Annotated in this window: 182 protein-coding genes, 36 pseudogenes and 1 riboswitch (2 of these 219 only partly in view); of the genes and pseudogenes, 76 read left to right on the forward strand and 142 right to left on the reverse strand. The window is 34.2% G+C overall.

Going from position 1 to position 230,686, the window contains the following annotated elements:
• Both betA and betB read right to left on the reverse strand, forming a co-directional pair.
• Positions 1–1,203 (reverse strand): annotated as a pseudogene (betA, locus tag ABLV90_RS02655) (choline dehydrogenase); it reaches 482 nt to the left of the window's first position.
• 59 nt (positions 1,204–1,262) lie between these two features.
• The gene (gene betB, locus ABLV90_RS02660; RefSeq protein WP_069833103.1) at positions 1,263–2,756 is read right to left on the reverse strand and encodes a betaine-aldehyde dehydrogenase; all 1,494 of its coding nucleotides are present in this window, start codon (positions 2,754–2,756) and stop codon (positions 1,263–1,265) included.
• 202 nt (positions 2,757–2,958) lie between these two features.
• Here betB and cudC point away from each other — a divergent pair, with 202 nt between their 5' ends.
• Positions 2,959–3,510: a choline uptake/conversion transcriptional regulator CudC gene (gene cudC, locus ABLV90_RS02665; protein ID WP_427706077.1), complete on the forward strand. Its 552-nt coding sequence runs from the start codon at positions 2,959–2,961 to the stop codon at positions 3,508–3,510.
• A 254-nt stretch (positions 3,511–3,764) separates the two neighbouring features.
• Here the strand turns inward: cudC and ABLV90_RS02670 are convergent, their stop codons facing one another.
• The 3 genes from ABLV90_RS02670 to ABLV90_RS02680 form a co-directional block, all read right to left on the reverse strand.
• The gene (locus tag ABLV90_RS02670; protein ID WP_460872093.1) at positions 3,765–5,102 is read right to left on the reverse strand and encodes a BCCT family transporter; all 1,338 of its coding nucleotides are present in this window, start codon (positions 5,100–5,102) and stop codon (positions 3,765–3,767) included.
• Positions 5,059–5,388 carry a BCCT family transporter gene (locus ABLV90_RS02675; RefSeq protein ID WP_460872094.1) on the reverse strand — a complete coding sequence of 110 codons (330 nt, stop codon included), beginning with the start codon at positions 5,386–5,388 and terminating at the stop codon, positions 5,059–5,061. Before ABLV90_RS02675 ends, ABLV90_RS02670 begins: the two co-directional genes overlap by 44 nt.
• Positions 5,389–5,985: 597 nt before the next feature.
• Positions 5,986–7,119, reverse strand: coding sequence for an ABC transporter substrate-binding protein (locus tag ABLV90_RS02680; RefSeq protein ID WP_427706073.1), 1,134 nt, complete (start codon positions 7,117–7,119; stop codon positions 5,986–5,988).
• Between the two features lie 273 nt (positions 7,120–7,392).
• On the opposite strand from ABLV90_RS02680, the gene ABLV90_RS02685 reads away from it, so the two are divergent.
• Both ABLV90_RS02685 and ABLV90_RS02690 read left to right on the forward strand, forming a co-directional pair.
• Entirely contained in the window at positions 7,393–8,118 is a 726-nt protein-coding gene (locus ABLV90_RS02685) for a class I SAM-dependent methyltransferase (RefSeq protein ID WP_427706071.1), read from the forward strand.
• A gap of 127 nt (positions 8,119–8,245) precedes the next feature.
• On the forward strand, positions 8,246–9,136 hold the full coding sequence (locus ABLV90_RS02690) for a fructose bisphosphate aldolase (RefSeq protein WP_069816577.1): 891 nt from the start codon (positions 8,246–8,248) through the stop codon (positions 9,134–9,136).
• 200 nt (positions 9,137–9,336) lie between these two features.
• Here ABLV90_RS02690 and ABLV90_RS02695 read toward each other — a convergent pair whose 3' ends face one another.
• Positions 9,337–9,900, reverse strand: coding sequence for a DUF488 family protein (locus ABLV90_RS02695; RefSeq protein WP_460872095.1), 564 nt, complete (start codon positions 9,898–9,900; stop codon positions 9,337–9,339).
• Positions 9,901–10,096: 196 nt separating this feature from the next.
• Between ABLV90_RS02695 and ABLV90_RS02700 the strand changes: the two are divergent.
• Positions 10,097–11,105: pseudogene (locus tag ABLV90_RS02700) on the forward strand (PTS transporter subunit IIC).
• 113 nt (positions 11,106–11,218) lie between these two features.
• On the opposite strand, the pseudogene ABLV90_RS02705 reads toward ABLV90_RS02700, so the two are convergent.
• The 6 genes and pseudogenes from ABLV90_RS02705 to ABLV90_RS02730 form a co-directional block, all read right to left on the reverse strand.
• Positions 11,219–12,602: pseudogene (locus ABLV90_RS02705) on the reverse strand (APC family permease).
• Between the two features lie 165 nt (positions 12,603–12,767).
• A pseudogene (locus ABLV90_RS02710) lies at positions 12,768–14,149 on the reverse strand (NAD-dependent succinate-semialdehyde dehydrogenase).
• Positions 14,150–14,236: 87 nt separating this feature from the next.
• A complete protein-coding gene (gabT, locus tag ABLV90_RS02715) occupies positions 14,237–15,553 on the reverse strand; it encodes a 4-aminobutyrate--2-oxoglutarate transaminase (protein ID WP_460872096.1) in 1,317 nt (438 codons plus the stop codon).
• A 107-nt stretch (positions 15,554–15,660) separates the two neighbouring features.
• Positions 15,661–17,046 carry a MocR-like transcriptional regulator GabR gene (locus ABLV90_RS02720; protein ID WP_427706061.1) on the reverse strand — a complete coding sequence of 462 codons (1,386 nt, stop codon included), beginning with the start codon at positions 17,044–17,046 and terminating at the stop codon, positions 15,661–15,663.
• Between the two features lie 175 nt (positions 17,047–17,221).
• A pseudogene (cls, locus tag ABLV90_RS02725) lies at positions 17,222–18,707 on the reverse strand (cardiolipin synthase).
• 227 nt (positions 18,708–18,934) lie between these two features.
• Complete coding sequence (locus ABLV90_RS02730; protein WP_460872097.1) at positions 18,935–20,128, reverse strand: CynX/NimT family MFS transporter; 1,194 nt, start codon at positions 20,126–20,128, stop codon at positions 18,935–18,937.
• An 84-nt stretch (positions 20,129–20,212) separates the two neighbouring features.
• Between ABLV90_RS02730 and ABLV90_RS02735 the strand changes: the two genes are divergently transcribed.
• From ABLV90_RS02735 to ABLV90_RS02750, 4 genes are all read left to right on the forward strand, one after another.
• A complete protein-coding gene (locus ABLV90_RS02735) occupies positions 20,213–20,758 on the forward strand; it encodes a helix-turn-helix domain-containing protein (RefSeq protein WP_427706055.1) in 546 nt (181 codons plus the stop codon).
• 236 nt (positions 20,759–20,994) lie between these two features.
• Positions 20,995–21,195, forward strand: coding sequence for a helix-turn-helix transcriptional regulator (locus ABLV90_RS02740; protein WP_069816558.1), 201 nt, complete (start codon positions 20,995–20,997; stop codon positions 21,193–21,195).
• Entirely contained in the window at positions 21,188–21,715 is a 528-nt protein-coding gene (locus ABLV90_RS02745; RefSeq protein ID WP_427706053.1) for a hypothetical protein, read from the forward strand. The genes ABLV90_RS02740 and ABLV90_RS02745 overlap by 8 nt, the downstream gene beginning before the upstream one ends.
• Positions 21,705–22,217 (forward strand): hypothetical protein, encoded by a 513-nt coding sequence (locus ABLV90_RS02750; RefSeq protein ID WP_427706051.1) that lies wholly within the window; start codon positions 21,705–21,707, stop codon positions 22,215–22,217. The genes ABLV90_RS02745 and ABLV90_RS02750 overlap by 11 nt, the downstream gene beginning before the upstream one ends.
• Before the next feature lie 49 nt (positions 22,218–22,266).
• On the opposite strand, the gene ABLV90_RS02755 is transcribed toward ABLV90_RS02750, so the two are convergent.
• From ABLV90_RS02755 to ABLV90_RS02775, 5 genes and pseudogenes are all read right to left on the reverse strand, one after another.
• Complete coding sequence (locus tag ABLV90_RS02755; RefSeq protein ID WP_427706049.1) at positions 22,267–22,680, reverse strand: VOC family protein; 414 nt, start codon at positions 22,678–22,680, stop codon at positions 22,267–22,269.
• Between the two features lie 153 nt (positions 22,681–22,833).
• Positions 22,834–23,649, reverse strand: a complete 816-nt coding sequence (locus ABLV90_RS02760) for a pyruvate, water dikinase regulatory protein (protein WP_427706047.1) — start codon at positions 23,647–23,649, stop codon at positions 22,834–22,836.
• A pseudogene (gene ppdK / locus ABLV90_RS02765) lies at positions 23,642–26,276 on the reverse strand (pyruvate, phosphate dikinase). Before ppdK ends, ABLV90_RS02760 begins: the two are co-directional and overlap by 8 nt.
• 1,104 nt (positions 26,277–27,380) lie before the next feature.
• On the reverse strand, positions 27,381–27,683 hold the full coding sequence (locus tag ABLV90_RS02770; RefSeq protein WP_460872098.1) for a PucR family transcriptional regulator: 303 nt from the start codon (positions 27,681–27,683) through the stop codon (positions 27,381–27,383).
• Entirely contained in the window at positions 27,652–28,461 is an 810-nt protein-coding gene (locus tag ABLV90_RS02775) for a CdaR family transcriptional regulator (protein WP_460872099.1), read from the reverse strand. Before ABLV90_RS02775 ends, ABLV90_RS02770 begins: the two co-directional genes overlap by 32 nt.
• 133 nt (positions 28,462–28,594) lie before the next feature.
• Here ABLV90_RS02775 and ABLV90_RS02780 point away from each other — a divergent pair.
• The 6 genes and pseudogenes from ABLV90_RS02780 to larC all read left to right on the forward strand — a co-directional run bounded on the left by ABLV90_RS02780 (position 28,595) and on the right by larC (position 34,996).
• Positions 28,595–29,726, forward strand: a pseudogene (locus ABLV90_RS02780) (glycerate kinase).
• 23 nt (positions 29,727–29,749) lie between these two features.
• Positions 29,750–30,913, forward strand: a complete 1,164-nt coding sequence (locus tag ABLV90_RS02785) for a 2-keto-3-deoxygluconate permease (protein ID WP_460872100.1) — start codon at positions 29,750–29,752, stop codon at positions 30,911–30,913.
• 2 nt (positions 30,914–30,915) lie between these two features.
• Positions 30,916–32,179: pseudogene (gene larA, locus ABLV90_RS02790) on the forward strand (nickel-dependent lactate racemase).
• Between the two features lie 16 nt (positions 32,180–32,195).
• A complete protein-coding gene (gene larE, locus ABLV90_RS02795) occupies positions 32,196–33,020 on the forward strand; it encodes an ATP-dependent sacrificial sulfur transferase LarE (protein WP_460872101.1) in 825 nt (274 codons plus the stop codon).
• A 21-nt stretch (positions 33,021–33,041) separates the two neighbouring features.
• Positions 33,042–33,800, forward strand: coding sequence for a nickel pincer cofactor biosynthesis protein LarB (gene larB, locus ABLV90_RS02800; protein ID WP_069816534.1), 759 nt, complete (start codon positions 33,042–33,044; stop codon positions 33,798–33,800).
• Between the two features lie 16 nt (positions 33,801–33,816).
• Positions 33,817–34,996 (forward strand): annotated as a pseudogene (gene larC / locus ABLV90_RS02805) (nickel pincer cofactor biosynthesis protein LarC).
• 149 nt (positions 34,997–35,145) lie between these two features.
• Here the strand turns inward: larC and ABLV90_RS02810 are convergent.
• A complete protein-coding gene (locus ABLV90_RS02810; protein ID WP_427706035.1) occupies positions 35,146–36,135 on the reverse strand; it encodes a Gfo/Idh/MocA family protein in 990 nt (329 codons plus the stop codon).
• A 245-nt stretch (positions 36,136–36,380) separates the two neighbouring features.
• Between ABLV90_RS02810 and ABLV90_RS02815 the strand changes: the two genes are divergently transcribed.
• Positions 36,381–36,806 carry a hypothetical protein gene (locus ABLV90_RS02815; RefSeq protein ID WP_460872102.1) on the forward strand — a complete coding sequence of 142 codons (426 nt, stop codon included), beginning with the start codon at positions 36,381–36,383 and terminating at the stop codon, positions 36,804–36,806.
• A 24-nt stretch (positions 36,807–36,830) separates the two neighbouring features.
• On the forward strand, positions 36,831–37,163 hold the full coding sequence (locus ABLV90_RS02820) for a general stress protein (RefSeq protein ID WP_460872103.1): 333 nt from the start codon (positions 36,831–36,833) through the stop codon (positions 37,161–37,163).
• Between the two features lie 83 nt (positions 37,164–37,246).
• Here ABLV90_RS02820 and ABLV90_RS02825 read toward each other — a convergent pair whose 3' ends face one another.
• From ABLV90_RS02825 to ABLV90_RS02850, 6 genes and pseudogenes are all read right to left on the reverse strand, one after another.
• A complete protein-coding gene (locus ABLV90_RS02825; protein WP_069816524.1) occupies positions 37,247–37,447 on the reverse strand; it encodes a hypothetical protein in 201 nt (66 codons plus the stop codon).
• A gap of 213 nt (positions 37,448–37,660) precedes the next feature.
• Positions 37,661–38,683: a lipoate--protein ligase gene (locus tag ABLV90_RS02830; protein ID WP_427706031.1), complete on the reverse strand. Its 1,023-nt coding sequence runs from the start codon at positions 38,681–38,683 to the stop codon at positions 37,661–37,663.
• A 9-nt stretch (positions 38,684–38,692) separates the two neighbouring features.
• Positions 38,693–39,578, reverse strand: a pseudogene (locus ABLV90_RS02835) (SIR2 family NAD-dependent protein deacylase).
• Between the two features lie 17 nt (positions 39,579–39,595).
• Entirely contained in the window at positions 39,596–40,357 is a 762-nt protein-coding gene (locus ABLV90_RS02840) for a protein-ADP-ribose hydrolase (protein ID WP_460872104.1), read from the reverse strand.
• 3 nt (positions 40,358–40,360) lie between these two features.
• Positions 40,361–40,693 (reverse strand): glycine cleavage system H family protein, encoded by a 333-nt coding sequence (locus ABLV90_RS02845; protein ID WP_002506490.1) that lies wholly within the window; start codon positions 40,691–40,693, stop codon positions 40,361–40,363.
• A gap of 25 nt (positions 40,694–40,718) precedes the next feature.
• Positions 40,719–41,723 (reverse strand): LLM class flavin-dependent oxidoreductase, encoded by a 1,005-nt coding sequence (locus ABLV90_RS02850; RefSeq protein ID WP_069816515.1) that lies wholly within the window; start codon positions 41,721–41,723, stop codon positions 40,719–40,721.
• Between the two features lie 303 nt (positions 41,724–42,026).
• On the opposite strand from ABLV90_RS02850, the gene ABLV90_RS02855 reads away from it, so the two are divergent.
• Positions 42,027–43,247: an NADH-dependent flavin oxidoreductase gene (locus ABLV90_RS02855; RefSeq protein WP_460872105.1), complete on the forward strand. Its 1,221-nt coding sequence runs from the start codon at positions 42,027–42,029 to the stop codon at positions 43,245–43,247.
• Between the two features lie 154 nt (positions 43,248–43,401).
• Here the strand turns inward: ABLV90_RS02855 and ABLV90_RS02860 are convergent, their stop codons facing one another.
• The 4 genes from ABLV90_RS02860 to ABLV90_RS02875 form a co-directional block, all read right to left on the reverse strand.
• Positions 43,402–45,045, reverse strand: a complete 1,644-nt coding sequence (locus ABLV90_RS02860) for an alpha-keto acid decarboxylase family protein (protein WP_460872106.1) — start codon at positions 45,043–45,045, stop codon at positions 43,402–43,404.
• A gap of 90 nt (positions 45,046–45,135) precedes the next feature.
• Complete coding sequence (locus tag ABLV90_RS02865; RefSeq protein WP_460872107.1) at positions 45,136–46,071, reverse strand: ketopantoate reductase family protein; 936 nt, start codon at positions 46,069–46,071, stop codon at positions 45,136–45,138.
• A gap of 107 nt (positions 46,072–46,178) precedes the next feature.
• Positions 46,179–46,637, reverse strand: coding sequence for a MarR family winged helix-turn-helix transcriptional regulator (locus ABLV90_RS02870; RefSeq protein WP_069816508.1), 459 nt, complete (start codon positions 46,635–46,637; stop codon positions 46,179–46,181).
• Between the two features lie 79 nt (positions 46,638–46,716).
• Positions 46,717–47,235, reverse strand: a complete 519-nt coding sequence (locus ABLV90_RS02875) for a TetR/AcrR family transcriptional regulator (protein WP_427706023.1) — start codon at positions 47,233–47,235, stop codon at positions 46,717–46,719.
• Positions 47,236–47,380: 145 nt separating this feature from the next.
• Here ABLV90_RS02875 and ABLV90_RS02880 point away from each other — a divergent pair, with 145 nt between their 5' ends.
• Positions 47,381–47,887, forward strand: a complete 507-nt coding sequence (locus tag ABLV90_RS02880) for a ketopantoate reductase family protein (RefSeq protein ID WP_460872108.1) — start codon at positions 47,381–47,383, stop codon at positions 47,885–47,887.
• A complete protein-coding gene (locus ABLV90_RS02885; protein ID WP_460872109.1) occupies positions 47,841–48,299 on the forward strand; it encodes a hypothetical protein in 459 nt (152 codons plus the stop codon). The genes ABLV90_RS02880 and ABLV90_RS02885 overlap by 47 nt, the downstream gene beginning before the upstream one ends.
• Positions 48,300–48,412: 113 nt before the next feature.
• Here ABLV90_RS02885 and ABLV90_RS02890 read toward each other — a convergent pair whose 3' ends face one another.
• From ABLV90_RS02890 to ABLV90_RS02905, 4 genes are all read right to left on the reverse strand, one after another.
• Entirely contained in the window at positions 48,413–49,357 is a 945-nt protein-coding gene (locus ABLV90_RS02890) for a TDT family transporter (RefSeq protein ID WP_460872110.1), read from the reverse strand.
• A 254-nt stretch (positions 49,358–49,611) separates the two neighbouring features.
• A complete protein-coding gene (gene arr, locus ABLV90_RS02895; protein ID WP_460872111.1) occupies positions 49,612–50,040 on the reverse strand; it encodes an NAD(+)--rifampin ADP-ribosyltransferase in 429 nt (142 codons plus the stop codon).
• A gap of 198 nt (positions 50,041–50,238) precedes the next feature.
• A complete protein-coding gene (locus ABLV90_RS02900) occupies positions 50,239–50,985 on the reverse strand; it encodes a glycerophosphodiester phosphodiesterase family protein (RefSeq protein ID WP_427706015.1) in 747 nt (248 codons plus the stop codon).
• Positions 50,986–51,137: 152 nt separating this feature from the next.
• Positions 51,138–52,319: a M23 family metallopeptidase gene (locus tag ABLV90_RS02905; RefSeq protein WP_427706013.1), complete on the reverse strand. Its 1,182-nt coding sequence runs from the start codon at positions 52,317–52,319 to the stop codon at positions 51,138–51,140.
• Positions 52,320–52,613: 294 nt separating this feature from the next.
• Between ABLV90_RS02905 and ABLV90_RS02910 the strand changes: the two are divergent.
• Positions 52,614–53,811: pseudogene (locus tag ABLV90_RS02910) on the forward strand (MFS transporter).
• Positions 53,812–53,882: 71 nt separating this feature from the next.
• Here the strand turns inward: ABLV90_RS02910 and ABLV90_RS02915 are convergent.
• The 13 genes and pseudogenes from ABLV90_RS02915 to panB all read right to left on the reverse strand — a co-directional run bounded on the left by ABLV90_RS02915 (position 53,883) and on the right by panB (position 79,062).
• Positions 53,883–54,857 carry a tRNA dihydrouridine synthase gene (locus tag ABLV90_RS02915; RefSeq protein ID WP_427706009.1) on the reverse strand — a complete coding sequence of 325 codons (975 nt, stop codon included), beginning with the start codon at positions 54,855–54,857 and terminating at the stop codon, positions 53,883–53,885.
• A 187-nt stretch (positions 54,858–55,044) separates the two neighbouring features.
• Positions 55,045–56,215: pseudogene (locus tag ABLV90_RS02920) on the reverse strand (YbfB/YjiJ family MFS transporter).
• A gap of 174 nt (positions 56,216–56,389) precedes the next feature.
• Positions 56,390–57,544, reverse strand: a complete 1,155-nt coding sequence (locus tag ABLV90_RS02925; protein WP_460872112.1) for an Ig-like domain-containing protein — start codon at positions 57,542–57,544, stop codon at positions 56,390–56,392.
• Entirely contained in the window at positions 57,537–63,548 is a 6,012-nt protein-coding gene (locus ABLV90_RS02930; protein WP_460872113.1) for an Ig-like domain-containing protein, read from the reverse strand. The genes ABLV90_RS02925 and ABLV90_RS02930 overlap by 8 nt, the downstream gene beginning before the upstream one ends.
• Positions 63,505–66,759, reverse strand: coding sequence for an Ig-like domain-containing protein (locus tag ABLV90_RS02935; protein ID WP_460872114.1), 3,255 nt, complete (start codon positions 66,757–66,759; stop codon positions 63,505–63,507). The genes ABLV90_RS02930 and ABLV90_RS02935 overlap by 44 nt, the downstream gene beginning before the upstream one ends.
• A gap of 215 nt (positions 66,760–66,974) precedes the next feature.
• The gene (locus ABLV90_RS02940) at positions 66,975–68,495 is read right to left on the reverse strand and encodes an aldehyde dehydrogenase family protein (RefSeq protein ID WP_460872115.1); all 1,521 of its coding nucleotides are present in this window, start codon (positions 68,493–68,495) and stop codon (positions 66,975–66,977) included.
• A gap of 131 nt (positions 68,496–68,626) precedes the next feature.
• Complete coding sequence (locus ABLV90_RS02945) at positions 68,627–69,628, reverse strand: Ig-like domain-containing protein (RefSeq protein ID WP_460872116.1); 1,002 nt, start codon at positions 69,626–69,628, stop codon at positions 68,627–68,629.
• Positions 69,609–73,220, reverse strand: coding sequence for an Ig-like domain-containing protein (locus ABLV90_RS02950; RefSeq protein ID WP_460872117.1), 3,612 nt, complete (start codon positions 73,218–73,220; stop codon positions 69,609–69,611). The genes ABLV90_RS02945 and ABLV90_RS02950 overlap by 20 nt, the downstream gene beginning before the upstream one ends.
• Positions 73,198–74,325: a hypothetical protein gene (locus tag ABLV90_RS02955; RefSeq protein ID WP_460872118.1), complete on the reverse strand. Its 1,128-nt coding sequence runs from the start codon at positions 74,323–74,325 to the stop codon at positions 73,198–73,200. Before ABLV90_RS02955 ends, ABLV90_RS02950 begins: the two co-directional genes overlap by 23 nt.
• Positions 74,326–74,352: 27 nt before the next feature.
• Positions 74,353–75,087 (reverse strand): YSIRK-type signal peptide-containing protein, encoded by a 735-nt coding sequence (locus ABLV90_RS02960; RefSeq protein ID WP_460872119.1) that lies wholly within the window; start codon positions 75,085–75,087, stop codon positions 74,353–74,355.
• Positions 75,088–75,653: 566 nt separating this feature from the next.
• A pseudogene (gene mqo, locus ABLV90_RS02965) lies at positions 75,654–77,142 on the reverse strand (malate dehydrogenase (quinone)).
• Between the two features lie 261 nt (positions 77,143–77,403).
• Positions 77,404–78,252: pseudogene (gene panC / locus ABLV90_RS02970) on the reverse strand (pantoate--beta-alanine ligase).
• Positions 78,249–79,062: pseudogene (gene panB, locus ABLV90_RS02975) on the reverse strand (3-methyl-2-oxobutanoate hydroxymethyltransferase). Before panB ends, panC begins: the two co-directional pseudogenes overlap by 4 nt.
• Positions 79,063–79,143: 81 nt before the next feature.
• Here panB and ABLV90_RS02980 point away from each other — a divergent pair.
• From ABLV90_RS02980 to ABLV90_RS02990, 3 genes and pseudogenes are all read left to right on the forward strand, one after another.
• Positions 79,144–80,004, forward strand: coding sequence for an oxidoreductase (locus tag ABLV90_RS02980; RefSeq protein WP_427705995.1), 861 nt, complete (start codon positions 79,144–79,146; stop codon positions 80,002–80,004).
• A gap of 177 nt (positions 80,005–80,181) precedes the next feature.
• Positions 80,182–80,604 (forward strand): DUF2871 domain-containing protein, encoded by a 423-nt coding sequence (locus tag ABLV90_RS02985; protein WP_069818133.1) that lies wholly within the window; start codon positions 80,182–80,184, stop codon positions 80,602–80,604.
• A 230-nt stretch (positions 80,605–80,834) separates the two neighbouring features.
• A pseudogene (locus tag ABLV90_RS02990) lies at positions 80,835–82,404 on the forward strand (alanine/glycine:cation symporter family protein).
• A gap of 97 nt (positions 82,405–82,501) precedes the next feature.
• On the opposite strand, the gene ABLV90_RS02995 reads toward ABLV90_RS02990, so the two are convergent.
• Positions 82,502–83,050, reverse strand: coding sequence for a helix-turn-helix domain-containing protein (locus tag ABLV90_RS02995; protein WP_069818131.1), 549 nt, complete (start codon positions 83,048–83,050; stop codon positions 82,502–82,504).
• Positions 83,051–83,179: 129 nt separating this feature from the next.
• On the opposite strand from ABLV90_RS02995, the gene ABLV90_RS03000 reads away from it, so the two are divergent.
• The 4 genes from ABLV90_RS03000 (at position 83,180) to ABLV90_RS03015 (ending at position 86,235) form a co-directional block, all read left to right on the forward strand.
• Positions 83,180–83,755, forward strand: a complete 576-nt coding sequence (locus tag ABLV90_RS03000; RefSeq protein WP_460872120.1) for a LysE family transporter — start codon at positions 83,180–83,182, stop codon at positions 83,753–83,755.
• Positions 83,756–83,846: 91 nt separating this feature from the next.
• On the forward strand, positions 83,847–84,275 hold the full coding sequence (locus tag ABLV90_RS03005) for a pyridoxamine 5'-phosphate oxidase family protein (protein ID WP_427705989.1): 429 nt from the start codon (positions 83,847–83,849) through the stop codon (positions 84,273–84,275).
• 214 nt (positions 84,276–84,489) lie between these two features.
• The gene (locus tag ABLV90_RS03010) at positions 84,490–85,539 is read left to right on the forward strand and encodes an ABC transporter permease (RefSeq protein WP_427705987.1); all 1,050 of its coding nucleotides are present in this window, start codon (positions 84,490–84,492) and stop codon (positions 85,537–85,539) included.
• 18 nt (positions 85,540–85,557) lie between these two features.
• Positions 85,558–86,235, forward strand: a complete 678-nt coding sequence (locus ABLV90_RS03015) for an ABC transporter ATP-binding protein (RefSeq protein ID WP_069818127.1) — start codon at positions 85,558–85,560, stop codon at positions 86,233–86,235.
• A gap of 75 nt (positions 86,236–86,310) precedes the next feature.
• Here the strand turns inward: ABLV90_RS03015 and ABLV90_RS03020 are convergent, their stop codons facing one another.
• From ABLV90_RS03020 to ABLV90_RS03040, 5 genes are read right to left on the reverse strand one after another with little or no spacing between them, the layout of a single operon-like run.
• A complete protein-coding gene (locus tag ABLV90_RS03020; RefSeq protein ID WP_427705985.1) occupies positions 86,311–87,672 on the reverse strand; it encodes a gluconate:H+ symporter in 1,362 nt (453 codons plus the stop codon).
• 16 nt (positions 87,673–87,688) lie between these two features.
• Positions 87,689–88,279: a nucleotide-binding domain containing protein gene (locus ABLV90_RS03025; protein WP_460872121.1), complete on the reverse strand. Its 591-nt coding sequence runs from the start codon at positions 88,277–88,279 to the stop codon at positions 87,689–87,691.
• The gene (locus ABLV90_RS03030) at positions 88,260–89,072 is read right to left on the reverse strand and encodes a four-carbon acid sugar kinase family protein (RefSeq protein ID WP_460872122.1); all 813 of its coding nucleotides are present in this window, start codon (positions 89,070–89,072) and stop codon (positions 88,260–88,262) included. The genes ABLV90_RS03025 and ABLV90_RS03030 overlap by 20 nt, the downstream gene beginning before the upstream one ends.
• A gap of 13 nt (positions 89,073–89,085) precedes the next feature.
• Positions 89,086–89,358, reverse strand: a complete 273-nt coding sequence (locus ABLV90_RS03035; RefSeq protein ID WP_460872123.1) for an NAD-binding protein — start codon at positions 89,356–89,358, stop codon at positions 89,086–89,088.
• 43 nt (positions 89,359–89,401) lie between these two features.
• The gene (locus tag ABLV90_RS03040; protein ID WP_460872124.1) at positions 89,402–89,962 is read right to left on the reverse strand and encodes an NAD(P)-binding domain-containing protein; all 561 of its coding nucleotides are present in this window, start codon (positions 89,960–89,962) and stop codon (positions 89,402–89,404) included.
• Between the two features lie 106 nt (positions 89,963–90,068).
• Here ABLV90_RS03040 and ABLV90_RS03045 point away from each other — a divergent pair, with 106 nt between their 5' ends.
• The 4 genes from ABLV90_RS03045 to ABLV90_RS03060 all read left to right on the forward strand — a co-directional run bounded on the left by ABLV90_RS03045 (position 90,069) and on the right by ABLV90_RS03060 (position 93,530).
• Positions 90,069–90,695 carry a GntR family transcriptional regulator gene (locus tag ABLV90_RS03045; RefSeq protein ID WP_460872125.1) on the forward strand — a complete coding sequence of 209 codons (627 nt, stop codon included), beginning with the start codon at positions 90,069–90,071 and terminating at the stop codon, positions 90,693–90,695.
• Positions 90,696–90,951: 256 nt separating this feature from the next.
• Positions 90,952–91,878 carry a VOC family protein gene (locus tag ABLV90_RS03050; protein ID WP_069832729.1) on the forward strand — a complete coding sequence of 309 codons (927 nt, stop codon included), beginning with the start codon at positions 90,952–90,954 and terminating at the stop codon, positions 91,876–91,878.
• Between the two features lie 13 nt (positions 91,879–91,891).
• Entirely contained in the window at positions 91,892–92,953 is a 1,062-nt protein-coding gene (locus ABLV90_RS03055) for an LLM class flavin-dependent oxidoreductase (protein WP_460872126.1), read from the forward strand.
• Positions 92,954–92,963: 10 nt separating this feature from the next.
• Positions 92,964–93,530 (forward strand): NADPH-dependent FMN reductase, encoded by a 567-nt coding sequence (locus ABLV90_RS03060; RefSeq protein ID WP_427705977.1) that lies wholly within the window; start codon positions 92,964–92,966, stop codon positions 93,528–93,530.
• Between the two features lie 141 nt (positions 93,531–93,671).
• On the opposite strand, the gene ABLV90_RS03065 is transcribed toward ABLV90_RS03060, so the two are convergent.
• The 14 genes and pseudogenes from ABLV90_RS03065 to ABLV90_RS03130 all read right to left on the reverse strand — a co-directional run bounded on the left by ABLV90_RS03065 (position 93,672) and on the right by ABLV90_RS03130 (position 107,289).
• Positions 93,672–94,655 carry a choloylglycine hydrolase family protein gene (locus tag ABLV90_RS03065; protein WP_427705975.1) on the reverse strand — a complete coding sequence of 328 codons (984 nt, stop codon included), beginning with the start codon at positions 94,653–94,655 and terminating at the stop codon, positions 93,672–93,674.
• Positions 94,656–94,805: 150 nt separating this feature from the next.
• Positions 94,806–95,342, reverse strand: coding sequence for an anaerobic ribonucleoside-triphosphate reductase activating protein (nrdG, locus tag ABLV90_RS03070; RefSeq protein ID WP_427708190.1), 537 nt, complete (start codon positions 95,340–95,342; stop codon positions 94,806–94,808).
• Positions 95,339–97,207, reverse strand: coding sequence for an anaerobic ribonucleoside-triphosphate reductase (gene nrdD / locus ABLV90_RS03075; RefSeq protein ID WP_427707036.1), 1,869 nt, complete (start codon positions 97,205–97,207; stop codon positions 95,339–95,341). The genes nrdG and nrdD overlap by 4 nt, the downstream gene beginning before the upstream one ends.
• A 138-nt stretch (positions 97,208–97,345) precedes the next feature.
• Complete coding sequence (locus ABLV90_RS03080; RefSeq protein WP_427705971.1) at positions 97,346–98,347, reverse strand: ThiF family adenylyltransferase; 1,002 nt, start codon at positions 98,345–98,347, stop codon at positions 97,346–97,348.
• A complete protein-coding gene (locus tag ABLV90_RS03085; protein WP_427705969.1) occupies positions 98,344–99,111 on the reverse strand; it encodes a thiazole synthase in 768 nt (255 codons plus the stop codon). The genes ABLV90_RS03080 and ABLV90_RS03085 overlap by 4 nt, the downstream gene beginning before the upstream one ends.
• A 1-nt stretch (position 99,112) precedes the next feature.
• Positions 99,113–99,313, reverse strand: a complete 201-nt coding sequence (thiS, locus tag ABLV90_RS03090) for a sulfur carrier protein ThiS (protein ID WP_069832732.1) — start codon at positions 99,311–99,313, stop codon at positions 99,113–99,115.
• Positions 99,291–100,415: an NAD(P)/FAD-dependent oxidoreductase gene (locus ABLV90_RS03095; protein WP_427705967.1), complete on the reverse strand. Its 1,125-nt coding sequence runs from the start codon at positions 100,413–100,415 to the stop codon at positions 99,291–99,293. Before ABLV90_RS03095 ends, thiS begins: the two co-directional genes overlap by 23 nt.
• Positions 100,408–100,992, reverse strand: coding sequence for a thiamine phosphate synthase (locus tag ABLV90_RS03100; RefSeq protein WP_427708192.1), 585 nt, complete (start codon positions 100,990–100,992; stop codon positions 100,408–100,410). Before ABLV90_RS03100 ends, ABLV90_RS03095 begins: the two co-directional genes overlap by 8 nt.
• 68 nt (positions 100,993–101,060) lie before the next feature.
• Positions 101,061–101,169, reverse strand: a riboswitch (TPP riboswitch).
• A 164-nt stretch (positions 101,170–101,333) separates the two neighbouring features.
• A pseudogene (gene xylB / locus ABLV90_RS03105) lies at positions 101,334–102,831 on the reverse strand (xylulokinase).
• A gap of 167 nt (positions 102,832–102,998) precedes the next feature.
• Positions 102,999–103,922: an AEC family transporter gene (locus ABLV90_RS03110; RefSeq protein ID WP_427708194.1), complete on the reverse strand. Its 924-nt coding sequence runs from the start codon at positions 103,920–103,922 to the stop codon at positions 102,999–103,001.
• Positions 103,923–104,333: 411 nt separating this feature from the next.
• Positions 104,334–104,456 carry a hypothetical protein gene (locus ABLV90_RS03115; RefSeq protein ID WP_460872128.1) on the reverse strand — a complete coding sequence of 41 codons (123 nt, stop codon included), beginning with the start codon at positions 104,454–104,456 and terminating at the stop codon, positions 104,334–104,336.
• A gap of 198 nt (positions 104,457–104,654) precedes the next feature.
• A complete protein-coding gene (locus ABLV90_RS03120) occupies positions 104,655–105,209 on the reverse strand; it encodes a DUF4064 domain-containing protein (protein ID WP_460872129.1) in 555 nt (184 codons plus the stop codon).
• Between the two features lie 156 nt (positions 105,210–105,365).
• A complete protein-coding gene (locus tag ABLV90_RS03125; protein ID WP_069818108.1) occupies positions 105,366–105,827 on the reverse strand; it encodes a MarR family winged helix-turn-helix transcriptional regulator in 462 nt (153 codons plus the stop codon).
• Between the two features lie 148 nt (positions 105,828–105,975).
• Complete coding sequence (locus ABLV90_RS03130) at positions 105,976–107,289, reverse strand: YhgE/Pip family protein (RefSeq protein WP_460872130.1); 1,314 nt, start codon at positions 107,287–107,289, stop codon at positions 105,976–105,978.
• Positions 107,290–107,815: 526 nt separating this feature from the next.
• On the opposite strand from ABLV90_RS03130, the gene ABLV90_RS03135 reads away from it, so the two are divergent.
• The 7 genes and pseudogenes from ABLV90_RS03135 (at position 107,816) to xylE (ending at position 115,419) form a co-directional block, all read left to right on the forward strand.
• Positions 107,816–108,100: an ATP-binding cassette domain-containing protein gene (locus ABLV90_RS03135; RefSeq protein ID WP_460872131.1), complete on the forward strand. Its 285-nt coding sequence runs from the start codon at positions 107,816–107,818 to the stop codon at positions 108,098–108,100.
• Positions 108,097–108,696: an ATP-binding cassette domain-containing protein gene (locus ABLV90_RS03140; RefSeq protein WP_460872132.1), complete on the forward strand. Its 600-nt coding sequence runs from the start codon at positions 108,097–108,099 to the stop codon at positions 108,694–108,696. Before ABLV90_RS03135 ends, ABLV90_RS03140 begins: the two co-directional genes overlap by 4 nt.
• Positions 108,697–108,700: 4 nt before the next feature.
• Positions 108,701–109,453 (forward strand): amino acid transporter, encoded by a 753-nt coding sequence (locus tag ABLV90_RS03145; protein WP_460872133.1) that lies wholly within the window; start codon positions 108,701–108,703, stop codon positions 109,451–109,453.
• Between the two features lie 395 nt (positions 109,454–109,848).
• On the forward strand, positions 109,849–110,985 hold the full coding sequence (locus ABLV90_RS03150) for an ROK family protein (RefSeq protein ID WP_427705954.1): 1,137 nt from the start codon (positions 109,849–109,851) through the stop codon (positions 110,983–110,985).
• 144 nt (positions 110,986–111,129) lie between these two features.
• The gene (xylA, locus tag ABLV90_RS03155) at positions 111,130–112,452 is read left to right on the forward strand and encodes a xylose isomerase (RefSeq protein ID WP_460872134.1); all 1,323 of its coding nucleotides are present in this window, start codon (positions 111,130–111,132) and stop codon (positions 112,450–112,452) included.
• 138 nt (positions 112,453–112,590) lie between these two features.
• The gene (xylB, locus tag ABLV90_RS03160) at positions 112,591–113,949 is read left to right on the forward strand and encodes a xylulokinase (protein WP_460872135.1); all 1,359 of its coding nucleotides are present in this window, start codon (positions 112,591–112,593) and stop codon (positions 113,947–113,949) included.
• A 20-nt stretch (positions 113,950–113,969) separates the two neighbouring features.
• Positions 113,970–115,419 (forward strand): annotated as a pseudogene (xylE, locus tag ABLV90_RS03165) (D-xylose transporter XylE).
• 233 nt (positions 115,420–115,652) lie between these two features.
• On the opposite strand, the gene ABLV90_RS03170 reads toward xylE, so the two are convergent.
• From ABLV90_RS03170 to ABLV90_RS03210, 9 genes and pseudogenes are all read right to left on the reverse strand, one after another.
• Complete coding sequence (locus ABLV90_RS03170; protein ID WP_427705947.1) at positions 115,653–116,417, reverse strand: SDR family NAD(P)-dependent oxidoreductase; 765 nt, start codon at positions 116,415–116,417, stop codon at positions 115,653–115,655.
• 11 nt (positions 116,418–116,428) lie between these two features.
• Positions 116,429–116,722 (reverse strand): 3-hydroxyacyl-CoA dehydrogenase family protein, encoded by a 294-nt coding sequence (locus tag ABLV90_RS03175; protein ID WP_460872136.1) that lies wholly within the window; start codon positions 116,720–116,722, stop codon positions 116,429–116,431.
• The gene (locus ABLV90_RS03180; protein ID WP_460872137.1) at positions 116,703–117,365 is read right to left on the reverse strand and encodes a 3-hydroxyacyl-CoA dehydrogenase family protein; all 663 of its coding nucleotides are present in this window, start codon (positions 117,363–117,365) and stop codon (positions 116,703–116,705) included. Before ABLV90_RS03180 ends, ABLV90_RS03175 begins: the two co-directional genes overlap by 20 nt.
• Before the next feature lie 61 nt (positions 117,366–117,426).
• Entirely contained in the window at positions 117,427–118,740 is a 1,314-nt protein-coding gene (locus ABLV90_RS03185; RefSeq protein ID WP_427708204.1) for a GntP family permease, read from the reverse strand.
• Between the two features lie 33 nt (positions 118,741–118,773).
• Positions 118,774–120,063 carry a histidinol dehydrogenase gene (gene hisD, locus ABLV90_RS03190; RefSeq protein ID WP_427705941.1) on the reverse strand — a complete coding sequence of 430 codons (1,290 nt, stop codon included), beginning with the start codon at positions 120,061–120,063 and terminating at the stop codon, positions 118,774–118,776.
• A 108-nt stretch (positions 120,064–120,171) separates the two neighbouring features.
• On the reverse strand, positions 120,172–120,522 hold the full coding sequence (locus ABLV90_RS03195) for a substrate-binding domain-containing protein (protein WP_460872138.1): 351 nt from the start codon (positions 120,520–120,522) through the stop codon (positions 120,172–120,174).
• 2 nt (positions 120,523–120,524) lie between these two features.
• Positions 120,525–121,160 (reverse strand): LacI family DNA-binding transcriptional regulator, encoded by a 636-nt coding sequence (locus ABLV90_RS03200; RefSeq protein WP_460872139.1) that lies wholly within the window; start codon positions 121,158–121,160, stop codon positions 120,525–120,527.
• Positions 121,161–121,366: 206 nt separating this feature from the next.
• A pseudogene (locus tag ABLV90_RS03205) lies at positions 121,367–122,462 on the reverse strand (ABC transporter permease).
• On the reverse strand, positions 122,462–123,187 hold the full coding sequence (locus ABLV90_RS03210) for an ABC transporter ATP-binding protein (protein WP_427708208.1): 726 nt from the start codon (positions 123,185–123,187) through the stop codon (positions 122,462–122,464). Before ABLV90_RS03210 ends, ABLV90_RS03205 begins: the two are co-directional and overlap by 1 nt.
• Positions 123,188–123,431: 244 nt before the next feature.
• Here ABLV90_RS03210 and ABLV90_RS03215 point away from each other — a divergent pair, with 244 nt between their 5' ends.
• Complete coding sequence (locus ABLV90_RS03215) at positions 123,432–123,563, forward strand: beta-class phenol-soluble modulin (RefSeq protein ID WP_002506432.1); 132 nt, start codon at positions 123,432–123,434, stop codon at positions 123,561–123,563.
• A 153-nt stretch (positions 123,564–123,716) separates the two neighbouring features.
• Here ABLV90_RS03215 and ABLV90_RS03220 read toward each other — a convergent pair.
• The 5 genes and pseudogenes from ABLV90_RS03220 to ABLV90_RS03240 all read right to left on the reverse strand — a co-directional run bounded on the left by ABLV90_RS03220 (position 123,717) and on the right by ABLV90_RS03240 (position 130,152).
• Positions 123,717–125,128 (reverse strand): annotated as a pseudogene (locus ABLV90_RS03220) (sugar porter family MFS transporter).
• Positions 125,129–125,200: 72 nt separating this feature from the next.
• Positions 125,201–126,623 (reverse strand): annotated as a pseudogene (araA, locus tag ABLV90_RS03225) (L-arabinose isomerase).
• Between the two features lie 12 nt (positions 126,624–126,635).
• Positions 126,636–127,329: pseudogene (locus tag ABLV90_RS03230) on the reverse strand (L-ribulose-5-phosphate 4-epimerase).
• 1 nt (position 127,330) lies between these two features.
• Positions 127,331–128,931 (reverse strand): annotated as a pseudogene (locus ABLV90_RS03235) (xylulokinase).
• A gap of 108 nt (positions 128,932–129,039) precedes the next feature.
• A complete protein-coding gene (locus ABLV90_RS03240; protein ID WP_460872141.1) occupies positions 129,040–130,152 on the reverse strand; it encodes a GntR family transcriptional regulator in 1,113 nt (370 codons plus the stop codon).
• 1,478 nt (positions 130,153–131,630) lie between these two features.
• On the opposite strand from ABLV90_RS03240, the gene rbsR reads away from it, so the two are divergent.
• The 4 genes and pseudogenes from rbsR (at position 131,631) to rbsK (ending at position 135,088) form a co-directional block, all read left to right on the forward strand.
• The gene (gene rbsR / locus ABLV90_RS03245) at positions 131,631–132,626 is read left to right on the forward strand and encodes a ribose utilization transcriptional repressor RbsR (protein WP_460872142.1); all 996 of its coding nucleotides are present in this window, start codon (positions 131,631–131,633) and stop codon (positions 132,624–132,626) included.
• A 215-nt stretch (positions 132,627–132,841) separates the two neighbouring features.
• Positions 132,842–133,724, forward strand: a pseudogene (gene rbsU / locus ABLV90_RS03250) (ribose/proton symporter RbsU).
• Positions 133,725–133,747: 23 nt separating this feature from the next.
• Positions 133,748–134,152: a D-ribose pyranase gene (rbsD, locus tag ABLV90_RS03255; protein ID WP_427705920.1), complete on the forward strand. Its 405-nt coding sequence runs from the start codon at positions 133,748–133,750 to the stop codon at positions 134,150–134,152.
• A gap of 20 nt (positions 134,153–134,172) precedes the next feature.
• Positions 134,173–135,088: pseudogene (gene rbsK, locus ABLV90_RS03260) on the forward strand (ribokinase).
• A gap of 95 nt (positions 135,089–135,183) precedes the next feature.
• Here the strand turns inward: rbsK and ABLV90_RS03265 are convergent.
• Positions 135,184–135,654 (reverse strand): peptide-methionine (S)-S-oxide reductase, encoded by a 471-nt coding sequence (locus tag ABLV90_RS03265; protein WP_069818080.1) that lies wholly within the window; start codon positions 135,652–135,654, stop codon positions 135,184–135,186.
• Between the two features lie 153 nt (positions 135,655–135,807).
• Here ABLV90_RS03265 and ABLV90_RS03270 point away from each other — a divergent pair, with 153 nt between their 5' ends.
• Together ABLV90_RS03270 and ABLV90_RS03275 are read left to right on the forward strand one after the other, a co-directional pair.
• On the forward strand, positions 135,808–136,026 hold the full coding sequence (locus tag ABLV90_RS03270; protein WP_427705916.1) for a hypothetical protein: 219 nt from the start codon (positions 135,808–135,810) through the stop codon (positions 136,024–136,026).
• Between the two features lie 355 nt (positions 136,027–136,381).
• Entirely contained in the window at positions 136,382–137,335 is a 954-nt protein-coding gene (locus ABLV90_RS03275) for a rhodanese-related sulfurtransferase (protein WP_460872143.1), read from the forward strand.
• Positions 137,336–137,379: 44 nt separating this feature from the next.
• Here the strand turns inward: ABLV90_RS03275 and ABLV90_RS03280 are convergent, their stop codons facing one another.
• The 3 genes and pseudogenes from ABLV90_RS03280 to ABLV90_RS03290 form a co-directional block, all read right to left on the reverse strand.
• Complete coding sequence (locus ABLV90_RS03280; protein WP_460872144.1) at positions 137,380–138,180, reverse strand: HAD family hydrolase; 801 nt, start codon at positions 138,178–138,180, stop codon at positions 137,380–137,382.
• An 11-nt stretch (positions 138,181–138,191) separates the two neighbouring features.
• Positions 138,192–138,611: a hypothetical protein gene (locus ABLV90_RS03285; protein ID WP_427705910.1), complete on the reverse strand. Its 420-nt coding sequence runs from the start codon at positions 138,609–138,611 to the stop codon at positions 138,192–138,194.
• 151 nt (positions 138,612–138,762) lie between these two features.
• Positions 138,763–139,474, reverse strand: a pseudogene (locus ABLV90_RS03290) (transglycosylase family protein).
• A 511-nt stretch (positions 139,475–139,985) separates the two neighbouring features.
• Here ABLV90_RS03290 and ABLV90_RS03295 point away from each other — a divergent pair.
• A complete protein-coding gene (locus tag ABLV90_RS03295; RefSeq protein WP_427708214.1) occupies positions 139,986–140,654 on the forward strand; it encodes an RluA family pseudouridine synthase in 669 nt (222 codons plus the stop codon).
• A gap of 392 nt (positions 140,655–141,046) precedes the next feature.
• On the opposite strand, the pseudogene ABLV90_RS03300 reads toward ABLV90_RS03295, so the two are convergent.
• Both ABLV90_RS03300 and ABLV90_RS03305 read right to left on the reverse strand, forming a co-directional pair.
• Positions 141,047–141,722 (reverse strand): annotated as a pseudogene (locus ABLV90_RS03300) (transglycosylase family protein).
• Positions 141,723–142,187: 465 nt separating this feature from the next.
• Positions 142,188–142,697, reverse strand: a complete 510-nt coding sequence (locus tag ABLV90_RS03305) for a YfiT family bacillithiol transferase (protein WP_069832559.1) — start codon at positions 142,695–142,697, stop codon at positions 142,188–142,190.
• Positions 142,698–142,951: 254 nt separating this feature from the next.
• On the opposite strand from ABLV90_RS03305, the pseudogene ABLV90_RS03310 reads away from it, so the two are divergent.
• Positions 142,952–144,479: pseudogene (locus ABLV90_RS03310) on the forward strand (DASS family sodium-coupled anion symporter).
• Between the two features lie 92 nt (positions 144,480–144,571).
• Here the strand turns inward: ABLV90_RS03310 and ABLV90_RS03315 are convergent.
• The gene (locus tag ABLV90_RS03315) at positions 144,572–145,327 is read right to left on the reverse strand and encodes a M20 family metallopeptidase (protein ID WP_460872145.1); all 756 of its coding nucleotides are present in this window, start codon (positions 145,325–145,327) and stop codon (positions 144,572–144,574) included.
• Complete coding sequence (locus ABLV90_RS03320; RefSeq protein WP_460872146.1) at positions 145,320–145,643, reverse strand: M20/M25/M40 family metallo-hydrolase; 324 nt, start codon at positions 145,641–145,643, stop codon at positions 145,320–145,322. Before ABLV90_RS03320 ends, ABLV90_RS03315 begins: the two co-directional genes overlap by 8 nt.
• Positions 145,644–145,867: 224 nt before the next feature.
• Between ABLV90_RS03320 and ABLV90_RS03325 the strand changes: the two genes are divergently transcribed.
• Genes ABLV90_RS03325 through ABLV90_RS03340 form a run of 4 tightly spaced genes read left to right on the forward strand, consistent with a single transcriptional unit; the run spans position 145,868 to position 149,524 of the window.
• Entirely contained in the window at positions 145,868–147,307 is a 1,440-nt protein-coding gene (locus ABLV90_RS03325) for an NAD-dependent succinate-semialdehyde dehydrogenase (RefSeq protein WP_460872147.1), read from the forward strand.
• Between the two features lie 21 nt (positions 147,308–147,328).
• On the forward strand, positions 147,329–148,036 hold the full coding sequence (locus ABLV90_RS03330) for a hypothetical protein (protein WP_460872148.1): 708 nt from the start codon (positions 147,329–147,331) through the stop codon (positions 148,034–148,036).
• Positions 148,026–148,730, forward strand: a complete 705-nt coding sequence (locus tag ABLV90_RS03335; protein WP_460872149.1) for a glutamine synthetase family protein — start codon at positions 148,026–148,028, stop codon at positions 148,728–148,730. The genes ABLV90_RS03330 and ABLV90_RS03335 overlap by 11 nt, the downstream gene beginning before the upstream one ends.
• A 26-nt stretch (positions 148,731–148,756) precedes the next feature.
• The gene (locus tag ABLV90_RS03340; protein WP_427705897.1) at positions 148,757–149,524 is read left to right on the forward strand and encodes an SDR family NAD(P)-dependent oxidoreductase; all 768 of its coding nucleotides are present in this window, start codon (positions 148,757–148,759) and stop codon (positions 149,522–149,524) included.
• A gap of 343 nt (positions 149,525–149,867) precedes the next feature.
• On the opposite strand, the gene eutH is transcribed toward ABLV90_RS03340, so the two are convergent.
• From eutH to ABLV90_RS03390, 10 genes and pseudogenes are all read right to left on the reverse strand, one after another.
• Complete coding sequence (gene eutH, locus ABLV90_RS03345; protein WP_460872150.1) at positions 149,868–151,103, reverse strand: ethanolamine utilization protein EutH; 1,236 nt, start codon at positions 151,101–151,103, stop codon at positions 149,868–149,870.
• 107 nt (positions 151,104–151,210) lie between these two features.
• Positions 151,211–151,633 carry an ANTAR domain-containing response regulator gene (locus ABLV90_RS03350; protein WP_460872151.1) on the reverse strand — a complete coding sequence of 141 codons (423 nt, stop codon included), beginning with the start codon at positions 151,631–151,633 and terminating at the stop codon, positions 151,211–151,213.
• A gap of 144 nt (positions 151,634–151,777) precedes the next feature.
• On the reverse strand, positions 151,778–153,235 hold the full coding sequence (locus ABLV90_RS03355; protein WP_427705893.1) for a sensor histidine kinase: 1,458 nt from the start codon (positions 153,233–153,235) through the stop codon (positions 151,778–151,780).
• Positions 153,236–153,484: 249 nt separating this feature from the next.
• A complete protein-coding gene (gene aldA, locus ABLV90_RS03360; RefSeq protein ID WP_460872152.1) occupies positions 153,485–154,918 on the reverse strand; it encodes an aldehyde dehydrogenase in 1,434 nt (477 codons plus the stop codon).
• Positions 154,915–156,262: pseudogene (locus ABLV90_RS03365) on the reverse strand (MFS transporter). Before ABLV90_RS03365 ends, aldA begins: the two are co-directional and overlap by 4 nt.
• A gap of 21 nt (positions 156,263–156,283) precedes the next feature.
• Positions 156,284–156,598, reverse strand: coding sequence for an L-rhamnose mutarotase (gene rhaM, locus ABLV90_RS03370; RefSeq protein WP_427708216.1), 315 nt, complete (start codon positions 156,596–156,598; stop codon positions 156,284–156,286).
• Positions 156,599–157,373: pseudogene (rhaD, locus tag ABLV90_RS03375) on the reverse strand (rhamnulose-1-phosphate aldolase). It lies immediately after the preceding gene.
• Between the two features lie 57 nt (positions 157,374–157,430).
• A complete protein-coding gene (rhaA, locus tag ABLV90_RS03380; RefSeq protein WP_460872153.1) occupies positions 157,431–158,690 on the reverse strand; it encodes an L-rhamnose isomerase in 1,260 nt (419 codons plus the stop codon).
• Positions 158,677–159,912: a rhamnulokinase gene (locus tag ABLV90_RS03385; RefSeq protein ID WP_460872154.1), complete on the reverse strand. Its 1,236-nt coding sequence runs from the start codon at positions 159,910–159,912 to the stop codon at positions 158,677–158,679. The genes rhaA and ABLV90_RS03385 overlap by 14 nt, the downstream gene beginning before the upstream one ends.
• Complete coding sequence (locus ABLV90_RS03390; protein WP_193014023.1) at positions 159,888–160,142, reverse strand: hypothetical protein; 255 nt, start codon at positions 160,140–160,142, stop codon at positions 159,888–159,890. The genes ABLV90_RS03385 and ABLV90_RS03390 overlap by 25 nt, the downstream gene beginning before the upstream one ends.
• A gap of 170 nt (positions 160,143–160,312) precedes the next feature.
• Between ABLV90_RS03390 and ABLV90_RS03395 the strand changes: the two genes are divergently transcribed.
• From ABLV90_RS03395 to ABLV90_RS03430, 8 genes and pseudogenes are all read left to right on the forward strand, one after another.
• Positions 160,313–161,062, forward strand: a complete 750-nt coding sequence (locus ABLV90_RS03395; RefSeq protein ID WP_069816904.1) for a DeoR/GlpR family DNA-binding transcription regulator — start codon at positions 160,313–160,315, stop codon at positions 161,060–161,062.
• Positions 161,063–161,326: 264 nt separating this feature from the next.
• Positions 161,327–163,354, forward strand: a complete 2,028-nt coding sequence (locus ABLV90_RS03400; protein ID WP_460872155.1) for a BglG family transcription antiterminator — start codon at positions 161,327–161,329, stop codon at positions 163,352–163,354.
• Positions 163,355–163,373: 19 nt separating this feature from the next.
• A pseudogene (locus tag ABLV90_RS03405) lies at positions 163,374–163,842 on the forward strand (PTS sugar transporter subunit IIA).
• Between the two features lie 76 nt (positions 163,843–163,918).
• A complete protein-coding gene (locus tag ABLV90_RS03410; protein WP_021338961.1) occupies positions 163,919–164,197 on the forward strand; it encodes a PTS sugar transporter subunit IIB in 279 nt (92 codons plus the stop codon).
• Between the two features lie 129 nt (positions 164,198–164,326).
• Positions 164,327–165,586, forward strand: a complete 1,260-nt coding sequence (locus tag ABLV90_RS03415; RefSeq protein WP_460872156.1) for a PTS galactitol transporter subunit IIC — start codon at positions 164,327–164,329, stop codon at positions 165,584–165,586.
• Between the two features lie 20 nt (positions 165,587–165,606).
• Positions 165,607–166,637, forward strand: a pseudogene (locus ABLV90_RS03420) (zinc-binding dehydrogenase).
• A gap of 54 nt (positions 166,638–166,691) precedes the next feature.
• Complete coding sequence (locus ABLV90_RS03425; RefSeq protein ID WP_176721523.1) at positions 166,692–166,847, forward strand: hypothetical protein; 156 nt, start codon at positions 166,692–166,694, stop codon at positions 166,845–166,847.
• Positions 166,848–166,883: 36 nt separating this feature from the next.
• Positions 166,884–167,921 carry a galactitol-1-phosphate 5-dehydrogenase gene (locus ABLV90_RS03430; RefSeq protein ID WP_460872157.1) on the forward strand — a complete coding sequence of 346 codons (1,038 nt, stop codon included), beginning with the start codon at positions 166,884–166,886 and terminating at the stop codon, positions 167,919–167,921.
• A gap of 100 nt (positions 167,922–168,021) precedes the next feature.
• Here the strand turns inward: ABLV90_RS03430 and ABLV90_RS03435 are convergent, their stop codons facing one another.
• The 3 genes from ABLV90_RS03435 to ABLV90_RS03445 form a co-directional block, all read right to left on the reverse strand.
• Positions 168,022–168,861 (reverse strand): YitT family protein, encoded by an 840-nt coding sequence (locus ABLV90_RS03435; RefSeq protein ID WP_069816892.1) that lies wholly within the window; start codon positions 168,859–168,861, stop codon positions 168,022–168,024.
• A 331-nt stretch (positions 168,862–169,192) separates the two neighbouring features.
• Positions 169,193–169,957: a 2,4-dienoyl-CoA reductase gene (fadH, locus tag ABLV90_RS03440; RefSeq protein ID WP_427705881.1), complete on the reverse strand. Its 765-nt coding sequence runs from the start codon at positions 169,955–169,957 to the stop codon at positions 169,193–169,195.
• Positions 169,958–170,211: 254 nt separating this feature from the next.
• Positions 170,212–170,436, reverse strand: a complete 225-nt coding sequence (locus ABLV90_RS03445; protein ID WP_069816891.1) for a DUF3955 domain-containing protein — start codon at positions 170,434–170,436, stop codon at positions 170,212–170,214.
• 218 nt (positions 170,437–170,654) lie between these two features.
• On the opposite strand from ABLV90_RS03445, the gene ABLV90_RS03450 reads away from it, so the two are divergent.
• From ABLV90_RS03450 to ABLV90_RS03490, 9 genes and pseudogenes are all read left to right on the forward strand, one after another.
• Entirely contained in the window at positions 170,655–171,119 is a 465-nt protein-coding gene (locus ABLV90_RS03450; RefSeq protein WP_427705879.1) for a helix-turn-helix domain-containing protein, read from the forward strand.
• Positions 171,120–171,343: 224 nt separating this feature from the next.
• The gene (locus ABLV90_RS03455; protein ID WP_460872158.1) at positions 171,344–171,646 is read left to right on the forward strand and encodes a PadR family transcriptional regulator; all 303 of its coding nucleotides are present in this window, start codon (positions 171,344–171,346) and stop codon (positions 171,644–171,646) included.
• A 24-nt stretch (positions 171,647–171,670) separates the two neighbouring features.
• A pseudogene (gene chrA, locus ABLV90_RS03460) lies at positions 171,671–172,829 on the forward strand (chromate efflux transporter).
• A 103-nt stretch (positions 172,830–172,932) separates the two neighbouring features.
• A complete protein-coding gene (locus ABLV90_RS03465) occupies positions 172,933–174,138 on the forward strand; it encodes a glycerate kinase (RefSeq protein WP_460872159.1) in 1,206 nt (401 codons plus the stop codon).
• The gene (locus tag ABLV90_RS03470) at positions 174,128–174,721 is read left to right on the forward strand and encodes an SLC13 family permease (RefSeq protein WP_460872160.1); all 594 of its coding nucleotides are present in this window, start codon (positions 174,128–174,130) and stop codon (positions 174,719–174,721) included. The genes ABLV90_RS03465 and ABLV90_RS03470 overlap by 11 nt, the downstream gene beginning before the upstream one ends.
• Positions 174,612–175,532, forward strand: a complete 921-nt coding sequence (locus ABLV90_RS03475) for an SLC13 family permease (protein ID WP_460872161.1) — start codon at positions 174,612–174,614, stop codon at positions 175,530–175,532. Before ABLV90_RS03470 ends, ABLV90_RS03475 begins: the two co-directional genes overlap by 110 nt.
• Before the next feature lie 12 nt (positions 175,533–175,544).
• Positions 175,545–176,222, forward strand: coding sequence for a response regulator transcription factor (locus ABLV90_RS03480; protein ID WP_002511690.1), 678 nt, complete (start codon positions 175,545–175,547; stop codon positions 176,220–176,222).
• Between the two features lie 5 nt (positions 176,223–176,227).
• On the forward strand, positions 176,228–177,586 hold the full coding sequence (locus ABLV90_RS03485; RefSeq protein ID WP_460872162.1) for an ATP-binding protein: 1,359 nt from the start codon (positions 176,228–176,230) through the stop codon (positions 177,584–177,586).
• The gene (locus tag ABLV90_RS03490; RefSeq protein ID WP_427705873.1) at positions 177,583–178,263 is read left to right on the forward strand and encodes a PepSY domain-containing protein; all 681 of its coding nucleotides are present in this window, start codon (positions 177,583–177,585) and stop codon (positions 178,261–178,263) included. The genes ABLV90_RS03485 and ABLV90_RS03490 overlap by 4 nt, the downstream gene beginning before the upstream one ends.
• A 168-nt stretch (positions 178,264–178,431) precedes the next feature.
• On the opposite strand, the gene ABLV90_RS03495 is transcribed toward ABLV90_RS03490, so the two are convergent.
• The 10 genes from ABLV90_RS03495 to ABLV90_RS03540 all read right to left on the reverse strand — a co-directional run bounded on the left by ABLV90_RS03495 (position 178,432) and on the right by ABLV90_RS03540 (position 187,965).
• Positions 178,432–179,889 carry a DUF6056 family protein gene (locus tag ABLV90_RS03495; RefSeq protein ID WP_460872163.1) on the reverse strand — a complete coding sequence of 486 codons (1,458 nt, stop codon included), beginning with the start codon at positions 179,887–179,889 and terminating at the stop codon, positions 178,432–178,434.
• Position 179,890: 1 nt separating this feature from the next.
• On the reverse strand, positions 179,891–180,838 hold the full coding sequence (locus ABLV90_RS03500; protein ID WP_427705869.1) for a glycosyltransferase family 2 protein: 948 nt from the start codon (positions 180,836–180,838) through the stop codon (positions 179,891–179,893).
• A 137-nt stretch (positions 180,839–180,975) separates the two neighbouring features.
• A complete protein-coding gene (locus tag ABLV90_RS03505) occupies positions 180,976–181,755 on the reverse strand; it encodes a sugar phosphate isomerase/epimerase family protein (protein WP_427708220.1) in 780 nt (259 codons plus the stop codon).
• A 2-nt stretch (positions 181,756–181,757) separates the two neighbouring features.
• A complete protein-coding gene (locus ABLV90_RS03510; RefSeq protein ID WP_427708223.1) occupies positions 181,758–182,828 on the reverse strand; it encodes an ABC transporter ATP-binding protein in 1,071 nt (356 codons plus the stop codon).
• Positions 182,829–182,838: 10 nt separating this feature from the next.
• Complete coding sequence (locus tag ABLV90_RS03515; protein ID WP_069832535.1) at positions 182,839–183,654, reverse strand: carbohydrate ABC transporter permease; 816 nt, start codon at positions 183,652–183,654, stop codon at positions 182,839–182,841.
• Positions 183,644–184,519, reverse strand: coding sequence for a carbohydrate ABC transporter permease (locus ABLV90_RS03520; protein ID WP_460872164.1), 876 nt, complete (start codon positions 184,517–184,519; stop codon positions 183,644–183,646). The genes ABLV90_RS03515 and ABLV90_RS03520 overlap by 11 nt, the downstream gene beginning before the upstream one ends.
• Positions 184,520–184,539: 20 nt before the next feature.
• On the reverse strand, positions 184,540–185,820 hold the full coding sequence (locus ABLV90_RS03525; RefSeq protein WP_460872165.1) for an ABC transporter substrate-binding protein: 1,281 nt from the start codon (positions 185,818–185,820) through the stop codon (positions 184,540–184,542).
• 120 nt (positions 185,821–185,940) lie between these two features.
• Positions 185,941–186,219: a glycerol-3-phosphate responsive antiterminator gene (locus ABLV90_RS03530; RefSeq protein ID WP_460872166.1), complete on the reverse strand. Its 279-nt coding sequence runs from the start codon at positions 186,217–186,219 to the stop codon at positions 185,941–185,943.
• A gap of 25 nt (positions 186,220–186,244) precedes the next feature.
• A complete protein-coding gene (locus ABLV90_RS03535) occupies positions 186,245–186,520 on the reverse strand; it encodes a glycerol-3-phosphate responsive antiterminator (RefSeq protein WP_460872167.1) in 276 nt (91 codons plus the stop codon).
• A 182-nt stretch (positions 186,521–186,702) separates the two neighbouring features.
• Positions 186,703–187,965, reverse strand: a complete 1,263-nt coding sequence (locus tag ABLV90_RS03540) for a putative glycoside hydrolase (RefSeq protein ID WP_460872168.1) — start codon at positions 187,963–187,965, stop codon at positions 186,703–186,705.
• Positions 187,966–188,248: 283 nt separating this feature from the next.
• On the opposite strand from ABLV90_RS03540, the gene ABLV90_RS03545 reads away from it, so the two are divergent.
• Positions 188,249–188,806 (forward strand): GNAT family N-acetyltransferase, encoded by a 558-nt coding sequence (locus ABLV90_RS03545; protein WP_460872169.1) that lies wholly within the window; start codon positions 188,249–188,251, stop codon positions 188,804–188,806.
• A 333-nt stretch (positions 188,807–189,139) separates the two neighbouring features.
• Here the strand turns inward: ABLV90_RS03545 and ABLV90_RS03550 are convergent, their stop codons facing one another.
• From ABLV90_RS03550 to ABLV90_RS03580, 7 genes are all read right to left on the reverse strand, one after another.
• Entirely contained in the window at positions 189,140–189,943 is an 804-nt protein-coding gene (locus ABLV90_RS03550; RefSeq protein ID WP_460872170.1) for a hypothetical protein, read from the reverse strand.
• Entirely contained in the window at positions 189,918–190,433 is a 516-nt protein-coding gene (locus ABLV90_RS03555) for a hypothetical protein (RefSeq protein WP_460872171.1), read from the reverse strand. Before ABLV90_RS03555 ends, ABLV90_RS03550 begins: the two co-directional genes overlap by 26 nt.
• Positions 190,423–191,406 carry a hypothetical protein gene (locus ABLV90_RS03560; RefSeq protein ID WP_460872172.1) on the reverse strand — a complete coding sequence of 328 codons (984 nt, stop codon included), beginning with the start codon at positions 191,404–191,406 and terminating at the stop codon, positions 190,423–190,425. Before ABLV90_RS03560 ends, ABLV90_RS03555 begins: the two co-directional genes overlap by 11 nt.
• 80 nt (positions 191,407–191,486) lie before the next feature.
• Positions 191,487–192,086, reverse strand: a complete 600-nt coding sequence (locus ABLV90_RS03565) for a hypothetical protein (RefSeq protein WP_460872173.1) — start codon at positions 192,084–192,086, stop codon at positions 191,487–191,489.
• Positions 192,076–192,792: an ImmA/IrrE family metallo-endopeptidase gene (locus tag ABLV90_RS03570; RefSeq protein ID WP_427708226.1), complete on the reverse strand. Its 717-nt coding sequence runs from the start codon at positions 192,790–192,792 to the stop codon at positions 192,076–192,078. Before ABLV90_RS03570 ends, ABLV90_RS03565 begins: the two co-directional genes overlap by 11 nt.
• Positions 192,776–193,144: a hypothetical protein gene (locus ABLV90_RS03575; protein WP_427705848.1), complete on the reverse strand. Its 369-nt coding sequence runs from the start codon at positions 193,142–193,144 to the stop codon at positions 192,776–192,778. Before ABLV90_RS03575 ends, ABLV90_RS03570 begins: the two co-directional genes overlap by 17 nt.
• Positions 193,145–193,275: 131 nt before the next feature.
• Positions 193,276–193,434, reverse strand: a complete 159-nt coding sequence (locus ABLV90_RS03580) for a hypothetical protein (RefSeq protein ID WP_427705846.1) — start codon at positions 193,432–193,434, stop codon at positions 193,276–193,278.
• Positions 193,435–193,540: 106 nt separating this feature from the next.
• On the opposite strand from ABLV90_RS03580, the gene ABLV90_RS03585 reads away from it, so the two are divergent.
• On the forward strand, positions 193,541–193,699 hold the full coding sequence (locus ABLV90_RS03585) for a hypothetical protein (protein WP_427705844.1): 159 nt from the start codon (positions 193,541–193,543) through the stop codon (positions 193,697–193,699).
• Positions 193,700–193,738: 39 nt separating this feature from the next.
• Here the strand turns inward: ABLV90_RS03585 and ABLV90_RS03590 are convergent, their stop codons facing one another.
• Entirely contained in the window at positions 193,739–194,617 is an 879-nt protein-coding gene (locus ABLV90_RS03590; protein ID WP_460872174.1) for a helix-turn-helix transcriptional regulator, read from the reverse strand.
• A 264-nt stretch (positions 194,618–194,881) separates the two neighbouring features.
• On the opposite strand from ABLV90_RS03590, the gene ABLV90_RS03595 reads away from it, so the two are divergent.
• Positions 194,882–195,247: a DUF4870 domain-containing protein gene (locus ABLV90_RS03595; protein ID WP_427705840.1), complete on the forward strand. Its 366-nt coding sequence runs from the start codon at positions 194,882–194,884 to the stop codon at positions 195,245–195,247.
• A gap of 127 nt (positions 195,248–195,374) precedes the next feature.
• Here ABLV90_RS03595 and dcm read toward each other — a convergent pair whose 3' ends face one another.
• The 9 genes and pseudogenes from dcm to ABLV90_RS03640 form a co-directional block, all read right to left on the reverse strand.
• Positions 195,375–196,670, reverse strand: a complete 1,296-nt coding sequence (gene dcm, locus ABLV90_RS03600) for a DNA (cytosine-5-)-methyltransferase (RefSeq protein ID WP_460872175.1) — start codon at positions 196,668–196,670, stop codon at positions 195,375–195,377.
• Positions 196,671–196,690: 20 nt separating this feature from the next.
• Positions 196,691–197,383 (reverse strand): hypothetical protein, encoded by a 693-nt coding sequence (locus ABLV90_RS03605; protein WP_460872176.1) that lies wholly within the window; start codon positions 197,381–197,383, stop codon positions 196,691–196,693.
• A complete protein-coding gene (locus ABLV90_RS03610; RefSeq protein WP_460872177.1) occupies positions 197,361–197,687 on the reverse strand; it encodes a phospholipase D family protein in 327 nt (108 codons plus the stop codon). Before ABLV90_RS03610 ends, ABLV90_RS03605 begins: the two co-directional genes overlap by 23 nt.
• 3 nt (positions 197,688–197,690) lie before the next feature.
• Positions 197,691–198,368, reverse strand: coding sequence for a hypothetical protein (locus tag ABLV90_RS03615; protein ID WP_427705835.1), 678 nt, complete (start codon positions 198,366–198,368; stop codon positions 197,691–197,693).
• A 4-nt stretch (positions 198,369–198,372) separates the two neighbouring features.
• Positions 198,373–199,323 (reverse strand): hypothetical protein, encoded by a 951-nt coding sequence (locus ABLV90_RS03620; protein ID WP_427705833.1) that lies wholly within the window; start codon positions 199,321–199,323, stop codon positions 198,373–198,375.
• A 2-nt stretch (positions 199,324–199,325) separates the two neighbouring features.
• Entirely contained in the window at positions 199,326–201,356 is a 2,031-nt protein-coding gene (locus ABLV90_RS03625) for a hypothetical protein (protein WP_460872178.1), read from the reverse strand.
• 3 nt (positions 201,357–201,359) lie between these two features.
• On the reverse strand, positions 201,360–204,125 hold the full coding sequence (locus ABLV90_RS03630) for a Z1 domain-containing protein (protein WP_460872179.1): 2,766 nt from the start codon (positions 204,123–204,125) through the stop codon (positions 201,360–201,362).
• Positions 204,126–204,471: 346 nt separating this feature from the next.
• Positions 204,472–205,149, reverse strand: a complete 678-nt coding sequence (locus ABLV90_RS03635) for a hypothetical protein (protein WP_427705827.1) — start codon at positions 205,147–205,149, stop codon at positions 204,472–204,474.
• Between the two features lie 85 nt (positions 205,150–205,234).
• A pseudogene (locus ABLV90_RS03640) lies at positions 205,235–207,011 on the reverse strand (metallophosphoesterase).
• 258 nt (positions 207,012–207,269) lie between these two features.
• Here ABLV90_RS03640 and ABLV90_RS03645 point away from each other — a divergent pair.
• Positions 207,270–209,172 (forward strand): annotated as a pseudogene (locus ABLV90_RS03645) (endonuclease/exonuclease/phosphatase family protein).
• A 226-nt stretch (positions 209,173–209,398) separates the two neighbouring features.
• On the opposite strand, the gene sbnI reads toward ABLV90_RS03645, so the two are convergent.
• From sbnI to sbnA, 9 genes are read right to left on the reverse strand one after another with little or no spacing between them, the layout of a single operon-like run.
• Positions 209,399–210,163: a bifunctional transcriptional regulator/O-phospho-L-serine synthase SbnI gene (gene sbnI, locus ABLV90_RS03650; RefSeq protein ID WP_427705821.1), complete on the reverse strand. Its 765-nt coding sequence runs from the start codon at positions 210,161–210,163 to the stop codon at positions 209,399–209,401.
• An 11-nt stretch (positions 210,164–210,174) separates the two neighbouring features.
• Positions 210,175–211,365, reverse strand: a complete 1,191-nt coding sequence (locus ABLV90_RS03655) for a type III PLP-dependent enzyme (RefSeq protein WP_460872180.1) — start codon at positions 211,363–211,365, stop codon at positions 210,175–210,177.
• A complete protein-coding gene (locus ABLV90_RS03660) occupies positions 211,340–212,134 on the reverse strand; it encodes an HpcH/HpaI aldolase family protein (RefSeq protein WP_460872181.1) in 795 nt (264 codons plus the stop codon). The genes ABLV90_RS03655 and ABLV90_RS03660 overlap by 26 nt, the downstream gene beginning before the upstream one ends.
• Positions 212,109–213,881: a staphyloferrin B biosynthesis protein SbnF gene (sbnF, locus tag ABLV90_RS03665; RefSeq protein ID WP_460872852.1), complete on the reverse strand. Its 1,773-nt coding sequence runs from the start codon at positions 213,879–213,881 to the stop codon at positions 212,109–212,111. The genes ABLV90_RS03660 and sbnF overlap by 26 nt, the downstream gene beginning before the upstream one ends.
• Positions 213,868–215,595: an IucA/IucC family protein gene (locus tag ABLV90_RS03670; protein WP_427705815.1), complete on the reverse strand. Its 1,728-nt coding sequence runs from the start codon at positions 215,593–215,595 to the stop codon at positions 213,868–213,870. The genes sbnF and ABLV90_RS03670 overlap by 14 nt, the downstream gene beginning before the upstream one ends.
• Entirely contained in the window at positions 215,585–216,844 is a 1,260-nt protein-coding gene (locus ABLV90_RS03675; RefSeq protein ID WP_427705813.1) for an MFS transporter, read from the reverse strand. Before ABLV90_RS03675 ends, ABLV90_RS03670 begins: the two co-directional genes overlap by 11 nt.
• Complete coding sequence (gene sbnC / locus ABLV90_RS03680; protein WP_460872182.1) at positions 216,834–218,603, reverse strand: staphyloferrin B biosynthesis protein SbnC; 1,770 nt, start codon at positions 218,601–218,603, stop codon at positions 216,834–216,836. Before sbnC ends, ABLV90_RS03675 begins: the two co-directional genes overlap by 11 nt.
• 13 nt (positions 218,604–218,616) lie before the next feature.
• Entirely contained in the window at positions 218,617–219,627 is a 1,011-nt protein-coding gene (gene sbnB, locus ABLV90_RS03685) for a 2,3-diaminopropionate biosynthesis protein SbnB (protein ID WP_460872183.1), read from the reverse strand.
• Positions 219,624–220,604, reverse strand: coding sequence for a 2,3-diaminopropionate biosynthesis protein SbnA (gene sbnA, locus ABLV90_RS03690; protein ID WP_460872184.1), 981 nt, complete (start codon positions 220,602–220,604; stop codon positions 219,624–219,626). The genes sbnB and sbnA overlap by 4 nt, the downstream gene beginning before the upstream one ends.
• Before the next feature lie 215 nt (positions 220,605–220,819).
• On the opposite strand from sbnA, the gene ABLV90_RS03695 reads away from it, so the two are divergent.
• The 3 genes from ABLV90_RS03695 to ABLV90_RS03705 are packed head-to-tail and all read left to right on the forward strand — an operon-like array spanning position 220,820 to position 223,821.
• Complete coding sequence (locus ABLV90_RS03695; protein ID WP_427705805.1) at positions 220,820–221,812, forward strand: ABC transporter substrate-binding protein; 993 nt, start codon at positions 220,820–220,822, stop codon at positions 221,810–221,812.
• A gap of 18 nt (positions 221,813–221,830) precedes the next feature.
• A complete protein-coding gene (locus tag ABLV90_RS03700) occupies positions 221,831–222,826 on the forward strand; it encodes a FecCD family ABC transporter permease (protein ID WP_427705803.1) in 996 nt (331 codons plus the stop codon).
• On the forward strand, positions 222,823–223,821 hold the full coding sequence (locus ABLV90_RS03705) for a FecCD family ABC transporter permease (protein ID WP_460872185.1): 999 nt from the start codon (positions 222,823–222,825) through the stop codon (positions 223,819–223,821). Before ABLV90_RS03700 ends, ABLV90_RS03705 begins: the two co-directional genes overlap by 4 nt.
• A gap of 307 nt (positions 223,822–224,128) precedes the next feature.
• Here ABLV90_RS03705 and ABLV90_RS03710 read toward each other — a convergent pair whose 3' ends face one another.
• On the reverse strand, positions 224,129–224,365 hold the full coding sequence (locus ABLV90_RS03710; RefSeq protein ID WP_427705799.1) for a preprotein translocase subunit YajC: 237 nt from the start codon (positions 224,363–224,365) through the stop codon (positions 224,129–224,131).
• Between the two features lie 163 nt (positions 224,366–224,528).
• Here ABLV90_RS03710 and ABLV90_RS03715 point away from each other — a divergent pair, with 163 nt between their 5' ends.
• Positions 224,529–224,660 (forward strand): hypothetical protein, encoded by a 132-nt coding sequence (locus tag ABLV90_RS03715; RefSeq protein WP_427708228.1) that lies wholly within the window; start codon positions 224,529–224,531, stop codon positions 224,658–224,660.
• A 431-nt stretch (positions 224,661–225,091) separates the two neighbouring features.
• On the opposite strand, the gene ABLV90_RS03720 is transcribed toward ABLV90_RS03715, so the two are convergent.
• From ABLV90_RS03720 to melB, 5 genes and pseudogenes are all read right to left on the reverse strand, one after another.
• Positions 225,092–225,466 carry a hypothetical protein gene (locus tag ABLV90_RS03720; protein ID WP_069832780.1) on the reverse strand — a complete coding sequence of 125 codons (375 nt, stop codon included), beginning with the start codon at positions 225,464–225,466 and terminating at the stop codon, positions 225,092–225,094.
• A gap of 5 nt (positions 225,467–225,471) precedes the next feature.
• Complete coding sequence (locus tag ABLV90_RS03725) at positions 225,472–225,999, reverse strand: acyl-CoA thioesterase (protein WP_460872186.1); 528 nt, start codon at positions 225,997–225,999, stop codon at positions 225,472–225,474.
• Between the two features lie 110 nt (positions 226,000–226,109).
• Positions 226,110–226,998: pseudogene (cidR, locus tag ABLV90_RS03730) on the reverse strand (cidABC operon transcriptional activator CidR).
• 303 nt (positions 226,999–227,301) lie between these two features.
• Positions 227,302–230,277 carry a glycoside hydrolase family 2 TIM barrel-domain containing protein gene (locus ABLV90_RS03735; RefSeq protein ID WP_460872187.1) on the reverse strand — a complete coding sequence of 992 codons (2,976 nt, stop codon included), beginning with the start codon at positions 230,275–230,277 and terminating at the stop codon, positions 227,302–227,304.
• Between the two features lie 15 nt (positions 230,278–230,292).
• Positions 230,293–230,686, reverse strand: partial view of a melibiose:sodium transporter MelB gene (gene melB / locus ABLV90_RS03740; protein ID WP_069816839.1) — the 3' portion only. 995 nt of this gene lie beyond the right edge of the window; 394 of the gene's 1,389 nt are visible here — the last part of the coding sequence; the start codon falls outside the window, past its right edge — the gene reads right to left on this strand; it ends in the stop codon at positions 230,293–230,295.

Here is a 230,686-nt window from a genome sequence, read left to right on the forward strand (position 1 = left end):
TTAGATTTAATCTTCAAGTAACCACGAGAGTTAGAATACATTGGACCTACGTGTACTTGGTAACCATGAGCATGTGGCGCTTTAGTCCCATCGTATCTTACTGCAATTGGTAAGAAGTGGAACATTAAGTTTGGATAATCTACTTCGTCATTTGAACGTACAAATCCACCACCTTCGAAGTGGTTAGATGCTGCTTGCACCTTTACGACCTAAAATCCATTGCAAGCCAATGAATGGCATCTTCAACTTATTAAGGCTAGGTTGCATTGAAACTGGTTGTTTACATGCATGTTGCACGTATACTTCTAAATGGTCTTCAAAGTTTTCTCCTACGCCTGGTAAATGTAAACGAGGTTCAACACCAACTGAACGTAAGTGTTCTGAATCACCAATACCAGATAATTGTAATAATTGTGGAGAGTTAATTGCGCCACCTGATAAAATAACTTCTTTCGCATTCACTGTATGTTCTTTACCATTCTTCTTGAATGTTACACCAGTTACTTTATTACCTTCAAAATTTAATTTAGTTACAAATGCACGCGTTTGTACGTCTAAGTTTTTACGTTTCATAGCCGGATGCAAGTAAGCTCTTGACGCTGATACACGTCTACCATTATGCACTTGACTATCAAAAGGTCCAAAGCCTTCTTGACGGAAACCATTAACGTCTGGTGTTTTATTATAACCTGCGTCAACACCAGCATTGAAAAATGCTTGGAATAACGGGTTTTTAGCAGGTCCACGTCTCAATTTAATTGGACCGTGGTGACCACGATACTGATCATCTTTAGTAGAACCGAATGTTGTTTCCAAACGTTTAAAGTATGGTAAACAATGGGCATAGTCCCATGATTCCATGCCTTCTGGTTGCGCCCATTTTTCATAGTCTAATGGGTTACCACGTTGATAAATCATACCGTTAATTGAACTTGAACCACCTAATACTTTACCACGCGCATGTCCAACTTTACGGCCACCCATATGTGGTTCTGCATTTGTTTCATAAATCCAGTCATATAGTTTATTTCCTGCTGGATACATTAATGTTGCTGGCATTTGGATTAATAAATCCCATGAATAGTCACTACGTCCAGCTTCTAATACAAGTACTTCATTAGACGCATCTTCACTTAAACGGCCACCAAGTACCGAACCGGCACTCCCACCACCAATAATGATATAATCATATGATTTTTTCATTTTTGATAAAACCTCCTAAATTTTTAATTATTAATATTTTATATTTGTGTGTAAATCACCTATTGTTTACCAAACCAATTTACTGGCTCTGGGTTCGTATTACGTAGAATATGTTTCTCAACTTGATATTCTGCTAAGCCTTCTTTACCAAGTTCTCTACCAATACCTGATTGTTTGTAACCACCCCATGGTGCTTGTGCAAAGTATGGGTGGAAGTCATTAATCCAAACTGTACCCATCTTCAATTTATTTACAACACGTTCAGCTTTACCGATATCTGAAGTGAATACGCCACCTGCTAGACCATAAATTGAATCATTTGCTAGTTCGATTGCTTCTGCTTCTGTTGAAAAGCCTTCAATTGTTACCACTGGACCAAATACTTCTTCTTGTACAATACGCATTGAAGTATCACAATCTGTAATGACAGTTGGTTCAAAGAAGAAGCCATCTTGTAAGTCTTCACGTTCTGGTCTTTTACCACCAATAGCAATCGTTGCGTTTTCTGATTTTGCAACTTCCATATATTTTTCTATTTTTTCTCTGTGTTCAGCTGATATAACTGGACCCATTTCAGTTTCTGGATTAAATCCATCACCTAATTTAATATTTTTAATTCTTTCAACTAAAGCTGTTTCGAATTTATCTTTGATATCGTTGTGTACTAAGATTCTTGCGCCTGCAGAACATACTTGGCCCGCATGGAAAAAACCACCATTCAAAGCTTGATCGACTGCAAGATCAAAATCAGCATCATCAAAAATAATATTAGGATTTTTACCACCAAGCTCTAATGCAACATTCGTTACGTGGTTAGCAGCTTGTTTCATAATATGTTTCCCTGTTTGAATACCACCTGTAAAAGATACTAGGTCTACTTCTTTATGAGATGATAACGGCTCTCCTACTTCAGAACCTTTACCTAAGACTAAGTTAATAACACCTTTAGGGAAGCCAACTTCCTCCATCAATTCAAATACACGAATTGTTGTTAGCGGTGTGATTTCACTTGGCTTCATAACTAGCGTACAGCCTGTAACTAATGCTGGAGCAATCTTCCATGAAGCTTGTAGTAAAGGGTAGTTCCATGGTGTGATTTGTGTGACAACACCTACTGGTTCTTTTATCACTTTACTTTCAGTATTAGGAATTGGTGAATCTATCATTTCGCCACCATCTTTATCAGCTAAACCAGCAAAATAATGAAATACATTCGCAATGTCGTCCATGTCCGCATATGATTCTTCTAATGTTTTACCTGTATCCAATGTCTCAAGTCTTGCTAATTCTTCACGGTGTTCTACGATTAAGTCAGCAATTGCGCCTACTTTTTTACCTCTAGATTCACTTGTTTCTTGAGACCATTCACTGCCTTCAAATGCATTTCTTGCAGCTAAAATGGCACGTTCACTATCTTCTGAAGTACCTTCTGCGACTTCAAAAATGACTTCTTGGTTATATGGATTAATAATTTTTCTTGTTTCTTCGTTCGAGCTATTTACCCACTCACCATCAATATATTGACGACGAGATAATTGATTTAAAAGTTCCATGAAAATTACCTCCGTTAAGTTTGTTAAATTTTTATTTAACGAATTTTACAAGCTTTATGTTAGCATAGTAATCGAAAGGGTGTCAAACGAGTTTAGTTATAAGCTGGTTATGGATTTGTATAATTATAAAAATATAGTTATTTTGAATTCCTTAATCATCAATAGCTTGAATTTGTATAAAAATTTATCGGAGGTGTACATCGTGGTACATTCAAACAACCCTGATAAGCAATTGGATGAAGCTAAAGACATTGTCATCAACGCAATTGGTGAAACGATGGACCTATACGGGATTAACAGAAGTGTAGGTAATTTATTTGGTACTATGCTCTTTGAAGACAGCATGACGTTAGATGAAATGCGTGAACAACTACAAATGAGCAAACCTAGTATGAGCGCTGGAGTTAAAAGACTCCAAGAATTCGATCTTGTCAAACAACAGTTTACACGTGGCAGTAGAAAACAACATTTCATTGCTGAAAAAGACTTTTTCAATTTCTTTAGTAACTTCTTTACCCGCAAATGGAAAAGAGAAATTGTAATTAACTCTGAGGCTGTTCATGAATCAGTAGCTATCCTTGATAAGGTCATCAATGACAAAAATGCTGATGCGGCTACAAAGACAGAAGCTAGCGAAGTCAAAGCACAATTAATTGATACATTGCCTTACTATGATTGGTTAGATAATTTGGGCCAAGCAATCGAAAGTGGCGAAATATTTAAATACTTCCCTATTCCAGAAAATAAGAAATAACACTTATTTCATTATTTCAGAGTAATTATACAATCGAAAAATGGCAGTTAGATTTCTCTTTAGATATCTAGCTGTCATTTTTTCATTTCCAGATACACTTTCATTATTGAGTTCACTATATTTAGTGAAAAAACGATGTAAAAATACGCATTTAAAATTCTTGATACGTCACAATCCACTTCCATCTCCACTACAAAAAAGCAGTAAAGCAATCTATCGTCATAGATGCTCCACTGCTTTTTATATATTTTTATCTATAAGTTGTCGTCATTTTTCTTTTCTCTCACCTGTGTAATTCTCAGTGAGCGTCGTTCTACTTCTTTATATTTATCCGCACGGCGCTCAAGTTTGAGTCGATCCTCATTTAATGTCCGTAAGAACGAGATCATCATCATGACGAAGACAATGAGTACTGGCACACTAGCAAGTAAGGAAGCTGTTTTCAACACTTCCAATGATCGCTCACCACCAACAAGCATTAATGCAAATGGTAATAAACATAAAGCGAATGCCCAATATAAACGGTTTGCTTTCAAAGGTTCTCCAACCACTTTTTTCTGAGATGTTGCTGCTAAAATATAAGACCCAGAATCAAAAGTCGTTGCTAAGAACAGTACCGCAGAAAGTAAGAATAAAATAATAACTAAGTTAGGGAATGGTAATTGATGCAACACTTCAATTATAGTTGCTTCTGTACCATGCGTGTTTAAATTCTGAACAACATCAAACGCTCCAGTTAATTGTAAATAAACTGCATAGTTACCGAAAATACCAAAGAATAACATACAGCCTAAAGTACCGTATATTATCGTACCTAGAACGACTTCTTTCATAGTTCGTCCCTTAGAAATTCGTGCAATAAACAATCCAATAAACGGTGCATATACAATCCACCATGACCAATAGAATATTGTCCAATCTTGTGGGAAGTTCGTTTCCTTACGTCCACCGATACCTCCGAATGGTTCTATCCATGTCGCCATTTGGAAGAAGTTTTTCACCATATTACCCATACCTGTTATGGTTGTTTCCATAATAAACACAGTTGGGCCAACAATCAGCACAAAACCAAGTAAAACAAATGAAAGAATAACGTTCCAATCACTTAACACTTTTATGCCTTTTTTCAATCCAGAATAAGAACTGTATGCAAAAAGTGCAGTTATGATAAATAGAATCGCACCACGCATGACCATACTATCTCCGTCTAAACCGGTCAATCTTTCTATACCTGCTGTAATCATCGGTACGCCAAGTGCGAGTGATGTTGCGGCGCCTCCAAGTAAACCGAAGATAAATATAATATCAGTAACTTGTCCAATAAAGCCATCTGTTTGGCTTTTTAAAATAGGTCTCAACGTTTGGCTGATTTTAAAGACTGGTTTTTCTTCACGAATATAAGATAACCAATACATAGTGCTTGGCAATACAAATGTTGCCCATGCGATAGGACCCCAGTGGAACATGCCATACATTGTAGCGTAGTTTAAAGCACTATCTGTCATTCCTTTACCACCGTGTGGCGGATCTTGATAGTAAAAAGCCCATTCAATAACGCCCCAATATAAAATATCTGAAGCAATACCGAGCACAGAACAGCATTGCTGCCCAACTAAAATTATTGAATTCAGGTTTATCTGTAGATTTACCTAATGTCACATTTCCATATTTTCCAAATGCAATGTACAAAACAAATATTAAAATTGCTAAGCCAATAAATAAGTATACTGAACCAATTGTACTTACAACTGCTTCATTCATTTTCGTAATAATATCTTGACTGGCCTTTGGAAAAACCATCATAGGAATTACTGCAATTAATAAAATTACGGAAGACCCTATAAAGGTCGTCCAATCCATTACTTTATTCTTTTTCAATTGTTGAACACCCCTCATAGTAGATTTGTATGTAAAATTACCGCTAATAAATTTAATAAATTAGCAAGAACTATTTAATTATTCACAAACATGAGCCTAACGAATTTTAAATAATAATGCAAATTGCATTCAAACGAGTTATTTGTAAAAGATGAATAATTATATAAAAACAACAATTAATTTGAATACGGAAATCGCTACAATCACAGTGTTAAGTTTAAACTTAACGAAATTAATGAATCTTACAAACTTAACTAACTGTATTTTTATACAATAAAGATGAATATATATTCTATTTTATTTTTTTATTTTCTTTATGTATTCGGTGTTTTTTAAAAAATATTTCGTTTAATTTTTACATTTCTTGCTTTTTGTTAATATTACTAAAAAGCATAAAATAATTATAAATATAAATGCCTTGAAATTGCTTCAGATTAAACTAACTTCGAGTTTAAATTAATGGCGTTCAAAACTAAAAAAGGAGAGGTACGTGTGCACAAAAAAGTGCCAACAAAGTCAGAGATTTTGTCGACACGCATAATCTATTTTTATAATTTTGTTTTTGCCATCTTATATTGCATTTACTGTTATCGAATATTAATATTTTGCGGCATCAGATGATGGATGTAAGATTGATTTTACATCTTTGTCCGATAATTCATAATCATAAAATTTTTGATAATATGTTTTAATTTCATCTTCCATATTATATTTAAATTTATCTGGATGGTTATGTTGTGCCATCCATTTCAACATTAATGGGGCATCGCCATTTGGTGGGAACCAACGATAAATACCTAATGGTACTTTATATACCTCTTTATCTTTCACTGCTTTCACTTGGCTCCAATCTTGGCCATCTGTTTTATTTTCAATTAAATCTTCTGGTTGTGTTTCAGTGAAATTCGTAATGTAGATTTTATCCGGATTCCATTTATAAATTTGTTCCATATTAACTTCTTTTTGTCCTTCTACGCCATCTTCTCCAACTACATCAACGCCACCCGTTGCTTTAATCCATTTTTCACTATGGAAATTTGATCCAGCTACAACGATAGAATTATCTGTGTGCTGATGTAGAAATAAAACTTTGGGTTTCTCTGATTTTTTTGTGTCTTTCAAGCTTTCATCAATCATTTTTTGAGATTTTTCGCCCTCTTGCATAAACTTATCAGTTCTCTCACTTGTTTTACCACCTTTGATGTCTGAAGTTACTTCCAACCAGCTATTAAATGTAGTCAATGGATCGTCATCTTCATCATTTACAGTTTCAAGACCAATTGTAGGTATACCACTTTCTGCAACTTTATCTAAGGTTTTCTCTTCAGATGCAAGTTCAAAGTAGACATCTGGATTGATTTTAGATAATTCTTCTATATTTATATCACCATTTTTCACAAATTCAGTAGATGCTTTTTTAACATCAGGTGATATTTTAGCTAGCATTGAATTTTCTGCAGCATTATATGCATTAGGATGTAATCCCTTAATTTCTTTAGTAGAATTCGTCCCTACAAACCAAGCAGAGAAATAAGGCAGTATGCCGCCTACTACAATACTATCCGGATCTTTTTTAACCTTCACTTCACGATTGGTTTGATCCGTAACAAGCTTTTCCTCTTTCGTTAATTCTTTATCTTCTGAATTACTCGCTGTGCTGTTTGAACTGCATGCAGTAAGTAATGTAGCTGACAATACAATCCCAACTAGGATACTATATTTTCTATTCATTGCTGATCTCCTGTTCATATCCATTTTTCTAAACTAAGTCAGAATAACTTAGTTTAATTTGTAAGACCTAGAGCTATATATACGCCCTCAAAACTTGATTAATTACCTCCAATACCATTAGAAGTTTATATTTATGCATATTTCCCTATATATAAATCATTCTAGTGATAATGATAATCAATTTCAATGTATTTTTAAATTATCTTACTTTTAGTTAAAAGTATTCTATAATATAGAAGGAATACTAAAGTATTGAATAAAGAGGTTTTAAAAATGGATAAAAAACAAATTGTAAATTATTGGGATAAGCGTGCCGAGTCTTTTAGTAAAGATAAACAGGCAGAATTAGAAAGTAGTCATGCAAAAGCTTGGCTGAAAGAAATAGAAGCAATTATTCCATTAAGAGATGGTTTAAAAGTCTTAGACATAGGTACAGGTGCTGGTTTTCTAGCAATCCTATGTGCGCAACAAGGTGCTGAAGTTTCAGGTATTGATCTTGCTCCTGATATGATTCAATCTGCAAAACAGAATGCACAACAATTAAATCAAAGTATACAATTTAAAGTCATGGATGCAGAACATCTAAATTATGAAAATGAAACTTTTGATGTCGTTATCGCTCGAAATGTGACATGGCTATTGCCCCACACACAAGCTACTTACAAAGAGTGGTTACGTGTGTTAAAACCAAGTGGTCATCTTATTAATATAGATGGAAACTATGGCAAAGATTCCTTTATTAATTACGGAGATATCTCAACGGATCACGCACATAATACACTGGGAGATGAAATGTTGCAGGAAAGCGAAGCCATCAAACAAAGCATACCTATTAATCACCAATCAAGACCACAATATGACATGAATATCTTAAAACAACTAGGATATGAGGCCATTCATCTTGATACTGGCGTATATACTCGAATATATAAAGAACAAGATGCTTTTTATAATCCAACACCTATATTTTTAATATCAGTTACTAAACCTATGACCTAGTTTAATGTACATTTTTTTATATTAGATAGAATATTTATTATATTTTAATATCTTAAGTGCCTTGAACTTGCGTTATGCTTCAATTTTTATCATACTAAAAGAGAATACAGTAAAAGGAGTGGTAAGAATGAATAAAGAACAATTTGATAAAGTGAAAAATGGTAAAGGTTTCATTGCCGCATTAGATCAAAGTGGTGGTAGTACACCAAAAGCGCTTAAAGATTACGGCGTTACTGAAGATCAATACGATAGCGAAGATGAAATGTTCAAACTCGTTCATGACATGCGTACACGTATTGTATCATCACCTTCATTCAGCGCTGATAAAATTATTGGTGCAATTCTTTTCGAACAAACGATGGATCGCGAAGTAGACGGTAAACATACTGGAGATTACTTAGCTGATAAAGGCGTTGTTCCCTTCTTAAAAGTTGATAAAGGCTTAGACGAACAAAAAGATGGCGTTCAATTAATGAAACCTATGCCAGATTTAGATGCTTTATTAAGTCGTGCCAACGAACACAAAATTTTTGGTACAAAAATGCGTTCTAATATTTTAGAACTTAATAAAGATGGTATTGATTTAGTTGTAAAACAACAATTTGATGTTGCTAAACAAATTATCTCTGCTGGATTAGTTCCAATCATTGAACCAGAAGTTAATATTAATGCTGAAAACAAAGAAGAAATTGAAGCATATTTAACTGACTCAATCTTAGAAGAACTAAACAAATTAAACGATGATCAACTTGTAATGTTAAAATTATCTATCCCTACAAAAGCTAACCAATATCAAACACTTATTGACCATGCTAATGTTGTACGTGTTGTTGCACTATCAGGCGGATACAGTAGAGAACATGCAAATGAAGTCCTTAAACAAAACAAAGATTTAATTGCTAGCTTCTCTCGTGCACTTATTAATGATTTAAATGTAAACCAATCAGATGAAGAATTTGATAAAATCTTAGGTGAAACAATCGAATCTATTTATGACGCTTCAGTCAATAAAGCCTAAATAAATAATTCCTACACATTATTTATTTCCCAGGAAAAGCAAAGCGCTTGAGATTTGAATACCTCAGTGAACTAATAAAAGCAGTTTTCTACTCAAAATGTAGAGAACTGCTTTTTTATGTCATACTCTTACTAAAATGTGAGGTGATTTGAGATTATAAGTTCAAGCAGTGCCTATGGTATGTAATAACCAATAACATCCTAATTACCTTTTTCAACTTCAGGATAAACAATATATCCATCATCTTCTATAATAGGCAAAGCACCCCATTGTCCTAATTCATGTTGTTGCTGAATAATTTGTTGTTGGTTATCAAGCATAATATGATGTACAGACCATTCGTGAGCGACTAGCCAATTACTCACAATTAATCTGTGACATCGCGCTGGATGTGGTTCAGAACACATGTAAGCTACACGTTTTGAATGCCCTAATACTTCTAATGCTTTGATTCCTTCTTGAAAATCCACTGTCAAAGTATAATCAGCATAATTATGGAAAGACTCATTATTCCAAGCTTGATTAATTGTTCTACCTACACTTTCAGAGGCTTTTCTTCTACCACCTAACAACGTATTATACTGATATTCAATATTTGCTTCAGTAAGCCATTGTCTTATATTGTCTTCATTAAATTGAGGATTGCGTTTACTGCCTCTAAATGCACGTATATCCACAATGACCTCTATATTAAATTGTTGAAGCATATCTATAAATTGTTGTTCTGAGTGATTCGCGTGACCTATCGTATATATTTTCGACATTCTAATCCCCCTTACCGTTGATACATCCTGTATTTATACTATATAACCTAATTGAATTTTTATAATCTCATTTATTTAATTTTAAGGTATATTGACTATAAACTAATTCTTAAAATATACTAGCCATCATTGAAAAATATCTATATACTAAATTTAATTTATAAAATAACTTTATTTAAAGATTAAGGGGACTAAAATGAAGAATTATTTACATAGGTGGGTCATAGAAGCACTCAGTTTTATGGCTTTAGGGTTATTTGGGTCATTAATTATCGGGTTAATTTTGGATACAATAGGTAGTCAAACATTACTGCCTCAATTAGATCTATCATTTTTAACTGAAATTGGTAAGGTCGCCATGTCTGTGACAGGTGCGGCGATAGGTGTTGCAATTGCATATGGATTAGGTGCAAAACCACTCGTTATTTTTTCATGTGTTATTGTAGGAACATTGGGTTATACCACTTTTGAAGGTGGTCCTGTGGGGGCATATATTGCTACTTTAATCGTAGTTGAACTGAGTAGATTATATGCGGGCAAAACAAAAATCGATATTATTGTAACACCCTTACTAACAATTATTATTGGGGGTTTCATTGCGAAAAGTTTTGGTCCAGCGCTCAATCAATTTATGACTGGATTGGGCAAAATCATTAACAGTCGCTACTGACCAACAACCATTTATAATGGGGATTCTCGTAGCAGTCATCTTTGGTTTAGCTTTAACAGCACCTATTTCTAGCGCCGCACTTGCGCTGATGCTTGATTTAAGTGGTTTAGTCTGCTGGCGCGGCGACAATTGGTTGCGCAGCTCAAATGGTTGGGTTTGCAGTCAATGGCTTTAAAGACAATGGCTGGGGAGGTATATTATCTATGGGGATTGGTACAAGCATGTTACAAGTTCCAAATATTATTAAGCACCCTATGATACTCTTACCGCCAACGCTTGCGAGTGCAATTGTTGCGCCTATCATGACAACATTGTTCCCTATGACGAATAATGCTGCTGGCGCGGTATGGGAACAAGTGGATTCATCGGACAAATTATGACAATCAATACAATGGGCGGTTCGCCGCAAGTCTGGTTGTTAATCCTTGTATTCCACATCCTCTTACCCGCAGCAATCAGTTTTTCACTTTATAAACTATGTTTCAATAAGCAATGGATTAAACCTGGGGATCAACTTATCCATATCGCTAGTTAATTTTTAAATAGCAGTGGTTTTGTCCAAATCTTACGGGAAAAGCGTGCACAAATAAGCAGCCCAAATTTTATATTTGGGCTGCTTATTTGTATTTATCATATATTAAAATAATATTACCTATCTTCTTGTACTGGTACTTGCTCACTACTCACAACATTTTTCTTTTGCGTAAAATAGAGCACAAATGCAATGAAATACCAAACTAAGACAATCAACCATTCTGATGGCCAAGCCAATGATGATGGCATGCCAGGCAAGTATATGATTAAGAATAACACACTTAATACAATTGCAATTATGCCGACTGCTTTACCATTCTTAATACGGTAAGGGCGTTCTAACTCTGGCTGTGTTTTTCGTAACTTAAGGAATGAAATAGCCACGAGTAAATAACCTAATACAACACCTATGCCACCTGCATTAACAATCCACTGAAGTGCTTGGTCTACCTAATAATGGTGCAACAAATGCAAGTACACCTAAGAATAAAATACCGTGTGTAGGTGTTTTAAACTTCGGATGAATAAAAGCAAACCATTGAGGAATCATCTTATTTTTTGCCATAGCATATAAGATTCTACTACCACCAATAATGAAAGCATTCCAACTCGTAATAATACCGGCTACCCCACCAAGCACGAGTAAGATACCGAAACCACTATGACCGAATAAATTGACCATCGCATCAGCTGTTGCTAAGCTACTTGTCGTCAGCGCTTGTGGAGATAATCCTGTGGATACACCAAAAACAATTAATAAATAAAATATGACTGACGCAATAATAGAAAATATTAAAATACCACCAATTTTTTTAGCCGGTGCTTTTACTTCTTCAGCTATTTGCGGTATGACGTCAAATCCCACAAACAAGAAGGGAATCATCATTAAGACAGACATTGTACCACCAACACCATTTTCAAAAGGTTGTAAATTATTAAAGTTACCATTAAACCCTGCACCAAACACAAGTAGCAACCCTACTCCAACGATAAATATCGTAAATACTGTTTGCATAATCGCTGCTGGCTTAACGCCGAAGTAATTAAGTGATGTTAAGATGATGCTTCCTACAGAACCGATGAGTACCCATGTTAGATAAACATCCCATCCTGCGATATTCCACAATAACCCTTGATGCTGAAACGGAATCACATAATCTATCACAGTTGGCAAAGCAACCGCTTCGAATGTTATTACAGAGACATAGCCAAAAAGTACCGACCAGCCGGATATAAAAGCAATTCCCGGAGAAAAGGCTTTTTTCACAAAAACAAATCCTCCCCCTGTTTCAGGAATTGCCGCAGCTAACTCTGCATATGTAAGTCCTATCACGATAACTAAAAATCCACCTATTAAAAATGCAATAATACTTCCTACAAAACCTGCTGTTGAAACCCATTCTCCTGATAATACGACCCATCCCCATCCAAGCATGGCGCCGATAGCAAGAAACAAGACATCAACAATACTCATAGATTTATTAAATTCTGATTTCATTGAACATACCCCATATCATTCATCAAATTTCAAAAAGTGATATATCAAGGCTGAAATAACATCTAATTAATTACGATAATTCCAACCTTGCAATCACTTTATTTCCGCACTTTGTTTACTTTTAAATCATTTCATATTGTAATTGTTGAAAATCAAACTCATCTGCTAAGTTTCTATTGATAGATATTTAGTTTCTAAATATGGTTCAATTCCTTCTGTGCCGCCTTCTCGACCATAGCCACTTTCTTTCAAACCACCAAAAGGTGCATGTGCTCGCAGAAGGACCACCGTCGTTCCATCCAATGACGCCGTACTCTAATTCATTAAATAGTTTCAATCCAGTACGATAATTATTTGTGAAGAAATATGAAGCCAACCCAAATTCAGTATCATTTGCAATGTCTATCACTTCATCTAAATCTTCATACGTCATGATTGGTGCCACAGGTCCAAATGTTTCTTCATGCATCACTTTCATGTTCAAATCTACATTAGAAATTACTACTGGTTTTAAGAAATTACCACCTAATGCTTGGATTTCTTCTAAACTACGAGATAATTTACCACCTTTGTCTTGTGCATCCGTAATATGTGTTAACACTTTCTCGACAGCATTGTGATCTATTAGTGGACCTATTTTAACTTTCTCCTCTAAACCATCACCTACTGTGAGTGCATGTACTTTTTCAGTTAGTCTTGCTGTATATTGTTCCGCTATATCTTTATGTACAAAGATACGGTTTGCACATATACATGTTTGTCCAGCATTTCTGAACTTAGAAGCAATCGTCCCATCAACGGTCGCTTCAATATCTGCATCATTATGTACAATAAACGGTGCAAGACCTCCAAGTTCCATCGTTACATTTTTAACCGTTTGTGCTGATTGTTCAATTAATGTTTTACCAACAGCTGTTGATCCAGTAAACGTTATTTTATTAATTTGGCCATGGCCAGTAAATATATCACCAAGCATCTTTACCTGATGCAATAATATAAGATATCGCATCTTTCGGAATACCCGCTTCATGTGCAAGTTCTACTAATTTGATTGTAGTTAATGGTGTCTTCACTGCTGGTTTACAAATAATTGTACATCCTGTCGCTAAAGCTGGTGCCATTTTACGCGTAATCATTGCTGCCGGAAAATTCCAAGGTGTAATTGCTCCAACCACACCAACTGGAAATTTATCTATAACCATTTTCTTTGAAGGTGTATGAGCTGGAATTGTACGCCCATAGACACGTTTCGCTTCTTCCGCATACCATTTCACATAAGAATTTGCATAAGCTACTTCCCCTTGAGCTTCAGCCAAAGGTTTACCACCCTCAAGGGTGATCAGACGTGCAAGTTCATCTTGGTGTTCATCTATAAGTGTAGCCCATTGGTTTAATTTACCAACACGTTCATGTGCATCTACATTTTTCCATTCTTGAAAGGCTTGATGAGCGCGGCCTATCTGCGCATCAATCTCCTCATGCGTCGTGTAATCTAAACGTTTAACTACTTCATTCGTTGCTGGATTATATACTTCTAACTGTTCCATATCCTTCACTCCTTATAAAAAACGTTTTATACTCCATGTCTATCATTAACTTATACCCTTTAATATTTTGAAAATGAACTTCATTCGTTAAGAGACGCTATAATTTGAAGTCACTTCATCAAATACATGCGTTAAAATGTTTAAGCCTTGGTTAAGTTCTGCATCGGTTATTACCAATGGCGGTAAGAAGCGTATAACATTACCTTTAATTCCTGCAGATAATAACAATAAGCCTTTGTCATTTGCAATTTGTGTGATTTTACCTGTTAGTGCTTTATCCGGTAAACCTGTTTCAGCATCTACAACTTCAAAAGCGACCATAGCACCTAGTCGACGAATCTGTGCGATCTGCTTGTGTGACTGACTGAGTTCTTCCAAATATTCTTCAATGTTATGGCCAAGCTGTTCTGCTTTATCATTTAATTGCTCTTGCTCTATAATATCGATTACTTTTAACGCAGCTTCACAAGCTAATGGATTACCTGCATACGTGCCCCCTAATTCTCCTGGTGCCGCACTATCAATAATTTCTGCTTTACCTACTACGCCACTTAAAGGAAATCCAGCAGCAAGTGATTTAGAAACTGTGATTAAGTCTGGTTCAATACCAAAATGTTCAATTGCAAAGGTTTTACCTGTTCTTGCAAAACCCGTTTGTATTTCATCTACAACAAAAACGATACCATTGTCTTCACAAATTTGTTTTACTGTATCAACAAACTTTTGATCAGGAATAATAAATCCGCCTTCACCTTGTACGGGTTCCATGACAATACATGCAACATCACTTGGATCTACAGTTTCAATGAAGAAGTCATGTAATTTATGAATCACTTGATCTACATATGCCTCTTCCGTTAATTCTTCAGATTTTTCAGAAATATTAGGATAAGGTGCTTGATAAACTTCAGGCGCAAATGGACCGAATCCATATTTATAAGGTTTCACTTTACTTGTCATAGACATTGTTAAATTTGTACGACCGTGAAAACCACGTACAAATGATACAACTGCTTGTCTTCCTGTATATTTCCGAGCAATTTTCACTGCATTTTCTACTGCTTCAGCACCAGAGTTTAGTAAAATAGCTTTTTTAGCAAATTCACCTGGCGTAATCTCTGTTAATTTCTGTGCTAGGTTAAGGTAACTTTCATACATCATGACATTAAAGCCAGGATGTATGAATTTATCTAGCTTTTCTTTTAAATGTTTAGTAATTTCTGGATGCGTATGACCGACATTAAGCGTACCAATAGCACCAACAAAATCAATAAATGTACGACCCTCTACATCAGTAATTGTTGCGCCTTGTGCTTTATCTGCAACATGCAAATTTCCGTTACTCACACCACGTGCTACATATTTTTCTCTTTTTTCTTTAAAATACTCAAATTGATCTGACATAAAAAAACCTCCTCATGCTTATTAAAAAAGATTTATGGTTGTCTAGAAATTTAAGTCATTATTGGTCTTATGTAAAGACCCAGTTTGAACAAACTAATGGTACCAGTTTAGTCAGAAAGAACTTGTTTCAAACGATTTACAGCTTCAGGTATCTGTGATTGTTCAATTTTCGAGAAACCAATTATTAATATTTTAACTGCTTCATTCTTTTGAAATGTTTTTACGGAAAAGCGTTTTATGGTATAGAGTTCTAATTTTTGTACTTTTGCACGTGTTTCAATTTCTGCATATGTATAAGGAGAAGTTACTTCTATGATGAAGTGTAAACCTGCACGTGTATCTTTTATTTGAATATCATCTTTAAAAACATTTTCTAAATGTTCGATTAATAGAGATCTTCTTTTTCCATATAGTTGATGCATTTTTTTAATATATTTTTCGTAATGCCCTTCTTTAATCATTAAATTGAGTGTTAATGCATTCAACATAGAAAAGTCTGGTATCATATTGTCATTTTGTAATTCAAACTGCTTAATCAATTTTGATGGTAAAATCATATAACTCATACGTAAACCTGGCATTAATGTTTTGGAAAAAGTGCCCAAGTAAATCACACTGTCATTTTTATCAAAACTAAACAATGACGGTATATTGTCTGTTTCATACTTAAACTCACTATCGTAGTCATCTTCTATAACATAACTATGCGTTTGGCTTGCCCAGTTTAATAAATCGATTCGTCTTGAGACAGGCATAATAGTACCCATAGGAAACTGATGAGATGGTGTTACGATAACAGCATTAGGTTGCGCTTGTTTGAGTTGGTCTATAGATATACCTTTATGATCTAATTCTATTGCTGTGGTTGATGTATTGGTTTGATTAAGTAATGTTCTAAAACGGGAATAACCAGGATTTTCTACAGCAATCGTTACGTTTTTTTCCATTAATTGAATTAACTGCATCAATAAAGTATTCGTTCCTGATCCTATAACGATTTGTTCAGGATGACATTGGATTCCTCTTTGATATGACACGAGTTTCGCAATAGATTGTCTAAGTTCTATTGGGCCTTTCACATGCGGAATGGTCGATAAATAATAATCATAATCTTGGAATACACGCTTTGTTAACTTTGCCCATGTATCCACTGGAAATTCTGATATATCTGTACTCATATGGGAAAAAGAGTAATCAAATGTAGTTCGAGTTGTTTGCTCGTGACCATCTAATGAAATCTGAGCGTCAGGGTCTATAATTAATTTATCTAACGGTTCTATAAAATAACCTTTTCGTTCCTTTGTATAAATGTAACCTTCAGCTAATAACTGCTCGTAGGCTGATTTCACACTGTTCACACTCACATTAAGATGCTTTGCCATATCTCTTTTTGAAGGGATTTTTTCATGACTTTCATATTTGAATGCGAGTATATCATCTTTTAAGCGATTATATAACTGTCTATAGATATATTGTTCTGTGTCCCGTTGCATAATTACACCCCTTCGCTATATTATAATTCGTTTATTATACACGTGATTCAGTCTACTATACTAATGAAATCATTTTTCTATTTTGATTTAAAAAACAACGGTAGCCACCATTAGGTTAACTACCGCTGTTGGTATTGATTTTACGTAAGGAATTATCAAACATTAGAATCAAATCTTATAAAATTGGAGATGCTAATTTAGCAATAGACTGCTTAAACTTAATCCAATGTGAACGCTGTTCGTAACGTTCTTCTGTGAGTTCTTTTGAAACTTTAAGATCTTCAATGAATGCTCGCTTTTAATTGTTCCGCGATTTGTGTGTCATACATAAACGCATTAATTTCAAAGTTTAATTCAAAGCTACGGACGTCCATATTTGCAGTACCCACGCTCGATACTTCTTCATCAATCATGATCATTTTAGAATGGATAAACCCATCTTCATATGTGTACACTTTCACACCATCTTTAATTAGCTGTGCCACGCTTGTGATTGTCGCCCAATATACAAATATATGATCAGGTTTACATGGTATAATCAAATGAACCTCGACGCCTGATTTCGCGGCAATACGCAAGGCATTAATAAAACCTTTATCCGGTATAAAATAAGGAGTGTGCATATAAATAGATTTTTTAGCATTCATAATCATCTTCATATATCCAAATTCAATTTGATGCCAATTATCACTCGGCGCACTGGCGACCAGTTGCATAGACACGTTGCCACCTTGATAGGCATTGTCTGGGAAATATTTTTCGTTATACTCTAGCTGTTCACGTTTAGCTTGCGAGTTCCAATCATGTATAAAACTCAATTGCAACGCATCCACACCGTCGCCTCTCACTCTTAAGTGCGTATCTCTCCAATAGCCAAACTTCTTGTTTAAACCTAAATATTCGTCACCTATGTTGAAACCACCTACATAACCTGTCTGTCCATCAATAATTACAATTTTACGGTGATTTCGGTTATTTACTCTAAAATTTATAAAAGGGACTTTAGATTTGAAAAATGCTTCGACTTGTCCGCCCTCTGACTGAAACTTTTTAAAATTAGAATTATGTACCGATTTAGAACCCACCGCATCATAAAGTAGTTTGACCTCTAAACCTTCTGCGGCTTTTTCTTCTAATATTTCAATAATTTCAGTACCTAAGCCGTCTAATTTCAAAACGTAATATTCCATATGAATATAGCGCTTAGCATTGCGTAAATCTTTTTTCATTTGGTCATACAAATCATGACCATCTGTATAAATATCGATATTATTATTATTACTTAAAAAAGATTGTTCTTTAGTTAACAACGCATTAGCAAGGTCTGCGTGCTTTCTTACAATAGCATTTTTCGAATCACTAATTCTGTTTGTATCATCTTGAAGTTGAGACTGTAACCTTTTCAAACCGTCTTCAATTTGATTATGTTCAAACCCACGTTCGCGTTTTTTCCTAACTGCACGCCCAAAAAATATATATACAATAAATCCTAAAATCGGCATAACGAATAATAAGAATAGCCATGCCCAAGTTGCAGTCGCATCTCTTCTATCTCTGTCTAAAAATACGATAAGGAAAGCTAACACAATATTAATCAGATAGAAGAAGATTAGCACGCCTCTAAATATTGGACTTATACCTGTATCAAACATTAATTGCATAAAATCACCCCACTACTTCACTTTTATAAAAATTGTTATTTAAAAATTAACTGTTGTATTAAACTTTTCATTTTATTCTCATATAAATTGAATGTCATAAATAATAACGTTCAACAAAGAATATTTCAATAGATATAATCATTTCAATTATATTCTATTATGAGTATTTTTACCATTTTAAATATATTTCATTTAATTTATGAAATATATGCCACCTTATTTTCGAACTATTTATTTTTGATTGTGCTTGATTGTTCAATTGTACGGTTACGTCCCGCTTGTGAGCCGAACAATGTTATAACAATCGCAGTAATTAATAAAATACTTAGAGAAGCAGTCCATTCACCGGTCATATCATGCAAGATACCAAATAATAACGGACCTATTGCCGCAACAAGATAGCCTACTGCCTGAGCCATCCCAGAAAGCTTTGCTGATGTTTGAATATGCTCCGTTCTTAAACTAAAGAATGTATTCACTAAGCCAAACGCGAGACCACCCGCAACGCCAATTAAAATAGTAGAAATGATTGCTAGATGTGGCACAACTAGCATAATTGTCACACCCACAATAAAACATATCCCTGTAATAAAGGTTAATAAGAATTGCGATTTCATTTTAGTTGCAAATATAGGTGTAATGAAAGTAAATGGAATAATGGCTATCTGCATTATAGATAAATATGCGCCTGCCTCATTAATAGACATGCCACTATGAGATAAATAAGTCGGCAGCCAATTAATCAATGAATAGAATATAAGTGATTGTCCTCCCATGAGTATCGTAATTTGCCATGCTAATGGAGATTTCCACACATTTACACTTTTCCGAGGTAAAGCTGTTGCAGTTTCTTGTGTTCCTTTTAATTGAAATGACCATATAATGATTGTTATCAGTGTGATGATTCCTATAACACTGATAGCAATATTATAGTTAAATGCCTTTACTAAAGGCGCTGTTCCATATGAGGATAAGCCACCAAACACATTCATTACAACGGTATAGTAACCTGTCATAATACCGATATGTAGTGGGAATTTCGCCTTAATCATTGTTGGTGCCAGTACATTACCAAACCCGATACCAATACCTATCAGCACTGTTCCTATATATAACCATGAAATGTCCGTAATTGATCTGACAAGGACACCAATAAAGATTAAACAAAGTGCTAAGAAAATTGTTTTTTCTAATCCCATTTTATTACTTGTTCGAGCGACAAATAATGAAATCACAGAGAATGCCAATAATGGCACAACTGTTATGACACTGACCGCACTATTAGACATCGCTAAATCCATCTTAATGTCAGGTAACGCAACACCAATAGATGTGATCGGCGCTCTTAAGTTAGCCCCTACCAATAAGATTCCTATAAATAATAACCAATTAAATGGTTTTGTGGTTCTATACTTTTCCATATTGTACCGCCTTGCTCACTTTATTTTAAAACAACACAATATATGGTACGATATGTACGTTATATTGTAAATAGGAGGATTCACTTGTATAATATTCAGAATATAGTAGCCAGAAATTTATCTGACTACCGAAAAAAACACAACCTCAGTTTAGATAAGGTTGCAACTGCAACTGGTGTGAGTAAAAACATGCTGAGCCAAATTGAAAAAGGCACTTCTAATCCAACGATTACAACGTTATGGAAAATCGCAAATGGGTTACATTTATCGTTGTCTCAATTAACCGCGATGAATAATGATAGCGTTGACTTTATTGATGAATCAGATATCATCCCTATCATCGATGAACAAATAGCTATTTATCCTTATTTTCCTTACGACGATAATAAAAAATTTGAAATGTTTAAAATGGAGATACAAGCAGGAGGCAAGATGCTTTCTGAACCTCACCATACTGAGTCTGAAGAATATATTATTGTTAACAAAGGCCAGTTAAAAATAGAAGTCGATACAACAATGTATACAATCAATAGTAATCAAGCCTTCCGCTTCAATAGTGACGTGCCTCATCGTTACTTTAATCTAACTGATGAACCTGTTGTATTTACCGCAACGATTCATTATCAATAAACCATTCACTTTAATCATCATAATATTATGAGCCATTAATCTCCTAGCAGAAATCTAATGGCTCATTTTGTATTCAAAATATTTTAGACTCGTGTTGATTCCTTAGGCGTTTCATCATAAAGATTTCATAATCTTAAATAACTTGAAGTGTCGTGTATATTTGACACATACTTTTATGTCAGATATATTGTACATGTAATATATATTTGACACTAAAGAAGGGTAGTAAATCTATTATGAATAAAGTTAAAAGCTTTCGTACTGCTAAAGATATTTCACAACTCACGCTTGCACGTTCAGTAGAAGTATCACGCCAAACCATTAATATGATTGAAAACGATAAATATAATCCCTCGCTTAATTTATGTATAAAGATTGCTAAAGCGTTAGGTGTCACCTTAAACGACTTGTTTTGGGAGGATGATAATAATGAATAACAAAGATAAAAGCCTCTATCAAAGCTTTGCGGGAACAATGAACGCTCCTGATGAATATCAAAGACATGAAATTGACAAATTGCTTGCTAAACTTTCAATTATTTCACTATACATATTCTTAGCTTTACTTTACTTATCTATATTTTTTGATATTGAGCGTTCGTTTATTTCACCTTTTAGTATAGGCGGTATCATATTTATAATTATATTGGCATGCAGAATGTCTATGAGTCATTTTGCAGCAGATGCTATTTCAATAGAAGTAACTGACAAAGAAACGTACCATCGAACATTAAAAAATTCACGTAACAAGAGAATTATATTTCTTATTGTAGCAATAACTTATATATTACTCGTTAACTCAGTCATTGCTCCAATGCTTGCAGGAAATGCATTAAATATGGAACGTCTAACTGACTTAAATACATTTTTCCCTGTAATCGTTATTGCAGTATTCACGATTGCTAAAGATTCACGTGTAAAACTTATTGATCAAAAGGAGACGTATGATGGAAAATAACAAGTTACTTCATTTAATTCCTAACTTCAGGTTTACTGATGAATATGAAAGACAACAATTACTTCATGAATATGCCAAATATTTCATGTGGTTATTTTGGGGCATCATGATTATTTCTATAGCAGATATATGGATAGAATTTTACTTACACCGTATACCTATCATAGGCATGTTAGGTTTTGCTTTAATTATGATACTATCTCTAATTATGACCATCGCTATTAGAAGCAAAAAAATAGATGAAGTAGAGGCTTATTCAGAGGAAGCATGGACAAAAGAAATGAAGAAAGTGCGTAATGGGAGTTATATTTTTGCTGTTATGATGTTCTTGATTGCAAACTTTAATCAATATATTCTACCCTTTATTATACATAGTGGTGTTCCTGAGAAATCCGATATGCTGATTAACCTATTCATTTCTATTGGATGTGGCATTATAGCTGGTTTATTTGTTTATACCCTTGGTCGTAGAAAGGTTACACGTGCTTATATGGATAAATAAAACTAAAGGACCACGTACTCATAATTGAGCACGTGGTTCTTTAGTTTTATTATGATGGAAATGTATAACTTAAATCCCAACCAATATCATATTTATCTACAAGTTTAGCGTACTTGGCACCCCAGAACATATCTGCTAGTTCCATCTGTACCTCTCCACCCTCTTTAAGACTGTTATAAGCATCTTCAATGTCCGATTCATTTTCAAATTCTAACACGATATAAACATTGCGATCTTGTAACATAGCCTCATCATCTTTAGGTATATCAGACAGCATAAATAATTGACCATCTACCTCTAGTTGACTATGAATAATTCTATTTGGATCATCTGCAACTGCCTCATTCGCTTCACCATAAGTCATCATTCCTTTAGCTGTTCCGCCTAATATTTCACTGTAAAAACCTAACGCCTCTTTACACGTGCCGTTAAAAAACAAGTAAGGTATTACTGTTTTGAGCATAGTGACACTCCTTATTAAAATTTTATATCACTTTAACTGTACCCATTCTCGCACATAACTAGTCGCCACTTTTTATAAACAGACACTGCCTTAGGTCTTAAATATTTCATGATCTTTGAAACACGATTATAAAATCTAGAATATTAGATATTATTACAAGAATTTTTCAATATAAAATGCAGATTCTTCAATAGATTTATATTCTGTATTAATCACCGTCGCGTTTAATTTTTCAAAAATTTCTTCCGCATATACGAGTTCTTGTCTGATACGTTCAATACTATTGTAATTTGTAGGTCCATGTAATCCTAAAACTTTTACACGTTCATTACGAATATTCAAAATGTAATTAGGACTAGCAGTTAGACCAAATACTTTCAACTTCTTATATTTAAAGACTTCATCTGGTATATCAACTTCTGGCACTAAAGGAATATTCGCTACTTTATAACCCTTATTCGCTAAATACATGCTCAAAGGTGTCTTTGATGTTCGAGAAACCCCAACGATGAGCGCATCTGCTTCGCCGATATCAGTAAAATGTTTACCATCATCGTATTTCACTGAGTATTCCATCGCTTCAATTCTTTTAAAATAGTTTTCATCCAATTTGCGTAAAGCGCCACTTTCATGACTAGGTGAACAATTCGTAAGTTGCTGAATAATCCCTATTAAATCTGACATATAGTCGACATAAGGTATTTGTTCATTTTGTGCATACTTTTGACCTACTATATTAAATTCTGGGTTCACTAACGTCGTAACGACGACTGCCCTACGTTCTTTTGCTCGTTTCAAAACATTGATTAATTCTGTTTCACTTTTAATAAATGGAAATTTCTTAATCTCTATTTGTGATACTTCTGGAAACTGAGTTAACGTGGCATGAATCATGCGTTGTGCAGTTTCACCAATTGAATCTGATACCACGAACAAAGTGAGTTGTGGTGTCTGTGTATCATTAAACACGTAATCGACCACCTTCAACTTCACTTTGTGCAGTAGAAAGCAATGCGCCTGGAACTCTATATGGAGAGCATGAGACATAATCGATATCTAAATTATTAAAGTATTGTATTGATTTATGGTCACCGCCAAGTTCACCACACACTCCAATCTTAAGTGTTGGATTTGCGGCTTTCGCTTGTTCCGTTGCTACTTTAACTAATTGTCCTACCCCTTCTACATCTAATGTTTGGAAAGGATCAATATCTAAGATGCCTTGTTCAGAATATGCACCAATAAATTTCCCAGCATCATCACGTGAAAAACCAAATGTTAACTGTGTTAAATCATTCGTACCAAAGCTAAAGAAATCACATTCTTTTGCTAAGTCTCCTGCAATTAGACAAGCACGCGGTGTTTCAATCATTGTACCTATGAGGTAATTTACAGATTCTCCCGCTTCTTGCTGTAATGATTCAATACGTTCAGTAATTTGTGTCTTTAATGTCGTAAATTCTGCAACTGTTGAAACAAGCGGTATCATGATTTCTGGTTGGCAATCAATACCTTGTGCTTTTAATCTTAATGCACTTTCCATAATCGCTTCTACTTGCATCACATAGAGTTCAGGGTAAGTAATAGCTAAACGACAACCTCTATGACCGAGCATTGGATTCACTTCGTTTAAATTTTCTATATATTGTTCTAATGTTTTTACTGATACATTTAATTGCCCGACAACAGATGATTTTTCTTCCGTTGATTTTGGTAAAAATTCATGTAGTGGTGGATCCAACAAACGAATAATTGTCGGACGTTCTCCAGATAGTTTTAATATTTCTTCAAAATCTGCTGTTTGATATTGTTTAATTTCATTTAAAGCCGCGATACGTTTATCTTGTGTATCTGAGAGAATGAAACGGCGCATTTCAATGAGACGTTCAGGTCCAAAGAACATATGCTCTGTACGTACAAGCCCAATGCCTTTTGACCCAAATTGATAGCCAGCTTGAATATCTTGAGGTGTTTCCGCATTCATACGTACATCTAATCTTGCTACACCATCAGACCATTCCATAAACTGTTCGAAAGCCTCACTTCTTTCTGCTTTCATTGTTTCAACTTCTCCAACATAGATATCTCCTTGAGCGCCATCAACAGATATCATATCGCCTTCATGCAATGTGCCACCAGGATAATTTACAACTTTATCGACAACATTAATTTCTAAATCTGAGCAACCTGTAACACAGCATTTACCCATACCACGTGCAACAACTGCCGCATGAGAAGTCATTCCGCCATGCGTCGTTACAATTGCTTCACTTGCGACCATACCTTCAATGTCTTCAGGGGAGGTTTCAGGGCGCATTAAAATAACCCTTTCACCTTGTTCAAATTGCATTTTAGCTGTTTCTGCTGAAAAGACAATTTTTCCACTCGCTGCACCCGGACTGGTCGGCAATCCTAATTTAGAAATAACTGAAGCGTGTTCGAGTGCTGTTTTATCAAAATTTGGATGCAATAATTGATCAATCGATTTTACTTCGACATTCATCACAGCTTCTTCTTTTGTAATTACACCTTCTTCAACTAAATCTACTGCAATGTGAATTGCCGCATTTGCTGTACGTTTACCATTACGCGTTTGTAAAATATAGAGTTGTTCATTCTCAATCGTGAATTCTATATCTTGCATATCTTTATAATGTGTCTCTAAGCGTTGCGATACATCTACAAATTGTTGATGTACATGTGGCATTTGATCTTTTAACGATTCAATATCTTTAGGTGTACGTATACCGGCTACTACATCTTCACCTTGTGCATTTAATAAATATTCTCCAAATAATTTCGCTTCTCCAGTGACAGGATTACGTGTAAACGCAACACCTGTTCCACTGCGTTCGCCACTATTGCCAAATACCATTTCTTGAATATTAACTGCAGTACCTATATCATGTGGAATTTCATTTAATTCACGATAAACTCGAGCACGGTCGTTATCCCACGATTTGAACACTGCTTCAATTGCTTCTGTTAGTTGATCAAATGGTGCTTGTGGAAATGGTTTGTATACTTCATCTAAATATACACCTTTAAAATGTTCACAAATTTCTTGTAACCCTTCTGCTGGAATATCAGCATCATTTTGATAATCATGTTGCGTTTTATAAGCATTAAAATATGTATCAAATGCATTCATTGGTATGCCATATACAACCTCACCAAACATTTGTAACAATCTACGATAACAGTCATAAGCAAAACGAGCATCATTTGTTTTCGCTGCCAATTTTTTCACATTATCATCATTTAGCCCTAAGTTTAAAATTGTGTCCATCATACCGGGCATAGATATTTTTGCTCCACTACGTACTGAAACAAGTAATAATTGCTCCTCAGATGAAAATGATTTTTCTGTACGTTGAGAAAATGCTTCCAATTGACTATTTAATTGTTCTGATAATGCTTCGAGGCACTTTAGAACCATGTTTCAAGTATTCAATACAAGCTTCAGTTGTAAGTGTGAAACCATCTGGAACAGGTAGCCCTAAGCGTTTCATTTCAGCTAAATTGGCCCCTTTGCCACCTAGTAAATCTTTCATTGATTTTTGACCTTCGTCAAATGCATAAATATATTTTGTCATACTAAATCACCCCTATTTTTAAATACGTTATACTAATTGTTATTGAGTATGTCATATTAAAACCCAAAAAACAACTATAATATTTGAAAATTTGGAAAATATATTTATTTTTTCTTTATTACAAATTCATCCAATTTAAACGCATGCTAGTCGCTTAAAACATAAAAAAAGCCCAAGCAATCATTATTAATGCATTGCTTGGAGCTTCTTATGTTCACCAGTTTATCGTCATATTTGAATGTAAGATATCATTTAATTTACTATGCAACTATGATGCTACAATATAAGGTACCCGCTTCATAGGTAGTTTTCATATCACCATCAATGAAATGTTATATTTCTATCAATCATAAAACGCACAGTTAATCTATTTAATATTTTCATTTGATATAAACTGGTTCTATTCATTGATAAATGTTAAAAGATTAAGTGAGTTAAATAGATAGATTTGTGCTATATAAACAATATAACATTTATAACTTGTGGCATTTACAATCATTCAAAATGACATGTTACAGAACAAAGGTCTGCTTTAAAGTAGGTGAATATTTAATATATAATCATTTGATAAAGTGATAAAGAGGTATACTTGCAATTGAATTATGTCGCGAGTAACAAAGGTGGAAATTATTAGTTTTGAATATGCTCAACTTTTAAGTTGAAAATAAGGTGCTACTTCCTCTGTAGTGTAATACTTATTTTATAACTTCGTGCTTTGCAAATACTTTTCTAAACAATAACTTTTATTTCGCTTACATCTTGTTCACGCTCCTTCATCTCGAAATACACCAATGACACATTGATGTGAGTTATTACTTAACAACTCAATAATGGCACCATTTCCAAACAAAATTTCAAACTGAAAACAAAACGTTTTGCATCTATAAAGATTTTCGTTATTTATTTTATAGAATTATTTAGCAATAACTTAATTTTATTATATTGTCGTTCGTGTAATTTGTAAAGTAGTTTTTAATAATTTTCTAAAAATTGAAGTTCTAATATTTTATACCCGTTACAATTTGAAAATTCAATCATGACAAATATCAAAATTCTAAATTTTATAATCATTTGTTTTTCAAATCACACCTATCTATTCTCGCTTTAACACCACATCGCAATTTGCAATTTCAATGCCTCAGAATACTTTTTAGGGTTCAAGCCTGTAACTGTTTTACATTTTTCTAATCTATACAACAGCGTATTTCTATGAATATATAAGTGCTTTGCTGTTTGAGAAATATTCAAATTGTTGTTAAAAAATATTTTCAATGTTGCAATACTTTGCTCATCTAAATCCCCTAATATTCTTTTTTTGAATCTTTCTCTAATTTCCCTGTCTATTTGATATAACAACGTTTTTTCTTCTACTTCTTCAAATGATACGAGTGGTGCTTGATTGCTCATTTAACATAAATACAAGCTCACATTCTTCATACGCTTTTTTAAAATCGTTTAAATTTGTAAATATAAGGCTTGAGGTCATATGCACTTCCAATTGTAAGCTTTTAAACATTTGGTGAATTCTATTTATTTTCACATCTAATGCGCACTGTTCTTCATCAGTAGCAAGAATTACGATACGGTTATGATTTGTAAACGCAATGACAAAAGAACTAGGGTCAATCTTACTTGCTAATGTACGCACAATGCTGTTCCTAGAAAATATTTGTTTTTCTATATTGATGATAATGCATTTGCCAAATGTTAATAAATGCGTATTAAGCTGATTGCCCAAATGTTGAATAAAAGATTTAGACGGTTCACTTTTCAGCAATTCTTCAATAAATAACTCCTGACTACGTATATTTCCTTCTAATTCATATGTAAAATAATTTTGATATAGCAATAATTCCGTAGACATTTTCACTAAATCCGATACATGTGTAAGTTTTTCAGGATCACCTGTTATACCAATCACACCAACGATATTATCTTGAAAAATAATCGGTAAATTCACGCCTGGTTGTGTTCCTTCTAATGTCGCACTATCTTCCTTTGATAATATGACTGTCTCTTCTCGTTCTAACACTTTACGTGCGCCTTCATGAATTGTCCCTACACGTTTTTTATCAAATGAGGCTATGATTTCCCCGTTAAAATTCATGATATTAATATTACTCTGTGTTCTTTTAGCTGTTTCTTCTACAATTAATGTTGCCATTTCTTCTGTAAGTATATTCATAATTTCACCACTTATCATTTTTATACAAAATTATAGATTTATATTTGTATAGTTTAACTCTATTTTCAATAAAATAAAATCGATACAATGAAATAACAATCAAAAGAAAGCGTTTACAAAGGAGGAACCTCAAGTGAAAATCATTTTAGCACCAGATTCATTTAAAGGGAGTATGACAGCAACCCAAGTCTCAAAATATATGGCAGACAGCATTACAGAAGCATATCCACAAGCTGACATACACGCTTTACCCGTTGGTGATGGCGGTGAAGGTACGATGGAAGCACTAGTGAATGCCACTAACGGAAGCTTTCATACCGTTTCAGTAACAGGTCCTCTTGGAAATCATGTAACTGCGCAATATGGTGTACTCGATGATGACACATGCGTGATTGAAATGGCGGAAGCTTCTGGACTAAGACACTTAACTGACGATACTTTAAATGCAATGACAACAACGACTTATGGTACAGGTGAATTAATTTATAACGCCTTAAATAAAGGTTACAAAAAATTCATTTTAGCTATTGGCGGCTCTGCGACAAATGATGCTTGGTGTTGGTATGTTGCAAGCATTAGGCGTCAGATTATTAGATGAAAATGGCGAAGCTATCGCCTTTGGAGGAGGTGCGTTGCAACATATTAAGCAAATAGACTTAACCCATTTTGACGCTAGAATTAAACAGTGTGAATTTATTATTGCGACGGATGTTCAAAATCCTTTAATAGGTCCTGATGGCGCTTCATATGTTTTTGGTGAACAAAAAGGTGCCACAGAAGATAATATTAAACAACTTGATGCCAATCTCACGCATTGGGCAAATCTTGTAGAAGCTAGTACGCATATTAGCCTTCATGATTTGCCAGGAGTCAGTGCAAGTGGCGGACTAGGTGGCGCCTTCAAAGCATTTTTACCTAGTCATTTTGAAGATGGTATTCAAGTAGTAATAAAACATACGCAATTAGAACAGCTTTTACCAAATGCAGATTTAGTTATTACTGGAGAAGGCAAAATTGATTTCCAAACTTTTTATGGTAAGACACCTATGGGCATCGCAAAATGTGCGAAACAATTTGATGTCCCTGTCATCTTTATTGGAGGTTCTGTTGAAATTGACATAGAACAATTTGATGAGGTAGGTGTAGTAAGTGCTTTTAGTTTAACCGATGGTCCTTTGTCACTAGCAGAAACAATAGCAAATTCGGAAAAATTAATAAAAAAAACAACGAAGAACATCATAAGAACATTTTTCCATAACCACTAGCATAATTAAGGGGATGTTTCGTTATGAGAATTAAAGATACGATTGAAAAAGTACCTGGTGGCTTGATGGTTGTTCCATTATTATTAGGCGCCGCAATCAACACGATTGATCAATTACATTTGAATTTTATTACGAATGGTTTAAAATTTTTAGGCGCTCCAAAGACTGAAGAAGGACATTATGAGATGTTGCAAATTGGGGGATTTTCTCAGGATTTATTTAAAGATAGCGCACTCGTGTTAATAGCACTATTTATCTTTTGTGTGGGAAGCCAAATGAACTTAAAAATTGGTGGCAAAGCATTGAAAAAAGGTATGATATTAACATCAACGAAATATTTTTCAGGTTTAGGCGTTGGTCTTTTACTTGGAGCTATTTTCGATCCATGGACAGGGTTATTTGGTTTATCTACAATCGCAATTATTGCGGCAATGACCAATAGTAACAGCGGTATGTATGTTGCTCTAACAAGTGCCTATGGCAACCGCTCTGATATTGGTGGTTTATCTATATTAGCTATCAATGATGGCCCTTTACTTACATTAATTTCTTTAGGCTTTATCGGTACAAATTTTCCAGTCATTTCTTTCGTTTCTGTGTTATTACCACTCGCAATAGGCATGCTCTTAGGTAACTTAGATCCTAAAATCGCAGAATTTTTACGACCGGGAGAATCATTACTCATTCCTTTCTTCGCCTTTTCATTAGGAGCAGGAATGAATTTAGCCGAATTCTTTAATTTCTCAGTATTATCTGGTGGCCTCACATTAGCATTGCTTACATTTGTCTGTACTACTGTGACTGGCGTCATTGCTTTCAAACTCTTTAAAGAAAAAAGTGTCATAGGCCCTATTTCAGAATCTTCTACTGCGGGTAACGCCGTTTCCACACCTGCTGCGGTTGTCGCAGCTGCCTCAACTGCTTTAGCTAGTGGTAATTTGAGTCAAAGTGAATTTGCTATGATAGAAAAAGTAGCACCTATCGCGACAGCTCAAATTTCAGTTTCTGCTATTACTACGGCGATTTTATGTCCAATTGCTGTTATCATGGTAGATAAATACCAGAAGCGCAAAGGCATTGATGGCACCCAAGAACATTTCAAAACCAATCACAAAGCATTTTCTAAGGTAAAACAAGTCACAAATACGGCCGATTATGAAAGCGCTTTAAATAAGAAGGAGGACTAACTTTGAAAACTACGATTTTATACGGCAAATCAAACGTTGAAGTTGACTTGCCAGAACAAAGTGTATTAATTGAACCCAAAAACATTGAGCCACTCGAAGACCATGTAACTGCGATACGCACAGCATTAAATAATCCAATTGGCTCCGAACCATTGCAAGACATGGTGAGTGCTGACCAAACTGTATCTATTGTTATTAGTGACATCACACGACCAACACCTAATCACATTCTTGTACCATTACTAATAGAAACATTAGCCCACGTACCTTTAGAAAATTTTGTAATTATCAATGGTACAGGTACACATCGCGATCAAACACGAGAAGAACTTGTACAAATGCTTGGTGAAGACATAGTAAGCAAAGTGAAAATTGTACATAATCATTGTAATGATAAGGATACACTTAAAAAAGTAGGCCATAGTCAATATGGTTGTGATGTCTACCTGAACAAAGATTATGTTGAATCTGACTTTAAAATTGTCACCGGTTTTATCGAGCCTCACTTCTTCGCTGGCTTCTCTGGTGGTCCTAAAGGGATTATGCCTGGCATTGCCGGCATAGAAACAATTATGACATTTCATAACGCTAAAATGATTGGCGATATACGTTCAACTTGGGGCAATATGCAAGATAATCCTGTGCAAAATATGACCCGGGAAATCAATGCAATGTGCAAACCAGACTTTATGCTCAACGTCACGTTGAATAAAGAAAAAGCGATTACCGAAGTATTCGCTGGTGAATTATACGAAGCACATGATAAAGGATGTGAATATGCAAAAGCACATGCGATGTTCAAGTGTGATGAGCGTTTTGATGTCGTGATTGCTTCTAACTCAGGCTATCCTTTAGATCAAAACTTATATCAAACAGTTAAAGGCATGAGTGCGAGCACATAAAGTAGTTAAAGAAGGTGGCAGCATTATCATGTTATCTGAATGTAGCGATGGCTATCCTAATCATGGCAATTATGCAGAGATACTAAAAATGGCTGACTCCCCTCAAGGGCTTGTCGACATGATCAGTGACCCTAACTTCGCGATGCTTGACCAATGGCAAGTACAAAAACAGGCTGTGATTCAAACTTTCGCTGATGTTTATTTATATTCTAAACTCAGTGACCAACAAACCCAAGATGCCATGTTGCATCCGGTGCATAATATTAATGAGACACTTAAAGCATTAGAAGATAAATATGGAAAAGATATGACGATAGGTGTTATGCCACTCGGTCCACTTACTATCCCATACGTAGAATCATAATTTAGGAGGAATCATTATGTTAACTGAAGTATTAACTAAAGAACAACAATTAGAACGTGTATTAAAAAATATGAATCGTGTAATCGTCGCTTTTTCAGGAGGTGTAGATAGTAGCTTTGTATTAAAGAAAGCTATCGATGTACTCGGCACTGACAATGTAAAAGCAGTTATTGTAAAATCCGAATTATTTAGAAATGAAGAATTTGACCAAGCCCTTCGTTTAGCTGAATCACTAAATGCCAATGTGATAGAAACTGAAATTGAAGAATTAAAAGATCCAAATATAGTTGAAAACACACCAAGCAGTTGGTATTACAGTAAACGCTTATTATATTCAAAACTTGAAGACTTAAGAGTAAACTACAATTTCGACTATGTTCTCGATGGCATGATTATGGATGATTTAGATGACTTCAGACCTGGGCTCAAAGCAAGAACTGAATTCGGTGTTAGAAGTGTGCTACAAGAAGTTGAATTGTATAAATCTGAAATTAGAGAACTAAGTAAATCCAATGATCTACCTGTATGGAATAAGCCTGCATTATGTAGCTTGGCATCTCGAATTCCTTATGGTGAACCTTTAAATTTCACAAAGGTTAACAAAGTAAATGAAGCTGAAAAATTCATTTTAAGCTTAAACATTAATCATGTCAGAGTACGCTATCATAATAATATCGCAAGAATAGAAGTAGACGACACAGCTATCCTCGCAGTGCTTCAATATAAAAATCAAATCACACTTCGCTTGAAAGAACTTGGTTTTGATTATGTAACTATTGATTTAGAGGGCTATCGTACAGGCAGCATGAATGAAGTCATCAATACACAAGATGAGATTTAACAAAATAAAGGTGGCATAACTATGACTGAAAACCAAGACCCAATAGAGTCATTACTTCTAGCGGTAAAAGAGAATGCGCTTTCCATTACAGAAGCAAAAGATAAATTGAGTCATTATGATGAATTAGGTTTTGCAAAAATTGATTTACACAGAACAAAACGACAAGGCTTTCCAGAAGTTATATTTGGGGAAGGAAAAACTGTAACGCAATTAGACGAAATCGTACACACATTAATAAAGCATGATGAAGTCATTTTAATTACTAGAATTGATCAAATTAAAGCAGATGATATCATCGCTAAATATCCACAACTTGAATACCATGAGACAGCACGTATCGTTTGTACACCTGTTAATAAAATTAATAAAACGGAACATTTTGCGGCGATTATTTGCGCCGGTACGTCTGATCTACCAGTAGCCGAAGAAGCGGCTATTACAGCTGAAGTTATGGGTATTTCAGTACAACGTTTTTATGACGTAGGTGTTTCAGGCATCCATCGTCTTTTTGCACATATCGAAACAATTCGTCAAAGTAAGGTGTCCGTAGTTATCGCCGGTATGGAGGGCGCGCTATCTAGTGTTGTTGCCGGTTTAGTTGATCACCCAGTCTTTTCAATACCTACGAGCGTTGGTTACGGCGCCAATTTAGATGGCGTTACCACACTATTATCTATGGTTAATTCTTGTGCACCTGGTACGAGTGTGCTCAACATTGATAATGGATTTGGCGGTGGCTATAATGCCGCAATGATTATAAAAATGATTGAAAATGCTTAGAACGGAGTGAAACATTATGTCCAAAGCGATTTATCTTGATTGTCACGCCGGTATTGCTCGGAGATATGTTATTGTCTTCACTTGTAGATTTAGGTGCGGATGTCACCTTTATTGAATCACAATTAAAAACATTACCGCTCAATCATTTCAAACTCGACTTCTCAACTCAAAACAAACAAGGCATTCAAGCCATGTCACTTAACATTGATTTCGAAGAAGCGCACCATCATAGAAAAGCATCAGATATCTTTAAGATGATCAAAGAGAGTAGCTTGCCAAGCAGAGTAAAGGATCGAAGCCTCAGGGTATTTGACGTGATCGCACACGCAGAAGCTAAAATTCACGGTATGTCTGTTGAAGATGTTCACTTTCATGAAGTTGGTGCTATGGACTCTATCATTGATATTATTGGCGGATGTCTTGCACTAGAAGATTTAGCTATAGATGAACTCTATGCCTCGCCTATTCCAACTGGTAACGGGAAAATCAATATCGCACACGGTGTCTATCCAGTGCACTGCCTGACTACTGCTGAAATACTCAAAGGCATCCCGCTTGCTTCATTTGATGTTAACAGTGAATTGACAACACCGACTGGCGCTGGTTTTATTAAAGCATTGGTTTCGGAAATCGGCCCTTTACCTGCAGTAACCATGGAGCAAATCGGTTATGGTTGTGGCACAAAAGATTTCGATTTTCCCAATGTTTTACGAACAATTCAATATACAGTAAAAGAAAACACGCCGACACAAGTCCAAGTGATAGTGTGCCAGATTGATGATATGACACCAGAGATGCTTGGTTTCTTTATAGAACAAGTACTGGATGACGGTGCGTTAGATGCTTACTTTACTCCAATTACGATGAAGAAAAGTAGGCCCGCCACACAACTTACAGTGATTAGTAAAATTGACGACGCACAATACTTTGAAGACTATATACTTAAAAATACAACCTCTTTAGGTGTAAGAAGTTATGCAGTCAATCGCAAAATTCTCCATCGCCAGTTTCAAACAATTCACACAAAGTATGGTGCTATATTAGTGAAAATAGGCATGATGCATAATAAAATTATCAAAGCGAAACCAGAATTTGAAGATGTAAAAAATGCAGCAATTCAATCTGGCAAGTCTTTCTCAACTGTTTACAATGAAATACAGCATGAAGTTTATAACCACATTAAAATAGACGAATAAAATAACCTAGCACGAGCCAAAGACTACAGGCTGAGGCTGTGCCCGCGGAAAGCGTGCACAAAAGACTGCTTCAAAATTAAAAACTCAAGAGACAGCATAAAATCCAGCACTCACACTTAAGTGAAGTACTGGATTTTTTATTGCTTAAATTATTTTAGAGAAGGACCTACTTTAATATTTGCACTATCTAATGCAAGTTCAAGTACTTCAACAACTTGAATACTATGTTCTAATTTTTCTTCTGCTAAATCGAAGTTTTTATCATTAATAATCTGAACCATCTTCACAAATTCTTCGTACATACGATGTTTTTGTTGATTAACTTGATATGATTGCGTACCACCTTGGTTAAATGTTAGATCAAACGCTTTTAGTTCATTTGTTGGACCTTTAATATGAATTGTTGCATTTTCACCTTGTATGTACGACTGATTGTCAGAACTAGAGTCTTTTGCACCAATACAAACAACTTTCATTTCATCATAATCAAGATTTAAGATACCAGATGTATCAATATCGTTTTTAACGTTAGCAAAATAAGCAACACCTTTAGGCATACCGAAGAGCCCAACTGCTAAATGGATATTGTATACATTGATATCCATGAGTGCGCCTCCACCCTTCTCAGGATCGAAAGCAGGTTGAATGATGCCTTTTTTGAAATTATCATATCTTGAAGAGTACTGTGAATAATTAAATTGGGCTATTTTACAAGTCCCTATTTCACTCACAGATTGTTTCAATACATCATAATTACTCAAATAAAGGTTAGTAATAGCTTCGATAATAATAACGTTATGCGCTTCAGCCAATGCTTTTAATGTTGTTAATTCTTCTTTAGTTAAAGTAAATGGTTTTTCACATATTACATGCTTCTGTTGCTCAATTGCTTTGCGTGCATAATCAAAGTGCAGATGATTTGGTACAGCTAAATAAATCGTATCCATATCTTCATCTTGAAGAAACTGATTATAGTCTGTAAAAATTGTTTTAATATTAAATTGTTTTTGTAAACTTTCTACATTTTCTGGATTTCTTCCTGTTGAAACAATGCTATGAAACTCAATGTCTGAAATTTCTTCCATCACTGGTAATGCTTCTTTGACAATCTTGCCCGCCCCTACGATACCTAATTTCATGTTTGTCTCTCCTTCTCACTTAATCTAAATGATGATGTATTATCACTTGGTGCAATATTAAATTATTGATAGCTATTTTAAAATCCATTCAATATACCATTATATTTGAATTCATCATGCAATTCAAAAACTACAGCCTTGATACAATTCGTATTTTGTTTTGAAAATCTCACTAGTGGTATACAATTAGTATAAAGGTATAACATAAAATCATTTTATATTCTTTAAATAAAGGAGGCATTTTTGTGTCCATATTTTATTTTTTAATATTTATAGTAATCGTTTTAATTATCTATTTCATTTTCCGAAAAAATTATAAAAAGGAAGTCGCAGTTAATAAAAGAAAACGTAAACGCGAAAAAAGAGTAGAAAACTATATTAACGAAGCTTTTCAAATAGAAAATTTAGAAGATGTTAAAGAAAGTAAAACAACAATTGCTTTGGTTTATCCTAAAGAAACATTAGATGTTGAACCTGAACAAGTCGTACAAGTAGAAAATCAAAGTGAAGAAAAAGTCGTGACAGAATTTGAAATGCCTGAAGGTATTAAAAGAGAAGAACTATATGACTTTTCTCTTAAACACACTAAATTTTATATCGCACATGATCGTTATGAACGTCTTAAAACGGTCGATGAAAATGAAAAAACAAATAGTGGCATTATAAAATAATTCAATTATTAAAGGAGTATGTATATGACACCAATTGTTAAAGCTTATTCAAATGACGAAGATATTGAAATTAATATCAACACATTGAAAGATCAAAAAATTAATGCAAAAGACATTTATGTTCTATCTCATGATGCCGATCATACAGCACGTATCGTGAAAAATACAGAAGTCTCTGGCATTGATTACAATCGTTCCAATGTTGGCGAAAAAGAACCAAAACAAGGTGATCAACTAAGAGATAAGTTACAAATTCTTGGCGTTTCTGAAAGTGATGCACAAGATTACGAAGAACTTATGGATCAGGGTAATGTACTACTCATTGTTACAGATCAACGCGCAACAAACGTACTCTAAATTTAAATTAATTAGCTAAATCAATGTACCCCGCATTCTTTTAATTAGGATGCGGGGTACATTATATCTTTTATACATATTGATTATAATTGATTAAAGTTATTTTCTTGGAGATCTGTAATTTTAGCAATTTCTACTTTTTGGTCTTTAGGCTCCAATACATGTAAATACTGTGCATCGTCGTTATCTTCAATTTTCTTTACAGTAATGCGGTCATGTTCTATAGTTTCGATAATTATTTCTGAATGCTTATCTAGCGCTTCTTTAATATGTTGCTTATCCATGCTACAACCTCCTTAAGTAAAAGCTAATTGTATTTCGAATCTCTTCATCTTTTACCCTTAAGCTATTTTTCAAATCAAAGAAAACATAATAAACTGCTTTTCCTTTTTAATACATTCATTTGTAAAATCAGTAAATGGCATGATGACCAACTTGTATATAATAATTAAAGCTGAGACATGTATTTATGTCCCGGCCTTGATAATCAATGTTCATTAACTTAATATTACATCTACTAATTCTTCTGCAGTGGCTTTACCGAAATAATATGTAATGTCTATTTCACTTAAAGCTTTTAACAAATCCTCTTTGACTACACGTACGTCTTTGAGTTGTTCTTCAACATCTTTAATGTCGCCTTGACCAAAGAAATCTCCATAAATACGACATGCTGAAATACGTCCTTTTTCTACAGAAAGAGAGATATCAATCGTGCCTGCCGCTAATCTCGCGTCTCTATTATATTCATAGCGTGGAGAACCACCAAAATTCCATTCCCAATTTTTATATTTTGAGGCTAGCATTTCATCAACGGCTTCCCAATCAGCATCAGTTAATTCATAACGCTTTGCGTCATTCATATCATCAATGCCTAAAATCTCTTTAACCATCAAATCTTTAAATTCATGGATCGTTACATTTTGATATTCTGGTGCCAAATATTCACGAATATTGCCTACACGTGATCTTACAGATTTAATACCTTTAGATTCTATCTTTTTACGATTCGGCTTCAATACTTTAACCATAGGTTCATAATCTACATCCAATAATAAAGAATAGCCACCATAGATACGTCCCTTAATCAAAGTCATTGCCGCCCCAGATACTTTTTTATCGTGAATGGCTAAATCATTACGTCCACTTTGCACAACTTCTGTTGCACCCAGTTGATGTAAAGCCTGTATACCTGGTTCGTAAAAGCGTTTGAAATTACCATAAATTGTATCGTCTTTTTCTAAAATACAACACATATTCACTGCACCACTGTCTACATAAACTGCGCCACCACCTGTATCACGACGAACGACTTGAATACCATGTTCGTCTAAATAATCTTGGTTAATTTCTACCGCAGTATTTTGAAAACGACCTATCTCCACTTTTGGATCACAGATATACGGAAATAAGATATCCTCATTTAAAAATATATTTTGGCTAACGTGAATTTGCATCGCTAATGCAACTGCACCATCTGTTATATATTCGCCATTGCGAATAGGTTCAATTAAATACATATTGTTCTCCTATATAGTTAATTTTTTGTTGGCTTCTATCATGAGTGTTGAAATATCTTCAGTTAGATGTATTGTTCTATCTCGAATATTCTCTGGAATACGATATGCTTTCTTATTCATTGTCATAAATAAGGCATTTGGATTATGTCGTGTCATGCGTTGAAAAGGTTGTTTCACATATTGTGGTGTCGTATAACCGATACCTATTTCTAGATATAATACTTTATCTTCTTTATGTGCCTCAAGGAACTGATTGTAGCGAGATAACTGCGCATGAAAATCTGCATCCTCTACCATACCAACCTGTGCTTTTCGCTTATTAATTTCCATCGGCGCATCACATTTAGGGCAATGCGGCAAGAGTTCTCGTGGCACTTCCATATGCTCTTGTTCTGCAATCATTTGACGTATTGCGAGCATCATCACGATAAGTCTGCGCATGACAATGTTGACTACATTGCCACAAGATGTACTCTCCTTGAATATGAAAAACTTTATCCAAATCAAAATCTGCCACTGCAAATGCATTATCTGCATTCGTCGTGATGATATGATAATCTTTATGACTTAAAATTTGATTAAGCGCAGTATAAGATGCGCCTACAGGTTGGTCTAAATAATTCAGCGCAACAAATCGACTTTGAAATGCCCAATACTCCTGCCAACTTTCGAATGTATGAAGACTTGCTTGTAACATATCAAAGAAACCGTATTTTTTAATAAAATCTGGGAAATTTTGTGTGAAACGCTCACCTATATACGTAAACCCGTCTGATGCTGACATACCGGCGCCTATCCCAACTACAACTGCTTCCGCTTCATTTAAAGCATCTGCTAATATATCGGATTGTCGATCATAATTTGTAGTTAAGACATCCCAAGTTGATTCAGTCATAATGTTTCAGTCCTTCCTTATACAATGCGAGCATCTTTATCTGTAAATACATTGAAAATCACACTTATATCAGAATGATGTTCTTGTTTATAATGCATTACAGTCGAAATTGCTATCTGTGTTGCCTCATCTTGAGGGAAACCAAATACGCCTGTTGAAATACAACAAAAAGCAATACTTGATAAGTTTTGCTGATCCGCAAGTTCGAGACAACTTCGATACGAGCGCGCAAGTAAATCACGGTTCATTTGTGACACCGGTGTCTTACGAATTTGTGGTCCCACTGTATGAATGACATATTGAGCAGGCAAGTTATAACCAGGGGTGATTTTTGCTTTACCAACACCTTCACGTCTACCTTGTTTATCTATTAAATCTGCACAAGCTAAACGTAACTGGACGCCTGCTTTAGTATGGATGATATTATCGATACAGTTATGATTCGGCTCAAAACAGCCTAACAGCTTACTGTTAGCCGCATTTACAATGGCGTCTACCTCAAGTCGCGTGATATCACCTTGCCATAAATATATATCGTCATTGAGATATGGGGTTAATGATGTTAGAGACGTAACTTGTTGCGCATTGTAATTTTTTAAAAATACATCCTGCATCTCAATAAAATCTGCTGCAATCGGTGTTGCTGGCCTTACATTTACTAACCTTCGAAACATTTCGAAACGTTCTGCTTCCGTATCAGGTAAGTCTGCAATGGCACCGTCATGTGTCTCTTGCCACAAATACTCAATCAAATACGCCAAACGTTCTGTTTGTTGCATATTTTATGCCTCAGGAAGTGCATTAAATGCTGCTTCGTCAACATTTTCTAATTTAACCAACCAATTTTCTTCAGCTTTTTCAGAATTTAAAAGTGTTGGTTCATCTTCAGCTTTTGTATTACGTGCAACAATTTTACCTGCTAATGGTGATTGAACGTCTAATACTGTTTTAGAAGCTTCAATACTAACGATTTCGTCGTCCACTTTAATATCGTCTCCACCCATAAATTCAACATAACCTACTGTTCCTACATCATCTTGTAATTCAGGTGTCATACTGTATACATACTGTTCTCCAACTTTTTCTACCCATAAATAATTCGCTAATTTTTTCATAAAATATCTTCCTTTCTCCAACTTGTTATAAATATATTTGCGCGAGTAATTCGATTGTACGACAGCGTTGCGCTATGTCTGGAATCAAGGGTACAACCATCACTTCGTCAGCATTAAATGTTTGAATCATTGTGTCTATTTGTTTTTTTGCACTTTCTTTTGTACCTACAATTATACGAGCACGGCTTTGAGTAATCAAACGTTCATCTCTTTCAGAACGTTGATACAATCTTGCAGTTTCGATAGAAGGCAGGTGCTCAAATTCGGCAAATTGTTGTTTACCTAATAGCCATACGTCTAACGCTTGTGCCAGTGCTTCGGCTTCTGATGCTGTATCGGCAACTGCAACAAATGTAGTGAGCATAACAGTAGGCTTCATATTTAATGCCGTAGGTTTAAAGGCTTCTCTATAAGCTTGCACACTACTTTCAGCTTTTTTAATTGCTTTTTCATTAGGTAATAAAAAAGTCCCTAGTGTGTAGCCTATGCCTTGACGTCCTGCCATTTGTGCTGATGATACACTCGTACTTAACAGCCACATTTGAGGCATCGTCGTCACACGAGGTTGTGCGAATACTTGTTTAAAACGTTGCTCTGGTTCATGCTCCGTTAGATAGTGTCGCACATCCGTAATAGACTGCTCGTAGTCTAAGAAATGTGTTTTCGTTTCATTCATAGCTTGTTTTACACTGGGTGTACCAGAATTATTACCGATACCTAAGTCTACACGGCCTGGGTAAAATGCTTCTAATAATCGAAAATTTTCTGCCACTTTAAACGGGCTGTAATGCGGTAACATTACTCCACCTGAACCGAGTCGAATTTGCTTCGTCTTTGCCAGTAATTGCATCATCAATAATTCTGGGCTGCTACATGCAAATGCTGGTACATTATGATGTTCCGTCATCCAAAAGCGCTTATAACCAAGATTGTCTGCTAATTGTGCTAAGCGTACTGTGTCTTGTAAGGCATCTTGTGCTGACTTGCCTTCATCTATCACAGCATAGTCTAAAATATTCAATTGAACCACGTGTGTGACCACCTCCACCGGTACTGACCTTATATACTTTATTTGGGCTTATCATGTAAGCACTTTCGCTTGAGTGTATATCGTAACTCCGTTATGCTAAATTCCATGTACAAAGCTTTGCACACGTTACTGCAAAACATGTTCCCCATTTTAAATTACCCTCACTCTCTAGGATAACTGATATAGAAAATTTTTGTTACATTTTGCTTGAAAAAATCACCATAATTTTTATTTAATTGACCACTATATCCTATTAGTGTTAATTTGAAATTACATATTACAACGAAGATAGAGGTTATAGTTATGAAAACTCATTATCAAGCATTATTCGAACCATTAACATTACCCAATGGCGTCGTCTTCAATAACCGTTTTGTGCTATCACCTATGACTACGAATTCCTCAACACAAGACGGTCATATTACCGAGCAAGACCTACTTTATGCACAACGTCGGGCACACGCTGCGCCCCTACAAGTAACAGGTGCGGCCTATATTGAACCTTATGGTCAATTATTTGAATATGGTTTTAGCATCACTGATGACAGTTGTATACCTGGTTTGAAAAAATTAGCAACTGCAATGAAAAAAAATGGCAATAAAGCCATTTTACAACTGACACATGCAGGCCGATTTTCAAATCAAGCCATCTTAAATTATGGACAAGTTTATGGCCCAAGCCCTATGTCTTTAAATGTCCCTATTCAACATGACGTTCTAGCTATGTCTGTAGATAAAATTACCTCTGTAACGCGTCAATATGCCGAGGCAACTTCTCGTGCTATACAAGCTGGTTTTGATGGTGTAGAAGTTTCAGCTGCCCAACGCTTACTTATACAAACATTTTTCTCTACTTTTTCTAACCAACGAACAGATCAATATGGAAATCAAAATTTGGAAAATCGTGCACGTATCGGGTTGGAAATACTAGGCGCTGTACAAGATGTCATTGATAAAGAAGCACCACCACAATTTATTTTAGGCTATCGCGCTACACCTGAGGAAACACGAGGTAGTGATGTCGGTTATACAATAGACGAATTCAACGAACATCTAGAGTGGGTATTAGATACAGCGAATGTGCAATATTTAGCAATCGCAAGTTGGGGACGTCAAATTTATCAAAATAAAGTCCGTTCTGACGGCAAGCACACAGGACAATATGTCAATGCTGTCGTCCATGATTACCTTGATGGTAGAATTCCTGTCATTGCTAGTGGTGGTATTAATTCACCTGAAAGTGCGCTCGATGCCTTACAACATGCAGATATGGTAGGGATGTCGTCTCCATTTGTGACAGAGCCAGATTTTGTCTTAAAATTACAAGAAGATCGTCCAGAGGATATTGATTTACATGTAACAATCGACGATATTGATGAACTCGCGATTCCATACGCAGCTTTTAAAGATATCGTTAAAATGATGGACTACGGCGAAGGGTTAAAAAAAGAAACCCGTGACGAGTTACGTAAGCTTGAAACAAACTATGATCAAGTAGATTATAAAGCAATAGAAAAAGATTAATTTAAAATACTGACAAACTGAGCAGATAAAACAGCTTTGTTTGTCTTTTTTATATCACGTGATTGCTTTGTAAAAATGAATTAATATCTCAAAATATGTAAAAAGCATTGGACCGTATCATGTCCAATGCTTTCTTGTTAGGTTTTATGTGAATTTAACCATTTTGTTTGGCAAATGCTTGGCCAATTGCATTTAATTTATGTGGTGCATCATGTACTGCCATCTTCACTTCAACTAGGTGCATCATGTCTGGTTGTGCCTCTATTTCGAAGAATGTATTTTGTAGTGTCTCACTTGTTGTCACATCGTGTACGATGACTTCATCTTTCCCACCGAAGACTGTTGGTAATAATTTATAATCCCACATTTTAATATCATTGTATGGCTCATTTTCTCCGTGAATTTTACGTTCAACTGTATAACCATCATTATTAATAACAAAAATAATCGGTTTGATTTGCGCTCTGATCATCGAAGACATTTCTTGTACTGTTAATTGTAGAGATCCATCTCCAATTAACAATAAATTTCTGCGCTGTGTATTTGCCATTTGTGTGCCCAGTGTCGCTGGTAGTGTATAGCCGATTGAACCCCATAAAGGCTGTCCTATAAATGTATTGTTACTATATAACGCTAAATCATAAGCACCAAAGAATGATGTGCCTTGTTCAGCTAATATCACGTCATCTTGCTTAATAAAATCTTGCATCATTTTAAAATAAGTTGCTTGAGATAAAGGATCTCCATTCAAATCGTATTGGTTTTCCTCAGGACGTTGAAATTGAGGGAACGTTGTGTCATTAACGTAATTAATTGTATTTAAGCCATCCAATAAATCGATCAGTGCGACTCCCATATCTTTCGTTTCATTCATTTTGAAATGACGATGATTAATCATAACGACATCATCAATATCAAATTGATATGAATATCCTGCAGTTGCTGAATCTGTTAATTTCGCTCCAATATTCAAAATTGCATCACTTTGATCCACGTAATTTCTAATATCTTCTTCTGCTAATGAGCCATCATAAATACCCATGTAATATGGATTTTCCTCATTAAAAGCACCTTTGCCTAGTGATAGTTGTGCTACAGGAATATGCGTTTGATTCACAAATTGCTCAAGCTTTTCATGTAAATCAAAACTATTAATCTCGTGGCCGGTAATTATGACTGGTTTATCTGCACTTTGTAACTTTTCTTTAATCATGTTCACATACTTAGCAACATCCATCTCCTGATGTTGCGGCAATTCAAACGGTTGGTCTACTTCAATTTCTACGCTTGCTACGTCAATTGGTAAATGTATATGCACTGGACGTTTTTCAGTTAGTGTCGCTTCAATTACTCTAGGTATTTCTACTAGGGCATTTTCAGGCGTAAGATACGCTTGTGTCGTTGTAATCGGCTCATACATTTTTCTATAGTCATCAAAATTCCCTTCTCCTAAGGAATGATGGACATATTTCCCTGCATTTTCTACTGCTCTTGTAGGCGCACCGGTAATTTGAATAACCGGAACACGTTCAGCATATGCGCCGACAATACCGTTAACAGCACTGAGTTCTCCTACACCAAATGTTGTTACCATTGCGCTCATCCCTTTTAAGCGCGCATAGCCATCAGCCGCATAACTAGCATTTAATTCATTTGTGTTACCAACCCACTCTATGTCATCACGACGAATAATATCATCTAGAAAAGTAAGGTTAAAGTCACCTGGCACACCAAACACTTTATCAACGCCAACAGCACTGATACAGTCCATTAAATATTGTCCTATACGTTTTTTCATTCATCATTTCCCCTTTTTTATCCATCTCTATTACACTACAAACTTAACTTAATTAAGATGAAAGGTCAATGATGTTGACTTTATTTTTCGCTATTTTTTATATGTTAATTCTAACTGATGAATCATATGTGTCAGCATTTCATTATTCGGCGTCGCCACACCACAGGCTTTACCGTATGTAACAATTTGTCCATTTAAATAATCTATTTCTGTTAGACGCCCTTTATATAAATCTTGATGCATCGATGGATAATGTAAGCCTTGTGATTCAATTGGATAAGCGACTTCAATTTTGTTAATTAAATTTTCAAAATTGAGTTCTAATCCACGGGCTTTTGCTACAGCTACAATTTCTTCAATAATAGGAATAACCATTTGTCGTGCTTGTTCATATTGTGAAAATTGGTTTATTGTTTTATCTAAAATCGTACATAATGGATTCAATACACTGTTCAATGTAGCTTTTGACCATATAGATTCAAAGACGTTGTCACTGATCGTAGAATTTAATTTTGCATTATTAAAAATTGTATTTATCGCTTCTGTACGATAGTCTTCGCCACCGTCTGCACGTTGCAGTTCTATTGTTCCTGTACCTTCTAATAGTATTTGTCCAGGGCCTCTTAATCCTGCTGTCCACATCGTGACTGCTAAAAATATTTGTGATTTCGGTATAATTTTGGCAAAACGTTCTTCATGTCCTAAGCCATTCATCATTGTTAATACCGCCGTCGTTTCTTTAATCGCATTAGCTTCATTCAACGCCTCGATCATTGCTTCTGAATCCATCGCTTTGGTTAAAATGATAATCAAATCATATTGTTCATCGATTTGTTCTGGCAACTGCGCTTTGATATTAATATGATATGTTTCATTTTCTGTTTGTATATTCAAGCCATGTTGCTGAATATTCGTAATGTGTTCTGTCCAATAATCTATTAAAGTTACATCATATCCTGCTTCGGCAATTTGCGTTCCAACACGACCACCCATTGCTCCGGCCCCCGCAATTGCTATCTTAACCATATAATCATCCTCTTCTTTATTTCATAATAGTAATTCAACAAGTTAATTACACCATTTGTGGTTAGAAAATGTTTAATATTTAAATGGCATAAAGTGATTTTTATAATTTAGTCTTTCTTATTCTCGTCTTTTAAATATTTCACTTCTTGGAATCCTGTACGATAAGAAGCAAATTCTTCCATTATCGCATACCAATCATTGCCTACTTTTTTCTGTATATCTTGAAATAAATCATTTTGCGTTTTATTAAGTTCTTGTACTAATTTTTTTCCTTTTTCTGTGGGGTACAAAGCTTTAATACGTTTATCCGCTTCAGTGGGTTGTTCAGTGATATATGCCTCATCTTTTAATTTTTTCAACGTTGCATGACTGCCTTGTTTAGAAATCTCTAAACTTTTCAATAAATCTTTTATTGTAATTCCAGGTACTTTTTCGATAAAAAACAAGAACCTATGATGTTGTCTATTTAAGCCATATGCTTCAATAATTTCATCTGCTGTATTTATAAACGTTTTGTAAGCAAAATAAAATAACAAATTCTCATAATCATTATTATTACCTTCCATTATTCACATTCCTTTTTTGTAATTTTTAGCGCATCAGTGGGGGTACTAATTAATGTATTGATAACACTTCAGTCGAACTCTACAAGTGCTTTAAATGTGGCTCCAATAATCCGGAAAGCTCTCCTACTAAAGTATCTATATCACATGGTTTTGATTCTTCAATCCACCATATAATAATGCCTACTACAGCAGAGGATAAAAACTGGGCAGTAATTTCACTGTTTTGTTTATTTATGGTGTCGCGCATTTTCTTTGATAATGTTTGCTTAAGCATATTAAGATCTGACTTTTTAACCAAAGTTTTCAAAATATCGTACTGATCGTCAATCACGTACATGACTTCACGCAACGTTTCTTTATTATCTCCTGATTCTGCAAGATAAATATTGCATTTATCAACTGCTGCGCCCAAAATATAATCAATTGCATGATCTAAAATGTCGTACTTATCTATAAAATTCAAATAAATCGTACCTCTATTTATATTGGAATGTTGAGCAATATCATTCATTGATATTTTATCAAAGTCTTTTTCTCTAATCAGTTCAACAAAGCTACGAATAATAAGTTTTTGGGATTTTTCTTTTCGTTTATCCATTTTAACTCCTTTTAATATCAACAATTTTCAATATTTGTTCATTAAACATCAACAAGGTTGTATTGTTCATTGAGTTTAAATCTTATTGATGATAACTTCAAGTTATTAAACAATTGTTCAATAACTAAATTGGAGTGATAATGATATGAAAATTTTAATATATGGTGCGGGTGTACAGGGGCAATTTTTAGCTCACGCACTAAATACCAAAGATAATGACATTACAATGTTTGCACGTGGAAAAACTTTAGAGCACTTGAATCAAAAAGGTTTGAAACTTAAGCATTCATTGCAAAGAAAAACGACAAATGAACATATAACAACGACAAGCACACTTTCAAAAGATGATATATATGACGTTATTTTTGTAACTATGAAATATTCAGATTTTTACAATGTCGTACCAACATTAGCTCAAAACAAAAGTGAAAACATTATTTTCATTGGAAATAACATGGATCCTAAATTACTACAAAGCACATTGACACAACAGAGTAATCACCTTAAGCATATCACTTTCGGCTTTTTAATGACTGGTGGTTCAAGAGAAGCAAGCCATACTAATATTTTAAGATTTAATGCTCGGAGAGCTCAAAGTAGGAAACATGCATGGAGAAATTACGTTCTCAGACAAACTAAATTCAATATTTAAAAATGCGAAAATCAAACTAACTTATGAGCAGAACTTTGAAGATTGGTTGATGTCACACGCTGCTTTAGTCTTACCTTTAAACATGTTATTTATTCTAAAACAAAACCAAGACACTAGTGCGCATACGATAACCAAAGAAACGATAGTCGCTTTTACTGAACTACATCAATTGTTAGAACACAAAGGCCATACTATAAAACCAAAAGCACAGTCTGTTATATTTAAAAATTTCAAAGGATTATCCAATATAGTATTAAAAACAGTTATGAACATTGGCCTCATCAATCAAACACAAGGTTCTTTTAAAGAGCTTGAAGCACTTTATAACGATGTTAAAGCACTCAATCAAAATACAGCACTAACTACAAGTCATCTAGATGCTCTATTTGAAGCAAGCAAATCCGTCAGTTAAAACGACTCAATTCATTGCAGTTAAAAAGGAGTGGGTATACGAAATCAAAATTTAATTTCGTATACCCACTCCCACTATGCTGACTAGATGATAGGTTCGTTCTTTAATTTAGGTTATTTTATTTCAATTGTACGTTTCTTTAGAAATGAAGCATATCCTAAAATCACGTAAATCACAGTCACGATTGCAAATATCACTTCAAATATCATTACAAAATACAACACACTTTGTACTTTATGAGGTAAAGATTCAATTTCAAGTAAGTTATAGAGTGATGTCGCTGTTGTCACCCACGGGAAGGTTAATGCTGAGAATGAAAATCTAAAATTCAATTTATATAATTTCGGTATAAATGTTAATGAGTATATAAATATGAGTTGAGAGATAATCAACATCGTTATAATGTAAAACATTTGTGTATGTACTACACTTAATAAATAACCGTTTAAACAAAGTGAAGCTGGTGTCGCTATGATGATTGTCATAGGAAATTGATTTTCGTTATATAATCGCCATGTCTTTTTAAACAGTACGATACATATTAATACTAAAAAGCATAGCGTCGCTATATACACGATCAATTCCCCAAAGAATGGTGAAAAATCTTCAGCAGTTTCTGAAATAACGCCAATTCCCACAAATGTAACAAACCAACTGGTACTCGGAACGATACGTTCATTTTCATGTAAATAAATATGGTAATAAATAAATAACCCAATAATAACAAACTGCAGTATCACAACGAACCACCACAACCAAATTATGATTCCCCAGGTAATATTCAGTTGGTGGTATAAGATATAAAGTAATGTCAGAAACGTCATTGTAAACGTGGGAAAAGTCGCACATATATTACGGTCAGATAATTCTTTCAATACAATGCTAGGAAATTGTATACATTTTAGTATAAATAATCCAACCACAATAACACTAATAATTAAAAATATTGTAGCTAAAACATTCCTATCCATAATGTACAAAAGATTACTTAATGCTGAAATACCCAATGCTAAGCCACAAATAGCAGTCGGTATTACACTTATAAATTTTCGAAACATATCATTTATTAATCCTTTTTATTTATATTTGAATATTACATACATAATAACTATACTATTTTATCGAATTCCAAGCGTTACATCTGTTTATATTGCTTTGAAAATCGATATGATCCATCTCATTTATCAAATGAATTTTAACACTAATATGTGACAGATAATACCTCACTGAGAATAATCTTTTTTTATATAAACAAGCAGCCCACTGTTATTAATTATAGACTGCTTTACATTATTTTCATTACAGTTGTATATTAATCTTCAATAATGTCTAATCCATCTTTACGTAATTGTGCTAACCCTTTTAACATTTGTTCAATATCATGATTCGAGTGTCGTTCCCATGTAGCTAATTTTGCTACAATTCTCAAAGGTTCCTTCGAGCGATATGAGCGAGTTGGATTACCAGGAAATTTTTTATCTGTGACATTAGGATCATTTTCAAATGGCCCAATAGGTTCAATAATATAAATGTATTCTTGTGCCGGTTCGTCAGCTAATGCGACCGAAAGTTCTGCCCCCCACTTAGCTGTGTCTAGAGCGCCAGTAAAATAAATATGGTTCATTTTACGGTTTTGATAATTAGAAATTCGCTGTGTTTGTAGTAAATCACCTATTTGTAATTCAGCCTTTGTCCCATGAAAAAATGGTCCTTGATCCAACACTTCTTTTTGTTCTACCATTGTTCAACACTCCTTCTTCATCTAAGCTATTCACCAGTATAAACTGCTAAACAATAAAGAAGTAGTCTATAATAATATTATTATTTAATGTATAATTAAGACAAAGGACCTCTGATTTTAAATTATATTGATAAAAAGAAGTGGAAGGAAATCAAAATTCGACATTTGATTTCCTCTACCCACCTCACAAGTACGATTCTATAATCTTTCTAAATGAATCATTTCATCTGCTTTGTCTGTAAAAATGCCATCAACGCCCCAATTCGCTAATTGATTTGCACGCAATTGCTTATTTACTGTCCACACATTTAACACATATCCAGCATTTTTGATTTTTTTAACACGTGCTTGCGTCAATTTAGCATCTTCAATATTCACTATTTTCGAACCACAATAATCTAATAGCGTTCTCCAATCATCACCAAAAGCTGCAGATTTAAATATGACAGCTCTCTCATAGTCTGGCATGAACTGCTCTGCTAATTTCACTAAAACCAAATTAAAGCTTGATATCAATACTTTTAATTCCACATCTAAATCTTTTAATTTATCTGCAACTTGTTTAATCATACTTTCTGACAGTACTGTGCCATTCGGACCTGTAACGCCCTTCAATTCAATATTCAAGTTCATATTATAGGCATTTGCCAATTCAATTACTTCATCAAACGTAGGTAGTTTTTCTGCTTCAAATTCTGTTCCAAACCAGCTACCTGCTGATGTATCTTTGATGTCGTCATAATTTAATTGTGTCACTTCTCCTACCATATTCGTTGTTCTATCTAAAAAATCATCATGAATTAAAATCAACTGTTCATCTTTGGTAATCGCTACATCTAACTCAATCCATTTTAATCCAGGCGTATTTCCAGCTTCTTTATAAGATGCGAGCGTATTTTCTGGCGCTTTACTTGGTAAACCTCTATGTCCATAAACAGTAAACATACCATCATCCTCTTCAATTTAAATTTAATGCAATTATGATATGGTCTCAAAGATATTTCAAATATTCTTTATTAATTCTGCATATTAATATAAAAAAACGCCCTTGAATTCTATAACAGAATTTCAAGAACGTTTTATTTTATCATCTTAATTTATGCTTTTGAGTTTACGTATGAAGTTGGGTCTACTGAATAACCGTTACCAATTCCGCCTTCCATGCGTTGGAAGTGTAAATGTGGTGCAGTAGAGTTACCAGTGCTACCTGATTCACCGATTTGTTGTCCTTCTTTAACTTGGTCACCTTTTTGAACGTTTAATGAATTCATGTGCATATACCATTGATAGTTGTCACTATTTTGTTCTTGGATTGTAACTTGGTTTCCGCCACCATAATTACTCCAACCACTTTGTACAACAGTACCATCTGCTAATGAATATACTGGCGTGTTTTCATCCATTGCATAGTCGACACCGTAATGTGCCCCGCCACCATGATATTGACCATATGGTTGCATTTGACTATTACTTGTTAACCAATTTGATGAACTTGTGCTGTTATTATTGTTTGATGATGTATTATTGTTTGAAGCTTCTGATGTGTTCGTGCTGTTATTGTTGTTTGAAGCTTCTGATGAAGGTGCCGCTTCTTGTTGCGTAGCTTGTCCTTCATTAGAACTATTTGTGTTTGTTGATTCTGTAGCAGGTGTATTTGTTGTGTTCTCTACGTTATTTGACGTTGCATTTTGTTTCACATCTTCAACACCATTACCGTCATTGCGTGTATAACTACTTTCATAGTTTTCGTTTGATGATGTATTATTTTGTGTATAAGATGCGTTGTCGTTAGTTGTTGTGCTTTGTTCTTGTGATGAAGTTTGAGCAGAAACTTCATTATTAGAACTTTGTGGTGCTTCTTGTGATTGCGCTGGTGCTTCATTTACATCGTAGCCACTCTGTTGAACAGCTTCATGACTTTTATCAGCACTATAGTTGTTATCATTATATGCATTTGTTGCATTCGTATTTGTTGAGTTTGTGCCTTGATCATTCATAGGGAAATAGTAATAATGGTAATTTCCTTCTTCATCAATTAAATAGAAATAATATTGTTGTTGATCAAACATTGATTGATCCCAGTTTCCATCTAATGTATGGTGATAATTCCCACTATTATCTTCATCAATATAACCATATTCAAAGATATCATTTGTAGATTGGTTACTTGAATATTGCGTACCTGATTGATTATTCTCTGATGCTTCTGCGTCTGACTGTGCTATGCCCACTGCTCCCAATGACAATGTAGCAATTGTTGCTGTAACGATTTTTTTCATAATTAATAAATCCTCCCAAAATTTTTCCTTAGCTAACAATAGCAAAGAAATTATATTAAGAGAATAGCAGAAACTGATTTTTAATTTTTTGGTAATTGATTTGAGACACCTGTAATTATTTTGAAAATTCTATCTATAATATATATTAAAATATGCTTGGTATAAATTTTAAACATAACCACTTCTCAATGACATAAAAAATTATAGCATTACACCTTTTAAAAGAACTAATGCCTTTTTTATATTATTTGTTACGTGATACTATAGATATATTAAGAATGAAGGGGGCATATAATGGAGGATTTGAAAAACAGCTATGTAAATAGAGGTTCAAAAGCATATATTAAAATTATCGTTGCGCTTTTCATTTCAGGATTCACTATTTTTTCAATACTATATAGCGTTCAACCATTGATCCCCCATTTCACACAATCATTTAATGTGAGTGAAACTGTTGCAAGTTTGGCATTGTCGGTCGCAACCTTGACATTAGCTTTTGCTATGTTATTTTTTGGTGCAATATCAGAAGTAATTGGACGTAAACCTATTATGATTTTTTCTGTAATTTCGGTGTCATTATTAGCACTAGTGCAACCCTTTATTACAGATTTCAATACCTTCTTAATTGTTAGGCTTATACAAGGTATCTGTTTAGCAGGCTTACCCTCTATAGCCATGGCATATATCGGTGAAGAAATTTCTGCGCATAGTTTACCCGAGGCAATGGGTATTTATATAAGTGGCAATGCCTTTGGTGGTGCGTTTGGTAGAATATTCACTGGATTTATTTCAAGTATTTATGGTTATCAAGTCGGCTTATTCTCCATTGCAGTTATTAGTGTTGTCGCGACAATATTATTTGCTTTCTTACTACCAAGCATCTCGACATTTTGAGAAGCAACGTTTTTCTGTTAAAGCTTTAGTATTGAGCTATAGTCAACATTTGAAAAACATTCGTTTACTAAAACCTTTTATGATTGGATTTCTATTATTAGGCTGTAACATCGCTGCTTTTAACTATATTGGCTTTGTGTTGGCGGCTAAACCTTATCAATTGCATGACAGTATTATTAGCTTTGTTTACTTATTATTCTTAATTGGTATGATATCTTCTATATTAAATGCAAAATTACGTACTAAATTAGGTACATTAAATGCCTTAAAATTTAGCATCTTACTATTAATCGTTGGTATTTGGATTACACTTTTACCTTTTTTAGTTTTTAAAATACTCGGATTGGCATTCAGTGTTTATGCATTTTTCAGTGGTCACGCGATAGCAAGTGGTGTAGTTGCAAGTCGTGCTGAACATCATAAAGCGCAAGCATCTAGTTTATATTTATTATTTTATTACATGGGTTCATCTATTGGGGGTACATTAGCAGGTATCTTCTATGGGTTGATACAATGGCCAGGTGTTGTATTTATGATCACAGCTTTCATGCTTATTGCATTCATTATTTCATTAACAATCAAACAAAAAACGACTTAAAAATCTTAAAATCAAGATTTTTAAGTCGTTTCTTTATACTTCTTCACCATTTTCGTCCAAGTTTATGAATGTTATTCCATAGGTGTCATTTGTGCTTCAAATTCATCAAGGAGTATCCGAACCTCATCCGTTGTACTTGTGCTCATTAACTGATGTCTCAGTTCACTTGCTCCTTTGATACCGCGTACGTATACTTTAAAGAATCTGCGTAATGGTTTAAACTGACGCGTTTCTTCTTTTGTATATTTGTCGAATAGGTCAAGATGAAGTCTTAACAGCCCTAAAAGCTCTTCACTCGTATGTTCTCTCGGTTCTTTTTCAAATGCATGCGGGTTTTGGAAAATCCCACGTCCAATCATTACACCGTCAATACCATACTTCTCTGCCAGTTCAAGGCCTGTTTTTCTATCCGGTATATCTCCATTAATCGTTAACAATGTCTCTGGTGCAATTTCATCACGAACCTTTTTAATTTCTCCAATTAATTCCCAATGCGCATCTACTTTACTCATCTCTTTGCGCGTCCGAAGGTGAATCGACAGGTTCGCAATATCCTGTTCGAACACATGTGTCAGCCAGTCTCTCCACTCATCAATATCAGAATAGCCAAGTCGAGTTTTAACACTTACTGGCAGACCTCCTGCTTTAGCCGCCTGAATAATTTCAGCTGCAGTTTCAGGACGTTGAATTAGACCTGAACCTTTACCTTTCGTTGCAACGTTCGGCACTGGACAGCCCATATTTAAATCTATGCCTTTAAAGCCCATTTCTGCCATACCGATACTCATTTCACGGAAGTGCTCTGGCTTATCTCCCCAAATATGAGCGACAATAGGCTGTTCATCTTCAGTAAATGTTAAGCGTCCGCGTACACTGTGTACACCTTCAGGGTGGCAAAAGCTTTCTGTATTTGTAAACTCAGTGAAGAAAACGTCAGGTCTGCCCGCTTCACTGACAACATGACGAAAAACAACATCTGTAACATCTTCCATTGGTGCCAAAACAAAAAATGGACGCGGTAATTCACGCCAAAAATTTTCTTTCATATATATTTAAACCTTCTTATCTATTATTATCTCGAATTTTTATCCATGACGATATTACCACAAAAAGTCAATTTACACAAAAGTATTATGACTGCTAAAAAGCCTGCATAGAGTGCTTCTACACGTGTATATAACTCTTCTAACTTTTTTATTTCTTTAAACCAGTTTTCTCTTTTGAATATATCATTTAATTTCTGACTCTATAACTATACATACTGCTTAATAGTCCAACGCAAAGTATAGTCGCCGCAAAAATTAATGCCGCATTATAATTTCCTGATTCACCAATTAATACACCAGAAAGTGCTTGGTGCAATCATTTGTCCCAAACTGTAAATAACAGTTAATGAAGCAACTAAATTTATTTTACTATTACTTTGAAACATTAACGTTTGTGCTTTAGACATAAACAATGTCGTTAAACCAAGAAACGTAGCACCAAATAAAATAGAACTTATCACTAAACTCGTCATGCTTTCTGAAAAAACAGGCAATATCACGGCAATAATTTGTAAAATAAATGCTAAATTAGTTGCTTTACCGTGTCCTAATTTTTCAGCCATCATAGACCATAAAATCGTAGATGGAATAGCTCCCAACCCTACAAACATCCAACTTAACGCCGCATAATCTGCAAACTCAGGTATAGATTTAACGATTGCTACTAAGAATGTTCCTGTAATTATGTAACCCGCACCTTCACAAAAATACGCTATTGAAAATCCCCAAATAAATTTTTTATTCAACTTAACTTTTGGTTTATCTTCTTTTTCATTTAAGTTTTGTGTTTCATTTTCAATATTTGAATTTTGACGCATACCAAAAATTACAAAACTTCCCATAACTAAAGCAAAAATACCAAGTAAAACCCACGTTGTCTTCCAATTATTTTCTGTAGTGAATAAAAATATAAATATACTACTTGTGAAAATGCCTAGACCCACACCACTATAAAGCATACCTGAGATACGACCTTTGTTCGCTGCTCTCAATGCTTCGAGGGCCACATTTGAGGCTAAGACAAAAACGGTTCCACTCGTGATACCCGCAATTAAACGAAAAATAATCCACAGTGTAAAATTATCAAACAGTCCCATCAATATTGTTGAAACTATATTGATCAGTAAGTAAACTTTCAAATCTGTAACCTTGCTAAATACAACTATCCATATAGGAATAATTGCTCCAATTAAATAACCTAAGTAATTAATAGTTGCCAGTAATCCTGCGCTCTGATTATCCATATGTCCCGTTTGTTGCATAAATGGCATAATAGGTGTGTATGCAAAACGACCAATTGCCATCACAATAAACAAACAAATCATCCCTAATACGAGTTGCCGATAAGCTTTTTGCATTTTCCCACACCCTTCCTTAGTAATTATTCCATTATACGCCTAAGCTATATTTTTAGAAATGGCATATCATTAATAAGTTATATAGTAAAAATAAGACGGAAGCTCTATCTAAAGAGCATTCCGTCTTATTGATTTTGTAATACTATAATATCTTTCTCATTATAATATTAATTTTTATTGGTGATCTTCTTTATTTTTTCGACGTCTTCCAATTAATAAGAACGCACCAATCATAGCTAATAATGAACTTAATAATCCATTGGCTTGGTTCTCACTTTCACCCGTGTCAGGTAATTTATCTACCTTTTTATTATCTGAGTTACCAAGTTTATTTTTGTCATTATTCAGATTTGAAATAATACCTTTCTTATCTTTAATTTGTAAAACATCGCCTTTCGAACCTTCTGCTGTTTCAGCTTTATCGTTAATTGAAGTATTCGAAAGTTTGTTGCTACTATTTATATTTCTATTTAATTTTCCATCTTTCGCTTTATTTCCATTCAAACCTAATTTATTGCTTGAATCATAATTATTGCTAGTATTATCGTGAACATTCGATTGGTTAGAGGTTGAATTACTATTGCTACTCACGATAATTGTTGTTCTAGATGTATTGCCTTTCTTATCAATCGCTGACACTTGTATTTTATCCCCAGGTTTTACATTGACATTAGTAGGTATATTAATTACGTATTTGCCTTGATTATCGACTGTACCTGTAACTGTACTTCCATCTGGAAACTTCACTGTGATTGTTGAGCCTGGTTCGCCCGTTCCTGTTACTTTCATGTCTCCACTCGTTACCTCATTCACCGTTGGAGCTACAGGTGCTGTCGTATCTTTAACAGTCAATCTTGTTTCTGGTGATACATTACCCGATGGATCTGTTGAGGTGATAACTAACTCTTCGTTGCCATTCAATTGCTTATCAGCTGGTAAATTGATCACGTAATTTCCTTGATTATCGACTGTGCCTGTTAATGTGCTTCCATCTGGGAATTTAACTGTGATTATTGATCCTGGTTCGCCTGTTCCTGTTACTTGCGTGCCATCACTTGTCACTTCATTCACCGTTGGGGCTACAGGTGCTGTCGTATCTTTAACCGTTAATCGCGTTTCTGACGATACGTTTCCTGATGAGTCAGTAGCCGTAACAATTAACTCTTTGTTGCCATTCAATTGCTTATCAGCTGGTAAATCAATAACGTAATTTCCTTGGTCATCTACTGTACCTGTTAACACACTTCCATCTGGGAACTTCACTGTTATTGTGGAGCCTGGTTCGCCTGTTCCTGTTACTTGTGTACCTTCACTTGTCACTTCATTCACCGTTGGTGCTTGCCGGTGCTGTCGTATCTTTAACAGTCAATCGCATTTCTGACGATATGTTTCTTGATCCATCTGTTGATGTAACTACCAATTCTTCGTTCCCTACTAAATCTACGTTTGTTGGGATATCTATTGCGTAGTTTCCTTGATTATCTGCTGTTCCCGTTACTACACTTCCATCTGGGAATTTAACTGTAATTGTTGAGCCTGGTTCGCCTGTTCCTGTTACTTTCATGTCTCCACTCGTTACTTCATTCACCGTCGGTGTTGCCGGTGCCGTCACATCAGTAACAGTCAATCTTGTTTCCGGTGATACATTGCCCGCACCATCTGTTGATGTAACTATCAATTCTTCGTTCCCTACTAAATCTACGTTCGTTGGAACATCTATTGCGTAGTTGCCTTGACTGTCTGCTCTGCCTGTTGCCACGCTTCCATCTGGGAATTGGATCGTAATCGTTGAGCCTGGTTCACTTGTTCCCGTAACTTGTGTGCCTTCACTTGTAACTTCATTTACCATTGGTGCTACCGGTGCCGTCGCATCTGTAACTGTTAATCTTGTTTCTGCTGATACATTGCCAGAAACATCTGTTGATGTAACTACCAATTCTTCGTTGCCTACTAAATCTACGTTTGTCGGAATATCTATTGCGTAGTTTCCTTGATTATCTGCTGTTCCCGTTACTACACTTCCATCTGGGAATTGAACCGTAATCGTTGAGCCTGGTTCACTTGTTCCCCTAACTTGTGTGCCTTCACTTGTCACTTCATTCACCGTTGGTGCTACCGGTGCCGTCACATCAGTAACAGTCAATCTTGTTTCCGGTGATACATTGCCAGAAACATCTGTCGATGTCACTATGAGTTCTTCATTACCTACTAAGTCCACGTTTGTTGGGATATCTATTGCGTAGTTACCTTGATTGTCTGCTGTGCCTGTTGCCACACTTCCATCTGGGAATTGAACTGTGATTGTTGAGCCTGGTTCACCTGTCCCTGTCACTTGCGTGCCTTCACTTGTAACTTCATTCACCGTTGGTGCTACAGGTGCTGTCGCATCTGTGACTGTTAATCTTGTTTCTGCTGATACATTGCCAGAAACATCTGTTGATGTGATAACTAACTCTTCGTTGCCATTCAATTGCTTATCTAATGGTAAATCGATCGCGTAATTTCCTTGATTATCGACTGTACCCGTTGCCACACTTCCGTCTGGGAATTTAACTGTGATTGTTGATCCTGGTTCGCCTGTTCCTGTCACTTGCGTACCTTCACTTGTAACTTCATTCACCATCGGTGCGTTTGGTACTGTCGTATCTTTAACAGTCAATCTTGTTTCTGACGATACGTTTCCTGATCCATCTGTTGATGTGATAACCAAATCTTCGTTACCATTTAATTGCTTATCTAATGGTAAATCTATCACGTAATTTCCTTGATCATCTACTGTACCTGTTGCCACACTTCCGTCTGGAAATTTAACTGTGATTGTTGATCCTGGTTCGCCTGTTCCTGTGACTTGCGTACTTTCACTTGTCACTTCATTCACCATCGGTGCTACAGGCGCTGTCGTATCTTTAACCGTTAATCTTATTTCTGGCGATACGTTACCTGATGCGTCTGTTGATGTGATAACTAACTCTTCGTTACCTGTCAAATCTACATTGGTTGGAATATCAATTGCGTAGTTTCCTTGATTATCGACTGTTCCTGTAACCACACTTCCATCTGGGAATTGAACTGTAATTGTTGATCCTGGTTCACCTGTTCCTGTGACTTGCGTGCCTTCACTTGTCACTTCATTCACCGTTGGTGCATTTGGTGCTGTCGCATCTTTAATAGTCAATCTTGTTTCTGAAGATACATTTCCTGATCCATCTGTTGATGTGATAACTAACTCTTCGTTGCCATTCAATTGCTTATCTAATGGTAAATCGATCGCGTAATTTCCTTGTTTATCGACTGTACCCGTTGCCACACTTCCGTCTGGGAATTTAACTGTGATTGTTGATCCTGGTTCGCCTGTTCCTGTGACTTGCGTGCCTTCACTTGTCACTTCATTCACCGTTGGTGCATTTGGTGCTGTCGCATCTTTAATAGTCAATCTTGTTTCTGAAGATACATTTCCTGATCCATCTGTTGATGTGATAACTAACTCTTCGTTGCCATTCAATTGCTTATCTAATGGTAAATCGATCGCGTAATTTCCTTGTTTATCGACTGTACCCGTTGCCACACTTCCGTCTGGGAATTTAACTGTGATTGTTGATCCTGGTTCGCCTGTTCCTGTTACTTGCGTACCTTCACTTGTAACTTCATTCACCATCGGTGCGTTTGGTACTGTCGTATCTTTAACAGTCAATCTTGTTTCTGACGATACGTTTCCTGATCCATCTGTTGATGTGATAACCAAATCTTCGTTACCATTTAATTGCTTATCTAATGGTAAATCTATCACGTAATTTCCTTGATCATCTACTGTACCTGTTGCCACACTTCCGTCTGGGAATTTAACTGTGATTGTTGATCCTGGTTCGCCTGTTCCTGTGACTTGCGTACTTTCACTTGTCACTTCATTCACCATCGGTGCGTTTGGTACTGTCGTATCTTTAACAGTCAATCTTGTTTCTGACGATACGTTTCCTGATCCATCTGTTGATGTGATAACCAAATCTTCGTTACCATTTAATTGCTTATCTAATGGTAAATCTATCACGTAATTTCCTTGATCATCTACTGTACCTGTTGCCACACTTCCGTCTGGGAATTTAACTGTGATTGTTGATCCTGGTTCGCCTGTTCCTGTGACTTGCGTACTTTCACTTGTTACTTCATTCACCATCGGTGCTACAGGCGCTGTCGTATCTTTAACCGTTAATCGTGTTTCTGGCGATACGTTACCTGATGCGTCTGTTGATGTGATAACTAACTCTTCGTTACCTGTCAAATCTACATTGGTTGGAATATCTATTGCGTAGTTGCCTTGATTATCGACTGTTCCTGTAACCACACTTCCATCTGGGAATTGAACTGTAATTGTTGATCCTGGTTCACCTGTTCCTGTGACTTGCGTGCCTTCACTTGTCACTTCATTCACCGTTGGTGCATTTGGTACTGTCGCATCTTTAACCGTTAATCGTGTTTCTGCTGATACATTGCCAGAAACATCTGTTGATGTGACAACTAACTCTTCGTTGCCTACTAAATCTACGTTTGTTGGGATATCTATTGCGTAGTTGCCTTGATTATCTGCTGTTCCCGTTACTACACTTCCATCCGGGAATTTAACCGTAATCGTTGAATTTGGTTCGCCTGTTCCCGTTACTTGCGTACTTACACTTGTAACTTCATTCACCATCGGTGCGTTTGGTACTGTCGCATCTTTAACTGTTAATCGTGTTTCTGACGATACGTTTCCTGATCCATCAGTAGCCGTAACTACTAACTCTTCATTGCCTACTAAATCTATGTTTGCTAGGATATCTATTGCATAGTTGCCTTGATTATCGACTGTACCTGTAACTGTACTTCCATCTGGGAATTGAACTGTAATCGTCGATCCTGCTTCACCTGTTCCTGTTACTTGTGTACCTTCACTTGTAACTTCATTCACCGTTGGTGTTGCCGGTGCCGTCACATCTGTAACAGTCATTCTTGTTTCTGGTGATACGTTTCCTGATCCATCTGTTGATGTGACAACTAACTCTTCGTTTCCATTCAATTGCTTATCTAATGGTAAATCAATCGCGTAATTTCCTTGGTCATCTACTGAACCTGTTAACACACTTCCATCTGGGAATTTAACTGTGATTGTTGAGCCTAGTTCGCCTGTTCCTGTTACTTGCGTACCTTCACTTGTCACTTCATTCACCGTTGGTGCGTCTGGTGCTGTCGTATCTTTAACCGTTAACCTTGTTTCTGGCGATACGTTTCCTGATGCATCTGTTGATGTGATAACCAAGTCTTCGTTTCCATTCAATTGCTTATCTAATGGTAAATCAATCACGTAATTTCCTTGATCATCTACTTTACCTGTTAACACACTTCCATCTGGGAATTTAACCGTAATTGTTGAACCTGCTTCACCTGTTCCCGTAATTTGTGTACCTTCGCTTGTAACCTCATCCACCATCGGTGCGTTTGGTACTGTTGTATCTTCAACAGTTAATCTTGTTTCTGAAGATACATTTCCTGATTCATCAGTAGCCGTAACTACTAACTCTTCATTGCCTACTAAATCTACATTTGTCGGAATATCAATTACGTAGTTGCCTTGATTATCGACTGTACCTGTAACTGTACTTCCATCTGGGAATTGAACTGTAATCGTCGATCCTGCTTCACCTGTTCCACTTACTTGCGTGCCTTCACTTGTTACTTCATTCACCGTTGGTGTTACTGGTGCGGTCACATCTGTAACAGTTAATCGTGTTTCTGACGATACATTGCCCACACTATCTGTTGATGTGATAACCAAATCTTCATTGCCATTCAATTCCTTATCTACTGGTAAATCGATTACGTAATTCCCTTGATTATCGACTGTTCCTGTAACTCTACTTCCATCTGGGAATTGAACTATAATCGTCGATCCTGCTTCACCTGTTCCTGTTACTTGTGTGCCTTCACTTGTGACTTCATTCACCGTTGGTGTTACTGGTGCGGTCACATCTGTAACAGTTAATCGTGTTTCTGACGATACATTGCCCACACTATCTGTTGATGTAACTACCAATTCTTCGTTCCCTACTAAATCTAAGTTTGTCGGGATATCTATTACGTAGTTTCCTTGATTATCCACCACACCAGTTACAACACTTCCGTCTGGGAACTTCACTGTAATTGTTGAATTTGGTTCACCTGTTCCACTTACTTGCGTGCCTTCACTTGTAACTTCATTTACCATTGGTGCGTTTGGTGCTGTCGCATCTGTGACTGTTAGTCTTGTTTCCGGTGATACATTGCCCGCACCATCTGTTGATGTCACTACGAGCTCTTCATTGCCTACTAAATCTACGTTTGTTGGAACATCAATCACGTAATTCCCTTGATTATCTGCTGTACCTGTTGCCACACTTCCATCTGGGAATTTAACTGTAATTGTTGATCCTGGTTCACCTGTTCCTGTGACTTGCGTGCCTTCACTTGTAACTTCATTCACCATCGGTTCTACCGGCGCCGTCACATCAGTAACAGTCAATCGTGTTTCTGGCGATACATTTCCTGATGGATCTGTTGATATGATAACTAACTCTTCGTTTCCATTTATTTGCTTGTCTACTGGTAAATCAATCACGTAATTTCCTTGATCATCTACTTTACCTGTTAATACACTTCCATCTGGGAATTGAACCGTAATCGTTGAGCTTGGTTCGCCTGTTCCACTTACTTGCGTGCCTTCACTTGTGACTTCATTCACCGTTGGAGTTACTGGTGCCGTTACGTCTGTAACTGTTAGTCTTGTTTCTGGCGATACATTGCCTGATGCGTCTGTTGATGTGATAACTAACTCTTCGTTTCCATTCAATTGCTTATCTAATGGTAAATCGATCGCGTAATTCCCTTGATTATCGACTGTACCTGTAACTGTACTTCCATCTGGGAATTGAACTGTAATTGTTGAGCCCGCTTCACCTGTTCCACTTACTTGCGTGCCTTCACTTGTAACTTCATTCACCGTTGGCGCTACCGGTGCTGTCGTATCTTTAACCGTTAATCGTGTTTCCGGTGATACATTGCCCGCACCATCTGTCGATGTCACTATGAGTTCTTCATTACCTACTAAGTCCACGTTTGTTGGGATATCTATTGCGTAATTGCCTTGATTGTCTGCTGTGCCTGTTGCCACACTTCCATCCGGAAACTTCACTGTAATTGTTGAATTTGCTTCACCTGTTCCACTTACTTGCGTGCCTTCACTTGTAACCTCATCCACCGTTGGTGCGTCTGGTGCCGTCACATCAGTAACAGTCAATCTTGTTTCCGGTGATACATTGCCGAGCACCATCTGTTGATGTAACTAACAATTCTTCGTTCCCTACTAAATCTACGTTCGTTGGAACATCGATTGCGTAGTTGCCTTGACTATCTGCTGTGCCTGTTGCCACACTTCCATCTGGGAATTGAACTGTAATCGTCGATCCTGCTTCACCTGTTCCCGTAATTTGTGTTCCTTCGCTTGTTACTTCATTCACCGTTGGTGCGTTTGGTGCTGTCGCATCTGTGACTGTTAGTCTTGTTTCTGCTGATACATTGCCCGCACCATCTGTTGATGTGACAACTAACTCTTCATTTCCTACTAAATCTACGTTCGTTGGAACATCGATTGCGTAGTTGCCTTGATTATCTACTGTGCCTGTTGCCACACTTCCATCTGGGAATTGAACTGTAATCGTCGATCCTGCTTCACCTGTTCCTGTTACTTGTGTACCTTCACTTGTGACTTCATTCACCACTGGTGCGTTTGGTGCTGTTATATCTGTCACAGTTACTGGATCTGATGCATAGCTCGTTTTTCCATTCTTTGTAGCAGTAGCAGTCAAAATTGTTCCGCCTTTAAGTGGTTGGGTCAACTGCAATGTTTTCGTTGTCTCGCTGTTTCCTAACACCACTTTTCCAATAACCTTGTTATTATTATCTTTGACCACAATAGTAGATCCTCCAACACCATTGACTTGAAGGCTTGTACTTTGATCGTTAACCGGGGCAATACTTGGTTTTAATAATGATTTTATATCAATTACCTTAAATGTATTTACCTCATCATTTCGATAGTTAGGTGAGTCTATAGCCACCTTATAAGTACCAGGCGTTAATTTCGATACGTTTAATCTAAATGTACCGTTACTATTCACCGTACCTTGACTTACTACCGTGCCATTTGCGTTCAAAATTTTCACTTTTTGATTTGCTGCATATTGATCTAATGGGACATCACCGTTAATGATGGTATCCTCTGTCGTGATATCATTTACAATAGGTTTGCCTACTAATGGAGAGGTCTGATATCTTAAAACTTCGTCTCCATCATTTTTACCATCTCTATCTGTATCACCATTAAATGGGTCAGAATGAGATTTATGAATTTCAAAATTATCCGTCAAACCATCTTTATCTATATCTTGAATGTAGTACGTTGAAGAACCAAAAGTATTAGCGATCATTCCTCCATTTCTATCTGTTAAGTATCCATTAAATGCAAAGTCTTCTTTTACTCGGGTTGTACTAGGTATTAAATTACCGTTCGCATCATAAGAAGCACCCCTAGTTAATATATTATTAGGGCTTTGATTATATACAAGTACAATTCTAATACCTACAGTTTCTGGTAATGAATTATTAAATTCTATGAGTTGATTTAAGTCAGTATCTGTAATAGTACCTCTACCATTTGCATCAACTGCAAGCGTTGCTACTCTATTTCCTTTATAATATTTCTTATCAAAACCACTTACACCATTAAAATCTAATTTATGTAATTCTATTGAAGAAATATATGGTAATAAAGCTGGATCAATTTGATAATGGTATGCCCATTGTTTATTTAACCCAAGATCAAGTATTTTTCCACCATAGTTAAATATTCCATTCTTTAATATTTGATGATCTATGATTGCACCACCGAAATTACCGATTGTAGAATCAAATTGTACTGTTCCACTACTTGCTTTAAATGCATTATTGGCATTATTAGATTGTGATGGGGTAATGTTATTTATTTCTGTATCTGATGGTGTTAAAAAATAACCACTGGTTTCTGAGGTTTGTATTTTTTTATTTTCAAAATCGTCTTTCACATATATTAGATAATTTAACTTATCTTTTTTATTTTTCATACTGTTCAAGATATTTTTAACGGTAGTGTCAAGTTCCATACGTCCTCCAGTGGCTGTATATTGCGATAATATTTCTGCACCACCAAATAAACCACCATTTGCTCTAATGAAATTAACTTGCCAAATGTTAGTCAATTTACCTTGCTTATTAGATAATCTAACTAACTCTACTGGTGATGTACTACCAACAGGATTAACAGTAATTCTTGTCACATGGTTAGCTATCACTGGGTCTAGTTGTAAATTTATTTTATATCTATCTCCAGAATTTGCCCCAGTCAAATAACTATGGATTTCAAATGGAATCGTTTTACCGTTTAAAACTTCGTTACTTGTTAATATACTAGGATCAAAAATCAAGGTTTGGAATGTATAGTTATCTGAGTAATCTAATGTTTCCAAAGAACTATCTTCTGTCATTGCTCTGGGTGATTTTTTTCTGATTATGACTGAACGAGTTCTTCTCACTTTAGCAACATTATTATTGGATTCATTTGTATTCAGCGCTCTCGCTCTTGCTCTTTCACTTCCACTTCTATCTGCGGCAGTGTTCGCATTAGCTGAATTAGTATTTTCTCTTTGTGTATTTACTTCATCTTTTGCTTTTATTTTATTACTAGTATTATTTGCTATATAACTATTAACATCTCTTGTTTGTTTAGATTGTGCCTCGCTTTGGTTTATTGTAGTTTCCTCTGCTACATCACTTGTTTGTCTATCCTCGTAATTTGGAGATGTGTCATCAACATTATTAACTTTTTTATTTTCGTTTTTTATAATTTCACTATTTTCTTTGTTTTCTTTTTCAATTACATTAGTTTCTTTTTCACCATTTGCTTTATTATCAGCTTTTAGTTTATTCTCGATTTTTACAATTTCACTATTCTCTTCATTAGTTTTATTAGATTTTGACGCCGCATTTTCTTTTTCAATTACATTCGTCGCGTTGTTATTATTCTCTTTATTGTCAGTAACTTTACTTTCATTAGTATTTACAGCTACTTCTGGTTCTTTATTGCTAGTGTCAATTTCATTTGTGTTATTTGCTGTTGGCTTACTTTGAACAATACTTTGCTCTGAAGCACTATGACTTGCTTTTAAATTGTCCTTCTGAATATCATGGCTTTCTGAAAAGTCATTGACTGGCTCTTGTTTGTTGCTATTTGCTTTTTCTGTATTAACTAAGTGGTTATCATCTTCATTCACATTAGTACTGAGTGCTTTGGAATCTTTTGGAAGATCGTTTTCTGTCGCATTCGCATCGTTAGATAATCCGAATACTAATACGCTTCCTACTAATAATGACGCTGTGCCAACTGAAAGTTTTCTAATAGAATATTTATTCTTTCTATTGGGTGTTAAATCATGATTGTTTTTCATTATTTTCCTCCATTATTCTTAGTCGATAATACAATATCACAATTGTATTATTTTTTTAAGAGTTTTATATGGATTTAAATATAAAAATTAAGTTAGAAAATTATTTATTAGGTTCACGAAAATATACAATTGGAAATAATTTTAGTAACAACAAAAAAACTATCACGCATTAGCGCAATAGTTTTAAATTTCTCATTATATTTATTTCTTTTTCATTAAAATAGACCTGTTGGTTTTGTATCATAACTTACAAGTAAATTTTTAGTTTGTTGATAATGGTCTAACATCATTAAATGATTTTCTCGACCAATACCACTCATTTTATACCCGCCAAAAGCGACATGCGCTGGATAAGTATGATAATTATTAACCCATACACGTCCTGCTTGAATTCCTCTGCCTATGCGATACGCAGTATTTTGATTTCTCGTCCAAATACCTGCCCCAAGACCATAAATCGTATCATTCGCCATTTCTAGAGCTTCTTCATTTGTTTTAAAAGTTGCGACAGATAATACCGGACCAAATATTTCTTCTTGGAAAATACGCATACTTTGGTCACCTTTGAATATCGTTGGCTCAATATAAAATCCATTTTCTAAATTCTCGTTTTCTTGTCTAACATTTCCACCTACAAGAATTTCAGCACCTTCTTCTTTACCAATATCTAAGTATTTTTTGATTTTTTCTTGTTGCTCATTTGAAGTTTGCGCACCAACCATTGTTGTTTCATCTAAAGGATTTCCTAATTTTATTTTATTCACTTTTTCTATACATAAAGCTATAAATTTTTCATAGATGTCTTCATGAATAAGTGCTCTTGAAGGACATGTACATACCTCACCTTGATTTAGTGCAAACATGACTAAGCCTTCAACAGCTTTTTCTAAAAATTCGTCATCTTTATCCATGATATCTTTGAAAAATACATTCGGTGATTTACCACCCAGTTCAAGTGTAACCGGTATGACATTGTCACTAGCATTCTTCATAATAATTTTTCCAGTTGTTGTTTCACCTGTAAACGCAACTTTATTTATGTTTTTATGCGTGGCTAGTGCTTCACCAGTTTCATTGCCGAAGCCATTTACTATATTAAGCACACCTTCTGGTAAAATATCTTCTATCAGTTCAATAAAATGTAAAATCGATACTGGTGTTTGTTCTGCAGGCTTAAGTACCACTGTATTACCTGTTACAATCGCTGGAGCAATCTTCCAAGTTGCCATAAGTAAAGGGAAGTTCCAAGGGATAATTTGTCCAATTACACCTAATGGTTCTTTGTAATGATATGCAACTGTATCATTATCTATTTGTGAAATGCCACCTTCTTCGGCTCGAATCACACCTGCAAAATACCTAAAATGATCTACTACTAATGGTAAATCTGCAGTAAGTGTTTCTCTCACTGGCTTTCCATTATCAAAAGTTTCTATTACTGCTAAATATTCTAAATTTTCTTCAATGCGATCAGCTATATCTAACAATAACTGTGATCTTTCAGATAATGATTTTTTACCCCATTCAACTTGTGCTTTCTGGGCAGCTTCAACAGCTAAATCAACATCTTTTTGTGTGGACTTTGGTATCTTGGCATAACTTTCACCTGTAACTGGTGAAATATTATCAAAATAATTTCCTTCTTGGGGTTCAACCCATTTTCCACCTATAAAATTAGCATATTTCGATTTCACTTTGTATTTTGCATCTTCTTGATTTGGATTTGTATATATCATTGTAAAACCTCCTTTATTGGTTCTTATACCCTCACCAAAATAAAGTAAGCGCTTTCTTATATAATATTTGAATTTTATAAGAAAAGGCTCTCCACCCTTAATGGATGAAAAGCCTTTACAATATTATTTTATTATGACAATTTGTTTTCGTCTTCTTCTTTTTTTCTACGACGCATCACAAGCAATATTAAGCCGCCTAATCCTGCAATTAATGTGCCGAATAAAGTGCTATTACGTGTTTCATCTTGACCTGTTTCCGGCAATTCATTTTCTGAATTAAGTTTGTTGCTATTGGCGCGTTTTGATTTGTCATTAATATTTGAATCCAATGTATTGTTATTCAAAATACGATTGTCGCTTGTTTTTTTAATTTCTGAATTTTCGTTTGTACTTATATTTTGTGACTTGCTTAGCTTTCCTTTTTTAATTACAGTTTCACTTGTATTTAGTGTTTCTCCTGTATTTGGCGTTTCGCCTGTACTTGGTGTCTCGTCTGTATTTGGTGTTTCGCCTGTATTTGGCGTTTCGCCTGTACTTGGTCTCTCGCCTGTACTTGGTGCCTCGCCTGTACTTGGCGTTTCGCCTGTACTTGGTGCCTCGCCTGTACTTGGTGTTTCTCCTGTATTTGGCGTTTCTTCTTTATTAATAACTATAACTTTAGTACTTTCAGAAATATTTCCATCTTTATCGGTTGAAGTAACGGCGATTTCTTCTCCACCTACTAAATCAATGTTTGATGGAATATCTATTGTATAGTTTCCGTCTTCATCTGTTGTGCCTGTTACTGTTGTTCCATCTGGGAATGTTACGGTTACTTCTGAATTTGGTTCAGCAATACCACTGACTTGTGTATCTTCACTTGTTAACTCTTCCACCGTTGGTGCTTCTGGCGCTGTGATATCAGTTACAGTTGTTGATCCTTCTTCAGATACATTGCCGTCTTTATCAGTAGCTACAACTTTTACTTCTTCTCCACCTTCTAAATCAATGTTCGAAGGAATCTCTACTGTGTAATTGCCTTGCTCATCCGTTGTGCCAGTCGCTGTTGTTCCGTCTGGGAACGTTACTGTTACTTCTGAATTCGGTTCTGCTGTGCCACTGACTTGTGTAGCTTCACTCGTTACTTCTTTCACCGTTGGTGCTTCTGGTGCTTGTCACATCAGTTACTGTTGTTGATCCTTCTTCGGATACATTGCCATCTTTATCAGTAGCTACAACTTTTACTTCTTCTTCACCTATTAAATCAATGTTCGAAGGAATCTCTACTGTGTAATTGCCTTGCTCATCTGTTGTACCTGTTGCTGTTGTTCCATCTGGGAATGTTACGGTTACTTCTGAATTTGGCTCTGCTGTGCCACTGACTTGTGTAGCTTCACTCGTTACTTCTTTCACCGTTGGTGCTTCTGGCGCTGTGATATCAGTTACTGTTGTTGATCCTTCTTCGGATACATTGCCATCTTTATCAGTAGCTACAACTTTTACTTCTTCTTCACCTATTAAATCAATGTTCGAAGGAATCTCTACTGTGTAATTGCCTTGCTCATCCGTTGTGCCAGTCGCTGTTGTTCCGTCTGGGAACGTTACTGTTACTTCTGAATTTGGTTCGGCTGTGCCACTGACTTGTGTAGCTTCACTCGTTACTTCTTTCACCGTTGGTGCTTCTGGTGCTGTCACATCAGTTACTGTTGTTGATCCTTCTTCAGATACATTGCCATCTTTATCAGTAGCTACAACTTTTACTTCTTCTTCACCTATTAAATCAATGTTCGAAGGAATCTCTACTGTGTAATTGCCTTGCTCATCTGTTGTACCTGTTGCTGTTGTACCATCTGGGAATGTTACGGTTACTTCTGAATTTGGCTCTGCTGTGCCACTGACTTGTGTATCTTCACTCGTTACTTCTTTCACCGTTGGTGCTTCTGGCGCTGTGATATCAGTTACTGTTGTTGATCCTTCTTCGGATACATTGCCATCTTTATCAGTAGCTACAACTTTCACTTCTTCTCCGCCTTCAAGCTCAACATTCTCTGGAATTTTTACTGTGTAGTTTCCTTCTTCATCTGTTGTACCTGTTGCTGTTGTTCCATCTGGGAATGTTACAGTTACTTCTGAATTTGGTTCAGCAGTACCACTAACTTGTGTATCTTCACTCGTTACTTCTTCCACCGTTGGTGCTTCTGGCGCTGTCACATCAGTTACTGTTGTTGATCCTTCTTCGGATACATTGCCATCTTTATCAGTAGCTACAACTTTTACTTCTTCTCCACCTTCTAAATCAATGTTCGAAGGAATCTCTACTGTGTAATTGCCTTGCTCATCCGTTGTGCCAGTCGCTGTTGTTCCGTCTGGGAACGTTACTGTTACTTCTGAATTTGGTTCAGCAGTACCACTGACTTGTGTAGCTTCACTTGTTAACTCTTCCACCGTTGGCGCTTCTGGTGCTGTCACATCAGTTACTGTTGTTGATCCTTCTTCAGATACATTGCCATCTTTATCAGTAGTTACAACTTTTACTTCTTCTCCACCTTCTAAATCAATGTTTAATGGAATATCTATTGTATAGTTACCGTCTTCATCTGTTGTGCCTGTTGCTGTTGTTCCGTCTGGGAATGTTACGGTTACTTCTGAATTCGGTTCGGCTGTGCCACTGACTTGTGTATCTTCACTTGTTACTTCTTTCACCGTTGGTGCTTCTGGCGCTGTGATATCAGTTACAGTTGTTGATCCTTCTTCAGATACATTGCCGTCTTTATCAGTAGCTACAACTTTTACTTCTTCTCCACCTTCTAAATCAATGTTCGAAGGAATCTCTACTGTGTAATTGCCTTGCTCATCCGTTGTGCCAGTCGCTGTTGTTCCGTCTGGGAACGTTACTGTTACTTCTGAATTTGGCTCTGCTGTGCCACTTACTTCTGTATCTTCACTTGTTAACTCTTCCACCGTTGGTGTCTCGGGTGCTGTGATATCAATAACTGTTGTTGTTGCTTCTTCAGATACATTGCCGTCTTTATCAGTAGCTACAACTTTTACTTCTTCTCCACCTTCTAAATCTACGTTTGATGGAATGTCTATTGTATAGTTACCGTCTTCATCTGTTGTACCTGTTACTGTTGTTCCGTCTGGGAATGTTACTGTTACTTCTGAATTTGGTTCTGCTGTGCCACTGACTTGTGTATCTTCACTTGTTAACTCTTCCACCGTTGGTGTCTCGGGTGCTGTGATATCAATAACTGTTGTTGTTGCTGTTTCAGATATATTACCCGCGTCGTCTTTTGAAGTCGCTGTGATTGATTCGCCGCCTTCAAGCTCAACTTTCTCTGGAATTTTTACTGTGTAGTTGCCTTGCTCATCTGTTGTACCTGTTACTGTTGTTCCGTCTGGGAATGTTACAGTTACTTCTGAATTTGGTTCAGCAGTACCACTAACTTGTGTATCTTCACTCGTTACTTCTTCCACCGTTGGTGCTTCTGGCGCTGTTATATCAATTACTGTTATTGTCGATGTTTCGGATATATTACCTGCGTCGTCTTTTGAAGTTGCTGTGATTGATTCGCCACCATCAAGTATTACACCATGAGGTATATCAATCGTATAATTGCCATTGCTATCTGTAGTTATCGCAGTATATCCTCCACCAGGAAAATTAATTCTAACTGACGTTCCTGGCTCTGCCGTCCCACTCACTTGTGTATCTTCACTTGTAACAGGATTAATTATTGGAGCGTCAGGTGCGGTTGCATCAGTAACCGTTATTGCTTTAGATGGAGAACTTGTCTTACCATTTTCACTAGCAGTTGAAGTCAGTACTGTACCTGCTTTAAGTGGATTAGATAATATAATGTTCCCAAAAGTAGTGTCACTTGCTATTTTCACTGTTCCTATTACATTGCGGTCGCTGTCAGTAACAGTGATTGTTGACCCTGTAGCACCATGAACAACAAGTACTGTATCATTATCATCTACTGGATCTATCGTCGGTGTAGGAACTATCGTATTATCAATAATATTAAATTTGCTTACTTCATCGTTATCATAATTTGGTGAATCAATAGCTATTGTATATACACCTGAAGGTGACTTAGGTATAACAACGCTAAATGTTCCATCACTATTTACTGATGCAGTACCAATGACTTGGTTATTGGCATTAATTACTTTTGCAGTTTGCGAAACTGCTCCTTCTTTTAATGGGACTGAACCACTTACTACAGTATCTGACATATTAATATCTGCGGCTATTGGTAAACCTACAAGTGGAGATGTTTTATATTTGACTACTTCATCTCCATCATTTTTCCCATCACCATCAGTATCTACAACCTCAGCATCACTAAATGATACTTGACGTTCATATCTATCTAACAGACCATCTTTATCATAATCTTGTAATGCTAATGTTGAAGTACCCATTGTATTATTGATAAGTAGACCGGCGTTATCAGTTAAATAGCCTGCAAATGTAAAATCTTCTTTTTGCTTAGTTGTTTCACTAATTAAATTACCTGCAGAATCATACAATGCTTCTTTAGTTAAGATATTATTTACACTTTGATTTAATTTTAAAACGATTCTCATACCTACAGTTTCTGGCAAACCATTATTGAATGATATCAAGTTGTTTAAATTCTCACTTGTGATTTTGCCATTACCAATCGAATCTAACGTTAAATCAGCTACTTTGTTAGCAGGATAATACGTTTTATCAAATCCACCTAAGCCGAGCATAATCATACATGTGTAATTCAGCGCCTTCGATATAAGGTAACAAATCTTTATCAATTTGATAATTGTATGACCATTGCTTATTTCCAGCCATATTATAATTGAAAATGCCATCTTTCATAACTTGTTGGTCTATTATAATGCCACCATTATTACCAATATCTGTATTAAACACCGCAGAGCCACTACTTGAGGTAAATGATTTACTATTTGCAGTGGATATCTTATCTTGTAACTGTATTAAATCTGAGTCTGCATTTGTTAAGAAATAGCCACTACTTTCTGTAGTACGTACAATTTTATTATCTCTAGAATCTCTCACAAACATTTGGTAATTTAATTTATTGTTACTTAAATCACCTGCTTCTTTAAGTATATTTCTTACTGTATCATCCAAATAAATCTTACCGTTTTCAGCTGTATATTGTCCTAACAATTCAGCACCACCAAACAATCCATCATTTGCTCTGATAAAATTAACTTCCCATGTATTTGTTGGATTACCTTGGTCATCAGTTAGACGTACTAATTCTACTGGATTGCTACGATTGGCTGGATTCACCGATATTTTAGTAACATGCTTAGCAATAATTGGATCTAGTTTCAAATCAATCTTATATCTATCCCCAGAGTTTGCTCCTGACATATAACTTTCAATATTAAAATTGATTTCTTTACCATCTAAAACAGCTTGAGAAGATAATGCTACTGGATCAAAGATTAAACTAGCGAATGTATAGTTGTCCATATAGTCAAGTGATTTATCTATTTGTTCATTTGGTTCACTGGCTGTTACCAATGCTGTTGGTGCTACCATAGTACGAAGCATAGTTCTTTTTGGCGTAGCTAAAATTGTATTCGCATCTTGTTCATTAGCTAATTGAATCGCTAGTGCTTTTAGGATTTCATTATTGATTTCTTCATCAGATGCTTCTTCAAAATTAATATTTGCTTGATCTATAATTGCTGTCGTATCTTCATCTGACAATTCAGTACTTAAATAGGATTTAACTTCTGCTTCTTTATCTGTAGTAGTTGATAGTTGTTGTGTCAAATCTGATTCAATTATTGTGTTTTCCGAATCTGTCTTTTCAGTTTTATTATTCACATTGCTGTCGCTAGCTATTTCTGTTCGTTATATTGCTTCTGTTTCTTCTTTTTGTATTTCTTCGTTAATTGACTCTGTTGGTTTCTGAGGTGTTTTCTCAATTTCTATTTTCTGTTCAGTAATTTCCGACTGGTTTTCATCAGTTGTTTTTGACTCATCCATATTTACTTCATCATTTGTAGTCGCTTTTTCTCCAGAATTTAATGATTCTTCAGTTGTTAATGTCTTTTCATTTACGTTAGTAGTTTGTGAATTTTCAGCTTTTGGTTCTTCAGTTTCTGTTGTTTCATTCGTTGATGTTTCTTCTTTAATAACATTATTTTCTGTAGTATCCGTATCGTTAACTTCTTGATTTTTGTTGTCTATAGAAGTCTCGCTAGCTGTATTTTCTTTTGCTGTTTCTACAGTATTATTCGTATCTTGAACATTTTCTGTAGTATCCGTTTCTATTTGTGATGTATTAGGTTCAGTCTTTTCTGCATTTTTCTCTGTATCTATAATTTCAGTTGAATTAGTAATTGATTCTTTTTCTACATTTTGCGTTTCTGTTTCAATGCTTTTTATATCACTTATATCCAATGCTTCCCCTTTATTAATTCTACTATCATTGGTTGTAATCGCGTCTAACTCAGTTGCTTGTGCTTCGCTTCCCACACCGAAGACTAATGTAGCTCCAATTAAAAGTGACGCCGTCCCAACTGTAAATTTCCTAATAGAATATTTATTCATTTTATTAGGTAAAAACCCTTGTTTGTTTTTCATAATATTTCCACCTCAAAATAGATTTGTACAACTCAATATTACACAATTAGTTTTAAAACACAAGAAGTTTTTTAATTTTTAATATCATCTAAAATAGAAAAGTTGAATTCCTTTAATAAATAATAAAACAAATAATGATTTTATGCGTTTACCTTATTAAATGTAAAATGCATTAGATAATAATTTAAAATGAATAGCATTAAAAAAGTTCTGCTTTTAAACTTGAAAGTTAACGATTAAGTTCGTGTAGGATTATACTGAAGGTTAATTGTAGGGTTTTACTATTAGATGTTATGCGTATACATGAACTTTATATTATTATTAATTAGTATTGAAAATTCAAAATAAACTTCTTATTGTATCTTAAAAGTAGCATTTGTAACTTGAGTTCTTAAATATTATAAATACAGTTGACATCAATGTAAATAAAAAAATAGAAGTTTAATAGTTAAAATAGTAAGAAATGTCATTAATTAATTTTGACATGTTTGTAGTATTTAAAAAAATTAAAATTAGATACAAAAATCCCTTGAAGCATGATACTTCAAGGGATAGTTTATTACTTATTATTTATTGTTTAATTCAAGTTCAGCATTATTTGCTTGTCGTATTTCTTTTAATAATGCGTAATCTTCAATTAATGATTTACCATAAGATGGAATGATTTCTTTCAACTTAGGTTCCCATTCAGCCATATAATCTGGGAAGTTTTTCTCGATTACTTCTAATGCAACTGAAACTGAAGTAGAAGCACCTGGAGATTCACCTAATAATGCAATTACAGAATGGTCTTTTGAATTTACAACTTCTGTACCGAATTGAATAAATCCTCTACCGTGTTCTTTTGTATCTTTGATAACTTGAACACGTTTACCGGCTTGCATAATATCCCAATCTTTATCTTTAGCATCAGGAACAAATCGACGTAATTCTTTCATTCGATCTTCTTTTTTAGCTAATACTTCTTGAATAGAATATTTAATTAACGGGAAGTTTTTCGCCGCTGCAGCTAACATAGTGATTATGTTGCTAGGGTTAATTGATTTAAATAAATCTAAATTAGAACCATTTTTCAAGAATTTAGGGCCAATCGCCGCGAATGGTCCAAATAATAATGAGTTTTCATCTTGGATATAGCGTCTATCTAAGTGAGGCACCGTCATTGGCGGTGTACCTTCAGGTTCTTTACCATAAGCTTTAACTTCGTGCTTAGCTACAACATCAGGATTATTACATACTAAGAATTCTCCTGTAATTGGGAAACCACCTAAATGCTTACTTTCTGGAATACCAGTTTTTTGTAGCATTGGAATTGCGAGCACCACCTGCACCAATAAATAGATAGTCAGTAATGTGATGTTCTACTTTATTAGTTTTAAGGTCTTTAATTTTAACTTCCCATTTACCATCTTTACGACGGCTGAAGTCTTGAACTTCATGTTTGTAGAAAAGTTCTGCATTTTCATGTTCGTTTAAGTTTTTAGCCATTTTTCTTGTAAGTTCACCGAAGTTCACATCTGTACCTTCGTTTATTTTACTAGCTGCAACTACTTCTTCTGGATCGCGGCCTTCCATCATTAATGGCATCCACTCTTGTAGTTTTTTATGGTCTTCTGTATATTCTATACCTTTAAACATTGATAAAGGCGCAAGTGCTTCATAACGTCTCTTCAAGAAATTCACATTTTTATCGCCTTGCACAAAACTAATATGCGGTAATGGGCGTATAAATTCTTGTGGATCTTGAATTTGATTACTTTTTACTAAGTGAGACCAAAATTGTTTTGAAATCTCAAATTGTTCGTTAATTTCTTTTGCTTTTTCGATATCGATTGAACCGTCTTTTTGTTCAACTGTATAGTTCAATTCACATAATGCGGCATGTCCAGTACCAGCATTGTGGCGTTCGTTAGAACTTTCAATTGCAGGTTTTTCGAGTCTTTCAAAAAGTTTTATATTCCATTCTGGTGCAAGATCTTTTAACATCGTACCGAATGTTGTACTTAAAACACCAGCACCAATTAAAATGACATCTTTTGAGTTAGATTCACTCATTTTTTTACCACCTCTCGTGATCACTTTTTAATTAATTATATAAGATAAAACATAGTTGTTTCGTTCTTGAGATAACACATACATCATTTTCACTACTGTATTTATACCCTTAAAACTATTTAATTATCATATAATCGTTTTCTCGATAAATATCTCTCTCTATATATGATAAATCAACACTAAGAAAATGTAAATTGTATATTGAGAGAATATTGTATCTAACTGAATTGTTCACTAAACATGTAAATACATTAAGACAAATTAATCACCGATAATAATATTATCTATTAGACGTGCCTGGCTAAATTTGACTGCCGACGATATAAAAATTCTATCTGTAATTTCATGTTGCTCGACAAGTTGAGGATAGCTATAAATTGCTACTGTTTCGATATCCCCGCTCGTATATTGTTGTATATAATCACGGGTAGCTTCAATGATTTTCAAACTGTTGCGTTCACCTTGATTATATAATGATTGTGCTAACTGCAAACTTTTATAGAGGTGAGGCGCTTCTGCTCTTTCATCTGGTGTTAAATAAATATTACGTGAACTTTTAGCTAGACCATCCGCTTCACGAACAATGTCTACGCCTACAATATCAATTGCATGATTAAAGTCTTCAACCATTTTTTCCACTATAGCTAACTGCTGTGCATCTTTTTTCCAAAATAAGCACGCTGTGGTTGTATAATATTGAACAGTTTATTTACTACTGTCACTACGCCGTCAAAATGACCCGGACGCTGTGCGCCTTCTAATACTGACGCTAGACGTCCAGCCTTCACTTCAATTGTAGGTTGTTCCGGATACATTTCTTTTTCACTCGGATAAAAAATATAATCTACGCCTACTGACAGTCGCTTTTGCTGTGTCACTTTCAATGTCTCGAGGATACGCATCTAAATCTTCATCAGGCCCAAATTGCAGTGGATTTACAAATACACTAATAACTGTCATATCATTTTCAGAAATAGATTGTGACATCATTTTTAAATGGCCCTCATGTAAGGCGCCCATCGTAGGTACAAAGCCCACTGATTTATTTGATTTTCTCCATTGCTTAGACATCTCAGTCATTTCTTCTATAGTAGTAATTAACTCAGTCATTCAGACACCTCATTCATGACCTGCTTTTTGTAAGTGTACGCATCACTCGGAAATTGTTGTGACTTAACTTCAGTATCATATTGAGATAATGCTTGAACACCTTTTTGAAAATCACCATATTGTTTAACAAATTTCGCTTGATGATTCACTTCATAATTTAGTAAATCGTGATACACCAATACTTGTCCATCTGTGCCTTTACCAGCGCCAATTCCAATAACTGGGATATCTAAATTTTCAGTGATTTTAGCAGCTAAATCGCTTGGAATAGCTTCTAACACTAACATAACAGCACCTGCTTGTTGTACAGCATACGCATCATTTATAAGTTGTTGCGCTGCTTCTTTGGTATTTGCCTGCATTTTATACCCTGTTATACCAACACTTTGGGGTGTTAACCCAAGATGTGAAACAACTGGGATACCCATATTGCTACAACTTTCAATATATTGAGTTAAATGCGCACCTTCAGCCTTAATCGCATTCGCTTGAGTTTGTTGATATAACTTTACAGCTGTTTCTAAATCCGACTGTTCGTTTACACCTACCGCACCAAAAGGCACATCTACAATTACAAATGTGTCTGGCGCACCTCGTCGTACAGCTTTGGCATGATGAATCATATCGTCTACTGTTACTTGTACTGTGCTGTCATAACCTAAGACCGTCATCCCTAATGAATCACCAACTAATATTGTATCTATCTGTGCTTGCTTCAACTTGCTTCGCACTAGGATAATCATATGCTGTCACCATTGATATCTTATCGTTACTCTGTTTCATATCTATTAACTGATTTAATGTTTTCAATTAAAATCATCTCCGCAGTTTGTTATATTTGTATTGTTATCCATATACTAACCAATCTACTTAGAAAAGGAAATTAAAAACATGAACAAAATTGCAATAATTGGACCTGGCGCAGTAGGTAGCACGATTGCAATTGATCTTTTAGCAACACATCCTGATTTACGCTTACTCGGTCGCCGACCTCAAACGCTCACCTACTATGCCAATAATAATACTGAACATGAACGCACTTTACAGGTTACGCCATTAATAACTGATCAAAACCCAGTTGATGTTTTAATTATTGCTGTTAAAATACCTCAACTTGATGATGTATTAAGAGAAATGGAACATTTAATCCATGAGCAAACCATTATTATACTCGCTCAAAATGGGCACGGTCAGTTGTCACGCTTTGAACATCCTCACGTATTTCAAGCTGTTGTTTATATTAGCGGACAAAAATCTGATTCTACCGTAACGCATTATCGTGATCACAAACTCATTTTAGAAGATTGTCCAGAAACGCGTGCATTCCGTGATATTGTAGCGGGCTCTTCTTTAGAAGTTGAACTCACAAACGATATTGATTATGCCATTTGGTATAAACTGCTTGTTAATTTAGCCATTAATAGTGTCACTGCATTAAGTCGTCGTACTGCCGAAGTACTTCAAGTTCCGGGTATCAAACACCTTTGCAAGCAACTATTAGTTGAAGGTGTAGCCATTGCACAAGCTGAAAATGTGTACTTTGATGATGACATTGTCGATGATATTATGACAATTTACAAAGGTTATCCCAATCAAATGGGCACAAGTATGTATTATGACATCATCTCAGCTAATCCATTAGAAATAGCGGGCATCCAAGGCTTTCTATTCAAAAAAGCAAGAGAACATCAATTGGTTACACCTGTACTCGATACTATTTATCCACTATTATTGGCACAACAAAAATATTAATATGTTATTTTTTAAAATTTATTCTACTTGATATGCCAATATTAAAATTTATATTTCATTCGTTATCATGCTTTTCTTTCATATTGCTATAAACTGTTAATTTATTTTTATGCTGTTCATAAACAGTTCATAAAATCACTTTATATTATAGTTATTAACAATTTGGAGGAAGAAAAAATGAAAAAATTAATGTTCAGCTCTGCCTTTTATACTTTATTAGGATTACTTAGTGGTTTGTTTTATAGAGAAATGTCAAAAGGAGAAAATTTCAGCGATTATTCGCAATTAAATGTAACGCACACACATTTATTAGTTTTAGGTACAATTATGTTCTTGATTTTCATGGTTATCGAACATCAACTTAAATTGACTCGTAATAGTAAATTATTTAATAGTTTCTTTTATATTTTCCACTTAGGCGTATTAGTAACTGTAGCAATGCAATTTGTGAATGGTATTGCTACTATCAAAGGATTCAGTGTAAGTCCTGCAATCGCGGGCATTGCTGGTTTAGGTCACATCTTTATTTCTATCGCATTCATATTATTCTTTGTGTTATTAAACAAAAGAATTAACGCCACTGCAGAAAAAAGAAAATAGCATAACAAAAAATCTGTTCAAGTCTCAATAATAGAAACTTGAACAGATTTTTTTGTATTTTTTCAATTCCCTCCATATATAAAATTATTAAAAATTAATTCCATATTTTAATTCATTAAAATGTTAATGAATTAATTGACACTCTTGCTCACAGATTTCAGACGTGTACAATTGCGAGCAAGCGCTTACATAAGTCAGTATAAAATCCATTTTATGTTAGGAGAATTAATTTGATTACAGAATTCATTGATTTCTTAGATAAAATTATATGGAGTCCTCCGTTAGTTTTTGGTTTATTAATAACAGGACTGATATTTTCACTTATTACTCGCTTCGCACAAGTGAGACAATTTAAAGAAATGATACGTTTATTATTCAAAGGAGAAAAATCTCCACAAGGTATCTCTAGTTTTCAAGCTATTTCATTATCTTTAGCGGGCAGAGTTGGCACAGGGAATATCGTTGGTGTGTCAGCAGCCATATTTATTGGCGGCCCCGGTGCAGTCTTCTGGATGTGGGTGACAGCTTTACTAGGCGCAAGCACTGCATTTGTAGAGTCTACATTGGGACAAATATATAAACAAAAGGAAAATGGGGAATACAGAGGCGGCCCTGCTTATTACATTGAAAATGGTATTGGAGGAAAGTTCGGAAAAATATTTGCGTTGATATTTGCCATAGTGACTATTATTTCAATCGGACTTTTAATGCCAGGCGTACAGTCCAATGCAATTGCAACTTCATTACATAGTGCTTTTAGCGTTCCAAAATGGGCAGTCACTATTTTTCTCGTAATATTACTATCGCTTATCATTTTTGGTGGAATTAAACGCATTGCCAGTATGGCAACAGCAATTGTCCCTTTTATGGCTATAGCTTACATTTTATTAGCTGTTATTGTAATTTTTTTAAATATTGAAGAAGTTCCTGCATTGTTCGCACTTATTTTTAAATCTGCACTAGGGTTGCAATCTACTTTTGGTGGCATTATTGGCGCAATGATTGAAATTGGTGTAAAACGTGGATTATATTCAAATGAAGCAGGTCAAGGGACAGGGCCCCATGCAGCTTCAGCGACAGAAGTATCTCACCCAGCAAAACAAGGGCTTGTACAAGCTTTCTCAGCTTATATAGATACTATTTTCGTCTGTACAGCTACCGCATTAATTATTTTAATTTCAGGAACTTATAATACAACAGATGGCACAGAGAATACACAGGGACAGCCTAATTTAATTGAAGATAATGGTGTTTATGTATTGAATGCAGATGGCTCTAAAGATTTTTCTGGGACTGCCATGTATGTACAATCTGGTATCGATAAAGCATTTCAAGGTGATAGCTACCAATTTGATCCAAATTTTGCTGGGTTCGGCTCTTATTTTATAGCTATTGCATTGTTTTTCTTTGCATTTACTACCATATTAGCTTATTCGTACATTACTGAAACAAATATTGCGTATCTCACTAGAAATATGAGTACTAAAAAATCAAATTTTTATATTACATTGACTCGTTTCCTACTTATTTTTGCCACTGCATACGGCACTATTAAAACCGCTGATGCTTGCGTGGGCCATGGGCGATGTAGGTGTTGGTATGATGGCATGGCTAAATATTATAGCTATATGGATTTTATGTAAACCCGCCTTTCGTGCTTTAAAAGATTTTGAAAATCAGAAAAAATCGAAAGGCTCTGGCGGCTTGGCTGTTTATAAACCCACTCAACAAGATGCTCCTAATGCATATTTTTGGTTTAACAGAGAAAAAAATAATGAAGATGCTCATAAACAAGAATAATAAATATTCAGAGCAAAACTTTATAAACTTATTTTATAGTATGAATTATATAACAAAACCCATGCCCTCAACTACATCGAGGAACATGGGTTTTAATTTATTGATAGTCAATAACCATAGATATTAGAGTCATATTTTCTCCATTATTAATATAACTATGAGAGATGTCTGATTTGAACCTCAAGGCATCGCCTTCGCCTAAATGAAGCGTTTCATGTTCTAAATGCATTTCTAATTGCCCATCAATTACAATAATCGATTCCTCTGAACCGGATAAATGGGGTTCTGCATCTAATGTTGCTCCTGGATCGAGCTCTACATAAAAGAATTCAAAGGACTTACTCTTTTCAAATGGGAAATATGGATAAACACGATATTTTCCCTCATCTTCAGTCACAGGTACAACATCTTCTTTTTTTAACTGTGTATAATCTGACTCTGCCTCATTCATTAAACTACTAAACGATAATTTTAAACCATTACTAATTTTCCAAACGGTATTTATTGAAGGAATCGTATTACCTTTTTCAATTTCATTTAATGAAGATGTGCTCACCCCTGTGAGTTTTGATAATTTGTCCAAGCTAATCTTATTTTTCTTTCTATATAAGTAAATATTCTTAGCTACTATTTTATGAAATTCCATTATTTGACCCCTTTTATATTGACTTTCCTGTTCAATGGATATAAAATCCTTTTAAAAGGAAATATCCTATTGAGCGGAAGTTTTGTGATTATATTTCCATAATACAGGATAATGAAGGGAGAATGCAATTTGTTTATATCATTTATTTTTTATACGTTTTTTATGAGTTATACCCCTGGCCCTAACAATTTATTAGCATTAGACGGCGTTTTAAAATTAGGTCTTAAAGGCACTGCGAAATTCTTAATTGGTATTGGATTAGGTTTTTTAACGCTTTCCATGTTTTGCTTGTTATTTAGTGAATATATGGTCGCTTACTTTTCAAGTTTTATATTTGTAATTAAAATAGTGGGATTTATTTACTTATTGTATCTTGCTTATTCTGTATTTAAACATGATAGTAAAGACGCTCAACAAAGCAATACGTATCGTATGAGAGATGGTTTGCTTCTTCAATATATGAATCCTAAAACAATCGTTTATGTACTTACTGCTATCGTGACCTATGTCACTACTCAAAATATAAGTTTTCTTGCTACACTGAGTTATACAATTATCATTGCACTTATCGGTGTTTCAGGTGCAGTCGCCTGGGCCGTTATGGGCCTTTGTTTTAAAAAAATTCTATTAAAATATGAATTCATCTATAAAGTTAGTATGTCTGCATGTCTTGTAGTTTTAGCATTTATGATGATTTTAGAATGATTATTATCAAATTGAACTTTATTAAATTTCCTTTGAATTTACTTTTTAATTCTCACTATTAGGGAATAAAATATATAGAGGTGATTCATATATGGATAATACTAATTTAACTAACAAGATTAACGAAATACTCAACACATCACGTGTCGGGGTGTTATCTACCGCATATAATCATATACCTAACAGTAGATATATGATTTTTTATAATGACGGTAACACGCTTTATACAAAAACAAATGTTAACTCAATAAAAATTGAAGAAATTGAGTCAAACCCACGTGCACATATTTTAATTGGTTACGATGATACAAATAATCGTAGTTTTCTAGAAATTGATGCCACATTATCAATTGTTCAAGATCAAGAAACAATTGATTGGTTATGGAAAAACCAAGACAAATCATTTTTCGATAACAAAACTGACCCAGAACTATGTGTAGTTAAAGCTCATCCAAAATCTCTTAAGATAATGAATGATAAAACATTAGACGAACCACAAACTATAAATTTTGAAGGTTAATTTTCAAAACACTTGTATAAGTAATAACTTATACAAGTGTTTTGTCTTTCGTTAAATAATCTACGATTCAAGATACACTGTCTTTTTCACATAGAAAATGAATACATTCTATATTTAAATAGGTTATTATAGAAGTAAGCTTTATAAAATAAGTTGAAAATGAATTTTTTAATTTATATAAATCTAGTGACAATTTACATATAGGAGGTAATTTATGTTTTTAGCATGGAATGAAATTAAACGTAACAAGTTGAAATTCAGCTTGATTATCGGTGTCTTAATTATGATTAGTTACCTACTCTTCCTTTTATCTGGCTTAGCAAGCGGACTGATGAATATGAATAGGGAAGGTATCGATAAATGGCAAGCCGATGCTATTGTATTAAATAAAGATGCAAATGAAACTGTAGAGCAGTCTTCGTTCAATAAAGATGATGTCGGAAATACATATGATAAACAAACGACTTTAAAACAGACAGGTGTTATCGCTTCTAATGGTAATGCAGAAGAAAATGCCTTACTATTTGGTGTCACTTCTGATTCTTTCCTAGTACCTGATATGATAGAAGGCAAAAAAGTTAAATCTGACAATGAAGTAGTAGCCGATGAAACTCTAAAAGATAAAGGATTTAAAATAGGAGATAAATTATCGTTATCACAATCAGATGAAAAATTGAAAATTGTAGGCTTTAGTGAAAGTGCTAAATACAATGCCTCTCCAGTGCTGTTTTCTAATAATAGTACAATACAAAAAATTAATCCTTCATTAAATGAAGATAAAACCAATGCGGTCGTGGTCAGAGATAAAGATTGGAATAAACAAGATTTAAATAGTGATTTAGAAGCTATAGAAATTGAAAGTTTCGTTGAAAACTTACCAGGTTATCAAGCTCAAAACTTAACGTTAAACTTTATGATTACATTCTTATTTATTATTTCTGCAACAGTGATTGGCATCTTTTTATATGTCATTACGTTACAAAAAACTAATTTATTCGGTGTGTTAAAAGCACAAGGTTTCACAAATGGATATTTAGCAAAAGTTGTATTATCACAAACGTTCATCATTGCGATGATTGGTACAGTGATTGGTCTTGCGCTAACTTTACTTACTGGTGCCTTTTTACCAAGTGTGGTCCCAGTTAAATTTGATGTTACTACGTTATTAGTATACGGCGTCGTCCTTATCATAGTTTCTCTATTAGGTAGCCTCTTCTCGATATTGACGATTAGAAAAGTAGATCCACTCAAGGCAATAGGATAAATAGGAGTGTATAAATAAATGCTAGAATTTAAAAACGTCACTAAAAGCTTTAAAGATGGGAATCAAACAATTGAAGCTGTAAAACCTACATCTTTGAAATTTAATAAAAATGAACTGATTGCCATTATCGGACCCTCTGGTTCTGGAAAAAGTACATTCCTAACAATGGCCGGCGCATTACAGACGCCCACATCTGGTGAAATTATCATCAATGATAAACAAGTATCTCAACTTTCGCTGAAAGAATTAGCCAAAACGAGGATGCAAGAAATCGGTTTTATTCTTCAAGCTACGAATCTTGTGCCATTTCTAAATGTAAAACAGCAATTTAAGTTACTACAAAAACAGAAAAAAGATGTGCTAGACGAAGCAAGTTATAACCAACTTGTTAAGCAACTTGATATTGCGGTGCTTGAGAATAAACTCCCAAGTGAAATATCTGGCGGACAAAAGCAACGCGTTGCGATTGCTAAAGCACTTTATACAAAACCATCAATTATTTTAGCTGACGAACCAACCGCTTCATTAGACACGAACAATGCAATGGAAGTAATGAAAATTTTAAAAGAACAAACGATGGAACAAAACAAAACTTGCATCGTTGTTACGCATGATGAACGACTAACTGAGTATTGTGATAGTGTATATCACATGGAAGATGGTATGCTTACGCTCACTCAGGACAACAAAGCATAATAAAATCCCTTCATAGTATTCACATTTAAGTGCATATTTATGAAGGGATATTTTTATTTTAATTAATAATTAAAATCATATAATTAAATTTGTGATTAATATTAAAATAAGACCTACCACAGATAATATAGACTCTAGTAGTGTCCATGTTAAAAATGTTTCTTTCATAGTTAAGCCAAAGTATTCTTTGAACATCCAGAAACCTGCATCATTAACATGTGAACAGAAAATACTCCCTGCTCCAATTGCTAATACTACTAAAGAGATATTCACATCTGCAGTTTGTAATAAAGGTAATACAATTCCTACTGAAGATATCGCTGCTACTGTCGTGGAGCCTAATGCTGTACGTAATAAAGCAGCAGCTAGCCATGCAAGAACGATTGGTGACATTTCTGTGCCTTTAAATATTTCTGATATAGTGTCACCAACGCCACCATCAATTAATATTTGTTTGAACGTCCCACCACCACCAATGATAAGTATTAACATAGCAATTGGTGTAATTGCGTTAGAAACAGTGTCCATAATTTCCTTCATTGTTTGATTACGTCTAATTCCCATTGTATATATCGCAAACAACACAGCGATAAGCATTGCAGTTACAGAAGTACCAATAAAGTAAATAAAACCTTCAAATCCTTTGGCATTACCATCATCATTACCCGTAATGAGTTGTACCACTGTCGCCAATAACATCAATATAACTGGCGCAAGTGCTGTTAGTAGACTAATACCAAAACTAGGTAATTGATCTTGATCGTATTCCTTCATTTCTCCAACTGCTACTTGATTTCCTTCTCTTTTAAAAGCTTCTGGTGTCAGCTTATGTGCAATTATAGGAAATGTTCCGCCAACAATAATTGCTAATGGAATTCCAATAATAATTCCATACATTAACACATAACCAATATTTGCATTAACAGCTTCAGAAATCGCTACAGGACCTGGATGAGGTGGTAAAAATCCATGTGTTATAGCAATTGATGTTGCCATTGGTAATCCGACTTTTAAATTTGAGATTTCCATTCTTTTTGCTAATGTAAATACTAATGGAATTAATAATACAAATGCTACTTCTAAAAATAATGAAATACCAATAATAAATGAAGCAATAATCATAGCCCATGTCACATATTTTTCACCAAAAACGTTTATAAGTGTGTCCGCAATACGTGTTGCACCACCACCGTCAGATAACAGTTTTCCTAAAATGGACCCTAGACCAAAGATAATGGCAATATGCCCTAAAGTATCGCCCATACCTTTTTCAATAGTTGTGACAATCGTGTCTAAAGGCATACCTAGCAATATACCTGTTACCATTGAAGTAATGATTAATGCAATAAATGTATTTAATTTAAGCCAAATAATTAACATTAATAATATAAGTACCCCTATTACTACAGCAATTAATGGCCACATTTCTCCCATCATTTTATCTCCCTACCTTCTAATTCTCTTTTATACTACTGTTCATTTTGTATACATTGGTTAACGTATTAGTACTACCAATATTTCCCGGGAAAATAACATAAGGCATATTAGAATATTTTGCTTCTTCACCAGTCATCCACACAGGTACGCCCTGTGTTATTTGCCCAATTACTTGTGCTTTTTTAATTTCCAAGCCTTTAGTTGCAACATCACTAGAAGTTATTCCGCCTTTTGCAATAATAAACTTTGGTTTTATGCTTAAGCCCCTTACAATTTCTACCAAAGCATTTGAAATGTTTGTAGAAATCCCTAAATTATTTGTTAAATCTTCAGTTTTTATAACATCTCTAGAAGTATACACAACCACATCTTTACTATTTTTAATTAAATCTTCTACTTCTTGAATTCTTTTATCTATATATATGTTTAAATCTGCTTTAGTAACTGACTTAACATCAAATTCAATTGGATTGATATGCGTATTATTTAGTAAATGATGTAATTGTAATGATGTTTTCTTCACATGTGATCCAACGATAATCAAACCACCATGGTTATTATTACTAAATTGATTTAGGTTAATGATTTCACCTGGAGTCTGACACATCGATTTCACAAAGGACAGTTGCTGTTCTAAACATAAATTTCTTATCATCATTCGCTAAAAATGCAGTTAAACAAGAGACAAAATAATCCATATCTTCATCATTCAATGCATCTACCACTACTGCATCAAAGTTTGATACTTCGTGAAATGTTTGTAATATACTTTCCTTATTTCTTTCTCTTATTTGAGATAGTGTAATGTGGTGTACATTTTCAGCTTTAACGTCACCAGAACTCTTCTCTTCTATAAAATCTGCCATCGTTTGGGATTCAAAACCAAATGTAGTATCATTGGCAAATTCACTTTCAGAAACAGGGGTATATCTCCCATCTTCTTTAAGATAATGGACGCCGTTATATGTATACCTCTCACCTTCAAAAAATTCCGGTAAATAAAACACCGCATCAAATGCTTGTTCTGAAGCTTCACTTAAGACCTTAGGTTCTAGGTAAAAGTGACCTCTTAGAGTGGAATCACCCCTACTAATTACAATAAACGGGTAGTCTAAACGTCGAGAAACCAATTCTATATTTCGACTAATCTCCTGATGCAATTTTGTCGTTTCTTGTTCATTCAATGCTCTAGAATTAGTTAATATATAAAACATATGATTCTCTTGCTTAAATCCATCTTCAATTAAATCTTCCGACCAATCTGTATACACAGGTAAGTCTTTAACTGTTTGTGTACCAGTTGGATCATCATCCAAAACTATGATTTTATATTTAAAGTCATCTAACTGCTTATCAATCTCGTCATTGTTTTTTTGGTTAATTATATCTTCAGTTAGCACTTTCTCACCTCATTTATATATTATTAATTTTTTCAAAATATTTTATAATACCAGAATGATCATTTGCGCCATTCCCTTGGGCTACTTCTGATTTATATATTTCTTTGACTTGGTTTGCTAAAGGTAATGTAAGTCCAACTGTATCTGCTGTCGAACTTACATTCTTCATATCTTTCAGGTTTATATTAAGTGTGCCACCAGGTTGATAATCTTCTTCAATCATCTTAGGAAATTTTGCTTCCATAACATTTGAACCTGCAAGGCCGCCTTTAATTGCCTCATGCATACTTTCTAAGTCAATATCAAATTTTTTCGCAAGTACAACTGCTTCAGAAAGTGCTTGCGATATTTGTATTTACTATAATTTGATTCGCTAATTTAACAACACTTCCCGCACCAACATCACCGACTCTTATCACAGATTTTGCAATTGGTTTTAGAACGCTCTGAACGATTTCTAAATCTGATTCATCACAACCAATCATGACTGAGAGTTCACCAGTAATTGCTAATGGCTCACCGCCACTTACAGGTGCGTCTATATATTTAATTTGCTTTTCTTTCAAAACTTTACTTATCTCTAACGACTCATTTGGCGTTAACGAACTTGTATCAACAACTGTCTGAACACTAATATCTGACTGATTTAAAATTGCATCTTTTCCACTATATAAAACTGCTTTTACAATTTCACCATTAGGTAATGAAGTAATAATGTGATCTACTTCTTGAGCCATTTGTTTTACAGATACTGCTTGTGCCCCCTCATTAATAACTTCTGCTTCTGCTTCTTTATTTAAATCATTAACGAGAACCGTTACATTCTCTTTCAAGTAATGCTTAACCATTGGTTTTCCCATTATACCGAGACCAATAAATCCTATTTTCATAAATTACACCCTCCTGAAAACGTTTACAAACATTATTGTATACTAGAACGGTTAAAATGTATACATTTATTCAAAGAATTATTTATAGTACACTTATTATAATGAGGTGAAGAAATTGAACACTAATGAATTAACTGTTTATCAAAAGATTAGAAATGATATTATTTCTGGTGAATTAAAAAAAGATGAAAAGATTACAGAAGCTAAACTTGCTAAGAAGTATGATGTAAGCAGAACACCTATACGCGAGGCTTTGAAACAACTAGAATTAGAATATTTTATTAAAAACTCTTATATTTTCATGCCAACAAGTGAAGAATATAGACAAATTTTTGAAATGCGTATTTTATTAGAAACCTATGCATTAAGAAAAGCGACAGTAGTATACACAAAAGAAGATTTAGAAGAATTAAATAAGTATGCCGAAATAAATATCGATAAAGAATCTGAATCTCAAATTATTGAAACGAATGACAAGTTCCATCAAAAGATTATTGCGGCTACAAATAATCAATTTATACTCGATACGTATCAAAAATATAAAAGTTTTATCTATCTATTTAGTCAAACTGTGATTAATCAACGCCGTCCTGGATTAATCGAAGAACATAAGGAAATTGTTGCGGCACTATTTAACAGAGACATAGATTTAGCTGTTGAATTATTAGAAACACATCTTAAAAATGATTTAGAATTCAGTCTCTATTATTTAGATTTTAAAAAAACTGAATAACATCAAATAGGCATAGATACATAGTAATTCAATGTATCCATGCCTATTTTTATTTCGACTAATTATAGATTTCTAGAACTAATATAACTAAATGAAAACTATGTATACTTATAATAGTTCACAGTTATTGCTTTTTTTCCACTTTCGACATATATTATAGATAACTAGTATACTTTTTATACTACATCGGTTTATTTTCTTTTAAATAGGTAATGAGTATTAAAACTAGAAATTATCATAATGCGGGGGTACACATATGAATATTGTCGGTCATCATCACATTTCAATGTATACAAAAGATGCTCAAATAAACAAAGACTTCTACACTCAAATATTAGGATTACGCTTGGTTGAAAAATCTGTGAACCAAGATAATCCAACTATGTATCACTTATTTTTCGGTGATGAAATTGGCTCTGTCGGTACGTTACTAAGTTTTTTTGAAATTCCAAATGTAGGTAAGAATCGTCCTGGTACAAATTCTATACATCGTTTATCACTACTTGTTCCAAATGAAGCCGCACTATCTTATTTCAAGTCACGTCTCACAGATGCTAATATTACGACAACTGATATGACATATTTAAATCAGCCGGCACTATTATTTAAAGATGTCGATAATCTAGAAATCGTATTGCTTGTTAACGATGATTATAAAATCCCCACAACTTGGAGAAAAAATCCTTATACGGATGTTCCTGTACAACATCAAATATTAGGTATGGGACCCGTTGAGCTTAGAGTACGTAAAGCTCAACCAACCATCGATTTTTTAAAAAACGAATTAAATTACGCACTTCGTCAAGACACTGACGAAACAGTTATGACATTAGATCAAGAAGGTTTGTATACTGATTTTGTAGTTATTGAACAACAAGGGGAACGTGCGCGTCCTGGTCAAGGATATGTACATCATATCGCCGTGAACACACCAAAAGATTCAAATTTAGAAGCCGTATTAAATACAATCAATCATAACCCAGGAAATAATAGTGGTATTATAGACCGCTACTTTTTCAAATCTCTTTATTATCGACATAATAGTATTATGTATGAATTTGCAACTGCCTCACCTGGATTCACGGTTGATACAGATATTGAAAACCTAGGAAAACAACTCAATTTGCCAGATTTTATGGAAAACCAAAGAACAGAAATAGAGTCTAAACTACATGATTTATAAAGGATGATACGATATGGCTAAATTAAAAATGAATGAAAACACCCCATTAGAATTTGGTCTTTATTCACTTGGAGACCACTTACTTAATCCTCATAAAGGTGAAAAAGTAAGTTCTGAAAAACGTATACAAGAATTAATCGAAGCGAGTCAATTAGCTGAACAAGCAGGTATCAATGTTTTCGGCGTTGGTGAAAGCCATCAAGAACATTTTACTACACAAGCACACACTGTTATTTTAGGTGCAATCGCACAAGCAACAAATACGATTAAAATCTCTAGTTCATCCTCTATTATTAGTCTTGCTGATCCAGTTAGAGTTTTTGAAGACTTTGCAACACTAGACCTTATTTCTCACGGTCGCGCAGAAATCGTAGCGGGAAGAGCATCACGCACTGGTATATTTGATTTATTTGGTTTAGATTTAAATGACTACGACGAACTTTATGAAGAGAAATTAAATTTACTTTTAGAGCTTAATAAAACAAATAAAATTACTTGGTCTGGTAAGTTCAGACCTGACTTAAATAACATAGAAATTTATCCAAGGCCTGTTGATAATGTGTTACCCATTTGGAGAGCGGTAGGTGGCCCTGCTGCTAGTGCCATCAAGGCTGGTCGTCAAGGTATTCCAATGATGATTACAACTTTAGGTGGTCCGGCAATGGCATTTAAAAATGCTATAGACGAATACCGTTTAACTGCCAAAGAATATGGCTTTGACAATTCTGCAGAAGCATTACCTGTTTCTACAGCAAGTTTATTCTATACTGCTGATACAACCCAAGCAGCTTTACGTGAATTTTACCCTCATATTAATGTCGGTATGTCGTTTATAAGAGGTACTGGTTATCCAAAACAACAATTTGCAAATACACCTGATTATAGAGATGCTCTAATGGTAGGAAGCCCTCAGCAAATCATTGAAAAAATACTTTACCAACATGAACTATATAATCATCAAAGGTTTATGGCCCAAATTGATTTTGGTGGTGTACCTTTCGATAAAATCATGAAAAATATCGAACTTATCGGTAATGAAATTATACCTGGAGTCAAAAAACATCTGAAAAAGTAGGTGACTTAGTATGAAGATCGTAATTCTATCCGGTTCAACTGTCGGTTCAAAAACAAGTACAGCTATGACATATTTAAACGAAGCAATTTCTCATCAATATGAAGAACATGAAATTCAATTCTTTGATTTAAAAAATTTGAATTTGTCATTTAGTGATGGTCGCAATTATTTAGATTATTCAGGCGATACTTTAGAATTCACTACTGCCTTAATGCAAGCCGATATTATTTTTATTGGTTTCCCAATATTCCAAGCTTCCATTCCTGGCACTTTAAAAAACGTATTTGATCTACTTCCTGTTAACGCTTTTAGAGATAAAGTTATCGGAATCATAGCCACGGCCGGTTCGCCTAAGCATTATTTAATTCCTGAAACACAATTAAAACCAATATTAGGTTATATGAAGGCACACATTATTCAAACTTATGTCTTTATAGAAGAACGTGATTTCTCACAAGGTACGATTGTAAATGATGATATCTTATTTAGAATAGATGAATTAGCAACATCAACATTACGCGTCGCCAAAGTGTATTCACAAATAATAGAAGAAGAAAATGACCAGTATGACTTTTAATGTGTGAATTTCACGAATTAAACTTAAGTACGCTAATTTTTAATTATAAAATTGTTGTGTTTTTATAAAAATACGGAGAAACGATAAATATCATCGTCTCTCCGTATTTTTTAATCTTTCATCATTATAATCAATGTGTTATTAATTCAATTTATTGGTAACTAAACCTTTAGCTGTTTCAAAAACTGTAATATCTTTTTTTGTGATGAGGTCTTCAGTTAATTGCAATTCAGTTATTTGGTTTGTATCGTACCATTTAACATACATTGTGCGTGTTGTTAAATTGAACACAGTTTGGTAAAGGGTATAATGCAATTCTCCATTTTCATCAAGCACAGCACCTTTAGGAATACTAATGCCATCTAATAATTTGAAAGCATCTAATACATCATACTCAGGTTTGTCACTGTTTATAAGATAATTTTTAAAAAATGCAGTACGCACGAATCGCTCTGGTGCTGTATAGCCACCTGGCAACCCATAAGTGCCCCCTTCATTTCCTAAGGATTTTAGCGGTTGCCCCATAAATGTACTTTCCTGTGGTTTATGAGGCGTAATATTTGTATAATTTCTTAAATTTTCATAGTGCCAATTTAAATCTGGGTTATTCGTTAATACACCGATTGGATTTTCATTTATGATGACACGACCATCTTGAAAGGTAAGTTCGACAGATCTGCCTGTATCATCAGAAATGTGGTAATGCAGTGGTGGAACTTCTGCAATTTCGTTTACTACATGCGCTACTACATTGACTGATTTAGCATTTTCGATTAAATCCTCAATATCTTTATTATAGCCAAGTATCCATGTAATAATTTCATTTTGGCTAATATTTATAAAGCCTTCTCGTACTTCAGAAGCATACGATGCATAACCTCTAAAGTACTGTACGGAAGCACCCACGCCGTGTTCATTCACGCCGTCTCCAAATACAAAGCCTGCCATATCACTGCCTGCTCCGATAAAACCATACAACGTCTCACCTTTATATCCAACACGCGATTCCCAATAAAAATGACGTGGTTGTACTGCGGGTTGTCCGTCCAAATGATAAACAAAATCCATTGTACGTCCTAAAATCGCCTGGTTACTTTTTGATAAGAATGAAAATCCTGTACACATTCATAATCTACTCCTTTACGCTATGCTCAATCTCTATCTATAGTGATTACATTCAGTTTCTTGTTCCTCTCCATATTAGGAAACTTCTTACTATATTAATACTAATTCGCTTGCGTAACCGAGTTAAAATATTAAAAACTAAGTTCTTTTTTAATTCGTAATATATTCGCATCGTTTGCCTGTGCTCAATGAAGTTGGTACATCAATAATGCGTTGATTTAATGAACCTTTATAAGGTAAGTTCGGTTGAAACAAATGATTGATAAAAGGCCCATCTACTAATACATCAATGAGCTCAAGTAATGCCCTTCTCTCAGCAGTATCTTGAACTAAATATTCATATAAAAATCCTGTCCATACCCATAACGATTTGGAATTACCAAAACGTTGCCTCAATACTTGGGCACATTTTAAAGTAATATCTACATTACAGAAAGGTTCGCCACCTAAAATGCTTAAACCTGAAATATAATCTGGTTCGCAATAATTCATAATTTCTTCTAAAATCGAGTCATTAAAACGCTCTCCGTATCTAAAATTTTGAGCAGCTTTGTTATAGCAATTTTCACAGGCAAAAGGACAACCAGAAACATACATACTGCATCTCACCCCTTCGCCATCAACAAAACTCTGCGCTTCTATTTTGGCAATATAACCTTGTCCCTTAGTGATTTCTAAGATTTTCATAATGTCGTATCTTTCAAGTGCTTAACGCGTGCACACATTTCTTTATGTCGACCTTCAATTGTCGGCCGTTGTACAGGATTGCCTAAATAACCGCAAGTTCGTTTAACGACATCTACAGTTGTTGGGTCATCATTACCACATTCAGGGCATTGATAACCTTTAGCCGTTGTTTTGAAATCTCCTTTAAAATCACATTTACGACAATGGTCTATAGGAATATTCGTCCCTAGATAACTCACCTTGTCATAGGAATAATCCCACACCGCTTCCAAAGCTTTCAAATTATGATTGAGCTTTGGATATTCGCAATAGTGAATATACCCACCGCTTGCATATACAGGATAATCTTTTTCAAAATCAATTTTCTTAAATGGTGTAATGTCTTTACGTACATCATAATGGAATGAATTTTGGTAGTAACCTTTATCTGTAATATCAGCAACATCCCCAAATTTTTCTCGATCTAATCTGCAAAATCTATCTGTTAAAGATTCGCTCGGTGTACTATAGATGCTGAACCACACATCGTATTTTTCTGTCCAACGCAGTTGATAAATTTTCATAGCTTTTAAAATAGCTAACGTAAATGCTTTACCTTTGGATTTACTTTCCCAATTCGGACCAAAGAATACTGTAGCCGCTTCATATAAACCGATATAACCCATAGATAATGTTGCACGTTGACCTTTAAATAGGTCCATCACATTATCATTGTCTGTTAAGCGATGCTTAAATGCGCCATTTTTATATAAAATAGGAGCATTATCAGGTGTTGCTTCTGCTATTCGCTCTAAACGATACACTAACGCATCATGCATGATATTCATACGTTCATGGAATAATTTCCAAAATAGTTCTATATCACCATCAGATTCTAATGCAATACGTGGTACATTGAGTGTTACTACTCCAAGATTACATCTACCATTATTTTCATATTCACCTGCTTCATTTTTCCATGCTGGTAAAAATGAACGACATCCCATCGGCGCTTTGAAATCACCTAGTAATTCAACAGTTTTATCATAATTTAAAATATCTGGGTACATACGCTTTGTAGAACATTTTAAAGCAAGTTGTTTAATGTCATAATTAGGATCTGATTCGCTGAAATTCACGCCTTTTTTAATGGAAAATACTAATTTAGGAAAAATTGCGGTAATGCGGTCTTTACCTAAGCCTTTAATACGCGTTTGAAAAATTGCTTGCTGAATTTTACGGCTATATTTATCTAAACCGAGTCCAAAACCAAGTGTTACAAACGGTGTCTGTCCATTAGATGTATATAAAGTATTTATTTCATACTCTAAGCTCTCAATAGCATCACCTATATCTTGTGTCACTTGATTATCCACATATGTATCAATATCCGCCGCATGCACAAATTTTTCTGCAACTTTGCGGTGTTTTTGCTCATTAAATTGAGCGTACTTACTTAACAATTCATCTACTCTATCAATCGTGCAACCACCATACTGACTACTCGATACATTCGCAATAATCTGTACTAACTGCGCAGATGCTGTTTGAATCGATTTCGGTGAAGTCACTGTTGCGTTACCTATTTGAAAACCATCTTCTAGCATACTTTCAGCATCAATTAAGCAACAATTCGTTAGCGGTTGAAAAGGATGATAATCTAGATCATGAAAATGAATATCTCCCTGTTTATGTGCTTCAGCCACATGCTTTGGAAGTAAATAGTCCAGTGCATATGATTTAGAAACGACCCCCGCTGTTAAATCTCTCATTGTTGAAAAAGTAGAACTATCTTTATTGGCATTTTCATTAACTACTGTAGGATCTTTAGTAATAAGATTTTTTAAATTCGTTTCAAGTTTATTCACGTTATCCCTCTTTACTATATATTGCGTTTTATTTTAATTTATAACACTATATATAGTGATTCAAATATGAACATCTACGTTAACGAATTTGTCATATATTTTTAAACATTTCATGAACTTTAGTTTGTTTTTGCAATAAATGCATTAACTCATTTATCACTTTAAGCATTTTAGAAATTCTTCATATAATGCTACTGCTTGGTCTTCATTTTCAATACCATACACGTTCATTCTGCCGTCTTTAAATAGCGTTATTTGATAATCTCGATAAGCTATCATTTTAGCGAAATGATTACTTTTCATAACTTTCACTGGAAGTAAATCTGTATATTTAAATATTTGAGGAGTAAATCTCAGTAGAAATACATTACCGCACTGTTTTTCAATAGAATTTGGTTGAGCCATGTTGAGATATTCATAATTTCCTTCGTTACAGATAGGGCAGTTACTATTTTTTAATGAATCTATATTGAGTGTTTTATATTGCATCGTAAAGCAATCCATCGTTGTTAATTTTTTAGAAAAACCTTTTCCAGACAGCCACCTTAATAACTCTGAGACTTCCATGCTTGCCACTTGGTGAATTACTGGAGGAAGCACACCATTTATTGCGCAACTTTCCCCTGTAGATGGCGTTGTACCAAGCATACATTTTAAGCATGGCCCCTGATAATCAATAGCATATACTGTGCCCTTACTGCCTACAGCTGCACCATAAATCCATGGCACACCTAATTTATGACAAACTTCATTAATCAAATATCTAATCGCAAAATGATCCATTCCATCTAGAACAATGTCAGGTTGATGTTGACAGAGTAATACTTCAATATTTGTATTTGTAATCTCTTGATATAACGCCTGTACTTGAACTTCACTATTAATTTGTCCAAGATGCACTTTTAACGCTTCTACTTTAGGCAGCATTTGCGTGGCATCTGCTTCAACATAAGTAGCCTGTCTGTGTAAATTGGATTGTTCTACAATATCCATATCGATAATGGTGAGCTGACCAACACCCATTCGAGTTAGCAACTCTGCACATTGGCTTCCAAGCGCACCTGCGCCCATGATCATGACATGTGTCTGTTGCAATTGTGCTTGTCCATATTTACCAAATGCTTCATAACGCATTTGTCGATCATAGCGTTGTGTCATAGGAATCCTATACCTTCAGTAGGACTCGAAGCTTGTGCTGTGTATTTCACTGGTATTCTTCCCGCTTCATAACTCAACCTACCCGCATTAATACCTAATTTCATTGCTTCGGCCATTTTCACTGGATTTTGTGCACTAGATATTGCCGTATTAAGTAGGATACCATCTGCACCGAGTTCCATTGCATGACAGACATCTTTAGGAGAACCGATACCCGCATCAACTATGACAGGAACATTTACTTTTTCGATAATATAACGTAAATTCAAAGGATTATTAATACCTCTGCCCGTGCCTATCGGTGATGCGAGTGGCATAATGGCATGCACACCTAAATCTTCTAATCGTTTTGCTAATACCACATCATTAGAAATATAAGGACAAACTGTATAACCTTTATCTAACAAGATTTCACAAGCTTTATACGTTTCTAAAGGGTCGGGCAATAATGTTTCATCGTCTCCTATAACTTCTACTTTAATCATGTCACAGACACCTGCATGATTTGCGATTTCAGCTATGCGGACTGCTTCTTCTGCTGATTTGGCACCTGCAGTATTAGGAAAAGTAATGAATTTAGTTAAGTCTACTTTCGCTAATGGATTGGGTAAATTTTTATCGTATAAATTCATTCGACGTACTGCAAAGGTCAAAACCTCTGTCCCGGAAGCCTCGATTGCTTCCGTTTGTATTGCTTCACTATCAAATTTCCCTGTACCTAATAATAATCTTGAATTCAACTTAAATTCTCCTATATTGAACATGTTATCCGCCTCCTACAAATTCTAATAATTCCAAACGATCTTCATCCGTAACCTTATGCTTTGAAAACTGTTCTCGCTGAATTAATTGGTCATTATGTTCCACAATCATACGTGTTTCATCCAAATCTAGTTCTTGAATCACTTCCTGAATACTTAATGTCTTATCAAAAGTAAAGTTGTCACCATTTATAATGCACTTCATTGGTCTTACCCCTTTCAATTATAAAATCTGCAAATTGTTCCGGCTTACGATCATACTGAATCCAATTGCTCATCCATTTTCCAACGTAAGGTGATAATAAAATGCCATTGCGATAATGTCCTGAAATAATAAATAAATGTTTAGCTACTTCATCCATAATGGGTTTTTCACCTGAGGTATAAGGTCTAACGCCTGACCATTGATTGATTAATTTACCTGCTCTTAATTTAGGAATATGCGTCGTAGCCTGTTGTAACAACCATTTTTTCCCTAATTGCGAGACGCCTACTGAATAATCATCAAAGTAACTTGTAGCTCCAATTAAATAACGATTTTTCATTTTCGGAACAACGTAACAACCATTTGTAGTAAATAACGTTGTTTCTAAAGACAGATTGGGATGCTCTACAAGTAACACTTCACCTTTAACTCCTGTAACACTACTGTTTGGCATGTAGTGGCTCAATAATTTCCCACTCCAAGCTCCTCCGGCGACCATTACCTTTTCCGCAGTTAACACATCTGTATGCGTTACCACACGATAGCCCGGATTTAATGGTGTTATTTCACTAACTTCTGTGTTGTAAATACGATGAATGCCTCGTTGTTCTAACGATTTTAATAATGCTTTCGTGTACTTATTGGCATTGATTTGATTATCATTCGGTATATACATCGCGGATAAATTGTCTGATATTACGTTGCCATTCGTTCTTTGTTTCAGTGACTTTGCGGGCAATAATTCCACAGCTCGGTTGTATTGATGCAGAAATTTGTATTGCTTTTCAACACTTGGGTTATCATCAATACTACTTGCGAGTTTAATTAAACCACTATCCAGATATTCAATATCTAGGCCTACTTCATCTAGCAAACTATCCCTCAGTGGCTCGAACATTTCTTGAGCCTCTCGCGCTATATGAAACAAATCACTGTCTTCAGTAAATTCATTTTGAGCACCAAGCATTCCTCCAGCTTTAAATGAAGCATGTTTCCCTGGTATATCACGATCTATCACAGCAATTTTGATATCTGATTTACTTAATTCTCTTGCGATTGACATACCCATTACACCGGAGCCAATGATTATGACATCATACATACGTCTTCCAAGCCTCCTTCAGCTGTTTGATTTCATTTATGTTTTGTTGCGCAAAAATGGAAATCCCTGCAATGCCTTTGAATCCATTAGGTAGCTCTTTTAAAGTTTGTGTATTGATACCACCTAACGCGATAATTGGGATATTGAATTTTAACGCTTTATTTATTTCATTTTCTGTTCTTGGATGTTGATTCGGTTTAGAACTGGTTTTAAAAATATGTCCATATAAGACAAAAGCTAACTGTAATGCTTCTGCTTGCGCTATATGTTTTGTGTCGTGTGTAGACATACTGACTTGGATGTCAGGATGATTACATTTAAAATCCGCTATGCGTTCATCTTTTTCTTTAAAATGAATCGCACGTAACTTGCATCGTGTTAATACAGTTAAATTGTCATGAATAATTATTTTACTTTTAGGAAAGCCGGATTGGCTAAGCAAATTAACCCAATCAATCAATTCAGTCGTCTCCATTGGTGTTCTGATAATTAAATAGTCTATAAACTGCGCTATATTGATATACTGCTTAATGTCTACTGAATTTAAATACTTATACTGTGTAATTGCTATAAACAATGTTTTCACTCCAAATAAAAAACGTCATTTTTCTGGTAAGAAAAATGACGTTGGATTAACGAATTCGCATGTTTATAACGCCACTTTCCTACGCCAGTACAAACTGGATCAGGTTCAAGGAATTCCCAAGTTACTACTTCGGTCTCAGCCTTATGCAAGGCACTTCCAGTGGTTATTTAAGCTATTTGATTTTTTATAATAATTATTAAATATGTGTTGAAGAATTATTACATACAACTTAACCTATTCCATTGATTATTTCAAGTGGTATTATAATTTAAGTTGATTTCTAAGTGTTAAAGTCGATACTATTACTTATTTTTAAATAATTCAACTTGTAACTATGTTTTAGCTTTAGAAATTTTTAGTAAACCAGCTGTAAGGCTTTGAGTTTGTCGGTATACACTTTGATATAAATCAAAATACAGCATATATTGTTTGTGCTTCTCACTATCTGGTTTAAAAGATTTTTCATAACGTATAAATTGCTTTGTAGCCGCTTCGATACTTTCATACCATCCTAGACCATATACAGCCAAGATTGCTCGCACCCATACAAGGTCCTTCTTCATATTTCAATTTACTAATTTCAGTATTAAATATATCCGCTTGTAATTGCAACCAAAAGTCGCTTTTTGCACCGCCACCGATAGACACGATATGTTGAATATCTTTACCACAATCGCGTAAATACTTTATCGACTCGAATAAAGAAAAAGTTATACCTTCAATAACTGCCCGTGCCATGTCACCTCTACTGTGTAAGGCGCTTAAACCTATAAAGCTCCCTCTAATGTTGGAGTCCCCATGTGGCGTACGTTCTCCCGATAGATAGGGTGTGAATAATAATCCATTACTGCCAACCTGTGATTGGCTTGCCACAGTAATAATTTCATCATAGCTTAAATGTCCTAATATATTTCGGCGTAACCACTGCAAACTGTCTCCTGCGGCAAGTGTCACGCCCATAACATAAGACATATCTTCTAATGCATGATTAAAGTAATGCATATTTCGGCGATATTCCGTATGTTTTTCACTTTCACATGATAAAACCACGCCTGAAGTGCCAATACTGCAGAGTGTTTCATTCGTTTTAATCATTCCCGCACCAAGCGCTCCACATGCATTATCACCACCGCCTGCTATAACAGCCACTTGCGCATTTAGTCCGAGTTCTTTTGCTATCTTGTCGTCCATATAGCCTACTAATTTATGTGAAGCTACAAGTTCAGGGTAAATATTATGAACACCAAATTGTTTACCAATATTTTCATCCCAAGCTTTGCACTTATGATCAAATAATAATGTACTCGAGGCATCTGAATATTCCATATTTAACTTGCCAGTTAATTTGAATCGAACATAATCCTTAGGTAATAAAAATACTTTAGTATTGCGCCAATGTTCAGGTTCATTTTCCTTTATCCATAATAATTTCGTAAGTGTAAAACCTTCTAATACAGGATTATCTAACACATAATCACCTAGTTTTTCTTTAATAACTTCACATTGCGGTGTAGTCCTTGTATCGTTCCAAAGAATGGCATTTCTTAGTGGTTCGTCATTATCGTCCAATATCACTAAACTATGCATTTGTCCTGAAAGTGATAGTCCGCTAATATGCATATACTTAACTTCATCTGTCACCATTAATCGCTTAATACATTGTTTAGTTGCTTCAAACCACGCTTCTGGATGTTGCTCATTAAACCCATTTTGTGGCTGTATGATATCTAGAGATTCGCTTGCACTCTGTAAAACTTTACCTTGTCTATTTACTGCTATTACTTTAACGGAGCTTGTTCCAATATCGATACCTAACACTGCATCAGTCAATTTAATCGGTCCTTTATAAATAGATTTTAAATTTTTATTTCGTAATATGTGATATACGACCTATTTATAACACGTTCGATAAAAAAATCAAAATTCTAAAAAAAGGGAACGGAACAGAAATCAAAATTTGATTTCGTATTCCGGCCCCCAAAATGTTGACTAGATATTTAAAATAGAATTCTAGAAAAATAGATGACGATGACTACTGTTACTGCACTTAGTAATGTTGATAAAAAGACCAATTGTGCAGCAAGTTCTGGATGGTTATCATATTCTTGTGCAATAACTGAACTATTTACCGATGTTGGCATAGCAGAAGCAATAAATAATGTTTGTGCAATCACGCCTTCTAAACCAAGTAACTTAATAATCACTAAAGCAATGAGTGGGCCAATAACTAATCTCACAAATATATAAATATAAGAAATTGACCATTTAAAGCTGAATTTAATATTCGCAATTTGAGCACCTAGCAATAATAACGCAATAGCAATCATTGCATCCGCTACGTAATTTGCTGGCGTCCAAATAAATTCTGGGATTGGCACATTATTATAATTTAAAATAATAGCTAACAGCAAAGCGTATAAAACTGGCATTTTAAAATATCCAAGTAGCGCCTTTAATTTCCCAATTTGCAATGACTGAATCGCAAAAATCCCGTATGAAAAAGTGAATATATTTTGTAATGACAACACAATAACCTGCACAGACATAGCCAATGGATCGCCCTTAAAAACTAAATCATTAACTGGAACGCCGTAATTACCTGAATTGAAAAACAGAATACTATTCGTCAGCGTTGTAGCTTCCCCTTTATCTGTTTTACGAATAGTAGACAACAGTTTACCAATGACATATAGGACGATCATATACAAAATAAAGAAAATAACTATGTAAAATAAAAGCTTTATAGCAAAGTCTGTTTTATAAAACTTCACAAATATAAAACCTGGAACAAACACATATATATTTAATTTAGCTAGTGTTTTTAAATCTAAAGTGAATTTCTTTTGTAAAATAAATCCTAAAAAAATCATGATAAAAATAGGTAAAAGTACAGTTTGTAAAATATACAACATTTCACTCATTATATGCCCCCCTTTGTTCAAAATCATATATGAATTAGACTTATATAAATTAATTATTATAGTTTATCATAGCAGAATATTAATTAATTTACCGTTTGTCTGACTAATAAAATCTTTTTTCATCCTTACATTTACGTAAAAAAATAAAACAACAAATTGTTTCACGTTAAACAATCCGTTGTTTTATAAATATTTTATGTATGGAATTTCATTTTTAGGCTTCTGAAATCCAGACTCTTTTTAACTTGGTCATCTGGAACTTTGAATAGCTAAAACGCTATAATTTCCACATATTGAGTCGAGAATTAGACTTCCACTAGTCTTCCTTCACTCAGAGGTAAGCCTAACCTTCAATTAAATTGCTGATTTCACGAAGAAATTAGCTCTATTTTGTAATTAAGCATTCTAAGATTAGTGTTTCTTTCCAATACTTAATATATTATTTTTTGCGATTTCTTTTTTCTCTTCTAACACTGACATCACTATAAATCCAACTACCAAAATAGGTAATAGCATTCCAATTACCATCATCATATTTTTCACCCCATTTTAATATCAGAAAATAGCCCTGATAACAATTAATTTAATAGAATAGTTCTTTATTAAAATATAACATATTTTTTACGGTTTTATGAATGTGAATATGACTATAATATTTGTAATTTGAAAAACTAGATTTCCAATCATATGGAAACCTAGTTTGTTTTTGGTTTATTTAATTATCGAGTTTAATTAGTATTTGTATGGATCATTTTGCTCTTGTTTCGGTTTTCCATCTAAATCATCAAAGTCTTTTAAATCTTGATCTTGATTAGAGTTAGATCTTTCATATGGCTCATTCACTGCGTCTTGCTTATTGTCATTATACATTTCACCATCGCCATGAATCGGTTGTTTTGGTTTTCTTACTAATAACATAACACCCGCAACAATCCATAATACCGCATTTATCCAGTTTCCTAAGAATGAAATAACACCTACTAGAATAAGTAAGATGCCTGTTGCTTTAGCTTTTTTATTTATTAGAATAGCTCCAATGATTGCAATGATTAAAATTACTATAGATAAAACCAAACCTGCTGTTAATAAACTACTCAACATACCGAAGATATTTGTACCATCTTCATATGAGAAGCTTGGATCATCTGCCATCATTTGTTGAATGACTGTTTCTTTTACCTCATTGTTACCTATCATTGGTATGAAAACTGCGATAAGTACTACACCAATTAATTGCAATGCAATACCTATCCATGTGAGTACGCGTTCAGTTGTTCTTTTTATCATAATCGTGCGCCTCCTATTTCTATTTATTCGCTTCAATTACAATGCTAATTATACTAATTGTTAATATTTAAGTCTATTCATTCTAAACAAAATATGTTTGAAATGATAAATAATAAAATAACAAAAAAGGCTCGCATTGTATACGAGCCTTTTTCATCAGTTTTTATGTGCTTTAAATGCGTCATTAAGTCTTGCCAATTGGTCTACAAACTCATGTACTTCATCTGTTGTGAATTTGTCACCTATACGTTCTTTAACAGCTTCAATCATAACTGAATTTGCCTTTTTTAAAAAAGTCTCCCCTTCTGTACTGAGTTTAACTAATTTAATACGTTTATTATCTGTATAGGCTCTTTCAACGTAGCCCATTTCTTCTAATTTAACGATACGTTTAGAAGCCGCCGTTTTAAATATATTTTGCAACATTGCAAGTTCATTAATCGTCACTTTACCTTCAGTTTGTATTATTCTCATTGCTTCAATTTGTTCTCTTGATAGAAAATTACCTAAACCTGTTTCCTTTATCATTTCTACAATTTCTTTATTTAAATGCAACATAACAAACTGAAATTTGGTAATGGCTTCTTCTATCGTTTGATTGATGTTTTCATTTTCCATACTTTTCACCCCTATATTGCTTTAGCTTTACTTAAATTCCACTGAAAACGGAACTTTTTCTCTCTTGTTAAACCATAATAGCACTAAGAATTGTAATAATATCATTCCAATAATAATAGCACTTAATAGTATTACAATGAAACTAAAGTCAAAGTGTCCGAGCATTGGTAAAGATTGCTTCTCTATATCCTTGAATCGCATAGGACATTGGAGAAAATGGATGAATCCATCTAAAGAAACTGTCTGAAAGTTCAATTGGGAACATACCTTCACTTGAACTCAATTGTAATATGAGTAATAACATGGATAAGAATAATCCAATTCTATCCAAGAATAACGCTAAGAATGACGTAATCGTTATTGCGGCAATAGCCCATAAGAAGCTCACTAATAGGAAATGTCCTACGTTGTCAATCGACATGTTGAATGCAAATATAACCCAGCTACTCATAAACAATGCTGATAAACTACCTTGTAGTAGATAAAGTAATAGCTTACCAAGCGCTTGTTTAGTTGAGGAAACACCTTTGTTTAATGTTTTTCTCAAAGGATAAATCGCACTAAATGACACTGCTCCAACAAATAAACTTACACTCGCCATATAAGGTACAATTGTTTCGCCATAATTGCCAGCCTCAGTAGGATTATTTTCATTTGTTTTTGTCACATTATTTAATGCTTTTTCATTGTCATCTTCAAGTGAAACATCTTGCTGACTCGTGATTGCTTCATCTAACTTAGCTTGTAATTGATTATTATTTTCCTGTAATTGATTTAAACCATCAGTAACTTGGTCATTACCTGATAATAATTGCTGTGCGGGTTGACCTACGGCTGGGACTAATTGTTGTAAGCCATCACTGACTTGCTGATTACCATCAATTAATTGTGACTCTGCATTAGACATTTCGCCAAGTGCGTCAGATGTATCTTGATAACCATCTTGTGATTTTTTCGTACTCTCAAATATTTCAGTTAAGTAATTTTCACGAATGTCATCTTTAATTGTGTCTGTTACTGTATCAATTGCTTTCTGAGCAGTTTGACTACCCGTGTAACTTGATCCCGGATTAACTTGCGTTTCTAAATTAATTTTTTTAGGATTTTCATCTAATAATGTCGTTGCATTTTTAGATGCGTCTTTAGGTACAATAATTGTTCCGACACTATTACCTTTTTCCAATTCATGTGCAGCTTTTTTCTCGGAAACTGTTTGGAATTTAAAATCCCCATTATCTTTTAATTCATCTACCAAATCATCGCCAATTGTTATTTTTTCACCATTTAATTTGGCTGATTCGTCTTGATTTACAATAGATATTTCCAATTGATCTGTCTTATCATAAGGGTCCCAAATTGAGCCTACAAATAGTGCCACATAAATTAGAGGGATAAGCGCTATGGCTATAAGAGATACAATCAACATTTTATTTCTAAATATAAATTTAAATTCATTAAACATTTACTATCTACCTTTCTTTTTTAAAAATGTACACCCCATGTACTATTAGTTTGAAAATAATCCCAAACGCTATAAATATTACGTTATGGAGCGTGTTAATCCTTGAATTCGTCCATTTTTTCAATATGTGGCGTGTTTTTATTTATACAGTACACCCCATGTACATTTTTATATAATACGCTCTTGAAAATAACTTGTCAATCATAAAATATTAGCGAAATATAAAAATATCTCTATGGTAACTTAGCTCAGTTTAATAGAAGTACATATTGATATTTCTAGGTTGCGTTTTATTCTGAAAAATATATAAATTTGGTAAATTAATTGCATTCATCATACATAATTTGTTCATAAAATATGTATTTATATATATTGACCACCCCTTATATATTCATTATATTAAATATAATATAAACCTTAAACGTGTTATTTATAGATTAATACTAGTTAAGTAAACTTAATTTTATCTTTTATTCTCAATATCATGAAACCTGATATTTTTATTATACAAAGGGAGGTAGTAATTATGCTTGAAATAGATAATCTTTATAAACGCTTTAAAGATTATGAATTTAATGTGCTTGATGGTATTTCTTTAACGATTAATAAAGGCGATATTATTGGATTAATCGGTAAAAATGGCGCTGGTAAGACTACATTAATGAAAATTATTGCTAAGTCTAAAAAACCAACTTCAGGATCTATCACTTTAAATGGTATAGATATTTTTAAAAATAATAACGTTATGAAAAACGTAGGCATTATGATTGATACAGTTTATTTCAAACACTTTTCCGCTAAAAAAATTTGATTTACTACTTAAAAGTAAATAATAAGGAAAAATATCTTGATAATATCGATAATGTTCTAGAACTTGTTGGACTTGCACATACTAAAAATAAAAAAGTGAAAGACTTTTCCTTTGGTATGAAACAAAGGTTATCTTTGGCGATGTGTTTACTAGATGAACCTGAATTAGCAATTATGGATGAGCCATTTGTTGGTCTCGATCCTGACGGTGTTAAAACGCTCATTAGCGCTTTAAGAACATGGGTGGAAGAAAGAAACATTGCGCTTCTTATTTCAAGTCACCAGTTAAATGAATTATCCGAGGTTTGTGATAAATTCGTGATTATAAAAAATGGCAAACTTCATCATATTGATTACAACAAAGACCAAGCTTTAAAAATTGTAGTTAAGGAACAAATTTATCCTGAGCATAGACAAGAATTATTAGACCTATTTACAACAATCAAAAATATTTCTATGAATGAAATTTCTATTGAAATCGATTCTGCGGAGTATAACGATATTATGAAATATGTAGTTAATCATTACACATTAGTAAATACAGTCAGCGAACAAGATAATTTGTATCACCATTATGATGAATTTGAAAGGCAGTGAGAAAATGCTTACTAAACATATATTTTGTAATATATCCACTCGCAATTCAGCTTTAATTTTTTACTTAATTGCACTTTATCCATTTTTATATTTAATTACACTCATCCTCCCTACTAACTTTATGCAAATTAATGGAGAAACAAATGGACTCACCGGACTAGATTTCTATTATGGCGTTTTAGTCGCTCAATCACAATTTGCTGTACCATTAATTTTAGTTACATATTTTATTAGTTTTCTTTTTTATGAAGAATATGAATCTGGTCGTTTAATTTTTTATAAAGATATTAGCCGTACATATCTCTATAACTCTAAAATAGCTGCTTTATTATCTATGTATGTTATTTATTTCATCCTATTGTTCATTGCTTCTCAAGTTTTATATTTTACATACATTATTAAATTCAATTATGCTTCGGGAGATTTTTTATCATCTTTTGCGAGTATTAACTACAGTGATATTTTAGGCATTATAGGTATCTATGGGATTACATTAATAGCTGTTTTCTTTGGAATCATGTTATCTATGAAACTCTCAACAGGTTTTAACATACTTGGCGTGGTGATATTATTAATGATAATGTCTGTTGCCCCGCTCATTCATGGATTTAAATACTTCTTTCCTAACAGCTATGAAGAAGCAAATAATATCAATGAATTCTTTACTAAACTCGTAATTATTATTTTAATAACACTCGTTTACTCTATCGTATGTTATCTCGCAGGTTTAAAACTGTTCAAACGCTTAGAATATTAACTTAAAACATCACAATGAATAATTGGTTATAATATATTTTAAAGAATGACAGTGATTTGGGCCGGCTCAAATCACTAACTGGATACTACAGACTGTGCCTGTGGAAAGCGTGCAGTGCATATAATGATTGCCAACAAAGTCGGAGATCTTGTCGACACTATAAAATCATCTAAACATTTAAATGTTTAGATGATTTTTGTGTTTTATCTTATCTTCAATTACCATTTTTTAAATCTCTCTACTATAATATATAATATAAGACATGTATCACTAATATTACTCGCTAACATAACTTTATCTATAATCTATAACTTTGGAGCAATGTGTTACACTGTTGTAATATTAGACAAAAATCGCATTTAAACCCTGTTTAAACTTATATGAGGTAATAAAAAATGGAAAATAATTTAAAAATCAGTATGAACGAAAGACGCGTATTAAAACAAATCTTCAACAATCATAATATTTCACGCACTCAAATATCTAAGAATTTAGAAATCAATAAAGCTACTATTTCTAATATATTAAACGCTTTGAAAAAGAAATCCTTAGTCATTGAAGTGGGCGAAGGTAATAGTACGAAAAGCGGCGGACGCAAACCAATCCTCCTAAAAATCAATAAAAATTATGGTTATTATATTTCTATGGATTTAACATATAGCTCTGTAGAATTAATGTACAATTATTTTGATGGTACCGTGTTAAAACATGAATCATATAACTTACCTGACAAAAAAGTGAGTAGTATCTTGGCTATATTAAAAACAAATATACCTACTTCTGAAAGTTATGATACTTCCTATGGCTTGTTGGGTATGTCTGTCTCAATTCACGGTATTGTAGATCACAATCAAGCTATTATTCACCTTCCCTTCCATGAAAGTGAAGGTATTTCCATTACAGATGAGTTAAGATCACTGACTCAAGTTCCAGTAATTATTGAAAACGAAGCAAACTTATCAGCAATTTATGAAAGAAGCATCCATAGTAATTCAGAAATGAGAAATTTAATTGCTCTAAGTATTCACAAAGGCATTGGTGCAGGTTTAATCATCGATAAAAAATTATATCGTGGCTCTAATGGCGAAGCTGGAGAAATCGGTAAAACGCTCGTACTTCAAAGCGGTGAAACATACAACACAATTGAAAATATTTGCTCCCAAGAAGCATTAATTCAAAGTATTAGTAATCAATTTGAACGAAATATATCACTTCCAGAACTTATTGAACTTTACCATCAACATAACGATATTGTTATTCAAGAAATCGAATATTTTACGACCAAAATTGCAGTATTAGTTCACAATTTAAATACACAATTTAATCCGGATATGATTTATGTTAACTGCACATTAATCAATGAATTACCTGTTATTTTAGATTCGATTAAAACACAGCTAGATCAATATTCGACTCACTCCGTACAACTCAACCTTACTACGAATGTGAAACACGCAACCTTATTAGGTGGCTCAATCGCAATTATGCAGAAATTATTAAACATTGATGATATTCAATTAAAATCTAACTAAACAAACACACCCTTTTACATTTTTGTAGAAGGGTTATTTTTTGAAATATTTTAGAAAGCGTTTACAAAAATAATTTTCCGTGCTATATTATCTCTAAAGTTAGTTTGTTTAATAAACTAACCAACTAGTTATAGGAGGATTATCATGACATATTTCAATATTGATAAAGTAAATTACGAAGGACCTAAATCAAATAATGTTTTTAGTTTTAAATATTATAATCCCGAAGAAAAAGTAGGCGACAAAACAATGGCAGAACACCTAAGATTTGGTGTGGCTTATTGGCATACATTTACAGCTGACTTATCTGACCCATTCGGCGTTGGTACGGCTGAACGTGATTGGGATAACTTAAACGACATGGACAAAGCTAAAGCAAGAGTTGATGCGATTTTCGAATTTATGGAAAAAACACGTATTGATTATTTCTGTTTCCACGATATAGATATCGCTCCAGAAGGTGCAACATTAAAAGAATCTAATGAAAATTTAGATATCATTGTAGACCTTATTAAAGAAAAAATGGATCAAACTGGTAAAAAATTACTTTGGAATACGACAAACAACTTTACACACGAACGTTTTGTACATGGTGCGACAACTTCTTCTAACGCTGAAGTTTTCGCATATGCCGCTGCAAAAGTTAAGAAATCATTAGAAATCGCTAAAAAGTTAGGCGCTGAAAACTTTGTTTTCTGGGGCGGACGTGAAGGTTATGAAAGTTTATTAAACACAGACATGAAATTAGAGTTAGACAACTTAGCTAATTTCTTAAAATTGGCTAAAAGCTATGCAGAAGAAATTGGTTATACAGGACAATTCTTAATTGAACCTAAGCCAAAAGAACCTACAACACACCAATATGATACTGATGTTGCGACTTCACATGCTTTCTTACAAAAATATGACTTAGATAAAACATTCAAATTCAATATTGAAGCAAACCACGCAACATTAGTCGGGCACACTTTCCAACATGAATTAAGATATGCACGTGATAATGATTTATTAGGTTCAGTAGATGCAAACCAAGGTCACCCACTATTAGGTTGGGACACAGACGAATTCCCTACTGACGTCTACGATACAACATTAGCAATGTACGAAATCTTAAAAAATGGTGGATTAAATCCAGGTGGTTTAAACTTTGATGCTAAACCAAGAAGAACTTCATTCAAACAAGAAGATTTAGTTTTAACGCATATCGCCGGTATGGATACATTTGCACTTGGTTTAAAAGTAGCACACAAAATGATTGAAGATAATTTCTTTGAAAACATTGTAGATGAAAAATATAAATCTTTTGCTGAAGGTATTGGTAAAAAAATAGTTGAAGGTAATACTTCATTTAAAGAATTAGAGGAATATGCTTTCAACATTAATGAGATTGATAACACTTCTGATCGTTTAGAAGTAATTAAAGCTCAAATGAATCAATATATTTTAAACATTAATAATGGAGACTGATAAAAATGACTTATGTAATCGGTATAGATATTGGTACAAGTTCCTTAAAGTCTATTGTTGTTAATAAAAATGGAGACGTTGTAGATTCATACAGCGTCTCTTATCATACGTCAGCATCCTAAATCTGGATACAGCGAAATGAATCCAGATATCTGGTATGACGCAACAATTGAGAGTTTAAAACATTTATTAAACAAATATGCACAAAAAGAAATCACTGGTATTAGTTTTTCAGGTCAAATGCATGGCCTAGTGGTTATTGATCAAGCTGGTGCAATCATTAGACCTGCCATTTTATGGAATGATACACGTACTTCTAATGAAGTTGAGGAAATCAAAAATAAATTAGGTCTCGACGCACTACTGAAATTCACACAAAACACTGTGTTAGAAGGATTTACATTACCTAAACTAATGTGGCTGAAAAATAATGAAATTGATAATTACAACAAAATCCATAAATTTATGTTGCCAAAAGATTATATCGTTTATAAATTAACTGGCAACATTTTTACAGAACCTTCAGACGCGGCAGGTACAATTATGTTTAGCTTGAAAGAAGAAAATTGGTCTACTGAACTACTAAATAGTTTAGATATTGACGCATCTATTTGTCCAGATATCATTGCTTCTCATCAAAAAAGTGGTCAATTAACTGAAGATGTGAAAAAATCTTTAAATATCGATTGGGATATCAATGTCTATCAAGGGGGCGCAGATAACGCATGTGGCGCTTTAGGCTCTGGTATCACAGATGAACAAAAACAATTGGTAAGTATTGGTACTTCTGGCGTCGCACTATCTATTGAAAATAATGCTGACTATGAAAATGATGGCAATGTGCATTACTTTAATCACTGTGTACCTGACCAAAAATACATTATGGGGGTAACTTTATCCGCTGGTTATAGTCTGGAATGGTTAAAACAACTACTAGACCCTGATGAAGATTTTAGTGCATTCTTAAAAGCGATTTCTGATTCTGATGTTGGATCTAATGGATTAATGTACACACCTTATTTACTCGGTGAACGTACACCACATAATGACGCGGCAGTTAGAGGCAGCTTTATCGGCTTGGATGCGAATACCACACAACTCGATATGAAACGTTCTGTTATCGAAGGTATCACATATTCTATAAATGAAAGCATTCAAATTATGAAAAACAACGGTATTAACATTAAGGAAATTGTTTCTATCGGGGGCGGCGCAAAAAATCATGAGTGGCTCCAAATCCAAGCAGATGTTTTCGATGCGGCAATTACCACAAGAACTGAAGAACAAGGTCCAGCTTATGGTGCGGCGATGTTAGCCGCCATGGGTGAATCGTGGTTTGATACTTTCAATGAAATGAGTCAATCATGGATTACATATAATCAAAAAGTATCTCCTATTGAAGAAAATAGTAAATCATACCACAACTTATTTGATATTTATAAAACAATCTATGACGCTACACAACCAGTAACTCAAAAACTAAGTAAATTTAAGTGATTTATCAAGGGGATGGATATATGTCAACTTATAATAATAAGAAGTTTATCTTTAAAATAGCTTTAATCGCAACGCTTGGCGGGTTGTTATTCGGCTATGACACTGCAGTTATTTCTGGGGCTGAACAATCCCTCCAGAAATATTTAACTAAAGATTACGGTAGCTTTGTCCATGGTATTACAGTTTCTAGTGCCTTAATCGGCTGTATTATTGGTGGCTTGTTATCTTCAATTTTCTCAAGTCGGCTCGGTCGTAAAAAATCATTACAAGTAGCGGCTATTTTATTTATAGTTTCTGCACTTTTATCAGGCTATCCTGAGTTTTTATTTTTTGAACCGGGTGAATCTAGTCTTGGTTTACTGATAACATTTAATCTATATCGTGTCATCGGTGGTATTGGTGTAGGATTAGCCTCTGCAATATCTCCAATGTATATTAGTGAAATTGCCCCTTCTTCTATAAGAGGAAGACTTGTTTCATGGAACCAATTCGCTATTATATTTGGTATGTTAGTCGTTTATTTTGTGAACTACGGTATTACTTTTGGTCAATCTCAAAGTTGGATTGAACTAATCGGATGGCGTTACATGTTTATGACTGAAGCAATTCCGAGCAATTGCATTTTTCTTTTTATTATTTTTAGTACCTGAAACACCAAGGTATTTATCTTTAAATAATAGAAATACTGAAGCACTTACAGTATTAAATAGAATATACTCTTCTAAGAATCATGCACAAAACGTTTTAAACGATATCTTATCAACTAAAAATAAATTAACAGATGTAAAAGCACCATTATTTAGTTTTGGTAAAACTGTGATTATTATCGGTATTCTATTATCTATCTTCCAACAATTCATCGGTATCAACGTGGCTTTATATTATGCACCTCGTATTTTTGAAAATTTAGGTGCAGGTGAGAATACCTCAATGATACAAACTGTTGTGATGGGATTAGTAAACGTAATCTTCACCGTTATCGCTATATTATATGTCGATAAATTTGGTCGTAAGCCTTTATTAATTATCGGCTCTACTGGCATGGCAGTTGGAATGATCGGAATGAGTGCACTCGTCGCTAATGGCGCGTTTGGCATTACAACTTTAATATTCTTAGTTATATATACTGCATCATTTATGATGAGTTGGGGTCCAATTATCTGGGTGCTATTATCAGAAATATTCCCTAACAGAATTAGAAGTGGCGCAATGGCAATAGCTGTCGCAGTACAATGGTTAGCAAACTTTACAATCACTTCTACTTACCCATCTATGATGGAAATTAGCGGTACAATGACTTACGGATTTTACGCACTGATGAGTATTCTAGCTGGCCTGTTCGTATGGAAATTCATTCCAGAAACAAAAGGTAAAACACTAGAAGAATTAGAAAAAGTTTGGATTAAAGATAAAGATAAACAAGTTTCTAATCATGCAGAAGAAGTTCAAAGTAATAACTCAGCACATTAAAATTCGAAGTTAATGTGAAGATATTTCCACCAGATTTAAACTTAAAAAACAATCATATATTTATACGAACTAACCTAAATCGTAAAAATTAATTAAAAAACACTTTCGCTAGATTCATTTAAATGAATTTACGCGAAAGTGTTTTTCTATGAAAAGTTACTGAATGTATTTTGTGTTACTTTATTTAACATAATAATGGTTTATTATAGAAGTCTATTTATGATAAAAGATAACTAAATCGCTGTCCAACCGCCGTCTATTTTAATCGTTTCACCTGTAACAAAATTTGATAGTTGTGAACTTAAATATATGACTGCGCCTGAAATATCTGTAGGTTTTGGCATTTTATGAAATAAGATACGATCCAATACGTCTTCTTTAAACGCTTCATTCTTGAACATCTTCTCTGTTAATTCTGTTTCTACAAATGTTGGAGCAATTGCGTTAACGTTGATATTGTATTGTGCCCACTCAACAGCAAGTGCTTTTGTTAGTTGAATCACGCCACCTTTGCTTGAAGCATATGGCGCTCTATCAAAATAACCAACAAAACCAACTTGTGATGCCATATTCACAATTTTTCCACGCTGTTCTTGTGCCATGTATTTTCCAACAAACTTAGAGATAAAAAACAATGATTTTAAATTAATATCTAATACGTTTTCCCAATCATTTTCCTCAATTTCAAATGCAGGTTTACTTATATTTATTCCAGCATTATTCACAAGTACATCAATTTTTCCATATTTTGAAACAATATCGTCTATTACTTTTGAAAGTTGATCAATTTGTGTCATATCCAACGCATAAACCGAATGTTGCCCACTAGATTCATTCAGTATATCTAAGGTTTTATCTAATGAATCTTTATCTCTAGCTATAACGATTACATTTGCACCTAGCTGAGCGAAATCGATTGCAATTTCTTGACCAATACCTCGGTTGCCACCAGTTACAATAACATTCTTACCTTCTAAATCATTAAAGTTTTTTTGCACTATAAATCATCCTATTTATTTTCTTGATCTTTCTTCAAAAAATACATCAATACTTCGTCACGCTTATCAATAATTTCTTGAGACTCGCTTGCACCCCAATCATAAAACCCTTTCCCCGTTTTATATCCAAGGTTGCCTTCACCAACATGTTTATTCAAAGTTTTACCAGATGCTTTTTCAGTACTTAAATCTTCAAATAAATAATCAGATATAGCACTAAAAACATCCAATCCTCCTAAATCCGCTGTCATGAGTGGACCAACGACAGGGTATCTTCTACCTACACTATAAGTTACTGCGAGCATCAATATCTTCCTTAGACGCTACACCTTGATCAAGTAATGATTGTGCTTCTCTAAAAAGCGCATACTGTAATCTATTACCGATAAATCCTGATATTTCTTTTTGTATTAATATCGGCTTTTTGCCTATAGCATTAATTACATTTTCAGTACGTGCAACAGTTTCAATATCTGTGTCTTCATTTTTCACAATTTCTACTAATGGAACTAAATGTGCGGGATTCCAAAAATGTGTGATGATAAAATGATTGGGAAATTTATAATTTTTAGTTAATTGTTGTAATGTAAAACCAGATGTATTGCTAGCTAATATGGTTTTTTCATCTAATAAAGTATTTAATTTTTCATATAGTTCACTTTTAATAGTTAAATCTTCTGGCACAGCCTCTATGATAAATGTAGTGTCTTCCACTACCGCTTCAATATCTGTGTCTAAGGTAATATTATTTTTGATATTTTGCATTTGAACGTCACTAATTAAATCATTTTTATATAATAGCAGTACCTTTTTATCAATTTCTGTTTCAGCTCTTTTTAAATCTTCCAAGTTGATACTGTAAACTTTAACTTTATAATTTGCCCAAGCAACAGATAGAGCGATTGAATGTCCCATCGTTCCACTACCTAATACAGCAATATTCTCCATCATTACACCCCTTTTGGCTAAACTATTTCAATTTATTTATCGCAGTAAATTTCCAAGTATTTTATAGACCTAACATAAATAGACCGATTGCGATAATCACTGCTACGAGTGGAACAACGACTGTCATAGCTCCAAACGCCCCGTATGCATCTTTATGTGTTTCACCTGCAATAGAACGAATCGTCGTTACGGTATATCCACCATGTGGCAATGAATCTAACGTGCCTGAAGACATCGAAATTGTCCTATGCATCGCATCAGCATTTACACCCATATCTAAATAGTGTGGTGCTAAGATAGGTAAGGCAATTGATTGTCCACCAGATGACGAACCGGTTAAACCAGCGATAACCATTACCGCAAATGCACCTGTAATTAATGGAGAACCTGGCAAGTTCGTAACATAATCAATAGCGTCATTAAAAGCCGGTGTCACTTTAGCGACGCCTCCAAAACCTACAACTGCTGACGTATTACCTAACGCAATCAATGCATCTTCAGTACCATTTCCGACTGCTTTCCAAAAATCTTTAAAATAACTTTTATTCAATAACCACGTTGCGATGATACCACTCGTTAAAGCGACTATGAGTGCGGATTGCTCTAATGCATCATGTAAGAAAAATGATACTAACAACACAATAAATAACGGAATCATACTTAAAAATGGATTAGGTAGTTTATTCCTATCTTCCATTTGATCCCCAGTTCTACTAATAAAATATTCACCTTTTCGTTTTGCTTTTTTAATCATATGCATCAACCATAGATAACCTGCAACTAACATAAACAATGCAGTGATGATACTAACAGTCCATCCTGCATATGGACTTGTATGTAAGTACGGTATCGGTATCCAGTTTTGTATTTCTGGAGACCCAGCTGAAGTCATTGTAAATGTAGTGGAACCTAAAGCTAAAGTAGCCGGAATAAATCTTCTTGGAAAATCAGATTCCTTAAATAAATTTACAGCCATCGGATAAACGGCGAATGCGACTACAAATAGACTAACCCCGCCATAAGTCAAGACACCACAGGCTAGTACAATTGCTAAAACGGCTCTTTTCATGCCTATTTTTTTAATAATCCAATGTGATACACTTTCTGCCGCACCACTGTCTTCCATGACTTTTCCAAAAATTGCTCCAGTTAAAAACATTAAATACCAAGATGTCACAAAACCAGAAAACCCATCCATATAACTTGTAACAAAATCCATTTCCTTACCTGTAGCAAGTTGAGAAAATAAAGGTAAACCATTTAAAACGCCAACAAACAACGCAGATAAAGGCGCCGCGATTAATAGATTTACGCCTCTCATTACTAGAATAGTTAAAATAACTAACCCACCAACTAATCCTATAACACCTAACATATAAGTATGTCCCCCTTTAGAACATAAACGGTTTTATTTATTTCCTTTATCTCCATACTTTCTTACACGTAATAATGCTTGTTCTGCGTGTCCCGCAAAATTCTCATAACCACATAGTCTCGCCGCATACTCACCCATAGCCGCACTTTGTTCTTCAGATGTGATACGTTGATAAGTCACTGTTTTAATAAATTTACCTACCCATAAGCCCCCTGTATAACGTGCTGCTTTTTTAGTAGGTAGTGTGTGATTCGTACCAATGACTTTATCGCCATAAGCTACGTTTGTTTCTGGACCCAGGAATAGCGCGCCATAATTTGTTAAATGATTTAAAAAGTAGTCTGGTTCTTTAGTTAATACTTCAACATGTTCAAAAGCGAGTTTATTCGCTTCTATTACAGCTTCTGCTTCATCTTTTACAATAATCACTTGCCCATAATTTTTCCAAGATTCACTTGCAATATCAGCTGTTGATAACGTTTGTAATTGTCTTTCTATCTCTTTTAAAGCTGCTTCAGCAATTGCTTCAGAAGTAGAAATAATCGCACCTGGAGATGTGGGCCCATGTTCCCCTTGACCCAGTATATCTGTAGCAATCATTTCAGGTTCTGATGTTTCATCTGCGATTACTAATGTTTCTGTAGGTCCCGCGAGTAAATCGATACCAACTCTGCCAAATAGTTGGCGTTTCGTTTCTGCCACAAAAGCATTACCTGGCCCAACAATCATGTCTACAGAATCTATCGTTTCTGTACCTATCGCCATACCACCCATGGCTTGAATACCACCGAGAATATAAATTTCATCGGCACCTGCTTTGTACATTGCGTATACAGTTGTTTCGGGAATTTTACCATCTATTGGCGGTGTACAAGCGATAACACGTTTCACCCCAGCAACTTTGGCAGTTAAAATACTCATATGCGAAGAAGCAATCATCGGGTATCTACCACCTGGAATATAACATCCTACACTATCAACCGGTATATTCTTTTGACCAAGTATGACACCAGGTGAATTTTCTGTTTCGAAGTCTTGTAAGGAAGCTTTTTGAGCTTCAGCAAATCTTTGAATGTTATTTTGCGCGAATGCGATATCATCTTTAACTTGTTGTGGAATATCATTAACAATACTTTCAATTTCTTCGTCACTTAATTTAAAACTTTCTGGACTCCAGTTATCAAATTTCACTGACAAATCGCGTAAAGCTTTATCCCCTTCAGCTTCAATCGTTTTAATCGTATCACTTACAATTTGACTAACCTTCTCATCAGATTGTTTTATTTCTTCTTGGCTTTTACCATTTTTTAGTTTGTAAGACATTTAAAAATCCCCTCTCCCAGTGCGTGCGCATGCAATTAAACACAAAAAAAGAACTTTGCATACGTATGCAAATATTTCACTTTATGTTATAGTAAGCGCTTTCAAATGTCAAATTGTTTTCGTTGTTTTTCTGAATTTAAACTTCCCTTTTAACTTCCTTTGTTCTATCTCATCTAAGTTATCTTTTAATAGGATTTCAATTGTTTCATCGATCATCTCATTCAGTGGCTGTGACCAAGTAGACAACTGATGATTGGGCCATGAAGCCATTCGTATATCATCGAATCCTATCACTTCAATTTCATTAGGTACCTCAATATTCATTTTCTTCACTGCCTCTAATACACCGAGTGCTGTAATATCATTTGCGCCAAATATACCTCGAGGTCTGTTGCCATCCTTTAGATATTTCAATGTAGCTTTATACGCTGTCTCAAAGGTGAAATCTCCCTCAACCACATCTATATCTTGTTTTTTTCACTAAAATACTGCCTAAAGCCATATAATCTATCTCTATTTGTAGAGGTGTTATGTTGACCTGACACGTACAAGTTGTGCTTGTATCCTTGATTATAAAAATATTCGGCTACCGATCTTGTCGCAAAAATATTATCACTTGAAACTGAATTACAATTTAAAGTTTCATCATATCTATTAAATAACATGACTGGAATATTTGAGCTTTTTAACTTTTTCACCAAATCTGACGATAAAACTGCATCCGTGATAATAATTGCTTCAACATTAAACTCAATAAATTGGTTAATTTCTTCTTGTTGAATTTCTTCATTTTCTGTATATACAAATAGTACAGAATAGCCAAATTGTTTCAGCTTTTGTGTAAATAATGCTAAAACTTCATGATAGAATGGGTTCTGTTTATTTTTCATAGCTAAACCAATGAGTTTAGATTTGTTAGTGATTAAACCTCTAGCTAAAGCATTCGGTTTATAATTTAATTCATTGGCAACTTTTAACACTTTTTGTTTTGTTTCTTCTGACACACTTTTACCAGGTGTAAAAACTCTGGAAACTGTAGATTGTGATACATTCGCTTTTTTAGCTACCAATTCTGCTGAAACATTCTTCTTTTTCAACTTTACCACCTCATCTATACGTCTTCATATTTGTATGTAGCACACTATATTTTATAACTCTTTATATTACATTATAGAATAAGAATTTCAAATGTTGCACTATTTTAATAGTAAAAACACTTCCGTAAGCATCCATAACATATGAATTTACACGAAAGTGTTTTTAGATTTTTATCTTAATGTGTATAAAATTTCAATATCATTCTTTATACTTTTCTGTAACGTTTAAGTCCAATAATATTTAGTATTGTAAATATCAAAATAAATAGCAACAGTATAACAATATCGAACCAAATAAATTCAAATCCCTGTCCCTTAATCATTACATTAGTCAGCGCATCACCGGCATATCTTAACGGAAATACATAGCCAATAGCACTAACCCAATTAGCAATGCTATCTAAAGGGATAAGACCAGAGAAAAAGACTTGAGGTATAACAACTAACGGTATAAATTGAACCATTTGAAATTCTGAATTTGCAAAAGTTGAAACAAACAAACCTATAGCTAAAGCAGATAATGCAATAAGTATATTAATTAATAATACCCACCATATACTTCCTACAACCTCAACTTTCAGTAAGTATATGGAATAAAATACAATAATTAATGTTTGTAATACCGCAAACAAACCATAACCTGCTAAATAACCAAAGACAATTTCACTTCTTTTAACAGACGTTGCAAGTACACGTTCTAAAGTCCCTCTCGTACGTTCTCTTAAAAGTGCTATACCAGAAACTAAAAATACAAAGAAAAAGACAAAGAAACCAATGAGAATTGGAAATATTTTATCAAAAAATGTACTGTCGAGCATCACCATAAAGATAGTGACTATCTATGCTCAATGCCTCTGTCTCTTGTCCATTGCTTTGTTTCATATTGTCCGGTATCTTTTCAACAATTTTAGTCATATCTTGCATCTTATTCTTTTGGATTGCACTCGCTAACAATTGTTTCGTTGACCCTGTAAGACTTGGATCTTCATTTTTATAAGTGACTTCTAGATTAGACCCTTTTTGTTCAATATATGCATCCAACTCTGAATCCACAATTGTATCTTTAATTGAGCTAGACGCATCATATTTTTCAATATCTACTTTATCTGAGGGCAAAGCGTTCACAATTTCATCTGGTACTGAAGCATTCATACCTATTTTTATATTTGTTTTATTATTAGTATCAAATATAAAATACATCAGTGTTAAAACCAAAATAGGTGCAAATAACATTAAAGCTAACGTTCTTTTATCTCGTAATAATTCTTTAATAACTCTGATAAAAATCGCCTTAAATCTCATTATTGCACCTCCGCTTCTGCTTTTATAAACACTTCTTCTATAGAATCAGCGTCAAATTTATCTTTTAATTCTTGAGGGGTTCCAATCGTAAATAGTTTCCCTTCAACAATTAAGCCTATACAATCACAACGTTCCGCCTCTCCCATAACATGGGTCGTAACAATCACCGATTTACCCTCATTTGCTAAACCATTCAATTGCTTCCAAACATCTTTTCTGAGTTTAGGATCAATACCAACCGTAGCCTCATCTAAAATAATAAGGTTGGGATTAGCTAACAGTGTTATAGCCAAAGAAAGTCTACGTTTCATACCACCTGAAAAATGAGAAACGACCTTTCCTAATTCAGGTTCTAAATTTACTATTTTTGTATTTTCAGCAATTGCTTCTTCTAATTTCTTACCTTTTAACCCCATCAAATTACCGAAAAACACTAAATTTTCTCGAGCTGTTAATGACTCATATAACGCATCACTTTGCCCCATATAGCCTACTTCATTCAGTACTTTACGATTTGGTATTTGTTTATTGAAAATTTGAGCCTGTCCTTCATCTAAACTTTCCATACCCATTAAACATTTTATTGTCGTAGTTTTTCCTGAACCACTAGGACCAATCAATCCTAAAATTTCTCCCTCAATTAATTCTATATTAATGCCATCTAAGACTTTCTTTTGATCATAATATTTTACTGCGTTTGTTAACTTTGCTACAAGGTCAGCCATAGAGTTCCCTCTCCCATGTATATTATTGTTTATAAAACGAGTATATACCTCTCATTTGTAAAATCAATTTAGCACTAAAAAATACTAATTCTTACAAATCCAATAAAATAAGTAATATTACACTTAGGCATAAAAATCCTCTAGTTAGGCAATTTCGTACAAATTAACAGTGAAATATTTTATATTGTAGTTGATAAATTAAAACTTTGTTTTAATTTTAAATACTTGGAAAGGGGTGTTTTATATGTCAGCAATCATAGAAGCACTAAATAATGCCATCCAAGCAGGTATCGCTCATGATTGGGTAACTATGGGTACAAGCATTGCAAGTGCATTAGCTAGCGGTGTAGACTTTGTTTTAGGTTTCTTAAAATAAAGTCATTTTCCTCACAAACAGGACCTTCTCTAAAATCACGTGTGATATTTTTAGAGAAGGTCTTAAATTTAACTTCTAAACATTTGTAATTTTTGAAAATAAAAAAATGGCTGAGACATAAGTATATGTCTCAGCCTCAAAGTAATATTTTAACTATACTTTTTCAGTTTGTGCTTGTGCTTTTTCATTGTTTGACGCATGTGTAGCACCGATTGCTTCGATTTCTTCTAGTGTGCGTCCTCTAGATTCTGGAACGAATTTTTTCACAAATAGTACGCCGAGTATACAAATAATGCCGAATATCGCAAATACGATTTGTTGAGGGAAATACACTGTCATAATTGGGAATAGTAATCCAACTAAGAAAGAACCAATCCAATTTAATGAAGATGCAAGCACCAGAAGCAAATCCTCTAATTGCTAACGGGAAGATTTCTCCTACGATCACCCATGTTAATGGTGCCCATGTAAATGAATAGAATGCTACATAGATACTTAAAAATACCACGATGAGTATCGGATTCGCATTTGGTAAGAACAAATGGATGATTGCCGGTAATATGAAGGATAATCCCATCACAGTACCACCTAACATAAGCAATGTTCTTCTGTTAAATTTATCCGCTATCCAAATGAAGAGTAATGATCCTAATACTAAAATTACACCTTGAATAATTGGCCACATTAAAGCTGTACTTGCTGAGCTACCAGTAGCTTGTTCAACAATTAATGGAATATAATAGAATATTGCATTTGCCCCTTGGAATTGTTGGAACGCAGCTACACCCAATCCGACGATAACTAAATATTTATATTTGCCACTAAATAATGTTGCTAATGATTGGTTTACTTTATTCTTACTTTCTATTTGAATTGTCTTGTTTATTTCTTCAAATTCTTTATCTACATTTTGGTTATTTCTAAGGTTGCTTAAAACCATTTTAGCTTCTTTAAATTTATTATTTTTAATTAAAAATCTTGGAGACTCTGGTAATTTTAATACGCCCCAGAATAAAATGATTGCCGGAACTGCTGCTGCTCCTAACATTAATCTCCAACCCATTTCAACAGGTAAACCTCTTAAGAAATAGTCTACGATGTATGATAACAACATCCCAGATACAATCATTGTTTGGTTCATACCAGACAATTGGCCACGGTACTTGGCAGGAGCCATTTCTGACATGTAAGCTGGTACTAATGCTGATGCGAGCACCAACTGCTAACCCCAGAATTACCCTTGATATAATTAAGAAATAACTACCATCATGTGGTGCGATACCTGACAAAACAGAACCAATTATGAAAATGATTGCAGAAATTAAAATCATTTTCCTTCTACCAAGCGTATCAGATAATTTACCTGCTAAAATACCACCAAATATTGCGCCTAGCATTACTGACGAAGTAATTAAGCCAATTATAAATCCACTATTAATATTCCAGTCTTCTCTTAAAAATGGTAACGCTCCGGTCATAACACCTATGTCATAACCAAAAAGTATCCCACCAAAAGCGCCGAAGAAATAGATAAAGCGATTCGAAACTTTACTGTTTATTTTCATCCCATTCACCCTTTTTTAAAACAAAATATGCCTTACATTACGTCATTTGATTAACGACAAATCTACTGTAATTTAATTTATTAATGTATATTCTGAATCAAACATGTTTAATAATATTTCTATTTGCGATGTATTCAATTTAAGTGACAGTACTGTGTGATGACCGCCGCCTTCTTCAATCCAACGTTTCACGCCTTGTTCTAATGATGGTTTAACATCCCATAACACTCTAGCTACTGGTAAGTTAGGTGCAGGTTCATCTAATTGTTTAGCAGTAATTTCATTCACAATAAACTTGAAGTGTGTACCAAGATCCATCATTGTGACAACTACGCCGTCGCCTGCTTTTCCATCGAATACTAATCTTGCTTGGATCTTCTTTACCACCTATACCTAGGGGATTTACAACGATTTTAGGTTTCGTATCTGCTAGTGTTGGATCAACTTCCAACATATGTGCGCCTAGAATATGTGATTGATGACTTCTTAAGTCGTACGTATAATCTTCCATGAATCCTGTTGCTTCATTTTCTGCAGCAATTTTAAGTAAGCGGTCTAAAGCGACAGTCTTCCAATCGCCTTCACCTGCAAAGCCGTAACCTTGTTCGTTAAGTCTTTGTACTGCTAAACCTGGTAATTGTTTCATGCCATGTAAATCTTCAAAGTTAGAAGTAAAAGCAGTATATCCACCGTCATCTAAAAAGCGTTTAATCGCAATTTCATATTTGATTTGTTCTTTAACAGAAGCATTAAATGCGTCTTCACTGTACTCTCTGTAATCAAAGTCATATAAATCTTCATATGATTTAAATAATTGATTTACTTCAGAATCTGTTACTTGATTCACATATTCTACTAAATCACCTATACCAAAGTAATCTACAGTCCAACCGTATTGGATTTGTGCTTCGATTTTATCTCCTTCAGTAACAGCTACATTACGCATGTTGTCACCAAATCTTGCAACTTTTAAGTTAAAGCTTTCATTATAAGCATTGGCTACAACCATCCATTCGCTTAATTGTTTTTGTACACTTTCATTTTTCCAATGTCCAAAAATGATTTCATTTTTCTTATTAAGACGGCGGTTAATATAACCGTACTCTCTATCTCCATGCGCTGATTGATGTAAATTCATATAATCCATATCAATGTTTTCCCATGAAATATCATTGTTGTATTGCGTTGCTAAATGTAACAATGGTTTTTGTAATAATTTAGTACCTCTAATCCACATTTTCGCTGGTGAAAATGTATGCATCCATGTAATCACGCCTAAAATATCATCACGATAATTCGCTTCTTTCATAATATCTGTAATAATATCTGCAGAAATTGCTAATTTCGTTTGTAATTCTATTTCAAACGGTAATTGTGCTTGCGCGTTTAATTCGTCCGTAATATTTTGTGCATTTTGTTTAACTTGTGCGAGTGCATCATCACCATAGAGTTCTTGTGATCCAATCACAAACCAGAATTTTTTTGTTGTAGCCATTTTATTTCCTCCTTAGTTTTGTCCGTAATAGGCATTAGCGCCGTGTTTTCTTTCAAAGTGTTTATCAAGTACTGCTTTAGGTAATGTTTCTGCGAATGGATTTAATTGTCTTGTGAAGATATTCATCTTACATACTTCTTCTAACACTACTGCGTTCATCACAGCTTTTTCGCAATTCCCCCCAAATAAATGGTGCATGACCATGCAATAATACTGCAGGTACTTCATGTGGGTTAATATTTTTTTCTTTAAATGTTTCAACAATGACATTGCCTGTTTCATACTCATAATCTTTATTGATTTCTTCAGTCGTTAAAAATCTAGCACACGGAATTTCGCCGTAGAATGTATCAGCATGTGTTGTTCCCATAGCCGGCACGTTTAATCCTGATTGCGCCCACGTTGTTGCCCATGGTGAATGCGTATGTACAACACTGCCAATATCACCAAATTCTTTATAAAGGACAGCATGCGTTGGCATGTCTGAAGAAGGTTTTAAATCTCCTTCAACCACTTCACAATCTAAATTACAAACCACCATATCTTCTGGTTTCATGACATCGTAATCTACGCCACTCGGCTTGATAACAAATAATTGTGATTCTGCATCAAAGGCACTCACGTTACCCCATGTATATTTAATCAATCCTCGGTTTGGCAACTCTAAATTTGCTTTATAAACTTCAGCTTTTAACGCTTCTAACATGTTATTTGCCTCCTAAATACTTAGCTATCGATTGTTCTATAGGTAAACCTTTTTTAACTTTTTCTACATAGTTATTAAAGTTAATCACTTCTTGTTCTGCTTGGCTCCACTGTTACTTCTTCTGTGTTTAAAAATACAACTTCATTTAAAAATGTAGCTAAAGGTTGTTGAGATTCTTGTGCGCTATAGTAAGCTAAAACACTGACACCCCAAGCGCCACCTTCACTTGCCGTATCCATTACGGTAATTTTATTTTCAAGTGCTGATGATAATACTTGCTGTGCGACACCTTTCGTTTTAAAAATACCGCCATGTGCTATTAATTTATCTATGTTAATCGATTCATTATTTTTCAATAAATCCATTCCAATTTTCAAAGTACTGAATGCACTATATAAATGCATTTTCATAAAATTAGCTAAATTGAAATTATAGTTTGGTTCACGTACAAATAATGGATAACCTGTCTCTACGTCTGTTATGTTTTCGCCTGAAACATAGTTGTATGAAAGTAAGCCACCAATGTTGTCATCACTTTCCAATGAACGCTCGAATATTTGTCCGTACAACTCATCTGATGAAAAATCAACACCCATGACACTTAATACTTCGCCAAATATGTTCATCCAATCATTAATATCAGAAGTACAGTTATTGGTGTGAATCATTGCTACTTCACTACCATCGGGCGTTGTTACTACATCAATTTCCGGGTACATACCTTTTAATGCATCAGATAATACAACCATTGCAAACGCACTAGTACCGGCTGATATATTACCTGTATTCTGCGCTACTGTATTCGTTGCTACCATACCAGTACCAAGCATCACCTTCTGGAGGGCACATCACGCTACCAGCTTCAAGATTTCCTGAAGGATCTAATAATGTTGCACCATCACTTGTAAGACGACCACCATTTTCACCTGCCAATTTAATTTCAGGTAATATAGTTTCTACTGACTTTGCAAATCCTTTACTTTCAAATAAGTCATTAGCTGTATTTAATAAATCTGATCTATACGTTTTGTTGTTAACATCTATTGGGAACATGCCTGAAGCCTCGCCAATACCGACAACCTTTTCACCAGTTAAGTACCAATGTACATATCCAGCTAACGTTGTTAAATATTCAATTTGATTCACATGGGCTTCTTTATCTAATATGGCTTGATATACATGCGCAATACTCCAACGTTCTGGAATATTAAATTGAAACGCTTCGCTAAGTAACGTAGCTGCCTTTGCTGTATTACCATTTCTCCAAGTTCTAAATGGTACAAGTAAATCTTCATTATGATCAAACGCTAGATAACCATGCATCATACCGCTGATACCAATCGACTTCACTTGTTTTAATGTTAAATTATGTTTTTCTTTCATTTCTGTTGTCATTGCATTATAACTTTTCTGTAAACCGACCCAGATATCATTAATTGAATATGTCCAATATCCATCTACGAATTGGTTTTCCCATTCAAAATGTCCAGATGCTACTGTATTCAAATGCTGATCAATTGCTACGGTTTTAATTCTTGTAGAACCAAGTTCAATACCAATCGATATATCTTCACTACTTAATGCTTTCTTCAAACCATCCATTTCCAACACTCCTATTGAAACCGTTTTCAAGTATACTTTATAATATTTGTCCGTACATGTCAACATTTATTATTTTATGTCCGTACATGTTTCTAGGAATAAAAAGACTCAAACCAATAGCGTGATTGATTTGAGCCTGTTTTTATATTTTTTTACAGAATTACGTTCGATAATATATGTATCGATAAGTTGTGACGTTTGGTTTTTTTCTGTATCTATCGCGTTAATCATCCATTCTGCTGCTTTTCTACCAAGTAATTCTTGGGGATGTGACGTTGTAGTCAAATCCATCTCACTCAATTTACTTAGTACTGAGTTATCTTCGCCAACCACAGATAAATCGTTTGGTATCTGCACGTTTCGCTGTTTCAATCTTTGGATAATCTCGTAAGCAATTTCATCGTTATAACAAACTAAGCCAGTGATATTAATCTTTTTATCACAAACATGCTGAACAATTTGTTCGATGACTTGTGGCTTACTTTCGGTATCGAATGTATAAATATGTTCACCTTTAAAAAGAATATGATTACTTTCAAAAGCATTAAAATAACCCTTCATTCTTAATTTACCTTGGTTATCGTCTATTTTTGTGATTAAAGCAATATTTTCATGTCCTTGATCTATTAAATATTTTGTTGCTAAATAGCCAGATTTCACATCATCGATTGCGATATAAGGTAAATTCAACTCATCATACTTAGCATTAATCATTAAAATCGGAATATCTCGCTGTTTGAATAATGAATAATAGGACAAGTTCGGGTTATAGACATTACTCTTAGTAGGTTCTATAATAAGTCCCGTCACACCTTGATTCAGCATCATCTCTAAACATTTACGTTCTTCCTCATGATTATTATTCGTACTTGCTAATATTAAAGAATAGCCATGTTTTTTTAATACATTCTCAATGCCTCGAATAATACTCGGGAAAATATAATCCGATAAGTAAGTCACGATTACGCCTATTTTTTTAGTTTCATTGTTCTGATTTGTATTTAAGTAATTGTAACTCACATATGATCCAGAACCTTTTTTCTTTTTAATGTATCCTTCTTTGACTAATAAATCCATTGCTTGTCTGATTGTATAGCGACTTAAATTATATCTATCCTGAAATTGCTTTTCTGTAGGTAAGAGCATTCCAACTTGATAGCTTTTGTTAATTATTTTTTCTTTAATTTCGTCCGCTACAATTTGATATTTTGGCTTATTCATAATCGAAAATCTCCTAGTCTCACCAATTTGTCTTAATACCGCATATTATAGCATACGTCATATTTATTCAATGAATCAAATTTTAAGAAAAATTGAATTTCAACGCTAAATTCATCATATAATCTTAAGCATTTACATACTTATTTAAACGTCGTATTTTATACTACATTCTCTCTTTAAAAACTACTGTAACACCATTGAAACCTCACTCACTAAAATCTTTTGACTTATGAATTAACTGTTGTTATATTAAAATTAAGAAGGAGATATGCGTGAACATACCTCCCTCACAGACCCGTTAAAAAGACGGTGGCTTTTGGTTAAAATAACCTTAACTTGTCCAAAGTTGGAAGGTTATTTTTTTGGCTATTACAAACTAATATGAGTCCAATGATTGTTAACACAACCATTAAGATTTCATAATCAGTCATTTATCCCCTTTTTATGAGTAAAAATAAAATAGTGTTTTAAAGGCTCTGGTCCCTCTACAAAACCCTCCATGTGAGAATTAAAATATATAATAAAATCTTTTGACTTATGAATTAACCGTTGTTATATTAAAATTAAGAAGGAGATATGCGCTAACATACCTCCTTCACAGACCCGTTAAAATACGGTGGCTTTTTAGTTGAAAACAACGTTCCAACACTTATTAGCCTAAAGTTGGAACGTTATTTTTTTTGGCTATTACAAACTAATATGAGTCCAATGATTGTTAATATAACCATTAAGATTTCATAATCAGTCATCTTCTATCCTTTCTAGGAGGAGAGACCAAAATCATAGGCATCACCCCATTTTTTATGAGATTAGCCACCTTTATTCCAACTTGTCTGTAAAAATATTTTACTACATGAACTGCTTCACTCCTATCTTTTCTTCACTTTTTGAAAAATTTAGCTATCCCTATATGAATTATTCTAACGAAGTCTTAAAACGTCTCTATGTAAGCTTTTAAAAATATAATAAAATGTTTTGACTTATGAATTAACCGTTGTTATATTAAAATTAAGAAGGAGATATGCGCTAACATACCTCCCTCACAGACCCGTTAAAAAGACGGTGGCTAGACAAAGTGAAAACAACGTCCCAACATTTATCTGCCTAAAGTTGGAACGTTATTTTTTTTGGTTATTACAAACTAATATGAGTCCAATGATTGTTAACACAACCATTATGATTTCATAATCAGTCATATTCTATTCTTTCTTGGAGTAGAGACCAAAACCATAGGTATCACCCCATTTTCAATGAGATTAGCCACCTTTATTCCAACTTGTCTGTAAAAATATTTTACTACACGATCTGCTTCACTCCTATCTTTTCTTCACTTTTTGAAAAATTCACCTCAAAATATAAAACGTTTTCATTTTATTAATAAGAAATTGATACATTTTACTTTGTACATGGTACGCTATAATTAATAAAAATATTACTTATTATATTAAATGGATAGATTGTATAAGGAGTGAACTTGGATGAAAAAAGTTTCTATCAAAGATGTAGCTAAAGCAACAGACGTGTCTTTGACTACGGTCTCGCAAATTTTAAATAAAAAAAGTAACCGTTTTTCAGAGGAAACAGTAAACAAAGTCATTGTCGCTAAAGAGCGATTAGGCTACTTCCCTAATAAAAATGCGCAACAATTACGTGGTAGCAATACAAAATTAATCGGTGTGCTATTACCAAATTTAACTAATCCATTCTTTTCCACGATGATGCAAACTATGGATGATCATAAACCAGATGATGTCGATCTATTCTTCTTAACCACAAAGGAAGATAAAATCGAAGAAGGTATTATGCATCTTGTCGAACGAGGCATGGATGGTCTGATTATTGCGCAGATGATTAAAAACCCGTCTCGTTTAAATCAATATTTATTAAATCATAACATTCCATATATCGTACTAGATCAAAGTGATGACCATGGATTTACGGATATCGTAAAAACAAATGAACGCAATGGTGGTGAACTTGCGGCCGCACATCTTATTGATTACGGCCACACGCACATTTCAATCATTCAACCTTATAATTTAACGAGTAATATGAAAGCAAGAACAGATGGTTTCATCAAATATTGTGAAATGCATGAGATACCATCGCCTATAATTATCGAAACCCTTTTAAATAAAGAAGGTGGATTTGCAGTCATCGATGAGATTATAAAATCCAAATCCAGTGCTATTTTTGCAACGAATGATGAGATGGCTATTGGTATTATGCGTGGTCTCGCTGATAAAGGGGTTCGCGTGCCACACGATATTTCAGTAATTGGATTTGATGATATAGACATTGCAAAGTATCTTGTTCCTGCCCTTACAACAGTTGCACAGCCAATTAAAGAAATAGGCGAGTCAGCATTAGCTTTAATCACGCATAAGCTAAAACAAAATGATGCAACTTTACATAATGTTGCTTTACATAATGAGTTAATTATTAGAGAAACAACGCAATATTTAAAAAAATAAAACACACATAATATAAGACCAAATGATATGTCATTGATGCTTAATTCGAGTTAGCAGTAATCAATTTTCAGTTTATCATTTAGGTCTTATATTTTTTTGCATGAATGAAAGCGTGTACAAAAATAGAAATTGGTGTTATTATGACGTAGTAAAACGTTTTACTAAATCGTTTTACCTAAAAATTATCACTACATAAATATATATAGAGGTGTCTTATGGATATTATAGCAATTTTAATTGGTCTTGGACCATTACTGGGTTGGGGGCTATTCCCTACCATCGCATCTAAATTTGGTGGTCGACCAGTTAACCAAATATTTGGTGCAACAGTAGGAACATTGATTTTCGCATTATGTTTCGCATTCATTCAAGGTGTCGATTTCCCAACAGGAATGAACCTTATATTTTCATTAATCTCAGGTGTTGGTTGGGGCTTTGGACAAATAATTACTTTTAAAGCATTTGGTCTAGTCGGTTCTTCTAGAGCTATGCCAATCACAACAGCGTTTCAACTTTTAGGTGCATCCCTGTGGGGCGTTTTCGCATTAGGTGATTGGCCAGGAGTAACAAATAAAATTATCGGATTCGTCGCTCTACTTGTTGTACTCATTGGTGCATATATGACAGTTTGGAGTGAAAAATCAGGACAACAGCATAATAAAAAATTAAGAAATGCAGTTATTTTACTACTTATAGGTGAAATAGGTTATTGGGCCTACTCTGCAGCACCTCAAGCAACTAATATCAGTGGCATGGAAGCATTCTTACCACAAGCAATGGGTATGGTGCTTGCCGCAGTCATTTATGCATTTATGAATATGAAACAAGGCAATGCTTTCTTAGAGAAAGTCAGCTGGAAACAAATTATTTCAGGATTATTCTTTGCATTTGGTGCATTAACATACTTAATTTCTGCACAGTCAGATATGAATGGTTTAGCGACAGGATTTATACTGTCACAAACATCAGTAGTGTTAGCTACGTTAACAGGTATTTATTTCTTGAATCAGAGAAAAACACCAAAAGAACTTATCGTTACTATTATTGGACTTGTAATCATATTAATAGCAGCGAGCAGTTACAGTATTTATTAAATAAAGTATAAGATGGGAGATTTAATTATGAAAAAAACAAAGGTATTAAATAGTCATGTATCACATGCAATTGCAACATTGGGGCATTTTGATGTAATAACAATTAATGATGCGGGCATGCCGATTCCAAATGACGAACGTCGAATTGATTTAGCGATTACTAAAGATTTACCACGTTTTATCGATGTTTTAGAAAACGTGTTATCCGAAGTTGAAGTTCAAAAAATATTTCTTGCAGAAGAAATTAAAACGCAAAACGCTGACCAACTTAAACAAATCAAATCATTAATTGGTGACAATGTAGAAATTTCATTTATTCCACACGTAGAAATGAAACAAAATTTAAATCATTCACTAACAAAAGCTAATATTCGTACAGGGGAAACGACACCATTTTCAAATATTGCACTTGAATCTAACGTGACATTTTAAAGAAAAAAGGAGAATATACTATGACAAATAAAGTTGTAATTATTGGTTCTACCAATGTAGATAAAATTTTAAACGTAGATCGTTTTGTTAAACCGGGAGAAACGTTACATCTTCAAAATGCTCAAAAAATTTATGGTGGCGGTAAAGGCGCAAATCAAGCACTTGCAACTGCACGCTCAAATGCCCAAACAACTTTTATTTCTAAGATTGGAACTGAAGACGATGCAGATTTCATGTTAGAAGATTTTGAACAAGCGCATATTAATACAGACTACATCATGACAACAGATACTGCTCAAACAGGTCAAGCATTCATAACAATTGATGCTAATGGACAGAATACAATTTTAGTTTATGGTGGCGCAAATATGGAATTAAATGACACAGATGTAAATAAAGCAGCTGATGCGATTGCAGAAGCAGATTACATTATTGCTCAACTTGAAGTGCCTGTACCTGCGATTATTAGTGCTTTTAAAATTGCTCGTGAAAACAATGTCACTACCATTTTAAATCCAGCTCCGAGCAAGTGAATTGTCTAAGGATTTACTTACTTTAACTGATATTATTGTGCCAAACGAAACAGAAGCTGAATTATTAAGTGGTATCCCAGTTACAGATCGTTCATCAATGCATCAAAACGCAGAATACTTTTTATCTTTAGGTATGAAAGTTGTCATTATCACACTTGGCGAGCAAGGGACTTATTACGCAACAGCAAATTCTGCTGGTTTAATACCTTCGTTTAAAGTGAAAGCAGTTGATACAACAGCAGCAGGTGATACTTTTATCGGTGCACTAGCAAGTCGTCTCAATATGACAGACTTTAATATAGAAGAAAGTATTACTTACGCAAATAAAGCGGCTTCGCTTACAGTCCAAGTTGAAGGCGCTCAAAAATCAATTCCATTAGAACAAGATGTATTGAAAGCTTAAAGATATACTACTTATTTTATGCATCATCAGATAGTTCATAATCATTGCACATAAATAAAGGCGGTTCTCATTATTCTGAGAGCCGCCTTGTTCATTTATTTATATTTATTTACAAGTGCTTTAGGAAGATGACAGTAATCATCAGGGAATCTTGTTAGTCTATCTTGATTTTCTTCTGCACTTTTCACGTAATTTGTCAGTGGTAATACTTCTGTTGCAATCAGATGATGGTCTTCAATTGCGTCTATAAACGCTTGCGCCTCTTTTAAATGTTTGGCGTCTTCGCTGTATAATCCTGTTCTATATCTTAAGCCAACATCTTCACCTTGCTTGTTTACACTATAAGGATCAATAATTTCAAATAGGTATCCCATTAAGTCTGTAACTGTTACTTTTTCTGGATCAAATGTTGTCTTAATGACTTCTACATAACCATCATATTCTCCATCGAGTGTATCTGTAATACCGTTTGCCCTACCGCCTTCTGTATCTGCGACGCCAGGCAAAGTTTTAACAAAGGCTTGTACACCCCATAGACATCCGCCTGCCAAGTATACCGTTTCCATTTACATCTCTCCTTTTTCTACTAACAATTATCAATTCAGTATAGTAATAACCACATCTATTTGCAATTACTTATAGTTTAGCGCTTTCAAAGGTATATGATTGATTTTTTGTCAAAAGGGAAAACATTAAAGTAGTACACAAGGAGGAATTACATGCCTAAAGTTGAAGAAAGAATGTTAGAAGATATCGAAGAAAAACCTTCAAGATCACAAAGCGATTTAAGCTCTGAAAAAGAAATGCAGCAAAATGCCTTTGAAAGATTAGGCAAAGACGTCGTAATCATCGAAACTTTAGCAATTATGAACATCATTTTTGCTATAAGTACAATTGGCTTAGTGGTCGCACTTGTTTGCACAAACAAAAAGAAATAAGTTCATCATAGCTACTTCTAAATTTTAAGAAGTATAAAATAAATGCTATACACCTATGCTCTTTTCATGGTTATCACTTTTAAAGTGACGGCTTTGAGAAGAGCATATTTACTTTTCTATTTCTTAGAATGTACTTTTCATATATAATAAAAATATTGCACTAATTTAAATTAATAAATTGAATATTATCCTTTTTTTGTTATAATGCAATAAGGAGAATTTTGTTCTTTTACTCGAAATAATGAGTAAGTAAATTATAAATGAAGCATCACACTGCTTCAACACAACCAACCACTTCAACCATAAATTTTATATTAATAATAATGAAAAGAATAGATTAGAGGAGAATCGAATTATGGATTATAGAGTATTATTGTATTATAAATATACAACACTTGATGACCCCGAAACTTTTGCCACGGAGCATTTAGAATTTTGTAAGGATTTAGAACTTAAGGGTCGTATTTTAGTATCTACAGAAGGTATCAATGGTACTGTATCTGGAACAGTCGAAGCTACTGATAAATATATGGAACAGTTGAAATCAGATGAAAGATTTAAAGGGATTACTTTTAAAGTTGATGAAGCTGAAGGACATGCTTTCAAAAAAATGCATGTACGTCCAAGAGAAGAAATTGTTGCACTAGATTTAGAAGATGACGTTGACCCAAGAGAATTAACAGGAAATTACTTATCACCACAAGAATTTAGAGAAGCTTTATTAGCTGATGATACTGTAGTCATTGATGCAAGAAATGATTACGAATACGATTTAGGTCATTTCCGTGGTTCGGTTCGCCCTGATATCACGAGATTTAGAGACCTCCCTGATTGGATTAAAGAAAATAAAGAGCAATTCATGGACAAAAAAATTGTCACTTATTGTACTGGCGGTATCCGCTGTGAAAAATTCTCTGGTTACTTATTAAAAGAAGGCTTTGAGGATGTTGGTCAACTTGAAGGCGGCATTGCTACTTATGGTAAAGATCCGGAAGTAAAAGGTGAATTATGGGACGGTAAAATGTATGTCTTTGATGAACGTATTAGTGTAGAAGTTAACCAAGTAGATAAAACAGTTGTGGGCAAAGAATGGTTCGATGGTACGCCATGCGAACGTTATATCAACTGTAGCAATCCAGAATGTAACAAACAAATTCTTGTTTCTGAAGAAAATGAAGAACGTTATTTAGGTGCTTGTACATACGAATGTGCAACTCACGAAAATAATCGTTATGTAAAAAAACATGACATTAGCGAAGAAGAAAAAGCGACACGCTTGGAAAACTTCAAAAATCTTGTAAGCCAATAAATAATATAAAACACTGTTATGCATGATGCATAACAGTGTTTTATTTATCGTTTCACTCGTGTTATCAAACTTTCTACTAACCCTTCAATACTACTATTAATAACTTCTATATTTTTGTCAATTATATTTTTGTCACCATTAAACCAAATTGGTTTCATGCCTACATTAAGTGAACCAGAAACATCATTTTCCCAAGAATCTCCTACAAATATTGTATGTTCAGGTTTGATATTTAGCATATGAGTCACTTTTAAAAAAGCGACACTATCAGGATTTTCACTTCCAATATCTTCAGATATAAATATATTACTTTCAAAAACCTTATTTAATTCTAAACGCGCTATCTTAGTCATTTGTTCTAAATTTTTCCCGTTAGTTAATATACCTATATTCACCCATTTTTTTAATTTATTAAGGTGATCATTTAATATTATATTAGGTTTAATATGTTGAATAATAATGTCAAAAAATGCTAAGAAATATTCATGAGCTTCTTTCGTTGTAATATTTTTCTTAAAATATTTTAAGCTTTCAATTAATCGTAGTTGCCTAAGTTCATCTAAAGTTATCTCTCCACGACTATGTTCCGACCAAAATTTTTTATCGTAATAAGTATAAATTTTCAGGAATTCATCATATGCAATATCTTCTGCATATGATGAATGGTTGAAAATTTGTTTATTCGCAATTAACCATAAATCATTGAAAGGAAATAAAGTATTATCTAAATCAAATAATACTAATTCTGCATTTTTAATTAAAAACCCCTCCTTAAGAGTAATTAACGTCGTTACATAATAATTATAAACCGCATTTTCACTTTTACTATGATAACTTTTTAACAAAATTATGAATTTTAAAGCTTGCTCTCCATAAATTTAATTCCTTTATGCGTGCAAACTAAAAATATTATATGTGCAATAGTCCAACAGATATAACCTGTATAATGAAATTGAAAAATTGGGCTAACTGCCATATAAATTAATAATGGATACAGTGCTAAAAATGAAATCATGGCACAAATTAATGCCATATAATAATAATTTCCCCACTTTTTATAAATAAAATAGAGTGAAGCATAAAGTGAAATTGTAATACCTACATGAATTAGAAATTCCAAAATAACATTTGAAGCATTGTCATCTATTAAAAAATCTATATTCAGTAATAATGCCGTTAAGTGCATCGATTTAAATAAATCGAATAATAAAGTAGTCAAAAATAATATAATTGCTAACGTCAAAGCTATGATTAAATGTGCTAAAAGTTTTTTCATAATATCATGTTATTCCCTTACACCCACTAGTTAATCAGCTTTTAAAATAAATTTACTTACATATAAAAATCCCTGCCTCTACATGTGTAGAAACAGGGATTAGTTTATTCACTTAACTATATTTAATTTTAATTAGACATTACTGCTTATATTATGCAGTAACCCATTGTGAAGCACCTTCAGATTCGTAAAGATCCATTGTCGCTTGATCTTGTACTGATTCTGGAGCTTCAGTTGGTGATTGACCTTGGTATTCTTCAGGTGCTACTGAATCCCAAGTACTTTGTAAGAATTGGTATTTACCTGCCGCACCTGATGAAGGGTTAACAGCTTTAAGGTCCCCACCTGATTCACGTTCAGCAATTCCTTTTAAGTGATCATTAACTTCTACAGATGAACCACTTGAAGCCTCACTTGAGCTAGACTCATTTGAACTTTCTGAAGATTGAGTTGAAGCCGCTTCTTGTTGTGGTTGTTGAGTTTCTTCAGTTTGTGGAGCTGATTGTTCAGTTGGTTGCTCAGCAGTTGCTTGTTGTGCTTGCTCTTGTTGTGGTTGAGCTTGTTGTTGACCACTATTAGTTGAAGCTTGCTCTGATGAACCATTTGAACCTTCACCATAGCTCCAAGTAAAGTTTGTACCATCTGATTGGAAGTTATAATTTACGCCATCTTGAGTAAAGTTATGATTATATGAACCCTCTTGTACGGGTGCTTGATTTAATTGTTCAGAGTTTGATTGAGCTTGTTGCGCTAATTGTGCTTGGTCTACGTTTTGTTCTGAAGCGTCAGCTGAATTTCCTGCTGCTCGCTCCTGTTACGCCTAATCCTACTGCTAAAGTTGATGCAATTACTGTTTTTTTCATTATTAATAATCCTCCTAAGAGATAATTTCTATTTTATAGTTTTAAAATTAATTCGTAATTTCAATCATCGCTAAGACGATTTACTTTCCTCAATTAATTTACAAGACCTACTGTAACATCTATAAATAGCCCGTGGGTTACAGTGAAGTTAAAAAAACAATCGACTTTTTACACTCCCATTACACTAAAAATCTTAATAATTTCCAGAAAATTCAACCAAAATCCTCTCATGATAGTTCATAAATAGAATACTTGGCTTTACCTCTATGTAATCTCTATGTAATTAGTGTGACAACGGTGTATCTTTACACCAATAGTATATAGTTGCTTTTTACTTCGATTTATTTTTATTTCACGTTATTTAAAATACATTATTTTTTATTTCTACAATATATTTATGTCATTGAATTTATTCTACAATATGATAATATAATATGTTGATATATTTTTAATTATTTTTTAATATTGCGTACTAACTATGTAAAGCATTATATCGATTTGGAGGAGTTCAATGTTGATCAATGTCCTTTATGAGGATAATCATTTACTTATGGTCGAAAAACCTATTAATATACCAGTACAGGCTGATGACTCAAAAGATGAAGATTTATTATCTATGTTAAAAGATTACATTAAAGAAAAATATAATAAACCAGAAAAGGTTTACCTTGGTTTAGTACATCGTCTCGACAGACCCGTCGGTGGTGCTATGGTTTTTGCCAAAACATCTAAAGCCGCATCTCGCTTATCAAATGAACTAAGAAAACAAAACTTTGATAGAACATATTTAGCGGTTGTTCATGGTGCACCTGCAAAAAAACAAGGTGAACTTAAAAATTATCTCTGGAAAGATCGGAATAAAAACATCGTACATGTGGTAGATTCAAGAAAAAAAGAAGCAAAGCAAGCCATCTTAGACTATAAGATGATTCATAATGCTGAAAAGAAAAGTTTAGTCGAAGTACAATTACGAACTGGACGCTCACATCAAATTAGAGTGCAATTTGCGAATCAAAACCTACCATTATATGGTGACCAAAAATATGGACAACATATAAATAAACCTGGTCAACAAATTGCTTTATGGGCATCGCACCTTAGCGTAAAACATCCGACTAAAGATGAAATTATATCTGTAGAATCGATCCCAAGCGAAGGCATCTGGTCACGTTATTTGTAATACTTGCATTGCATTCATACTACGCTTGCATTTCCTCGGAAATATTTTAATAACAAAAACAATAGGCTGGGACATATCACATGTCTTAGCCTCAGTTTTTTATATTGGCAGTGGCTGACTGAATTGAAAATGCGCTTATATCAATCTTTTATAATACTACTACTTCATTTATGAAGACAAGTAGTTCTTATGCAAGAGCTTCAGCTCTTGTATTCCATTTTCTAGTCAGCTGAGCCGGGGTGGGACGACGAAATTTTATTAGAAAAATTAGATTTCTGTCCCACTCCCTTGTTTTATTTATCTCAAATTATTTATTAAATCAAAAAACCTGCCTCTATATTATAGAAGCAGGTTTTGAATACTTTATTTAAAATAATTAATTACTGTTTAAATTATGCAGTAACCCATTGTGAAGCGCCCGCAGTGTTGTAAAGTTCAACTGCTGCCGCATCTTGTACTGATTCAGGTGCTTCTGCTGGAGATACACCTTGGTATGCTGCTGGAGCTACTGAATCCCAAGTGCTTTGTAGGAATTGGTATTTACCTGCCGCACCTGATGAAGCATTGATAGCTGTAATGTCGCCACCTGATTCACGTTGAGCAATTGTTTGTAAATGAGAGTTAACATTTACTGATGAACCACTTGAAGCTTCACTTGAGCTAGATTCTTTTGAAGTAGATTCTTGTTGTGGTTGTTGAGTTGTTTCAGTTTTTGGAGCTTCTTGTTGAGCTGGTTCAGCCGGTGCTGATTGTTGTGCTGGCTCAGCTGCTTGTTCAGCTGGTGCTTCTTGTTGAGCTGGTGCTTCAGTTGATCCTCCACCAAAGCTCCAGCTAAAGTTTGTACCATCTGATTCGAAGCTATAGTCTGTACCGTTATGATTAAAGTCTATGTCATATGAACCATCTTGAACAGGTGCTTCATTTAATTGCTCTGGATTTGATTGAGCTTGTTGCGCTAATTGTGCTTGGTCTACGTTTTGTTCTGAAGCGTCAGCTGAATTTCCTGCTGCTCGCTCCTGTTACGCCTAATCCTACTGCTAAAGTTGATGCGATTACTGTTTTTTTCATTATTAATAAATCCTCCCAGAAAGATAATTTTCATTTTTTATTTTATGCGGTTGAATTTCAATTATTTAATTAAAAAATAATTTACTGCTTCAACCAACTCACAAATAATACTATAACATCCATAAAATGTTTGTAGGTTACAGTCAAATTAAAATATACGTATGTTCATTACATCTAAATTACAGTGAAAAAGTGACTCATTATGACTAAAAAGTGAAGAAAAGCTTTGATGAACGTCTGTAAACAGATTAATTTAGAATATAAGCACGTAATATTTATGTAATTTGTTTGTCAATTGTGTACAATTCCACCTTATTTTTCCATTTGCAATTTATTGAAAATCCTACTTGCAGTCTTTTTAAGAGTTATTTTACTGTAGTTCTATATAAATCATACAAATCAATTAGATAACAAATTAAAAAAACCGTTCAAATTTTCATAATTTGAACGGCCTTCTAGATTCTACTATTTAGATAGTGCTATTTTAATATGCGCTAAGTGATGTTCTTCGTGCCAAGATAATTTTGCAACTTTTTCAGCTACGGTTATCTCGCCACTATCTTTTAACGTAAATGTTTGTACTAATTGATCTTCATTTAAATTGTTAGCAATTGCTACAATACGTTCGTTCATACCTTCTAGCATCTTAATCGAGCTTTCGATGGGTAAGTCGTTATCCGGCAACATCACCCATTCATCTTGAATAAATGCTGGTACTGTCGGATTATTATCTGTGAGCGCTAACTTCAAACGCTGATACATATTTAATTGAGAGTCAGCAATATGATGTACAAGTTGACGCACTGTCCAACTCCCCGCACGATACTTTGCATTCAACGCTTCATCATCTAATGAATCTACAGTCTCTCTTAAGCGTTCAGTATAACCTTCTATTTCTTTCGCCCATTTTTGAATATCATCTAATGTTACTTTATCTGGTATTTCTAATTCTCCTATTGGAAACCTTACATCCATTTAATCACCTTATTATCATTTATTTAAATCCCGCACATTACTCTACATCATTATTATTCTCTGTTTCTGTATAATTAAACATTTTATAAAATACACACAAACTTTTCAGTCATTGTAATGTAGGTTCTCATCCTCTTCTTTTTATTTTCTGCTTAACTAAAGGCATTTTTATGAACTTTTTAATATTATAGTGAGCACGTTTTAGGTATTTGATATTATAAAATTGAAAAAATAAGAAAAGGAGCACTTTAAAGATGAAACAGCATTCAACTAAGAAGAAAAACACTACATTTAAACCGCTTTGGTTAATCATTAGCGTCATTGCGCTTGTGGTTATCATGGTATTACCAACGCCAGATACCTTACCTTTCATGGCTAAAAGTGCATTAGCTATCTTAATATTCGCCGTTATCTTATGGGTAACTGAAGCAGTCACTTATCCTGTATCTGCGGCGATGATTGTCGGTTTGATTATCTTGCTCTTAGGATTTAGCCCCGTACAAAATTTAACTGAGTCGCTAGGCAATCCACAAACAGGCGGTAAAGTTTTAGAAGGCAGTAGCTTATTCGGTACGACTAACGCATTGAAGCTTGCTTTTAGTGGCTTCTCATCTACTGCTATTGCACTAGTAGTTGCTGCACTATTTTTAGCTACTGCAATGCAAATTACAAATCTACATAAACGTCTCGCACTCATCGTTCTTTCTATGGTAGGTAATAAGACCAACCGCATCGTTATTGGCACAATTATTGTTGCCATTTTTCTAGCTTTCTTTGTACCTTCAGCAACTGCGCGTCGCTGGGGCAGTTATTCCTATTTTGTTAGGTATGGTTACTGCTTTTGGCATTTCTAAAAATAGTAAACTTGCCGCTTTACTTGTCATTACGGCGGTCCAAGCTGTGTCTATTTGGAACGTAGGTATTAAAACGGCAGCCGCTCAAAATATCGTTGCCATCAATTTTATTAATGATCAATTAGGAATAGATATTTCATGGGGGCAATGGTTTCTTTATGTTGGTCCGTGGTCTATCTTGATGTCTATTGCACTTTATTTCATTATGCTAAAAGTAATGCCACCAGAAGTACACGAAATATCTGGAGGCAAACAACTGATCAAAAAACAATTACATGAAATGGGACCTGTCACTGCTAAAGAATGGCGTCTCATTGCTATTTCAATTGCATTACTTTTACTTTGGTCTACAGAAAAAGTGCTACATCCGATTGATTCATCTTCTATTATTTTATTAGCGCTAGCAATCATGTTAACCCCTAAAATTGGTATTATGACATGGAAAGAAGCTGAGTCTCGCATTCCATGGGGTACGATTATTGTATTTGGTGTGGGTATCTCCTTGGGTAATGTGTTATTAAAAACAACTGCTGCGCAATGGCTAAGTGATCAAACCTTTGGGCTGATTGGCCTTGAACACTATCCATTAGTGATGACGATTGCTTTAATTTCTTTGTTTAATATATTAATTCATTTAGGTTTTGCAAGTGCCACAAGCTTGGCATCTGCATTAATTCCAGTGTTTATTTCACTCACGATGACATTAGATTTAGGAGCGCAGTCTATGGCCTTTGTGCTCATACAACAATTTGTAATTAGCTTTGGCTTCTTACTTCCTGTTAGTTCACCACAATCTATGTTGGCATATGGTACAGAAACATTTACCGTTAAAGATTTCTTGAAAACAGGTATTCCAATCACCGTTATTGGTTACTTACTTATCGTATTATTTAGTTTTACTTACTGGCAATGGATAGGTTTCATTTAAACACTTTTAGTTATCTAAAAAAGCGAACGCACAATGATTAAAATTGAGCGTTCGCTTATATTTTCATATCTATTTCAACCACTTGCCTGTTTCTAATTAAACGTTTTTCCAAAACCTACAATGATATCTTTATATTGATCTAATGAGTCTACTACGGCATATTCACCATCTCCATGCCACGCATCACCAGAAGGTCCGAATTCAATTGTTGGCACATCAAATCTTGAAAAGTATCTTGTATCTGCAAAGCCATGCTGTCCAAAAATATTAGCTTCTTGATTGCCAGTTACAGATTTGATTTCTTTTACAAGGTGTTGAATATAAGGATTGTCAATTTCATTTTTCACACTAGGACCTGACATATGCACAGCTATTTCATCATCTGTAACACCTTTAATTTGTTCTAGAATGTCATCTTTATCTTGGTTAGGTAAATAACGAATATCAATTGAAAGCGTACATGCATCTGGTACTTTGTTATAAACCTCACCACCAGAAATTTTAGCGAGATTGATTGAGGGGCCATCAAAAATATCTGTAGATTGTTTTGCAAACGGTAAATCAATTATTTTTTCGTATACTTCATACGCTTTTATAATGGCATTGTCACCTTCCCAGGGTCTACTACCATGTGCTGACTTACCGTTTAATTGAACATCAAATTGTAAAAGGCCTTTAGATTGATAGCCAATTCCAATTTGAGTTGGTTCAGCACAAATCACGAAATCACCTAAATAGCCTTGGTCAGTTAAATACGCAGAACAATTATGGCCACCAATTTCCTCGTCTGTAACTAATTGAAGTTGAACGCCGGCATCACCTAAATCAGCATCTTGAAGTTCAGTCATTGCAACCATAAATGAAGCGACGCACTGCTTTCATATCAGCAGAACCGCGTCCATAAATTTTGCCATCTTGAATTTCAGGGTCAAATTGTGCTTCTTTACCACTCACCACATCAACATGTCCATTTAGAATGAGTCGCTTACTACCTTCGCCTACATTACATATAAGCATCTTATAATCATTGTTCGTTATAATTTCAGGTTTTAGTCCCTGTTCTTCTAACCACTGCTTACAATAATCAATGGTTTCATTTGCAACTTCTTGATTAGAACTATCAAAAGTAATTAATTTTTGTAATAAATCCAACGTTTTGCCCATTCAATCTACCCCCTATGCTTATTTGTGCAAAGTATAGTATATTATCTGAATATTGACAAGATTTAAAAATTTTAGTAACATTTGGTTAACACGAAATTGAAAAGGGTTTCAATAATATGATTTTAGTTTTTTCCAAGTGAATAACAACTAAGCAAAGGCGCTTATATCTCAATTAACAAAAATTGAGTATATAGGCGTCTTTTTGCGTATTAAGGGGAGATTATATGACACGTAATTTAAATTATAACTGGGTAAACGGTGAAAAAGTTGAAACAGACAATACCATCGCCGTCGTTAACCCGACAAATGGAAACTCAATTGGCAAAGTACCAAGTGTAACTGAGGACATCGTGCAACAAGCAATTGATAGTGCGTCCACTGCTTTTGAAACATGGTCGAATTATACTGCTGAAACAAGGCAAGGTTATTTAGAACAATGGGCAGTCAATTTATTAAATAAACAAGAAGCACTCGCAACGATTATGAGTGAAGAACAAGGCAAACCTTACGCAGAAGCTTTTGGTGAAGTCGGAGTTTGTGCTAAATTCATTCGTTGGTTTGCTGAAGAAGGGAAACGTATTTATGGTGAAGTCATTCCACCTTCATCAGAGAATCAACGCATTTCAGTCACGAAACAACCTGTAGGCGTTTGTGGATTGATTACACCATGGAATTTCCCTGGCGCAATGGTTGCACGTAAAGTGGCACCTGCATTAGCTGCTGGATGTACTGTAATCGTCAAACCATCAAGTGAAACACCAAGAATTGCAATTGCGATTTTCGATGAATTAATGGCAACCGGCATTGATAAAGGAGTCGCAAATATTGTTACTGGTAGTTCTTCAGTCATTTCAGACAAACTATTTGAGGACAAGCGTGTTAGAAAAATGTCATTCACAGGTTCAACGCCAATTGGCAAGAAGCTAATGAGCAAAGCTTCTGATCAAGTCAAACGCATCTCACTCGAACTCGGAGGCAATGCACCAGCAATTGTGTTACCCGATGCCGATTTAGATAACGCCGCAGACGCAATCGTTGATAACAAGTTCGAAAATAGCGGTCAAATGTGCAATGGCATCAACGTTGTACTTGTACACAAAGATGTTAAAGCAGAGATGACACAGAAAATTATCGACCGTGTAAAAACCATCAAAGTCGGCCCAGGTGATCAAGAGGATACGCAAGTAGGACCGCTCATTAATCAAAAAGCGATTGATAAAGTTGAACACTTAGTCGCAGATGCTAAAAAACAAGGTGCACAAGTTGAAACTGGCGGAGATAAAGCTGACATTTCTACATCAAGTCTTTTCTATCAACCTACTGTCATAACAGGAGTTGAACGAACAATGGCTATTGCACAGGAAGAAATATTTGGCCCTGTCGCACCAATCATTACATTCGACGACGAAGATGAAGCGATTGATATTGCAAATGCTTCACCATATGGTTTAGTCGCTTACTTCTTTTCTAATAATATTAATACGGTTTATAAAATCAGTGAAAAATTAGAATTTGGCATGATTGGTGTTAACGGTACTCAATTAAGTGTCCCTCAAGCACCATTTGGCGGTATTAAAGAAAGTGGAATGGGTCGTGAAGGCAGTCACTTTGGATTAGATGGGTTCTTAGAATTGAAATATATTTCATTATCTTTACTTAAATAAACTAATAAGGGGTTGTCATATATGAATAACAATATTAAAGGCAAAAAAGTAACTGGCGATATTACAAAGGAACAATTACTTGAATTAGTTAAATCTGATGATATCGATACACTTATCATGGGCTTTTGTGACATGCAAGGCCGTTTGATGGGGAAACGAATCACGGGTGATTTCATTTTAGAAAATGATATATCTGATGGTACACATTTCTGTAACTACTTGTTAGGTACAAACTTTGAAATGGATACGAACGATAATTTTGAATTTATGAACTGGGACAAAGGTTACGGTGATTACTTAGCCGTACCTGACTTGAATACGTTAAAAGTTGTACCGTGGTTAGAACACACTGCGATGGTCTTTTGTGATGTATATACCGTAGATGGTAGTGAACCGATTGCGATTGCGCCACGTAACATTCTAAAACAACAAATTGATAAAGCAGAAGCACAAGGCTTGTCACCACATATGGCAAGTGAACTTGAATTCTATTTATTCAATAATTCATTTGAAGATATTTCGAAACAAGGATACGACAATTTAGAAGCTGCCGGTCACTTAAATGAAGATTATAACTTATTGCAAGGTAGTAAGAATGAACCAATTTATCAAGAAATTAGAAATCAAATGCACTTAATGGGCATTACTATCGAATCTTCAAAAGGTGAAGCGTATAAAGGACAGCACGAAATCAACTTAAAATACTCAGACGCCTTAGATGCTTGCTGATCAACATATTATGTTCAAACATGGTATGAAAGAAATCTGTATCCAAAATGATAAATCCGTAACATTCATGGCTAAACCTTACGAAGCATGGACAGGTTCAAGCGGTCATATTCATTTAAGTATGATGAAAAAAGGCACGAAAACGAATGCTTTCTATGCAGGTGATGACGCAGAAGAACCAAAATCTGAAACGATGAAACATTTCTTAGCAGGTATCATTAAATTTACGAGAGATTTTTCATTAATGTTTGCGCCTTACGTAAACTCTTATAAACGTTTTGCGCCTAACTCATGGGCACCGGTAAGTATTGCATGGAGCCAAGACAATCGTTCTGCTGGCTACCGTGTTGTAGGAGAACAAAATGCATTACGCTTTGAATCACGTATTTCAGGTGCAGATATGAATCCATACTTAGCTTACTCTGCTTTAATTGGTGCTGGTTTATATGGTATAGAAAATAAAATCGAACTTACTGATGAACTAGTTGGTAATGCTTATGAACAAGATAATATCGACCGTATCCCATCATCGTTACACGAGGCTATCTTAACTTGGAAAAATAGTGATGTTGTGACAAAAGTCCTTGGTGAAGATGTCGCGAATCATTATTTAGAAGCCGCACAATCAGAACAGAATGACTTCGATTCTTTCGTAACAACTTGGGAACGTTCGCGTTACTTTGAACAAAGCTAAATATACTACTGAGGAGGAAAACGATTATGAGATTACAAGACAAAGTATGTATTATTACAGGTGCCGGCGGTGGCATGGGTAAAGTAGCTTCACAAATGTTTGCAAATGAAGGCGGTAAAATCGCAGTATTCGAAAGAGATGAACAAGCCGGTCAAGCGACTGTGAAGGCAATCACAGATAATGGCGGAGAAGCTTCTTTTTTCAAAGTGGATATTGCTAATGAAGCCAATGTTAAAAATGCGGTCGCCGATACAGTTGAAGCTTATGGAAAAATTGATGTGCTATATAATAATGCTGGTGTCATGCCAGAAGCAGATAACTCTGTCGTCAATACAAGCGAAGACGTATGGGACTTAGTTATGAATATTAATGTTAAAGGTATTTTCTTTATGACGAAATATGTTATTCCAGAAATGGAAAAAAATAACTCTGGATCTATCATTAATATAGCTTCATTTGTTGCTGAAATGGGTTGTTCAGTGCCTCAAGATGCGTACACCGCTTCAAAAGGTGCAGTCGTATCTTTAACGAAATCATTAGCAATTCAATTCCGTCCTAAAGGCATTCGTACAAATGCAATCAGCCCTGGTCCGATTGAAACACCCTTATTAATGGAATGGTTAGTTGCAGATGAAGAAGCTAAAAATGCGAGATTAAACAGACAACCTACTGGAAGATTTGGCAAACCAGAAGATATTGTCAACGCCGCGTTATACTTAGCGTCAGATGAATCGGATTGGACAAACGGTGCAAACATGAACGTAGACGGCGGTATCACTGCAAACTACTTCTAATACCTCTCTATAGAAACAGCCTTTAAGGAAGCAGGAACACGAAATCAAATTCTACATTTTGATTTCATATTCCCGCTTCCTTTTACTGTGTTCTAAATAAATTTCATGACGTGTTTCTTCTATTATATATAGTTATATAATTGAACCATTTTTGTAAAGCGCTGACGCCTAGGGAAATAGTATGAGTGAGAGACTATAGGCTCGAGCCATACTATTCCCCAGGCAAGCATGCGCTTTTAAAACCGGATTATTTTAACTTTAAAACACCAATCCATTAGAAAATAATAGATTGGTGTTTTAAAATTGAGACTGAGGTATTTATGACCCGTCCCTGTTTTTCAGTTTATTTATCTAAATATTCATGCTCTCCAATGATGCCGGCACGTCTATCAATTTCTTCCAATTTTCTCGCTTTCGGGATACATAGAATGTAAGCAAAGCATATTGCTATAATACCCGCACTCAATTTACCAATTAATACAGTCGGTATGAGCGTTGGCTGAAAATTTGCCGTATATGACAAATGATCTCCTAATAAGAACGCACCACAGACACCGAATGCGATATTTAACACTTTATCTTTAGGTGGCATATCTCTTACTAACTTGAGCATAGCTAGAATATTAGCAATTGTAGCGATAAACCCAGCACTACCTACTTCACTGAGTCCCACTTTACTACCAACAGTATGCAAACCTTTAGAGAAGTACTTACGTATTAAATAAACCATTGGGAATGCACCCGATAACATAATAGCAATATTCCCTGCGTTCTCTAATGCCCTAAAGTTATCTTCACTATCCGCCATAATTGGATCGAAGCCCCAGACACCAAAAACTGTTGTAAATAATCCTGTAAATATTTCTACTACTGAAAATACAAAGACCAATTTAATACAGGAATCTAGTATTTTACCAAAGACAATAAAGGTTTTAATCATAATATCCGAGAAGAAATACAGTCCAATGGCTGTTACTACTACAAAAATAATTAATGGTAATAAGTTGATAAATACAGTGGATAAACTGATTTGAAAAACGTGTGTGGTCGCACTCGTTGTATCAATCACTGTACGGATTTTTGTATGACTAAATAAAATAGTTACCGTAGAAATAAATACACCAAAAGGAATGGCCAACAATCCTGATAGAATACCCAAAGCCATGTATTTATGATCTCGTTTATCAAGCATTGGTAGACCAAGCGGTATTGTGAACACGATTGTGGCACCAGCCATAAAACCAACAATCATTGCCATAATCCAACCTTCATAGCTATCCTTTAATACATCTGCAAGTTGATATCCCCCCATATCTGTCGCGAGTATTGATGTTGCGGCTATAGCGGGATCCGCACCAATTTTATCAAAAAGCGGTCCAAAGAATTTTTCTATAAATTGCGATATGAATGGAATAGAAGCCATAATACCTGCTGAGTTAGCAAAGATAGGTCCGATGGTATAAATACCTTCCATAAATTCCTTCCCTATCCCTTCATTCGCATTCCGAATTGCACCAAAAGCACCTAACACTGCACATACCATAATAATGTAAATAATCACTGTACCAATATGTTCCATGATAGTTTCCCCCATTTTTATGAGCTATAAAAAAACAAAAAGGTGCCTATTTGATTAATTCAAATAAGCACCTTTGCTTGATTATATTCACTTGTATTGTAAAGCTATTACCCCAATTGTTTAATGATTGCTGAAGCTTCTTTTTCAATAGCTATTTGGTTATCCATACTGTTTCTCCTAAGCTTTTGATAAGCTGCTTCTTCCGTTAAATCAAGTTGTTTCATTAATAAGCCTTTTGCCTTTTCTATACGTTTCCGATGTTCCATTTGCAAACGTGTATCACTCACTTCTTGCTTGAGTTTACCCATACTATCTGATTGCGACATTGCAATTTCAATAGGCGGTAGCAATTGTGACTCAGATATAGGTTTAACGATATAACCTACGACATTTTGTTGCTTAGCTTCTTCAACGTACTCACAATGACTATATGCTGTCAGGATAAGTATCGGAATATCATGTTTCTTACCAATAATTTTACTGGCTTTTAAACCATTCAACTTCGGCATTTTAATATCCATGACAATCAAATCTGGCCGAAATTGATCTGCGGCTTCAATTGCTTTTTCTCCATTACCTACTTCGCGACGACATTGTAGTTTGCTTCCCCAAGCATTTCTACTATATCCATTCGGACAATCGCTTCATCTTCAACTACCATAATAGATTTCATTTCAATCCACCCCTTTGTGTTGAAATTCAACTTTACCTATTGTTCCAATTGAATTACGGTCAATGTTAAATGTACCTTCTAAATCATTTTCTGCTATAGTAGTAACAATTTTCAATCCAAATGATGGTAGAAAAGCACTCTCTTCTTCGCCCGTATCTTGAACTTCAAGCTTTACGGTATCCGATTCTGTATCGTAAGCTAGCGTTACGCTTATTATACCCTCAGTCTGATTGTTGAAAGCATGTGTTAGACAATTCGTAATTAATTCATTCGCAATCAACGCTACAGAGACTGCAATATTAGATACTAAATTAATATGTTCATCTGTCTGATATGTAATATGTAAGGTTTTATTCGATGATTCGTTATAAACGACCATATTACCTATCTTTTTAATCAATTTATCGATATTCACCGTATCTGTCGATGATTCATCTAGAATGACTTCATACACAGATGCGATACTTAGAATGCGATTTAAACTTTCTTGGAAATATTTTTCACTGCCATTTGGCAAACCGCGTCTCATCTGTAAGCGCAGTAAACTGGCTACGGTCTGTAAATTATTCTTCACACGATGATGTACTTCTCTAATTGCTACAGATTTAGAAATAAGTTCGCGTTCCTTTTCTTTCAAATCTGTAATATCTTTCAGTAGAATTAAATGACCTGTCATTACGCCTTCTTCAAGTAACTGAATACATTTCACTTGAAAGTAGTGTCCTTTAAGCTCGCGTTCTTCAATTGTAATAACACGACCATCTGTAAGCATGTCTTTAATGCTCGGAAACAATGCTACGAAATTCAATCCCGCTTCACAATCGACACCCACTAAATCTCTAACCATTGTCTCACCGGCTAAATTATAGTAGCGGATGTCTAATGAGTTATCTAAATCAAATAAACTTTCTTCAATCATATCCGGTACAAAAATTGGGTTATCACTATTTTGCGAGACGATATCACTTAATGTTGTAGTCGCCTGTGTCAAAGCTCTTAATCGTTTTTCTTCCATTACTTTGTTGCTTACATCTATTTCCATAATCAGCGTGCCAACAATGGCATTTTCCAATTTAATTGGTGTAACACTTTGTTCTACGACTTTACCTTCTTGAGTGATTGCACGATGTTGTGCAAAATCATCTCCTTCCAACACTTGGAATACAGCGGGTTCAAATTTTTCATACACATTTTCACCAATGACTGAACCTTGATATAAACCTTCGTCATTTGTAGGTATGGCTTCCGCTACTACTATAACTTCTCCATCTTTTTTAGTAGGACAATCAATAAACACATTCGCCCTATTTAAATCAGCAATCATTTGTAAATGATCAGATACTTCTACGATATGTTGTGTAGCCTGTGGTGTTAAACTTGTATGCGTTTTACATAAATTTTTCACTTCGTTGATAGTCATCATTCCAAACATAGTTGTGCGAATTTTTAGATTTCTCATATATATAACTACCATTATGAAATTTTGACGATTATATGTCAATGTAAAATGAGATAAATCTAAAAATTTATAGTAATTTTTCATCATTATTGCGTGCTCTCGCTTATTCTACATCGCATTTTTATATGGCTCATATATGTGTTGCTCTACGCTTCTTATAATTAAAACGAGAGCAGAATAGAAATCAAAATTTGATTTCCTATCCCGCCCCCACAAGACTCTCTATAAACAAGCTCGGTTGTAAATTATTTATTCATCTAACTGCATATATACGATATGTGTTCTTAAATATTCTTCTAAGCCATGCTTACCGTCTGCTCCACCAACACCTGATTGTTTTACGCTCGCATGGAAACCTTGAATTGCTTCAAAGTTTTCTCTATTTATATATGTTTCACCGAATTCTAATTTTTCTACTGCTGTAAATGCTTTTTGGATACTCTCTGTATAGATAGAAGATGTTAAGCCGTACTTACTGTCATTTGCTAATTCAATTGCTTCTTCAAAAGTATCAAATTCAACAATTGGCAAGACAGGTCCAAAGACTTCTTCTTGAACAATATCCATACTATTTTTACAATTTGTGATGATTGTAGCTGGATAGAAGTAACCTTGTTGCTCAGGTATTTCTCCGCCACATTTAATTACGCCACCTTGTGCTTCAGCTTTTTTAACATGATTATGCACACGCTCTTGAGCCTGCTTATTAATTAAAGGACCCATGTCGTAATTATGTTCTAATGTATTACCAAAACGAACTTCGCTCATTTTTTGAACTAATCGTTGTGTGAATTTTTCACTTATACTGGAATGTACATACACTCGTTCAGCACAGTTACACACTTGACCCGTATTAATAATACGTGAATCTATAATATATTGAACTGCTTTATCTAAATTAGCATCTTCTAAGACAATTGCCGGTGCTTTACCACCTAATTCTAAATTAACTTTAGTTACATTTTTACTTGCGGCTTCCATTACTTTTTTACCTGCTGAGACACTACCAGTAATAGATACGAGTGCGACTTTACTATTACTCGCAAGCTCATTACCCACCACGCTACCTTCACCGTTCACTAAATTAAACACACCAGGTGGTAAGTCAACTGTATCTAAAATCTCAGTGAATATTTGCACATTTATAGGTGTTTCTTCTGAAGGTTTAACTACAATTGTATTTCCAGTAATAAGTGCTGGCGCTGTTTTGCGTGCGATTAAGAAGAACGGGAAGTTCCATGGCAAAATACCTGTAGTAACACCCAGAGCTTTTTTGTACATTAGAATATGTTCCTTCTTACGATCACTCTGTATGATTTCTCCTTCATATCTTCTTGCCCACTCTGCCATATAATCTATATAATCTGCTGTAAAAAAGGCTTCCGTGTTCGCTAAATCATATGTTTTACCACCTTCTTGCATAATGACTTTGGTAATTTCTTCACTACGTTCTCGAATACCTGCTGCAATTTTTTTAAGGTAGTTGCCTCGCTCAATTGCTGGCAGTTCGCTCCATTTCGTTTGGGCTTTATCTGCGTAGTCGATAGCTTCTTTAGTGTCTTGTTCTGAACCTCTGTATAACTTTGCAATTGTTTCTTCAGTTGCAGGATTTTTCACATCAATTGCATCTTCCATGTTTCTTTCAACAAATGAACCGTTAATATAATCTTTAATATTTATCATATTTTACTCTCCCCTTCTTGAATCATGGTATTTGTTTCTGGTGTAATGCTTACGCTACTATTTGCCCTTTCTCCATATCTTTCACGTTCAATCTGTTCTAACGTCTTACCTTGTGTCTTAGGAGTTAGGACAATGCCAATGACTGCATGAATAACTAAAAATGAAATCATAATGATTCCAGTAATTTTGAATCCAAGTGATGCTAAAATGGTAGGTAATACAAATGTATATACTGATATTCCTGCTCGTACTATAAAGTACATCAAGCCTTGCGCACCGGCACGATAACGGGTTGGGAATAGTTCACTTGTCCATAATGCATAAAAGACTTGGGCACCTATACCTGCTGCTGACCCCCATAATAAAACAAATAAAATCAGTGATATCCAATTCATAGGTGCAAAGGTCAATATAATCCAAGCAACAATACCCATCGTTGCACCAATACTAAATAGTAATCTTTGACTGATACGGTCTCCTAATTTCATAAATCCAAAGTAAGTCGTAATCACTGTACACAGCCATAAAATCGCTTGTAAAATGTTGGCTTGTGCACCACTCAGACCACCGACGCTTTCATAAATAAAGGGCATAAAGTACCCCATGGCGCCAGACGTTAAATTCCAAAATAAATAAATTCCTATAAGTAATAACATTGCTTTTAAATTCACTGGGTTAGTAAATAATTCTTTAAAAGCTGATGTCTTTTTAACATTAAACGAAGCTTCTCTTTGTTCTTTTTCCTTCTCTTCCTCCCAGATTTTAGATTCTTCCATACCTTGTCTAATCCACCACGTAACACCTGCGATGATAAACAAATGTAGAAAAATTAATCTTGAGCCTAATAATCCTAATGGCGCTAACATAACTGCTAAAGTAAAAGTAATTGCTTGGTCCAATAGACCAAGCTAATTGTGCAGTTCCTACACGTTTTGCTCTTTCTTTTTCTGGTGCTTCTTCTGCAATATATGTCCAAGCTACAGGTACCCCTATACCTACAGCTATACCAACAATGATTGTACCTGTGAGTAACATTGATAAATTAACAGATAGCATGATAATTAAAATACCTACCATGTATAATAATAGATCGTATTTAAAGATAAATTTTCTACCTAATTTATCTGTTAATGGACCACCGATTAATGCACCAATTGCTGCACCTAACGCGTTCGCACTTAATGCACTCAGTAAGCCCATCTGCCAATTATCAATATTTAAATATGCTTGCCAGAGTGATAAACTACTCGCTGCTGCAATAATTGAACCCGCTTCTATATAATTGGCCATCGCAACTGCAATTGTTGCCAGCCAGCCATTTGTCTTTTTAGGTTTTAAACTCATAACCTCATCCCCATTTTTCGTTTATTTCAAATAGAACATCTCTCTCAATTCAGTTGATTTAGGACTGTTATCTTCATTCACTTGCATGATATCGGCCATGTAGTCCCACCATTTCCGACAAATCGGATTTTTCGCCATATTGTCATATGCTGTTTTATCGGTAACATCAAGTACTGCAAATAATTCTCCAGTGGCTTCATTTAGAAAAATACTGTAGTCATGCACGCCGCTCTCTTTTAATAACTGTTTCATTTCAGGCCATAGTTCATCATGTCTTCGTTTATATGCATCATAAGAACCTTCATTGACATACATCACCGTTGCAATTCGCGTCATCTATCTCACCTCAACCTCTAAGTAACCTTCTTTAGGTTCTACATTAAATCCTTGAGCTAACTCCCATAAATTCTCATCCGAAATCGTTTGTTTAATACCACCTTGTGCTTGCGCATACGTATATACTTCAGCTGCTTTTTCAATGGTTTCAATCAGACCAAACACTTCGTCTAAATCATGCCCTGCTCCAAATACACCATGAAATGGCCAAATCACAGATCTTTGCTGTTTCATTTTTTCTGAAGTGAGTTGTCCTATTTGTTCTGTGCCAGGTACCACCCACGGAATAATACCAATTGCATCTGGAAATACAACGAGACATTCTGTACACATTTTCCATAATGTTTTCGTAAATGCCTTTTCATCTAATTCGTGCGTATACGTCATCGCAATCGTATGTGTGGCGTGACAATGCATAATAACGCGGTGTGTAGCATCGACTTCTAAACGTTGGATATGATTCATTAAATGCGTTGGCAATTCACTTGTTGCTACTGCATCGTTCACAAAACCCCATAAAATGTTATAGCTTTTACCGTCTGCTCGCAATTTTAATTAAACCTAATGCATCTTGTGGATCGTCTATAATATTTTTGAAGTATTTTCCTGTACCAGTGACAAGAATATATTTATTCGCTAATGGACGCACCTCAAATGGCAGACTTACGTTTCTTATATTTCTGCCATCTTCTGATAAATACGGTTGAACCTTGGCAGCATCTAATATCCAAGATATGTTGCCTCCGTTACGTTCGTCCCAACCTTTGTGATACATTAAATGTGTAATCTTAGATAATTCTTTAACCGCGGGAGAATCTACAAAGTTTTCCAATTAAATTCCTCTTTCCTGTAAAATATTTTCTTCGTATTTTTTAATTGGCTCATACCAATCCAATCCTGGTTCAGCATCGTTTCTGCTACAAAATTCATTCCATATCGCGCCAAACGGATACATCTTCATTTCTTCTTGTAACGCTAAACGTCTCGTAAAATCACCGCTTTGTTCAACTTCTTTTAATTCATTAATAGGATCTAATAATGCTTTAAGCAATGCTTTTTGCATATTTCTAGTACCAATAACCCATGCGACCACTCTATTAATAGATGCGTCAAAGAAATCTAAACCAACTGTTGTACTCTTAAGTAAATCGTTATAAATGAGTTCTTTGGCTATCTCATTCAATTCGTCATCCAATGTAACCACATGATCGCTATCCCATCTTACTGGTCTAGAAACATGTAAACTTAAACCTTTTGTAAATAAATTGAGTGCCGATAATTTGTTAGACACCACTTCTGTTGGATGATAATGTCCGGCGTCTAGTAATATTTGTTTATTTCTTGTTAAGGCATAACCCATATAAAATTCATGAGATCCCACAACATAACTTTCAGAACCAATACCAAATAATTTACTTTCTAATGTATCGATATTGTAGCTTTCGTCTATTTCTTCTTTAAAAATTTCATCCAAACTCTCCATCAAACGTTTGCGAGGTGTTAAACGATCTACCGGTGTGTCTTTATAACCGTCTGGCACCCAAATATTTGTTGTTGAAGGTTGACCGAGCTCTTTACCAAAATATTCACCGATTTTTCTAGATTGTTTACAATGTTGTATCCAAAAGTCTCTAATTGATTTATCCGGATGCGCTAATGTAAAGCCATCTTCTGACTTCTCATGACTGAAGCATGTTGGGTTAAAATCTAATCCCAATTCATTCTCTTTTGCCCAATGCACCCACTTTTCAAAATGCTTTGGCTCGATTTCATCTAAATCGATTGCTTCTTCAGATTCGGCATAAATACCATGTAGATTAATTTTATGTTTTCCTGGAATATGCTTTAAAGCTTCTTCTAAATCACTTCTAAGTTCTGCTCCATTACTTGCTTTACCTGGATGATTACCAGTAACTGATATGCCTCCTGATAATTCTTGATTGAAAAGGAAACCTTCTACATCGTCTCCTTGCCAACAATGGATAGAGATTTTAATATCTTTTAATTTAGTTAATGCTTTCTCTACATCAACGCCTAATGTCTCATATTGTGTTTTTGCCGCTTCAAATGCTTGCTTATTATACGTACTCATAATGAGTAACCCCCTTGAATGTCTTAATATCTTGATTTGCTATATGCTTTAACTCCGGTTTGTCTATCTTTGTCGTATCTGTAGAACGCTTAATTACCGCTCTAGCTTCTTGAATATTTTCAAACTCACCTGTGCCAATCATTGTTGCTGCCAAATTCCCATAAATTGTCGCTTCTGTTGGCCCCACAATGACGTCACAATTTGTATACAAGGCCGTAAGTTCATTTAAATAGTCATTGTTGGAACCACCGCCAACAATATTGATTACTTCGATTGGTTCTCTTGTTATTTCGTTTAACTCTTCTATGGAAATTGCATAAATTATTGCCAGATTCATATAGACGCTTTGCACAATTTCACCTAACGTTTGTGGCACTGTTTGGTTTGTCTGAATACAGTAATTTTTAATTTCATCCACCATACAGTCAGGATTAATAAAGCGTTGATCGTTAAAATCGATATAAACTTTAAAGTCTTGATGTTGCTTTGCTTCCTCTACCATTTCAGGAAATGTATAATTTTCAGGCCAATCTTTGCGTATCCGCTGTATAATCCACATACCTATAATATTTTTTAAGAAGCGATAGGTGTGATTCATACCGCGTTCATTAGAATATCCAAGTTCTAATGCTTTTTCAGTTACGATTGGGCTTTCTAATTCTTTACCTATTAATGACCAAGTCCCACTTGATAAAAAAGCCCATTTTTTAAATGCATCTCCAACAGAACCTAAAACAGCTGATGCGGTATCATGCGATGCTGTGGCATAAACATGTGTCACAGGTAAATCATCCTGGATGTTTAAGTCTGCATTGATTTCGCCTATGTATGTGCCAGGTTCAATCGTGTTTGGAAATTGTGCCTTATCTATTCCTATTGATGTTAGTAACGCTTGATCTAATGAATGATCATGCACTGAGAGTAATTGTGTCGTACTTAAATTGGTAATTTCATTTCTTTTCTCATTGGTAAGTAAATAATTCAAATAATCAGGAATAAGCAAAATATCATGTGCTTGATCTTTTAATGCGTGTGTCTCTTCAAACAACTGATAAATTGTATTAAAAGTTAAAAATTGAATTCCAGTTTTTTGAAAAATATCATATTTGGAAACTTCAGTGAATAATTTATCCATCGTTGTATCCGTTCTTGAATCTCTATATGAGACGGCGTTTTGTAAGCGCTTCCCTTTGTGGTCTAAAAAAGATAGTCTACGCCCCACGTATCTATACTTAAATAACACTCTGTGATGCCCATAGCTTTAGCTTTTTTCAAAGAAACAATAATTTCTTCAAATAAATAGTCAACATCCCACACTTCCTGTTGATTCTGTGTTGTAAAACCATTGGCGAAACGATTGATTTCTTGTGTTTTAATCTGGTTATTGTCGATATTTGCTAAGATGGCTCTACCACTAGACGCCCCAATATCAACAGCTATATAATGCTTCAACTTATCACCTCTTTGGTTATGATTATAATCAAACAATCCACATAAATCAACATAAAACAAAATATTTTGATAATTAATGTGGTTTATATGTTGGTTTCAGTCTTTTTTTGTGAGATTAAAAGCGGTTTTATGCTATAATGATGACAATATATATTTAGGAGAAATTTATTATGAAGCCATTTGAAAGAAGAAAGTCACTACTAAATCATCTCTATTTAAACAATGTTGTTTATGTGAATAAATTAGCTTCTGAATTTAATGTTTCAGAAGAAACAATTCGTCGAGATTTAGAAAAATTGGAAAAAGAAGGTATCGTAGAACGGAATTATGGTGGCGCGAAACTAATCAAAACTGAAGAACTGCCTTATTCTGTAAGACATACGCGCAATAAAGATAGCAAAGTCATTATTGCTAAAAAAATTGATCAATTTATACAAAATGATACAAGTTTATTTGCTGATTCCAGTTCTACAATAAATGAAGCATTAAAGCGTTTTGCTATTTCCAATAAAAGAATTCATATCATAACAAATGCTGTAAACGCACTATATGAACTTAATCAAACATCTATGGAAATCAACTCAACAGGTGGCAAATTATTAAAACATTCTTCCGCATTAGTTGGTCCTCAAACGACAGAATCAATTAATAAATTCCATACTGATTATGCGATTTTAAGCTGTAAAGCCTTGTCTAAAGATGGCATCATCACCGACTCTAATGAATACGAATCTCACATTAAAGAACTCATGATCAATAAAGCCAAACAAGTTATTTTGGCAATTGATGCTTCTAAATTTGATGGCAATAGTTTAATAAGCTTTGGTCACCTATCCAATATCGACTATATCGTGACAGATACTGAATTTGATGACGAATGGAAAAGCATCCTAGAAAATCATTCAGTAAAGATAATATAATTTCTCTTTTTAACTTTCATATCTTATAATCAATGAATTAAGAATGAAATTATTAAAATAATAAACATATTATACGATAAGCACTTATCATTCCAAATGCGATGGTAAGTGCTTTTTCTCGTTCTAATCACAATGATGTACATAAAACGGAAATGCATTTGTGTCTAATGAGTGTACAACTCTTTGATGACCTGTGCTAAATTAGAGTCAACAACAAGGGAGGGATTCAAAATACAAGCAGAAAACTTTAATATCATTACCGAAATGATTAAAAATCCGAAAATTAAAGGCAAAGACTTAGAAGTAATGTTCAACATGTCTCGCGGACAACTTGGCTATCGAATCCAAAAAATCAATGAATGGTTAACTGAACAAGATTGCCCAACAATTGAACGCACAAGCCAAGGATTCTTCATCGTTGATGATATAATCAAAAATTTTCTTAATGTATCACTTGAACCTATTCCACAGGAAGATGAGCAAGTATATACTGCTTACCAACGCGCGCATCTCATTTTACTGATGTTGTTTAGAGAAGATGAAACATTGTCATTAAATCACTTTGCAATCGATTTAAAAGTAAGTAAGAACACAGTGTTAAATGATTTAAAAAAATTAAAATTATTACTAGAACCATATGATGTCACTCTGAAATATTCACGACAGGAGGGTTATTATTTAGTCGGTAATGAGTTTGAAATTAGAAGACTTTTAACACGCTTAATTGATAAAGTATTCACTTTAAATATTTCAAAAGATGATATTTTAACAAGTTTAGCTTTGCAAGAAGATAAACTTCAAATCATCGATCTTCAAATTAACAAAATAGAACAATATTTAGAGAATAATTTTATTGATCAAAGTACTGAGACATTACGTTATAAACTCTATTTCATCTTGAGAAGAATTCAACACGATAAGATCGTCTCACCTTTTTCAATTGGATACGATGACCTTTCCGACACTGAGGAGTATCAAGCGACCGAAATACTAACTTCAAACTATCCTGATATTCCTCGGCAAGAGAAATTATTTATAACATTGCGGCTCTTATCAACAAGTGTGCAATGGTCGGAATTAGATGATGTGAAAGTTTTACCGGAATTAAAAACTGCACTACAAAGCATGCTTGATCAATTTGAGAAAATTACTTTTATCACTTTTGAAGATCGTGAAACATTGGTCAACCAATTGTTGTTTCATATGAAGCCCGCCTTTTACAGAATTAGATATGAGTTATCTGATGTCGATAGTTTACAGAATAATCTGAAAGATGATTACAAGGAATTATTTCATCTTGTTAAACTCTCTTCCAAACCTATGGAAAAGTTCTTTAACCAACCATTACCTGATAATGAAATCGCATATCTAACCATACTCATTGGCGGTATTTTAAGAAGACAAGATGAAGACATCGACAAAAAAGTAAAAGCTGTGGTGGTTTGTACACAAGGTACGTCAATTTCTCAACTCATGTTACAAGAATTACGGAGTGTGTTTCCAGAATTCATATTTTTAGATGCCTTATCACTACGTGAATTTAATCAGTATACGCTAGACTTTGATATTGTCTTTTCACCAATGCACGTGATGACACACAAAAGATTATATATCACAAAGGCAATATTAACTGCCAAAGAAAAACACGATCTTCGTCAGTACGTATTCGGTCAACTCAACAATAATTTTGAGACAGACATACACGCTGAAAAGATGCTCGCCATGATACGTGAGCATGCAGATATTCATAACGAAGATGCTTTACTTAATGAAATTAAAAACCAATTTGATGATATTCATGCATACGCTTCAATCAAATCGTCTTCAATTTCGTTAAATGGTCATTTGAATTTACAAGATTTGTTGCCAGTACACCATATTCAATTTGCATCTCGTGTTTCAAATTTGGAAGAAGCAATTCGGCTTACAGCTGAACCACTTTCTAGTCAAAGCTATATAGATGTAAATTACATCGATTCGATGATTCAATCTTTCGACGATACTTATATGGTTATCAATCAAAACATCGCCATACCACACGCTGAGAACGAACAAAATGTAAACCGTACGTCTATGAGTATGTTGGTATTAGACGAACCATTGACGCTAAGTACAGGACGTAATGTACATGTCTTTGTAGTTATCGCGACAACAGATAAATTCAAACATTTAAGACCCCTATTACAGTTACGAGATTTAGCACAAGACAATGAAAGTATGCAAAGCATCATACAAACAGATTCAAAATCACAAATATTTGAAACGATTAAACAATTTTCAAAAATAGACTAAAGCAAAGGGGTTGCGTCATATGGAAGGTTTAACAGTTGATGCCTCGAATGTTGTCATTGGTTTAGAGGCCACAACAAAGGAAGACGTCTTAAGTCAATTAGCCGATTTAATGCATGACAATGGTTACGTCAAAGCATCATACAAAGATGCAGTCATCGAAAGAGAACAATCATTTGCTACAGGGTTACCTACAGTATATTGTTCTGTAGCCATCCCGCACACAGATATCCAAGCACGTGAATTCAAAATCAATCGGTGTGGCTGTCCTTAAAGAAACAGTTCCTTTCGTCATTATGGGCGAAGTTGAAGAAACAACGGATGTGAAATTAATCTTTATGCTCGCAATGGATAAAGAGGATGCACAGTTATCATTACTACAAAAATTGATGGGCATTTTCCAAAATGATCAAATACTTGAAACCATTGCCAACGCAACAGATAGCAATCAAGTCGTAGAAGTTATTGAGCAAGAATTAGCAGACGCATAATCATTCAATTTATTAATAAAAAATATAACAGGAAGAGAATTTAAATATTAAGTTCTCAAATTAGGAGGAAATTATTATGAAACAAGTATTAGTAGCATGTGGCGCGGGTATCGCAACTTCAACGGTAGTAAATAGTGCAATCGAAGAAATGGCAAAAGAGCACAATATCAAAGTAGATTTAAAACAAATTAAAATTTCAGAAGTTGGCGTTTACGCAGATTCAGCAGATTTATTAGTTACAACTGCAATGACGCAAAAAGAATACGACTTCCCTGTCATTAACGCACGTAATTTCTTAACTGGAATTGGCGTTGAAGATACTAAAAAAGAAATCTTAGACGCATTACAAGAATAATGAGTCATTTAATTTAACATACCGAATCAACCGTTGGGATAAATATCAAAAGAGAAGTTCATGGTTATATCAAAATGGCGTCTTAATTTATACCAACATCACTTTATATTAAAGAGGATGGTGTAAGGGATGAGTGGATTTGTAGATTTTATTCAAGCTTTTCTAGATTTAGGGGCAACAGTAATCCTTCCAATCGTTATATTTTTACTAGGATTATTCTTTAGGCAAAAAGTCGGTGCGGCATTTAGATCAGGTTTGACGATTGGTGTCGCATTCGTAGGGATTTTCTTAGTTATTGATTTACTTGTAAACAACTTGGGGCCCGCTGCCCAAGCGATGGTTAAGAACTTAGGTGTAAGCTTAAATGTTATTGATGTGGGTTGGCCAGCAACATCTTCTATTGCATGGGCATCTGTTATCGCGGCATTTATTATTCCTTTAGGTATTGTAATTAACATTGTTATGTTACTGACAAAGACTACTCGAACAATGAACGTAGATATTTGGAACTTCTGGCATTATACATTTATGGGTGCCATGGTTTACGCCGTATCTGATAGCATTTGGCAATCATTAGTGGCTGCGGCAATATTCCAAATCGTCTGTCTAAAAGTGGCTGACTGGACTGCACCAATGATGAGTGAGTTCTACGATTTACCTGGGGTATCGATTGCCACAGGTAGTACAATTTCATATGCTCCAGGTATTTTCTTAGTAAAAGGTTTACAAAAAGTGCCTGGTATCAACAAACTACATGCAGACCCAGAAACGATTCAAAAACGTTTCGGTGCATTTGGTGAATCCATATTCGTCGGTTTAGTACTTGGTTTAATCATTGGTTTGTTAGCTGGTTACAACGCTGGCGATGTTATCAACCTTGGTATGTCAATGGCTGCCGTTATGGTGTTAATGCCTCGTATGGTTAAGATTTTGATGGAAGGTTTAATGCCTGTTTCCGAATCTGCACGTACTTGGTTAAACAAACGCTTTGGGGATCGTGAAATCTATATTGGTTTAGACGTCGCGGTTGCATTAGGCCACCCAGCAGTTATCTCAACAGCTTTAATTTTAGTTCCGATCACAGTATTATTAGCAGTTATTTTACCTGGTAACCAAGTCTTACCATTTGGTGACTTAGCAACAATTCCATTTATTGTCGCATTTATCGTAGGTGTTGCACGAGGTAATATCATACACTCGGTTATTGTCGGCACAATTATGATTGCCATCTCTTTATATATCGCAACAGATGTTGCACCGATATTCACAAGCATGGCAGAAGGCACTAACGTAAACATGCCATCTGGCTCATCTCAAATTTCAAGTCTTGACCAAGGTGGTAACATCTTAAATTACATTATTTTCAAATTCTTTAGTTTATTTAATTAACAGATAGGAGCTGACATTACATGAAAGCACTCGTTAAAACTGAACCAGGATTCGGGAATCTAGAAGTCTTAGATAGAGAGATACCTTCACCGAACGCAGATGAAGTAAAAATAAAAGTCCATTATGCAGGTATTTGTGGTACGGATGTGCACACGTATGAAGGTCATTATAAAGTGAACTTTCCAGTAACACTTGGCCATGAATTTTCAGGAGAGGTTGTAGAGACAGGCGCTAATGTCACCGATTTTAAAATTGGTGATCGCGTCACTTCTGAAACAACATATTACATTTGTGGTGAATGTGAATATTGTCAAAGTGGTGATTATAACTTATGTAATCATCGTAAAGGTTTAGGCACACAACAAAACGGTGGCTTCACACAATACTTAGTTGCACGTGCGACGAGTGTCCACCGTATTCCTGACAATGTTTCATATAAAGCAGCATCTATGACGGAGCCATTAGCTTGTGCCCACCATGCCGTTTCTAAAATTGAAATACAGCCTGACGATGTCGTAGTTGTTATGGGGCCTGGACCTATTGGATTACTTGTCGCGCAAGTCGTTAAAAGTAAAGGTGCAGAAGTCGTAATCACTGGATTAGATAATGATCAAACAAGATTAGATAAGGCAACAGAACTTAAATTAGATCATGTCGTCAATATTCAAAATACTGATTTAAAAGACTATGTAAACAGTATTACCAATGGTTATGGTGCAAACGTAGTTTTAGAATGCTCTGGTGCAGTACCGCCGCCAAACAAGGTTTAGATATCTTACGTAAAAAAGGACAATATGTCCAAGTTGGTATCTTTAAAGATCCAGAAATTTCTTTTGATTTAGAAAAAATCATACAAAAAGAAATACGAATGGTCGGTACGAGAAGTCAAAAACCAGCCGACTGGGAACCTTCTTTACAACTGTTAAGCAGTGGTGATGTCAATGCTGAAGCATTAGTCACAAATGAACTTGATATTACGCAATGGGAAGAAGGCTACAACCATATCAAAGGTGGAGAAGGCATCAAAGTACTCCTTCGCCCTATCGATTAACTTGTTTTAAATAATCATCATTTAGCACTTAAATGATATAAGGAGATAATTATTATGGTAGAACATATGTTAGATTTCATGCTTGGGCCATTGAGAGGTATTACAGATTTATATATGGATAACTTACTTTATTGTAATATAGTCGTTTTTCTTGGTTACTTCGGCGCAAAATTTTTTAAAAAGAAAAAAGTTACTTCTGAACAAAATTAATGCGCTTATTATTCAGAAGATAAGAGGTGAAATACTTTGAAAGCTTTGAACCTATACGGCATTGAAGATTTAAGGTACGAAGAAACAAAATCTCCTGAAATTGAAGACAGTAATGATGTCATTATTAAAGTGATTGCAACTGGTATATGCGGTTCGGATAATTCCCGCTATAAAAAGTTAGGACCTTATCGTGAGGGCATGACTTTTGGGCATGAATTTTCAGGAGTTGTGGAAAGTATAGGCAGTAACGTAAATCATGTGGCAGTTGGCGATGCAGTCACGGGTTGTCCGGCTATCGCTTGTCACGCCTGTGAACAATGTGAGAAAGGTGAATACTCTAGATGTGAACATTTATATGTTATTGGCTCTTATGAACCTGGCTGTTTTGCAGAATTCGTTAAACTACCTGCAAATAACGTCTTAAAATTGCCAGCTAATGTAGACTTTGATACAGTCGCTATGGTCGAGCCTTCTGCAGTAGTAGCACATGGGTTTTATAGAACAAGCATGAAACCTGGTGCAACGGTAGCTGTTATAGGGTGTGGCAGTATCGGTTTACTAGCCATTCAATGGGCTAAAATATTTGGTGTTGCTAAAACGATTGCGATTGATATCGACCCAGATAAACTAGCAATTGCTAAGACGCTCGGTGCAGATTATACGATTAATTCTAAAACAGAAAATTTAGATGACGTCATCGCTACTATTCCTCATAACATAGATGTCGCTGTTGAATCAGCGGGCTCACCATTTACGATTGGACAAGTCTTAACGTTACCGGCTAAGGGCGGGGAAGTCTTACTGCTAGGCATACCTTACTCCGATATTGAAATGGATCGTGTTCATTTTGAAAAAATATTACGCAATGAACTTAATGTTATTGGATCTTGGAACGGCTTATCCGCCCCATTTCCAGGCGAAGAATGGCATGCGTCCCTTCATTACATGTCTACAGGAGAGATTCAAGTGGATCCGATGATTTCAGATCGCTTAGATTTAGCAAAAGGTCCTGAAACATTTGATGCATTAGTTAATAAAAAGAAACATTTTGATAAAGTAATCTTCCACCCATAATTAAAATCTAACATTGCCATAATTATTATAAAAAAGTCCTAACACTGCTGACAGTATTAGGACTTTTTCAATGCGTATTGATACCCACACATATTTTACATTACTGTACTTTCATAAAGCCATTCCCCAAGACATCTCGCACATCATGAATAACAAGAAAAGCATTTTCATCGTGAGCATTAACGATTTTCTTAATTCTTGATAATTGGTTTTGTGGTACGACAACATAAAGCACATTCGTCTCTTTTCGTTCATAGCCACCGACTCCATTCAATAATGTTGAACCTCTACCAGTTTCTTTATTAATCCCCTTACTAATTTCATTATTATAATTTGAAATAATTGTAATTGCCTTTTTAGGATTAAAACCTTCTATTACAAATGACATACTTTTCTCAACTATAAAAAGCATAACAATGGTATATAAAACATTTTGCGCGGGAAGGATGATTAAGAAAGATAGCACAATGATTGAATCAAGCATAAACAACGCTTGAGAAGTTTTGATTTCAGTATATTTATTTATAATTTTAGCAATAACAGATGTGCCACCTAATGTACTGCGTGCTGAGATTACAAGTCCAGTACCGACACCAAGTAGTAAGCCGCCAAACACTGTATTTATAAAATCAGATTCAATCTGCATATTAAATGATTCAGTTAGTCCTAAAAACATTGAGCTCGAAATTACTGTAATCAATGTGTAAACTGCTGTCGTTTTACTTAAATATTTCCAACCTACCGCAATTAATATCATATTTATAATTAGAGAGGTAATTGCCGGTGATAAGCCTAGTGTATATTTTAGATTTAACGAAACACCAACCGTACCACCCTCCCCAAAATTAGCAGGAATTACAAACACATTAATACCTATACCTATAAGAAATGTCCCTAAAATACAGAAACATATATTTTTAAAATGAATTTTGTACAACATCCCAATAACACCTCATTTCTTTTATTTGAAAATCACTCAATTCTACTGTTTTATTTCATTTATATTGATCGGCTAGAAAGACCGACATAAAAAGAAACTTTTCAGTTATTAACCAAAAAGTTTCGAAAGATATAATTTTTGTTATTTTTTTAGCACAAGTATATATGATAGTAGAAATAGTCATTTATTTCAATTGAATTAGGTTAATTTGTTTTATAAATTGTAATTGAATCCGTTGTTTTTATTATATATTAGCAATAGTGTTGAATTTAAAAGACAAATTAAACGATATGACGCGTCCAATTTGTCTAATATATAAATTGCGAATTGCTTAAAACGCATTCTGATTGAGCCATTGTCCGCCATCCATAGTCATGCAAGCGCCATTAATATAGTCTGCATCACCTGAGAACAAGAATTTAGCCAAGCCCGCAATTTCTTCAGGTTGACCCATTCTACCTACTGGCACACTATCTAGTGTCTGTTGACGTGCTTCTTCAGATAGACTTAATTTTCCTGCTCCACCCGTATTTTCGATTGGTCCAGGTGCAATGGCATTCACTGTAATACCATATTTAGAACCCCATTCCACTGCAAGTGTTCTCGTCATTGCAAGGACGCCAGCTTTGGCACTTGCCGAATGAATAACGCCCGGACCAGATCTCCAAGCATACGTCGCAACCATGTTCAAAATACGACCTTTCTGACCATTTTTAATCCATTCTTTACCTACTGCTTGTGTACAATACCATGTACCATTTAATACAATATCTACAACTGAATTCCACGCATTAATCGATAAATCTTCTGCAGGGCAAATAAAATTACCTGCTGCATTATTCACAAGACCATCTATCTGTCCAAATGTTTTTACAGTCTCATCTACTGTATACTGCACACGCTCTGGATCACGTACATCCATATCTATACACAGCACTTGACCTTCATATTGTTCAATTTCCGCTTTAGCAACTTCAAGTCGTTCTAATGAGCGACCTGTTATAACTACTTTGGCACCTTCTTCAGCAAATCGTTTCGCCATTGCTTTGCCCATGCCACTACTACCGCCCGTTATCATCATCACTTTGTCCTTCATTTACATTCTCCTTTTAAAAGCTTGATTTAATATGATTCAAATAAATTAGTAAGCGCTTACATATTATTGTACATTAATTTTACTTTTTTAGTAAATCATCTTATTTTAGTTTTTAAAAAGATTGCTATTAAATTGAAAAAAGTAAGAAAGAAACCAAGCTTAGAAATTTGGTTTCTTTCTCGCTCTACAAGGATTACTAGATATTAAAATTTACAACATAACATGTTTTATTTATGACCTAGATGCTTAAAATATTATTGTTTATGCTGTAAAAAACGATGATATAAATATTTTCCGGCAGTTACGAACATTAATAATAACCCCAATGCCACAAATATAAAACCAAATTCCACTAAAAACCATGGTTCACGTAAGGTGCCATCTTGATCAACATGACTAGGTAAAACAATAAATAGCCCTCCCATTAAAATTCCAAAAATCATGCAAAAAATACTTGAAAAAAATAATTTTTTACTCATAATCTGTATATAACCTCCTAAATTTATTAGCCAATTAGCTGGTCGCTTTCAAGTTTTTATTATCAAACATAGAATTAATTAATAAAAGAAAGCATCACAAGACATAGCTGTTTTAAGCGACAGTATGTCTTGCGGGAGGTGTAAAGTGTTGCTTGCAATCGCATAACAACAGCTTTTTACGAAGAATCTAACGCTATAGAGATTGGAGGAAAGATCGTATGGATTTTGGAAATCAAATTAAATCGATTAGAAAAGAGCATCAACTCACACAAGAACAACTTTCCGAACAGCTTAATGTATCCAGACAAACAGTATCAGCTTGGGAAAATAATAGATATTTACCAGATATAGAAATGATTGTCCATATCGCTAAAACGTTCCACTTGTCACTCGATGATTTAATCTTAGGCGATGATGTTATTAAAGATAAGCTCGTTAATGATGGGAAAAGTATCAAACGCATACGTCTAAGCATTGTAAGTATGATTTTAATTTTAATTGGTATCACCTGTGCGATACTTTTCTTAGTCATACCCTCTTACGTTTCACAAGACGGCATACTGCATGAGCCTTGGTTCCTCGTACCCCTTGGATTGTATGCGTTGATAGGCGGTCTCATCGTAGGACTTATCAATTTAATGTTAATATTCATGAGTCACTACAAACATTCACGTCGCAGTTAAAAAATATCCTCCCCATTATATAAGACTTATTTCAAAACAATTATTTAAAGTTGTTTTGAAATAGGTCTTTTTCATTAACAAGAGTTATCCACTATCTATATTACAAAATATGATAAATTCTTAAATTTTATGTAAATTCAACCTCAGACAAAAGTATAAATGTTACATTGAAATCGAAATACGATATCGCTTTTCGATATATTAATTAGAGAGGATGAATGTATGTGGAATCAAAATTAGAAAGACGTATGTTTTTAGGGTTTATTTATATTCACATTTTGCATCATGCAAGTGAACATCCTATCTATGGTAGTTGGATGATTGAGGAACTTCAAGAACACGGTTATACAATGAGTGTTGGTACGTTGTATCCCCTCTTACATAGTATGGAAGACGAAGGATTACTTGTTAGTGAGAAAAATGTGGTTGCGGGTAAACAACGCAAGAACTATATCATCACTTCATTTGGTAAAGAAATGTTAGCCAAAAGCCAACAAAAATTAAAAGAACTTGTTGGCGAAGTATAATTTATAAATTGGGAGGTTATGCTAATGAAATATCTTGAAGTCTTTTTGGTCGCGCTAAGATTAGGTTGTACATCTTTTGGTGGTCCAACAGCACATCTCGGTTACTTCTATGATGAATACGTTAAACGTAGGAAGTGGCTCACAGAACAGCAATATACAAATTTAGTCGCGTTATGTCAGTTTTTACCTGGTCCTGCAAGTAGCCAGGTCGGTTTTGGTATCGGCATAACGAAGGCAGGTTTACTTGGTGGTGTTATTTCATTTATTGGTTTTACATTGCCTTCAGTCATTGTATTAATGTTTTGTGCGACAGCTGCTCCTTGCTTACAGCAGTGATTTAGGTTGGACGCATGGTTTGAAATTAGTTGCAGTTGCCATCGTGCTTAATGCCATTATTGGCATGGGCAAGAAGCTTTTGCCTGATGTGAAAACAAAGCTTCTTGCACTATTTACCTTAGTTATGGCAGTCACAGTGATTCACCCTATGTCACAATTGGGTGCATTGATTATCGTGGCGCTTGTCGGATTAATACTCTTTAAAGAAAATGATGAAAGTAAACCATCAATAAAGATATTCAATATTCCTAAATTGGTTGGTGTTATTGCACTTACACTCTTTTTCAGTTTTTTATTAATTTTACCTATTATTAATTTCTTCACAACCAATTCATGGGTGAGTATGATTGATCATTTTTATCGCTCAGGTGCACTTGTTTTCGGTGGCGGCCATGTTGTTCTACCATTATTAGAACAAGCATTTGTCGCAACAGATATGATCAGTGCGAACGACTTTTTAACAGGTTACGCATTAACACAGGCAGTGCCGGGTCCATTATTTACCTTTGCGAGCATATATCGGTACCGTTATGTCTGGCATTCCAGGTGGCATTGTCGCAACAATCGCTATTTTTTTACCTGCCTTTTTACTATTAATTGGCGTTTTACCATTTTGGGAACACGTGCAGTCGAATCGCTATGCTAAAGCAATGTTAAAAGCGGTCAGTGCTTGGTGTAGTTGGTATTCTAATCGCGAGCACTGTATGATCCTATTTTTACATCATCCGTCAATTCACACATGGATTTCGCATTTGCTGCCATATTATTTGTATTGCTAGCATACTGTAAAGCCCCGTCATGGCTAATTGTAATTTTAGGATTAGCACTGGGTATCATGTTTTATTAAATTTTTTAATCATTTTTTAATAATTCTTTAAGCAATTGTAAACCCCCATACCATAGTCTAAGAGTATCAATTAATTAAGACTATATACGGGGAGATGAAGATTATGAAATTTACAGTTATTCCATCAGGTTTTAAGGAAAGTTTAAGTGCAGAAGAAGTTGGTTATGCAATTGAAAAAGGTATTAAACGTGTCAATTCAAATTATGAAGTAAATGTTATACCTATGGTTGATGGTGGCGAAGGTTTCGTAGAATCTATTATTAAAATTAGAAATGGCTATAAAATAATGACTCATGTCACTGGCCCTGTCGGACAACGCATCCAATCTTACTTTGGCGTATTTAAAGAAGGAAAAGAAACTGTAGCTGTGATTGAAATGGTCGCAATTGCAGGATTAAGACATGTCCCTAAGACACAAAGAAACCCATTATACACAACAACTTATGGCGTAGGTCAAATGATTATTAAAGCACTTGATTACGGTGTAGATAGAATAATTATAGGTTGTGGCGATTCTGGTACATCTGATGGTGGCGTAGGTATGGCTCAAGCTATTGGCGTTAAATTCTATAATAAGCATGGCGAGGCAGTTTACATTGATGGTGGCGTTGATATTGATAAAATTCATGACTTAGATTTAAGCAATATAGACAGCCGAGTATCAACAACACCAATTGATGTTGCTGTAAATTGGTCTAATATATTATGTGGTGATAAAGGCGTTGCACGAGTATTTGGTCCTCAAAAAGGGGCGTCACAAGAGGACGTAGAACATTTATCAAATAATTTATATCATTTAGTTGCTTTAATTAAGCAACATACAAATAAGGATTTACGTTATGCAGAAGGTACAGGGGCATCAGGTGGTCTTGGAGCCGGTCTCATCGCTTTCGCTAATGCAACATTGCATCCAAGGTTTGATTTGATTAAAAATTATATTCAAATCGAAAGCAATCTTGAATCAACGGATATTGTCATTACTGCAGAAGGTTGTATTGACTATCAAACACCGAATGGAAAAGTGCCTGCTGAAGTTGCACGTATTGCTAAAAATCACAATAAACCTGTAATAGCTTTTGCGGGAACGATTGGTAAAGGCGCAAAAATAAATTATCAAAGTGGTATTGATGCATTTTCTAGTATTATACCTGAGCCAGCTACTTTAGAAAATGCAATCAACGACGCAGATAAATGGTTAGAGGGCAGTGTAGAAAGTGCGATTCGTTATATTATGATTGGTATGAACCTTTTTAAAGCAAGAGAACAACAAAAGCATAAACTGAAGGAAGTCGTTACAGATGCTAGCTAATGTTTCATTTTCACATCTATGGATTTGGATATCTTTTCTTTGTTTAAGTTTTTATATCTTTTTGGTATTAGATTTAAGTTACTTAGGCAAAGTAAGTATAATGATTTTTATTTTAGCTATTATATTATTTATATTTTCAAATTTACCTGCAGGATTAGCTGGGATGCTATGTTTGATCGGTGCAGTGTTGCTGGGTGTTCCAGATTCAATATTATTTGAATCATTAAATCAACATATCGTTTGGTTAATGATTGGCGCATTTATCATCAGTAGTGTCATAGAAGAAAGTGGTTTATTAACAAGGCTCGTCAATTGGTTTAGCCGAAAATGCCATACTGAAAAGCGTGCAAGTTTATTCATTTTGGCAACGATTCAACTCATGACTTTCTTTATACCTTCAACTTCAAGTCGTGCAGCAGACAATGTTACCTATTTATCAAGCGATAAAAACACAGTTTCCAAAGCGTGCCACGATGTATGGTTTAATGATACCTATACTTATTTTAACTATGACGAATACGACCTTAATTGGTGCGGGAAGTCATTTAATAGGTATAGGTATTTTAGAAGGTCAAACAGATAAATCGATTTCTTATATTGATTTCGTGTTATGGGGCTTACCCTTTGGTTTACTAATTAGTTTGATTGTCGCTGTCATATTAATGTACAGTCCTATTAAACAACAACCTATGAAGGAAGTTTCAGATAAAGAACCTGTCGATATTGAAGTTGACGTTGAACAAACACCACTTTCGTCAAAGGAACGTAAAGCAATTATTTTAATTGGCATAACTATTGTACTGTGGGTTACTGAAAGTTTACATGGACTTGATATTGCTTTTGTAACAATTTTAATGGCTTTTTGCATGTTGATTCCTCAATTAGGACTCATAACTTGGAAAAAAGCTTTGTCCGAAGTGTCATGGAGTTTAATATTTTTCGTAGCGAGTGCAACTGCACTTGGAGAATTATTAATAAAATACGGTGTCGTTAAGTACATACAAGACCAAATTTTATCATTACTTAACGGATTACCAGTAATGCCTGCAATTGTATTTGTGATTATACTAAGCATCATTAGTGTAGGTTCACATTTACTCATTACAAGCCATACAACAAGAGCTGTGGTACTTGTTCCAACGGTACTTATTTTCGCGGAAACCTTTGAATTAAATCCTATGTCAGTTGTATTTATAACATTAATTGGCATAAACTATTGCTTAACATTACCAGTAAGTTCAAAAGCATTATTAATATTTTATGAGTTAGATGATCGACCATTTAATACTTCACAACTTTTAAAATTAAATATGTGGTTACTCCCTATTTATGTAGTATTTATGGTCTTAATGTATTTATTTTATTGGCAATTTATAGGTTTAAAACTAAAGTAGGTGTATTGAATAATGGAAAAGATTTTAATTGTGGAAGATGATGAAAAAATTGCACGTGTATTGCAATTAGAACTAGAGTTTGCAGAATACGATGTGACTTTAGCATATACAGGCAAGCAAGGAATACAAGCATTTCAAGATAATTCCTTTGATCTCATCTTGCTTGATGTTATGTTGCCAGAATTAAATGGTTTGGAAGTGTTGAGACGTATTAGAACGAAAGATAATTCAATAAAGGTCATCATGTTAACCGCTCGTGACGCATTAATGGATAAAGTCGGCGGCCTTGATTCTGGCGCAAATGATTATGTTACTAAGCCTTTCGAAATAGAAGAATTATTAGCTAGAATCCGTGCGCATTTAAAAATGCTACATGCTGACACAGAAGAAGATGATGACATTCTCGTACATAGACATATTTCTGTAGATACAAAGTCACGTGAAGTCTATATGGACGATACTATAGTGAGTACTACGCCAAAAGAATATGAAATGCTTGTTTATTTCCTGGAAAATAAAAATCAGGCTTTAGAGCGTGAGCAAATAATCAAACACGTATGGCAATTTGATTACCAAGGCGATACTAACGTAGTCGATGTGTATGTACGTCACTTACGTAAAAAGTTAGACAAAAACAAACCATCCATTATCGATAGTGTCCGTGGGTATGGTTATATGATTAAGGATTAATTTATATGAGATTAGGTACTAGAATCCAGTTGTATATCACCGTGATGACCGTAATTTTGATTATTTGTGTGAACATCTTTGTGTATGTTATTTTCAAACATTTTTCAATAGCTTCTGAGCTAAATCAACTTGAAGCACGTAGTATTAATATTATAGAAGAAATTAAAAAATCGGATAATAGAACGAATCAAGAAATTATGAATAACAGTTACATACTTTCTGATGGCTACATCAGTGTTATTGATAAGAACGATAAAGCCAAAGTGAATTTCACGACTAATGTAGATTATAATAATATCCAACAACCCTTTCAAAGTAAGCAATATAAAAAAACCGTTGCTTATAAAGGTCATCATTTTGCAATGATTTCCTTGCCTATCGTTTGGGAACATGGTGAAGTCGTCAATTTACAGCTTTATGAAAATGTAGACTTTAAGTATGAATCCTTTCAAATTTTAAAATGGATTTTAATCGGCTCAGTTATATTATTACTAATAGTAATTTTTTACTTGAATAGAGTAATCACCAATATTATCACGCAACCGATTTTGAAATTAAGTAAGCACATCAAAGAAACACAAGAAACCAAAGATTATTTACCTGTAGAAGTACAACAAAATGATTCGTATGAATTGCGGGAATTATCTACTTCCTTTAATGACATGATGAACAAATTGAAAGAACACGACGAGAGACAACAAGCATTTATTATGAATGCGTCACATGAATTAAAAACACCAATTACAGTTATAAACTCTTATAGTCAAATGTTGCGGCGATTTGGAAAGAAAGATCAAAAAACATTAGATGAAAGTATCCATGCTATTGGTGATGAAGCTAAAAAAATGAAATATTTAACAGAACAATTGTTATATTATGCTCAAATAACGAAAAATAAGACGGAAAGTAGTCTTGAATATGAAAATATAGTGGAATTAATTGAAGAAATCACACATCGCTTAAAGCATGTATATAAACAAGATATAAAAGTAGAAGTAGCTTGTGAATCTTATGAAGCTTGGCTAAATATTTCTTTATTCAAGCAATTAATACACATATTTTTAGATAATGCACACAAATATGGTGAATCACTTATTATTGTCAGAATTTCTGATAATAAAGATTCATTCAATATTGAAATTATGGATGACGGTATAGGTATTCCAGAATCTGACTTGCCTCATATTTTCACTCGCTTTTATCGTGTAGATAAAGCACGGTCACGTAGCACTGGCGGTTCAGGTTTAGGATTGTCCATTGCGCAAGAAATTGCCACACAACAAAATATAGTGATTGATGTAAAAAGCGAAGTAAATAAAGGATCATCCTTTATTTTAACTGTGCCTAAAGGAGTCAAAAAATGAAACTGCTCGTTAAATTAATTTTAATAATGACATGTATTGGATTATCTGTCGCCCTATGTGTAATTATATTTTTAAAAGCGAATCAGCAACTTATGGCAGAGACAGATGCAAAAGCAATGGTTGAGAAACGTTACAACGGTGATATTGAATCTATCAAGCTCACTGATAATAAAAATGAATTTTTAGTAAAATTAAAATCAAGTGAAGGTATATATCACATTAAAGTAGATAGAGAAAAGAAAACAATTTCTAATATAAAACAAACAAAGGATTTAAAACCAAAGAAACCTGAACCCAAAAAGGAACAGAAAAAGGAAGATAAAAAAATCAGTGAAGCATCAGCCAAAGATATAGCAAAAGAACACGTCGGCGGTACCTTTAAATCTATTACTTTAAAAGAAGATAAAGGTATTAAATACTATTTGGTGACTCAAGATATAAGTAGTCAAAAAGGTGCTAATATCATTATCAATCATGTTACAGGTAAAGTATCCTCAGTAGCTTGGTTCAATAAAAATAATGATGCGGCATCAACTGAAACCCAACCTACACAACCACCGCCTACAAATCAAAAACAACGTATTTATTCAGGTGATGATGACGGTAATGATGACGGCGACGATGACAGTGATGACGACGGCGACGATTATGATGATTATGAAGATGGCGATGATTAATAAATCACTTTACAAATATTTAAATAAAAACTCCGAGGTAGTTAGTAAATTTACTATCCCGGAGCTTTTATGTGTTTCGAGTAATTCGAAAACTAGTAATAATTTATAATAATTAACACATTATTTCATCAATCACTCTTCTTTTCTTCGCTACCAAAAGGCACATACTTAACTTTTGTATCTGCTTGGTAAACCTTCATATTTATTGAATAGTGTTTGATATTTCTCGCTGGTTGGCGTTGCATGATGTAAATAATGTTCAAATGGCAGTTTCTCCATCGTATAGAAATCCTTATCTGGATGCTCTTTTACTTCTTGTTTCAAATTCGCGATTCGCGTTTCATTTTGATAGTGGATATAGTAAAAACCACTCAAATAAACAACACCAAACATAATTGCAATTCCCACAATCATATTACGCCACAACGCATGCATGACGTTGAGTTGAACAAGTAATATCAGTAGAATGATGCTATAGATTACATATACTGTATAAAAATTCCTTGGACCGAGTGGTGATACAATGACTAAAGGTGCACATACAAGTAAAGTTGAGGCTAGGAGTAAATATAATGTATAACGTACTTCCTTTTGCCCGATCACTAAATGTATTGCATAAATCATTGCACCTAAAAATATAATACAAATCACAGTATTAAGCAGATTTGCTATAGTGATTGAATGGAAATTTTGTAATTCGAATTGTTTATATATGAAAAAGTAATAAATAGGCAATATCAATAATCCACTAACAGTCAGCCCTATTTTCACCTTGGATAAGCTGTACAGCACAGTACTGCGATAAAGCATAACTAGCACCACAGCAATAATCATAGATAAAATCACAATTTGATTGAAAAAGACCCAATCTGGAATTGTCGTAGTCACCGTATGGAATATTTTATCGAATAATCCTGTTTCACTAGATACATTCTGGTAACTGCTGCCTTCAAAAAATATTTTACGATAATTGGGGTTTAAAAACATGATTACTGTGCCGACCACAGATAATAATAAACCAACAATAAATTTAGGGTTAATTTGTCGATAAAGTAATAAGTTCAGGGCGATAGCTAACACCAAAATCATACTATTAAAGAGCGTCGTATTTTCCATAAAAAACTGCCCAATAAAACAAATAATATAAAAGACAATATTGATTACAGGTGTAAGCCCTTTTCGTTCAAATAAAACTGTAACGATAAACCATAAAATGAACAGCACACACAACGTGGCTGGGACATAATTATAAAAACCTGCAAACCATCCATAAGTTTGTTTGTATATCTCACTTGGTATCGTAACCATAAGTATAAAAGCTATTAAATAATATAGTGGCTGTTTCGTATTGTGAGTAAAACGAACAATAATATATATCATAGCCATGCTAATTAACGCGTAAGATATCCACCTAAACCAATCCAAACGAACTGCTACAGTTTCTAAAATATTACCCAAATAACGCCCATTTAAATTCGCATATTTTTCCTGCCACATTTGCACACCATACTGACTATACCAATCCCAATCATCATGGGTTAATGGTAAAAAGAACGCCATAAAATAGTAAAATAAAAATAGTGCGGTAAGTGTCAGGTACATCTTGTCCAAATTTAGTGATTTCATATTAATTTACCTCATGTTTATTTAAATTCGTCTTATGTATAATAAATAACGGTCTCTGTTTCACTTCATAATAAATTCTACCTATATATTCTCCAATAATACCTAAAGAAGTCAGCTGCACGCCGCCTAGGAACAATACTGCAAAAATAGTAGTGAAATAACCAGGCGTAGATACACCATAACTCAGTGTATAAATTAAATTGAATATAATATAGAGAAAGCTCATCAAACAACTAAATAATCCTAAATAAATAATAATACGTAACGGTCTATTGTTAAAGGAAATCAGTCCATCTATACCATAATTTAACAATGAACTAAATGACCATTTAGACTCTCCTTCTTCGCGTTGTACATTTTGATATTCAATGACTTTTGGCTCAAAGCCGATCCATGCAAATAATCCTTTTGAAAATCGATTGTATTCTCCTAATTTCACAACTTCTTTAACGGCACGCTGACTCAGTAACCTAAAATCTCCTATGCCATCCTCTAAGGTAACATCTACCATTTTATTAATCATTAAATAATACATTTTAGACAGATGCTTACGTAACCAACGTTCTCCAGTTCGATCTCTTTTAGCCACCACTTGATCTTCACCATTTCTAAAATCTACAATCATTTGTGGAATTAATGACGGCGGGTGCTGTAAATCTCCGTCTATGATGATCAACGCCTCAGCTTCCGTACTCGCTTTCAACCCCGCATACATCGCAGACTCTTTACCAAAATTACGTGAAAACGAAATGTATTTCACCCTACTATCTAATTCAGATAATTGTTGAATTATTGTTAATGTTTGGTCTCTACTACCATCATCCACGAAAAGTAATTCATATGTATAACCGTTAATATAACTATCATGTTGCATAATTTCTGTTAATTTATCATACGTTTGTTTAATTACAAACGCTTCATTAAAGCATGGAATCAATATTCTAATCATTAAAACGGCGCACCTCTTTGAATTATAATTATATAAAATGTATTATATACAGTATTATACAATATAACAAACCAGAATGTACCATATATTTTGTACATTCTGATTTATCGTGTGCACTATGTCTATTTTATTTTGCTTTATTCACTTCCCATTTTACTTACTACATAATTAATATCACGTTGGATGTTTTCTGGTTGTTCCCCTATATCATAATTATATTCTAGAGTCAGATGTGCGTTCGGCGTATATTGATGATAAATTTCAAAAAATGCATCCATATCTAATGTTCCTTCATGCAATAAATTGTGGTCATCATGCTTACCATCATTGTTGTGTAAATGATAGAATTTAATCTTATGCTTAAGTTGTTGAACCACATGTTCTAAATCCCAATTATTAGCGTTAGCATGTCCCACATCAATTAATACACTGTTCTCTCTTTCTTTACAGAAGTCAATAAATTCTGATTCTGTTAACAGTTTATTTTGCTTAGTATCTACCCCTACATTTTCTACTAAAATGTTTACACCTTGTACTTTCGCTTCTGATGTAATATTGTCTAAATTATTTGCTGTCTCAGCAATCATTTGCTGTTTATTGTTAATAGCTACATTATTTACATGGTAAACAATATCTTTAATCCCTAATGCCACGCAGTGTTCAATTGCCAATCTAATTTGTTTTAAGCTATATGGGTCTGCTTCTCTAGGACGCGAATGCTCTACATCAAAAATTTGTTCGTGATATGTTAAGAAACGTTGTGAATCTTTACCTATCTCAAGTAATTCCTTCGTATAAGCTTCATCTTGATTGTTACCAAAAAGTTCTATGCCTAAATTGGGATTTACTTCTAATAGACTATAAATTGGTGCTAACCCGCTTCTAATATATGCGTTTGTACTTAAGATTAATGCCATGATTATCGCTCCTCAATATTTATTTCTGTATTTGGGTCAAACAATGTTACTTTATTCATATCAAACTTTATATTTACAACTAATTGTTCAGGCTTGTCATAACTTTTCACAGTCAGTGTCTGTTGGTTTAACTTACCAATGAGACTGTAGCATTCACCTAAATTTTCAATATCTTCTATTTCAAATTTCAGCTCCGTTGGTTCGTCTGTAATATGAACTGCTTCAGGACGAATACCAACTAAAAGTTGATGCCCCTCATACTGATTTAGATGTTGTTGTTTTAAACTTTCTGCATTAATTGAAAGTTGGTCATCAAATTTAAGTCGATGCTTTTCATATGTTGCATCCAAAATATTCATCGGAGGTGCACCAATAAAACGCGCCGTAAAGACATTACGTGGATGATTATAAATATTTTCAGGTGTATCGAACATTTGTATTTCACCCTTATTAAACAATGCAATACGATCTGCCAATGCCATCGCTTCTAACTGATCATGCGTAACAAAAATAAAGGTATGTTGGTACATGTCATGTAAATGCAACAACTCTCTTCTTGCAGAAACACGTAATAAGGCATCTAAATTAGACAACGGTTCGTCTAACAAGAAATATGAAGCATTTTTAACAACTGCACGCCCTAAGGCAACCCTTTGACGTTGTCCGCCTGATAATTCACTCGGTTTACGCTCCTTTAAATGATTTAAATCAAGTATAGAAAGTGCTTGATCCAGTCTCTTGCTAATCTCTTCTTGTGGGACTTTATTCCGTTTCAATGCATAAGTAATATTTTTCTCTACACTCATATGCGGATACAGTGCATAGTTTTGAAAGACCATCGCAATATCTCGTTCCCCCGGTTCATAACTTGTTACATCTTTATCATCAAAAAGAATTTGACCGTCTGAAACACTTTCAATACCTGAAATCATTCTGAGTATCGTAGACTTTCCACACCCAGAAGGACCTAAAAACACAACACGTTCACCGTCATTTATTTTTAAAGTTAAATTCTCAATTACTTTGGTATCACCAAATGATTTACTTAAATTTTTTAATTCTAAAGTACCCATTGTCATCCTCCTATTTAATTCCACTAGTAGTAAAGGTATCGATAATAAAACGTTGGAACACTAAATATATAATGAGTGGAATCGCCATTGTTAAGACACTTAAGGCCATCGCCACAGTAAAGTTTGTTCCTCCTTCTGAACTTACAAACAGTTGTAATGCTAAAGGTAACGTATAATTTTCTTCATTTTTCAACATTAAATTCGGCCAGATATACTCATTCCATGACAATATGAAAAACCAAATACTTGTAGATGTTAGTGCGGGCTTAGTAATCGGCACAATCACATCTTTCATCGTGTGCCACACTGAAATATTATCTACTTGAAGCGAGTCTAATAAAGCTCTTGGAATATTACGCATAGACTGCGTTAACATGAATATGCCAATTGCGTCTGCAAGCTGCGGTAAAATGACGCCCCAAACTGAATCCACAAATCCTAAACGTGCCATAATAATGTAGTTCGGAACCATTGTTACTGTAAATGGCACGAAAATCGTTGCTACAAGTACCATATATGTCACTTTTTTAAATTTAAATTGGTAAAAGACAATGGCAAACGCTGCTAAAAATGAGATTGCCACTTTAACAATCGTAATCACACTCGCAATTACAAATGTATTCGTTGTAATTTGTAGTAACGGAATATCGTTAACTAACTTATCGAAATTTTCCATCGTAAATGGTATCGGAATTAAATTAAGCATGGAGTCATACGCATAACTTAACTTTTTGAATGAATTACTTACCGCAAAAATAATCGGATAAATTGCCAATAATATACACGTAATTAATACAATATGCGCAATATAAGATTTAGTTTTCATACTTAACCCTCCTCTCAACCACTAAAAACTGAACCAGTAATAGTAAAAAGAAAATAACTAGCGTAATTGTTGATACTGCGACTGACATTCCTGTCTTATATAAGGTGAAACCTTCGTGGTAAGCGTGATAGATTAAGTTACTACTCTGATAATTTGGGCCGCCTTTAGTAATGACGCTAATGGGCGTAAAGACATACTGTAACCCTTGGACAATCGTCATAATTAAAATATAAAACCCTGTCGCCGAACTCATCGGTAAAATAATATCGATAAAAATACGCGATGGTTTTACATTATCTATTTTTGCCGCTTCAATCATCTCTCTTGGAATACCGATAATACTTGAATATAGTACTAGGAAGTTATAACCAAATACTTTCCAAGCAACGATTAAACTAATCACGAATATGACCTGACCATTTGTTGTCGTCCAGTTCGGTATCGATAATCCAAATACACCAAGTATTTGTGCTACAGGCCCTGATACAGGATTCAGTATCCAAAGGAACACCATCGCTCCTACCACTAAAGAAATTACGGAAGGTATAAATAATACCGTTTGATAAATCCGTTTACCTTTGCCTACAAAGTAATCTACAATAAATGCAAAAATGTAGGTCATCACTGTATTAAATGCTATAAGTAGTGCAATATAAGCAAATGTCTGAACGATAATCATATAAAATTTAGGATCTGTAAAAAGATCAATATAATTATTCAATCCCACAAATTCTTTATGTGTTTTAACCATATTCCAATCAAAAAAGCTTAAATATACGGTATAAATTAAAGGAATAATGTTAAATATTAAAATGATGATTACAGATGGTAATAACAGTGCGTAAGGTAACCATTTTTTATTCATTACGCGTCCTCCTCAACTCGTTAATCTAATTCCTGATTAATTCTATTTTGTGTTTCTTTCATTGTTTGGTTTACATCTGCATCTTCACCGAGTATCTTATCTCGCATATCAATGATCTGTTGTTCAGCTTCTAAACCACTATTACCAGGGAAAGCAGCCCATGGTACAACATTGCTCATCTGTTTAATTGCGGGTTGCATCATTTCATTTTCTGCAACATATGCTTTCAAGCCATTCGGATCATCTACAACATCGTTACTTGGCGGCACATAGCCTGTACCTTTTGTCCATTTCGCCATGTTCTCTACTTTATATAGATACTTCATAAACTTCCACGATGCTTCTTGTTCTTCTTTTGTATCTGAAGTAATACCTAGCATTGATCCACCGGCTGGGACTTTTTTCTCTTTTCCTTCCCATCCAGGCATTTCTATCGCTTCCACATCAAACTTGGCATTATCTTTAATATGTGTTTGTTTCGCATTGGTTGTAAATAACATACCAACTTCACCGTTAATAAAGCTTTGTTGACCTTGTTCATCATTTGTATGTAATGCTGATTTATTTTTCACCATATCTTGCATCAATTGATACGCTTCTACGCCCTCTTCACTCGCAAATGATGCTTTTCCATCTTTAACAATATTGCCACCGTTACTATCAACGATTGCTTGTTGTGCCTGACTATCAGCCGGTTCTTGTATAAACACGCCATATTGATTTGATTTATTTCTAATCGTTTCAGCGTATGTTTTAACTTCTTCCCATGTTTTCGGACCACTTTCATCTAAATTTGCCTTACGTAAAATATCTTTATTTATAAACATTACGGGGCTACTGACAGAATATGGCAAGCCTAATTGTTCGCCTTTTTCATCCTGTGCAATACTCAACATTTTATCGTCGAATTTTTTCTCTATAAATTCCTTGTCTTCTGGAAATGATTCGTTGATGATTGCTTCAGGTGATGTATATTCAAAGTTATCCTTGTAATAGTTTTTAAATGACCAACCAATTTGAACAACATCTGGTGTCCTTCCTCCCGCGGCTTCAGACATCATATTCTGTATTAATCCTTTATACATGTCCGGATTATATTTAGATTGCACGTAAACATCATCACTTTGCGCATTAAAATCTTTCACAAGCTCTTTTACTGTTTTACCACCTTGCGTCTCAGCATTGACATGCCAATATTCTATTTTGACCTTGCCATCCTTTGTCTTATTGCTGTTTCCTTCAGCGCTACAACCGGCTAAAATTAACAATCCAATACACAATAGAAAACCAATTTTTTTCATTTGCCTTAAAACCTCCCAAAAAAATAGCCAAATAAACGTGTAAATACACGCTTATTTGGCTCTCCAATTGCCTATCGTTTACTTGTCATATTCAATGTAACAAATCAATATTGAGTTTCATCAATGCTCATGTAAAAATTCAGTAAATTCTCTGCTCCACATCTCTTCATTCGCTGTCGATACGCCTAACGCACCATCTTCAAGTGCTTGAGTTAAGTAACTTGCTCTATCTACTAAACCCCCCATAATAATTGGTATCTTCACTTGTGACTGAATCGAGTTGATTAAAAACGATGTAATTGTTGGCATCATTTCTAACATATCAGGTTGGCTTACACGAGCGGTATTAATGATATTTTCTTTCATATCATGATCCGCTAAGAAGAAACGTTGTATCACAAAGATGCCATTTTTCTTAGCTAATTTAACATGGCTCGTTTTTGTGGTTACAACACCACTGGGGTTGGATCATTTGTTTTATATATTTAAAACCAAAATCATCTAATTTTAATCCTTTAATCATCTCTACATGAATATAAACATCAATGCCATATGATTGATACAGCTTCACATACTCTTTTATGTTTATAAAGTTGCCCGTTAAAATAAACACTGCTTTTATATTATCTTTATATTTTAGAACAGTTTCTAACTGTTTTTCATTTGTCACAGATGCAATCACTACTCTATTGTCTTTCATTTTATCCTCCACTTTATAAATATCTATAATACTATTTAAGCATTATTTTATTAATACAGATACGCCTTCACATTTAAAGTTTGTTAAAATTATTTGAAGCTTTAATATTGAGTCAAATACAACACACAAAAAAATTGCCGACAAAGTCTGAGTCTTTGTCGGCAATTTAATTTAGTTAAATATTACTTTTCTTTATCTTTGTTTTCTTTTGATTCGTTCTTTAACTCTTGTTTGTTTTCTTTTAATTTTTCCTTATCTGCTTCAGGTGTATAGTCTACGCCTGTTGTATAATCATTCGCGGCATTCCATAATAAAAATTCATTTACACCATGATCTTTAAGTGCTCGGACTTGGTCTTCAATAGCTTGACTATCGTACGCTTTATAATTTCCTTCACCCAAATATTGAGCAGTAAAATCTTGTAACCATGGACGTGATTTTGGTTTATCTTTGCCTAATGCATTTAACACTGACGTTTCTTTATCTAAATAATTATCTATTGCTTTGTACGGTTCTTTATCTGGTGTTGCAAGACCGAAATCTCCTGGACTCCAATGCGAAGGATAAATCATAGATGAAATTGCGTCTGTATTTTTCGCAATTTTAGGGAAGCTTTGACCTATACCAGGTGCTTCTTCGACCATCGCGACATAACCAAATACATCTGCTGATACTTTCACATCATAATCTTTCAATTCTTTTCTAGCTGTACCTAAAAATTGAGTAATTGTATCTACACGTTGATCTACATCACTTAACTTACTATTTTTATATGCACCTTTGTTGTACTGCAAACTACTTTCCACATTTTCAAAACCTTCAGGGAAACGCACGTAATCGTATTGAATATCTTTAAATCCAGCCTTAGCCGCCTCTTTAGAAATATCGATATTATAATCCCATACATTTTTATTAAATGGGTTAACAAACTTATCGCCACCATCATTTTCCCAAACTGAGCCGTCTTCTTCTCTAAATGACCATTCTGGGCGGTCTTCAGCTAATTTTGAGTCTTTAAAAGTAACTATTCTGGCAATAGGATAAATATTCTTTGCTTCCATTTGCTTAAGCAATGGCTTTGCATCCACGATGTCTATCGTATTATCATCAATCTGCTTATTACCAGTATTGAAATTGATTGTCACATTACCAGTGTCATCTTTAACATCAATGACCATCGCATTTAAGTCAGTCTCATTAATAAATTTCGTTAATTCTTTAAATTTTTCTCCATTTGTTGAATTTGCAGTAACATAAATACCTTTCACGCCATCTTTAGGATACGCAACGTCACTATAAGGTTTACCATTTTCTTTATCTTTTGATTCACTTGCATGATTTTTATGCTTATCTTCTTCGGAACCCTTTTGTGATGAATCATTCGCACACCCCGTTAATACAAGCGTCCCTGCAAGTATCGTTGATAAAATCAGTTTTTCTTTCATTATTAATTTACCCCTTAACATAAACTTAGGTATCCCTTCACGTTCGAATGCCTTGATTTTAAGTTTAGCACAATGCACTTATGTTGCAAACGTTTAATTATAAAAGTTATTGTTTATTATTAAGTCATTTTTTGTTATAACAAAATAATTGGACACTTTATATATTTAGCAATCGTAGAATTAAATAATTCCTTGTGAAATAATTTGATATTCAATTTATTTATATCATTTTAAGGGTAAATGTTAATATAAAATATTCGTGAGTCAGAAAAGGAGGATGCTTTTGTCACATATAACAATTAAACCTGCCTACCCTGAATTACAAGAAGGTGGGTATTTTAACCTACTAGCAATTGATGATATGGCCAAAGTCTTTTTCAATACAGATGATGAATCTAAACTTGAACAAGGCATGCAAAGTTTATGGCGTCAAAATGGCAATCGCTTTAGCTATAACAATACGATGATTTCTTTCGTAGATGGTCAACCCGTCGGCGCTATCTCTTATCTACCTTACGATACGCTTGAAAGTCAGACACTATCCACTGTCGAACAAATAGTGAAAATACAGAAACTCCAAATTGTGCCTCAGTTCATCAATAACTTTAAAGCTATAGTCGCTTTGATTAATTTAGATGAAGGTAGTTCTGGAGAATATCATGTAAGCATGCTTGCCACACTTTCTCAATTTAGAGGTATGGGTATAGCTAAAAAACTACTTACTTATGCTGAACTACTTGCTTTACATAAAGGCTATAATACTATTTCACTGACAGTAGAAATCAATAACGCTTCTGCCCGAGCGCTTGTACCAGAAACAAGGTTACGATTACGTGGGTGAAACTGGCGAAGGCGATATTAAAGTATATAAAATGCAGAAATATCTAGGTTAGTAGTTACTTTTTAAGATATGAAAAGCACGCACTCCTTTTAGCTAAGAAGCGCGTGCTTTATTGTTGTTTCGAGACATCCGGCATTGTCCGGCCAGACAACCCGATGACTGACCTTGTTGGTGTGATGGGGTGGAAGGAATGTTTCATGTAAAACATTTATAAATATTTTACATGCTTTTATACTTCAGGTTTTCAACATCTTTTAAATTATTGGTTCTTATAAATTCATTAGAACATTACTTGATTTTTGAAAAAAGGTGATGAAATTTATACCTATATATTTACGCTACCTCTTGAGACTCATCATAAACACTCTCAATAAAGGCTATGATTTCACTCTCTTCAGGACCTTTTCTTTCTTTAAACACCGTTATTACTAAATCATTAAATACTTTTCTAATAAATTCTCTAGATGATTCAGCAACAAACATAACTTTCAACATTTTATTAAAGTTTTTGTGTAAAAACGTTTCATTTAATATATATTCAAATTCCTCTTGGTTAACCCCATTCATAATTACATTATCAATAAACTCTTCTTTTGCAATTCTAATCATTTCTACTGCATCATCTTCAATGAAACTATCCATAATTTTCTTGGCGCTATATGAAGAAATTGTCCCTCCGATAGTTCCACCAATAATTGTTCCTATACCTGGTGCAAAAATGGAACCTAAGGCCATCCCACCTGCTGCACCTAAGCTTGTAGTTACTGTATTTTTCACAAGTTGTTTATGCGAAATCCTACCTTTTAACACATTATACACATCAGGTCCAAATGTTACTGCGGCATTTATTACTACCAAAGTTCCACCGGCTACAAATTTTGTAGCATTTTTTTGAGAATTCTTAAAAAACTTCGATGCAATTTGTGTATTAATAACTGATTGTCCTATTTTTTTACCTGCTTTACTCCCAGCAAATTGTGAAGCAAGCATATATGTAAAACCACTATATGCTACTGGTCTTACAAAAGCAATACTTGCCTTCTTAAATGACTGTTTCATATCTTGACCATTAGTCCTACATGACCAATAAACCCAGACACTTGAAATTACACTACCAGGAATTGCAGTACCGAGCACCTTCCATAAAATCTATACCTGCTGAATATTTTAATTTTTGTAAAAAAGTTGCTGTTTGTTTTTCTCCTTTTGCATTTATAAACTGAGAATGTGCTTTTTTATCAAAAATACTAGTTTGTGCAATTTGTGATTGATTATAGGTTAAAGTTCCTTTTTTTACATACTTATGAGCATTTCGTGGATCTGTTTCATTTGGTACTGCTTTACCATTAATTTTTCTTGCAATCTCTCTTAATGCTTCATTGTATTGGTCCTTAGGAACTTCAATAATCATCATTGTTTTTTTACTTTTACTATTATAAGTATATTTAGCAGTTTGTCTATTATCAATTGTATGAAAAACGCTATTAATACTATCCTTAGCAGATTTACAATATTTTGTTTGAATCAGTTTACCATTAACTATTCTATCTGCCCCATTTTTTGAATTATCATGTCCTAATCCTTTTGCATTTCTCAATTTCATTTTGTCTAATGCATTACCGAGCATGCTCTCCAGCTACACCATGCCCCTTAGCTTTAACTTTATCTCCAGTAAATTCATTGTTCACTTTGTAATTAGTTTCGCTAAACCTAGCATTTATTTGAGATTTATTTAAATCATCCATAACTCCAGGAGAAATACTTGCAAATTGTGAATTAATTGAATTATTTATTAAGGTTTCATTTTTCAATTCTTTAGTTTTTTGTTCAAATATCTTTTCAATGTCTTCTATTTGGCTTATATCTTGTTCTTTTGTTTCATCAACAAAAGCTTTTTCACTCAAAACATCGTTTACAGCCTTACTCCAACCAGAATTGATAGTATAATCAATTATTAAAGCTAAATTAGATGGCAATGATCTAATAACTAGAGGCTTCTTCTTATAATATAATAGTATAGATAAATGTCCTATCCTAATTTGCTTATATAAATCTTGAAATGATATATTTATTTTTTCATTTACATATTTATCCTTTTTATCTTCCTTATTTTTGTTTCGAATTTGGTTATTAATTACAATTTCATTTGTGTTTACTAAATATCCATATTCCATAAATTTCATTTCATTTTTCAATGGTCTTGCATTATAAATAACAGGATAGACATCATCAGATATATTATTTTCAGTTCCCATATTAAAGTATTCAGTTCGATTAATTGGAATGTTTTCACCCACCATATCAGATGGCATAATAAAATCAATTAAATCTTCACTAAATTTTATTGTACTTTCAGTATTAATGATACTTTTCTTCCAGTCATTAATTTGCTTTATATAGAATGAAATTAGACCCACGCTTATTAATAGACCACCTACTAGTGTAACTTTAATACCAACTATAAAGATAAAAACTATAAAAACATAAAAGAAGAGTATCATTCCAATAGATACTCCAACTGATAACAATGCAGAAAAATTAAATTTTTTATAGAATAAAGTACTTAATCCTATAATAAATATTAAAACTAGTATCGACATTTTACTTCTCCTTTTTATTTACTATTTCCACTATTAAATAAAATGATATTAGAAATTCACTGTCACTAACACTTCAAATATTATCCCATTAATAACTTCAATTTATCCCATCCGGGATCTTGATTTTGTTTTTTATATTCTTGTTTATTATTGCTCATTTTGATTTCTTTACTCGTAATCAATTTACTTGTCTCGAATTTTTCCTTTGGATTCACACTATATTTATCCAAAATCTCGTCCCAATTTATGATATTGATGTCTTCGTAATTATCTTCACTAATCTCTGATACAAATTTGCGATCGTTAGTCTTAAATTTCTCAATGCCTTTGTGTAATGCATATAACAAACTTGTGAATTCGCCTTTGTTTTTTTCTTGAATACATACTGCTTTAAGACCGTATTCATTTAATTGATGATTAATGCTTTTTTGTTCTAAAATTTCAAAATTTTCAAATAAAATAACTTTTAGCTTTCCTGCTTCTTTTAATATTTGGAAATTCATCGCTATTTCTTTCGATTTATCAGAACTCTTTCCCCACCGCATAATTTCCTTTTCAACTACATCTGAAAATTGTAAGTAACCATAATATTTAATTAACCGCTTGTAATAGCCTGACATTACTAAAAAGACCCATATGTCTGTGTCTACGATCGGAGTCGTTATATTGTTATGTCTCATTTAGCACCTCGATTTTCTCTATTATGCTATTAATTTTATGACTGTTTATTAAATTTTGTTGATGATTCTTTTGGAGTATGGACATAATATTAGAGGATATTTTGATATGATTGGTCGGTTGAATGACTGATGTTGAAAGATTGTTTTGTTCATATATTGCTAATAGTTCTTGTTGCTTTTCTAGTGAAGATAATTTTTTCAACGCTTTATATGTATTAAACTCTATTTTGCCTAACTGCATCCCCCTGATAACCACTGCGTTAAAACTCATTTGATAATAAACACTCATTTGAGCGATTATACTTGCATCTTCAATATTAAATTTTTCTGACCATTTTTTGATTTCTTCATCTGGCAATAACACTAATCCAGCAAATATTTCTGCTTCTCGTTCCTCAATTGAATTTGATGCAAAATCACTTATACCATTTTGGTGTTCCATATAATGATGATATACCTCACGCCATAATGAAAAATTTTGCCGTCCTAGACTATGATTTGCATTTACAAAAATAAATGGAAAACTGTCTTTTTTCATGTAAAATCCAGACAAATTGCTTGGCGCTTTTGCTTTTATAATATAATAGCCCATATTGGATAACAGAGTTAAAGAATCATTTAGTGGATACTGTAATTTATTCTTCTTTATCAAAGATTGCGCAATAGGTTGAATTCGTTTAATCGTCTCTTTATACTTTTCTTCCATCTATATCACTTCCGATTTTCAACTGGTATGTAAGCTCTTCAAAAATATCGTTTAACTGACTTACTTTATTATTAATTGCTTCATTGTTTTCAAGTGCTCTGAAAGAAACATTACTTAAATCTTCTTGTTCTAAATTTTCTAATAGTGTCTCAACACTGATCTCGAGAATTTTTGAAGCTAGTTGATATTCTTTAGGTGTCCATACAGCATTTAACGATAAAACCTTTTGCAAATCACTATAAGGAACATTAAATTTTTCTGAATTTTTTTGTAAGTCTTCATTTGAATCTAGTACCTTTTGTTTTACTAATTTTATAATTTCAGCTCGTGTATATTTTGGTATTAACTTCACAACTACCCCCCTTATTTTGAGTTTAGCACAACTATGTTAAAGATTACTATAAAAATATTTTATCTTTTAAAATTATTACGCTTTTTTTATTTTAAACATTCAATAACTCAAAAAAGACAGCTATTAACTGTCTAGTTTTTCAAACATAACTTCAATTTATTAAATATTGATTTGTCATTATATTTTAATTTTATTTCTTTAAATCGATCCTTTTTCCCACTATTATCATCTTCAATAACAAAAATCATTTCAACTATTTTTTGTTTCGTTTTATCATCTAACTTAAACATGTAATCAACTCCTTATTTATTAAAGCTATAATATCAATTTGAGTAGTCAAAAATTGGCTGCCTACCTTATGTATAATTGTCCTAAATTGAAAAGGAGCCGATATATGTGAAGACATTCGATTCTTATCACATCGTGTTAAATAATAAAGTTTACTCTGGTAAAGTAATTAGCGCTGTAGGTAGACACTTATTCTATGCCTCAATTAAAGATACACCGCTCAAAAAATTAACCAAAAACCTTAAAGTTATACGGAAAGTACAATAGCCCTAATCATCTCGAAATGATTAGGGCTATTGTTATGTTTTAATCTTTATATAATTGATTTATTTTGTTAATTTCCTCTAAATATGATGCTTTAATAGATTGTGGCGATATAATTTTCACTCTACTCCCTTGAGAAAGTAACCACATCATCACACCATCGCCAATGACTTCAATCTCTACTAAAAATCTGTTATTCACATAATCTTTTTTAAGTAATTGTGCTGTTGGAAAGCGATCTAGTACAGATTCAATAATTCCACCGTTAAATTCAAATTTAACTCTCTTCCAATCACCACCGTACATAAAGTAAATGCGTTTTTTTAATTCACCTTCTCTATAGTAAGGTGATTTGGGTAATTCTATTTGCTTAGTTATTTCATTATATTCTTGAATTCGATCTAATCGAAAAACTAAAACAGTTCCTTTAGTGTTAATACCGACTAAATAAAAATACAGTTCTGAATATGTTATATACATTGGCTTAATCGTATGTTGTCTACCTTTGTTCAAAGCATTAAAATATTCAAATGTGATAGCTTTACCTTTTAAAATGATTTCATTAATATACCAAATTTTATCTAATAATGGTTCCCCGTTATTCATTGATATATAATTTGTTAACTCCGATTGTATCGTTTTATTAATTATAGTTTTATCTGTGTCACTTAACTTAGAATTTAAATTATCGACAATCATATACAATTCTTCTTCTGTTAGACCTCTAGTAGAAATTAAAATTTTTAGTATTGCAAGGATCTGTTTCTTATCAAAATGATTTTCTCCATTATTCAACATATAATAAACATTATTCTGAGTATCATATTCAATTTTTAAATGCGCAGTCTCTTCTTTACTATCTAAAAATGCATTTAAATTCGAAATATAACGTTGTACAGTTCGTGCTTGATTTATTATCAAAAAAGCCTCTTATCTCTTGTTTAGATATTCTTTCCCCGTCCATAAACTTTAAATACAATTCTAATATCTCTGTAGATTTCGCCATAAAAATACCGCCTTATTTATCGATATGAGCATTATAGCACAAGCCTAAGTTAGTTATAGTTCCGTTTATAAAAGTGTTTGTTGATCATAGACATATTTTGACTATCAATCCATGTAACATATGTCTTGTAAAAGTAAATTGCTTTAACCGATTGAAAATTTGAAAATAAAGGTGAGAATATGAATTTACAAAACCAATCTAGAAACCCACACGTTTTCCAAAATGTTACACAAAACGAGAAAAGTATGGCTATGTTGCTTTGGATCTTAAATATTTTAACAGGATTTGTTGGTCCACTTATAATTTGGTTAATGAAAAAAGACGAATCAGCTTTCATTAATCAGCAAGGCAAAAATTACTTGAATTTCGCAATTAGTTATACATCTTATTTCATTATTTCATTAATTCTTACGATTATAATTATTGGCTATATCCCATTGTTTGTACTAACTATTGCGGCCTTCATTTATACAATTATTGGAATAGTTACAGTAAATAAAGGTGAAGACTTTGTAGTGCCATTAACGATTGAAATTATAAAGTAAAAATGGGTTGGGATAGACTGAAAATTCACCTACACCTTTTTCTGCTTAATAAAAATAAACCACTTTCATCTTGATGATGAAGGTGGTTTTCTATAATACATTAATTCTACTTTTGAAAAGAATAAACTCACGTTAAATATATTGTTTCTTCAACACTTTCTAGTTTACGATCATGCTTTTTAATTATTGTCTCATTAATTTCCATCAACTGTTCAAATATTACTTCCAAAACTTGTACAACAATACTGTTACCCGCAAGTTTTATTAATTTTGAAGTAGTTAATAATTTTTTACTTGATTCTGCAAAAATATTATTTTTCATTAATAAGTTAAATGAATCTTCATTAAAACCCATCAGCAAAAAGCACTCTCGCGGAGTTAAATTTCTATACTTACTGTTAATAGACGTCAATGGATTTTGATCATCATATAATATAATACCTGAGTTAGGATGTCTGTCTTGTTTTGTTGTTACTGTTCTTGCGAAAGTACTTAAAATTTCATTTTGTCCTTTAGCAAGTTTTTTATTCAACATATAGATTTTCTCACGAGACTGAGTGAATTGTGGAGTACTTTCTATTGCCTCATTTCTATATATATCATTGCTATAATCTAACCTCAAATAATTTTCTAATGATTTCATTTTAGAATAATCTACTTGGTAATTTTCAAGATTATTGTAGAAAAAATAATCTTGTAGCTCTTCGACCACTTCGTGATCAGTTGCTAATACACTTATCATATAAGTTCTAACTCGACTTTGCGGTACACCAAAATCTCTTGCATCTAATGTATATACTTGGTTAATATAGCCTAAGCTTTCTAAAAAAGAACACCATTCTTCAAAGTTTTTGATATGCTTATTTGATAGTATATTGCTAACATTTTCCATCAGTAAAAATTTAGGTAATGGTTTATTACTATTTTCTAAAGCAATCAAAATGCGTTCTATTTGCCATAATAGTGTACTTCGGTTGTTAGCATCACGATCTATACCGCCTTCATTTTTATGCCAATTACCGCTAATTGATAAATCTTGACAAGGAAAAGAGTAAGTAAGTAAATCAGCTTCAGGTAGGTCCTCAGCATCTACTTTAGTGATATCAACCAAGTTATTATTTCTATCTATAGTCGCAAGAACACCTTTTAAATGTGACATACTCATTGAATTAATACCTCTAGTGGTTATTGGTTCTTTGCCATCATTAGAAATACTATACTTTGATAATTCTTCTATTATCGACTGCTTTGTATGATGTCTATAATCTTTTAAATTTTGTGCACCATTATGAATGATATCGTAAGCATATATTGCGGCTATTTCCCATTCAACTGTTGCTTCTATTGAATAATCTACACCGATATTTTTAAGGGCTTGGGATTGGCTACCTATACCACTAAATGTCTCAATGACTTTAAACATTTGTTACCCTCCCTTAAAAATCATTTATCATAGTCATGATATAAACATTCTCTTCTTTTTTCGAAATAAAAACTTGTGAATCCAAGTTTATTTAAATCTTCATGCTTTATCGGACGACTTTCTTCCAACTCTATCATTTTAGCAATTTCATCATAAAAACTCCAATTTTCAAGATGTAACTCTCTATTAAATTTACCTTTTAATTTTGCATTGTAGGTTTTTCCATCAAATGCTATGATATTAAATCCATCATTCGGAAATAGATCTTTTAAAGAGTGTTTATTAGATTTTATTAAGTTTGAATCCTTATTTATCAAAACACTATTAATACCTGTAGTCTTCCATGAAGCATTAGCAATCTTATCGGTAACGATAGGTAAAATAATCCCACTATTATGTGGTCTCACCTTAAAACTTTTATTAAAATTAAATATTTTTCTTCTAATCGGATCTTTATTATCATTAGAATCATTATTTTTATAATTTCTTATTCGATTCATATTATCTTTTATTGATTTTTTATTTTTATTTGCTATTAATTCTAAATCGTCATCATCATAAAAGTTAATGAAGTCTTCTACTTTAGTATCTGTACATGATATTGATTTTTCATGCTGTCTCTGAAAAAGAGTTGAAAAATCTTCTTTAGCCTCAATTAAAAGCTCATTGTTATGAGAAAAACCATTTTCACTAAAGTTTGCTTGAACCCACAAAACTGATTGAATTAGAAACACCATAAAACTCATAAAGTTTAATATGTGTAGGATAACCTGAATATTGATAATAAACGTTCACATTTTCATTACTACAAGATAACTTCTGAAAATTTTGATGATTAGTATATGAAATGCCTTCACGCGACATACCAATATATAAGTCAACAATTATTTTCCCAACATCATCTAAAACTCTTTTAAGAAAAGTACTAGATGCGTATCCACTTATAATTTTCAACTTACTATACTTTTTACTATTTTTTAAAATTATTTTTTTATATAAGTCTTCTTCGAATATCATATTTTATTTCACCGATTCATATAAGTCTTTTACATACCTTTCAATACCACCTTCAACTAGGTCTGGCGACATGGTTAGGATTCTAGCAACGTTTAATATAAGTAATCTTCTGAATAACTTTCTGTCATTATAATTTTGATATTCTTTCATAATTTCACGGTAAAGTTCAATATTATAACCAATTCCTGATCTATCAACAAGTTGCATAATTGTATCTGTACTATTATTTTCCAATATTTTCAAAGTATCTTCTTCATTACCTTGCCAAGATAAATGTATGTACCACCATATTGTTTTCAACCATATTCTCCGGGTATCTTTATAAAAATGTGAATCATTAAATTCCCATCTAGCATGTACTATGTCAGGTATTACTTTTATTGATAGATATCTCCACACATCATCATTAACAGCTACCCTATTATTAAATCCGATTTCACTATTCAATAGTTTATAGATTTTAATTCCAAAAGCTAAATCAAACGTATAACCCAATTTATTTACATTATCTAATCCTAATTCATCAAATACCTCATCGCGAATAGCTATAAGTTCTTCTCTTAATGATAAAAATTCATCAAAAGGTTTAATCGGTACAATACCTTTACTTTCAACTGATAAATAAGCAAAGTCCTTGGTAGCTTTGCCAAGATCATAATTTATATTATCCCAGTTAATCATTCAATCACCCCTGTACCATTTCTTTTTCCATTGTTTCAAATAGCGAACTTTGTATAGTAAACATATCATTTGTCGTTATATTAAATGTTTCTACCCAATAAGATACTACTGCCAAAATTGTTCCGGGTATCAAACTATCTTCATCTTCTATGTTATTTTTCTCTACGTTGATAACTTCATTTATGATCATTGCCATAGCCTGAAGCGTAATTGTACCTGTTAACATCTTGTTAGCTTGACCTTCGCCCTTGTTTATTTTATTAAACATTGAATGCTTAGTATTAAACATTAAACTTAATTGTGAACTATCAAAATTGTCTTCACTTGCCTCAGTCCAGTTTTTATTCACCTTCCACAAAGGAGCATCTTTATCACTGAACTCAGTTATAGGGAAACTCGATCCTGATCCATCCACAATAATAGAAAATGAATTTAAATCTTCTAATGTTAATTTCATTCCTGGTTTATTGGCGAAAAATGGTTTAGTTTCATTAACTTGTTTGACAAATAAGAAGAAATCTAGATTTACTGTTCCTCTGATCGATTGAGCTTTAAAATTATAATCAAAATTTATTTGAACGTTTTCATCGTTATATCTAAAACTACCAATTTGAAGAATTTTTTGAAAACCTGAATTTCTAGAATGGATATGTACTGCATAACCTATTGTATTTTCTTTACAAGTCACTCCCTCACCTCCAAATAAAACCTTGTGATTATCTACTAACAAAGTTTGTTTTATATTTAAATTATTTTCATGCGGGGACCACATAGAATCAAATTCATTTATTTGAATATCAACATCTTCTAGTGAAGTCATATCTATAGGTTTTGGGTCATCTTCATTTGAATCATCATAAAATAATTCTAATGGAGAAAAGTGAATTTGTGCTTCTTCAATTTTAGCTTCATCTATTTTTCGATATAAAGCCACTTGATTTGTTGATTGTTTCATAATCATTCATCCCCTTCATTTATTTGTGAAGAAATAGCAAGATTTGGTATGAATTCACTTGTCTTCATTTTTAAAATTAGTTTTCCTTCTATAATTATTGGATTACTAACTGTTGATTTAATACGAATTTCGCTTTTGTCTTCTAAAATATCAAAATATATATTTGGGTCTTTAAATTCTTTATAATTTAATCCAAAATATTCTTCTTCAATATTTTGAATAATTAAATCCTCAATTTCAAAAGGGAAATCATTATTACTAACTTTGTTTATCCACTCATCTTTTTCTATTTTTTTATCTTGAGATAAAATTTGAATAAAAATACGATTAGTTGACTCTTTTTGAATACTAGTATTAAATTCCACTTCAACTGTATGCTCATCGATAGGGTTAGATCTAACGACTTTAATATCAGAAATCCTATTACGCTTACCAACAGTTCGTTTATCTTTATTGATATCTTTTTTACTTGATGATGTTTTCCCATAATTTTTAGGAGGTAATAACATTTTTCCAAACTTCCTTGATAAGCCTGATGTAGCAGATGATTTCTTCTCTATCGTTTCACCTAAAAAGTAATCATTAATCTTCTTAGCTGTATATTCTTTAATTCTGCGTACGATTCCAATACCATCTTCATCAACCCAATTAGCATGGTCTGCATTTTCTGTAGCTCTCAAATATTGCTCCAAATCTTTATATCCTAGTTCTTGATATTTATCTATCAATTCTTTACTGGAATTAGGAACAAAAAATCCCAATAAATTATGATCTTCTTTCAGAATATTAGCTTTAGGGGACCATTCACCATCCACACTATATTCTATAACCATTCCTGGTTTTCGTGTATATGCAATTATTTTCGAATTGTTTAGTTCGATTTTCATTTCATCTTTAACTCCGATATATTCTAAGGGAGAATATTTATTGTTTGGAGGTATCATCTGCATATATTTTCTATCAACCTCTATAAATGCAACATGTCCTACTGGTACTTTACTCGGGTCTTTCATAGCATTTCGTTGTAAATGCACAGGTTCTACAATAATATTTTCTTCCATTGCTTTACCCATAGCGGCTGATGTATATAAATTTTGGAAAATATCAAAAGTTGGTTCCGTATTGTATTCTTTAATAAATCCAGAATCATTTACAGTACAATTCAACATTGAATTACCATTAATATTTTTATAATTTTCATTCATTAACCTTGGCATATACCATCTTTGAACTGCTATTCTAACTGCATCTTCTCTAGAGTTTTCCCACGGATATTTTTTCTCATCTTTTACTTCTGAAAACATTTCATTCCTACCTAAATAAGGAACAATTATAGTTGTACCAGTTTCATTTTCAATATATCTTTCCATACCAAAAATTTCTAAGAAACTTTCAATTTCAGCGACATTTGTAATAGGCAATAATTGATTTTGATCGTTTTCATCAAATTGCCCCCACCAAGCGATTCCTCGTCCATTTTCTGGCAATAAACGTTTTTCTTGTTTTGGGCTTTCAATTAAAGATGCGATTAATCTTTCTTCATATCTTTCCTCGTGTTTTACACGAGTATAATAGATAACTATGCCTACACCTAATCTAAAATAGCTTGTTTTTCCTAACCCCCAACTACCTCCAACACCTTCTGCCTCTTGATTTTTACCAATACCAAATACAAGTTTAAAAAAATTACTTTTATTTGCGATTGAAGCATCAGTTGCTCTATAGTCACCAGTTAAACCACTAGTGTTACTATCTTTGATAGCAATAAATTCTTCATTACCACTGTACCTCTCATTTAATGTTTCAGATATACCTTCAAAATACCTAGCTAAACTAGGAGAATTGAAATTTCCTAGTTTGAAATTCACTTTAGTTTCTTCCATATCAGGCAATGTAGCATCTAAACTATTTTGTAAAGATTCGCGAACAAGTAAGTCTAAAACTGGCAAACTTTTATTTTGAAGTGAACGTAATATCGCATCGCCATCTTGAGACATACTTTGAACATCATTCACAGCATTTTTTATCTTCATAATCTATTCTTCCTCCCAATCATCAATAAATTCATCTTCATCTATCATCCTAGTTGAAGTGTCTATATTAGCTTTAATATATGTTGTCAAATTTTTATTAGTTTGATTTTGAACACTAGGAATCATAATATTTATCCCAATTATATCTTCTTTAAAGTTAAGTGGTTCCCTTGATTTGCTTCTAGATTGATTAGGTTTAGAGTCCTTATCAACTTTGTAAATAATTAATTGTGGGACTTTATTAAGCCCATAATTATTACGAATTTTTTGTACCTCTGCTACTTTAGCATTATTCAACTTAATATTTTCTTCTATATCTGCCAAAAGATCTGAAGGAGTTCTTAAAACACCAATACTTGTAATTTCACCGTTACTTTTACCTCTCAACTTAGAACGATTAACACTAGAAGGTGAGTAACCATGAATATTCCATTCTTTATTTTGTTCTAGGGTATTATTTATATCACCTACACTAGATAAAATAACATTCCAATTTTCAAATTCTCCACCCTTTTTTTCTAACCATTCTATTAGTGCGGGAAGTGTCGACATTTTTGTATCTACCTCTGAAACTTTATATTCCTCTAAAAATGCATTAACTTTCTGTGTTTCTATATTATTCCAAACCATCTTACTACCTTTAATTCTTGGAGATTCTAAATTATTAAGGAAGTTCTCAGTAGCATTTATATTACCCCTCAATATATTAATATCATTTTCAAAATATACTGTCTGGCTATTAAAGCCAGCAAAATCGAACTCTGAAGGTTCTGTCGCCTGACTTTTATTTTTAGCAGTAATTCTTATTAATTTATAATTTGGTGAGTTTTTAATTCTAGGTGCATAATCTAACGGAGTATTACCATTTTCTGCATAATCTCTAATTTCATCTCTCAATTCCTCATTCATTTGACTCAAAAAGGTAAATCTTTCTTGTGCTAAACCATCCATCCAAACTCGTGGAAATAATTCATATCCTTTACGATATCCAAACCATCTTCCCATTTGCATCAAAGTGTCTGCTTGGTTTGTTGATCTTAAGAAATAAGTAGTAGTTAATCCTTCTAAAGTTAACCCACGCGATAATGTATTCCCACCAACAACAATAAAAGCGGGCGCTTCTTCAGGCATATTATTTTTTTCTGGATAGATTAATCGCACGTGTTGGTCTTTAGAATTTGCTCTACTATTATCAATAGCCATATGTATTCCTTTATGATAAATTGGGCTATCATTTTCATCTAGATTAACGTGCGAAACAAAATCATCTGAATTTAAATTAAAAATTTTATTTAGTTCTATTGATATATCTGACCAATCTGGATAATTTGGTACTTTATTGAGACTTGAATAACCATTCATATTTTCTTTGAAATGTTCAAAAGTAAGTGTGTATTTTTCTCTTTCATACAAGTCTTTCATGTTGCCTAATATATCTTCAGAGTTATCCTTCATATGAATTAAGTACTGCTTGATCTTATCAGCGATTATATTATGGTGGTCTATTTTAAAACTAGTATGCACTAACATACTAATAGGTTTTCTATATCGTAACTTTCTCATACAAGCTACAGTGATTAAAAACCATTGAATGGACTCAGTAAAACTTATCGGAAGTGGTTGATTAAATTCACCCTTTTGGATCTCACGTACTATTTCTGCATCCCTTTCATTTATTTGCAGTACTATATCCAAACCTGGACTTTTCTCTGGCTCTTCCATGCCAAATAACTGTCTTGGACCTATATAATCTTCTGATGGTTCTAATAAAGATATAAAATCTCTAGGATATAGTGAATCTTCTGAAGTTTCATTTAATACGTTAGCATATGGTGTTGCCGTATATGAAATGTAATTCATCCCAGAAAAATTATTATTATTCACTAAATTTCGAATCAATTCATTAATTGCAGTATATTCTCCGTCATTTGTATCTTTAGTATTTATACTCGCTTGATCTGCTTCATCATCAATAATTAAAATTTTCAATTGTCGCGATTTATTCATATCTAGTAGCAACCATTTAGATAATTCTTTTAAACGACTTTTATTTTTTAAAGATACTGTAAAGTACCTATCTCTACTTTTAGGTGATAAGTTGAAATTGCTAATTTTATGTTCTGGCATAGTTGATCTAACTTTAGGATTATCAATGTGCCTCCAGTTCCACTTACCACTTCCATATGCATTCATGTCATCAAACAATCTATTAGCAGTTTGTTTACGTAAGTTTTCAATAACACCAGAAAGCACAATAAAGTAGTTAAAACCATTATCAGCTGCCATTGCCATCAATCCCGCCATATTGGCTGTTTTCCCCGATTGAACATTACCAACAACAAGTCCTTTAATCGGCCTATCTTCTTTAGTATCAGTAGATAAACTTTGCAATATATTTATAGAGGATCTTTCAATTTCATCAATAGATTTGCTAGAAAAACCTTTATCATTTAAATTTCTTTTATAAAGTTGCCATGCAGAATACTTATCTGACGCTATTTTTGCATTGTTTTTTATTTTTCTTCCGAGCTTATTTAACTCTACTTTTCTATCTAAGTTTTTCAAATAAATAACAAGTAGTTCCCACTCTTCAATGGTAATTGGCTCTTGTCCACTAGCTAACGCAAGTGTTTCCAAAAAATTCGTTTTACTTTTAGTATCATCATTTAAAAATTCTAAATTTAGTATCTCATCCCATGTTAAACCGCTATTTTTATGTTTATCAATTGCCACTTTATGTAACTCATATTTATCATTTGCAAAGCTCATATTTATTAACCCCTTTTTATCTTTATTGAAGTGATTGTCATAAAATGTATATACAATACTATTGTAAGTTATTATATCCCTAATTCACATCTTTTAGTGATCTTTTTTAATATATCTTTATTTATATTGGCATTCATTTATAGCCTTATTAAATTAGAACAATACAAAAATGATAATTATTTAATATTCATTTTAAAGTTATCATTTTATAATGAATAGCTCCAACTTAACAATTCATTATATTGCTTCAAATAATAATTTTTACATAAAATATTATTATCTTATTAATTATTTTAGACTCATCAAAAAGAGCTGGAATTTTAAAATTCCAGCTCTTTTTGATATATTATTTATATTCTTCAACCAATTCTTTATAAAACTTACTCAACGCTTTGTTTTCGGTTTCTTTAAATTGTTGATCTGGGCGTAGGTTGGGATCTTTACCAGTATGGTCTTTCGGTGCAAATCCTGATGCTAAAGTCACATCTTCCTTACCTTCAAATTGGTATTCATAGACCTTGCCCTCTTCTGTGAAAATGTATTTTGTCACTGGTTTACTTAAGTCTGCAACTTCCTTATAACCTTCTACATTAGAAAGATCTTCCGCTTCTTTATCAAAGCCTACCTCGCCATCTTTAGGTGTGTATATAACGGCACCAGTAACAGCATGCAAATCGAATGCTTCAGGCCCAGGTTTGCCTGTATTATTGATTTGAATTTCTCCCTTTTCCGTACCCGCATACCAATCACCATCAGAAATACTACTTGTACTAAAATAACGATTGGAGACTGCCTTACCGTCTTCTTTTTTATCTTCAGCTAACCAATCTATCATTTCTTCTTTTATTTTCTTCTGCTCTTCATCAGAAATTTGAGTTTTATGTGATGTTTCTTCTTTACTGGACTCTTGCGCTACTGCTTCTTTTCCAGAATGATTATTTGTCTCAGTTTCTTCATTACTACAACCCATAAGTAACGCTGTACAAATGGATATCATTGATAATGCTTTAATATATTGTTTCATAAAACAAAGTCTCCTTTTTCAAAGGAAAACCGATATACCTAAGCTATAAAATAAATTACAGCTTAGGTATCAGTTTTAATTATATTTAATCTTTTTGAATACCAAATTCATCTACTAGTTCTACGCTACGTTGCTCACCTTTACTGATGTCACCGCGTAGTTGATAAATTTTAACTTTCAATTGATCGCCTTCAACTTCATATACTGAGAAGTTTTGAGCTGATGAATCTCTGTTATTTTCGTGTTTATCTTTAAATGCGTCTGTTTCTTGTGGTTGCGCACCTAGTTTGAATAAACTATTGTAATGATCTAAATCTTTCTGAGTTAACCAGACTTAATTCTGGTCTAACCTTTTTAATGTGCTCTAATGAACGGTCATAAATACTGTCATATTCTTTCGTACCACCAGTGTTAGGTAATACATAGACTGAACCTTCTGGGTCGTCATAATATTTCACGCCATCTTCGCCAACGAATTGTTCCGTATCTTCTTTCTTCGCATTCACAAAACTATTTTTCGTTGATGTGTGTTCTAGAGGATGTGTACGTGATAACACGTGGTCGTGACCTTGTAATACTAAGTCAACGTCAAGGTCATCAATTTCTTTTGTTAATTCATCTCTTACTTTCTTCACATCTTCATCTGAAAGTGCATGATATGATTTAGAATACATTGGTTTGTGTAAGTTTAAAACAACCCATTTTGCCCCATTGTCTCGCGCCTGTTTAATATCTTTCTTAATCCATTCCATCTGTTCATCACCAATGGCTTTTTCATCTGGATTGTCTTTTGATTTCTTATTGTCGTTTGTATTCGCTACTACCATGTGTGCCCCATTATAATCAAATGAATAGTACGAACCGCCATTAACAGCGTCATTTTCTTTTGGTACGTTCATGTGCTCATTGAATTTATTCAATAATTTTTCGTCTTCTTCGTTTAATGCATACTCATCATGGTTACCTGGTGCTGAGGCAACTGGTAAAGACATAAATGATGGTCTAGATTGTTTATATAAATCTTTCCATTCATCTTCAACTTCAGCAGTTTCTACAAAGTCCCCTGTATGTAGTGCGAAGTTAGGATCGCCTGCTGTTTGAATTGCATTTTTCAATGTATCAGCACCAAATGCTGCTTCATTTCTTACATTCTCATTCCAAAAAGCATTTTGCGTATCTGTGTATTGTACAAAGCTAAATGGATCGCCTTTATCACCGGAAGTCTTGAACTTACCTATTTCACTTTTCTTCCCACTTTCACTACCCACTTTGTAGTAATATTGTGTATTCGGTTTTAAATCTTTAGCTTGTGCTTTGTATGTATATTCTTTTTCTTTGATTAAATCTGTTTTACCATGCTTGTCGCCGCTCGTCCATTCAGGGCCACCTGCATTTTCATCGGTATAAAAACCATTTACTTTAGGTTTGCCATTTTTTTCAATAGGTTCGCCTTCATCATCTTTGGCTACATCTTTATAGATGATATTGCCCTCTTTATCCCTCTCAAGATACTTAGAGTCTACTTTTTTAGGTTTAGCATCAAATGATTTTGCGTCTGAAAAATCTTTAGATTCTGAAACCCATACTTTAGAATCTTTAAATTTGTCTGTGGTATACCAACTAAAACCCATTTCCGATTTAGTGTCACCTTTAAAATTTGTAATTACACGGTTAGGATTGTTGTTCTCTGGAACCTCAGCTACTTTAGGTTTTTTATCCAGTAATTCAATATCACCGTTTTTTTCGCCTTCTGTTGCACTACCTGAACCACTTGCATCAGCTGTTGGTGCTGAAACTGTAGTAAATACTATAGCTAGACTCATTACAGTACTTACAGCAATAGAACGATACTTATATGCCATCACACGTACCCCCCAATAGGAATTTTTAATGTTTCATTCACTATTCTAGCAATGTAGTATTAATTTAAAGTTAATGCTATATGGATTTTGTAAATTTCAAATTACTATTTAATTTTATTTAGGTATATTTAAAAAAACCAATTTATTCACTTTTATTTCCACTACCATAAACCAAACTTAATATTAATTTACCTTAGCTTAACAATTCCTTTGAATTAGCTTTGTTACAATATAATTAAATTTGAAATTTAAAGGGGAATGGTTTTGAAGAAATTAACTTGGTCATTTATCACGTCTATGGCATTAGCAACTACTGTCATAGCACCTACTACACTTCACGCAACAACAACAGAGAAAGATGCGCAAGATACAAAAGATAGTTCGACAAAAAGTATAGAAATTCACGATATCCAAGGCGAAGGTCATCAATCACCTTACGATGGTAAAAAAGTGAACAACATAAAAGGGATTGTCACATATCAATATGAATTAAATGGTGGCAAGTACTTACATATTGAAACACCTGACGATAAACAGGATAATAACCCGAATACATCTGAGGGTCTTATCATTTATACGGGTAATCAAAATTATGACGCTCAAAAAGGTGACTTAGTTAACGTTACAGGCACTGTTGATGAATATTATATTGATGGTTATGATGATAAACAGGAAACAGACTTACCAGTAACTCAAATTAATGCACGTGACGATAAAGGTGGCAACGTGGCTATTGAAGAAAGTAACCAACAATTGCCTGAGCCCTATGTGATTGAAAAAGTACCAAGTAAAATTTCTGCAAATGATAACTTTCAGACCTTTGATCGTGAGCAATACGCAATTGACTACTGGGAATCGCTAGAAGGCATGCGTGTTGAAGTTGGCGACGTCAGAAGTGTTGGCCCACAAGAACACGGTGACCTTTTCACTGTTTTAGACGACCAACCGACTGAAACGGACAATGGCGGTGTACGTTTAAAAGAAAATGATCAGCATGGTGAACGTATTCCTTTTAAAATGTATGATAATCATAAAGCACGTGATTTTGATGTAGCAACAGGCGATAAATTTAAAGGTCCAATTATTGGTCATGTGAATTATGGATTCCAAAACTACAAATTAAATGTAGATTTAGATGACATGAAACAAGCACATGTCGAGGGTGACACTGAGCCACAACCAACTTCCATTGAACCGAGTAATCAAAAGCTCAATGTTGCATCTTATAATTTAGAAAATTTCTCTAACAATTCATCATCTACAACAGAGGATAAAGCGGATAAAATTGCGAATGGTATCACAGAACATATGAAGAACCCTGATATTATCGGCGTGACTGAAGTACAAGATAATGACGGTCCAAAAGAAGGCGGACCAGAAGCTAATAAATCTTACGAACGTTTAATTAAAGATATTGAAGAAGCTCGGTGGACCAAAGTATAAATATTTAAATATCGATCCTTCAATGAATGAAGACGGCGGACAGCCTGATGCGAATATCCGTGTTGGTTTCTTATATAATCCTAAACGTGTTCAATTTGATAAATCTATTGAATCTGGAGATGCAGACACAGCAGTATCATATAAAGATGGCGACTTAACATTAAATCCAGGTCGCATCGACCCGAATAATCCGGCCTTTGATGATTCTAGAAAACCATTGGTCGCTCAATTTAAATTTCATGGAGAACAAGTCATTGTATTAGCGAATCATTGGAACTCTAAAAATGGTGATACACCACTATTCGGTAGTCAACAACCTCCAGTATTAGAAAGTGAAAATCAGCGTGTTGAAATTGCCAAATCAGTTGGACACTTTGTAGAACAAGTCCAAAAAGACAACCCTAATGCCAATATCGTATCCGTTGGCGATTATAATGATTTCCAATGGTCAAAACCGTTAAAAACATTTGAAAGCTTTAATATGAGCAATATGATTTATGATTTACCTGAAAGCGAACGTTATTCATACAACTATCAAGGTAATTCACAAGCACTCGATCATATATTCGTTTCAAATAATTTGAAAAACCATACAGAATTAGATCCAATTCATGTAAACAGTGATTTCACTGATATGTCAGGCCGTGCGAGTGATCATGATCCACTATTAGCTCAAATTGATTTAAAACAGGCCCGTAAAGATGAAAAAACTAAATAGGTACAAAAAATCGACAAAATCATAAGACTTTGTCGACAGAATGGGGAGTGGGACAGAAATCTAATTTTTCTAATAAAATTTCGTCGTCCCACCCCGGCACAGCTGACTAGAACTAAAAAAAGCTTGATATAAGCGCATTTTCAATTCAGTCAGCCACTGCCAATATAAAAATGATCCTGAGACATGTTCTATGTCCCAGGCTGTTTTTCTATTTATAATTAAGACGTCATTGCTCAACTAAATAGACTTTTTCAGAGTAACAACGTACGCTATCCATTTTTTTCTCTAAGAATTTATTCCATTTTACATCTCTATTTAGCTCATTTTGTTCTTTTAAAATTGCTAACGGCACTTGTAAGTTAAGACAGCGACCAGAAATATTAAAACGTGTGACACCGGTTGGGACAGTTTCTCCTCTATTAACGATTGTTTCGATTTCTTGAAAACCAAGCGACTGATATTTCATCAAAATATGTTGGTTAGATACACAAGTATTATCACTCTGTGCCATACGTTCCACATCATAGGTTTGACTATAACTGGTAACAACCTTTGCCCACGCTTCTAATTTCTGTTCTCCTAAATCTTCTACATATAAATATTGTTCGTCATAGCCTTTGCACATTGTAATAAATGGCATGGTATTTTTAATTTCTGTCGTCCATGGCAAACTATCATCTTGTCGTAAATTTTCCCACCACTGACCAACAGGCACTTTATGATTCCATGTACTAATGGAATATTGTGTCTCATTAATATCTTGAACTGGTACAACGCGGCATCCAAGTGCCTTGAGACTCGTGAAACGATGCACACCGTCAATGACCATATATCTACCTGATTGTGTTTGTGTAACTAATACTGGATGTCTCATAATTTGTTCCGCTTCAATACTTTGCTTTGTCTTTTCTAAACGCTTCGGCTCAAATGTTTCATGTAAGTCTATATGTTCCACTGGTACAAGTTTTAATGCATTATACATTTGTTCCATTTTAGTCCTCCTTATTGATCAGATAAATAGATAAATGTCGGATGTGGATGACTTAAAAAATCATGGTGAGAAATAGACCAACCATAAGCGCCAGCGTAATTAAATATTACGACATCCCCAGTTCTTACAGATTTTACTGGTGTTTCTTTTGAGAAAACATCTTTCGGCGTGCAGAGTTGACCGACGAATGTCACCTTTTCATTAGCGACTTCCATGCGTTCAAAGCGATAGGGATTATGATCAATATGACATATTTCAAAAGGATGATTGTGTTGCCATGACACTGGTAGTCTAAATTGTTGCGTGCCCCCTTTTAAAATAGCGTAATACGCATGATGCACTTGCTTGATATCAATGACTTCAGTCGCATAGTAACCGATATGCGCAACTAAGTAACGGCCACACTCAAAGTTCAACGTAACATCATTCATCGCTTCTTCATTAATCACGTCTTGAAAGCCTTCAACAAATTGTTGCCATTCGAATTGTTGATTTAAATCTGCGTAATTGACTCCAATACCTCCACCGATGTTGATATGTTTCAGTGGAAATTGAAAGGCCTCTGCCCACACTTTGGCTTTATGAAAATAGAGTCGCATAACATCTAGATGTAACGGCGCATCTAAGTTATTTGAAATAGAATGAAAATGAAATCCTTCTAAGTTGATATGCGGTAGTTCAAGTGCAAGTTTGATTGCTTGTTCGACTTCATTTTCTGATATACCAAATTGGGTTGGTCGTCCCGCCATGTGTAGCGTCGCGTTTGGAAAGGGTCCTGATAAATTCACACGTAATAAGACATCCATCTGTTCATTTTTGGTATCAAGGATAGCATTTAACCTTTTTAACTCGTATATACTTTCTACGTGAACGCGTTGAATGCCTTTATCTATGGCAAATGCTAATTCTTCATCTGTTTTGCCTGGACCACCAAAAATAATGCGGTTCGCTTTTTTATGTGCTAAACCTTTTTGTATTTCACCTTGAGATGCTACTTCAAATCCAGCAACAGATTCACTCATCATCGCTAAAATGTCTTCTTCACTATTGGCTTTCATCGCATAATACATCTCACAGTTCTCTGGTAAGGACGAAACGATTTTGTGCACATGTTGACGTAATGCGTTTAAATCATATATATAATGACAAACAGGAGTGCCACTTTGCTTGATTTCTTTAATTTTGTCGAATATTTGTGTCACGTTTTGCCCCTCCTTTAAATGAGGTTAATTCTGATTTTAAATTACGGTAGATTTTGCCACGATCGTCTCCGAGTACAAACGTATTAACACCACGTTGTGCCCATATATCTTGTTGTTCTTTATTTCTTGGTAATGCACAAAAGTGTTTATTGTAATCACTTGTCACGTCATGCATGTAACGTAATGCTGATTGTATGACTTCACTGCTTGTTTCCCATGGCATGCCAAACGACTGAGATAAATCGGCAACACCTTCAATAATCATGTCTAAGCCGTCAACTTGTACAATGTCTTCTATCGCACTGATGCCCTCTTGATCTTCAATCATCGCCATGACAATAATTTTATTGTTCGCATCTGCCATATAATTTGTTAATGGAATTTCACCAAACTTGGCCATGCGTCCACCATTTAAACTGCGCATACCTTGAGGATAATAACGACTTAATTCCACAATATGTTCTACGGTCGCTTTATCTTTAACATGAGGGATAATAATACCTCTTGCGCCCATGTCCAACACTTTGATAATATCTCGCTCAATGACTTGAGTGACCCTGACAATTGGTGTGATTTGCGCTGATTCAGCTGCACGAATTAAATGTTCTAACGTTTCATCATTAATGGCAGCATGTTCAGTATCTATAATTACAAAATCATAACCACTTGCCGCAATGATTTCAATAACAAGTGGGTTCGGAATCGAATTGAAAATGCCATAGACTTCAGTGTCTTGTGCCAATTTATCTTTGAGGGATAACGTCATCATGATGAATCACTCCTAACGGGTTACTTACGTGATGGATTCTTATTTCTGTATCCTCTAATAATCTTCTTGTTGTTAATTTTTCTACTTGTATCGTTTTTTCAAATAGATCAAAATGCTCATAATTAGGCAGGTCAGGATGGGTTTGACGATACTGCTCGATTTCATCGTATACATACATCCATTGTTGACGTTCACTCAAATTGTAGTGACGTTCAAAGAACATAATGATTTCAGAAATATTAATAAAGAAAAATGCATCTAGAGCAAAGTCTCTAACGAGTTCCACATCTTCTGTTTCGATAAATGAATTACGATTAATTTTCTTATGTTCTTCTGGTGTATCTTTTAATTGAGGGTTTTGTGCTTCTATACTTAGTAATCCACGTTTAAAACGCACACCATCATGAAAATCTTTAATTGCTACACGCGTTGGCCAACCGTCTTCATGAATGAGCATCATATTTTGCGCATGTGATTCAAGTGCAATCCCATGGTAATAAAGCATATGGATAATCGGTTGCACTGCGACTTTGATAAATTGTTTAACCCAAGTCGCTACGCCATATTGTGCAATCCATTGTTGAATAATTGGATTCTGTTGTTGGTCTAAACTATAAATCGCATTAAATGGTATCGCATCTTCTGTTTCAGTTAAGTAACTGTGTAAGTTCTCTCGCCATATGACAGATACTGAACCATAAATGGCTTCACGCTTTGATTCAGCTAAATTATCATTAATATAAGACATTCCTAATATTTCACCTAAGAAGACCGTTTTTAATTCTTTATTTAGATAGCTGTCTTGTTCATGAATATGCTTTAACCAATCTGTAATCTGCGTCGCATTTTCAATCGTATGTGGCGCTAATACACGTTTAGTGGATGTATTCGTAATACTTAAGGGCACTTTAATATAATATTTAGACGTGTCCACAGGTGATAATGTACGAATCGATTGTTGTGGTGTATAGTATTCTTCCGATTCACCTAATAATATAATTTCACCATTAATCCATTGTTCAGCAAGTTCATTCGCAATAATGTGATCAAATTGCCAAGGATGTACAGGCAACCATTCATAGTCCGCTAATGATTTATCTAATGCTATAAGCACTTCTTTAAACTGCTGCACAACTTCATTACCTAATTGTTGTTGAAATAATTCTTGCGATTCAATATTTTGAGAGACAGTCTGTTCAATATATTGTTTTGGAATTGCGAGCCATTTCAATGTAAATGTCGGCTGAAAATCAGGACCATATTCCAAATTATCTACAAGGGTAAAGCCGAGACGTGATTTATAACTTGGGTGATACGGATGACCTTCCATCGCATAAGATTCAATTGCATCGAACGTTAATTTAACACTACCCGCAGTCATCTCTTTATATCGCATGGCTTGTGTATCTTTCAGTTCCGTTTGTAGTAATTCATTGATAAACGCCTCTACTTTTTCACTATTTTTATCAAATGTATAGATGACTTCTCGTAACATTGTGGCGTAATCAATCGTTACTGCTGTATCGCCTTCACCTGTGATTCGCCATACAGGTGATGTAAGTTCTAACCTTTGAAAGCTATCTAATTCTCTTACTTCAGCACGATACGTTGCGTCTTCCGCTTCAATTGTTACTGTCGTAGTAGCACCTTGTTGTGTCACCTCATATTGCACGACATCTTCATATATAATAGAAGTTACAAGTTGATTCATAATGCGGTGTTTTACTTGTTGTTCAATATTGTGCATCATGTTGTCGTACCTCCTCTTCCATAAACATTGGGTTTGGTATATTGGTATAAATTGGGTTATCGCCACACGCTTTTATTTTGCTCAAAAAGTTTGCTTTTGCTGAAAATGTTGGACTTTCGTATAGGTCATCCACATAGACTTTCATTTGTGTTGATATACTTGCGTCTTGAGACCAATCCAATAATTTATTGCGAACCGTTTGCCATAATGTCGTTTCACTACCAACGCGTTTGCCCATTGTAGCCACCAAATGCCCCAAATGATTTACAATAATGTAGTATTTAAAACGATGCCACGCCGCTTCATTACTGTAGACAACTGGACTTTCGCTTTGTATTATATTTGGAATAATTTGCGCACGCTTTGCGATATCTTCTGCGATGCATACGCCTTCCAAATCTCTGACATAACACACTTGCGGATGGCCATCTTTAAATTCAATCAAAGTATTTTGTACATGACCTTCTAGACTAATGCCAGTTTCAGATAATAATTCAAGCATTGGATATAAGGTGATGTCTAAGTATGCACTTAACCATTCCTCATCCGACAAGCCGCTTTGAGTAATCATCTCTCCTAACATAGAATCCGGCTCATGTGGCATGGTTTCAAATAGACTTGCTAACACGTGAATTTGTTTCTCCGAGTGATAATCTTCAATACCTTCACGCACAATCATTGCGGTGTTTGCTAATAAATCGAAAGCGCCCGCTTCAGGCGAATCTTTCAATGCACGATAACCTTCTTCGAACATCAGCTTAAAATGCTTTGTTTCATAATCTGGTTTTATCGATGCGATGACACTTGCGGCATCAATTGTACGTTCTACTTGTTCATGATCATTCGTTCTTACGAAGTTTGTGATTTTGACATATATCGGTAATTTCAGGTAAACGTTAAGCTCTTTTGAAAATACCGTGCGAACAGAAGACGTCGGATAGACGTAATGTCCGCTGATACCGATATCTTTAATAAAGCCGTCATCCATCCATTGTTTAAACTTAGCGTTGTCTTTTAATACAGCTATTTGATATGGGTGCACAGGTAATAATGTATAACCGGCTTCTATGTCATCAGTATCTAACTGTGCCAACTGTAATGCCAATTCATTTACTGCGGCGGCTCTGCCTTCCACATATCGTTCAAGCATGATAGAACGCTCAACTTGTATATAATACAGTTGAAATTGTGTCTGGCACTCTGGTGCATAATTCAATAAATCTCCTTCGCTAAATCCGACTGAACTCTTGGGAGTTGGATGAAACGGGTGACCCAAATAAAGGGATTGTTCCGAAATAATATACTCATCTTCAGTTTGTTGTTGTTGCGCACGTGTTAAATAGAGTGCGGTGCGTTTTACACTATTGTTAATATCTAGGTAAATATTGTGTAGTATTGCTCTTAATTCGCTTGTCTCTTCATCTTCAGTTTGTTGCGCGAGCATCTCAAACAAGTGTTCAATCACTTCCATTGGTGCTAACTGTGAAGATGTGCCATTGTCTTGTGCACACATCACTGGGTGGTATGAGTGATGACCCATTTCTGACCAATAATTAAATTTACCTATTAACGTTTTAGATGGCCAGAGCGTGATGAACCACATGTTCTGCTCTGGTTGCGCATTGTACAAATTTTGTTCTCTAAAATATACATTCAATATACGTTCTACAGCCGCATGTTCAGCTATTTCCATATTCTGATTACTTTGCACGTTTATTATTCAACTCCCATACATTCATTGTTAATTTATAATCTTTCACAGCGTTTAATTGCGATGATAATAAGACAACACAACTGCTTATAAATATGCCGCCCATCACGATAAATGTAATCGTAGGGTTATAGCTACTTGTAATCACAGCGCCTAGCATACTGCCGGCAACTTGTCCTATAACTAACATGCTGTTAGTGGAACCAACGAAGGTGCCTTTTAAATCTTGGTGACATGCTTTAACAACGACATACATCACACTTTGAATTAATGCACTATACGTGAATCCTTGTATCACTCTAAAGATGATTAGCATCCACAGTGTGCTCGACAGACCTTGAAATATGACACTTAAGCCACAAATGAGTGCAGTGATTAAATAGACATATTTGACATAGTTTTTATCATTTAAGCTTCCCCATAATGGGGCACTTAAAATAGAGGCAGTCCAAAATGCAGATTGAACAAGACCTACCGCCGCTTTATCATCTAAAAATGTCTGGTTGGCGCCAGTTGTTAAAGGGGCGAGCGCAGTCATCATGCCATACATCGCAAGATTAGCAAGCATACCAACGATAATGAAGCGACATGTCACTTGAGAACACAGTAAACATTTAAATGATTGTCTTACACTACAACGCATAGGTTCTGCTTCGCTACGGTTATACTGATGTGTGGTTTCTATAAGTAACTTAATGCCTACTGCACAGACAATAAATGTCAAAATAGCAATCACTAACAGCAACGATTGAAATCCAACAATACTTGCTGCAACGCCTCCGATAAGTGGTCCCACGAGAGAACCCGCACTAATAGAACTTTGCAATTTCCCAAGTACTTTACCACGCATTTTTTCCGGTGCTTCACTCGTCGCAAATGCATTAGAAGCATCTACAACACCGCCAAATAATCCTTGTAACAATCTGACTAACACAAACTGCAGTGGCGTCGTACAGAGTGACATCAATAATAAACAAACTGCTAAACCTAATAATGCACGGAGTACCATCCATTTCCGGCTGATTCTATCGCCAAGTTTGCCCCACAACGGTGATGAAATCATCGTTGTGATAGCGGGCGCCGCAATCGCAACTCCACTCCACATTTGAATTTCTGTAACAGATAAATTCTTGAGCGATGCAATATAGATTGGCAACAAAGGAACGAGTACAGTCAGTCCGGCTATCGAAATAAACTGGCTCAACCATAAGATGCGAAAGTTCCTATACCAAATCGCTTCACTGTTCATGACGCATCATGGGGTTTGGTATCGTCCCAATACTGGATGGCATACTACCGCCACCTGATTCTTGTTGATGTAAAAGTGGTAAAAGTACGCGTTTAAAAGGCCATGTTTGTTTCTCGAATAAAATATGTTGCACTTGTGCTTTATCCGCTTCCGAACAATCCATCTGTTGCACATGCTTTGAAAGTGATGCTTTTATTTTATTCATTAACACGATTTCATCCAATCCAAAAACGTGATGCATCATATCTACAATTGCATACAAATTCACTGATACTGCTAATGTTTGAAAATATGTAAAAAACGTTTCTATATCTTCATTAATTAACGTATTCGGAGAATTTTTGCTTATCGCATATTGTGGCATATCAATGTTATTTTCATGCATCCACTGTGGATAAATACGTACTGTATCGTGATCTCTCAATATGAATTGATCCACGTGCCCTTCTTTAAATAAAATCAAAATATTTTGTCCATGCACTTCTGGTAAGACACCATTTTTCATAAATTTGAGCATAATATGAAGAAATTGGTCTATCATCTCATCAAATAATGATTCTAATTGCTGACTCTTCATTTGAGCCTGCGCTATGCCTAGAATATCTTCATATAATGTGGCATCATGGGCCGCTAATGCGACCATCGATACGAGTTGTGACGATGACGCTGTCACTTGCTTAGGATAACTTCTAATCTGTGTTGTCAGATGGCCTATTTGATCTTGGAATATATCTTTGTCTGCATTAATAAACGATAGCCACTGTTTTTCATTACACAGCGCTACCTTATTTTCTAAAGTGCTGTCTTGAGCTATAATTTCACTTAATAATTGTTCTGCCTTTTCACCATTTAATAAGTAGCGTGTCGGTGTTAATCTCAGTGCACCTAACGACTGCATTGAAAACGGTACTTTAATATGTTGAAACGGGCGATGAATATCAATGAGCGAACGCATAGATGATGATGGCAAAAACGCGCCAAACTCATAATCTAGTGGCACAATGATGTGCGCTGCGATTTCTGCTTGAAACATTTCGGGAATCACATGTGTCATTTGCCAAGGATGTACAGGAAATACCATATACGACTCTGAAGATAAGCTTGCCGCCTCAAGCGTGTGTGCTAATGTGCCCTCGTCTTCAATTGCTAAGGCTTCATTGAATAAACTTTCGTTTAAATACTCACTCTTAAGAATGTAATCACGATGTATCGCAACCGTTTTTAAAGAGAACGTTTTAAAATATTCTGGTTGATATTGTTGATAATCTGCTGTAACTAAACCACGTTTTTCTTTAGCTAAAGGATGAAATGGACGATCCTTTAAGCTCGCAATCTGTTCTGATTTGATAAAAGGATGTTCTGATAAGGTTAATCCTTCTAATTGGGCTGTTAACTGATCCATCGCAACTTCAAGCCCTTCTCGAAAACGTGCTGTATTCAATTCACGGCTCGACGGTGCATTCATTTCAACTAGTGTGTCCCATAACGCTAAAGCATTTATTTCATGTTGTTCGTCATTGTCTTTTACAAAGACGGTCGTTCCTTTTAATCTATAAATATTTAAACCACTATGATAAACAGGTATATAGAGCGCCTTATCTTCATTGCCATATTTCAATAGCGTATCTGAAGCGATTTGCAATGCTTCACTTTTTGTCAAAAGACCAAAGACATCTTCAAATAATAGACCATCCACTAGATTTCTTAAAACAGTAGTGTGCGCATGATTTTGTTGATGATTCGCTGTGACTTCTATCACTGAACGACACTCCTTAATATAGACTTAATGTTGTTCCGATTTGCTGTTGCTTCGCTTCTTTATAAATATAATAAGCACTTGAAATATCTTCGATTGCCATACCCATTGGATTTAATAAAATAATTTCTTCATCATTTTCTCTTCCTGGTTTAGCACCCGTTAATAATTCTCCTAATTCAGCATGTAAGGCTTCCCTACTAAAGCGCCCTTCTAATACAAGTTGATTAATTGTCTTTTTCTCGCGATTTGCTTGTGACCAATCGTCTACCAAGACTTTATCTGCTTGTGTAAAGACTTCTTTTTTAATATCCATAATTGAAATATTGCTAATAAATGTGCCTTTTTGAATCCAGTCATATTCAATGTATGGTTTGTCCGTAACTGTGCAAGTAATGACTACCTCTCCATTTTCAACTGCTTCTTTCGCTGTCGTCACTTGAACAAAGTCAATATCTGGACGTGCTTCAGCCCATTTTCCAATAAAATTAGCGCTGGCTTTTTCAAATTGATCAAATACGTATACTTGTTTAATATGATCAAATTGCTCTAACATACTTTGCAATTGTCTATCACCAATTAGACCACAGCCGATAATTGTTAATCTTTCAAAGCCTTTTTTCGCTAATTTCTGAGCAGCAATGACTGAAACAGCGACCGTTCTCATACTACTGATTAAGCTCGCTTCCATCACTGCAATGGGATAGTTTGTTTCGGGATCATTCAAAATAATAACGCCACTTGCGCGTTCAATCTTTCGTTCTGAAGGATTATCATGTTTACTACCTATCCATTTAATACCTGATACTGGATCTTGACCGCCAATATGACTTGGCATGGCAATAATACGATCCGCAATATGCCCTTCTTTACCATTTGCGCGTAAATATGGCTTTAATGGTTGCACAAAATCTTGATTCGCGTGGGCTTTTAATGCCTCTGTTAATGCATTTACATAAACTGTTGAATGATTACCTCCTGCTTGTTCAATATCTGATCTATTTAAATACAACATGTCTTTGTTCATCGTGTTAGTGCTCCTTTTTTATTTTTTACATCATCAAACCATGCATCTGAATAAACTAAATCTAAATAGCGATCGCCTCTATCAGGTAAAATCGTCACAATTGTTTTATCTTTATCGATAGAATGAATGACTTTTTCAATCGCTGATATAATTGATCCTGTCGATCCACCAACAAAAATACCTTCATAATCAACTAAGCGTTTACATCCAAGTGCTGATTGGTAGTCATCGACATGGACAACTTGGTCTATTTCTTCTTTATTTAAAATTTCAGGCACTCTACTCGCGCCAATACCTGGTAATTCTCTATCTGTAGGTGCGTCACCAAAAATAACTGACCCTTTCGCATCCACCGCAATAATATGTGCATTCGGGTGATGTTCTTTGATTTTTCTACTCATGCCCATAATGCTGCCTGTCGTACTCACTGGCGCTATAAAATAATCAATTGGGTTTTCTATTTGCTCTACGATTTCTGCACCAGCGCCATGATAATGTGCTTGCCAATTTAATTCATTTGCGTATTGATTGATCCAATATGCGTTGTCAGTTGAATCAAGTAATTCACGAACACGTTGAATGCGCGTCATTAAATACCCACCATTTTCATCCGCTTCGTTTACCATATCTATATTTGCACCATAACTTTTAATAATTTTTAAATTTGTTTCTGAAATCTTCGGGTCTACCACACATGTTAGTGTTAATCCTCTTATCTTAGCGATCATTGCTAGAGCAATACCTAAATTTCCTGAAGTACTCTCAATTAAATGTGTACCTTTAGTAATTGTTCCTTTGTTAAAACCATCTTCAATGATGTATTGAGCTGGTCTATCTTTCATACTGCCGCCTGGATTCATATATTCTAATTTTGCGAAAACATTATGTTCCGGAAACAGTTGCTTGAGCTGTATCATAGGCGTTCCACCTATACATGAAAGTAAAGAATCATGACAATGCTTAGGTTCTTGTCTCACTTAAATTCCTCCTAAAAAATATGGATTATCGATAACACTACGATACTGATAACGATTATCATTATCAGTAAACTGTATTCTAGGTATCCTTATTAAAAATGTCAAATCTTTATTTAATTTTTAAAAAAATTTAAAATTTTTGTTGACATATCGTTTACTTTATAAGATATTAGAATTGATAATGATTATCAATCCAGGTTGGAGGTTTTAGAGAAATGAAACATTTAACAAAAGTATTCATTACTGTTTTAGTAGCCGTTATGGTGTTAGCGGCTTGTGGAAATGGGGAGTCCGAAAAGTCATCGGAGTCAAAGGAAGATAGTAAAACAACGAAGATTAAACATGCTATGGGGACCACTGAAATTAAAGGGAAACCAAGACGTGTCGTAACATTATATCAAGGCGCGACTGATGTCTCTGTCGCATTAGGCGTCAAACCCGTCGGTGCTGTAGAATCTTGGACGCAACAACCTAAATATGATTACATAAAAGACGACCTAAAAGATACAAAAATAGTAGGTCAAGAACCTTCACCAAACTTAGAAGAAATATCTAAGTTAAAACCAGATTTAATCATCGGTTCTAAAGTCAGAAATGAAAAACAATATGAACAACTTTCTAAAATCGCACCAACCATTACGCACGATACAGTGTATAAATTTCAAGATACAACGAAAATGATGGGTAAAGCACTCGGTAAAGAAGAAAAAGCTGATGAGTTATTAAAGAATTATGATGATAAAGTTGCACAATTTAAAAAAGATGCAAAAGCTAAGTATGGAGATCAATGGCCAATGTCAGCTTCAGTTATCAACTTCAGACCAGATCATGCACGTATTTATGCAAGTGGTTACGCTGGAGACATCTTACATGACTTAGGATTTAAACGCCCAGAAGGACAACAAAAACAAGTTGATAAAGGTAAAGACATCATTCAATTAACATCTAAAGAAAGCATTCCACTTATGGATGCTGACCATATCTTTATGTTCAAGTCTGATAAAAGTGCTAAGGACGTAGAATTAACTAAGAAAACAGAAAAAGAATGGACATCAAGTAATCAATGGCAAAACTTAAATGCAGTAAAAAATGATAAAGTATCAAAAAATGTGGACGAAATCACATGGAACATGGCTGGTGGTTACACTTCATCACTTAAGCTCATTGACGATTTATACAAAAAATTAGATATTGAAAAACAATCTTAATCAATAAGGAGTTACCTCATGTTACTTAAACCGTGGTATAAATTAATGCTTTCTGGTTTATGCCTTATCGTTGTAACGATTTTAAGTTTAATCATTGGAAACACGCTTGTATCACTTTCACAGTTGGTACAAGCGTTGTTCCACTTTAATAGTAATAACGATATACATATTCTACTTGCCGAATCCCGTGCATCCAGAACAATTATTGCTATACTTACTGGCGCCGCATTCTCTGTATCTGGTCTGCTTATGCAAGTGTTAACACGTAATCCAATCGCTTCACCTGGCCTGTTTGGTGTCAATTCAGGTGCCGTGTTCTTTGTGATTTGTGGCTTAACATTTTTTAAAGTGCAATCATTTGAAGCACTCATAGCGATTTCATTTATCGGGGCAATCATTGTTACTGTTCTTGTTATTACACTTGGCATGTTTAAGCAAGCGCAATTTTCACCTAAACGTGTGATATTGGCTGGCGCAGCGATTTCAGCATTATTCGGAGCATTTACACAAGGCATTTTAATTATGAACCAAAGCAATTTACAAAGTTTTCTCTTTTGGCTAAGTGGTTCTGTTGCAATGCGTAATGTGTGGGAAGTGCCTTGGGTCATTCCAATTATTATTATATTTCTACTCATTGCCTTTGCGATGTCGTCACACATCAACATTTTAATGACGAGTGATGAAATTGCTTCTTCACTTGGTCAAAAAGTTAAATTAACAAAAATGATTATGGTATTAACTATTAGTGCGCTTGCAGGTATTTCGGTCTCACTTGCAGGATCTATTATGTTTATCGGATTAATCGTACCGAATATTAGTAAAAAGTTAATGCCAGCTAACTATAAATATTTGATACCTTTCACTGCAATGAGTGGTGCTATGTTAATGACATTATCCGATATTTTAGCCAGAACAATAATCCAACCACTCGAACTTCCTATAGGTGTTATCACAGCAGTCATCGGCTCAATTACACTTATTTATATTATTAGGAAAGGAATTCAAGGTATATGAATGAAACACTCCATAAAAAAGATACCAAACGTTTAGTCATTGCCGTTCTCATATTGATTATTTTTTCAATCTTGAGTTTAATGCTGGGGTCTACTTTTATATCGTTAAATAGTATCCTTTCTTATATGATTGATCCTATTTCAAGTCCTGATCAATTCACCATCGAAGTGTTGCGTTTGCCAAGAATTATATTAGCGATTGTAGTCGGTGCAGCACTTGGTGTAAGTGGTTTAATTTTACAAAATGTACTTAAAAATCCTATCGCTTCTCCAGATATTATAGGTGTAACAGGTGGTGCAACATTTGGTGCAGTGGCATTTATTGCGTTTTTAGGAGATATTGGTGTCCATTGGCTGCCGGCATTTTCGCTCACTGGTGCGGCTGTTGTGATGTTCATCTTGATGAGTTTCCAGAAAAAAGGCAATATACAGCCCACTACTCTAGTTATTATTGGTATCGCACTACAAACGTTATTTATGGCACTCGTGAATGGCACGCTTGTCCTTACAAAACAACTTGTCGCGTCTAAAGCGTATACTTGGCTTGTCGGTAGTTTATCTGGTGTCACATTTGAAAACAGTTTGATATTAGGGTTATTTATAGTGTGTACTTTGCCATTGTTGGTTATTGTACTTCCGAGAATGAAAGTATCCGTTATGCATGATAATGTGGCCACTGGTTTAGGCGTAAAGGTTAATCAAACACGCCTCATTCAAATGGTGATCACAACGATACTTGCTGGTGCGGCGATTAGTTTTGTAGGGAACATTGGCTTTGTGGGTTTAATCTCACCGCATATTGCTAAAGCTTTGATTAAAGGGAATTATCTAAAACGTATATTGATGTCAGCCATTTTTGGCGCACTTTCCATTGTTATTGCGGATCTTATAGGCAGAACGGTATTTTTACCAAAAGAAGTACCGGCTGGTGTTTTCATCGCCGCATTCGGCGCCCCATTCTTTATCTATTTATTACTGACTGTGAAAAAACTCTGATATGATTATATATTCTCAAATGCAAAGAACTAATCTATTAAATTATGGATTAGTTCTTTTTTCTATACTAAAATCTTACGATTTTGAAAGTGCATGCTTGCCTAGGGGTATGGCTCGAGCCTGTAGTCTCTCCCTCATACTATTCCCCTGGGCGTCAGCACGTTACAAAATCGATACAATTATATAAACAATAAAAAAGACATCCTCGTATAATAAAATTACTTTGACATAACTTTAAAACGAAGTGTCTCCTTTATAAAAATAATGGCAACTATTCAGCTAATTAGCAAAGCCTATTATCATAGTATTAGTTACTTGATGGCTTTAAAATATAAAAATAATAAACTAAAAAAATGATGATTGAAGGTGGTAAACTAATTGATAATGTTGTTACAAGTTCTTTAATCACTAAACCAATCGCTTTTATAAAGTCAGCAGTCATAATTTGAGTCAATCCGGTATCGGTTGGTCTAAAAATAATTACTATGAATGTGATTATTACGAAAAAGATAAGTGAAAACTTCAAACTCTTTTGAAGTTTCATCAAATCACCTCCATTTTAAATTTTTATACATTTTCAGGAATTATTTATTGAAAACATTACTTTAATTATACAAAATAAAATTAACTTTAAAAGCTAAATATCTATTTCAGTTATAATATGATTAACTTAAGACGAATGCATGAATATTCAAGGGGGTTTTAAAATGAGAGAATTAGTAGGAAAATGTTCTGTCTGCCAAAAAGATATTTATTGTTTAAATGGTTTCTTGAATGGTAAATATAATGACAATCATTTATATTGCTTTACATGTGCATCAAATATTGAAAAAGAATAAAATTATAAAAAGCAGTCACAAATCATTAAATTTGTGACTGCTTTTAAAATTCATCTATACTTGTCAGATTTTGAAAAGTTTAGCTCCAAAGCATAGTATGATTGAGGATGCATACTATAAAAAAGTAACCAGACACGTTCAAAATCGAGTTTTTAAATAATAGTAGTTTAGGATTCTTGTCGTATTCGAAAATGCTATATTACATTACTGCGAGACACTTTTAATAAAGTTACTACTTTTGTATGCTTCTGTTAAAAGTTGTCCATCGTTTGATACGTAAAAATATTTTTCATCAAGTGTAGACACCTCCGTCGGGAACAGCCAATACAGCTTACCCTTTTCAAAGGATTTGTCTTGTTTGATACATAAATATCTACATTCTGATATGCTCATTTATTGTTGCCTCATTTCAAGATCGAAGTAGCTCTGTATTATTTAATAATCGTGTTATTAAATACAAAACTAGGTTCTGCACCTAAAACGATAAGGAATATTTGTGAGTAAGCTACAAATTGGAATTTTAATATCATTTCATTCACATATTCGAATTCATTATTTTCTTTTACTTTTTCAACTTCTCGTTCATATAACTCTAAAACAGAATCTCTAATTAAAATAGGTCTGTTGTTTTGAATAACTTCATTATTGTTTGAAAACATAAGTAGTCCTAAATATTTATAATGAATACTTAGTTGTCTTGTTAAACTTGCTATATATTCTAATTGCTCATATAAGCGAGGTGATTCTTCTCTCAAAGCTTTTAAATCTAATTTGAATTGTGTTAGTTCATCCATTTCATTAACCATTTTTATCACTTCTCCAATTCCCATGGTTTACTTAAATCAAGAGACTTAAGTAATGTTTTACTTTGTAACCTTCTCGTTTTACGCACTTTTGCTCTTTCTTCACCATACATAAATAATGTTTTTTCGTCTTTAGTCTGAGCTGTAATTTTAGGTACTTTAATTGATTTTTTATTTTCATCTAAGGCTACAAAAGTAAGAAAAGCGATAGCAACAATTTTTCTTTTTGCTGTAATCATATCTTCCGAAATTACCTTACAAAATATCTCCATAGATTTTTCTCCTGTATAAACTACAGAAGATTCTATGCAAACTGAATCTGACTGAGTAATAGGATGTAAAAATTCCACACTATCTGTAGATGCTGTGACACATTCTTTAACTCTTGCATGTCTTCTAGCAGACAAAGTTGCATTATTATCAATTTTTTTCATCAATACGCCACCAAATAGTGTGTTGTAATTATTCAAGTCATTAATTAAAACTTGATCGGTACTGACAATTTTACTATCGCTCGGATATTTATAATTTTCCATGAAAAACTCCCGTTCTATAATGTTTATGTCACAAATTATAGAACGGGAGCATATAAATAGAAAATATCCTTTTTTTATAAGGCCATAAATTATGTGAATGACCTCTACGTTTAATGATGTAATAAGTAATTTTCTTGTATAAATTTAATCCAATTTTTTGTTAATGAATCAACTATGATATCTTTTCTCCAAATAATGGCGAGTTCCCATTTCATTGAAGGTTCATTAATACTAATAGCTTTCAAATCTTTATCCAATAAATCAAGTATCCCCTCGGGTAATATACAAATGCCCATATTATTTATTAACATTTCTTCTATAAAGCTCCACTGGGTCGTTTCAAAAATAATATTAGGATTAAATCCATAGTTTCTACACGTATTTTTTATTTTATCATTTAAGTAAAAATCAGAATTAAATAAAATAAATTCTTGATGTTCTAAATCTTCAATATCAATCGTATCACTATTAGATAATGGATGATCTTTATGAACTACAAGTTTTAACTTTTCTTCTAAGAAAGTGAATGTACTGAAAATTTTATGATTCGTTGGTAGGACAGTAATCCCCATATCCAAATCACCATAGTATATATCATTTTCAATTTTTTTACTTCCATTTTCAAAAAGTTGAAACGTTACATTAGGATAAGAATCATGGAACTGAGAGATGAGTTTTATTAGTCTTCGAATATTAATAATTGTAGGAATTCCTATTTTTAAATGTCCGCTTTTCAATTCTAAAAGATTACTTAATTCATTAGGGATATTTTCATACATTTTCAGCATTTCTTTACACTGAAAAAAGAATGCCTCCCCCGCATCAGTTAGGTATATTTGGTTTTTATATCTATTAAATAATGTTACTTCTAATTCTTTTTCTAGTAATCTAATCGTATTACTAATTGTTGGCTGTGTAATGAAAAGTTTAGTCTGCTGCTTTCGTCATACTTTTTTGTTTTACGACTTCAACAAAATACTGCATATGTCTAAGTTCCAATAAAATCACACCTTCTTTTTATATTATGAGTGTAGCGTTCTATAGTTCAATCATTTTTATATTTTATAATCCTGAAATTTTTAACGTTCTTGTTAATATTAATATTAGCATGTATTGGAAATATAACACCAAGGTTTATTTTTATGTCACCTTATTATTTCCAATAAAATAGTTAAATCACTATTTGTCATGAAGATTTAATTCAAAAAAGGCCGTTACCACATTTCGTGATAACGGCCTTTTCAAATATAAAATAAATTTCTGAATTGCTGATTAATATGAGTGAAATACCTTAAACACTAACTACTCAAAATTCAATTTAAAATTCAATTTGATTTGTGTATCATTGAGTCGATAAGCTTCATTTAATTCTGGACCGCGACTATTAGAACCAATGCCACTTTGAGCATAATCAATATAAAAATACGTATAATCTTCGAGCTCTAATTGGTCTTTATGTGTCTTATGCGTTAACTGATTTAATGAATAATGTGTTGTATTAAAACTGAATGTGTCTCCACTTGTTACAACCATAGCATTTCGACCATTTGAAACTTTAACAAATGTAGTCTGATTATGACTTCCTGATTCTTGAGGTTTGATATCGTTACTTACATTATCTGTCACTGTCGTTTCGAAATAATCTAAATATGTTGCCACACCTTTATCTTGATAACTGCTATAAGGACCGTTCCCATAATATTCGACTTGCTCATAGTCACTTGGTAATGTCATGGCTAAACCGAAACGTGGAAGAAATGGCGCTAATGTATCTTTCTCTAAATCATAGTTTACGTTAAGCGTACCATCGCTTTGAATTGTCCACGTAATTGTACCCGAAAGTACAGGAGGAACCGCTTCATTAACCAGTGCAATATCAAAAATAAGACTGACGTCACTCTTATTTTTATCGATTCGGTAACCATGCACACGCGTAGTAATATCTTTATATCCAGCGTATGCCCAATCTTGCTTAACATTAATATCATTATCTGTTGGTGCACGCCATAAGTTATTTTGTGTTTTCTGATTCATAATAATTATGCCATCATGCACAACTGCTTTTAAACTCGCGTCTGTTTTATCAAAAATGTATGTCCAATTATCAATAGCAACGTGAATTGTACGAGCCTTGTCTCTGCATGCTATTGATAATGGTTTCATATTCTGATGCGTCATCGATTGTCGCTGATATACGATTTGATCATATCCTAATTCAAAATGAGCCGAACGTAACTTATCTGCATATTTCAATTTATAGTGTAACATCACATCACTGAGTTCATTTATATTAATATAGTCACTTAAATCAATCTTTTGTGTTGTATGGGGTGCAAATTGAGCAAAAGGAACTTCAAACGTCTGACGCGTGCCATCTAAAAAAGTAGCAGTTGCTTCAACACTTAAATAATCTTCTATATGCGTGAAATCAAGTTGATTACGTAATGATAGTTTATAGTCATCCCGCTTTATTACTTTTAAAGGTCTATGTTCATGTTTAAATTCATAGTATCCTTCGTGAGGCACACGGTCAGGAGAAACAATACCATCCACACAGAAATTACCATCATGTAGACATTCGCCGAAATCCCCACCATACCTAAATATTGGCTTACCATCTTTCAAACCTGTCTGAATACCGTGGTCACACCATTCCCATACGAATCCTCCAATAAAGCTATCGTATGCCTCAACAAGCTTTTGATAAGCATGAAGATCGCCTGGTGAATTCCCCATGGCATGCGCATATTCACACAAAATAAAGGGTTTATCTAGATTCGGATTCTTCAAATATGTCATTTCAATTTCTTCAGGAGATGGATACATTCTACTAATCATTTCAACGTTAGATAAATCATAGTCTTTTGATTTATCACGATGTAATGTGCCTTCATAATGAAGTGGTCGTGTAGCATCTAATTCTTTCGCACGTGCCAAGCCTTTAACCACATTAACGCCAAATCCTGATTCATTACCCATTGACCATGAAACAATTGAACTATAGTTTTTCAAAGGGATTATAGACGCTTCAATACGCTCGATAATTGCAGTTTGATATTTAGGGTCATCCGTAATGATATTAAAGTGCTCAGTGTTCTCTTCACCATATAAACGAACTACACCATGCGTTTCTAAATCCGCTTCACTCATCACATAAAAACCATATTGGTCTGTTAATTCATAAAATAAAGGTGATTTCGGATAATGTGCCGTACGGATTGCGTTAAAATTACCTTGCTTCATAAGCTCTAAATCTCTCATAAATTGAGCTTCATTTATCGTATAGCCTGTTTTAGGATCACTATCATGATGATTGGTACCACGTAATTTAATAGATTGTCCATTAATAAAAAATTGATTATCTCTGATTTTAACTTCTCGAATACCAATTTTTTGTGTAATAACTTCTTGACCAGTAGTAATGACTAACGTATAAAGTACAGGACTTTCTGCTGACCATAATTGTGGTTTGTTAACTGTAAAGCTATACTGTTCAGAAGCTTGAATACTGCTTACCAATTTGCTGTCTGGATCATATAAGTGTAGTTCAGCTTGGTCTAACGCTTGTTTACGTGCTAAGTTCACATCTATAGTAGCCTTATTCAAATCATCATTTAAATGTGTTTCAATTTTAAAATCATCTACACGTGATTGCGCTCGTTTTAAAATATAAACATCTCTAAAAATACCTGAATGTCTGAACATATCTTGGTCTTCAAAATAAGTGCCATCTGAGTATTTTAATACAAGCACTTGTATCGTATTCTCTCCATCACGCACAAATTTTGAAATATCAAATTCTGAAATAGCATGAGATATCTGACTATAACCTACAAATTGATTATTTACCCATACATAAAATGCGCTATCTACACCTTCAAAATTCAAATGATAATCACTTTGCGTATCATATGAACTTAACTCAAAAGAACGTGTATAACGTCCGCATGGATTGTTCTTCGGAACATACGGCGGATCAAATGGAATTGGATATTGTGTGTTAAGGTACTGTATTTGATCGTAGCCATATAAATTCCATACAGACGGTACTGGCAATATATCCTTTTTAATCTGTTGAGGTTGGTTTAAACATGCTTCTAGAGAATTGAAATATTCAAAGTGCCAATCACCATTTAATAATGTCACATTTTTTGTATTATAACGTGTTTCTAAACGGTAGTCAGACTCCCCTCCTTGATAAGGTATATAAAATGCGCGTCTTGGCATCAAGTTCACATGCTGAATCTCCATATTTTCATGAAATTGTTCTTCTAACATAAAATGACATCCCCTCTATTTAATATTCTCTCTATGTTCCCTCTGACGTTTATATCGGAGTGTTTTCTCAATATCATTTAAAAAGTCACCTTTTAAATGGAATGCTTTATGATATAAAAATGCTGTTAAACTAACGAAAATCAACGGTGCGACAATAATCATGATACGCAGACCATTAACCGTGACCGCTGATTGTGCCTCATTCGGTGTATAACCTAATACAGATAAGCCGACACCGACAATTAAAGCGGCAACTGCTTGTGATGCTTTAGTTAAAAACGTGTTTGTGGAAGTGATCACACTCTCATTACGTTGCCCAAACTTCACTTCACCGTAATCAATCACATCTGCAAGCGATACTGTTGTTATACCAATCATAAATCCTGAACCAACTCGTAACATACCCGCA

This window comes from Staphylococcus sp. 2S1, from assembly GCF_046721335.1.
GTDB classification, from domain to species: Bacteria; Bacillota; Bacilli; order Staphylococcales; family Staphylococcaceae; genus Staphylococcus; species Staphylococcus equorum_A.

Excerpts from the sequence above, each read along its gene's own strand:
- ABLV90_RS02855 (WP_460872105.1), top strand. The coding sequence starts at position 42,027 with ATGAAAACTCATTATCAAGCATTATTCGAACCATTAACATTACCCAAT.
- ABLV90_RS02960 (WP_460872119.1), bottom strand. The coding sequence starts at position 75,087 with ATGAAAAACAAACAAGGGTTTTTACCTAATAAAATGAATAAATATTCT.
- ABLV90_RS03415 (WP_460872156.1), top strand. The coding sequence starts at position 164,327 with ATGAGTGGATTTGTAGATTTTATTCAAGCTTTTCTAGATTTAGGGGCA.
- ABLV90_RS03700 (WP_427705803.1), top strand. The coding sequence starts at position 221,831 with ATGTTACTTAAACCGTGGTATAAATTAATGCTTTCTGGTTTATGCCTT.
- fadH (WP_427705881.1), bottom strand. The coding sequence starts at position 169,957 with ATGAAGGACAAAGTGATGATGATAACGGGCGGTAGTAGTGGCATGGGC.
- ABLV90_RS03490 (WP_427705873.1), top strand. The coding sequence starts at position 177,583 with ATGAAACTGCTCGTTAAATTAATTTTAATAATGACATGTATTGGATTA.
- ABLV90_RS02825 (WP_069816524.1), bottom strand. The coding sequence starts at position 37,447 with ATGGATAAGCAACATATTAAAGAAGCGCTAGATAAGCATTCAGAAATA.
- ABLV90_RS03720 (WP_069832780.1), bottom strand. The coding sequence starts at position 225,466 with ATGGTTAATGAAATGGATGAACTAACACAATTCAAATTAGATTTAAAA.
- ABLV90_RS03270 (WP_427705916.1), top strand. The coding sequence starts at position 135,808 with ATGCCTAAAGTTGAAGAAAGAATGTTAGAAGATATCGAAGAAAAACCT.
- ABLV90_RS03505 (WP_427708220.1), bottom strand. The coding sequence starts at position 181,755 with ATGGCATTAATCTTAAGTACAAACGCATATATTAGAAGCGGGTTAGCA.
- ABLV90_RS03065 (WP_427705975.1), bottom strand. The coding sequence starts at position 94,655 with ATGTGTACAGGATTTTCATTCTTATCAAAAAGTAACCAGGCGATTTTA.
- ABLV90_RS03630 (WP_460872179.1), bottom strand. The coding sequence starts at position 204,125 with ATGAGCTTTGCAAATGATAAATATGAGTTACATAAAGTGGCAATTGAT.
- ABLV90_RS03610 (WP_460872177.1), bottom strand. The coding sequence starts at position 197,687 with ATGATATTCGAAGAAGACTTATATAAAAAAATAATTTTAAAAAATAGT.
- ABLV90_RS03540 (WP_460872168.1), bottom strand. The coding sequence starts at position 187,965 with ATGAAAGAAAAACTGATTTTATCAACGATACTTGCAGGGACGCTTGTA.
- ABLV90_RS03010 (WP_427705987.1), top strand. The coding sequence starts at position 84,490 with ATGTTTTTAGCATGGAATGAAATTAAACGTAACAAGTTGAAATTCAGC.
- ABLV90_RS02730 (WP_460872097.1), bottom strand. The coding sequence starts at position 20,128 with ATGGAAAAGTATAGAACCACAAAACCATTTAATTGGTTATTATTTATA.
- ABLV90_RS03035 (WP_460872123.1), bottom strand. The coding sequence starts at position 89,358 with ATGCATGAGGCAATTAAAGGCGGCCTTGCAGGTTCAAATGTTATGGAA.
- rhaA (WP_460872153.1), bottom strand. The coding sequence starts at position 158,690 with ATGAGTACGTATAATAAGCAAGCATTTGAAGCGGCAAAAACACAATAT.
- ABLV90_RS03495 (WP_460872163.1), bottom strand. The coding sequence starts at position 179,889 with ATGAAATCACTAAATTTGGACAAGATGTACCTGACACTTACCGCACTA.
- ABLV90_RS02770 (WP_460872098.1), bottom strand. The coding sequence starts at position 27,683 with ATGAGCAATCAAGCACCACTCGTATCATTTGAAGAAGTAGAAGAAAAA.
- ABLV90_RS03625 (WP_460872178.1), bottom strand. The coding sequence starts at position 201,356 with ATGAAGATAAAAAATGCTGTGAATGATGTTCAAAGTATGTCTCAAGAT.
- aldA (WP_460872152.1), bottom strand. The coding sequence starts at position 154,918 with ATGATAAATATTAAAGATTATATTAACGGTTCATTTGTTGAAAGAAAC.
- ABLV90_RS03525 (WP_460872165.1), bottom strand. The coding sequence starts at position 185,820 with ATGAAAAAAATTGGTTTTCTATTGTGTATTGGATTGTTAATTTTAGCC.
- ABLV90_RS03570 (WP_427708226.1), bottom strand. The coding sequence starts at position 192,792 with ATGGAAGAAAAGTATAAAGAGACGATTAAACGAATTCAACCTATTGCG.
- sbnF (WP_460872852.1), bottom strand. The coding sequence starts at position 213,881 with ATGCACAATATTGAACAACAAGTAAAACACCGCATTATGAATCAACTT.
- ABLV90_RS03210 (WP_427708208.1), bottom strand. The coding sequence starts at position 123,187 with ATGGCTGACCTTGTAGCAAAGTTAACAAACGCAGTAAAATATTATGAT.
- ABLV90_RS03320 (WP_460872146.1), bottom strand. The coding sequence starts at position 145,643 with ATGGGCAAAACGTTGGATTTATTACAAAAATTAATTACTTTTGATAGT.
- ABLV90_RS03565 (WP_460872173.1), bottom strand. The coding sequence starts at position 192,086 with ATGAGACATAACAATATAACGACTCCGATCGTAGACACAGACATATGG.
- ABLV90_RS03695 (WP_427705805.1), top strand. The coding sequence starts at position 220,820 with ATGAAACATTTAACAAAAGTATTCATTACTGTTTTAGTAGCCGTTATG.
- ABLV90_RS03005 (WP_427705989.1), top strand. The coding sequence starts at position 83,847 with ATGGATAATACTAATTTAACTAACAAGATTAACGAAATACTCAACACA.
- ABLV90_RS02935 (WP_460872114.1), bottom strand. The coding sequence starts at position 66,759 with ATGAAAAACAATCATGATTTAACACCCAATAGAAAGAATAAATATTCT.
- gabT (WP_460872096.1), bottom strand. The coding sequence starts at position 15,553 with ATGTCAGATCAATTTGAGTATTTTAAAGAAAAAAGAGAAAAATATGTA.
- ABLV90_RS02940 (WP_460872115.1), bottom strand. The coding sequence starts at position 68,495 with ATGATATATACAAATCCAAATCAAGAAGATGCAAAATACAAAGTGAAA.
- ABLV90_RS02810 (WP_427706035.1), bottom strand. The coding sequence starts at position 36,135 with ATGAAATTAGGTATCGTAGGGGCGGGCAAGATTGTCAAAGAAGCATTA.
- ABLV90_RS03475 (WP_460872161.1), top strand. The coding sequence starts at position 174,612 with ATGTATGGTTTAATGATACCTATACTTATTTTAACTATGACGAATACG.
- ABLV90_RS02915 (WP_427706009.1), bottom strand. The coding sequence starts at position 54,857 with ATGAAAGAAAATTTTTGGCGTGAATTACCGCGTCCATTTTTTGTTTTG.
- ABLV90_RS03325 (WP_460872147.1), top strand. The coding sequence starts at position 145,868 with ATGACACGTAATTTAAATTATAACTGGGTAAACGGTGAAAAAGTTGAA.
- ABLV90_RS03400 (WP_460872155.1), top strand. The coding sequence starts at position 161,327 with ATGATTAAAAATCCGAAAATTAAAGGCAAAGACTTAGAAGTAATGTTC.
- nrdG (WP_427708190.1), bottom strand. The coding sequence starts at position 95,342 with ATGAAAATCTTAGAAATCACTAAGGGACAAGGTTATATTGCCAAAATA.
- ABLV90_RS03595 (WP_427705840.1), top strand. The coding sequence starts at position 194,882 with ATGAATTTACAAAACCAATCTAGAAACCCACACGTTTTCCAAAATGTT.
- ABLV90_RS03635 (WP_427705827.1), bottom strand. The coding sequence starts at position 205,149 with ATGAAACAATATATTAAAGCATTATCAATGATATCCATTTGTACAGCG.
- ABLV90_RS03265 (WP_069818080.1), bottom strand. The coding sequence starts at position 135,654 with ATGGAAACGGTATACTTGGCAGGCGGATGTCTATGGGGTGTACAAGCC.
- ABLV90_RS03315 (WP_460872145.1), bottom strand. The coding sequence starts at position 145,327 with ATGACTGAACTTCAAGATGCTGATTTAGGTGATGCCGGCGTTCAACTT.
- eutH (WP_460872150.1), bottom strand. The coding sequence starts at position 151,103 with ATGGAACATATTGGTACAGTGATTATTTACATTATTATGGTATGTGCA.
- rbsD (WP_427705920.1), top strand. The coding sequence starts at position 133,748 with ATGAAAAAAACAAAGGTATTAAATAGTCATGTATCACATGCAATTGCA.
- ABLV90_RS03180 (WP_460872137.1), bottom strand. The coding sequence starts at position 117,365 with ATGGAGAATATTGCTGTATTAGGTAGTGGAACGATGGGACATTCAATC.
- ABLV90_RS03340 (WP_427705897.1), top strand. The coding sequence starts at position 148,757 with ATGAGATTACAAGACAAAGTATGTATTATTACAGGTGCCGGCGGTGGC.
- ABLV90_RS02840 (WP_460872104.1), bottom strand. The coding sequence starts at position 40,357 with ATGCAACAAACAGAACGTTTGGCGTATTTGATTGAGTATTTGTGGCAA.
- ABLV90_RS03025 (WP_460872121.1), bottom strand. The coding sequence starts at position 88,279 with ATGTGTCAGACTCCAGGTGAAATCATTAACCTAAATCAATTTAGTAAT.
- thiS (WP_069832732.1), bottom strand. The coding sequence starts at position 99,313 with ATGAAGTGCATTATAAATGGTGACAACTTTACTTTTGATAAGACATTA.
- ABLV90_RS03215 (WP_002506432.1), top strand. The coding sequence starts at position 123,432 with ATGTCAGCAATCATAGAAGCACTAAATAATGCCATCCAAGCAGGTATC.
- ABLV90_RS02890 (WP_460872110.1), bottom strand. The coding sequence starts at position 49,357 with ATGTTTCGAAAATTTATAAGTGTAATACCGACTGCTATTTGTGGCTTA.
- ABLV90_RS02690 (WP_069816577.1), top strand. The coding sequence starts at position 8,246 with ATGAATAAAGAACAATTTGATAAAGTGAAAAATGGTAAAGGTTTCATT.
- larB (WP_069816534.1), top strand. The coding sequence starts at position 33,042 with ATGACTGAAAACCAAGACCCAATAGAGTCATTACTTCTAGCGGTAAAA.
- ABLV90_RS02830 (WP_427706031.1), bottom strand. The coding sequence starts at position 38,683 with ATGTATTTAATTGAACCTATTCGCAATGGCGAATATATAACAGATGGT.
- ABLV90_RS03395 (WP_069816904.1), top strand. The coding sequence starts at position 160,313 with ATGAAGCCATTTGAAAGAAGAAAGTCACTACTAAATCATCTCTATTTA.
- ABLV90_RS03470 (WP_460872160.1), top strand. The coding sequence starts at position 174,128 with ATGCTAGCTAATGTTTCATTTTCACATCTATGGATTTGGATATCTTTT.
- ABLV90_RS03145 (WP_460872133.1), top strand. The coding sequence starts at position 108,701 with ATGCTTACTAAACATATATTTTGTAATATATCCACTCGCAATTCAGCT.
- sbnB (WP_460872183.1), bottom strand. The coding sequence starts at position 219,627 with ATGAACAAAGACATGTTGTATTTAAATAGATCAGATATTGAACAAGCA.
- ABLV90_RS03085 (WP_427705969.1), bottom strand. The coding sequence starts at position 99,111 with ATGTTCAATATAGGAGAATTTAAGTTGAATTCAAGATTATTATTAGGT.
- ABLV90_RS03295 (WP_427708214.1), top strand. The coding sequence starts at position 139,986 with ATGTTGATCAATGTCCTTTATGAGGATAATCATTTACTTATGGTCGAA.
- arr (WP_460872111.1), bottom strand. The coding sequence starts at position 50,040 with ATGGTAGAACAAAAAGAAGTGTTGGATCAAGGACCATTTTTTCATGGG.
- xylB (WP_460872135.1), top strand. The coding sequence starts at position 112,591 with ATGAATCCAGATATCTGGTATGACGCAACAATTGAGAGTTTAAAACAT.
- ABLV90_RS03435 (WP_069816892.1), bottom strand. The coding sequence starts at position 168,861 with ATGTTGTACAAAATTCATTTTAAAAATATATGTTTCTGTATTTTAGGG.
- ABLV90_RS02905 (WP_427706013.1), bottom strand. The coding sequence starts at position 52,319 with ATGAAAAAAATCGTTACAGCAACAATTGCTACATTGTCATTGGGAGCA.
- ABLV90_RS03485 (WP_460872162.1), top strand. The coding sequence starts at position 176,228 with ATGAGATTAGGTACTAGAATCCAGTTGTATATCACCGTGATGACCGTA.
- ABLV90_RS03555 (WP_460872171.1), bottom strand. The coding sequence starts at position 190,433 with ATGCTCGGTAATGCATTAGACAAAATGAAATTGAGAAATGCAAAAGGA.
- ABLV90_RS02785 (WP_460872100.1), top strand. The coding sequence starts at position 29,750 with ATGAGAATTAAAGATACGATTGAAAAAGTACCTGGTGGCTTGATGGTT.
- ABLV90_RS02860 (WP_460872106.1), bottom strand. The coding sequence starts at position 45,045 with ATGAAAAAACGTATAGGACAATATTTAATGGACTGTATCAGTGCTGTT.
- ABLV90_RS03240 (WP_460872141.1), bottom strand. The coding sequence starts at position 130,152 with ATGAATAAGCCAAAATATCAAATTGTAGCGGACGAAATTAAAGAAAAA.
- ABLV90_RS02950 (WP_460872117.1), bottom strand. The coding sequence starts at position 73,220 with ATGCTCGGCTTAGGTGGATTTGATAAAACGTATTATCCTGCTAACAAA.
- ABLV90_RS02845 (WP_002506490.1), bottom strand. The coding sequence starts at position 40,693 with ATGAAAAAATTAGCGAATTATTTATGGGTAGAAAAAGTTGGAGAACAG.
- ABLV90_RS03660 (WP_460872181.1), bottom strand. The coding sequence starts at position 212,134 with ATGATGACGTTATCCCTCAAAGATAAATTGGCACAAGACACTGAAGTC.
- ABLV90_RS03735 (WP_460872187.1), bottom strand. The coding sequence starts at position 230,277 with ATGTTAGAAGAACAATTTCATGAAAATATGGAGATTCAGCATGTGAAC.
- ABLV90_RS02695 (WP_460872095.1), bottom strand. The coding sequence starts at position 9,900 with ATGTCGAAAATATATACGATAGGTCACGCGAATCACTCAGAACAACAA.
- hisD (WP_427705941.1), bottom strand. The coding sequence starts at position 120,063 with ATGTCTTACAAACTAAAAAATGGTAAAAGCCAAGAAGAAATAAAACAA.
- xylA (WP_460872134.1), top strand. The coding sequence starts at position 111,130 with ATGACATATTTCAATATTGATAAAGTAAATTACGAAGGACCTAAATCA.
- ABLV90_RS03410 (WP_021338961.1), top strand. The coding sequence starts at position 163,919 with ATGAAACAAGTATTAGTAGCATGTGGCGCGGGTATCGCAACTTCAACG.
- ABLV90_RS02745 (WP_427706053.1), top strand. The coding sequence starts at position 21,188 with ATGAATAACAAAGATAAAAGCCTCTATCAAAGCTTTGCGGGAACAATG.
- ABLV90_RS03040 (WP_460872124.1), bottom strand. The coding sequence starts at position 89,962 with ATGAAAATAGGATTTATTGGTCTCGGTATAATGGGAAAACCAATGGTT.
- ABLV90_RS03020 (WP_427705985.1), bottom strand. The coding sequence starts at position 87,672 with ATGATGGGAGAAATGTGGCCATTAATTGCTGTAGTAATAGGGGTACTT.
- ABLV90_RS03060 (WP_427705977.1), top strand. The coding sequence starts at position 92,964 with ATGAAGATCGTAATTCTATCCGGTTCAACTGTCGGTTCAAAAACAAGT.
- ABLV90_RS03120 (WP_460872129.1), bottom strand. The coding sequence starts at position 105,209 with ATGATAAAAAGAACAACTGAACGCGTACTCACATGGATAGGTATTGCA.
- ABLV90_RS03285 (WP_427705910.1), bottom strand. The coding sequence starts at position 138,611 with ATGAAAAAACTTTTAGCACATTTAATCATAGCTTTGACGTTAGCAATT.
- ABLV90_RS02685 (WP_427706071.1), top strand. The coding sequence starts at position 7,393 with ATGGATAAAAAACAAATTGTAAATTATTGGGATAAGCGTGCCGAGTCT.
- ABLV90_RS02985 (WP_069818133.1), top strand. The coding sequence starts at position 80,182 with ATGAAAAAATTAATGTTCAGCTCTGCCTTTTATACTTTATTAGGATTA.
- sbnI (WP_427705821.1), bottom strand. The coding sequence starts at position 210,163 with ATGGAACAAATGTATAATGCATTAAAACTTGTACCAGTGGAACATATA.
- ABLV90_RS03110 (WP_427708194.1), bottom strand. The coding sequence starts at position 103,922 with ATGAGTGAAATGTTGTATATTTTACAAACTGTACTTTTACCTATTTTT.
- ABLV90_RS03725 (WP_460872186.1), bottom strand. The coding sequence starts at position 225,999 with ATGGAAAATTATAAATATCCGAGCGATAGTAAAATTGTCAGTACCGAT.
- ABLV90_RS03450 (WP_427705879.1), top strand. The coding sequence starts at position 170,655 with ATGGATTTTGGAAATCAAATTAAATCGATTAGAAAAGAGCATCAACTC.
- ABLV90_RS02720 (WP_427706061.1), bottom strand. The coding sequence starts at position 17,046 with ATGCAACGGGACACAGAACAATATATCTATAGACAGTTATATAATCGC.
- ABLV90_RS03715 (WP_427708228.1), top strand. The coding sequence starts at position 224,529 with ATGAGAGAATTAGTAGGAAAATGTTCTGTCTGCCAAAAAGATATTTAT.
- ABLV90_RS03080 (WP_427705971.1), bottom strand. The coding sequence starts at position 98,347 with ATGACACAACGCTATGATCGACAAATGCGTTATGAAGCATTTGGTAAA.
- ABLV90_RS03050 (WP_069832729.1), top strand. The coding sequence starts at position 90,952 with ATGAATATTGTCGGTCATCATCACATTTCAATGTATACAAAAGATGCT.
- ABLV90_RS03465 (WP_460872159.1), top strand. The coding sequence starts at position 172,933 with ATGAAATTTACAGTTATTCCATCAGGTTTTAAGGAAAGTTTAAGTGCA.
- ABLV90_RS02755 (WP_427706049.1), bottom strand. The coding sequence starts at position 22,680 with ATGCTCAAAACAGTAATACCTTACTTGTTTTTTAACGGCACGTGTAAA.
- ABLV90_RS03515 (WP_069832535.1), bottom strand. The coding sequence starts at position 183,654 with ATGAAAACTAAATCTTATATTGCGCATATTGTATTAATTACGTGTATA.
- ABLV90_RS03115 (WP_460872128.1), bottom strand. The coding sequence starts at position 104,456 with ATGATGATGGTAATTGGAATGCTATTACCTATTTTGGTAGTTGGATTT.
- ABLV90_RS02875 (WP_427706023.1), bottom strand. The coding sequence starts at position 47,235 with ATGGATAAACGAAAAGAAAAATCCCAAAAACTTATTATTCGTAGCTTT.
- ABLV90_RS03130 (WP_460872130.1), bottom strand. The coding sequence starts at position 107,289 with ATGTTTAATGAATTTAAATTTATATTTAGAAATAAAATGTTGATTGTA.
- ABLV90_RS03425 (WP_176721523.1), top strand. The coding sequence starts at position 166,692 with ATGGTAGAACATATGTTAGATTTCATGCTTGGGCCATTGAGAGGTATT.
- ABLV90_RS03275 (WP_460872143.1), top strand. The coding sequence starts at position 136,382 with ATGGATTATAGAGTATTATTGTATTATAAATATACAACACTTGATGAC.
- ABLV90_RS03480 (WP_002511690.1), top strand. The coding sequence starts at position 175,545 with ATGGAAAAGATTTTAATTGTGGAAGATGATGAAAAAATTGCACGTGTA.
- ABLV90_RS03535 (WP_460872167.1), bottom strand. The coding sequence starts at position 186,520 with ATGAAAGACAATAGAGTAGTGATTGCATCTGTGACAAATGAAAAACAG.
- ABLV90_RS03510 (WP_427708223.1), bottom strand. The coding sequence starts at position 182,828 with ATGGGTACTTTAGAATTAAAAAATTTAAGTAAATCATTTGGTGATACC.
- ABLV90_RS03520 (WP_460872164.1), bottom strand. The coding sequence starts at position 184,519 with ATGAATAAAAAATGGTTACCTTACGCACTGTTATTACCATCTGTAATC.
- ABLV90_RS02980 (WP_427705995.1), top strand. The coding sequence starts at position 79,144 with ATGAACAAAATTGCAATAATTGGACCTGGCGCAGTAGGTAGCACGATT.
- ABLV90_RS02880 (WP_460872108.1), top strand. The coding sequence starts at position 47,381 with ATGAAAATTTTAATATATGGTGCGGGTGTACAGGGGCAATTTTTAGCT.
- ABLV90_RS03330 (WP_460872148.1), top strand. The coding sequence starts at position 147,329 with ATGAATAACAATATTAAAGGCAAAAAAGTAACTGGCGATATTACAAAG.
- ABLV90_RS02775 (WP_460872099.1), bottom strand. The coding sequence starts at position 28,461 with ATGAATATACTTACAGAAGAAATGGCAACATTAATTGTAGAAGAAACA.
- ABLV90_RS03615 (WP_427705835.1), bottom strand. The coding sequence starts at position 198,368 with ATGATTAACTGGGATAATATAAATTATGATCTTGGCAAAGCTACCAAG.
- ABLV90_RS03500 (WP_427705869.1), bottom strand. The coding sequence starts at position 180,838 with ATGATTAGAATATTGATTCCATGCTTTAATGAAGCGTTTGTAATTAAA.
- ABLV90_RS02870 (WP_069816508.1), bottom strand. The coding sequence starts at position 46,637 with ATGGAAGGTAATAATAATGATTATGAGAATTTGTTATTTTATTTTGCT.
- ABLV90_RS03620 (WP_427705833.1), bottom strand. The coding sequence starts at position 199,323 with ATGAAACAATCAACAAATCAAGTGGCTTTATATCGAAAAATAGATGAA.
- ABLV90_RS03335 (WP_460872149.1), top strand. The coding sequence starts at position 148,026 with ATGCTTGCTGATCAACATATTATGTTCAAACATGGTATGAAAGAAATC.
- ABLV90_RS03355 (WP_427705893.1), bottom strand. The coding sequence starts at position 153,235 with ATGAGAAATCTAAAAATTCGCACAACTATGTTTGGAATGATGACTATC.
- ABLV90_RS02995 (WP_069818131.1), bottom strand. The coding sequence starts at position 83,050 with ATGGAATTTCATAAAATAGTAGCTAAGAATATTTACTTATATAGAAAG.
- ABLV90_RS03015 (WP_069818127.1), top strand. The coding sequence starts at position 85,558 with ATGCTAGAATTTAAAAACGTCACTAAAAGCTTTAAAGATGGGAATCAA.
- ABLV90_RS02900 (WP_427706015.1), bottom strand. The coding sequence starts at position 50,985 with ATGTTTACTGTTTATGGACATAGAGGTTTACCAAGTAAAGCGCCAGAA.
- ABLV90_RS03560 (WP_460872172.1), bottom strand. The coding sequence starts at position 191,406 with ATGTCGATACTAGTTTTAATATTTATTATAGGATTAAGTACTTTATTC.
- ABLV90_RS02740 (WP_069816558.1), top strand. The coding sequence starts at position 20,995 with ATGAATAAAGTTAAAAGCTTTCGTACTGCTAAAGATATTTCACAACTC.
- dcm (WP_460872175.1), bottom strand. The coding sequence starts at position 196,670 with ATGTTTAAAGTCATTGAGACATTTAGTGGTATAGGTAGCCAATCCCAA.
- ABLV90_RS02885 (WP_460872109.1), top strand. The coding sequence starts at position 47,841 with ATGCATGGAGAAATTACGTTCTCAGACAAACTAAATTCAATATTTAAA.
- ABLV90_RS03185 (WP_427708204.1), bottom strand. The coding sequence starts at position 118,740 with ATGTTAGGTGTTATAGGATTAGTTGGTGGGTTAGTTATTTTAACTATT.
- ABLV90_RS03095 (WP_427705967.1), bottom strand. The coding sequence starts at position 100,415 with ATGTATGATGTCATAATCATTGGCTCCGGTGTAATGGGTATGTCAATC.
- ABLV90_RS03580 (WP_427705846.1), bottom strand. The coding sequence starts at position 193,434 with ATGTTTAAGTTAGATGATAAAACGAAACAAAAAATAGTTGAAATGATT.
- ABLV90_RS02680 (WP_427706073.1), bottom strand. The coding sequence starts at position 7,119 with ATGAATAGAAAATATAGTATCCTAGTTGGGATTGTATTGTCAGCTACA.
- ABLV90_RS03175 (WP_460872136.1), bottom strand. The coding sequence starts at position 116,722 with ATGCTCGCAGTAACTTATAGTGTAGGTAGAAGATACCCTGTCGTTGGT.
- ABLV90_RS03055 (WP_460872126.1), top strand. The coding sequence starts at position 91,892 with ATGGCTAAATTAAAAATGAATGAAAACACCCCATTAGAATTTGGTCTT.
- ABLV90_RS03135 (WP_460872131.1), top strand. The coding sequence starts at position 107,816 with ATGCTTGAAATAGATAATCTTTATAAACGCTTTAAAGATTATGAATTT.
- larE (WP_460872101.1), top strand. The coding sequence starts at position 32,196 with ATGTTAACTGAAGTATTAACTAAAGAACAACAATTAGAACGTGTATTA.
- ABLV90_RS03705 (WP_460872185.1), top strand. The coding sequence starts at position 222,823 with ATGAATGAAACACTCCATAAAAAAGATACCAAACGTTTAGTCATTGCC.
- ABLV90_RS03445 (WP_069816891.1), bottom strand. The coding sequence starts at position 170,436 with ATGAGTAAAAAATTATTTTTTTCAAGTATTTTTTGCATGATTTTTGGA.
- ABLV90_RS03150 (WP_427705954.1), top strand. The coding sequence starts at position 109,849 with ATGGAAAATAATTTAAAAATCAGTATGAACGAAAGACGCGTATTAAAA.
- ABLV90_RS03125 (WP_069818108.1), bottom strand. The coding sequence starts at position 105,827 with ATGGAAAATGAAAACATCAATCAAACGATAGAAGAAGCCATTACCAAA.
- ABLV90_RS03305 (WP_069832559.1), bottom strand. The coding sequence starts at position 142,697 with ATGGATGTAAGGTTTCCAATAGGAGAATTAGAAATACCAGATAAAGTA.
- betB (WP_069833103.1), bottom strand. The coding sequence starts at position 2,756 with ATGGAACTTTTAAATCAATTATCTCGTCGTCAATATATTGATGGTGAG.
- ABLV90_RS02865 (WP_460872107.1), bottom strand. The coding sequence starts at position 46,071 with ATGGTTAAGATAGCAATTGCGGGGGCCGGAGCAATGGGTGGTCGTGTT.
- rbsR (WP_460872142.1), top strand. The coding sequence starts at position 131,631 with ATGAAAAAAGTTTCTATCAAAGATGTAGCTAAAGCAACAGACGTGTCT.
- ABLV90_RS03710 (WP_427705799.1), bottom strand. The coding sequence starts at position 224,365 with ATGAAACTTCAAAAGAGTTTGAAGTTTTCACTTATCTTTTTCGTAATA.
- ABLV90_RS02750 (WP_427706051.1), top strand. The coding sequence starts at position 21,705 with ATGGAAAATAACAAGTTACTTCATTTAATTCCTAACTTCAGGTTTACT.
- ABLV90_RS03675 (WP_427705813.1), bottom strand. The coding sequence starts at position 216,844 with ATGAACAGTGAAGCGATTTGGTATAGGAACTTTCGCATCTTATGGTTG.
- rhaM (WP_427708216.1), bottom strand. The coding sequence starts at position 156,598 with ATGACGCGAATTGCAACGGTGATGTATGTCAATGAAGGTTCTTATGAT.
- ABLV90_RS02820 (WP_460872103.1), top strand. The coding sequence starts at position 36,831 with ATGACACCAATTGTTAAAGCTTATTCAAATGACGAAGATATTGAAATT.